The sequence below is a fragment of the Amycolatopsis sp. CA-161197 genome, assembly GCF_050942255.1.
GTDB lineage: Bacteria > Actinomycetota > Actinomycetes > Mycobacteriales > Pseudonocardiaceae > Amycolatopsis.
In genome coordinates this window covers 7652752-7876878 of sequence record NZ_CP192059.1, presented here as the reverse complement: position 1 = coordinate 7876878, position 224127 = coordinate 7652752, and the positions used below count along the sequence as shown (strand labels likewise).

At 70.9% G+C, this 224127-nt stretch carries 211 protein-coding genes, 3 rRNA genes, 4 pseudogenes and 1 riboswitch (1 of these 219 only partly in view); of the genes and pseudogenes, 114 read left to right on the top strand and 104 right to left on the bottom strand.

Going from position 1 to position 224127, the window contains the following annotated elements:
• From cobN to ACQPXB_RS37150, 5 genes are all read right to left on the bottom strand, one after another.
• Positions 1-1147, bottom strand: partial view of a cobaltochelatase subunit CobN gene (gene cobN, locus ACQPXB_RS37170; protein WP_432846204.1) — the 5' portion only. It extends 2462 nt beyond the left edge of the window; the window shows 1147 of its 3609 coding nt (coding positions 1-1147); the start codon lies at positions 1145-1147; its stop codon lies beyond the left edge, outside the window.
• A gap of 34 nt (positions 1148-1181) precedes the next feature.
• A riboswitch (cobalamin riboswitch) is annotated at positions 1182-1291 on the bottom strand.
• A gap of 43 nt (positions 1292-1334) precedes the next feature.
• Positions 1335-1952 carry a hypothetical protein gene (locus ACQPXB_RS37165; protein ID WP_432846202.1) on the bottom strand — a complete coding sequence of 206 codons (618 nt, stop codon included), beginning with the start codon at positions 1950-1952 and terminating at the stop codon, positions 1335-1337.
• Between the two features lie 10 nt (positions 1953-1962).
• Positions 1963-2196, bottom strand: coding sequence for a helix-turn-helix transcriptional regulator (locus ACQPXB_RS37160; RefSeq protein WP_366582868.1), 234 nt, complete (start codon positions 2194-2196; stop codon positions 1963-1965).
• Positions 2197-2202: 6 nt separating this feature from the next.
• On the bottom strand, positions 2203-3081 hold the full coding sequence (locus ACQPXB_RS37155; protein ID WP_432846200.1) for an ABC transporter permease: 879 nt from the start codon (positions 3079-3081) through the stop codon (positions 2203-2205).
• Positions 3078-4001, bottom strand: coding sequence for an ABC transporter ATP-binding protein (locus ACQPXB_RS37150; protein WP_366582866.1), 924 nt, complete (start codon positions 3999-4001; stop codon positions 3078-3080). Before ACQPXB_RS37150 ends, ACQPXB_RS37155 begins: the two co-directional genes overlap by 4 nt.
• A gap of 82 nt (positions 4002-4083) precedes the next feature.
• On the opposite strand from ACQPXB_RS37150, the gene ACQPXB_RS37145 reads away from it, so the two are divergent.
• Genes ACQPXB_RS37145 through ACQPXB_RS37135 form a run of 3 tightly spaced genes read left to right on the top strand, consistent with a single transcriptional unit; the run spans position 4084 to position 7348 of the window.
• Positions 4084-5211, top strand: a complete 1128-nt coding sequence (locus ACQPXB_RS37145) for a precorrin-3B synthase (protein ID WP_432846198.1) — start codon at positions 4084-4086, stop codon at positions 5209-5211.
• Complete coding sequence (locus tag ACQPXB_RS37140) at positions 5208-5831, top strand: precorrin-8X methylmutase (protein WP_366582864.1); 624 nt, start codon at positions 5208-5210, stop codon at positions 5829-5831. The genes ACQPXB_RS37145 and ACQPXB_RS37140 overlap by 4 nt, the downstream gene beginning before the upstream one ends.
• Positions 5828-7348 (top strand): precorrin-2 C(20)-methyltransferase, encoded by a 1521-nt coding sequence (locus ACQPXB_RS37135; protein ID WP_366582863.1) that lies wholly within the window; start codon positions 5828-5830, stop codon positions 7346-7348. The genes ACQPXB_RS37140 and ACQPXB_RS37135 overlap by 4 nt, the downstream gene beginning before the upstream one ends.
• On the opposite strand, the gene ACQPXB_RS37130 is transcribed toward ACQPXB_RS37135, so the two are convergent.
• From ACQPXB_RS37130 to cbiE, 7 genes are all read right to left on the bottom strand, one after another.
• Positions 7339-7764, bottom strand: coding sequence for a GlcG/HbpS family heme-binding protein (locus ACQPXB_RS37130; RefSeq protein ID WP_366582862.1), 426 nt, complete (start codon positions 7762-7764; stop codon positions 7339-7341). The genes ACQPXB_RS37135 and ACQPXB_RS37130 overlap by 10 nt on opposite strands.
• 89 nt (positions 7765-7853) lie before the next feature.
• Complete coding sequence (locus tag ACQPXB_RS37125; RefSeq protein WP_432846195.1) at positions 7854-10931, bottom strand: arabinosyltransferase domain-containing protein; 3078 nt, start codon at positions 10929-10931, stop codon at positions 7854-7856.
• A 30-nt stretch (positions 10932-10961) separates the two neighbouring features.
• Entirely contained in the window at positions 10962-11606 is a 645-nt protein-coding gene (gene bluB, locus ACQPXB_RS37120) for a 5,6-dimethylbenzimidazole synthase (RefSeq protein WP_366582860.1), read from the bottom strand.
• Positions 11603-12331 (bottom strand): cobalt-precorrin-6A reductase, encoded by a 729-nt coding sequence (locus tag ACQPXB_RS37115; protein ID WP_432846193.1) that lies wholly within the window; start codon positions 12329-12331, stop codon positions 11603-11605. Before ACQPXB_RS37115 ends, bluB begins: the two co-directional genes overlap by 4 nt.
• The gene (locus ACQPXB_RS37110; RefSeq protein WP_366582858.1) at positions 12328-13338 is read right to left on the bottom strand and encodes a Gfo/Idh/MocA family protein; all 1011 of its coding nucleotides are present in this window, start codon (positions 13336-13338) and stop codon (positions 12328-12330) included. The genes ACQPXB_RS37115 and ACQPXB_RS37110 overlap by 4 nt, the downstream gene beginning before the upstream one ends.
• On the bottom strand, positions 13335-14096 hold the full coding sequence (gene cobM / locus ACQPXB_RS37105) for a precorrin-4 C(11)-methyltransferase (protein ID WP_432846191.1): 762 nt from the start codon (positions 14094-14096) through the stop codon (positions 13335-13337). The genes ACQPXB_RS37110 and cobM overlap by 4 nt, the downstream gene beginning before the upstream one ends.
• Positions 14093-15226 carry a precorrin-6y C5,15-methyltransferase (decarboxylating) subunit CbiE gene (gene cbiE / locus ACQPXB_RS37100; RefSeq protein ID WP_432846189.1) on the bottom strand — a complete coding sequence of 378 codons (1134 nt, stop codon included), beginning with the start codon at positions 15224-15226 and terminating at the stop codon, positions 14093-14095. The genes cobM and cbiE overlap by 4 nt, the downstream gene beginning before the upstream one ends.
• Positions 15227-15429: 203 nt before the next feature.
• Between cbiE and ACQPXB_RS37095 the strand changes: the two genes are divergently transcribed.
• The 6 genes from ACQPXB_RS37095 (at position 15430) to ACQPXB_RS37070 (ending at position 22673) form a co-directional block, all read left to right on the top strand.
• On the top strand, positions 15430-17406 hold the full coding sequence (locus tag ACQPXB_RS37095; protein ID WP_386947695.1) for a putative cobaltochelatase: 1977 nt from the start codon (positions 15430-15432) through the stop codon (positions 17404-17406).
• Positions 17406-18020, top strand: a complete 615-nt coding sequence (gene cobO, locus ACQPXB_RS37090; protein WP_285973515.1) for a cob(I)yrinic acid a,c-diamide adenosyltransferase — start codon at positions 17406-17408, stop codon at positions 18018-18020. Before ACQPXB_RS37095 ends, cobO begins: the two co-directional genes overlap by 1 nt.
• A complete protein-coding gene (locus tag ACQPXB_RS37085; protein ID WP_432846186.1) occupies positions 18014-19357 on the top strand; it encodes a cobyrinate a,c-diamide synthase in 1344 nt (447 codons plus the stop codon). Before cobO ends, ACQPXB_RS37085 begins: the two co-directional genes overlap by 7 nt.
• Positions 19350-20375 carry an Rv2231c family pyridoxal phosphate-dependent protein CobC gene (cobC, locus tag ACQPXB_RS37080; protein WP_432846184.1) on the top strand — a complete coding sequence of 342 codons (1026 nt, stop codon included), beginning with the start codon at positions 19350-19352 and terminating at the stop codon, positions 20373-20375. Before ACQPXB_RS37085 ends, cobC begins: the two co-directional genes overlap by 8 nt.
• A 138-nt stretch (positions 20376-20513) precedes the next feature.
• Positions 20514-21719, top strand: a complete 1206-nt coding sequence (locus ACQPXB_RS37075; RefSeq protein WP_432846182.1) for an epoxide hydrolase family protein — start codon at positions 20514-20516, stop codon at positions 21717-21719.
• Entirely contained in the window at positions 21720-22673 is a 954-nt protein-coding gene (locus ACQPXB_RS37070) for a redoxin domain-containing protein (RefSeq protein ID WP_432846180.1), read from the top strand.
• A gap of 23 nt (positions 22674-22696) precedes the next feature.
• On the opposite strand, the gene ACQPXB_RS37065 is transcribed toward ACQPXB_RS37070, so the two are convergent.
• From ACQPXB_RS37065 to ACQPXB_RS37055, 3 genes are all read right to left on the bottom strand, one after another.
• A complete protein-coding gene (locus tag ACQPXB_RS37065) occupies positions 22697-23452 on the bottom strand; it encodes an adenosylcobinamide-GDP ribazoletransferase (RefSeq protein WP_366582850.1) in 756 nt (251 codons plus the stop codon).
• Between the two features lie 133 nt (positions 23453-23585).
• Positions 23586-24605, bottom strand: a complete 1020-nt coding sequence (gene cobT / locus ACQPXB_RS37060; protein WP_366582849.1) for a nicotinate-nucleotide--dimethylbenzimidazole phosphoribosyltransferase — start codon at positions 24603-24605, stop codon at positions 23586-23588.
• A gap of 10 nt (positions 24606-24615) precedes the next feature.
• Positions 24616-25221 carry a bifunctional adenosylcobinamide kinase/adenosylcobinamide-phosphate guanylyltransferase gene (locus ACQPXB_RS37055; protein WP_432846178.1) on the bottom strand — a complete coding sequence of 202 codons (606 nt, stop codon included), beginning with the start codon at positions 25219-25221 and terminating at the stop codon, positions 24616-24618.
• 36 nt (positions 25222-25257) lie between these two features.
• Between ACQPXB_RS37055 and ACQPXB_RS37050 the strand changes: the two genes are divergently transcribed.
• Together ACQPXB_RS37050 and ACQPXB_RS37045 are read left to right on the top strand one after the other, a co-directional pair.
• Complete coding sequence (locus ACQPXB_RS37050; RefSeq protein WP_366582847.1) at positions 25258-26196, top strand: cobalamin biosynthesis protein; 939 nt, start codon at positions 25258-25260, stop codon at positions 26194-26196.
• Entirely contained in the window at positions 26193-27677 is a 1485-nt protein-coding gene (locus ACQPXB_RS37045; RefSeq protein ID WP_432846176.1) for a cobyric acid synthase, read from the top strand. The genes ACQPXB_RS37050 and ACQPXB_RS37045 overlap by 4 nt, the downstream gene beginning before the upstream one ends.
• Before the next feature lie 3 nt (positions 27678-27680).
• On the opposite strand, the gene ACQPXB_RS37040 is transcribed toward ACQPXB_RS37045, so the two are convergent.
• The 3 genes from ACQPXB_RS37040 to ACQPXB_RS37030 form a co-directional block, all read right to left on the bottom strand.
• Positions 27681-28292 (bottom strand): septum formation family protein, encoded by a 612-nt coding sequence (locus tag ACQPXB_RS37040; RefSeq protein ID WP_432846175.1) that lies wholly within the window; start codon positions 28290-28292, stop codon positions 27681-27683.
• A 99-nt stretch (positions 28293-28391) separates the two neighbouring features.
• The gene (locus ACQPXB_RS37035) at positions 28392-29033 is read right to left on the bottom strand and encodes a response regulator (protein WP_432846174.1); all 642 of its coding nucleotides are present in this window, start codon (positions 29031-29033) and stop codon (positions 28392-28394) included.
• Between the two features lie 18 nt (positions 29034-29051).
• Entirely contained in the window at positions 29052-30143 is a 1092-nt protein-coding gene (locus ACQPXB_RS37030) for a sensor histidine kinase (RefSeq protein ID WP_432846172.1), read from the bottom strand.
• 86 nt (positions 30144-30229) lie between these two features.
• Between ACQPXB_RS37030 and ACQPXB_RS37025 the strand changes: the two genes are divergently transcribed.
• Positions 30230-31696 carry a M1 family metallopeptidase gene (locus ACQPXB_RS37025; RefSeq protein WP_432846170.1) on the top strand — a complete coding sequence of 489 codons (1467 nt, stop codon included), beginning with the start codon at positions 30230-30232 and terminating at the stop codon, positions 31694-31696.
• Between the two features lie 28 nt (positions 31697-31724).
• Here the strand turns inward: ACQPXB_RS37025 and ACQPXB_RS37020 are convergent, their stop codons facing one another.
• Together ACQPXB_RS37020 and ACQPXB_RS37015 are read right to left on the bottom strand one after the other, a co-directional pair.
• Positions 31725-32501, bottom strand: a complete 777-nt coding sequence (locus ACQPXB_RS37020) for a CbtA family protein (protein ID WP_432846168.1) — start codon at positions 32499-32501, stop codon at positions 31725-31727.
• A gap of 15 nt (positions 32502-32516) precedes the next feature.
• Positions 32517-32732 (bottom strand): CbtB domain-containing protein, encoded by a 216-nt coding sequence (locus tag ACQPXB_RS37015; protein WP_255638318.1) that lies wholly within the window; start codon positions 32730-32732, stop codon positions 32517-32519.
• Positions 32733-32946: 214 nt separating this feature from the next.
• On the opposite strand from ACQPXB_RS37015, the gene ACQPXB_RS37010 reads away from it, so the two are divergent.
• Positions 32947-33855, top strand: coding sequence for an ROK family protein (locus tag ACQPXB_RS37010; RefSeq protein ID WP_386947719.1), 909 nt, complete (start codon positions 32947-32949; stop codon positions 33853-33855).
• 128 nt (positions 33856-33983) lie between these two features.
• Here the strand turns inward: ACQPXB_RS37010 and ACQPXB_RS37005 are convergent, their stop codons facing one another.
• Together ACQPXB_RS37005 and gltB are read right to left on the bottom strand one after the other, a co-directional pair.
• Positions 33984-35435 carry a glutamate synthase subunit beta gene (locus ACQPXB_RS37005; protein WP_366582839.1) on the bottom strand — a complete coding sequence of 484 codons (1452 nt, stop codon included), beginning with the start codon at positions 35433-35435 and terminating at the stop codon, positions 33984-33986.
• On the bottom strand, positions 35428-39957 hold the full coding sequence (gene gltB / locus ACQPXB_RS37000; protein WP_366582838.1) for a glutamate synthase large subunit: 4530 nt from the start codon (positions 39955-39957) through the stop codon (positions 35428-35430). Before gltB ends, ACQPXB_RS37005 begins: the two co-directional genes overlap by 8 nt.
• Positions 39958-40562: 605 nt before the next feature.
• Here gltB and ACQPXB_RS36995 point away from each other — a divergent pair.
• On the top strand, positions 40563-41189 hold the full coding sequence (locus tag ACQPXB_RS36995; protein WP_432846165.1) for a YigZ family protein: 627 nt from the start codon (positions 40563-40565) through the stop codon (positions 41187-41189).
• 63 nt (positions 41190-41252) lie between these two features.
• On the opposite strand, the gene ACQPXB_RS36990 is transcribed toward ACQPXB_RS36995, so the two are convergent.
• Positions 41253-41534 carry a hypothetical protein gene (locus ACQPXB_RS36990; RefSeq protein WP_366582836.1) on the bottom strand — a complete coding sequence of 94 codons (282 nt, stop codon included), beginning with the start codon at positions 41532-41534 and terminating at the stop codon, positions 41253-41255.
• A 113-nt stretch (positions 41535-41647) separates the two neighbouring features.
• Positions 41648-42112: an Lrp/AsnC family transcriptional regulator gene (locus ACQPXB_RS36985; protein ID WP_366582990.1), complete on the bottom strand. Its 465-nt coding sequence runs from the start codon at positions 42110-42112 to the stop codon at positions 41648-41650.
• Between the two features lie 110 nt (positions 42113-42222).
• Here ACQPXB_RS36985 and ACQPXB_RS36980 point away from each other — a divergent pair, with 110 nt between their 5' ends.
• From ACQPXB_RS36980 to ACQPXB_RS36970, 3 genes are all read left to right on the top strand, one after another.
• A complete protein-coding gene (locus ACQPXB_RS36980; RefSeq protein WP_432846163.1) occupies positions 42223-43275 on the top strand; it encodes a Glu/Leu/Phe/Val dehydrogenase dimerization domain-containing protein in 1053 nt (350 codons plus the stop codon).
• A gap of 22 nt (positions 43276-43297) precedes the next feature.
• Positions 43298-46090, top strand: a complete 2793-nt coding sequence (locus ACQPXB_RS36975; protein ID WP_432846162.1) for an FAD-binding and (Fe-S)-binding domain-containing protein — start codon at positions 43298-43300, stop codon at positions 46088-46090.
• A gap of 161 nt (positions 46091-46251) precedes the next feature.
• Positions 46252-47283 carry an alpha/beta hydrolase gene (locus ACQPXB_RS36970; RefSeq protein WP_432846160.1) on the top strand — a complete coding sequence of 344 codons (1032 nt, stop codon included), beginning with the start codon at positions 46252-46254 and terminating at the stop codon, positions 47281-47283.
• 105 nt (positions 47284-47388) lie between these two features.
• Here ACQPXB_RS36970 and ACQPXB_RS36965 read toward each other — a convergent pair whose 3' ends face one another.
• Positions 47389-47958 carry a TetR family transcriptional regulator gene (locus ACQPXB_RS36965; protein ID WP_432846158.1) on the bottom strand — a complete coding sequence of 190 codons (570 nt, stop codon included), beginning with the start codon at positions 47956-47958 and terminating at the stop codon, positions 47389-47391.
• A gap of 201 nt (positions 47959-48159) precedes the next feature.
• On the opposite strand from ACQPXB_RS36965, the pseudogene ACQPXB_RS36960 reads away from it, so the two are divergent.
• The 3 genes and pseudogenes from ACQPXB_RS36960 to ACQPXB_RS36950 form a co-directional block, all read left to right on the top strand.
• Positions 48160-49299 (top strand): annotated as a pseudogene (locus tag ACQPXB_RS36960) (WXG100 family type VII secretion target); the annotation flags it as partial.
• A 54-nt stretch (positions 49300-49353) separates the two neighbouring features.
• Positions 49354-50082 carry a toxin glutamine deamidase domain-containing protein gene (locus ACQPXB_RS36955; protein WP_366582989.1) on the top strand — a complete coding sequence of 243 codons (729 nt, stop codon included), beginning with the start codon at positions 49354-49356 and terminating at the stop codon, positions 50080-50082.
• 18 nt (positions 50083-50100) lie between these two features.
• Positions 50101-50535, top strand: a complete 435-nt coding sequence (locus ACQPXB_RS36950) for a YrhB domain-containing protein (protein ID WP_364056956.1) — start codon at positions 50101-50103, stop codon at positions 50533-50535.
• Between the two features lie 32 nt (positions 50536-50567).
• Here the strand turns inward: ACQPXB_RS36950 and ACQPXB_RS36945 are convergent, their stop codons facing one another.
• Positions 50568-51659: an alpha/beta hydrolase fold domain-containing protein gene (locus ACQPXB_RS36945; RefSeq protein ID WP_432846157.1), complete on the bottom strand. Its 1092-nt coding sequence runs from the start codon at positions 51657-51659 to the stop codon at positions 50568-50570.
• A 62-nt stretch (positions 51660-51721) separates the two neighbouring features.
• On the bottom strand, positions 51722-52474 hold the full coding sequence (locus ACQPXB_RS36940; RefSeq protein WP_366582830.1) for a maleate cis-trans isomerase family protein: 753 nt from the start codon (positions 52472-52474) through the stop codon (positions 51722-51724).
• A gap of 225 nt (positions 52475-52699) precedes the next feature.
• On the opposite strand from ACQPXB_RS36940, the gene ACQPXB_RS36935 reads away from it, so the two are divergent.
• The 15 genes from ACQPXB_RS36935 to ACQPXB_RS36865 all read left to right on the top strand — a co-directional run bounded on the left by ACQPXB_RS36935 (position 52700) and on the right by ACQPXB_RS36865 (position 66762).
• Positions 52700-53863, top strand: coding sequence for a homogentisate 1,2-dioxygenase (locus ACQPXB_RS36935; protein WP_386947737.1), 1164 nt, complete (start codon positions 52700-52702; stop codon positions 53861-53863).
• Positions 53860-55173 carry an alpha/beta hydrolase gene (locus tag ACQPXB_RS36930; RefSeq protein WP_432846155.1) on the top strand — a complete coding sequence of 438 codons (1314 nt, stop codon included), beginning with the start codon at positions 53860-53862 and terminating at the stop codon, positions 55171-55173. The genes ACQPXB_RS36935 and ACQPXB_RS36930 overlap by 4 nt, the downstream gene beginning before the upstream one ends.
• Positions 55173-55445 carry a hypothetical protein gene (locus ACQPXB_RS36925; RefSeq protein WP_432846153.1) on the top strand — a complete coding sequence of 91 codons (273 nt, stop codon included), beginning with the start codon at positions 55173-55175 and terminating at the stop codon, positions 55443-55445. Before ACQPXB_RS36930 ends, ACQPXB_RS36925 begins: the two co-directional genes overlap by 1 nt.
• 160 nt (positions 55446-55605) lie before the next feature.
• The gene (locus tag ACQPXB_RS36920; protein WP_432846151.1) at positions 55606-56430 is read left to right on the top strand and encodes a helix-turn-helix domain-containing protein; all 825 of its coding nucleotides are present in this window, start codon (positions 55606-55608) and stop codon (positions 56428-56430) included.
• Between the two features lie 115 nt (positions 56431-56545).
• Positions 56546-57736 carry a cytochrome P450 gene (locus ACQPXB_RS36915; protein WP_366582825.1) on the top strand — a complete coding sequence of 397 codons (1191 nt, stop codon included), beginning with the start codon at positions 56546-56548 and terminating at the stop codon, positions 57734-57736.
• A 2-nt stretch (positions 57737-57738) separates the two neighbouring features.
• Positions 57739-57954: a ferredoxin gene (locus ACQPXB_RS36910; protein ID WP_366582824.1), complete on the top strand. Its 216-nt coding sequence runs from the start codon at positions 57739-57741 to the stop codon at positions 57952-57954.
• A 173-nt stretch (positions 57955-58127) separates the two neighbouring features.
• Complete coding sequence (locus ACQPXB_RS36905; RefSeq protein WP_432846149.1) at positions 58128-59447, top strand: MSMEG_0569 family flavin-dependent oxidoreductase; 1320 nt, start codon at positions 58128-58130, stop codon at positions 59445-59447.
• Entirely contained in the window at positions 59447-60283 is an 837-nt protein-coding gene (locus ACQPXB_RS36900) for an amidohydrolase family protein (RefSeq protein WP_366582988.1), read from the top strand. The genes ACQPXB_RS36905 and ACQPXB_RS36900 overlap by 1 nt, the downstream gene beginning before the upstream one ends.
• A 3-nt stretch (positions 60284-60286) precedes the next feature.
• Positions 60287-60799, top strand: coding sequence for an MSMEG_0572/Sll0783 family nitrogen starvation response protein (locus tag ACQPXB_RS36895; RefSeq protein WP_220243137.1), 513 nt, complete (start codon positions 60287-60289; stop codon positions 60797-60799).
• 9 nt (positions 60800-60808) lie between these two features.
• Positions 60809-61894 carry an MSMEG_0568 family radical SAM protein gene (locus ACQPXB_RS36890; RefSeq protein WP_432846148.1) on the top strand — a complete coding sequence of 362 codons (1086 nt, stop codon included), beginning with the start codon at positions 60809-60811 and terminating at the stop codon, positions 61892-61894.
• A gap of 1 nt (position 61895) precedes the next feature.
• Positions 61896-63269, top strand: a complete 1374-nt coding sequence (locus ACQPXB_RS36885; RefSeq protein ID WP_366582821.1) for an MSMEG_0567/sll0787 family protein — start codon at positions 61896-61898, stop codon at positions 63267-63269.
• A gap of 13 nt (positions 63270-63282) precedes the next feature.
• Complete coding sequence (locus tag ACQPXB_RS36880) at positions 63283-64110, top strand: carbon-nitrogen hydrolase family protein (protein WP_366582820.1); 828 nt, start codon at positions 63283-63285, stop codon at positions 64108-64110.
• Positions 64111-64941, top strand: coding sequence for a carbon-nitrogen hydrolase family protein (locus ACQPXB_RS36875; protein WP_432846145.1), 831 nt, complete (start codon positions 64111-64113; stop codon positions 64939-64941).
• A 2-nt stretch (positions 64942-64943) separates the two neighbouring features.
• Positions 64944-65999 carry an MSMEG_0565 family glycosyltransferase gene (locus ACQPXB_RS36870; RefSeq protein WP_386947752.1) on the top strand — a complete coding sequence of 352 codons (1056 nt, stop codon included), beginning with the start codon at positions 64944-64946 and terminating at the stop codon, positions 65997-65999.
• Positions 66000-66081: 82 nt separating this feature from the next.
• Positions 66082-66762, top strand: coding sequence for a PQQ-binding-like beta-propeller repeat protein (locus ACQPXB_RS36865; RefSeq protein ID WP_432846143.1), 681 nt, complete (start codon positions 66082-66084; stop codon positions 66760-66762).
• On the opposite strand, the gene mtnA is transcribed toward ACQPXB_RS36865, so the two are convergent.
• The gene (mtnA, locus tag ACQPXB_RS36860) at positions 66747-67724 is read right to left on the bottom strand and encodes an S-methyl-5-thioribose-1-phosphate isomerase (RefSeq protein ID WP_432846141.1); all 978 of its coding nucleotides are present in this window, start codon (positions 67722-67724) and stop codon (positions 66747-66749) included. The genes ACQPXB_RS36865 and mtnA overlap by 16 nt on opposite strands.
• Positions 67725-67788: 64 nt before the next feature.
• Here mtnA and ACQPXB_RS36855 point away from each other — a divergent pair, with 64 nt between their 5' ends.
• Complete coding sequence (locus ACQPXB_RS36855; RefSeq protein ID WP_432846139.1) at positions 67789-68187, top strand: RidA family protein; 399 nt, start codon at positions 67789-67791, stop codon at positions 68185-68187.
• Here ACQPXB_RS36855 and ACQPXB_RS36850 read toward each other — a convergent pair.
• Both ACQPXB_RS36850 and ACQPXB_RS36845 read right to left on the bottom strand, forming a co-directional pair.
• Positions 68182-68976 (bottom strand): PIG-L family deacetylase, encoded by a 795-nt coding sequence (locus tag ACQPXB_RS36850; RefSeq protein WP_432846137.1) that lies wholly within the window; start codon positions 68974-68976, stop codon positions 68182-68184. The genes ACQPXB_RS36855 and ACQPXB_RS36850 overlap by 6 nt on opposite strands.
• A 255-nt stretch (positions 68977-69231) precedes the next feature.
• On the bottom strand, positions 69232-70110 hold the full coding sequence (locus tag ACQPXB_RS36845) for an RNA polymerase sigma-70 factor (RefSeq protein ID WP_432846135.1): 879 nt from the start codon (positions 70108-70110) through the stop codon (positions 69232-69234).
• A gap of 142 nt (positions 70111-70252) precedes the next feature.
• On the opposite strand from ACQPXB_RS36845, the gene ACQPXB_RS36840 reads away from it, so the two are divergent.
• Positions 70253-70726 (top strand): carboxymuconolactone decarboxylase family protein, encoded by a 474-nt coding sequence (locus tag ACQPXB_RS36840; RefSeq protein ID WP_386947940.1) that lies wholly within the window; start codon positions 70253-70255, stop codon positions 70724-70726.
• Positions 70727-70966: 240 nt separating this feature from the next.
• Here the strand turns inward: ACQPXB_RS36840 and ACQPXB_RS36835 are convergent, their stop codons facing one another.
• Entirely contained in the window at positions 70967-71587 is a 621-nt protein-coding gene (locus ACQPXB_RS36835; RefSeq protein ID WP_432846133.1) for a glyoxalase, read from the bottom strand.
• Positions 71588-71758: 171 nt separating this feature from the next.
• Between ACQPXB_RS36835 and ACQPXB_RS36830 the strand changes: the two genes are divergently transcribed.
• The 3 genes from ACQPXB_RS36830 to ACQPXB_RS36820 are packed head-to-tail and all read left to right on the top strand — an operon-like array spanning position 71759 to position 74884.
• A complete protein-coding gene (locus ACQPXB_RS36830; protein WP_432846131.1) occupies positions 71759-72454 on the top strand; it encodes a DUF6313 family protein in 696 nt (231 codons plus the stop codon).
• A complete protein-coding gene (locus ACQPXB_RS36825) occupies positions 72441-74252 on the top strand; it encodes a PstS family phosphate ABC transporter substrate-binding protein (RefSeq protein WP_432846129.1) in 1812 nt (603 codons plus the stop codon). Before ACQPXB_RS36830 ends, ACQPXB_RS36825 begins: the two co-directional genes overlap by 14 nt.
• Before the next feature lie 56 nt (positions 74253-74308).
• Positions 74309-74884, top strand: coding sequence for an ATP-binding protein (locus tag ACQPXB_RS36820; protein WP_432846128.1), 576 nt, complete (start codon positions 74309-74311; stop codon positions 74882-74884).
• Positions 74885-74949: 65 nt separating this feature from the next.
• On the opposite strand, the gene ACQPXB_RS36815 is transcribed toward ACQPXB_RS36820, so the two are convergent.
• Together ACQPXB_RS36815 and ACQPXB_RS36810 are read right to left on the bottom strand one after the other, a co-directional pair.
• Positions 74950-75411, bottom strand: a complete 462-nt coding sequence (locus tag ACQPXB_RS36815; RefSeq protein ID WP_366582806.1) for a phage tail protein — start codon at positions 75409-75411, stop codon at positions 74950-74952.
• 103 nt (positions 75412-75514) lie between these two features.
• The gene (locus ACQPXB_RS36810) at positions 75515-79219 is read right to left on the bottom strand and encodes a S8 family serine peptidase (protein WP_432846126.1); all 3705 of its coding nucleotides are present in this window, start codon (positions 79217-79219) and stop codon (positions 75515-75517) included.
• A gap of 156 nt (positions 79220-79375) precedes the next feature.
• Here ACQPXB_RS36810 and ACQPXB_RS36805 point away from each other — a divergent pair, with 156 nt between their 5' ends.
• The gene (locus ACQPXB_RS36805) at positions 79376-80371 is read left to right on the top strand and encodes a helix-turn-helix domain-containing protein (RefSeq protein WP_366582804.1); all 996 of its coding nucleotides are present in this window, start codon (positions 79376-79378) and stop codon (positions 80369-80371) included.
• 14 nt (positions 80372-80385) lie between these two features.
• On the opposite strand, the gene ACQPXB_RS36800 is transcribed toward ACQPXB_RS36805, so the two are convergent.
• Together ACQPXB_RS36800 and ACQPXB_RS36795 are read right to left on the bottom strand one after the other, a co-directional pair.
• On the bottom strand, positions 80386-80760 hold the full coding sequence (locus ACQPXB_RS36800; RefSeq protein WP_432856936.1) for an aminoglycoside phosphotransferase family protein: 375 nt from the start codon (positions 80758-80760) through the stop codon (positions 80386-80388).
• Positions 80761-80835: 75 nt separating this feature from the next.
• On the bottom strand, positions 80836-81030 hold the full coding sequence (locus ACQPXB_RS36795) for a hypothetical protein (protein ID WP_432846124.1): 195 nt from the start codon (positions 81028-81030) through the stop codon (positions 80836-80838).
• Between the two features lie 208 nt (positions 81031-81238).
• On the opposite strand from ACQPXB_RS36795, the gene ACQPXB_RS36790 reads away from it, so the two are divergent.
• On the top strand, positions 81239-81991 hold the full coding sequence (locus ACQPXB_RS36790; protein ID WP_432846122.1) for an MBL fold metallo-hydrolase: 753 nt from the start codon (positions 81239-81241) through the stop codon (positions 81989-81991).
• Between the two features lie 237 nt (positions 81992-82228).
• On the opposite strand, the pseudogene ACQPXB_RS36785 reads toward ACQPXB_RS36790, so the two are convergent.
• The 4 genes and pseudogenes from ACQPXB_RS36785 to ACQPXB_RS36770 form a co-directional block, all read right to left on the bottom strand.
• Positions 82229-83170 (bottom strand): annotated as a pseudogene (locus tag ACQPXB_RS36785) (NAD(P)/FAD-dependent oxidoreductase); the annotation flags it as partial.
• Between the two features lie 923 nt (positions 83171-84093).
• Positions 84094-84279 (bottom strand): annotated as a pseudogene (locus tag ACQPXB_RS36780) (dienelactone hydrolase family protein); the annotation flags it as partial.
• 300 nt (positions 84280-84579) lie between these two features.
• Complete coding sequence (locus ACQPXB_RS36775) at positions 84580-89592, bottom strand: AAA family ATPase (RefSeq protein WP_432846120.1); 5013 nt, start codon at positions 89590-89592, stop codon at positions 84580-84582.
• Between the two features lie 699 nt (positions 89593-90291).
• Entirely contained in the window at positions 90292-90753 is a 462-nt protein-coding gene (locus tag ACQPXB_RS36770; RefSeq protein ID WP_366582799.1) for a DUF5946 family protein, read from the bottom strand.
• Positions 90754-90845: 92 nt separating this feature from the next.
• Here ACQPXB_RS36770 and ACQPXB_RS36765 point away from each other — a divergent pair, with 92 nt between their 5' ends.
• The gene (locus ACQPXB_RS36765; protein WP_432846118.1) at positions 90846-91028 is read left to right on the top strand and encodes a hypothetical protein; all 183 of its coding nucleotides are present in this window, start codon (positions 90846-90848) and stop codon (positions 91026-91028) included.
• Positions 91029-91116: 88 nt separating this feature from the next.
• Here ACQPXB_RS36765 and ACQPXB_RS36760 read toward each other — a convergent pair whose 3' ends face one another.
• A complete protein-coding gene (locus ACQPXB_RS36760; RefSeq protein ID WP_432846116.1) occupies positions 91117-93723 on the bottom strand; it encodes a hypothetical protein in 2607 nt (868 codons plus the stop codon).
• 497 nt (positions 93724-94220) lie between these two features.
• On the opposite strand from ACQPXB_RS36760, the gene ACQPXB_RS36755 reads away from it, so the two are divergent.
• The gene (locus tag ACQPXB_RS36755; RefSeq protein ID WP_432846114.1) at positions 94221-95573 is read left to right on the top strand and encodes a TrpB-like pyridoxal phosphate-dependent enzyme; all 1353 of its coding nucleotides are present in this window, start codon (positions 94221-94223) and stop codon (positions 95571-95573) included.
• Positions 95574-95606: 33 nt separating this feature from the next.
• On the opposite strand, the gene ACQPXB_RS36750 is transcribed toward ACQPXB_RS36755, so the two are convergent.
• Together ACQPXB_RS36750 and ACQPXB_RS36745 are read right to left on the bottom strand one after the other, a co-directional pair.
• Complete coding sequence (locus ACQPXB_RS36750; RefSeq protein ID WP_432846112.1) at positions 95607-97199, bottom strand: hypothetical protein; 1593 nt, start codon at positions 97197-97199, stop codon at positions 95607-95609.
• Entirely contained in the window at positions 97175-97954 is a 780-nt protein-coding gene (locus ACQPXB_RS36745) for an ABC transporter ATP-binding protein (RefSeq protein WP_432846110.1), read from the bottom strand. The genes ACQPXB_RS36750 and ACQPXB_RS36745 overlap by 25 nt, the downstream gene beginning before the upstream one ends.
• Positions 97955-98082: 128 nt before the next feature.
• Between ACQPXB_RS36745 and ACQPXB_RS36740 the strand changes: the two genes are divergently transcribed.
• Complete coding sequence (locus ACQPXB_RS36740; protein WP_432846108.1) at positions 98083-98631, top strand: hypothetical protein; 549 nt, start codon at positions 98083-98085, stop codon at positions 98629-98631.
• A 63-nt stretch (positions 98632-98694) separates the two neighbouring features.
• Here the strand turns inward: ACQPXB_RS36740 and ACQPXB_RS36735 are convergent, their stop codons facing one another.
• The 4 genes from ACQPXB_RS36735 to araD form a co-directional block, all read right to left on the bottom strand.
• Positions 98695-99516 (bottom strand): DJ-1/PfpI family protein, encoded by an 822-nt coding sequence (locus tag ACQPXB_RS36735; RefSeq protein WP_432856933.1) that lies wholly within the window; start codon positions 99514-99516, stop codon positions 98695-98697.
• 69 nt (positions 99517-99585) lie between these two features.
• Positions 99586-99810 (bottom strand): hypothetical protein, encoded by a 225-nt coding sequence (locus ACQPXB_RS36730; RefSeq protein WP_432846107.1) that lies wholly within the window; start codon positions 99808-99810, stop codon positions 99586-99588.
• 15 nt (positions 99811-99825) lie between these two features.
• Positions 99826-101598 (bottom strand): VanW family protein, encoded by a 1773-nt coding sequence (locus ACQPXB_RS36725; protein WP_432846105.1) that lies wholly within the window; start codon positions 101596-101598, stop codon positions 99826-99828.
• A 90-nt stretch (positions 101599-101688) separates the two neighbouring features.
• Entirely contained in the window at positions 101689-103407 is a 1719-nt protein-coding gene (araD, locus tag ACQPXB_RS36720; protein WP_432846104.1) for an L-arabinonate dehydratase, read from the bottom strand.
• A gap of 146 nt (positions 103408-103553) precedes the next feature.
• On the opposite strand from araD, the gene ACQPXB_RS36715 reads away from it, so the two are divergent.
• The 3 genes from ACQPXB_RS36715 to ACQPXB_RS36705 are packed head-to-tail and all read left to right on the top strand — an operon-like array spanning position 103554 to position 105722.
• Positions 103554-104213 carry a GntR family transcriptional regulator gene (locus ACQPXB_RS36715; RefSeq protein ID WP_366587152.1) on the top strand — a complete coding sequence of 220 codons (660 nt, stop codon included), beginning with the start codon at positions 103554-103556 and terminating at the stop codon, positions 104211-104213.
• A 4-nt stretch (positions 104214-104217) separates the two neighbouring features.
• On the top strand, positions 104218-104721 hold the full coding sequence (locus ACQPXB_RS36710) for a metallophosphoesterase family protein (RefSeq protein WP_386947800.1): 504 nt from the start codon (positions 104218-104220) through the stop codon (positions 104719-104721).
• A gap of 17 nt (positions 104722-104738) precedes the next feature.
• Positions 104739-105722, top strand: a complete 984-nt coding sequence (locus ACQPXB_RS36705) for a PHP domain-containing protein (protein ID WP_366587157.1) — start codon at positions 104739-104741, stop codon at positions 105720-105722.
• 1 nt (position 105723) lies between these two features.
• On the opposite strand, the gene ACQPXB_RS36700 is transcribed toward ACQPXB_RS36705, so the two are convergent.
• The 3 genes from ACQPXB_RS36700 to ACQPXB_RS36690 form a co-directional block, all read right to left on the bottom strand.
• The gene (locus ACQPXB_RS36700; protein ID WP_432846103.1) at positions 105724-106407 is read right to left on the bottom strand and encodes a L,D-transpeptidase family protein; all 684 of its coding nucleotides are present in this window, start codon (positions 106405-106407) and stop codon (positions 105724-105726) included.
• Positions 106408-106470: 63 nt separating this feature from the next.
• A complete protein-coding gene (locus tag ACQPXB_RS36695; protein ID WP_366587162.1) occupies positions 106471-107322 on the bottom strand; it encodes a chitosanase in 852 nt (283 codons plus the stop codon).
• 311 nt (positions 107323-107633) lie between these two features.
• Positions 107634-108794, bottom strand: coding sequence for a saccharopine dehydrogenase family protein (locus ACQPXB_RS36690; protein ID WP_432846102.1), 1161 nt, complete (start codon positions 108792-108794; stop codon positions 107634-107636).
• Between the two features lie 90 nt (positions 108795-108884).
• Here ACQPXB_RS36690 and ACQPXB_RS36685 point away from each other — a divergent pair, with 90 nt between their 5' ends.
• Positions 108885-109721, top strand: coding sequence for an LLM class flavin-dependent oxidoreductase (locus ACQPXB_RS36685; protein ID WP_432846101.1), 837 nt, complete (start codon positions 108885-108887; stop codon positions 109719-109721).
• 7 nt (positions 109722-109728) lie between these two features.
• Here the strand turns inward: ACQPXB_RS36685 and ACQPXB_RS36680 are convergent, their stop codons facing one another.
• Complete coding sequence (locus ACQPXB_RS36680; RefSeq protein ID WP_432846100.1) at positions 109729-110277, bottom strand: DUF4262 domain-containing protein; 549 nt, start codon at positions 110275-110277, stop codon at positions 109729-109731.
• A gap of 88 nt (positions 110278-110365) precedes the next feature.
• Here ACQPXB_RS36680 and ACQPXB_RS36675 point away from each other — a divergent pair, with 88 nt between their 5' ends.
• From ACQPXB_RS36675 to hrpA, 3 genes are all read left to right on the top strand, one after another.
• Positions 110366-110677, top strand: coding sequence for a hypothetical protein (locus ACQPXB_RS36675; RefSeq protein ID WP_432846099.1), 312 nt, complete (start codon positions 110366-110368; stop codon positions 110675-110677).
• Positions 110678-110719: 42 nt separating this feature from the next.
• Positions 110720-111901 carry a cation:proton antiporter gene (locus ACQPXB_RS36670; RefSeq protein ID WP_432846098.1) on the top strand — a complete coding sequence of 394 codons (1182 nt, stop codon included), beginning with the start codon at positions 110720-110722 and terminating at the stop codon, positions 111899-111901.
• Positions 111902-111963: 62 nt separating this feature from the next.
• Positions 111964-115845 carry an ATP-dependent RNA helicase HrpA gene (gene hrpA / locus ACQPXB_RS36665; RefSeq protein WP_432846097.1) on the top strand — a complete coding sequence of 1294 codons (3882 nt, stop codon included), beginning with the start codon at positions 111964-111966 and terminating at the stop codon, positions 115843-115845.
• Positions 115846-116084: 239 nt separating this feature from the next.
• Here the strand turns inward: hrpA and ACQPXB_RS36660 are convergent, their stop codons facing one another.
• Positions 116085-116960, bottom strand: a complete 876-nt coding sequence (locus ACQPXB_RS36660) for an AraC family transcriptional regulator N-terminal domain-containing protein (protein WP_432846096.1) — start codon at positions 116958-116960, stop codon at positions 116085-116087.
• A gap of 152 nt (positions 116961-117112) precedes the next feature.
• Between ACQPXB_RS36660 and ACQPXB_RS36655 the strand changes: the two genes are divergently transcribed.
• Positions 117113-118195, top strand: a complete 1083-nt coding sequence (locus ACQPXB_RS36655) for an aldo/keto reductase (RefSeq protein ID WP_432846095.1) — start codon at positions 117113-117115, stop codon at positions 118193-118195.
• A 3-nt stretch (positions 118196-118198) separates the two neighbouring features.
• On the opposite strand, the gene ACQPXB_RS36650 is transcribed toward ACQPXB_RS36655, so the two are convergent.
• Together ACQPXB_RS36650 and ACQPXB_RS36645 are read right to left on the bottom strand one after the other, a co-directional pair.
• The gene (locus tag ACQPXB_RS36650) at positions 118199-119167 is read right to left on the bottom strand and encodes a hypothetical protein (RefSeq protein ID WP_432846094.1); all 969 of its coding nucleotides are present in this window, start codon (positions 119165-119167) and stop codon (positions 118199-118201) included.
• 18 nt (positions 119168-119185) lie between these two features.
• Entirely contained in the window at positions 119186-120877 is a 1692-nt protein-coding gene (locus ACQPXB_RS36645) for a bifunctional 3'-5' exonuclease/DNA polymerase (protein WP_432846093.1), read from the bottom strand.
• A gap of 154 nt (positions 120878-121031) precedes the next feature.
• On the opposite strand from ACQPXB_RS36645, the gene ACQPXB_RS36640 reads away from it, so the two are divergent.
• Positions 121032-122669 (top strand): acyl-CoA synthetase, encoded by a 1638-nt coding sequence (locus ACQPXB_RS36640; RefSeq protein WP_432846092.1) that lies wholly within the window; start codon positions 121032-121034, stop codon positions 122667-122669.
• A gap of 169 nt (positions 122670-122838) precedes the next feature.
• Here ACQPXB_RS36640 and ACQPXB_RS36635 read toward each other — a convergent pair whose 3' ends face one another.
• Both ACQPXB_RS36635 and ACQPXB_RS36630 read right to left on the bottom strand, forming a co-directional pair.
• Positions 122839-123105: a hypothetical protein gene (locus ACQPXB_RS36635; protein WP_432846091.1), complete on the bottom strand. Its 267-nt coding sequence runs from the start codon at positions 123103-123105 to the stop codon at positions 122839-122841.
• Between the two features lie 85 nt (positions 123106-123190).
• Positions 123191-124114, bottom strand: coding sequence for a hypothetical protein (locus ACQPXB_RS36630; RefSeq protein ID WP_432846090.1), 924 nt, complete (start codon positions 124112-124114; stop codon positions 123191-123193).
• 429 nt (positions 124115-124543) lie between these two features.
• Between ACQPXB_RS36630 and ACQPXB_RS36625 the strand changes: the two genes are divergently transcribed.
• Genes ACQPXB_RS36625 through ACQPXB_RS36610 form a run of 4 tightly spaced genes read left to right on the top strand, consistent with a single transcriptional unit; the run spans position 124544 to position 127700 of the window.
• Positions 124544-125296 carry an SDR family oxidoreductase gene (locus ACQPXB_RS36625; RefSeq protein ID WP_432846089.1) on the top strand — a complete coding sequence of 251 codons (753 nt, stop codon included), beginning with the start codon at positions 124544-124546 and terminating at the stop codon, positions 125294-125296.
• Positions 125297-125317: 21 nt separating this feature from the next.
• Positions 125318-125974: a histidine phosphatase family protein gene (locus ACQPXB_RS36620; RefSeq protein WP_366587197.1), complete on the top strand. Its 657-nt coding sequence runs from the start codon at positions 125318-125320 to the stop codon at positions 125972-125974.
• Between the two features lie 10 nt (positions 125975-125984).
• Positions 125985-126902, top strand: a complete 918-nt coding sequence (locus ACQPXB_RS36615; RefSeq protein ID WP_432846088.1) for an SMP-30/gluconolactonase/LRE family protein — start codon at positions 125985-125987, stop codon at positions 126900-126902.
• A 42-nt stretch (positions 126903-126944) separates the two neighbouring features.
• Positions 126945-127700 (top strand): 2-keto-4-pentenoate hydratase, encoded by a 756-nt coding sequence (locus ACQPXB_RS36610; RefSeq protein ID WP_432846087.1) that lies wholly within the window; start codon positions 126945-126947, stop codon positions 127698-127700.
• A gap of 60 nt (positions 127701-127760) precedes the next feature.
• On the opposite strand, the gene ACQPXB_RS36605 is transcribed toward ACQPXB_RS36610, so the two are convergent.
• Both ACQPXB_RS36605 and ACQPXB_RS36600 read right to left on the bottom strand, forming a co-directional pair.
• Positions 127761-128588: an enoyl-CoA hydratase family protein gene (locus ACQPXB_RS36605; protein ID WP_432846086.1), complete on the bottom strand. Its 828-nt coding sequence runs from the start codon at positions 128586-128588 to the stop codon at positions 127761-127763.
• Positions 128585-129277: an SDR family NAD(P)-dependent oxidoreductase gene (locus ACQPXB_RS36600; protein WP_386947834.1), complete on the bottom strand. Its 693-nt coding sequence runs from the start codon at positions 129275-129277 to the stop codon at positions 128585-128587. Before ACQPXB_RS36600 ends, ACQPXB_RS36605 begins: the two co-directional genes overlap by 4 nt.
• Positions 129278-129345: 68 nt before the next feature.
• Between ACQPXB_RS36600 and ACQPXB_RS36595 the strand changes: the two genes are divergently transcribed.
• The 4 genes from ACQPXB_RS36595 to ACQPXB_RS36580 all read left to right on the top strand — a co-directional run bounded on the left by ACQPXB_RS36595 (position 129346) and on the right by ACQPXB_RS36580 (position 133380).
• Positions 129346-130191: a PaaX family transcriptional regulator gene (locus tag ACQPXB_RS36595; RefSeq protein ID WP_432846085.1), complete on the top strand. Its 846-nt coding sequence runs from the start codon at positions 129346-129348 to the stop codon at positions 130189-130191.
• Entirely contained in the window at positions 130188-130979 is a 792-nt protein-coding gene (locus ACQPXB_RS36590) for a tryptophan 2,3-dioxygenase (protein WP_366587209.1), read from the top strand. Before ACQPXB_RS36595 ends, ACQPXB_RS36590 begins: the two co-directional genes overlap by 4 nt.
• The gene (locus ACQPXB_RS36585) at positions 130976-132169 is read left to right on the top strand and encodes a kynureninase (protein ID WP_432846084.1); all 1194 of its coding nucleotides are present in this window, start codon (positions 130976-130978) and stop codon (positions 132167-132169) included. Before ACQPXB_RS36590 ends, ACQPXB_RS36585 begins: the two co-directional genes overlap by 4 nt.
• Before the next feature lie 137 nt (positions 132170-132306).
• Entirely contained in the window at positions 132307-133380 is a 1074-nt protein-coding gene (locus ACQPXB_RS36580) for a Glu/Leu/Phe/Val dehydrogenase dimerization domain-containing protein (protein ID WP_366587215.1), read from the top strand.
• Between the two features lie 66 nt (positions 133381-133446).
• On the opposite strand, the gene ACQPXB_RS36575 is transcribed toward ACQPXB_RS36580, so the two are convergent.
• Positions 133447-133974 (bottom strand): DUF6790 family protein, encoded by a 528-nt coding sequence (locus ACQPXB_RS36575; protein ID WP_432846083.1) that lies wholly within the window; start codon positions 133972-133974, stop codon positions 133447-133449.
• A gap of 57 nt (positions 133975-134031) precedes the next feature.
• Here ACQPXB_RS36575 and ACQPXB_RS36570 point away from each other — a divergent pair, with 57 nt between their 5' ends.
• Positions 134032-134457 carry a MarR family winged helix-turn-helix transcriptional regulator gene (locus tag ACQPXB_RS36570; protein WP_366587219.1) on the top strand — a complete coding sequence of 142 codons (426 nt, stop codon included), beginning with the start codon at positions 134032-134034 and terminating at the stop codon, positions 134455-134457.
• A gap of 70 nt (positions 134458-134527) precedes the next feature.
• Here the strand turns inward: ACQPXB_RS36570 and ACQPXB_RS36565 are convergent, their stop codons facing one another.
• From ACQPXB_RS36565 to ACQPXB_RS36555, 3 genes are all read right to left on the bottom strand, one after another.
• The gene (locus ACQPXB_RS36565) at positions 134528-134713 is read right to left on the bottom strand and encodes a DUF5302 domain-containing protein (protein ID WP_285973648.1); all 186 of its coding nucleotides are present in this window, start codon (positions 134711-134713) and stop codon (positions 134528-134530) included.
• Between the two features lie 203 nt (positions 134714-134916).
• Positions 134917-135345 (bottom strand): hypothetical protein, encoded by a 429-nt coding sequence (locus ACQPXB_RS36560; protein WP_386947841.1) that lies wholly within the window; start codon positions 135343-135345, stop codon positions 134917-134919.
• Between the two features lie 169 nt (positions 135346-135514).
• Positions 135515-136399 (bottom strand): alpha/beta fold hydrolase, encoded by an 885-nt coding sequence (locus ACQPXB_RS36555; RefSeq protein WP_366587224.1) that lies wholly within the window; start codon positions 136397-136399, stop codon positions 135515-135517.
• Between the two features lie 67 nt (positions 136400-136466).
• Between ACQPXB_RS36555 and ACQPXB_RS36550 the strand changes: the two genes are divergently transcribed.
• Positions 136467-137195: a TetR/AcrR family transcriptional regulator gene (locus ACQPXB_RS36550; protein ID WP_366587226.1), complete on the top strand. Its 729-nt coding sequence runs from the start codon at positions 136467-136469 to the stop codon at positions 137193-137195.
• Between the two features lie 178 nt (positions 137196-137373).
• Here the strand turns inward: ACQPXB_RS36550 and ACQPXB_RS36545 are convergent, their stop codons facing one another.
• From ACQPXB_RS36545 to ACQPXB_RS36515, 7 genes are all read right to left on the bottom strand, one after another.
• Entirely contained in the window at positions 137374-138006 is a 633-nt protein-coding gene (locus tag ACQPXB_RS36545; RefSeq protein ID WP_366587228.1) for a TetR/AcrR family transcriptional regulator, read from the bottom strand.
• A 113-nt stretch (positions 138007-138119) separates the two neighbouring features.
• A complete protein-coding gene (locus tag ACQPXB_RS36540; RefSeq protein WP_432846082.1) occupies positions 138120-139814 on the bottom strand; it encodes a flavin monoamine oxidase family protein in 1695 nt (564 codons plus the stop codon).
• Positions 139811-140590 (bottom strand): carbon-nitrogen hydrolase family protein, encoded by a 780-nt coding sequence (locus ACQPXB_RS36535; RefSeq protein ID WP_432846081.1) that lies wholly within the window; start codon positions 140588-140590, stop codon positions 139811-139813. The genes ACQPXB_RS36540 and ACQPXB_RS36535 overlap by 4 nt, the downstream gene beginning before the upstream one ends.
• Positions 140587-142008, bottom strand: coding sequence for an amino acid permease (locus ACQPXB_RS36530; protein WP_432846080.1), 1422 nt, complete (start codon positions 142006-142008; stop codon positions 140587-140589). Before ACQPXB_RS36530 ends, ACQPXB_RS36535 begins: the two co-directional genes overlap by 4 nt.
• A gap of 150 nt (positions 142009-142158) precedes the next feature.
• Complete coding sequence (locus tag ACQPXB_RS36525) at positions 142159-143505, bottom strand: sensor histidine kinase (RefSeq protein WP_432846079.1); 1347 nt, start codon at positions 143503-143505, stop codon at positions 142159-142161.
• A 2-nt stretch (positions 143506-143507) separates the two neighbouring features.
• On the bottom strand, positions 143508-144191 hold the full coding sequence (locus tag ACQPXB_RS36520) for a response regulator transcription factor (RefSeq protein ID WP_366587240.1): 684 nt from the start codon (positions 144189-144191) through the stop codon (positions 143508-143510).
• A 79-nt stretch (positions 144192-144270) separates the two neighbouring features.
• Positions 144271-145308, bottom strand: a complete 1038-nt coding sequence (locus tag ACQPXB_RS36515; protein WP_432846078.1) for a LacI family DNA-binding transcriptional regulator — start codon at positions 145306-145308, stop codon at positions 144271-144273.
• A 37-nt stretch (positions 145309-145345) separates the two neighbouring features.
• Between ACQPXB_RS36515 and pip the strand changes: the two are divergent.
• The 5 genes and pseudogenes from pip to ACQPXB_RS36490 all read left to right on the top strand — a co-directional run.
• Positions 145346-146284, top strand: a pseudogene (pip, locus tag ACQPXB_RS36510) (prolyl aminopeptidase); the annotation flags it as partial.
• 63 nt (positions 146285-146347) lie between these two features.
• A complete protein-coding gene (locus tag ACQPXB_RS36505; protein WP_432856930.1) occupies positions 146348-146752 on the top strand; it encodes a nitroreductase family deazaflavin-dependent oxidoreductase in 405 nt (134 codons plus the stop codon).
• A 54-nt stretch (positions 146753-146806) separates the two neighbouring features.
• On the top strand, positions 146807-147601 hold the full coding sequence (locus ACQPXB_RS36500; RefSeq protein WP_432846077.1) for a lysophospholipid acyltransferase family protein: 795 nt from the start codon (positions 146807-146809) through the stop codon (positions 147599-147601).
• A gap of 52 nt (positions 147602-147653) precedes the next feature.
• Complete coding sequence (lpdA, locus tag ACQPXB_RS36495) at positions 147654-149039, top strand: dihydrolipoyl dehydrogenase (protein WP_386947854.1); 1386 nt, start codon at positions 147654-147656, stop codon at positions 149037-149039.
• Positions 149040-149280: 241 nt separating this feature from the next.
• Positions 149281-151173, top strand: a complete 1893-nt coding sequence (locus tag ACQPXB_RS36490; RefSeq protein ID WP_432846076.1) for a S8 family peptidase — start codon at positions 149281-149283, stop codon at positions 151171-151173.
• Between the two features lie 39 nt (positions 151174-151212).
• Here the strand turns inward: ACQPXB_RS36490 and ACQPXB_RS36485 are convergent, their stop codons facing one another.
• Entirely contained in the window at positions 151213-151845 is a 633-nt protein-coding gene (locus ACQPXB_RS36485; protein ID WP_366587252.1) for a class I SAM-dependent methyltransferase, read from the bottom strand.
• A gap of 103 nt (positions 151846-151948) precedes the next feature.
• Here ACQPXB_RS36485 and ACQPXB_RS36480 point away from each other — a divergent pair, with 103 nt between their 5' ends.
• Together ACQPXB_RS36480 and ACQPXB_RS36475 are read left to right on the top strand one after the other, a co-directional pair.
• Positions 151949-152686, top strand: coding sequence for an SDR family oxidoreductase (locus ACQPXB_RS36480; RefSeq protein ID WP_366587254.1), 738 nt, complete (start codon positions 151949-151951; stop codon positions 152684-152686).
• Positions 152687-152806: 120 nt separating this feature from the next.
• Positions 152807-153589 carry an NPP1 family protein gene (locus ACQPXB_RS36475; RefSeq protein ID WP_432846075.1) on the top strand — a complete coding sequence of 261 codons (783 nt, stop codon included), beginning with the start codon at positions 152807-152809 and terminating at the stop codon, positions 153587-153589.
• Between the two features lie 78 nt (positions 153590-153667).
• Here the strand turns inward: ACQPXB_RS36475 and ACQPXB_RS36470 are convergent, their stop codons facing one another.
• Positions 153668-155125 (bottom strand): ABC transporter substrate-binding protein, encoded by a 1458-nt coding sequence (locus ACQPXB_RS36470; RefSeq protein WP_432846074.1) that lies wholly within the window; start codon positions 155123-155125, stop codon positions 153668-153670.
• A gap of 133 nt (positions 155126-155258) precedes the next feature.
• Here ACQPXB_RS36470 and ACQPXB_RS36465 point away from each other — a divergent pair, with 133 nt between their 5' ends.
• Both ACQPXB_RS36465 and ACQPXB_RS36460 read left to right on the top strand, forming a co-directional pair.
• The gene (locus ACQPXB_RS36465; protein ID WP_432856927.1) at positions 155259-156560 is read left to right on the top strand and encodes an LVIVD repeat-containing protein; all 1302 of its coding nucleotides are present in this window, start codon (positions 155259-155261) and stop codon (positions 156558-156560) included.
• Between the two features lie 49 nt (positions 156561-156609).
• A complete protein-coding gene (locus ACQPXB_RS36460; RefSeq protein WP_432846073.1) occupies positions 156610-157182 on the top strand; it encodes a chloramphenicol phosphotransferase CPT family protein in 573 nt (190 codons plus the stop codon).
• A 69-nt stretch (positions 157183-157251) separates the two neighbouring features.
• Here the strand turns inward: ACQPXB_RS36460 and ACQPXB_RS36455 are convergent, their stop codons facing one another.
• The 8 genes from ACQPXB_RS36455 to ACQPXB_RS36420 form a co-directional block, all read right to left on the bottom strand.
• On the bottom strand, positions 157252-157554 hold the full coding sequence (locus tag ACQPXB_RS36455; protein WP_432846072.1) for a hypothetical protein: 303 nt from the start codon (positions 157552-157554) through the stop codon (positions 157252-157254).
• Between the two features lie 36 nt (positions 157555-157590).
• The gene (locus tag ACQPXB_RS36450; RefSeq protein ID WP_432846071.1) at positions 157591-158160 is read right to left on the bottom strand and encodes a dihydrofolate reductase family protein; all 570 of its coding nucleotides are present in this window, start codon (positions 158158-158160) and stop codon (positions 157591-157593) included.
• 296 nt (positions 158161-158456) lie between these two features.
• Positions 158457-160037, bottom strand: coding sequence for a glycoside hydrolase family 13 protein (locus ACQPXB_RS36445; RefSeq protein ID WP_432856924.1), 1581 nt, complete (start codon positions 160035-160037; stop codon positions 158457-158459).
• Positions 160038-160081: 44 nt separating this feature from the next.
• Positions 160082-160999: a carbohydrate ABC transporter permease gene (locus ACQPXB_RS36440; RefSeq protein WP_432846070.1), complete on the bottom strand. Its 918-nt coding sequence runs from the start codon at positions 160997-160999 to the stop codon at positions 160082-160084.
• A gap of 9 nt (positions 161000-161008) precedes the next feature.
• The gene (locus tag ACQPXB_RS36435) at positions 161009-161977 is read right to left on the bottom strand and encodes a carbohydrate ABC transporter permease (protein ID WP_366587270.1); all 969 of its coding nucleotides are present in this window, start codon (positions 161975-161977) and stop codon (positions 161009-161011) included.
• A complete protein-coding gene (locus ACQPXB_RS36430; protein WP_432846069.1) occupies positions 161955-163346 on the bottom strand; it encodes an ABC transporter substrate-binding protein in 1392 nt (463 codons plus the stop codon). The genes ACQPXB_RS36435 and ACQPXB_RS36430 overlap by 23 nt, the downstream gene beginning before the upstream one ends.
• Positions 163347-163462: 116 nt before the next feature.
• Entirely contained in the window at positions 163463-164470 is a 1008-nt protein-coding gene (locus ACQPXB_RS36425) for a LacI family DNA-binding transcriptional regulator (RefSeq protein ID WP_432846068.1), read from the bottom strand.
• Between the two features lie 68 nt (positions 164471-164538).
• Positions 164539-165273, bottom strand: a complete 735-nt coding sequence (locus tag ACQPXB_RS36420; RefSeq protein ID WP_366587311.1) for an IclR family transcriptional regulator domain-containing protein — start codon at positions 165271-165273, stop codon at positions 164539-164541.
• 160 nt (positions 165274-165433) lie between these two features.
• On the opposite strand from ACQPXB_RS36420, the gene ACQPXB_RS36415 reads away from it, so the two are divergent.
• Genes ACQPXB_RS36415 through ACQPXB_RS36390 form a run of 6 tightly spaced genes read left to right on the top strand, consistent with a single transcriptional unit; the run spans position 165434 to position 171263 of the window.
• Entirely contained in the window at positions 165434-166756 is a 1323-nt protein-coding gene (locus ACQPXB_RS36415; protein ID WP_432846067.1) for an aromatic ring-hydroxylating dioxygenase subunit alpha, read from the top strand.
• Entirely contained in the window at positions 166756-167220 is a 465-nt protein-coding gene (locus tag ACQPXB_RS36410) for an aromatic-ring-hydroxylating dioxygenase subunit beta (protein WP_432846066.1), read from the top strand. Before ACQPXB_RS36415 ends, ACQPXB_RS36410 begins: the two co-directional genes overlap by 1 nt.
• Entirely contained in the window at positions 167217-168179 is a 963-nt protein-coding gene (locus tag ACQPXB_RS36405; protein ID WP_432846065.1) for a PdxA family dehydrogenase, read from the top strand. The genes ACQPXB_RS36410 and ACQPXB_RS36405 overlap by 4 nt, the downstream gene beginning before the upstream one ends.
• Complete coding sequence (locus ACQPXB_RS36400) at positions 168176-169174, top strand: 2Fe-2S iron-sulfur cluster-binding protein (protein WP_432846064.1); 999 nt, start codon at positions 168176-168178, stop codon at positions 169172-169174. Before ACQPXB_RS36405 ends, ACQPXB_RS36400 begins: the two co-directional genes overlap by 4 nt.
• Before the next feature lie 56 nt (positions 169175-169230).
• Positions 169231-169911 (top strand): alpha/beta fold hydrolase, encoded by a 681-nt coding sequence (locus ACQPXB_RS36395; protein ID WP_432846063.1) that lies wholly within the window; start codon positions 169231-169233, stop codon positions 169909-169911.
• Entirely contained in the window at positions 169908-171263 is a 1356-nt protein-coding gene (locus ACQPXB_RS36390; RefSeq protein ID WP_432846062.1) for an MFS transporter, read from the top strand. Before ACQPXB_RS36395 ends, ACQPXB_RS36390 begins: the two co-directional genes overlap by 4 nt.
• Before the next feature lie 48 nt (positions 171264-171311).
• On the opposite strand, the gene ACQPXB_RS36385 is transcribed toward ACQPXB_RS36390, so the two are convergent.
• Together ACQPXB_RS36385 and ACQPXB_RS36380 are read right to left on the bottom strand one after the other, a co-directional pair.
• On the bottom strand, positions 171312-173513 hold the full coding sequence (locus ACQPXB_RS36385; protein ID WP_432846061.1) for a discoidin domain-containing protein: 2202 nt from the start codon (positions 173511-173513) through the stop codon (positions 171312-171314).
• A gap of 32 nt (positions 173514-173545) precedes the next feature.
• On the bottom strand, positions 173546-175900 hold the full coding sequence (locus ACQPXB_RS36380; protein WP_432846060.1) for a discoidin domain-containing protein: 2355 nt from the start codon (positions 175898-175900) through the stop codon (positions 173546-173548).
• 237 nt (positions 175901-176137) lie between these two features.
• Between ACQPXB_RS36380 and ACQPXB_RS36375 the strand changes: the two genes are divergently transcribed.
• Positions 176138-177106: an alpha/beta hydrolase gene (locus ACQPXB_RS36375; RefSeq protein ID WP_432846059.1), complete on the top strand. Its 969-nt coding sequence runs from the start codon at positions 176138-176140 to the stop codon at positions 177104-177106.
• Positions 177107-177109: 3 nt separating this feature from the next.
• Here the strand turns inward: ACQPXB_RS36375 and ACQPXB_RS36370 are convergent, their stop codons facing one another.
• Positions 177110-177637 (bottom strand): DUF4232 domain-containing protein, encoded by a 528-nt coding sequence (locus ACQPXB_RS36370; RefSeq protein WP_432846058.1) that lies wholly within the window; start codon positions 177635-177637, stop codon positions 177110-177112.
• A gap of 232 nt (positions 177638-177869) precedes the next feature.
• Positions 177870-180425, bottom strand: coding sequence for a bifunctional FO biosynthesis protein CofGH (locus tag ACQPXB_RS36365; protein ID WP_432856921.1), 2556 nt, complete (start codon positions 180423-180425; stop codon positions 177870-177872).
• A 186-nt stretch (positions 180426-180611) separates the two neighbouring features.
• Between ACQPXB_RS36365 and ACQPXB_RS36360 the strand changes: the two genes are divergently transcribed.
• Complete coding sequence (locus tag ACQPXB_RS36360; RefSeq protein ID WP_432846057.1) at positions 180612-182225, top strand: IS1634 family transposase; 1614 nt, start codon at positions 180612-180614, stop codon at positions 182223-182225.
• On the opposite strand, the gene ACQPXB_RS36355 is transcribed toward ACQPXB_RS36360, so the two are convergent.
• Positions 182222-182977: an SDR family oxidoreductase gene (locus ACQPXB_RS36355; RefSeq protein WP_366590644.1), complete on the bottom strand. Its 756-nt coding sequence runs from the start codon at positions 182975-182977 to the stop codon at positions 182222-182224. The two genes, ACQPXB_RS36360 and ACQPXB_RS36355, sit on opposite strands and share 4 nt — an antisense overlap.
• A gap of 8 nt (positions 182978-182985) precedes the next feature.
• On the bottom strand, positions 182986-183816 hold the full coding sequence (locus ACQPXB_RS36350) for an alpha/beta fold hydrolase (RefSeq protein WP_432846056.1): 831 nt from the start codon (positions 183814-183816) through the stop codon (positions 182986-182988).
• A 466-nt stretch (positions 183817-184282) separates the two neighbouring features.
• Between ACQPXB_RS36350 and ACQPXB_RS36345 the strand changes: the two genes are divergently transcribed.
• The 3 genes from ACQPXB_RS36345 to rrf all read left to right on the top strand — a co-directional run bounded on the left by ACQPXB_RS36345 (position 184283) and on the right by rrf (position 189446).
• Positions 184283-185801, top strand: a 16S ribosomal RNA gene (locus ACQPXB_RS36345).
• Positions 185802-186127: 326 nt separating this feature from the next.
• Positions 186128-189246, top strand: a 23S ribosomal RNA gene (locus tag ACQPXB_RS36340).
• 83 nt (positions 189247-189329) lie between these two features.
• A 5S ribosomal RNA gene (gene rrf, locus ACQPXB_RS36335) occupies positions 189330-189446 on the top strand.
• Together the 16S, 23S and 5S rRNA genes form the textbook arrangement of a ribosomal RNA operon.
• A gap of 85 nt (positions 189447-189531) precedes the next feature.
• Here the strand turns inward: rrf and ACQPXB_RS36330 are convergent.
• Positions 189532-190476 carry an NADP-dependent oxidoreductase gene (locus tag ACQPXB_RS36330; RefSeq protein ID WP_432846055.1) on the bottom strand — a complete coding sequence of 315 codons (945 nt, stop codon included), beginning with the start codon at positions 190474-190476 and terminating at the stop codon, positions 189532-189534.
• A 92-nt stretch (positions 190477-190568) separates the two neighbouring features.
• Between ACQPXB_RS36330 and ACQPXB_RS36325 the strand changes: the two genes are divergently transcribed.
• Positions 190569-191144: a TetR/AcrR family transcriptional regulator gene (locus tag ACQPXB_RS36325; RefSeq protein WP_432846054.1), complete on the top strand. Its 576-nt coding sequence runs from the start codon at positions 190569-190571 to the stop codon at positions 191142-191144.
• 6 nt (positions 191145-191150) lie between these two features.
• On the opposite strand, the gene cobF is transcribed toward ACQPXB_RS36325, so the two are convergent.
• Positions 191151-191912, bottom strand: a complete 762-nt coding sequence (gene cobF / locus ACQPXB_RS36320; protein ID WP_432846053.1) for a precorrin-6A synthase (deacetylating) — start codon at positions 191910-191912, stop codon at positions 191151-191153.
• Positions 191913-192024: 112 nt separating this feature from the next.
• On the opposite strand from cobF, the gene ACQPXB_RS36315 reads away from it, so the two are divergent.
• Together ACQPXB_RS36315 and ACQPXB_RS36310 are read left to right on the top strand one after the other, a co-directional pair.
• On the top strand, positions 192025-192231 hold the full coding sequence (locus ACQPXB_RS36315) for a heavy-metal-associated domain-containing protein (protein WP_220243038.1): 207 nt from the start codon (positions 192025-192027) through the stop codon (positions 192229-192231).
• Positions 192232-192237: 6 nt separating this feature from the next.
• Entirely contained in the window at positions 192238-194472 is a 2235-nt protein-coding gene (locus ACQPXB_RS36310; RefSeq protein ID WP_432846052.1) for a heavy metal translocating P-type ATPase, read from the top strand.
• A gap of 84 nt (positions 194473-194556) precedes the next feature.
• On the opposite strand, the gene ACQPXB_RS36305 is transcribed toward ACQPXB_RS36310, so the two are convergent.
• The 4 genes from ACQPXB_RS36305 to ACQPXB_RS36290 all read right to left on the bottom strand — a co-directional run bounded on the left by ACQPXB_RS36305 (position 194557) and on the right by ACQPXB_RS36290 (position 197622).
• Positions 194557-194838 (bottom strand): metal-sensitive transcriptional regulator, encoded by a 282-nt coding sequence (locus ACQPXB_RS36305; RefSeq protein ID WP_366590316.1) that lies wholly within the window; start codon positions 194836-194838, stop codon positions 194557-194559.
• A 78-nt stretch (positions 194839-194916) separates the two neighbouring features.
• Positions 194917-195633, bottom strand: a complete 717-nt coding sequence (locus tag ACQPXB_RS36300) for a CPBP family intramembrane glutamic endopeptidase (protein WP_432846051.1) — start codon at positions 195631-195633, stop codon at positions 194917-194919.
• 126 nt (positions 195634-195759) lie between these two features.
• Positions 195760-196782 carry a hypothetical protein gene (locus ACQPXB_RS36295; protein WP_432846050.1) on the bottom strand — a complete coding sequence of 341 codons (1023 nt, stop codon included), beginning with the start codon at positions 196780-196782 and terminating at the stop codon, positions 195760-195762.
• 120 nt (positions 196783-196902) lie between these two features.
• Positions 196903-197622 carry an MgtC/SapB family protein gene (locus ACQPXB_RS36290; protein ID WP_432846049.1) on the bottom strand — a complete coding sequence of 240 codons (720 nt, stop codon included), beginning with the start codon at positions 197620-197622 and terminating at the stop codon, positions 196903-196905.
• A 73-nt stretch (positions 197623-197695) separates the two neighbouring features.
• Here ACQPXB_RS36290 and ACQPXB_RS36285 point away from each other — a divergent pair, with 73 nt between their 5' ends.
• A complete protein-coding gene (locus tag ACQPXB_RS36285; protein ID WP_366590326.1) occupies positions 197696-198316 on the top strand; it encodes an L-threonylcarbamoyladenylate synthase in 621 nt (206 codons plus the stop codon).
• A gap of 13 nt (positions 198317-198329) precedes the next feature.
• Here ACQPXB_RS36285 and ACQPXB_RS36280 read toward each other — a convergent pair whose 3' ends face one another.
• Positions 198330-198890: a TetR family transcriptional regulator gene (locus ACQPXB_RS36280; RefSeq protein WP_432846048.1), complete on the bottom strand. Its 561-nt coding sequence runs from the start codon at positions 198888-198890 to the stop codon at positions 198330-198332.
• Positions 198891-199002: 112 nt separating this feature from the next.
• On the opposite strand from ACQPXB_RS36280, the gene ACQPXB_RS36275 reads away from it, so the two are divergent.
• Positions 199003-200358 carry an FAD-dependent monooxygenase gene (locus ACQPXB_RS36275; RefSeq protein WP_432846047.1) on the top strand — a complete coding sequence of 452 codons (1356 nt, stop codon included), beginning with the start codon at positions 199003-199005 and terminating at the stop codon, positions 200356-200358.
• Positions 200359-200769: 411 nt separating this feature from the next.
• Here ACQPXB_RS36275 and ACQPXB_RS36270 read toward each other — a convergent pair whose 3' ends face one another.
• Positions 200770-202344 carry an FAD-dependent monooxygenase gene (locus tag ACQPXB_RS36270; protein ID WP_432846046.1) on the bottom strand — a complete coding sequence of 525 codons (1575 nt, stop codon included), beginning with the start codon at positions 202342-202344 and terminating at the stop codon, positions 200770-200772.
• 81 nt (positions 202345-202425) lie between these two features.
• Here ACQPXB_RS36270 and ACQPXB_RS36265 point away from each other — a divergent pair, with 81 nt between their 5' ends.
• The 5 genes from ACQPXB_RS36265 to ACQPXB_RS36245 all read left to right on the top strand — a co-directional run bounded on the left by ACQPXB_RS36265 (position 202426) and on the right by ACQPXB_RS36245 (position 206215).
• Positions 202426-203166 carry a TetR/AcrR family transcriptional regulator gene (locus tag ACQPXB_RS36265; RefSeq protein WP_366590335.1) on the top strand — a complete coding sequence of 247 codons (741 nt, stop codon included), beginning with the start codon at positions 202426-202428 and terminating at the stop codon, positions 203164-203166.
• A 71-nt stretch (positions 203167-203237) separates the two neighbouring features.
• Entirely contained in the window at positions 203238-203621 is a 384-nt protein-coding gene (locus ACQPXB_RS36260) for a YciI family protein (RefSeq protein ID WP_366590338.1), read from the top strand.
• The gene (locus ACQPXB_RS36255) at positions 203621-204847 is read left to right on the top strand and encodes an RNA polymerase sigma factor (protein WP_432846045.1); all 1227 of its coding nucleotides are present in this window, start codon (positions 203621-203623) and stop codon (positions 204845-204847) included. The genes ACQPXB_RS36260 and ACQPXB_RS36255 overlap by 1 nt, the downstream gene beginning before the upstream one ends.
• 59 nt (positions 204848-204906) lie before the next feature.
• Complete coding sequence (locus tag ACQPXB_RS36250; RefSeq protein WP_366590343.1) at positions 204907-205296, top strand: SgcJ/EcaC family oxidoreductase; 390 nt, start codon at positions 204907-204909, stop codon at positions 205294-205296.
• 1 nt (position 205297) lies between these two features.
• Complete coding sequence (locus ACQPXB_RS36245; RefSeq protein WP_432846044.1) at positions 205298-206215, top strand: sigma-70 family RNA polymerase sigma factor; 918 nt, start codon at positions 205298-205300, stop codon at positions 206213-206215.
• Between the two features lie 17 nt (positions 206216-206232).
• On the opposite strand, the gene ACQPXB_RS36240 is transcribed toward ACQPXB_RS36245, so the two are convergent.
• From ACQPXB_RS36240 to ACQPXB_RS36225, 4 genes are all read right to left on the bottom strand, one after another.
• Positions 206233-206565, bottom strand: coding sequence for a YciI family protein (locus ACQPXB_RS36240; RefSeq protein WP_366590347.1), 333 nt, complete (start codon positions 206563-206565; stop codon positions 206233-206235).
• Positions 206566-206598: 33 nt separating this feature from the next.
• Positions 206599-207066: a nitroreductase family deazaflavin-dependent oxidoreductase gene (locus tag ACQPXB_RS36235; protein WP_366590349.1), complete on the bottom strand. Its 468-nt coding sequence runs from the start codon at positions 207064-207066 to the stop codon at positions 206599-206601.
• Positions 207067-207076: 10 nt separating this feature from the next.
• Positions 207077-207817, bottom strand: coding sequence for a thioesterase II family protein (locus ACQPXB_RS36230; protein WP_432846043.1), 741 nt, complete (start codon positions 207815-207817; stop codon positions 207077-207079).
• Positions 207818-207886: 69 nt separating this feature from the next.
• Entirely contained in the window at positions 207887-209071 is a 1185-nt protein-coding gene (locus ACQPXB_RS36225; protein ID WP_432846042.1) for a sialidase family protein, read from the bottom strand.
• Between the two features lie 139 nt (positions 209072-209210).
• Here ACQPXB_RS36225 and ACQPXB_RS36220 point away from each other — a divergent pair, with 139 nt between their 5' ends.
• Both ACQPXB_RS36220 and ACQPXB_RS36215 read left to right on the top strand, forming a co-directional pair.
• Complete coding sequence (locus ACQPXB_RS36220; protein WP_432846041.1) at positions 209211-209801, top strand: TetR/AcrR family transcriptional regulator; 591 nt, start codon at positions 209211-209213, stop codon at positions 209799-209801.
• A gap of 53 nt (positions 209802-209854) precedes the next feature.
• Positions 209855-210469, top strand: a complete 615-nt coding sequence (locus tag ACQPXB_RS36215) for an MBL fold metallo-hydrolase (protein ID WP_366590358.1) — start codon at positions 209855-209857, stop codon at positions 210467-210469.
• 10 nt (positions 210470-210479) lie between these two features.
• On the opposite strand, the gene ACQPXB_RS36210 is transcribed toward ACQPXB_RS36215, so the two are convergent.
• Positions 210480-210725, bottom strand: a complete 246-nt coding sequence (locus ACQPXB_RS36210) for a hypothetical protein (protein ID WP_432846040.1) — start codon at positions 210723-210725, stop codon at positions 210480-210482.
• Between the two features lie 184 nt (positions 210726-210909).
• Here ACQPXB_RS36210 and ACQPXB_RS36205 point away from each other — a divergent pair, with 184 nt between their 5' ends.
• A complete protein-coding gene (locus ACQPXB_RS36205) occupies positions 210910-211488 on the top strand; it encodes a TetR/AcrR family transcriptional regulator (protein WP_432846039.1) in 579 nt (192 codons plus the stop codon).
• A gap of 77 nt (positions 211489-211565) precedes the next feature.
• On the opposite strand, the gene ACQPXB_RS36200 is transcribed toward ACQPXB_RS36205, so the two are convergent.
• The 7 genes from ACQPXB_RS36200 to ACQPXB_RS36170 all read right to left on the bottom strand — a co-directional run bounded on the left by ACQPXB_RS36200 (position 211566) and on the right by ACQPXB_RS36170 (position 217056).
• On the bottom strand, positions 211566-212426 hold the full coding sequence (locus ACQPXB_RS36200; protein ID WP_432846038.1) for an alpha/beta fold hydrolase: 861 nt from the start codon (positions 212424-212426) through the stop codon (positions 211566-211568).
• A 103-nt stretch (positions 212427-212529) separates the two neighbouring features.
• Positions 212530-213528, bottom strand: a complete 999-nt coding sequence (locus ACQPXB_RS36195; protein ID WP_432846037.1) for an IS481 family transposase — start codon at positions 213526-213528, stop codon at positions 212530-212532.
• A 121-nt stretch (positions 213529-213649) separates the two neighbouring features.
• Positions 213650-214006 (bottom strand): hypothetical protein, encoded by a 357-nt coding sequence (locus ACQPXB_RS36190; protein WP_432846036.1) that lies wholly within the window; start codon positions 214004-214006, stop codon positions 213650-213652.
• Positions 214007-214054: 48 nt separating this feature from the next.
• The gene (locus ACQPXB_RS36185; RefSeq protein WP_432846035.1) at positions 214055-214351 is read right to left on the bottom strand and encodes a hypothetical protein; all 297 of its coding nucleotides are present in this window, start codon (positions 214349-214351) and stop codon (positions 214055-214057) included.
• 444 nt (positions 214352-214795) lie between these two features.
• The gene (locus ACQPXB_RS36180) at positions 214796-216025 is read right to left on the bottom strand and encodes a site-specific integrase (RefSeq protein WP_432846034.1); all 1230 of its coding nucleotides are present in this window, start codon (positions 216023-216025) and stop codon (positions 214796-214798) included.
• Between the two features lie 13 nt (positions 216026-216038).
• Positions 216039-216332: a hypothetical protein gene (locus tag ACQPXB_RS36175; RefSeq protein WP_432846033.1), complete on the bottom strand. Its 294-nt coding sequence runs from the start codon at positions 216330-216332 to the stop codon at positions 216039-216041.
• A gap of 202 nt (positions 216333-216534) precedes the next feature.
• Entirely contained in the window at positions 216535-217056 is a 522-nt protein-coding gene (locus ACQPXB_RS36170; protein ID WP_432846032.1) for a hypothetical protein, read from the bottom strand.
• 202 nt (positions 217057-217258) lie between these two features.
• On the opposite strand from ACQPXB_RS36170, the gene ACQPXB_RS36165 reads away from it, so the two are divergent.
• The 17 genes from ACQPXB_RS36165 to ACQPXB_RS36085 all read left to right on the top strand — a co-directional run bounded on the left by ACQPXB_RS36165 (position 217259) and on the right by ACQPXB_RS36085 (position 224110).
• The gene (locus ACQPXB_RS36165) at positions 217259-217633 is read left to right on the top strand and encodes a hypothetical protein (protein ID WP_432846031.1); all 375 of its coding nucleotides are present in this window, start codon (positions 217259-217261) and stop codon (positions 217631-217633) included.
• The gene (locus ACQPXB_RS36160; RefSeq protein ID WP_432846030.1) at positions 217630-217902 is read left to right on the top strand and encodes an excisionase family DNA-binding protein; all 273 of its coding nucleotides are present in this window, start codon (positions 217630-217632) and stop codon (positions 217900-217902) included. Before ACQPXB_RS36165 ends, ACQPXB_RS36160 begins: the two co-directional genes overlap by 4 nt.
• A 40-nt stretch (positions 217903-217942) precedes the next feature.
• Positions 217943-218284: a hypothetical protein gene (locus tag ACQPXB_RS36155; RefSeq protein ID WP_432846029.1), complete on the top strand. Its 342-nt coding sequence runs from the start codon at positions 217943-217945 to the stop codon at positions 218282-218284.
• A gap of 71 nt (positions 218285-218355) precedes the next feature.
• Positions 218356-218511 carry a hypothetical protein gene (locus ACQPXB_RS36150; protein WP_432846028.1) on the top strand — a complete coding sequence of 52 codons (156 nt, stop codon included), beginning with the start codon at positions 218356-218358 and terminating at the stop codon, positions 218509-218511.
• The gene (locus tag ACQPXB_RS36145) at positions 218511-218771 is read left to right on the top strand and encodes a hypothetical protein (protein ID WP_432846027.1); all 261 of its coding nucleotides are present in this window, start codon (positions 218511-218513) and stop codon (positions 218769-218771) included. Before ACQPXB_RS36150 ends, ACQPXB_RS36145 begins: the two co-directional genes overlap by 1 nt.
• Positions 218772-218794: 23 nt before the next feature.
• A complete protein-coding gene (locus ACQPXB_RS36140; RefSeq protein ID WP_432846026.1) occupies positions 218795-219118 on the top strand; it encodes a hypothetical protein in 324 nt (107 codons plus the stop codon).
• Positions 219119-219224: 106 nt separating this feature from the next.
• The gene (locus ACQPXB_RS36135; RefSeq protein ID WP_432846025.1) at positions 219225-219617 is read left to right on the top strand and encodes a hypothetical protein; all 393 of its coding nucleotides are present in this window, start codon (positions 219225-219227) and stop codon (positions 219615-219617) included.
• The gene (locus ACQPXB_RS36130) at positions 219617-219874 is read left to right on the top strand and encodes a hypothetical protein (protein WP_432846024.1); all 258 of its coding nucleotides are present in this window, start codon (positions 219617-219619) and stop codon (positions 219872-219874) included. Before ACQPXB_RS36135 ends, ACQPXB_RS36130 begins: the two co-directional genes overlap by 1 nt.
• The gene (locus ACQPXB_RS36125; RefSeq protein ID WP_432846023.1) at positions 219871-220926 is read left to right on the top strand and encodes a DUF5131 family protein; all 1056 of its coding nucleotides are present in this window, start codon (positions 219871-219873) and stop codon (positions 220924-220926) included. Before ACQPXB_RS36130 ends, ACQPXB_RS36125 begins: the two co-directional genes overlap by 4 nt.
• A gap of 5 nt (positions 220927-220931) precedes the next feature.
• Entirely contained in the window at positions 220932-221222 is a 291-nt protein-coding gene (locus ACQPXB_RS36120) for a MerR family transcriptional regulator (RefSeq protein ID WP_432856918.1), read from the top strand.
• On the top strand, positions 221219-221413 hold the full coding sequence (locus tag ACQPXB_RS36115) for a hypothetical protein (RefSeq protein WP_432846022.1): 195 nt from the start codon (positions 221219-221221) through the stop codon (positions 221411-221413). The genes ACQPXB_RS36120 and ACQPXB_RS36115 overlap by 4 nt, the downstream gene beginning before the upstream one ends.
• Positions 221413-221775: a response regulator transcription factor gene (locus ACQPXB_RS36110; protein ID WP_432846021.1), complete on the top strand. Its 363-nt coding sequence runs from the start codon at positions 221413-221415 to the stop codon at positions 221773-221775. Before ACQPXB_RS36115 ends, ACQPXB_RS36110 begins: the two co-directional genes overlap by 1 nt.
• Positions 221772-221999 carry a hypothetical protein gene (locus ACQPXB_RS36105; protein ID WP_432846020.1) on the top strand — a complete coding sequence of 76 codons (228 nt, stop codon included), beginning with the start codon at positions 221772-221774 and terminating at the stop codon, positions 221997-221999. Before ACQPXB_RS36110 ends, ACQPXB_RS36105 begins: the two co-directional genes overlap by 4 nt.
• Complete coding sequence (locus tag ACQPXB_RS36100; RefSeq protein WP_432846019.1) at positions 221996-222673, top strand: lambda exonuclease family protein; 678 nt, start codon at positions 221996-221998, stop codon at positions 222671-222673. The genes ACQPXB_RS36105 and ACQPXB_RS36100 overlap by 4 nt, the downstream gene beginning before the upstream one ends.
• A complete protein-coding gene (locus ACQPXB_RS36095; RefSeq protein ID WP_432846018.1) occupies positions 222673-223290 on the top strand; it encodes a hypothetical protein in 618 nt (205 codons plus the stop codon). The genes ACQPXB_RS36100 and ACQPXB_RS36095 overlap by 1 nt, the downstream gene beginning before the upstream one ends.
• A gap of 38 nt (positions 223291-223328) precedes the next feature.
• A complete protein-coding gene (locus ACQPXB_RS36090; protein WP_432846017.1) occupies positions 223329-223841 on the top strand; it encodes a hypothetical protein in 513 nt (170 codons plus the stop codon).
• A complete protein-coding gene (locus tag ACQPXB_RS36085; protein WP_432846016.1) occupies positions 223838-224110 on the top strand; it encodes a hypothetical protein in 273 nt (90 codons plus the stop codon). The genes ACQPXB_RS36090 and ACQPXB_RS36085 overlap by 4 nt, the downstream gene beginning before the upstream one ends.
• Positions 224111-224127: the final 17 nt, after the last annotated feature.

The window sequence follows — 224127 nt, the reverse complement described above, 5'->3', positions numbered from 1 at the left end:
TGCCCGTCGGCTCGACGCCCGGGAATGCGTCGGGGCCGAGGTCGTAGCCCTGCGATCGCATGAGCCGCAACAGCTTGATCGCCGACGCCGGCGTGTCCAGCCCCACAGCGTTGCCCACCCGCGAGTGCTTCGTCGGGTACGCCGAGAGCATCAACGCGATGCGCCGCGACTCGGCAGGGGTGTGGCGCAGCCGCGCGTGCGCCAGCGCGATCCCGGCCACGCGGGCAGCGCGCTCGGCGTCGGCGACATACCGGGGCAGGCCGTCTTCGTCGAACTCCTTGAAGGAGAACGGCACCGTGATCAGCCGGCCGTCGAACTCCGGCACGGCCATCTGGTTGCCGGCGTCCAGCGGCGACAGGCCGTCGTCGCTGGCCGACCACGTCGCGCGATCGCTGGTGAGGCACAGGGCCTGCAGGATCGGGATGTCGAGCCCGGCCATCTCGGCGACGTCCCACGCCTCGTCGTCGCCGCCCGCGCCGGCTTCCGAGGGCCGCGTGCCGCCCGCCGCCAGCACCGTGACCAGCAGCGCGTCGGCGCGGCCCAGCTCGGCCATCATCTCCGGCTCGCGGTTGCGCAGCGACGCGCAGTGGATCGGCAGCGCGCGCCCGCCCGCGGCCTCGATCGCGTCGGCCAGCGCGTGGACGAACGCGGTGTTCCCGGACAGGTGGTGCGCGCGGTAGTAGAGGATCCCGACGACCGGGCCGTCCGCCGGACCCGAGGAAGCGCGCTCCAGCATGCCCCACGACGGCAGCTGCGCGGGCGGCTCGAAACCGTCGCCGGTCAGCAGCAGCGTGTCGGACAGGAACCGGTGCAGCTGCGTGAGGTTCTCCGGCCCGCCCTGCGCGAGGTACGCGTGGGCCTCGGCCGCGATGCCCGCCGGCACGGTGGAGAGCTTCATCAGCTCCGCGTCCGGCGTCTGCTCACCGCCCAGCACCACCACGTGCGAGCCCGACGCACGCAGCGTGTCCAGGCCCTCCTGCCACGACCGCGGCGTGCCCAGGATCCGGACCACGACGATCGGCGCGCCGTCGAGCAGCCCCGGCAGGTCCGCGACGTCGAGCCGGGCCGGGTTCGCGAGCCGGAACTCACCCTCCGAGGCCCGGGCGCTGAGCAGGTCGGTGTCCGAAGTGGACAGAAGCAGGATCACGGCGTTCCTCACTCGGGGTGTCCGCGCCCCGGGTCGTCGGTCGCGCCGGCGGGAGTTCCTGGCTTCCCGGATCACTCCGGGTCACAGTGGCGGGACCGTCCCGGACTCTCACCGGGTTCCTCCACCTGCCGACGCGTGGTTCGTCACTCACTCTCACGGGCGCGCGAGCCCGCGTCAAGGTGACGTCTCAGACCACGCGCACGGCCACGATCGGCCGCTCGGCCACGGGGTGGGACCGCTGGGCCGTGACGCTCCACGCGTAACCCGCGAACCCGCCCGTTTCCGGCGACGCGTGGAACACGAGGTGCCCGTAGCCGGCGCCCTGACCTGCGGGGGAGCGGCTGTCGGGGAAGTCGGGCGACGTGCCGTGCGGGTCGGCCGTGCAGTCGGCCACGGGCACGACGTAGGACTTGTCCTCGTCCACCACGGGCGTGCCCCGCACCAGCGCGATGTGCCCGGTGTTCGTCGGCCGGCGGTGCCCGTAGTCGACGACGACGAGGTCACCCGGGCGCAGGTCCGCGACGGTGTCCACGCGGGCGAAGTGCGGCACTTCCCGCTGCTCGAAGACCCACCGGTACGTGCGCGAGGGCGGGCTCACCGAGCGGAAGTGGGTGGTGAAGAACTCGTCGTCGGCCCAGTCGTAGACGTGCTTGAGCAGCTGGGTCTGGAACGAGGCGCACTGCGTGTGGTTGCGCCACGGCCGGGTCCAGCTCACGACGTCGGGCTCGCCGGAGGCCTTGTAGCGGTTGGCCTCCGGCGAGAGGTGGTCGATGAGGTCCTCGGCGGCGCGCAGGTGGGCGATCACCCCATCCGTTCTACGCCGACCGGTCGCCGATCCGCGGGAACGGCTCGGTGGAGAAGAGCACCTCCACCGACACCTCGAAGAACTCCGCGATCCGCAGCGCCAGGTGGAGGCTCGGGCTGTACTCGCCCCGTTCCAGGTACCCGATCGTCTGGTAGTGCACGCCGAGCGCGTCGGCCAGCTGCCGGCGCGAGATCCCGCGCTCGGCACGCAGCACCGCGATGCGGTTGTAGACGTTCTCGCTCACCGCGGATCACACACGCTGCAGCGCCCTCTCCCGTCGTTCGGCCACCGACGACCCGGACTCCCGCCGCGCCATGCGCCGCAGCAGCACCGGGGCCAGCACCAATCCGATCACGGACCACACCAGCAGCACGCCGAGGGTCGCCCACGGCCGCCACGACTGCCCGATCTCCACCACCACGGCCGAATCCGGCAGCAGCGCCGAGCGCATGCCGAGGCCGAGCCAGTACATCGGGAACACCTGGGCGATGTCCTGCACCCACACCGGCAGTGCCGTGATCGGGTAGAAGATGCCGGAGATCGCCGCGAGGCCCGTGACCGGCAGCATGACCAGCGCCATCGAGCGCGGGTCGCGGATCAGCGAGCCGATCGCGGCACCCAGCGGCAGCGTCCCCACCAGCCCGACGGCCAGCACCCAGAGCAGGTTCAGCCACGACCACACGCCACGGTCGGCCAGGCCCGGGAACAGGATCAGGCACGGCACCAGCGTCACCAGCATCGCGGACACCTGCATCAGCGAAAGCGACATGATCTTGCCGATCAGGTAGCCGAGCATGCCGTTGGGCGTGGCCTTGGCCCGCAGCAGCGTGCCGTCCTCACGGTCGACGACGAGCTGGCCCGCCGCACCCGAGAGGCCGTTGAACACCAGCCCGGCGCCGAGCACGCTCGGCACGGTCGCCGCGCCGAGCGAGAACGACGTGCCGGGCAGGTGGATGCCCCGCAGGAAGAACAGCGTGACCAAGATCAGGACCAGCCAGATCACCTGGCCGAGCACGTCGTCGCGGTTGGTCCACTGCTGGCGGAACTCGATCAGCCCGCGACGCAGCCCGTTCCGCGCGGCGGCTCGCTTGCCGGCCGCCGTGAGCGCCAGCGGTGTTGTCGCTGTCATCGCACACCCGCTTCCACGAGTCCGGTCTCGGCCCGGTGCACCAGGGTCATGTAGGTGTCCTCGAGGGACGCGCGCCGCACCTCGAGGTCGGCCACGGCGTCGCCGTGCTGCTTGAAGAGCTCGAACACGTACTTCGTGGCCTCGGTGGTGGAGTGCACGAAGTGCTGCCCCTCGACCGACCAGCGCACCTCGGCCTCGCCGGAGATCTGGCGGCTGAGCTCGTCGGCCGACCCGTCGGCGACGATCCGGCCGCCGTTGAGGATCAGGATCCGGTCGGCCAGCTTCTCGGCCTCGTCGAGGTCGTGGGTGGTGAGCAGGATCGTGGTGTCGTTGTCGTCGGCGAGCCGGTGCACGAGGTCGTGGAATTCGCGCCGCGCCTCCGGGTCGAAGCCCGCGGTGGGCTCGTCGAGGAAAAGCAGTTCCGGCCGGCCGACGATGCCCATCGCGACGTCGAGCCGGCGCCGCTGCCCACCGGAGAGCTGCTTGAGCTTCTTGCCCGCGTGCGGCGCGAGGCCCACGACCTCGATCAGCTCGTCGGTGTTCCACGGGCGGCGGATCGTGTCCGTGGAGTAGGGCGCGTAGTAGGCGCCGACGTGGGCGAGCAGCTCATGCACGCGCCATTTCCCGTGGTCACGCCAGGATTGGAGCACGACCCCCAGTCGTGCCCGCCAGTCCTCGCCGCCACGCGCGGGGTCGGTGCCGAGCACCTCGACTTCGCCGGCCGAACGCATCCGGAAGCCCTCGAGAATCTCGATCGTGGTCGTCTTGCCCGCGCCGTTGGGTCCCAGCAGGCAGAGCACTTCGCCGCGGTACGCCGTGAAGCCGACGCCGTGGAGCACATCGTTGGTGCCGTATCTCATGCGCAGGCCCTCGACCTGCAACACGACTTGCTCCGGATTCCTCACCGGACCCACCCCCATCGCTCGTGTGCGACGAAATGTAGCACATCTACTACATTCGATCGCAAGTCTGCTGAATCCCCTGCCAGCTACAGTGAGCGGCATGTCCAGCCCTGCCCGCGTACGCGCCGACGCCTGTCCCGGGGTCTTCGCCACGCACGACGCGGCGGACGGACCGCTCGCCCGAGTGCGCCTGCCCGGCGGGGTCGTCTCCGCGGAGCGGTTGCGAGTGCTGGCTTCCTGCGCCGAAGACCTCGGTGACGGCGACGTGCACCTCACCTCGCGCGGCAACGTCCAGCTGCGTGGGGTGACGCGGCCCGGTCTCGCGTCGAGGCTCATGGCCGCGGGGTTGTTGCCCTCGCCGACGCACGAACGCGTGCGCAACGTGCTGGCCTCGCCGTTGAGCGGGGTGCACGGCGGGACCGCCGACGTCCGCGGGCTGGCGGGGGAGCTGGACGTGGCGTTGTGCGCCGAGCCCGAGCTGGCCGAGCTGCCGGGGCGGTTCCTGTTCGCGTTCGACGACGGCCGGGGTGACGTCGCGGGCGAAGGCGCCGACGTGTGCTGGCGTGCGGTGACGTCCGACGCGGGCACGGTGCTGCTCGCGGGCGTGGACACCGGCTGGTCGGTGCCGCGGGGCGAAGCGGTGGGTGCGTTGCTGGCGGTCGCGCGTGAGTTCGCCGCGCGGCGGGGGACGGCTTGGCGAATCGCGGAGCTGCCGGATCCCACCGCGGTCCTGCCTCGCGGACCGCGGTCGCAACCGGGGGAGCGCCCGGTGCGGGTGGACCCGACGGGCGGGCCACTCGGCGACCACGGTGTCGGTGTCGCGCCCCGGTTCGGGCAGCTCACGGCCGCGCAGCTGCGGGTTCTCGCGGATCTGGCCGATCACGCCGTCGTCACGCCGTGGCGGTCGATCGTGCTGCCGAACCCGGCGCCGGACGCCGTCGCGCGTCTGCACGCGGCCGGCCTCAGCACCGACCCCGCCGTGCTGGAGATCACGGCCTGCATCGGCCGGCCCGGCTGCGCGAAGTCGCTGGCCGACGTGCGCGCCGACGCCGCGCGGCTGGTCCCGGCCGGGGTCCGCGCCCACGTGGCGGGCTGTGCCCGGCGCTGCGGGCGGCCCTCGGGCCCCCACCTCGACGTGGTCGCCGAGGCCGGCGGCTACCGTGTCGGCGAACGCCTGCTGCCGGCGTCCCGCCTGGCGGACTCCTGGGTGAGGAAGGAAAACCCGTGATCGACTACCTGGCCGACGGTGCCGAGATCTACCGGCACTCGTTCGCCACGATCCGCGAGGAGGCGGACCTGGCGATCCTGCCGGACGACGTCGCCGGCGTCGCGGTGCGGATGATCCACTCCTGCGGCATGGTCGACCTGGTCGACGACCTGCGCTACTCCCTCGACGTCGTCGAGGCGGGCCGCGCGGCGCTCGAGGCGGGCGCGCCGGTGCTGTGCGACGCGAAGATGATCGCCAGCGGCATCACGCGCAAGCGGCTGCCCGCGGCCAACGACATCGTCTGCACGCTCGACGACCCGAGCGTGCCCGGGCTCGCCGAGCGAATGGGGACCACGCGGTCGGCCGCGGCTCTCGAGCTGTGGCGTGACCGGCTGCCGGGTTCGGTGGTGGCGATCGGAAACGCGCCCACCGCGTTGTTCCGCCTGCTGGAGCTGCTCGAAGAGGGCGTCGGGGCGCCGGCGGCGATCATCGGCGTGCCGGTGGGTTTCGTCGGTGCGGCGGAGTCCAAAGTGGAGCTGGTGAAGCGCGCGCCCGCCCCGTACCTGGTGGTGCAGGGGCGCCGGGGTGGCAGCGCGATGGCCGTGGCGGCCGTCAACGCGCTCGCGAGCGTGGTCGAATGACCGGCCGGCTCTACGGCGTCGGACTCGGTCCCGGCGACCCGGAACTGATGACGGTGAAGGCCGCGCGGCTGATCGGCGAGGCCGACGTGATCGCCTACCACAGCGCGCGCCACGGCCGCAGCATCGCGCGTTCGGTGGCCGCGCCGTACCTGCGCGAGGGCCAGCTGGAGGAGCCGCTGGTCTACCCGGTCACCACGGAGACCACCGACCACCCCGGCGGCTACGAGGGCGCGATCGCCGATTTCTACGAGCTGAGCGCGAAAAAGCTCGCCGAGCACCTCGACGCGGGACGCGACGTCGTCGTGCTGTGCGAGGGTGACCCGTTCTTCTACGGCTCCTACATGTACATGCACGAGCGCCTCGCCGGCCGTTTCGAGGCCGAGGTCGTGCCCGGTGTGACGTCGGTGAGCGCGGCTTCCTCGGTGCTCAGCCGTCCGCTGGTGCAGCGCGACGAGGTGTTCACGGTCCTGCCGGGCACGTTGCCGGCGCCCGAGCTGGCGCGCCGGCTGGCCGACACGCAGGCCGCGGCCGTGCTGAAGCTGGGGCGCACGTTCGGCGCCGTCCGTGAGGCCTTCGCGGAGGCGGGCAAGCTGGACGACGCGTGGTACGTCGAACGCGCCACCTGGGGGGAGCAGCGGATCGAGCCGCTCGCCGACGTCGATCCGGCGACGGTGCCGTACTTCTCGCTGGCGCTGCTGCCGAGCCCGGCGTATGCGTCCCGGGTGGACGGTGAGCCGGCGGTGGTTCCTGCGTCGCCGAAACCGGTTTCCGACGGTGGTGAGGTCGTGGTCGTCGGCCTCGGCCCGGCGGGCCCGGAGTGGCTGACGCCCGAAGCGTCGGCCGAACTGGCCGCTGCGGAGCACATCGTGGGCTACGGCCCGTACGTCGCCCGCGTGCCCCAGCGCGCCGGCCAGGAGCGGCACGCGTCGGGCAACCGGGTCGAGGCCGACCGTGCGGTGGAAGCGCTGGAGCTGGCGGCTTCCGGGGCGCGGGTCGCCGTGGTGTCCTCGGGTGACCCGGGTGTGTTCGCGATGGCTTCCGCGGTGCTGGAACAGGTTGCCGCCGGTCGTGGTGCCGGCGTGCGCGTGCGGATCGTTCCCGGTGTGACAGCCGCGCAGGCCGCCGCTTCCCGCGTCGGCGCCCCGCTGGGGCACGACTACTGCGTGCTGTCGCTTTCGGACCGCCTCAAGCCGTGGGACGTCATCGAACGCCGCCTCGACGCCGCGGGCGCGGCCGATCTGGTGCTGGCGCTCTACAACCCGGCTTCACGCACGCGCACGACCCAGCTGGCCACCACGCGGGAAGTCCTGCTGCGCCACCGCGAACCGGGCACCCCGGTCGTCGTGGCGCGGGACGTGGGCGGGCCGGAGGAGCGGATCACGGTGACCACGCTGGGTGAGCTGGACCCGTCCACTGTGGACATGCGGTGCCTGCTCATCGTGGGCTCGTCGAAAACGGTGGCGCAGCAGGGCCCGGACGGCACGACGGTCGTCTGGACCCCGCGCAGCTACGCCTGAGCCCGCAGGCGTTCGACGGCGGTGCGGACGGCTTCCTCGTCTTCCGCGCTCTGCGCACCCGACGCACCGATGGCGCCGACGACCACGTCGCCGTCGGTGATGGGGATGCCGCCGGCACGGGCGACGAAGTCGCCGCCGTAGACGTGCTGGAGCGGGCCGACGACCTCGCCGGGCAGGGTGACTTCGCCGGAGGGCTTGAGCATGCGCAGCGCGGTGCGGGCCTTGGCCACGGCGACGCGGCTGGTCACGGGCGTGCCGCCGTCGGCGCGCTTCAGCGCGATCACCTCGCCGGTGACGTCGAGGACGGCCACCGCCAGCGGCGCGAACCCGCGCTCCGCGGCGACGGCGTGCGCCGTGTTCACCAGCTGGTCCGCTTCGGCCAACGTCAACCCGGGCAGTCGGGGGGTATCAGACACCCTTCCGAACCTAGCCGCGCGCCGCTGCGGCCGTCCACCGGCCCGCCCTCGGCCGTGCGGAGAAGTACCCGGGGGTGTGCCCGGCTGACTCAGCGCGTCGGATCCTTCCCGTTCGGCTGCGCCGGACCCGGACCCGGGGACCACCAGCCCCACACGGTCCTGCGGCCGTGCTGCACCGTGGGTGCGATGCCTTCGCTGAAGGGCTCCACCTGCAGCAGCTGGCCCCACGACTGGCTCGGCTGCCCGATCAGGTAGCTGGGCACCTCGGGTTCCTTCGCCACCTCCTCGAGCCAGCCGATCGGCCCGCCGTTGGTGCTGGAGGCCCACTGGGCCTCGTCGGCCAGGGCGCCGGCCGTGATGCGGTAGTCGGGCACCTGCGAGATGCCGTCGTGGGAGGTCACGGGGTTCGCGCACGGGTAGACGAACGACGCGGGCCAATCGATGTACACCGACTTGCCCATGAGCTTGTCCGTCAGCGTCGTGAAGGTCGGCACGCGCGGGGCGGACGCGGCGATCCAGCCGTCCTCGGTCAGGTCGTTGTCGACGATGTCCACGCGCACCGACGTGGTCTGCGGCGGCAGGTCGCGCAGGTTGATGCGGGTGTCGTTCCAGCCGCCGGTGCCCGCGCCGGGCGGGAGGGCGAACTGGCTGCGCAGCACCTTCACGCCCTGCGGCGTCACCACGCCGTAGTCGAGGCTCACCGAGGCCGGCCGCCGGGGCTGCCCGGCCGTCGCGATCACGATCTGGCCGTCGGCGGGTTTGTCGGCCAGCGCGTACCACTGGCTGCGCAGCCGGCCCGCGCGGTTCTGCTCGAAGTAGCTGCTCCACATCGGCACGGTGTCCGGCGTGAAGCCGTGCGGGGGCTCGGAAAGCGGGTCGTCCTCTTCGACGGGACGCGTGTGGAAACCGGTCTGCACCTGGCCGTTGTCCGGGTCCGGGTTCGGCAGGGGTGACTCCTCCTGTTTCGCCGGCACCGTGCGTTGCTCGGGCTGCGGGTGCAGGACGCTCTTGGCGGCGTCGGTCTCCACCATCACGTGGTCGGACAGGTTGCAGCTCTTGCCGAACAGGTGCCCGACGTTCGCGGCGCCCAGGCTGTAGCTGCCCCGCTGGATGTAGATCGCCGCCGCCATCGTGTAGAACTCGCCGGCCGCGACGAGCCCGCACACGACCACGAGCGACAGCGACCCCAGCCGCAGCGACCGGCCGCGTTTCTCCTGCGGCGCGGGTGCTCCCGGCCGGTGGGCGCGGATGTTCTCCACGAACGCGTAGATCCCCGCGATCGCCGCGGCCACGAGCAGGATCGTCGACAGCGGGATCCCGCCGATCGACGGCGCCAGCCCGGTCCACGGCACGCCGAGGCGCGAGACGAACCAGTACGTGTTGGGTCCCGTCGCGGCCAGCGCACCGACCACCAGCAGACCCGCGAGGAACGTGGCCCGGTTGCGGTTCGAGCGCAGCACGGTGGAGCTCGTCGCCAACGCCGTCAACGCGGCCATCGACGCCCCGACAGCTGCGAACGCACCGAAGTGGTGCGTCCACTTCGTCGGCGTGAGGGCCAGCAGCAGGAAGAACAACGCCGTGGTGCCGATCAGCCGCCGGCTCGGCCCGAGCGCGGCGCCCGGGATCCGGCCGCGCCGCAGCAGCACGACCAGGCACGTCACCGTGCACAGCACCACGAGCAGTACCGGGAACCGCCGCGGCGCCGACCCGTCGGGCAGGTTCTCGAACAGCAGCTGGTAGCGCGCGAGCTCCTGGAACCACGACAGGTTCGGCCCCACCTGCGTGCGGATGCGCGTGGCCTCCTGCACGGTCGCGAACGTCTGGTCCGCGAACACGACCACCAGCACCAGCAGCCCGGACGCGAGGATCGGCGCCAGGATCGGCAGCCAGCCGCCGGCCGCGCGCTGGCGCACGAGCTTGAACAACGGCCGCGCGGCCACCAGGAACGGCGCCACCGCGATCAGCCCCGTCGGCGTCGCGGCGAGCGTGAACGCGGCCGCGGTGAGACCCAGGCACAGCGGCAGCAGGCGGCGCGTCACCAACGCGCGTTCCACGGCGCAGATCGCGAGCAGCGAACCCAGTGCGGCCACGGGTTCCGGCCGCACGCCGTTGTTGTAGGGCATCCACCAGACGAGGAACACGGCCGCCGCGGCCCAGCCGGCCGCCCGGCTGCCGCGCACCTGCGTGCCCAGCCGGGGCATCACCTCGCGGCTGATGAGCAGCCAGCTGATCACGCCCACCAGGTACGAGGGCAGCCGGATCCACGGCGGCACCGTGCTGACGTGCGTCATCAGCTCGTAGAGGTGGTAGAACCAGCCGAACGGCGCCTCCGCGACGCCGAACCAGCGGTGGTAGTTGGTCAGGAATCCCGTGGACTCGGTGACCCGGGCCATGGTGAGGATGTAGCCGTCGTCCGACGTCACCGGTCCGATGAACACCCACGCGCCGAGCGCGAGGATCACCGTGGCGTCGCGGCCGGTCAGGCGCCACCAGCCCACCGGGGCCCAGCGCGGCGCGCGGCGGGCGAACCCGGCGTCCATGCGCCACACCGCGATCAGGCAGGCGATGAACGCGAGCGCGCCGAGGATGCCGACGCCGAGCTTCAACGCCGTGGGCGAAGTCTGGTAGCGCGTGTCCGGCACCATCGTCACGTGCAGGCCCGAGATCGGGTCCTTCGCGGAGCTGATCGACGAGTAGAGGCCGACCACGCGCGGGCGGACGTCACCGGTGGTGTGGAACACCGTCGTGCCCGCGACTGCGAGCGTCATCTGCGTCGCATCCGACTTCAGCGTCACCGCGCAACCGGCCGGCGGCAGCGGCTGCTGCGCGATCTGCTGGCCCTGGCTCGACGCGAGCAGCACGCCGTTGTCCACGCGCAGCTGCAGCCCGACGCCGTTGCCGGCGCGCGGATCGGTGCGCCCGTCCGGCACCGTCGCGAACAGCAGCGCGGGACCGTTCGTGCGCGCATCGAGCGATTTGATCGTGGCGCACGGGATCTCGGCCTCGAGGTCCTGGGCCCAGTACCCGGTCAAGGGCGCGTTGACGGACCGGGTGTCGGAGCCGGTCGGCCAGCCGACCTGCGCGGTGTCCTGCACGACGGGCAGGAACGGATAGGCCAGGGCGCATAGCGCCGAAAGCAACCCCAGCGCTACGGCAATCGGACGCATCCGGGAAAGTTATCCGGTCGGCCGAAGGGGCTACGCAGGCCCCTCGGTGCGTGGGGTGAACCGTTCGTGGTGCACGGCGTTCGTCAAGGGCGCGCGGGTGCGCCAGCCATGCCGTTCCAGATCAGGGACCTCGGCCAGCGCGGTCACCGGGCCGACGCACAGCCACGCGACCGGCCGGACGCCATCGGGGATGCCGAGCAGGTCGGCGAGGAACGGCTCGCGGTAGAAGCTCACCCAGCCGACGCCGAGGCCCTCGGCGGTCGCGGCCAGCCACAGGTTCTGGATGGCGAGGCACACGGAGTACAGCCCGGCGTCGGCGATCGCGTGGCGGCCCAGCACGGCGGGCGCGCCGCGTTCGGCGTCGTAGGTCACCACGATGCCGAGGGTCGACTCGCGGATGCCCTCGATCTTGATTCGGGAGAACGTGTCGGCGCGTTCGCCGGCCAGTTCGGCGGCGAACACGTCACGTTCGTCGTGCACGTGCCGGGCGAAGGACTCGCGCGTGGCGGGATCGCGTACGAGCACGAAGTCCCACGGCTGGCTCAGGCCCACGCTGGGCGCGGCGTGCGCGGCTTCGAGCACGCGGGTGAGCACCGCGTCGTCGATCGGTTCGCCGGTGAACTCACCGCGGACATCGCGGCGGCGGCGCAGGATTTCGTAGAACTCGTCGATCATCGGCGCAGCACCCAATCCACGGCTTCGGCGACCCCCGCGACCTCGGCGGTGGCCGGGCGCGGCGGGCGGCGCACGACGACCACCGGCAGGCCCAGCTCGCGGGCGGCGGTGAGCTTCGCGGCGGTCATCGAGCCGCCGCTGTCCTTGGTGACGAGGACGTCGATGCGGTGCCCGGCCAGCAGGGCGCGTTCTCCGTCCACTTCGTACGGTCCGCGGTTCAGCACGACCTCGTGCCGCCTCGGCAACGGCGGCTCAGGCGGGTCGACGCAGCGGATGAGGAACCACAACGCGTCGAGCCCGGCGAACGCGGCGAGGCCCTGGCGGCCGCTGGTCAGGAAGACGCGGGAGCCCAGGCCGGGCAGCAGTTCGGCAGCGGCGTCGAGGTCGTCGGCCCAGTGCCAGCGGTCGCCTTCGGCGGGCTGCCAACCGGGCCGGGCGAGCCGCAGCAGCGGCAAACCGAGCACCGAGGTGGCGGCGAAAGCGTTGGTGCCGATGCGTTCCGCGAACGGATGGGTCGCGTCGACCACCGCGGCCACCTGGTGCTCCCGCAGCCACGCCGAGAGCCCATCGACCCCGCCGAACCCGCCGACGCGCACCTCCCCGGCCGGCAGCCGCGGCCGCGCGACCCGCCCGGCGAGCGACGACACCACGGCGACCCCGCGCGAGTGCAGTTCGGCCGCGAGCGCCCGCGCCTCGGCCGTGCCGCCGAGGACCAGCACGGTCATCCGCCGTATCCCACGGCCGCGCGCCAGCGGTCGAGCGTGCGCATGTTCGCGAGCGTCTCGGCCCAGGTCAGCTCGGGTGCCTGCCGGTTGTCCACGTGCGCGGCGACGTGGTCGGCCTCACGCGCGAACACGCTCTGCGTCGCCTCGATCTCGATCACCTCGGGCTCGCCGCCGGCCGGCGTCAGCACGATCTGCGCCGACGTCGCGCGGCGCATCTGCGGCAGCCACGCGGGTTGCGGCACGTGCAGCTGGCCGGTGGTGCCGTAGACGCGGATGTGGTCGTCCTGCGTGAGCCGGTAGCCGCACGACAGCTGCGCGATGATGTCGCCCGGCAGGCGCAGCAGGCCCATCGCGAACTCGTCGACGCCGCGGTCGGTCAGCCGTGCCATGCCCGTGACGGTGGTGGGTTCCACGACGTCGATCCCGGTCGCCGCCTGCGAAACGAGCCGCGCGAGCGACGTGCAGTAGCAGCCGACGTCGAGGATTCCGCCGCCGCCGAGCGCCGGGTCGGCCAGGCGCGGGGCGTCGTTGGCGCCGGTGTCGAAGCTGAACGAGACGTCCACGGCCCGGATCTCCCCGATCGCGCCGCACTCGATGAGCTCGACCAGCCGGCGCGTCTGCGGGTGCAGCCGGTACATGAACGCCTCCATGAGGAAGACGTCGTGCCGGCGCGCCGCGTCGATGACCTTCTCGGCCTCGGCAGCGGTGACCGTCAGCGGTTTCTCGCACAGCACGTGCTTCCCGGCTTCGGCGGCGCGGATCGCCCACTCCGCGTGCATCGGGTGCGGCGTGGCGATGTAGACGGCGTCGACGGCCGGGTCGGCGAGCAGGTCTTCGTAGGCGCCGTAGGCCTTCGGGATGTCGAAGCGGGTGGCGAACTCGCGAGCGCGGTCGGCCGAGCGCGCGGCGACGGCCTCCAGCGAGCCGTGCTTGCTGCGTTCGACGCCGGCCGCGAAATCGGCGGCGATCGATCCGGCGGCCACCAGGCCCCAGCGTAGTTCGGTCACAGTGACTCCGGTTGGCTCGCGCGGTCTCGGGTGCTCGAATACAGGAAGCTGTCGGGAAATCCTCCGGCGGCGAGCACCCGGCCGACGAAGATGGTGGCCGCGCGCGTCATCCCGGCCTCGCGGGCTTGCGCGGCGATGTCGGTGAGCGTGCCGCGCACCACGGTCTCGCCCGGCTGGCTCGCCAGCGCCACGACGGCCGCGGGGCAGTCGGCGCCGTAGAACGGCACGAGCTCCTCGATGACCCGCTCGATGTGGTTGATGGCCAGGTGCACCGCGAGGGTCGTGCCGCTGCGGGCGAAGTTCGCCAGCGTCTCGCCTTCGGGCAACGCCGTCGACCTCGCCTGGGCGCGGGTGATCACGAGGCTCTGCCCGATGCCGGGCACGGTCAGCTCCCGGCCCAGCACCGCGGCAGACGCGGCGAACGCGGGCACGCCGGGGACGATGTCGTAGGGCACGCCGGCCGCGTCGAGGCGGCGCACGGTTTCCGCGACCGCGCTGTAGAGCGAAGGGTCGCCGGACACCAGCCGCGCGACATCGTGGCCCGCGTGGTGGGCGGTGATCAGGCGGTCGACGATCTCGTCGAGGCTCAGGTTCGCGGTGTCGACGCGCTCGGCTTCGGGTGCGCAGTACGCGAGCAGGTCGGTCGGCGTCATGCTGCCCGGGTACAGGCACACGCCGCAGCGCGCGAGCAGGTCGCGGCCACGAACGGTGATGAGGTCGGCCGCGCCGGGGCCGGCGCCGATGAAGTGAACGGTCATCTCGAACTCCAGGACGTCACGGTGCGCGACGGGGTCCACCCCGTGAACCCGCCGAGCGGCTGCGCGTGGTCGACGGCGATCCTCGTCAGCTCACCACCCCGGCTCGCGTACGCGTCGGCCAGGATCCGTTCGGCTTCCAGCGTGACCCCGTGGGCGACCACGCGGGCGCCGGTGCCGAGGCACGCGTCGAGCAGGCCGGGGACGGTGAGGCCGCCGCCGATGAAGACGGCGTCGGGGTGGGGCAGCTGAGCGAGCGCGTCGGGGGCCGGGCCGGTGACCACGCGCAGTTCGGGGACGCCGAGCGTGGCGGCGTTGCGGGTGATGCGCTCGGCGCGCGCGGGGTCGCGTTCGATGGCGATCGCGCGGTTGAGCGGGTGGGCCCGGGACCATTCGATGCCGATGCTGCCCGCGCCCGCGCCGACGTCCCAGAGCAGCTCGCCGGGCACCGGCGCGAGGTGGGCGAGAGCGGACGCGCGGACGTCGCGTTTGGTGAGCTGGCCGTCGTGCTCGAAGGCGCTGTCGGGCAGGCCGGTGAGCGGGAGCGCGGGGCCGGCGCAGACCAGGGCGAACACGGTGAGCGGGCCGGGTTCGTGGGTCCAGCCGTCCGCGCGGCGCTCGTCTTCGGCGCCGAGGTTTTCGAGGCTGGTCAGGGTGGATTCGCCGTAGCCGCGGGTGCGGAGCAGCTCGCGCAGGTCTTCGACGTTCGCACCCAGGACGAGGACTTTTCGGCGCGGCGCCAGGACCCGGGCCACCCGGTCCACGGCCCGCCCGACGACGGTGACGGCCTCGGTCTCCTCGAACGACCAGCCCAGCCGCGCACGGGCCAGCGTCACCGACGACAGCGCGGGCAGCACCTCGACGTCGTGGCCGCGGTCGCGCAGCGTCGTGCCGATGCCTGAGAGCAGGGGATCACCGCTGGCCAGCACGCAGACGCGGCGCCCGGCGTGCTCGGCGAGGACGCCGTCGAGCGCCGGCAGCAGCGGACTCGGCCAGGCTTGCGTGCGGACGCCGTCGGGCACCATCGCGAGCTGCCGCGGCGCCCCCAGCACGATGTCGGCTGCGAGCACGGCGTCGCGTGCTTTCTCGCCTAGTCCCGACCAGCCGTCGGCACCGATCCCGACGACCGACACAGGTGCGGTGTCTCCCCGGGGGCGTGCCCCCGGACCCCGCGCCGGGGGCGTGCCCCCGGACCCCCCGCCCGCCGCGTGGTCGGTCGCCTCGGGCAAGGCGCGACGCGTGCCTGAGTCGGGTGATTTTTCGCGCACGTTCACCCACGCTAGACGACGCGTTTCCTGTGCGATGATCGGCCGGACGCCGACCACGAGGAGAGCTCTTGAAGCCGTACCCGTTCACCGCCGTCGTCGGGATGCCGGACCTGCGCCTGGCGCTGATCCTGTCCTCGATCTCACCCGCCGTGGGCGGCGTGCTGGTGCGGGGCGAGAAGGGCACGGCGAAGTCGACGATGGTGCGCGCGCTCGCCGGTCTGCTGCCCCAGCTCGACGTGGTGGACGGCTGCCGGTTCTCGTGCGATCCCGCCGCGCCCGACCCCGTGTGCCCGGACGGTCCGCACCCCGCGGGCGCGCCCGCGCACCGGCGGCCGGCGCGGCTGGTGGAGCTGCCCGTCGGCGCGGCGGAGGACCGGGTCGTCGGGTCGCTGAACCTGGAGAAGGCGCTGTCGGCGGGCGTCACGGACTACCAGCCCGGTCTGCTGGCCGCCGCCAACCGCGGCCTGCTTTACGTGGACGAGGTCAACCTCCTGCACGACCACCTCGTCGACACGCTGCTCGACGCCGCCGCGATGGGCCGCGCGACCGTGGAGCGCGAGGGCGTGTCCGTGTCGCACGCGGCGCGGTTCGTGCTGATCGGCACGATGAACCCCGAGGAAGGCGAGCTGCGGCCGCAGCTGCTGGACCGGTTCGGCCTGACCGTCGAGGTCGCGTCCAGCCGGGAGCCCGAGCAACGCGTGGAGGTGGTCCGCCGGCGGCTCGCGTACGAGGCGGATCCCGACGGGTTCGCGAGCGCGTATGCCGCCGAAGACGCAGCGCTGGCGGCGGACATCGAGGCGGCGCAACGGCTTCTGCCGGCGGTGAAGCTGCCCGACGACGCCCTGCGGCAGATCGCCGAGGTGTGCGCGTCGTTCGAGGTGGACGGGATGCGGGCCGACATCGTCACGGCACGCACGGCCGTCGCGCACGCCGCGTGGGCCGGGCGCAGCGAGGTGACCACCGAGGACGTGCGCGTGGCCGCGCGGCTCGCGTTGCCGCACCGGCGCCGCCGCAACCCGTTCGACGCGCCGGGGATCTCCGAGGAGCAGCTGGAACAGGCGTTGCAGGACGCGCAGCCGCCCGAGGATCCCGGCCCTGGTCCGGAGGACGACGGGCCCGGCTCGGGTTCACAACCGCCCGCCGCGGAAGGTGAGCAGCCGCCGGGGGACCAGCCCGCACCGCAGCAGCAGCAACAACCGGGTGACGGGACGGGTTCCGGGCCGCAGAACACGGTCGGTTCCGGCGAGACGTTCCGCGCCCGCGTGTTCCGCGTCAAGGGCACCGGCGAAGGCGAACGCGGCCGCCGGTCCCGGGCCATCACCGACACCGGGCGCACGATCGGGGTCCAGCCGCCGAGTGTCCGCGACGGCCGTCCGCACCTCGTCGCCACGATGCGGGCCGCGGCGCCGCACCAGCGGTCCCGTGGCCGCAGCGGTCCCGGACTTCTCGTGCGTACGCAGGATCTGCGGTTCGCGTTGCGCGAAGGGCGCGAAGGCAACCTCGTGCTGTTCTGCGTGGACGCGTCCGGCTCCATGGGCGCGCGCACGCGCATGCGCGAGGTGAAGACGGCGGTGCTCTCTCTGCTGCTGGACGCCTACCAACGGCGCGACAAGGTCGGGCTCGTCACCTTCCGTGGTGACTCGGCCGAGCTCGCGCTGCCGCCGACGATCAGCGTCGAGGCCGCGGCCGCGCGGCTGGAAGGACTGCCGACGGGCGGCCGCACGCCGCTCGCGGAAGGACTGCTGGAAGCCGCGCGCGTGCTGCGCGTGGAGGCGATTCGGGATCCGCGCCGGCGTCCGCTGCTGGTACTCGTCACGGACGGACGCGCCACGAGCGGGGCCGACGCCGTCGCCCGGTCGCAGGCCGCGGCAGGCTTGCTGGCCGGCGTCACCACCATCGTGATGGACTGCGAAAGCGGCCGGATGCGCCTCGGGCTCGCGGCGGAGCTGGCCGGGCACCTCGGCGCCGAGCACGTGCCGCTCGCCGAGGTCGCGGCCGAGACGCTCGCCGCCGCGGTTCGTGATCGCACCGGAAGGGCTGCCTGATGCCGCAAGGGAAACCGGCCGTCGTCCCGCAGGACGGGCTCACCACACGCCAGCGCCGCAACCGCCCGCTGCTCGCCGTGCACACCGGCGAGATGAAGGGCAAGTCGACCGCCGCGTTCGGCATGGCGCTGCGCGCCTGGAACCAGGGCTGGTCGATCGGGGTGTTCCAGTTCGTGAAGTCGGCGAAATGGCGCGTCGGCGAGGAAGCCGCGTTCCGCGCGCTCGGGAAGCTGCACGACGAGACGGGCGAGGGCGGGCCCGTCGAGTGGCACAAGATGGGCGAAGGCTGGAGCTGGACGCGCAAGCAGGGCTCCGACGAGGACCACGCCGCCAACGCGCGTGAGGGCTGGGCCGAGATCAAGCGCCGCCTGGCCGCCGAGACGCACGACTTCTACGTCCTCGACGAGTTCTCCTACCTGCTCAAGTGGGGCTGGCTCGAAGTGGACGACGTGGTGTCCACTTTGGTCTCCCGGCCCGGGCACCAGCACGTGGTGATCACCGGCCGCTACGCGCCGCCGGAGCTCGTCGAGGCCGCCGACCTGGTGGCCGAGATGACGAAGGTCAAACACCCCATGGACGCGGGCCAGAAGGGGCAGCGGGGGATCGAGTGGTAGCGCGGGTGGTCATCGCCGCGCCCGGCTCGGGGCACGGCAAGACCACCATCGCCGCGGGGCTGATGGCGGCGTTGCGCGCGGCCGGGCACCGCGTGTCCGGGCACAAGGTCGGGCCCGACTTCATCGACCCGTCCTACCACGCGCTGGCCACCGGCCGTCCCGCGCGCAACCTCGACCCGTTCCTGCAGGGTGAGGACCGGTTGGTGCCCTTGCTGCGCCACGGTTCCGCAGGCGCGGACCTCGCCGTGATCGAAGGCGTGATGGGACTGTTCGACGGCGCGCTCGGCACGGAGGGTTACGCGTCGACCGCACACGTCGCCCGAGTGCTCGACGCGCCGGTGGTGCTGGTGGTCGACGCTTCGGCCGCTTCGCGCAGCGTCGCGGCGACCGTGCTGGGGTTCGCGAACTACGACACGCGCGTGCGCCTCGCCGGCGTGATCCTCAACAAGCTGGGCTCGCAGCGCCACGAGGACGAGATCGCGTCCGCGCTGGAGGCCACGGGCGTTCCGCTGCTGGGTGCGCTGCGGCGCAACGAGAACGTGCACGCGCCGAGCCGCCACCTCGGCCTGGTGCCCGCGGCCGAACGCGCCGCCGACTCGCAGCGGGTGCTGCCGGAGCTGGCGTCGTGGGTGGCCGGCGGCGTGGATCTCGAAGCGGTGGTGCGGGTCGCGCGCGCGGCGCCGCCGTTGACCGGTCCGGTGTGGACACCGCCCGGTGAGTTCGAGGGATCGCGGACGGTGGTGGCCGCGGCGGCCGGGCCGGCGTTCACGTTCCGGTACACGGAGAACGTGGAGCTGCTCGCCTCGTTCGGCGTGGACGTCGTCGACGTGGATCCGTTGCGGGACGAGGAGCTGCCCGAGGGCTGCGCCGGACTGTACTTCGGCGGCGGCTTCCCGGAGGTGCACGCCGCGGAGCTGTCGGCGAACAAGCCGTTGCTCACGGCGGTGGCGGACGCGGTGGCGCAGGGCATGCCGGTGAGCGCGGAGTGCGCGGGGCTGCTGTACCTGTGCCGCGAGCTGGACGGCCTGCCGATGGCCGGTGTCGTGGACGCGACGGCGGTGATGACCAAACGCGGGAAGCTCGGGTACCGGACGGCGGTTTCGCTGGCGGACAACGTGCTCGCGGTCGCCGGCCAGCGCGTGACCGGGCACGAGTTCCACCGGACCGAGCTGACGCCCGGCGCCGGTCCGTCGCCGGCGTGGGGCTGGGAGCGGACGGTGGACGGGTTCGCTTCGGCTTCGCTGCACGCGTCCTACCTGCACGTGCACTGGGCCGGGTACCCGGAGCTGGCGGAACGGTTCGCCACCCACGTCCGAGCGCAGGCTTCGCGTGGCTGACTCCCCGGACTACGACCTGAACCACCACGGCGACCGCGAGGTCGGGCCGGGGCTGGTGGACCTCGCGGTGAACGTCCGGCTCGCGCGCCCGCCCGAGTGGTTGCGGCGGGAGCTGGTGTCCGCTGTGGACAGTCTCGCCGCGTACCCCGACTCGTCGGCGGCGCAGGCCGCCGTCGCCGCGCGGCACGGCCGTCCGCCGGACGAAGTGCTGGTCACGGCGGGTGCGGCCGAGGCGTTCACCTTGCTCGCTTCGGCTTTGAAGCCGCGGCACGCGGTGGTCGTGCACCCGCAGTTCACCGAGCCCGAGGCCGCGTTGCGCGCCGCGGGGCACGAGGTTTCGCGCGTGGTTCTGTCCGCTTCGGACGGTTACGTGCTGGATCCCGCGGCGGTTCCGGCCGACGCGGACCTGGTGTTCGTGGGCAACCCGACGAACCCGACGTCCGTGCTGCACCCCGCCGCCGTACTCCGGGCTTTGGCCCGGCCGGGCCGTCTGCTCGTGGTCGACGAGGCCTTCCTCGACGCGATTCCCGGCGAGGCCGAGAGCCTGGCGGGTTCGTCGCTCGACGGCGCGGTCGTTCTCCGCAGCCTCACCAAAACCTGGGGCCTCGCCGGCCTGCGCGCCGGGTACGTCCTCGGCCCGGCCGACGTCCTGGCCCGCTTGCGCTCGGTCCAGCCACCCTGGTCGGTTTCGACGCTCGCCGCCGTCGCCACGGTCGCCTGCTGCCGCCCGGCCGCGCTCGAGGAAGCGGAAAAGCTCGCCACCGCCGCCGAAGCCGACCGCGACTACCTCGTCTCCCGGCTGGCCGATCTGGGCCTGCCCGTGCTCGGCGACCCGAGGGGACCGTTCGTGCTCGTCGAAGGCCCCGACGACGGCCTGCGAACCAGGCTGCGCGACGCGGGCTACGCCGTCCGCCGCGGCGACACGTTCCCCGGCCTCGGCCCCCGGCACCTGCGCCTGGCCGTCCGCTCGCGCGAGGTGACCGACGGGTTCCTCGCCGCGCTGTCCCGCTCGCTCTAGCCGGCGAGCACGGGCAAGCCGTGCGTATCACTCGTTTCGGGTGAGGAACCGCCGGTGATTCGGTGGCACAGTACCGGGCTTCGCGTCTTGTCCGGCAAACGCGACATCGACCACCGCACCCATCCGCCAAGGAGACGCATGTCTGTCACGACTGAAGGGGCAGTGCACGATCAAGCGATCCGGCCGTTCACGGTCGAGACGTCCGATGCGGATCTCGAAGATCTGCGTGCGCGCGTCATGGCCACTCGCTGGCCCGAAAAGGAACCCGTCTCGGACGCCTCGCAGGGCGTGCCGCTCGAGACGATGCAGGCGCTCGCCCGTTATTGGGCGACGGAGTACGACTGGCGCAGGTGCGAGGAGAGACTGAAGGCTCTCCCGCACTTCATCACCGAGATCGACGGCCTCGACATCCACTTCATCCACGTTCGCTCGAAACACGAAGACGCGTTGCCGCTCCTCGTCGCGCACGGCTGGCCCGGCTCGGTCATCGAGCAGCTGAAGATCATCGGTCCGCTGACCGATCCCACGGCCCACGGCGCGAGTGAAGCGGACGCTTTCCACCTGGTGATCCCGTCGATGCCCGGCTACGGGTTCTCGGGCAAGCCCGCCGTCACCGGCTGGGGCCCCGAGCACATCGCGCGCGCCTGGGCCGAGCTGATGAAGCGCCTGGGATACGACAACTACGTCACCTCGGGCGGCGATTGGGGCGGGCAGATCGTCGATCTGATGGGTGCGCAGGCGCCGGCCGGCCTGATCGGAATCCACACCAATTTCCCCGGCGCCGTCCGCCCCGACGTCGCCCAGGCCGTGCAGTCCGGCGGCCCGGCGCCACCCGATCTGTCCGAGGAGGGAACACGTCTCTACGAAAAGCTGAGGGACTTCTTCGCGACAGACGTGGCCTACGCCCTCGAGATGGGGACCCACCCGCAGACGCTCTACGGAATCGCCGATTCGCCCATCGGCCTCGCCGCCTGGATGCTCGACCACGACGCGGCCAGTCTGGCGCTGATCGCCCGGGTCTTCGACGGACAGTCCGAGGGACTGACCCGCGACGACGTGCTCGACAACATCACCCACTACTGGTTGACGAACACGGGGGTCTCTTCGGGACGTCTCTACCGGGAGAACAAGCTCGGCTTCTTCGACCCGAAGGGCGTCTCCGTCCCGGTGGCGGTGAGCGTCTTCCCCGACGAGCTCTACCAGGTGCCGCGGAGCTGGGCCGAGGAGGCGTATCCCCGGCTCATCCACTACAACCGGCTCGACAAGGGCGGGCACTTCGCCGCCTGGGAGCAGCCGAAGCTGTTCGCCTCCGAGGTCCGTGCCGGATTGCGCTCGGTGCGCTAGATGTCGGTATCGGCGCGCACGAGCATGCCCGCCCTCGGCGGGGCCGAGTGGCTCAACTCCGGGCCACTGGGTCCCGCCGAGCTGGCCGGCCACGTCGTCGTCGTCAACTTCTGGACGCTGACCTGCATCAACTGGCTGCGCCAGGAGCCCTACGTCCGCGCCTGGTCGCGGGCCTACTCCGACGACGGGTTGATCGTCGTCGGAGTGCACACGCCGGAGTTCTCGTTCGAGCACGCGCTCGACCGCGTGCGTCAGGCGACGAACGAGCGGGGGATCGACTACCCGGTCACCGTCGACAACGACTACGCCATCTGGCGCGCGTTCGACAACCACTACTGGCCGGCGCTCTACTTCGTGGACGCCCAAGGCGTCATCCGCGACCACCACTTCGGTGAAGGACGCTACGAGCAGTCGGAGCGCATGATCCAGCGGCTGCTCGGCGTCGAGCGCGAGCTGGTCTCCGTCGCCGGGCACGGCGTGGAGGCCGAGGCCGACTGGGATCACCTGCGCACGCCCGAGACGTATCTCGGCTACGCGCGTGGTGAGCACTTCGCTTCGCCGGGCCGTATCGGGTTCGACGAACGACGCACCTACGAGCTCCCGCCGCAGGGCGTGCGCCTCGGTACCTGGGCCCTCGCCGGTGTGTGGACGATCGGGCCCGAGAGCGTCGTGCTCGCCGAGGCCGGTGGGAGCATCACCTACCGGTTCCACGCGCGCGACGCGCACCTCGTGCTGGCTCGTGGTCCGGGACCGCCGATTCCTTTCCGCGTAACCCTCGACGGCGCGGCTCCGGGCCCGGCCCACGGTGTCGACGTCGACGCGGAGGGGCACGGCTTGCTCCGGGACGCCCGCCTCTACCAGCTCGTGCGCCAGCGCGACGAGGTCCGCGAGCGGACGCTGGAGATCACCTTCCTCGAACCCGGCGCCGGGGCGTACGTGTTCACGTTCGGGTAGCTCGTCTTCGGGACCGCGGTGGCTCAGACGGCGAGCGTGAGCAGCGCCGCCGCCACCGCCACTTCGACCCCGGCGCCGAGGACGTCACCGGTGATTCCGCCCAGGCGCCGGACGCACCGGGCGAGCAAGGCCGCCGCGACGAGGTACCCGGCGCCGACCGCGGCCACCCCTTGCCACCACGGCAAACCGGGCGCCAAAGCGGCGAGCGCGGCGGCCACCAGGCCGACGGCCACCGCGACCACCCGCGGCACGGATCCCGCCACCGTCGCCCCGAGCCCCTCCGGCCGGGCCGAGGGCACGCCCTGCGCGCACGACATCGACAGCGTGCACCGGCCCGCCAGCACCGAGACCACGGCGGCCACGACGCCGTGGCCCGCCGACACGGCGCCGGTCAACGCGCCGGCCTGCACCAGGAGCACGAACACGAGCGTCGCGACCCCGGTCGGGCCCGAGTCGCCGCGGCGCATGACGTCGAGGGCTTTGGCGCGGTCGTAGGACGCGCCGAGCCCGTCCGCGGTGTCGGCCAGCCCGTCGAGGTGCAGGCCGCGGCTGCCCAGAGCCACCACGCCCAGCGCGAGGGCGGCGACGGCGAGCGCGGGCAGGCCCACGGCCACGCCGCCGGCCACGATCAGGCCCGCGGCCGCGGCGAGGGGGACCGCCGCGACCGGTCCCAGTACCATCGCCGCCCCGGCCACCCCGCGATCGATGACGCGCGGGGCCGGCACGGGCACGGTGGTCAGGGTGCCGACGGCCAGCCGCAGCGCGTCGCCGAGCTTCACCGGCTCCCCGCTCGCAACCGCGCGTAACCGCGGCACCCGAGAGCGGCCGAGGTCACGGCGCCGCGCGCCGCGGACGGTGACCCGAATCCTTCGAGCCGCGCGCCGGCGGCCCTCAGGTCCTGGCGGGCAGCCCTCACGCGAGGTCCGCCAGCAGCCCCATGTCCGCGATGATCGCCCGCGCCGCCCGCAGCGTCGGGACGGCCTGGACGGCGCCGCTGCCTTCGCCGAGCCGCAGGCCCAGGTCGAGGATCGGCGTCAGGCCCAGCGCCTTCAACGCGAACGCCTGCGAAGGCTCCGTCGAGCGGTGTCCCGCGAGCCACCACTGCTCGGCACCCGGCGCGATGTCCCGGGCGACCAGGGCGGCCGCGCCGGAGAAGATGCCGTCGAGCAGCACGGGGATGCCCCGCACGGCGGCTTCCACGAGGAATCCCGCCGTGGCCGCGACGCAGGCGCTGCCCAGCGCCGTCAGCCGCTCGAACGGGTCGGCCACCCGCCCCGCGGCGCGCTGCACCGCGGCCTCGACCACGGCCGTCTTCGCGTCCAGCGCCGCCCCGGACACACCCGTGCCCGTGCCGACGACCTCGGCGGCGGGCAGGCCCAGCGTGGCCGCGACCAGAGCCGCGCACATCGTGGTGTTGCCGATGCCCATGTCGCCCGGAATGAGCAGATCCGCGTCGGCTTCCTCCGCCGCGATGGCGCGCCCCGCCTCGAACGCGGCGAGCGCTTCGCCCGGGGCGAGGGCGTCCTCGACGTCGATCGCGCCCGAGCCCCGGCGGATCTTGTGCGCGGTCACGGAAGCCGGCACGTCCGAAGCGTCCCAGTCGACCGCGATGTCGGCCACGCGCACGCGAGCGCCGACCTGCGCGGCGAGCACCGTGACGCCACTGCGCCCGGCCAGGAACACCCGCACCATCGCCGCCGTGACCTCACGCGGGTAGGCCGACTGCGCCGACACCCCGTGGTCGCCCGCGAAGACGACCACGCGCACGTCGTCCAGCGGACGCGGCGGCACCACGCCGTGGGCGGCGCTGAGCCACGCGGCCAGCTCCTCGAGCCGGCCCAGCGCGCCGAGTGGCTTCACCAGGCCGTCGAGGCGCTCCTGCGCGGCGGCGCGGGCGGCGGCGTCGGGCACGGGGATGTCGAAACGCGGCACGGCGGACTCCTTACGGCAGTTCGAGCACCCGCCCGGCGACGACCAGCAGACTCCGGTCGGACTCGGCGGACACCCGGTTGTTGAGTGCGCCCAGCACATCACGGAACAGCCGTCCGGACGACGTAGCGGGCACCACACCGCTGCCGACCTCGTTGCTCACGGCCACCACGGGCACGCGCGCCTGGGTCCAGGCGGCCAGGAAGTCCTCGAGCCGGTCGTCGAGACGGCGCTCCCAGCCCGGCTTGCCCGTCCACGCGCCGACCTCGTCGAGCACGCGCGAGAGCCACGTGCCGAGGCAGTCGATGAGCAACGGGCTCGTCGCCGTGCGCAGCACGGTCGCCAGGTCGGTGGTCTCCACCGTGGTCCAGTGGTGCGGGCGCCGGGCCTTGTGCGCGGCGACGCGGGCGGCCCACTCGGGGTCGTCGTCGCTCGGGGGAAGGCCCGGGGCCACGTACACGAGGTGCGTGTGGTGCGCGACGAGCCGCTCCGCGTGCCTCGACTTCCCCGAGCGGACGCCGCCGAGGACCAGCACCTTGCCGTCGTCGCGTCCGTACCGGCGGAGGGTCCGCGCCAGGGTCTCGAGATACCCGGCGAGCCGGTGCGTCAGCTTGGTCATACCCGGCATTCTCGTGCACGCGCTACCGTTCGCCACGTGCCACTCCGACAAGCCGTCACAGCGGCCGGCCTGATCACCGGATATGCCGCCGACTCACTCTTCGGTGACCCCCGGCGCGGGCACCCGGTCGCGGTGTTCGGCAGCTGGGCCGGTGCGCTGGAACGCCGCTGGTGGGCCGACTCGAAGCCGCGCGGAGCGGCGTACGCGGCCGTCTGTGCGGGAGCGGTGACGGGCCTGGGCGTCGCCGCTGAGCTGAGTACGCGCCGACGTCCCTTCGCGCGCTTCGCGCTCACGGCCGTCGCGACGTGGGTCGTGCTCGGCGGGCGTGGCCTGGCGGCGGAGGGCCGCGAGATGGCGCGGCTGCTCGACGCAGGCGACGTGCCCGCCGCGCGCACCCGGCTGTCGCACCTCTGCGCGCGCGACGCTTCCGAACTGGACACCGCGGAGCTCACTCGCGCGGCTACCGAGTCGATCGCGGAGAACACGTCCGACGCCGTGGTGGCGCCCCTGCTGTGGGGTGCCGTCGCCGGCCTGCCCGGCCTGCTGGGCTACCGCGCACTCAACACGCTCGACGCGATGGTCGGCTACCGCTCGCCGCGCCACCGCAACTTCGGCTGGGCGGCGGCGCGCCTCGACGACGTCGTGAACCTCGTGCCGTCGCGGGCCGGCGCCGTGCTCACCGCGGTGTCCGCGCCGCTCGCCGGCGGGCGGGTCCGGGCGTCGCTGCGGGCGTGGCGGCGGTACGGCTCGCACCACCCGAGCCCCAACGCCGGCCAGGTCGAGGCCGCGTTCGCGGGCGCGCTCGGCCTGCGCCTGGGCGGCACCAACAGCTACGGCGGCGAGGTCGAGGCCCGCGGCACGCTCGGTGACGGCCGCGCGCCCCGGCCCGTCGACCTGCGTCGTGCGGTGCGGCTGTCGCGTGTGGTCGGTGCGGCGGCGGCCCTGGTGGCGGCCGCGGTGGCGGTGGCGCGATGAGCGGGCTGCTGGTCGCCGGCACGACGTCCGACGCCGGGAAGAGCCTGGTCACGGCCGGGATCTGCCGCTGGCTCGCGCGCCGCGGCGTGCGGGTGGCGCCGTTCAAGTCGCAGAACATGTCGAACAACTCGATGGTCTGCGCGGACGGGGCCGAGATCGGCCGCGCGCAGTGGCTGCAGGCCCGCGCCGCGCGCGTCGAGCCCGAAGCGGCGATGAACCCCGTGCTGCTCAAACCCGGCGGCGACCGCCGCAGCCACGTCATCGCGCTCGGGAAACCGTTCGGCACACTGGAAGCCGGCGAGTACGCGACCGGCCGCGCGGGGCTGGCGGAGATCGCCTTCGGTGCGTTCGAGGACCTTCGTTCGCGGTTCGACGTGGTCGTGTGCGAGGGCGCGGGCAGTCCCGCGGAGATCAACCTGCGCGGCGGCGACTACGTGAACATGGGCCTGGCGGGGCGGTTTTCGCTGCCGGTGGTCGTGGTCGGCGACATTGACCGCGGCGGGGTGCTGGCGGCGATGTTCGGCACGCTCGCGCTGCTGTCGCCGGAAGACCAGGCGCTGGTCGCGGGCTGGGTGGTCAACAAGTTCCGCGGCGACGTCGGGCTGCTGCGCCCGGGGTTGAAGAGCCTCGAGGACGTGACCGGCCGGCCGGTGCTCGGGGTGCTGCCGTGGCTGGACCGCGTGTGGATCGACTCCGAAGACGCGCTGGCCGCCGCGGGCTGGCGCCACGAAGCCGGACGCGGTGGCGGGGGTCTGCGCGTGGCCGTGGTGCGCTTTCCTCGTGCCTCGAACGCCACCGACGTCGACGCCCTCGCCGCCGAACCGGGCGTGACGGTGAGCCTCACCGCCGACCCGGACTCGGTCGCCGCGGCGGATCTGGTGGTGCTGCCCGGTTCTCGCGCCACCGTGGACGATCTGCGCTGGCTGCGCGAGCGTGGCCTCGCCGGCGCGGTGACGGCGCGCGCCGCCGCCGGCCGTCCCGTGTTGGGCATCTGCGGCGGCTACCAGATGCTGGCGGCCACCATCCACGACGATGTCGAGTCGCACGCCGGCACGGTCGAGGGACTCGGCCTGCTGCCCACGCGGGTGACGTTCGCGGGCGAGAAGGTGCTCGGCCGCCCGGTCGGCGAGTGGCGCGGCCACCGGGTCCAGGCGTACGAAATCCACCACGGCACCGCGTCTCGCGGCGACGCGGAGTCCTTTCTGGACGGTCACCGGGTCGGCTCCGTGTGGGGTACGACCTGGCACGGTGCTTTCGAGAACGACGGCTTCCGCCGCGCCTGGCTCACTGAGGTGGCCGCTCAGTCCGGCGTCGAGTGGACGCCGGTCGAGGGGACGCCCGGGTTCGCGGCCTTGCGCGAGGACATGCTGGAACGGCTCGCCGACGCCGTGGAGTCCGAAGTGGACATCGCGAAACTGCTGGAATTGCTGGAAAGTGGCGCGCCGGCCGGGTTGCCGTTCGTTCCGCCCGGCGCACCGTGATCGCTAGTGCGCCACCGGGGCCGTCAGCGCGCCGTTCTTGGACTCGAAGGTGCAGACCGCCGAGTGCCCGCGGTGCTGCCACGTCCCTTCATCCGGGTAGTACACGGCCATGACCAGATCCGAAGGCGGCGTGGTGGCCGCGAAGAAGTTCCTCTGCTCGGCCTCGCAGTACTGACTGGCCTGCGCAGACAGCGTCGCGTCACCGGGGTAGGCGTCCGTGTCGTCGCCCGGCAGCACGACCAGCCCGTAGATCTCGGAGTGGTGCGGCTCGTTGCACGGGACCTTTTCGATGTTGCTGGTCCGTTCGTCGTAGGTGGTGAAGCACTGGCCCTTCTGCGCCGCGAAGACGCTGTCACCTGCGACGGCGACGTTGTCGCTGCCGGCCGACGACGCGAAGCCGCCGGTCACGACGGTGATCGTGACGGCGATCGCGATGAGGAGCACCCACGCGCCGCTGATGGACAGCCCCGCGATCGCCAGCCCACGGCCACGCCGGCCGGTGCGCGGGATCTGGACCAAGGCGATGACACCGAAGATCACGCTCAGCCACACAGTGGCCGGCAGGAACGCCAGCACCAGCGCGGCGATCGCGAAACCGTTGGTCCCGCCGGTCACCCGCGGCGGCGGTGGCGGCAGCGGTGCGTCCTGGTAACTCGGCCCCGTCGGCTTGGGCGGCAGGGCAGATTGGTGCGATAGCGCCTGCGAAATAACAATTCAGGCGAGACCAGCGTCGTGCACCAGGATCGCGACCTGCGTCCGGTTGGCGGCTTCCACTTTGGACATGATGCGCCCCAGGTGGACCTTCACCGTGGCCTGGCTGACGCCGAGCTTCGTGGAGATCACCGCGTTGCTCCAGCCCTCGGCTACGGCCACCGCGACCTCGCGTTCGCGGGAGGTCAGTGCGGCCAGCCGTGCCTTCGCGGTTTCCATGGCCCCGCCCGAGGCGAACTCGCCGAGCAGCCGCCGCGTGACGGCCGGCGACAGCATCGCCTCGCCGCGGTGCACCACGTGCACGGCGCTGACCAGGTCGCGGGGCGGCGTGTCCTTGAGCAGGAACCCGGTGGCGCCGTGGCGCAACGCGGTGTGCACGTACTCGTCGAGGTCGAACGTGGTCAGCACGACGACCGCCGGCGCCTCGGGCAGTGCCGTGACCACGCGGGTCACCTCGAGGCCGTCGACGCCGGGCATCTGGATGTCGGTGAGCACGACGTCGGGCCGGTGCTGCGCGACGAGCTCGGCGACACCGGTGCCGTCGCCCGCCTCGGCGACCACGCGGATCTCCGGGTCCGACTCGAGGATCATCCGGATGCCGCTGCGCACGAGCACCTCGTCGTCCAGCAGCACGACCTTGATCACCGCAGCGTCCTCCTCATCTCACGCCCCGCCGGCGAGCGGGAACACCGCGCGCACCACGTAGTCACCCGAACCGTCGGGACCGACGCGCAGTGCGCCGCCGGCCAGCGTCACGCGCTCGCGCATGCCGATCACGCCGTAGCCCGCGCCGGGCAGGCCCGCCGAGGCGCCGAGCGCGTTGGCGACCTCGACCAGGAGCTTGCCGCTGTCGAGGGACAGCTTGACCCGGATCGGCGCGCCCGGCGCGTGTTTCGCCGCGTTGGTCAGCGCCTCCTGCACGATCCGGTACGCCGCCCGGCCCACCTTCTCCGGCACCTGGGGCAGGGGATCGGGCACCTCGGTGTCGACGTCGGCGCCGGCCGCCGCGAGGTCGCCCGCCAGCTGCGCGACGCCGTCGAGTGTCGGGCTGGGCAGCGCCCTCGGTTCGTTCTCCTCCTCGCGCAGCACCCGCAGGATGTCGCGCAGCTCGGTGAGCGCGGCGGCGCTCGACTCGCGGATCACCTCGGCGAGCCGGGCGGTTTCCTCGTCCCGAGCCCGCACCGTCAGCGCACCGGCCTGCAGCGCGACGATGCTCACCCGGTGGGCCACCACGTCGTGCATCTCGCGCGCGATCCGCCGTCGCTCGGCCGTCACGGCGCGTTCGGCGAGCAGGTCGCGGGTGCGTTCGGCCTGGTCCGCCCGGTCGTGCAGGGCGTCGAGGAGCACCGCGCGCTGGTGCATCCACAGCCCCGCGAGCAGCGGCAGGAGCAGCATCAGGGCCGCGACGAAGCCGACGACCTCCCAGGCCTGCAGGTCGTCGGGCCGGTAGGTGACGAACGTGATCACCAGGTCCGCGGCCACCGCGACCGCCGTCGGCCACTTCGGTCCGCGCTGGGCCGCGACGGTGTAGAGCGAGAAGATCGTGGCGAGCTGTGCCATCGGCGCGAACCAGGCCAGCACCCCCATCGCCAGCATCGTGACGAGCGGGAACCGGCGGCGTAGCAGCAACAGCACCAGCACGGCCACGATCGTGAGCTGCCACAACGGGTGCCGGGTCACGCCGTTGAGCTCCTCCAGCGTGAGCGCGCCCGCGACGGCGATCGCCAGGCAGGCGTCGAGCAGGAGCAGTCGCACGGCGATCACCGTACGACTTTCCGGTTAGTCCGATCGAGCTGCCCGGCCGATGTGCGCACGGAGTCACTCTCGGCAAGGTTGGCGGCATGGCTAAAACGATCATCAAAACCGCAGCGGTGGCAGGGCTCGCCGCGGTGCTGGCCGCCGGCACCGCGACCGCCGCCACCGCTGATCCGGCGACGCCCGGCGCGCTGAGCGCCGGCGAGCGCCTGTTCCCCGGGCTGGGCAACGGCGGGTACGACGCCCGCGACTACGACGTCTCCCTCGATTACCGGCCGGGCGTGACCACGATGGACGCGACGGTGACGATGCGCGCCGTCGCCACCCAGTCGCTGTCGTCCTTCGGGCTCGACTCGGCCGTCGGTGAGATCCGGACCGTGGAGGTCAACGGCACGGCCGCGAAGTTCGTGGTGCAGGGCGAAAAGCTGGTGGTCACGCCCACGCGGCCGGTGCGCAAGGGCATGCCGTTCACGGTGCGGATCGGCTACGTCGCGGACCGGGCGAAGAGCCCGGCCTCGCCCACGGTGAAGGTCCCGCTGCCGCCCGACCTCGCCGAGGCCGTGGGTGTCTGGCAGAACACCCCGGACGGCTTCGCGGTGATGGGGCAGACCGACCGTGAGCACGCGGTTTTCCCGTCCGACGACGTCCCCGGCGACCCGGCCACCTACACCCTGCGGATCACCACCCCGGCCGACGTGCAGGGCGTCGGCAGCGGCACGCTCGTCGGGAAGCACCGCGCGAGCGACCGGGTGACCTCGGTGTTCCGCGTCGACCGGCCCACGGCCACCGACGTCGTGCAACTCGCGGCCGGGCACTTCACCGAGCTCGACCAGGTGGGCCCGCACGGCCTGCCGGTGCGCAGCTACGTGACCACGGCGGCGAAACCGGCCGCGCTCGACACCGCCCGCAAGACCCCGGAGATCATCACCTGGCTGGAGCAGCGCCTCGGCCGCCCGTACCCGTACGCGAGCGCCGGCACCCTCGGCGTGAACCGCCTCTACGGCGGCGGCCTGGCCCTGGAAACCGCCGCGATGCCGACCTACAGCGCCCTGGCCCTCGAATACCCCAGCGAGGTGTCGACCATGGCGCACGAGCTCACCCACGAGTACTTCGGCGACGCCGTGCCCGTGCGCCACTGGGACGACATGTGGCTCAGCGAGGGTCACGCCACCTTCTACCAGGATCTCTACGACTCCGAGCACGGTGGCCAGCCGTTCGACGAGAAGGCGAAGTCCGGCTACGAGCAGAACAACGAGATCCTGAAGCAGAACGGCCCGGTCGCCCGGCAGTCCTCCGCCACGGGCGTCATGTTCGGCACCGACCTCGGCGGCAAGCTCACGCTGTACGCGCTGCGCAGCCTCGTCGGCCCGGCGACCTTCGACCGCATCGAACGCACCTTCTTCGACGAGTTCCAAGGCCGCCCGGCCGCGACGCAGGACTACGTCGCCGTGGCCGAACGCGTCTCGGGCCGCGACCTGGGCGCGTTCTTCCACGACTGGCTGTACGGCTCCACCACCCCGGCCATGCCGGGCCACCCGGATTGGAAGGCGTGAGATGGCCGGCGACCTGGACTGGTGAAGCTCAGACGGCTGCCGCGGTGGCCTTCTGGGAGGGCTTCAGCACCTTCTCCGCGAAGAAGCCGAAGAACAGGCCCAGCGTGAGCCACAGCGTCACCTGTGTGCCGACGGACGCGGTGCGGAAGCTCCACAGCGTGGACGCCGGGAAGGTCGGCGGCACCTCGTCGATGACCGGCATCAGCCACGCGACCACGGCCATCACCACGACGTAGCCGGCGCAGGCCAGCAGGCCGCCGCGCCAGGCACCGAGGTGGTCGGCGAGCTTGCGGCCGAACACGGTGGCGAGGATGCCCGCGAGCAGGGAGACGGCGACGAAGCCGAAGTACAGCTCGGTGCGTTGCCCGATGGTGCCCGGCTGGCCCACCGCGGGCGGGTTGGCCGGGTACTTGAGGAACGGCACGAAGAACACCACGCCGAACGCGCCCGCGGTGAGCAGCGCCGTGGTCACGCGGGGGCGCAGCGACCCGATGCGGCCGTAGACGAACGCGAAGGCCAGCGAGAACAGCCCGCCGATGGCGACGCCGTACACGAGCACGCCGGTCAGCAGGCCGACGGTGCTCTGGATGTCGCGCGGCACGAGCTCTTCCTCGGGCTGCTCGGCGTCACCGGTGCCCTGGCCGGCGGCCGGGTCGTGGACGTGGGAGTGCTCCGCGGAGCCGGCCTCCTCGATGCCGATGGCGCTGTTGACCGACGGCTCGCCGAACAGGTACGCGAAGACGAACGCGAGCACGCCGGCGATCAGGCCCGCGAGCATGCCGCGGACCAGCAGGGACCTCATCACGGTGGTTCGCCCGCCTCAGTGGCAGGGGAACGCGAGCAGGTGCCGGCCGTCGTGCACGAACTCGTGCACGTACATGTTGGCGAACACCGCGGTGGCGCCCTGTTCGGCGCTCACGAAGTAGAGGGCGATGAGAGCGAGCAGGCCCACCAGCACGGCCCACGGAACGATCTGGCGAACGGGGATCCGGACGGGGATCGGTGTGGCGACGGCGGGTGCTGCGGGCGTGGTCACTGTGCCTCCTCGGGCTTTTCGCGGCCTATCGGGAGCGGTACGACGGGTCCGGGTCTGGCTTCCCCCCGAAAGTGCTTCGAGGGGTCACAGTGGCGCGACCGCGCGGATTCTCACCGCGTTCCGAACTCGTCGTCTGGCTGACCGAGCGTAGGTTGCTGTGCTACCGCCAGTCAATGTCACATCGATGTGAGGTGCTCGATGTGACAATCGCGGCATGGCTGAATTGGTGGCGGCATTGGACGTGGGCGGCACGACCGTGAAGGCGGCCCTGCTCGACGCGGACCTCAACGCGCTCGCGACGACCCGGGTGCCCACGGCGAAGAGCGCGGACGGGACGGCGCTGGCCGAGCAGGTGGCCGAGATCGTTTCCTCGCTCGCGGAACAGGCCGGCACGGGTTCGCCGGGCGCCGTCGGGGTCGTGGTGCCGGGCATCGTCGACGAAGAGGCGCGCGTCGCCCGGTTCTCGGCCAACCTCGACTGGCGCGATGTCCCGTTCGGCGACCTGCTGGAGAACCGCCTGGGACTGCCGGTGGCGTTCGGCCACGACGTGAGCGCCGGTGGGCTGGCGGAGTTCCGTGTGGGCGCGGGGAAGGGCTGCACCGACGCGGCGTTCGTCGCCATCGGCACGGGCATCGCGGCCGCCCTGCTGCTCGACGGGCGCCTCTACCGGGCCCACGGGCTGGCCGGTGAGGTCGGTCACATCGACGTGGGCCACCGCATCGTCTGCGGCTGCGGCGCCACGGGCTGTCTGGAGGCGATCTCCTCGGCGTCGGCCATCGCGCGCCGCTACACCGAACGGACCGGTCGCCCGGCCGACGGCGCGCAGCCCGTGGTCGACGCCGCGCGCCACGGTGACGAAGCCGCGGTCGCCGTGGTGTCCGACGCGCTCGACGGCCTCGGCCATGGCCTGCGGACGTTGCTGACGCTGCTCGCGCCCGAGGTGATCGTGCTCGGCGGCGGCCTGTTCACCGCGGCCGACTACGTGCTCGACCCGGTGCGCGACTACCTGGCTTCGGCGCTGACTTTCCAGCGGATGCCGGAACTGCGGGTGGCTTCGCTGGGTGACGAGGCCGGACGGCTGGGCGCCGGACTCCTGGCGCTGGACCGGCTGCACGACCGCTGACGGCTCGCCGCGTGCGGCCGCACGGGCCCGCACCCGAAAACGGGCGGGTGCGGCGCCGTTGCCGCACCCGCCCGCAGCCCGGGAGGGGTCGTGGCGGGCGCAGCAACGCTGGTGCGCCCACCACGGGGTCAGGAGATCGGCCGGTCGGTCGGCGCGATCGGGGCCGGGAGGAAGGCCCGGCCGGTGAGGAAGGCGTCGACGCCGGCGGCGCAGGAGCGGCCCTCGGCGATGGCCCAGACGATCAGCGACTGGCCGCGGCCCATGTCGCCGGCGACGAAGACGTTGTCGACGCTCGTGCGGAAGTCCTTGTCGCGCGCGACGTTGCCGCGCTGGTCGAGGTCGACGCCGAGGTCTTCCAGCAGGCCCGACTGCTGCGGGCCGACGAAACCCATGGCCAGCAGCACGAGCTGCGCGGGCAGCTCGGTCTCGGTGCCTTCGACGGGCACGAACTTGCCGCCCTCGTTGCGCACCTCCACCAGGCGGAGCGCGCGGACGCGGCCGTCGGCGTCGGCCACGAACTCCTGCGTGTTCACCGAATACAGGCGCTCGCCGCCCTCCTCGTGGGCCGAGCTGACGCGGTAGATCATCGGGTACGTCGGCCACGGGTGCGCGTCCGAACGGGATTCCGGCGGCCGCGGCATGATCTCCAGCTGGGTCACGGAGCGAGCGCCCTGGCGGTGGGCCGTGCCGACGCAGTCCGCGCCCGTGTCGCCGCCGCCGATGACCACGACGTCCAGGCCCTCGGCGGAGTACTCGACCTCCTCCAGATCACCCGAGGCGACGCGGTTGGCCGGCGGCAGGAACTCCATCGCCTGCAGGATGCCGTCGTGCTCGCGGCCGTCGATCGGCAGGTCGCGCCACGCGGTCGCGCCGCCGGCGAGCACCACCGCGTCGTGGTTCGCGCGCAGCTCCTCGACGGTGACGTCCACGCCGACGTTCACCGACGTCCGGAACTCCGTGCCCTCGGCCCGCATCTGGTCGAGCCGGCGGTCGAGGCGGAACTTCTCCATCTTGAACTCCGGGATGCCGAAGCGCAGCAGCCCGCCGATCTTGTCGGCCCGCTCGTAGACCACCACGCTGTGGCCTGCTCGCGTGAGCTGCTGCGCCGCGGCGAGCCCGGACGGCCCCGACCCGACGACGGCGACCTTCTTGCCCGTCTTCGCCACCGGGATCTGCGGCGTGACCCAGCCTTCGGCGAAGGCCCGGTCGATGATGGAGATCTCGACGCGCTTGATCGTCACCGGGTCGTCGTTGATGCCGAGCACGCACGCGGTTTCGCACGGCGCCGGGCACAGCGTGCCGGTGAACTCCGGGAAGTTGTTGGTGGCGTGCAGCCGCTCGGCCGCCTCGCGCCAGTCTTCCCGCCACACCAAGGTGTTCCACTCGGGAATCAGGTTCCCGAGCGGACAACCCTGGTGGCAGAAGGGGATACCGCAGTCCATGCACCGCCCGGCCTGCTTCTCCAGCTTGGTCGACGCGAAGTCCTCGTAGACCTCACGCCAGTCCATCAGCCGCAGATCCACCGGACGGCGCTTCGGTTCTTCCCGGGTGGTGGTCAGAAAGCCCTTGGGGTCAGCCATGTGCGGCCTCCATGATCGCCTCGTTCACGTCGCGCCCATCACGCTCGGCCTGAACCTGAGCGGCGAGCACGCGCTTGTAGTCCTTCGGCATGACCTTGCCGAACCGGTCGACGGCGGCGTCCCAGTCGGCGAGCAGCTCGCGCGCGACAGCGGACTCCGTCTCGTTGTAGTGCTTCTCCACGGTCTCGCGCAGGAAGTCGGTGTCGTCCGCGTCGAGCGGGTCGATGTCGACCATCTCCGGGTTCACGCGGTGCGCCGGCAGGTCGAGCACGTAGGCGATGCCGCCGGACATACCGGCCGCGAAGTTGCGCCCGACGCCGCCGAGCACCACCATGCGCCCGCCCGTCATGTACTCGCCGCCGTGGTCGCCCACGCCTTCGACGACGGCCAGCGCGCCCGAGTTGCGCACGCAGAACCGTTCGCCGACCTTGCCGCGGATGAAAATCTCGCCGCTCGTGGCGCCGTAGGCGATCACGTTGCCCGCGATGATGTGCTCCTCCGCCGCGAACGAGACCTCCTTCGGCGGCCGCACGATCAGCCGTCCGCCCGAGAGACCCTTGCCGACGTAGTCGTTGCCGTCGCCGATGAGCCGCAGCGTGATGCCCTTCGGCACGAACGCGCCGAAGGACTGGCCCGCGGTGCCGGTGAACGTCACGTCGATCGTGTCGTCCGGCAGGCCCTCGCCGCCCCACTTCTTCGTCAGTTCCGAGCCCAGCATCGTGCCGACGGTGCGGTTGACGTTGCGCACCGGCAGTTCCAGCCGCACTTTGTCACCCGAGGAAAGCGCGCCCTCCGCGAGCTGGATCAGCGTGTTGTCCAATGCCTTGTCGAGCCCGTGGTCCTGCTTCACGGTCTGGTGGCGCGCCGCGCGCGGGGCCAGCTCGGGCACGTGGAAGATCGGCGACAGGTCGAGCCCGGCCGCCTTCCAGTGCTCCACGGCCTTGCGCTTGTCGAGCATCTCGGCATGACCCACGGCCTCGGCGATGGACCGGAAACCCAGCTCCGCCAGGTACTCCCGCACCTCCTGCGCGATGAACTCGAAGAAGTTCACCACGTACTCGGCCTTGCCGCTGAACTTCTCGCGCAGCTTGGGGTTCTGCGTCGCGACGCCCACCGGGCAGGTGTCGAGGTGGCACACGCGCATCATGATGCAGCCCGAAACCACCAGCGGCGCGGTCGCGAAGCCGAACTCCTCGGCGCCGAGCAGGGCGGCGATCACGACGTCGCGGCCGGTCTTGAGCTGGCCGTCGGTCTGCACCACGATGCGGTCGCGCAGCCGGTTGGCCAGCAGCGTCTGCTGCGTCTCGGCCAGGCCCAGCTCCCACGGACCGCCCGCGTGCTTGATCGACGACAGCGGCGAGGCACCCGTGCCGCCGTCGTGGCCCGAGATGAGCACCACGTCGGCGTGCGCCTTGGAGACGCCCGCCGCGACCGTGCCGACGCCGACCTCGGACACGAGCTTCACGTGGATGCGCGCGGCCGGGTTGGCGTTCTTGAGGTCGTGGATCAGCTGGGCGAGGTCCTCGATCGAGTAGATGTCGTGGTGCGGCGGCGGCGAAATGAGGCCGACGCCCGGCGTCGAGTACCGCGTCTTCGCGATCCACGGGTACACCTTCGCGCCGGGCAGCTGCCCGCCCTCGCCGGGCTTCGCGCCCTGCGCCATCTTGATCTGGATGTCGTCGGCGTTCACGAGGTACTCGCTCGTGACACCGAAGCGGCCGGAAGCGACCTGCTTGACCGCGGAGCGGCGTTCGGGGTCGTAGAGCCGTTCGGCGTCCTCGCCGCCCTCGCCGGTGTTGGACTTGCCGCCGAGGCGGTTCATCGCGATCGCCAGCGTCTGGTGCATCTCCATCGAGATCGAGCCGTAGGAGATGGCGCCGGTCGCGAAGCGCTTCACGATCTCCGAGACCGGTTCGACCTCCTCGATCGGCACGGGCGGGCGTTCGCCGGTCTTGAAGTCGAACAGCCCGCGCAGCGTCTGCAGCTTCTCGGACTGGTCGTTGACGGCCTTCGTGTACTCCTTGAAGACCTCGTACTTCCCGCTGCGCGTGGAGTGCTGGAGCTTGAACACCGTCTGCGGGTTGAACAGGTGCGGCTCGCCTTCGCGGCGCCACTGGTAGTCCGAGCCGGTCTCCAGCTCCCGGTGGGTCGCGCGTACGCCGTCGGCCGGGAACGCGCGGCGGTGGCGCTGCTCGACCTCGTCGGCGATGGTGTCGAACCCGACGCCGCCCAGCCGCGAGGTGGTGGCGGTGAAACAGGTGTCGACGATGTCGGCACCCAGGCCGACGGCTTCGAAGATCTGCGCACCGGTGTAGGACGCGACCGTCGAGACGCCCATTTTGGACATCGTCTTGCGCACGCCCTTGCCGAGCGCCTTGATCAGGTTCGCGGTCGCCTGCTTCGCCGTGACGCCCGGGATCAGGCCCTGGTGGGCCATCTCCTCGACCGTCGCCATCGCGAGGTACGGGTTGACCGCGGCCGCGCCGTAGCCGACCAGCAGCGCGATGTGGTGCACCTCGCGCGCGTCGCCGGCCTCGACGATGAGGCCCACCTGCGTACGCGTCTTCTCCCGCACGAGGTGGTGGTGCACGGCACCGGTCAGCAGCAGCGACGGGATGGCCGCGTGGTTTTCGTCGACACCGCGGTCGGACAGCACGATCAGCCGCGCGCCGTCCTCGATGGCCTCCGACACCTCGGCCCGGATCTCGTCGAGCCGCTGCACGAGCGCTTCGCCGCCTCCGTGGACGTTGTAGCGGCCGAGCACCGTGACGGCCTGGAACTCGGGCAGGTTTCCGTCGTCGTTGACGTGCACGAGCTTGGCGAGCTGGTCGTTGTCCAGCACCGGGAACGGCAGCACGATGCGCCGGCACGACGCCGCGTCGGCAACGAGCAGGTTCGGTTCGGCGCCGACCTGCGTGCCGAGCGCCGTGATCAGCTCTTCCCGGATCGAGTCCAGCGGCGGGTTCGTCACCTGCGCGAAGAGCTGGATGAAGTAGTCGAACAGCGGCCGCGAGCCCGACGAAAGCGGTGCGAGCGGGGAGTCGTTGCCCATCGAGCCGATCGGCTCCGCGCCGGTGCGGGCCATCGGTTCGAGGATCGTCTCGAGCTCTTCCTCGGTGTAGCCGAAGGACTGCTGACGCCGCACGAGCGCGGCGTGCAGCGGCACCTCGCGGTCGCGCTCGGGGAGTTCTTCCAGGCGCAGCAGGCCGTTCTCCACCCACTCGTCGTACGGGTGCGCGGTGGCGAGCTCGCCCTTGATCTCCTCGTCCTCGATGATCCGGCCCTCGACGGTGTCGACGAGGAACATGCGGCCCGGCTCCAGCCGGCCCTTGCGCACGATCGTCGACTGGTCCAGTTCGAGCACACCGACCTCGGAGGCGAGCACGACGAGGCCGTCGTCGGTGACCCAGTAGCGGCCGGGGCGCAGGCCGTTGCGGTCGAGGACCGCGCCGATCTGCGCGCCGTCGGTGAACGCCACCAGCGCCGGTCCGTCCCACGGCTCCATGAGCGTGGAGTGGAACTCGTAGAAGGCGCGGCGCGCGGGGTCCATTTCCTGGTGGTTCTCCCAGGCCTCGGGAATCATCATGAGGACCGAGTGCGGGAGCGAACGGCCGCCGAGGTGCAGCAGTTCGAGCACCTCGTCGAACGAGGCGGAGTCGCTCGCGCCGCGCGTGATGACGGGGTAGATGCGCTTGAGGTCGCCGGGGATGAGGTCCGTCTCCAGCAGCGCCTCGCGGGCGTCCATCCAGTTGCGGTTGCCCTTGAGGGTGTTGATCTCGCCGTTGTGCGCCACGTAGCGGTACGGGTGCGCGAGCGGCCACGACGGGAAGGTGTTGGTGGAGAAGCGGGAGTGCACGAGGCCGATGGCGCTCGTCACACGCTCGTCGGTCAGGTCGAGGAAGAACCGCTCGACCTGGTCCTCGGTGAGCATTCCTTTGTAGACGATCGTGCGCGAGGACAGCGACGGGAAGTACACGTCGTCCTCGGCCAGCTCGTGCTCGGCGCGCTTGCGCACGCAGAAGGCCGACCGCTCCAGCCCGAGGCCGTCGCGGTTGTGCCGGCGCCCGGCCAGGAACAGCTGCGTGAAGTGCGGCCGCGTCTCGGCGGCGGTGGGCCCGCAGTGCGCGGTGTCCACGGGCACCTCGCGCCAGCCGACCACGCGCATGTCCTCCTCGGCGGCGATCCGCTCGATGGTGGTCATGGCCCGCCCGCGGCGCTTCTCGTCGCGGGGCAGGAAGGCGGTGCCGACGGCGTACGCGCCCTCTTCGGGCAGCGGGAAGTCCACGACCTCGCGGAAGAACGCGTCGGGCACCTGGATCAGCAGTCCGGCGCCGTCGCCGGTGTCGGGTTCGGCGCCGCGCGCCCCGCGATGCTCCAGGTTCCGCAGTGCGACCAGGGCTTTCGCCACGATCTGATGATCTCGGCGACCGGCGAGATCGGCGACGAAGGCGACTCCGCAGGCGTCGTGCTCATACGCGGGGTCGTACAAACCGGTCGAACCGGCAGTGGAACGGTGGGTCACGGCTGGCCGCCTCCCAAGGCGTTGGCGCGACCGGTACTCACTCCATCGGGTGGTTCGACACTGAACCGGTTAACGAAGTGGTCCGGAACCGCGATGGTCAGTCGAGAAGGGGGAACCGCCCTGGAAGCCGGCTCGGTCGACATCGACCGGGCTGCGGCAGGGGCGGTTCCGGGTATACAGCCGCACGGCACTGGGCGGCCACAAGTTACGTCAGCGCTGCGTTCTCCGCCAGTGTGATCTCTGACGGGCAGCGCTGTTGTTCTCGTCGGTGCAGCAGTCTTTTCGGTGGTGCAGCGGTTCGCTGCGACTGCGCACGCGCCGTTCGGTCAGCCTGTCTGGTGGGGGGCCGGCCGGGCGCGTGGTGTTACTCCCGGGTTCTCCGGGTCTTATGACGATAGTGTGAATTCGCTGTGTTCGACATATGTCGTTGCGCCCGGGTGGGAAATGCCACGCTTACGTTGACGGCCCCCGGGGTATGCCCATATGTCGGGCCACGTCTCCCGGCCACTGGTCAGTAGCCTCGCTGACCTGCGTAAACGCCTGCGCGGGTCGCGGCTTGTGCCGCGGGCGGAGCTGGTTGACTGGACCGATGAGGCGAACCGTCGATGGCTGATCGTTATCTCTCCGTGGCGAGCCCGGTACTGCACGAGATCGAGATCAAGCGCTCCCGGTTCCTCTGCGCGCTCGCTCCGGTGGGCGACGAGGCCACCGCGCGGGCCGTGATCGCGGCCCGGCGCAAGGCCGAACCGGCGGCGCGCCACCACTGCCACGCCTTCGTGCTCGGCGCGGACGGCCGCACCCAGCGCTCCAGCGACGACGGCGAACCCGCCGGCACCGCGGGCGTCCCCATGCTGGAGGTGCTGCGCCGCCGTGATGTGACCGACACGGTCGCCGTGGTGTCGCGGCACTTCGGCGGCGTGCTGCTCGGTGCGGGAGGTCTGATCCGTGCCTACGGCCAGGCGGTGTCCGACGCGCTGGACGCCGCGTCCGTGGTCGAGTACCGGCGCCTGCTGCTGTTCGACGTCGAGGTGGACTACACCCGCTCGGGCCGGCTGGAGAACGACCTGCGTGCTTCGCCGTATGTGTTGCACGACACCCGGTTCGAGGCGTCGGCGCACTTCGAGGTCGGCCTGGCTCCTGGCGAGGAACCGGCGTTCGCCGCCTGGCTCGCCGATCTGACCGGCGGGACGGCGGAGGCTGTCGAACTCGGGGAGGAATGGGTGCGTTCCTGACGGGCGCCTCCGGTGCGGAACCGCCGTGGGGCGCCAGGAATCGCGCTCGGTGCGCGACCCGGCTCAGGCGGCCGTGACCGCTCCGGAGCGCGTGGCTTCGTTGAGCGCCACCATCCCGGCCGCGGTCAGCACGGCCAGCACCAGTTCGCCGCACGGCCCTTCGGCCGCGGCCTCGATGAACCCGCGCCGCACGAGGCGGCGGGTGGTGGCCTGGTCGCAGCAGCTCAACCCGTCGACGAACAGGTCTGGCTCGCAGCTGCAGCTGATCTCGGCCCGCCCCGATGCGACGGCTCTCAGGGTGGCCCGCTCACGGTGGTTCAGCTCGCTCGACTGTTCATCCGGCATCGCGGTGCCTCCTTCCTTCGCTGCTCCAGTAGAACCCGGACCACCGACAGTTTCCGTCGGAGAAGACCCGATGTCGTGCATTTCACGTGTTCTCTGGGGTGATGTCGCGACTTTCAAGGGGTCACCGGCAGTGGCTCCACAGTGGTCTTGCGCAGGTGCCGGAAGATGATCGACGAGCGGAACCCGACCACTTCCTTGCGCAGCGCCAGCCGGTCGGTGAGGAACGCGTGCAGCTCGTCGATGTCGCGCACCGCCACGTGGATGAGGAAATCGTCGCTGCCGGCCGCGACGAATACCGAGAGCACCTCGGGCAGCCGCGTCATCGAGTGCTGGAACGAGTCGATCACCGTGCGGCTGAGCGGGCGGACCTGTGCCGAGACCATCGCCTGCACGCCGCGGCCGAGGCTCGGCAGGTCGACGTCGGCGTGGTAGCCGCGGATCACCCCGCGTTCGCGCAGCAGCCGCGTGCGCTCCAGGCAGGTCGACGGCGCGATCCCGACTTTGCGGGCGATGTCCCGGTTGGTCTGGCGAGCGTCCTCCTGCAGGTGCCGCACGATCGCCGAATCAAGTTCGTCCACCACGCTCACGTCCCTTCGGCTGCCGAATTTCGTTCGCCGGACCAGTCGGATCGGCGCTCATCAGCTTACGTTCGGCGCTGATCAGTGACCTTCCTCCGAAAGGAACCGTGATGACCGAACGGCTGCCCTGGGACCACGAACGCCTCGCCGTCCGGCGTGGCCGCCGCTCCGGAGTGACCACGATGGTCGCGATCCACTCGACGGCGCTCGGCCCGGCCGCCGGCGGCTGCCGGATGCGGCAGTACCCGAGCCTCGACGAGGCCGAGCGGGACGTCCTGCGGCTCTCGGCCGCGATGTCGGCCAAGTGCGCGGTGGCGGGCCTGGCGATCGGCGGCGCCAAGAGCGTGATCGTGCTGGAGCCGGGGCAGCGCCTGACCCCCGCCGAGCGTCGCGCGGTGCTGCTCGACCACGCCGAGCTGATCGAGTCGCTCGACGGTGCCTACCTGGCCGGCCCCGACGTCGGTACCGGGCCCGAGGACATGCTGGTCCTGCGCGAGGGGACCCGGCATGTGTTCTGCCTCCCCGAGTCCGCCGGCGGCATCGGCTCGTCGAGCGGCCCGACCGCCGACGGGGTGCTCGCCGCGCTGCGAGCCGCGGTGACGGCGGTTTTCGGCAGCGCGGACCTGGCCCGCCGCCGCGTTGTCGTGGCGGGTTTCGGTGCCGTCGGCCGGACCCTCGCCCTGGGGCTGGCGGAAGCCGGCGCGGACGTGATCGTGTCGGACGTCGACCCGCGCGCCCGCGAGGACGCCCGGTGGCTCGGGTACGGCTGGGCCGAGCCGGGCGAGGCGCTGGCCCACCCCGCCGACGTCGTGGTGCCCGCCGCCGTGGGCGGGGTTCTCGCCGCGGACACGCCGCTTGCGGCGCCGCTGGTCGTCGGCCCGGCCAACAACCAGCTCGTGTCCGACGATGTCGCCGACGCGCTCGCGGCCCGGGGGGTGACCTGGGTGCCCGACTACGTCGCGAGTGCCGGCGGGGTCGTCTACACGGTGGCGCGCGAGGTCGAGGGGCTCGACCACTCCGCGGCGGCCGCGCGGGTGGCGGGGATCGGCGACGTGGTCTCGCGCCTGTTGTCCGATTCCGCCGAGCACGGCACCACTCCGCTCGCCGAGGCGGCCGCGCTGACCCGGCGCCGGATTTCAGGGGTGCGTCCGACCGCCGGCTGAGGCGTTGTCTTGAATGGAGGGCGTGCGAATCCTCAGCGACACCGCCACGCTGGCGCTCTACACCACCGACGCGTCGAACTACCGCCACGTGCCGCTCGGCGTGGTGCTGCCGGAGACGGTGGACGAAGTGGTCGCCGCCGTGACGGCCGCGCGGGAGCGCGGGGCGCCGCTGGTGCCGCGCGGCGGGGGCACGAGTGTCGCCGGCAACTCGTGCGGGCCGGGGATCGTCGTCGACACGTCACGGCACGTGCGCGGGGTCGAGTGGATCGATCCCGAAACGCGGCTCGCGCGCGTGGCGCCCGGCACGGTGCTCGACGACCTGCAGGCCGTCGCCGCGCCGCACGGGCTGCGGTTCGGGCCGGACCCGTCCACGCACAGCCGGTGCACGATCGGCGGCATGATCGGCAACAACGCCTGCGGTTCGCACTCCGTGGCGTGGGGCCGGACCGTCGACGTCGTGCGGGAGCTCGACGTGCTGCTGTACGACGGCACGCGGCTCACGGTCGGGCCGACGTCACCGTCCGAAGTGGACGCCCGGGCGGCGCGGCCGGGCACCGAGGGACGGGTGTTCACCGAGTTGCGTTCGCTGGCGCGCGACAACCTCGCCGTGCTGCGCACGGAACTGTCCGGCTTCTCCCGGCGGGTCTCCGGTTACGGGCTGGAGCACCTGTTGCCGGAGAACGGGTTCGACGTCGCCAAGGCTCTGGTCGGCAGCGAGGGCACGTGCGTGACGGTGCTGGGAGCGACCGTGGCGCTCGCCGAGCTGCCGAAGCACCGGGTGCTGGCGGTGCTGGGTTTTCCGTCCGACATCGACGCCGCCGACGCGGTGCCGGGGATCCTGCCGTGGTCGCCGCTGACCGTCGAGGGCGTGGACGCGGAGCTCGTCGCGATGCTGGAACCCGGGCGGGCGCAAGGACTTCCTCCCGGCGGAGCATGGCTTTTCGTGGAGCTGGCGGGTTCGTCGCCGGCCGAAGCCGCCGCGCGGGCGCGCGAGCTCGCGGCTTCGCTGGGCGGCGCGCTCACGGGTTCGGTGGTGCTCGACGATCCCGCGGCGCAGCGCCGGCTGTGGCGGATCCGTGAGGAGGGCGCGGGGCTGGCCACGCGGCTGGCCGACGGCGCGGAAGCCTGGCCCGGCTGGGAGGACGCCGCGGTGCCGCCCGAGCAGCTCGGCTCGTACCTGCGGGGGTTCAAGGAGCTGATGCGTGAGCACGGTCGTCGCAGTGTGGTCTACGGCCACTACGGCGAGGGCTGTCTGCACCTGCGGCTCGACTTCGACCTGCTTTCCACGCCGGGCAAGGCGCAGTTCCGGAAGTTCCTGGAGCAGGCCGCGGATCTCGTCGCCGCGCACGGCGGATCGCTGTCGGGGGAACACGGCGACGGGCAGGCGCGGTCGGAATTGCTGGGCCGCATGTACAGCCCGGAGATGATGGCGTTGTTCGCTCGGTTCAAGGGGATCTTCGACCCGGACGGCCGGATGAACCCCGGCATCATCGTGGACCCGCGGCCGGTGGACGCGGACCTGCGCGTGCGCCGCGCGCCGCTGGCGCTCGAAGACGTGACGGTGCTCGGTTACCCCGAGGACCGCGGCAGCTTCGGCCAGGCGATGCGCCGCTGCGTCGGCGTCGGGAAATGCCGCAACACCAGCGGTGGTGGCGTGATGTGCCCGAGCTACCGCGCGACGCGCGAAGAACGGCATTCCACGCGCGGTCGTGCACATCTGCTGGCCGAGATGGTGAACGGCGAGGTGATCAAGGACGGCTGGGCGTCGGAGGAGGTCGCCGAGGCGCTCGACCTGTGCCTGTCGTGCAAGGGCTGCCTGTCCGACTGCCCGGTGGACGTCGACATGGCCACCTACAAGGCCGAATTCCTGCACCAGCACTACCGCGGGCGACGGCGGCCGGCGTCGCACTACTCGATGGGCTGGCTGCCGATGTGGCTGCGCGCGGTGTCGCTGGCGCCGCGGGTGGCGAACTTCTTCTCCCGCCGCCGCTGGGCCGCGACGCCGTTGAAGAAGCTCGGCGGTATCGCGCCGGAACGCGACCTGCCTTCGTTCGCGACCGTGCCGTTCACGCGGGCCCGCCGCGACCTGCGCCGCTGGGCGACGGGCGAGCGGCGGGTGGTGCTGTGGCCGGACTCGTTCAACAACTACCTCACGCCGGACGTGCTCGAAGCCGCGACCGAGGTGCTCACGGCGGCCGGTTACGACGTGGTCCTGCCCGACCGCGGTGTCTGCTGTGGACTGACGTGGGTGTCGACGGGACAGCTGGACGTGGCCAAACGCGTGCTGCAGCGGACGTTGACCGTGCTGCGGCCGTACCTCGAAGCCGGCTACGAGGTGGCGGGCCTGGAACCGAGCTGCACGGCGCTGTTCCGCGGCGACCTGGCGGCGCTGCTGCCCGGCGACCCCGTCGGCGAGCTGCTGGCCTCGCGGACGCGGACGTTCGCCGAGCTGCTGGCCGACGCGCCGAAGCCGCTGGAGGTGTCGCTCGACGTCGAGACGATTACGCAGGTCCACTGCCACCAGCACGCCGTGCTCGGCTTCGCCGCCGACGAAGCGGCCATGGCGGCGGCGGGCGTGCGCAACACGACGCTGGACTCGGGCTGCTGCGGGCTGGCCGGCAACTTCGGGTTCGAGAAGGGGCACTACGACGTGTCCAAGGCCGTGGCGGAGGACCGCTTGCTGCCGGCCGTGCGGGAGGCCGCGGAGTCCACTGTGGTCCTGTCCGACGGGTTCAGCTGCCGCACGCAGATCGCGCAGGAGTCCGGCCGCCAAGCCGTGCACCTGGCGGAACTGCTGCGGCGGGCACTGCGTTAGCCGATCGTGGGCGGCACGCGGATTTATTCCTCGGCGTGTCGAGCCGGTGACAGCCGGGCAGCGTCTCGGCCGTTGTGTCCTCTGCCGCAGGTCGCGCGACGGGTTCCCCGCTTAAGCTCGGGTCGCTTGAATCCCTTGTCGCGCAACAGAAGAAGGTTCTCATGAACGCCGCCCGTCGCGTGGGCCTCGTTCTCGCGGCGGTGCTCGCCGCGACGGCCGTGGTGGTGTCGCCCGCGGCCGCCGAGCCGGCCAAGAGCTGTACGGAGGTCGACCTCCCGGTGACCGCCGACCTCGTCGTGTCCGCCCACGTGCACGGCACCTACTGCGTGCCGGCCGGGCGGCAGCCCCGGACGGTGCAGCTGCTCGTCCACGGCGCGACTTACGATCGGCACTACTGGGACGAGGCGTTCGACGTCCCCGCCGCCGCGGCCGCGGACGGCTACGCCACCCTTGCGATCGACAAGCTCGGCTACGGCGAGTCGGCTCATCTGCCGTCCGTGCTGATCACCGCGGAGACCGAGTCGGCCGTGCTGCACCAGGTGATCACGGCCCTGCGCCACGGCGCCGTCGGCGGGCACGCGTACGACCGCGTCGCGCTCGTCGGCCACTCACTCGGCTCCATCGAGACGATGGCGGAGGCCGGCACCTACCACGACGTCGACGACCTCGTCCTCACCGGCATGACCCATCACCTGTCGCCGGACATCCTCGCGCAGACCTTCACGCGGCATCTCCACCCGGCCATCCTCGATGCCCAGGTCGGCCCCACCGTCGGCCTCGACGCGGGCCTGCTCACGACCCTGCCGGGCCACCGCCGCACCCTCTTCGACGGCGACAACGCCAGCGCCTCCGCCGTCGCCCACGACGAGGCCACGAAGTCGGTCCTCTCCGCCACCGAGGCCGACGGCGCGGTGCAAGCCCTCAGCGTCCTGCCCGTCACCAACTCCTTCGCCGTCACCGCCCCAGTCCTCATCGCAAACGGCGCCGCCGACACCCTTTTCTGCGCCGGCGCCCTCGGCCACGCCTGTACCACGGCCGCCGCCATCACCCAGGCCGAGCGCGGCTTCTTCCCCTCTGCCGCGTCCTTCACCGCCGCCGCCATCCCGGGCGCTGCGCACTCCCTCACCCTCAGCCCCGCCGCCGCGCTGGCGACCGGCACCATCGACAGCTGGCTCACCACTCAGGGCGCCTGATCCGCCGAACCGACTCGGTCAGCCGACGCAGGCGTCCCGGCGGCGGGCCTCCGAGGCGGCGATGCCGGGTGCGCCGACCGCGTCCGCGCGATCGTGACGCCGGGCCTACTCGCTCCGCTCCAGCAACGTCCGCACCGCCGGCCCCGTCAGCCGGGCCACGTCTTCCGGTGAGGCGCTCGCCAGGGGGTCCTTGCGGGTGACCGCGCGGACGAGGCCGATGCCGAGCAGCCAGGCCAGCGCTAGGTCGGCGCGCAGCGCGGCGTCGGGCTCGTCGGTGAGGGAGGCGAGCGCCCGGGCGTACTCCTCGCCGAGCTGGTCGCGCAGGGCGGCGCCGGCGCCGTCGGTGCCGGTGGAGCGCAGGTAGGTCTCCAGCGAGCGGTCGCGGCGTTCCGAGTCGTCCTTGAGGAGGCTGCGCAGCGCTTCGGTGAACAGGTGCTCGGGCGGGGTCGCCTCGAGCTGGGCGAAGCCGCCGCGGGCCATGACGGACTCGAAGAGGGCTTCTTTGCTGCCGAAGTAGCGGAACAGCAACGCCTGGTTCGCGCCTGCGCGGCCGGCGATGTCGCGCACGGTGGTGCGGTCGAAGCCGCGCTCGGCGAAGAGCTGTTCGGCGGCGTCGAGCAGCGCCGCTTTCGTCGCGGCGGCGTCCCGCTTCCGGGCGTGCGATTCTGCGGTCATGGCGCCTCCCGTTCGCGCACGAGGTTAACCGCAGTGCACGCGATGAGGGCGCATCGGCGCCGCGGCACGCGAGCGAGCCGGGTCGATCGTGCACTCCTCGGGGTGGGTTTGTGCGCGGTGACACATCAGGGTGGGTGAACCGACGGCGCCCGCGTGGCCGTGATGGGATGAGATCGAGTTCAGGGCACGAGGAGACACCGCATGAGCAATCCGCTGATTGCGCCGACCGTGGATTCGACCAAGGCGTATTCGGGGATTTCCCTGCTGGAGACCGCGAACGACCTCTCGACGGCCATCGAGTCGGGCGACTGGGCGTCGGTCGCGATGGGGGCGGTGGGGACCGCGCTCGACGCGTTGTCGGTGGCGATGGACCCGTTCGGCGCGATCCTGGCCGCGGGTGTGTCGTGGCTCATGGAGCACGTCGGCCCGCTCAAGGACGCGCTCAACGGCCTCACCGGCAACGCCGACCAGATCAAGGCGCAATCCGAGACGTGGGCGAACGTCGCCAAGGAGCTCGGCAGCGTCGCCTCGGACCTGACCGACGCCGTGAACGCCGACCTGCAGTCGTGGTCGGGCTCCGCGTCGGACGCCTACCGGCAGCGCGCGCAGGACATCGGCACACTGCTGCAGTCGGCGCAGAAGGGGACCGAGGGCGCGTCGTCCGGGGTCAAGACCGCGGGTGAGGTGGTCGCCGCCGTCCGGACGCTCGTGCGCGACATCATCTCCGAGCTCATCGGGCACTTGATCAGCTGGGCGCTGCAGGTGGTGTTCACGCTCGGCATCGGCCTGGCGTGGGTCGTCCCGCAGGTCGCGAGTGCCGTCGCGAAGACGGCGTCGCAGATCACGGGCCTGGTCACGAAGCTGGTCAAGGCCCTCAAAGCACTGGTCCCGCTGCTGAAGAAGGCCGGGACGCTGTTCGAAGACGCGGGCAAGGCGCTGAAGAGCCTCAAGGGCGGCAAGGTCGCCCCGCCGCCGAAGACGAAGGATCTCAGCGGCACCCCGACGGCCCCGCCGGTCAAAACCGCCGGTGGCGACGGAGGCGGCACGCCCAAGGGCGGTGGTTACGAGGGCGCGCCGAAGGACTACACCCCGCCCCCGGGCAAGTCGGGCGCGGACGACTCGACCAAGACGTCCGGCTACGAAGGCGCGCCGAAGGACTACACCCCGCCGCCCGCGGCGAAGGCGGGCGATGACACGCCGGGTGGCTCGGGCTACAGCGGTTCGGGATCCGACTTCACGCCCCCGCCGGCGAAGTCGGGCGGAGGCGGCGGCACGGCGAAGTCGAGCGCGGGCGGCGGCACCCCGAAGTCGGGCGACACCACGCACACGTCCGGCACCGGCGGCGGCACCCCGAAATCCGCGCCGCCCCGCAGCCCGGACCCGCTCGACTCCCCGGTGCACGGCCTCGGCGACACCACCAGCTCGTTCTTCAACAAGGTCGGCGGCGTTTTCGTCCCCGGCAACAAGGTGAAGGCCGCGGCCGGCCCGGGTGGCACGACCAAGCCGTCGATCAACGCCGACACCCTCGGCGCGGGCAATTTCGCGAGCAAGTACTACCCGAACCTCAACAAGCTGAACCCGACCAAGGACGGCAAGAACTGCACGCTGGCCATCACGTCCGTCGACGAGATGCTCGGCGGCAAGGTCAAACCCGCGCCGAAGCTGCCCGAGGACCAGCAGATCGGCACCGCGGTCGGGCCGAACCACCCGTTGCGGCAGAAGAACCCGAACGCCGGGCGCCCGGAGGACCTGGACAGCTGGGACCAGGTCATCGACAAGGCCAGTGAGCACCCCGGCAGCAAGGGTTACGTGATCGTCCACCGCGACGACCGCAGCTCCCACGTGATGAACGTGATCAACACGGACAAGGGTGTCGTGTTCCTCGACGGGCAGTCGGGCAAGCTCGGCAAGCTGGACACCGACCCGCGCAACCTGCAGTACTTCCGCTACGACCCGCCGGTGCACGGCGCGCAGGGCCCGCCGCCCGGGTGGACGCCCCCGCCGGCCGCGCCGCCGGCGGCCCCGCCACCGCCGGCTGTGCCCGGGCCGAACCCGGGCGCGGGCACCGGCGTCGACGACGTCTACCAGGACTGGCTCAGGGCAGACCAGCACTTCAACGGCTGATTCGGACAGGCGGAGCAGATGCAGAAACAGGACGCCGTGGCGATCGCGACGCGGTTCATCGCCGACCAGGTCGGCCCGGAGCTGATCCACCCCGTGGTGGGGCGGCTCGTCGTGGAAGAGGAGTTCGTGTCGGAGCACGAGCTGGCGTGGATCGTGCCGTTCAACAGCGTCGCGTTCCTCGAGGACGGAGACTTCGACAAGGCGTGCATCCCGAGCGTGATCGCCGTGCCGCGCAACGGGTTGCCGGCGTTCCTCCCGCCGTCTTCGCTGCCGGTGCGGGAGTTCCTGGACGAGGTCGTCGCCGGCGGCGGTGACCTGGGGGAGTGGACCGGGACCGCGCCCGAGCCGCCGGCCATCCCGCCGGGCGTGCACGAACAGGTGCTGCACGGGCACCTCGACCCGGAGACAGGGAACTTCACCGGCGGGCACACCCGTGGGGACGGCCCGCGGTAGCTCGCGCCGGCGTCCCGGGCGCAGCGCCCGGATCAGCGCAGGAGGTGTGCGAAGCGGCTGATGCTGGCGATGGTCGCGGCGTACACGTCGGGCATGGTGGCGCGGAACAACGTCTCGCCGGTGTGGCACAGACCCAGGTTCAACCAGGCCCGCGACTGCACGCCGGCCGCCAGGAGGGCGCGGTGGTAGGCGATTCCCTCGTCTCGCAGCGGGTCGAGCTCGTTCACCGAGATGACGTGCGGCGGCAGGTCCGCCAGATCTTCGGCGGTGGCCCGGGCGGGCCAGCACGTGGCGTCGTCGGCGTTCGCGAAGCCGGGGTCGTAGACCTCGGCGAGGGCGGCGAGGGCGGCTCGGTTCATGAAGTAGCCGTCGTTCTCCACCAGCGACGGCAGCGCCGGGGAGTCCTCGCCCCACTTCCCGTGGATGTGGGGGCACTGGGCGTGAACTCCCGAGATCTCCGCGAGAAAACCCTCCCGCTTGGCCCGGATGGTCAGGGCCAGCGCCAGGTTGGCACCGCCGGACTCACCGGCCACCACGATGTGGGAGATGCCCAGCTCCGCCGTCCGGGACGCCACCCAGCGCAGGCCGTCGGCACAGTCGTCGAGCCCCGCCGGGAACGGGTGTGGGCCGAGCCGGCCGGCGCCGTTGCGGAACTCGACCCCGACCACGACAAGCCCGGTGGCGGCGAGCTCGCGGCGCCACCGGTCGTGGGCAGAGTTGGCGGCCGACGCGATGACCATGCCGCCGCCGTGGAGGTGGAAGACGCAGGGCAGCAGGTGCGACACGCCGACCGGGCGAGTCACGTACAGCTCGATGGTGTGCCCGGCGGTCGCGGTGATCGTCAGCGTCTCGGTCTCGACTCCTTCGACCTCGGGCAGCCCCGTCATCAGCGCGTCGAACATGGCCTCTGTGCCGGATTCCATGCCCTCCGCGAACTCCAGCAGCTCGGCCCGCGAGCTGCTGGGGCCGACCGGCGGTGGCGAAGCCGGCTCTGCTGCCCCGAACGGCGCCAGTGCGGCGACGACCCGGGGGTCGACGCGAGGATCGGTCGCGAGCGACCGCGCGGGATCGCCGAGGCGGCCCGGGGCCCCGTCTCGGATCTGCGTGGTGGGGGATGTGGTCATCGTTCGCTTCTCCTCGTGAGGACCCCGCGTCGGGGCCGGGTGCTTGTGCGGTGCGGGTTCGGTCAGTCGCGGAACAGCGCGCCGGCCGCCGGCACCGGGACGTGGACGCCGAGCGCGGACAGCACCTGCCACGACGTGGCGGTCGCGGCGGTGACGACCGGGAGCTCGACCACCTTCTCCGCGGCGGGAATCGCCGCCAGCGAGGGCATCTGCACGCACGCGCTCAGCACGACGGCGTCCGCTCCACGGGTGTCGAGCCTGCCCGCGATCTCCGGCAGCCGGGACGGGTCGAGGCGTCCGACGGCCAGGTTGTCGTCGACTTCGAGACTGATCGCGTCCTGCACTTCGATGCCTTCGCCCTCGATGTAGTCGACGACTCGCGCGGTCAGCGGCTTGAGGTAGGGCGTGATCAGCGAGACCTTGCGCGCGCCGAGCCGATGCAGGCCGGCGACCAGCGCTCCGGCGCTGGACACGACCTCGACGGCGTCGCCGGCTTCGGCCGAGGTACGGGTGAGGCGCTGCTCGATTTCCCGATGCGCGCCACGGCCCTGGGCCATGATCGCGACGAGGCACGCGTAGGCCATCACATCCATGCGGGCGTCGGCCAGTTCGACCACCGCCCGGTCCGCGTCGGCGTTCATCCTGGCCAGCTCCTCGGCGCTGACCGTGTTCATGCGCATCCGGCTGGAGTGGAACGTGAACCGGTCGCCGGTCGCGGCCGCCACCCGGCGCAACACCTCGGGGACCTCGGTCTCCATCGTCGTGTTGGAACTCGGCACCAGCAGGCCGATGCGGTAGTCACTCACCGGGCTCATTGCTCCTTCGGGTCACGGGCCACGGGGACGGCCCGGATTTCGACGATGCCGCTCATCGACCCGTGGTGGAACGCCCTGCCGATAGTCGTATCCGGGGGGAGATGCTGACGTGGCCGCCCCGAGGGTCTCCCTGCAGGTAAGGGTATTCGCAGAGCGTTGTCCCGGGTTGTGCGCCGGCGTCATCGTCCTTCTCGACGATCAACCAGCCGATCGGAAGGACCGCTCGTGAACTACACACCCATGACCTCGTGGATCCAGCAGCGCAGAGGCACGGTCCTGCGCCAAGCGATCACCGGTTACGACGCGCTCGACGGTCTGCACGAGGACATGCTGACGCGGCAGGGTTTCGCCGGCCGGGACACGCAGCTGTACCGCCGCCACGAGCCGACGAAGTGGACGCGCGTGGAAGGCAACACCAACCACGTCGACATCGACGGCGCGCGGCTGGAGCCGACGGACCTGGCCGACCCGGCGGGCGGCCCGATGCGGTTGTTCCACAACGACGCGGTGTCGATCTGGGTGAGCCGGCGAAGCGCCGACATGCCGTTCTCGGTGCGCAACGCCGACGGCGACGAGATCTACTTCGTCCATCGGGGAACCGGCACTTTCTACACCGAGTTCGGGCCGCTGCCGTACGAGCCCGGAGACTGGGTGCTGGTGCCCAAGGGCGTCACTTACCGGATCCGCCCGGAGACCTCCGACAACTACCTGCTGCTCATCGAGTCGACGGAGGAGCTCGGGCTCGCCGACGCCGGCCCGATCGGCCGCCGGGCGCCGTTCGACACCGATCTTTTCGTCGTCCCGACCCCGCAGCTCGACGAGCTCGGCGACGGCCGCAACGACGCGGGCGAGTACCCGTTGCGGCTCAAGTTCCGCAACGAGTACACCTCCATCTTCTACGACTTCGACCCCATCGACGTGGAGGGGTGGAAGGGCGATCTGTTCCCGATGAAGATGAACATCCGGGACTACCGGCCGGTGATGAGCGACCGGATCCACATCATGCCGAGCGCGTACGGCATCTTCGCCTCGCCCAGCTCGTTGGTGGGCAACATGGTGCAGCGGCCGTACGAGACCGCTCCGGACGCCGAGCCGGTGCCGCCGTACCACCGCAACATGGACTACGACGAGTTCATCTTCGTCCACGGCGGCACTGCAATGGGCCTGCCGGTCGCCCCGGCCAGCATTTCGCTGACCCCGCAGGGCATGCACCACGGCCTCCCGGCCGACGTCGCCGAGAAGGCCCGCGAGACCATCCGCGGCGGCGGGGGGTCGGTGGACATGCAGTACATCATCGTGGACACGAAGGGCCAGCTGCACGTGGACCCGGGTGCCCTGAGGTTCAAGCGGGACGGGGACCAGATTCGCGAAGGGGTGACGGCCAAGTGACGGGTTCCGGCGAGGCCTCCGCGGCCGACGAGCAGCCCCGGGTCGGCACGGTCGGCATCGGCGTGGTCGACTTCGACCGGCTGCCCGCCGGTACCGCGTCGACGGTCGTGCCCATCCGCGCCGCTGACGGCGCCGCCTCGCGCGGCGTGCTCTACGCCCGGGGCGGCGAAAAAACGGTGATGGTGGTGTCGCATCCGCGCGGCGACCTGAGCCGGTTCTACGCCGCACCAGCGATCGTGGAGGCGGGATACGCCTTCTACGCCCACCAGACCCGGACGCTGAACAACGACGTCGACTGTGAGCACGAGCGGCTGCTCCTCGACCTCGCCGCCGCGCTGACCCACCTGCGCGACGAGCGCGGATTCGACCGGGTGATCCTCCTCGGCAACAGCGGCGGCGGTTCGTTGATGGCGTTTTACCAGCAGCAGGCGAGCACACCGCCTCCCGATCGGCTGCGTGACACCGCCGCGGGGGAACCGCTGGACCTCAACGAGGTCGCCATGCCGAAGGCGGACGGCGTCGTCCTGCTCGGGGCCCACCCCGGTCAGGGTTCGTTCATGCTCAGGGCGATCGACCCGTCGGTGATCGACGAGGGGGACCCGCTTGCCGTCGATCCCGATCTGGACATGTACAACGCCGCGAACGGCTACCGCGAGCCACCGGAGCCGAGCACGTACTCGGAGGAGTTCCTGCAGCGGTACCGCGCGGCCCAGCGGGCGCGGGTGGCTCGGTTGGACGCCCGGGCTCGGGGGTTGATCGCCGAGCAGCGGCGCTACCGCGACATGCGCGACGCCCCCGGCTTCGCGGACCTGCCGATCGAGGAACGAACCCGGATCACCCGCCACGCGACCGTCGGGCACTACCTGGTCGTGCACCGGACCGAGGCCGACCCGGCGTACCTGGACGTGCGGCTGCACGCCGAGCGGTCCACCCGGAGGGCGGCTTCGATCCTCGGCCCGCGACCGGATGAGATCAACTACGCGCCCGGCGGCTTCGGCCGGCTGGTCACCCCGCGGGCGTGGCTGAGCACGTGGTCAGGACTGTCCACCCGGGCCGTGCTGGTCGAGTCGCTGAAGTCGGTGGACGTGCCGTTGCTGCTCGTCGGTTTCACCGGGGACAACCTCGGCTTCCCGGACGACACCCAGGCCCAGTACGACGCCAGCCCGGCCGCGGACAAGACAATCCGGTTCCACGACGGCGACCACTTCGGTTTTCCGGTCGTGCAGCGCGAAAAGGCGCTGCAGACGGTCGTCGACTGGCTCACTCCGCGATTTCCCGCGGCTTCCGGCTCGCCCGAAGGAGTTCGATGATGGCGCACGTTGTCGTGACCCTCACCTTCGTCGACGGTCCGCCCACCCCGGACGTCGCCGGTGCACAGAAGGAATTCCTGGAGCGGCTGCGGGCCGACGGTCTGCTCGGCCTCACCGGCGGGTTCACCGACGGCGTGGGCGGCATGGCAGTGCTTCGCGGCCTGTCACCGGATGAAGTGGCGACGCGCTACCGGGACAGCCCGATCGTCCGCGCCGGGCAGGCGACGGTCGCGGTCCGCGAATGGAACATCCAGATCGGAGCGATCGCGTAGTACTCCGGCCTGTCTCCGAAATCCCGGGGCCGATCTTGCTCGGCTCCGGGATTTCGACGGCCGGTACGACGCGGGAAATTGTTCTTCGAAAATCCGGCAACCCCAGTCCGCAGAAGGCGATGTCGTTGCGGGGCGGTCGCTTTCGTCACACGTTTGGTTGGTGCGGACCGAGCAGGTCGACGGGCATCATCTGACCATGGTCGATGGCGTGGCCGAGTTGGCGGCATTCCTCCGGGCACGGCGGGAACAGATCAAACCCGAGGACGTGGGTCTAGTCTCCCACGGCCGGCGGCGGACGCCCGGGCTGCGCCGCGAGGAACTGGCCACCCTCGCCGGCATCAGCGTCGAGTACCTGGAGCGGCTGGAGCAGGGCCGCGACACCAACCCGTCCATCGGGATACTGACTGCGCTGGCCGATGCGCTGCGCCTGTCCGAGGACGAGAAGCGGCATCTGGCTGCCCTGGCCGTCCGGCGTCAGGGGGAGGGCCTGCTGCCCCGGCACCGGCCCGAAGACGAAGTCCGCCCGAGCCTGCGGGTGCTGCTGGACCGGCTCGGTCAGACCCCGGCGTGCCTGCTCGGGGGGACGTTCGACGTGATCGCCTGGAACGGCGCGTGGGAGTCGATCGTCCGGCCGTTGGGATTCCTCGACCACGATTCACCCAACCTGCTGCGCTACCACTTCCTGCACCCGAGTGCGCGCCGGGTTTTCGGCGAGGATTGGGCGAGCACCGCCGACGAGCTGGTCGGCTGGCTGCGGGCGATTCAGGCCGACCAGGGCGTCGACGCGGCGGGCGCGGCGTTGGTCGACGAGCTGACCGCGGTGCCGGACTTCGCCACCCGGTGGACTGCTCACCCGGTCGCCTATCGCCGGGCCGGCGTCACCCGGCTGCGGCACCCCGACACCGGGCCGATCGACGTCAGCATCGAGATCCTCAAGGCCGCTGAGAGCAGCCACTGGCTGCAGGTCTGGGTCTCCTACGACTGAACCGGAACTTCGATCTTCCGCTGCGCAGCGGCTGACAAGTCGGGGCCGACTCGGTACCGTGTTTGTAAGCAGGTGCTTACAAACCGGACTTTCCGTCAGATTGGGAGTTCCCCGCATGACCACCACGCAGTCGGAGCCGCTTGCGTACCCGTTCAACGAAGAGGCGGGGCTCGCGCTCAACGCGGCGTATGCCGCCGCCCGTGACGCGGAGGGCATGATCCGCGTGCAGATGCCGCACGGTGAGCCGGCCTGGCTCGCCACGCGGTTCGCCGACGCCCGGCTCGTGCTGGGCGACCGGCGGTTCTCGCGCGCGATGTCGGAACAGAAGGACGAGCCGCGGATGGCCGCGCACCGGCGTTCGGGCGGCATCCTCACCATGGACCCGCCGGACCACACGCGGCTTCGCACGCTCGTCGCGAAGGCGTTCACCGTCCGGCGCGTGGAGCTGCTGCGGCCGCGTGTCGAGGAGCTGGCGACCGGCCTGATCGAGGACATGAAGGCGGCCGGGCAGCCCGCCGACCTGGTCGACGCGTACGCGCTGCCGATCCCCGTCGCGGTGATCTGCGAGCTGCTCGGCGTGCCGACCGAGGACCGTGCGAAGTTCCGCGTGTGGAGCGACGCCGCGCTGACCTCGAGCGGCCTGACCGCCGAGGAGTTCGAGCGCAACCGCGCGGAGCTGCGTGAGTACATGTCGGGCCTGATCGCGCAGCACCGTGAGCAGCCGCAGGACGACTTGATGACGGCGCTGATCGAGGCGCGCGACGTGCGTGACCGGCTCACGGAGCTGGAGCTGGTCGACCTGTGTGTCGGGATCCTGATCGCCGGCCACGAGACCACGGCGAGCCAGATCCCGAACTTCGTCTACGCGCTGCTCGACCAGCCGGAGCAGTGGAAGAGGCTCGTCGAGGACCCGTCACTGATCAACGCCGCCGTCGAGGAGCTGCTGCGCTTCGTCCCGCTGGGCGCCGGCGCCGGCTTCGCGCGCTACGCCACCGAAGACGTGCAGGTCGGCGACGTGCTCGTCCGCGAGGGCGAACCGGTGCTCGTCGCGATCGGCGCGGCCAACCGCGACCGCCTCCAGTTCGCCGACGCCGACACCCTCGTGTTCGACCGCGAGGACACCCACCACCTCGGCTTCGGCCACGGCGTGCACCACTGCCTCGGCGCGCCGCTCGCCCGCCTGGAGCTGCAGGAGGCGCTGAAGGCTCTGACGCGCGAAATGCCGACTCTCCACCTCGCCGGCGATATCGTGTGGAAGACCCAGATGCTGGTCCGCGGACCACGCTCCATGCCGATCGGGTGGTGACGATGACCTGGAAAGTGGAAGTCGACGAACACACGTGCATCGGCTCCGGCATGTGCGCCTCGCTGATGCCGGAGCTCTTCGAACTGGACGGCCCGGTCGCCCACCCGCTGTCCGACACCATCGCCCCGGACGAAACGGCGCTCGACGCCGCCGACTCCTGCCCGGCCATGGCCATCACCATCACGGACGGCGCGGAGGTCGTAGGCCCTCGGCCTTGAGGTGAGCTCGGTGAAGGGCCCTTCCGCTTGCTGCGGAGGGGCCCTTTTTCCTATCCCCGCCCGAAATCGTGTTAACGCGCACCCCGGTGAACCGTAACGCGGCGGGGCGCATGTAACACGGCAGTGTTCCGGATGAAACGGTTCGGACTTCGCCCGGCGGTGCACTGTGCGGCATGAACTTCCAGCTCGACGGCCTGCACCGGCCGGTGATCGTGGTCGGCGGCGGACAGGCGGGGCTCTCGATGTCCCAGTGCCTGACGACCGCCGGGGTCGGGCACGTGGTGCTCGAGCGCGAGAGCGCGGGGCACGAGTGGCGCGACCGCCGGTGGGACAGCTTCTGCCTGGTGACGCCCAACTGGCAGTGCCGGCTTCCCGGTTTCCCCTATCCGGGTGATGATCCGGACGGGTTCATGGTGCGCGACGACATCGTCGCCTACCTCGAAGAGTACAAGAAATCCTTCGACGTGCCGATCGTCGAGGGGGTCGAGGCCACGCGCCTGACGAGGGTGCCCGGGGGCGGGTTCCGGGTGGCCACCACGCAGGGTGAGCTGACGGCGGACCACGTCGTGGTGGCGACCGGCCCGTACCAGGTGCCGCTGACGCCGCGGCTGGCCGAACGGTTGCCGGCGGCCACGACGCAGCTGCACAGTTCCCAGTACCGCAACCCGCAGCAGCTGCCCGACGGCGAAATCCTCGTGGTGGGCACCGGCCAGTCCGGCTGCCAGATCGCCGAGGACCTGCACCTCGCCGGCCGCCGTGTGCACCTCGCGGTGGGGTCGGCGCCTCGGGTGGCGCGGCGTTACCGGGGCCGCGACGTGGTGGCCTGGCTCGACGACATGGGTTACTACGCCAGGGGAATCGACGAGTTCGCCGACGCCGACGCCGTCCGGTTCCGCGCCAACCACTACGTGACCGGGCGCGACGGCGGCCACGACATCGACCTGCGCGCCTTCGCCCGTGAGGGCATGCAGCTCTACGGGCGCCTCACCGACGTCCGCGACCACACGCTGACCTTCGCCCCCGATCTGCGCCGCAACCTCGACGCGGCCGACGCCGTGTCCGAAGGCATCAAGGACTCGATCGACGCCTACCTCACCAAGAAGAACATCGACGCCCCGGTCGAACCGCGCTACACCCCCGTCTGGCAGCCGGACGACGAGCCGCGGACCCTCGACGCCACCAGGATCTCCGCCGTAGTCTGGAGCACCGGTTTCGGCCGCGACCACCGCTGGATCGACGTCCCCGTGTTCGACGGCAAGGGCTACCCGACGCACCGCCGCGGCGTCACGAGCTGCCAGGGGCTGTTCTTCCTCGGCCTGCCGTGGCAGCACACCTGGGGCTCCGGCCGCTTCTGCGGCGTCGGCGCCGACGCGGAGTACCTGGCGCGCCGGATCGTCGCGGGCGAGCGCGCGGCCGACGTCCGCTGGATCTCCGGCACGCCCCGCAACACCGCGCCGGCCGACGACTGGGTCGCCCCGAGGACGGTCGCGTGATGCGCTGGATCGCCGACGCCCACCGCCACCTCGGCGTGCTGCCCGCGTACCCGTTCTACGGCGGCCCGCCCGTCGCCCCGGACCTCGGTGCGCGGGCGACCATCGACGAGCTGCTGTCCGATCTGGACCGCGAAGGCACCGAACGCGCCCTCGTGATCCCCAACTACGGGGTGCCCGACCCGGAGATCGCGTTCTCCTTCAATGAGCTCTGCGTCGAAGCGTCCGAGAAGGACGATCGGATCGCGGCGGCCCTGTGGGTGTCGCCGCGAAAAGAAGACGCCGCGAGAACCGACCAGGCGCTCAAGCTGGCCGGTGAACCCGGTGTCCGCGCGCTCAAGCTCAGCTTCCTCCTCGGCGGCCGCGCGAGCGACCCGGATTGCAAACCCCAGCTCGACAAGATCTTCGCCACCGCCCGCGAGCACGACCTCGTCGTCCACGTGCACACCTCGCCCGGCGCCGCGTCCGATGTGGACGAAGTGGGCAAGCTCGTGGACGTCTACGCCGACGACGCGAAGCTGCACCTCGTGCACTTCGGCGGCGGGATGAGCGGGCACATCAAGCTCGCCGGCGGCCGCTTCTTCGACTGGATCGCCGCCGGCAAACAGGTCTACACCGACCTGTCCTGGGCGATCGGCTTCACCCCGCGCTGGCTCGCCGAGGAGATCTCCCGGCGGGGCATCGGGCACGACCGCGTGCTCTTCGCCTCCGACCAGCCGTGGGGCGACTACGAGGGCGAGCTCGCGAAGCTGACCGCGGTGGTCGGCGACGGCGAGCTGGCCGACCACGTTTTCCGGAGCACGTTCGAGGTGCTGTACGGACCGAAGAAAGGGAAATGACCGATGGCCGAGCTGACCGACCTCGAGAAGACCAGCCTCGACGAGATTCCGCACCCCTCCTTGCCGCAGGGTTCGAACCTCTACGGCGCCACCAAGATCTTCCCCGACTACCAGGCGGAGAACGGGGAGACGTACTTCACCCTCGTGCACGGCATCGCGCACGAGTCGTCGGTGAGCTTCGTCGCGATCCTGCAGGCGACCCGCGCGCTGCGCAAGGGTTTCGAGACCGCGATCTACTTCTACGGCCCGGGTTCGCTCAACTGCCTGGCCACGCGCGGGTTCCCCACCACCGGCAACGCCGCGTTCCCCGGTGAGCTGAACATCAACGACCAGCTCAAGACGTTCATCGCCGAGGGTGGCAAGGTCTACTGCTGCCGCTTCGGGCTTTCGCTGCACGGCGCGCGCGAAGAAGACCTGATCGAAGGCGTGATCCCGGCACACCCGCTCGACGTGCAGGACGCGTTGATCCACTACGCGCGCAAGGGCGCGATCATCAACTCCACGTACATGTTCTAGGAGGCGGGCGTGCGCGTTGGCACCACTGACATCGACACCGAAGACAGTCTGGACACCCGCGCCGACATGGCCGTCCGCGGGGTGCGGATGGACGCACCCGTGCAGCGCAGCAAAGGCGCCGGGCCGAGTGACGACGGGCACCTGGTCGTCGACGGTGCCAACGCCACGCTGCCGCTCAACGACGAAAGTCCTTACCGAGTAAGGGAAGGCCGCGTCTTCCGTGGCTCGCTCGACCTCGGCCTGAGCGTCGAGCCCGTGGCGCGGCCGAAGTTCTACGATCTGTCCACCGCGGACGGCGTGCCGTACCGCAAGATCGCGCTGCTGCACGGGAAGGACGTGCTCGCGAGCACGGTCGTGCAGACGTGCATCCGCTACGTCGAAGACCAGCGCTGCCGGTTCTGCACCATCGAAGAGTCGCTGCGCGCCGATTCGACGGTCGCGGCCAAGACCCCGGCGCAGCTCGCCGAGGTCGCGGAAGCGGCGGTGCGGCTCGACGGAGTGAAGCAGATGGTGCTCACCACCGGCACCACGGCCGGGCCGGATCGCGGCGCGCGCCACCTCGTGCGCTGCGTCCGCGCGGTGCTCGAAGCCGTGCCCGGCCTGCCGATCCAGGTGCAGATCGAGCCGCCCGGCGACCTCGCCGTGCTGACCGAGCTGCACGTGGCGGGCGTGACGTCGATCGGCATCCACGTGGAGTCGCTCGACGACGACGTGCGCCGGCGGTGGATGCCCGGCAAGTCGAGCGTGCCGATGGCGGAGTACGAGGCGGCGTGGGACGAGGCCGTGCGCGTGTTCGGCCCCAACCGCGTGTCGACGTACCTGCTGATCGGCCTGGGCGAGGACCCGGACGAGCTCGTCGACGGCGCCGGCCGGCTGATCGAGCGGGGCGTGTACCCGTTCGTGGTGCCGATGCGGCCGATGCTCGGCACGCTCGCCCGGCGCGACGGCGCGGTGGCTCCCTCGCCCGCGCTGGTGCGGGACGTGACGCGCCGGGTGGCGGAACTGCTGCGGGCCGCGGGCATGGTCGGGGCCGACCAGGGCGCCGGCTGCGCGGCTTGCGGAGCGTGCAGCGTGCTGAGTGCGGCGGGAGGCTGACGTGGACCACGACATCCTGGCGTTGCTCGGTGATTCTCGCAGCGCCGTTGCCCCGCCCGCGTTCCGGATCGAACCGGCCGACCACGGTGGACTGACGGCCTACCGCGCGCTGCGGCACGCGACGTTCGTGGAGCGCCAAGGCCTGTTCGACCACCACGACGTCGACGACCGCGACACCGACCCGCGGACGCTGGTGCTCGTCGCGCGCGACGCCGCCGGCACCGTGCTCGGCGGCGTCCGGCTCGGCCCGGCACAGGACGGTCCGGACTTCGGCTGGTGGACCGGCGGGCGGCTGGTCGTCGCGCCGGGCAGCCCGCACGGTGTCGGACGCGCACTCGTGCGAGCCGCGTGCGCCCGCGCCGAAACGGAAGGCGCGTTGCGCTTCGAGGCGACCGTGCAGGTGCAGAACGAGCGGATGTTCACGCGCCTGGGCTGGCAGAACGTCCGGCCGGTGACGGTCGCGGGTGTGGAGCACGTGCTGATGCGCTGGCCCATCGGCCGCGTGGCCGCGCTGGCGCAGGCCACCAAACGTCCACTGGGGACACTGCTGCCCGGGCTCACCGGCAGCCCGGGGTTCTTCGGTGACGACGGTGTGCCGATTCCGGACAGCGACCTGGTGGCGGCGTGCGACGCGATCGTGCCGTCGATGGTCGAGCGCGATCCGGAATGGGCCGGCTGGTGCTCGGTGCTGGTGAACGTGAACGACCTGGCCGCGATGGGCGCGGAACCCGTTGCGCTGCTGGACGCGCTGGGTGCGCGGGACGCGTCGTTCGCCGCGAGAGTCCTTTCCGGACTCCGGAAGGCGAGCAATGCGTACGGCGTGCCGGTGCTGGGCGGGCACACGCAGTTCGGCGTGCCGGCTTCGCTGGCCGTGACCGCGCTGGGCCGCGCGGCCGAGCCGGTGCCGGGCGGTGGCGGGAAACCCGGGCAGACGGTGTACCTGACCGCCGACCTCGAGGGGCGCTGGCGGCCCGGATACACCGGGCGGCAATGGGATTCGACGAGCTCACGGCGCACGCCGGAGCTGCGGGACCTGCTCGGCGCCGTCGCCCGGGCGCGGCCCGCGGCGGCCAAGGACGTGTCGATGGCGGGCCTCGCCGGCACGCTCGGGATGCTCGCCGAGGCATCGGGTTGCGGTGCGGTGCTCGACGTCGCGAAGGTGCCACGCCCGGCCGGGACGACGGTGGGCGACTGGTTCACGTGTTTCCCGGGCTTCGCGATGCTCACGGCCGGGGCGCCCGCTCCGGCCCGCGCCGCCGTCACCGCCGGATGCGGTGAGCTCGTGGCGGGATCCGGCGTGCGGCTGCGGTGGCCGGACGGCGAGGTGACGACCGTCGTGGACGGCGGGGTCACGGGGTTGGGGGAGGCAGCATGACCGAGGAGAGAACATGAGCACGGTGCGGATGGCCGCGGTGGCGGCCCCCTTCGACCGCGATGTCGAGAGCGACTTCGCGCGGATCGAGAAGCTGATCGCGGAAGCCAGGGCCGAGGGCGTCGGATTGCTGGCGCTGCCCGAGGCGGCGCTCGGCGGGTACCTCGCGAACCTCGACGGCGACGCGGAGGGACCGCCCGCGCTCGACCCGGCGGGCCCGGAAATCCGCCGGCTGGCCGAGCTGGCGGGCGACCTCGTCGTCACGGCCGGGTACTGCGAGCGCGACGGCGACCGGCGCTACAACTCGGCCGTGTGCGTGACCGGCGACGGCGTGCTGGGGCACCACCGGAAGGTGCACCAGCCGTTGTCGGAGGACGCGAGCTACGGCGCGGGCAGCGGGTTCGCCGCGTTCGACACGCCGGTGGGCCGGCTGGGCATGATGATCTGCTACGACAAGGCGTTTCCGGAGTCGGCGCGGGCGCTGGCCCTGGACGGGGCCGAGGTGGTCGTCTGCATGTCGGCGTGGCCGGGCAGCCGGACCAACCCGAGCGCCGACCTCGCCGAGGACCGCTGGAAGCGCCGCTTCGACCTGTTCGACCGGGCGCGGGCGCTGGAGAACCAGATCGTGTGGGTCTCGGCGAACCAGTCGGGCACCTTCGGTGACCTCCGGTTCGTGGCGAGCGCGAAGATCGTCGACCCGGGTGGTGACGTACTGGCCGACACGGGCGTGGCCGAAGGCCTGGCGATCGCCGAGGTGGACGTCGCCGCCGCGTTGGCGGGCGCGCGGCGCGCGATGGCGCACCTGGCCGACCGCCGGCCCGCCGCGTATGCGGTGGGCGGGTGAATGGGCCGGCTCCGGATCGCCGCGGTGGCCGCGCACTTCGGGCGTGACCTCGAGTTCGACCTGCGGCGCATCGCCACGTTGATCGACCACGCGCGCCAGAGCGGCGCGGACCTGCTGGTGCTGCCCGACGCGGCGCTCGGCGGCTACCTCGCCGACCTGCGCCACCCCGACCCGGACGCGCTGCCGCCGGCGCTCGAATCCGGGTGCCCCGAGCTGAAAACGGTGCAGGCGCTGGCCGCGGAGATGACCGTGTGCGTGGGCTACTGCGAGGCCGACGGCGCGCGCCGCTACAACGCCGCCGTGTGCGTGACGGGCGACGGCGTGCTCGGCCACCACCGGAAGGTGCACCAGCCGCCGGGGGAAAGCGTTGCGTACGACGCGGGGGATTCCTTCGCCGCGTTCGACACCCCGGTCGGGCGCGTCGGGATGCTGATCGACTACGACAAGACGTTCCCGGAGTCGGCGCGCTCGCTCGCGGTGGACGGTGCGGAGATCGTCGCGTGCCTCTCGGCGTGGCCGACAAGCATCACCGACCGGGCTCCGCGGATGGCGCAGGACCGCCAGTCGCGGCTGTTCGACCTGTACGACCAGGCGCGCGCCGCCGAGAACCAGGTCGTGCTCGTGTCGTCCAACCAGACCGGCGCGATGGGCGGCATGCGGTTCCTCGGCCAGGCCAAGGTCGTCGGCCCCGGCGGCGAGATCCTCGCGCGCACCTGGTCGAAGGCGGGCCTCGCGGTGGGCGAGGTCGACGTGGCGGGGGAAGTCGCGAACGCCCGCCGCGTGCTGCACCACCTGGGGGAACGCAAACCTTTCGCGTACCGGGAGGGCTGACGTTGCGCATCGCGTTGCTGAGCTATTCGACGAAACCCCGCGGCGGCGTGGTGCACACGCTGGCGCTGGCCGAGGCACTGGCCGCGCTGGGTGAGGACGTGACCGTGTGGACGCTCGGTCGCGGCGGTGACAGCGGCTTCTTCCGGCCGGTGGACCCGCGGGTGACGACGGCGGTGGTGCCGTTTCCCGACGTGCCGGGTGAGTCGGTGGGCGCGCGGATCGTGCGCTCGATCGAGGTGTTGCGCGCGGCTTTTCCGGCCGGTGCGTACGACATCGTGCACGCGCAGGACTGCATTTCGGCCAACGCCGTGGACCGCTGCGTGCGGACGGTGCACCACCTCGACACGTTCACCACGCCCGAGCTGGCCGCGTGTCACGAGCGGGCGATCACCCGGCCGTTCGCGCACGTGTGCGTGTCGGCGTCGGTGGCCGAGGAGGTGCGTGCGGGCTGGGGGATCGAGGCCACGGTGATCCCCAACGGCGTTGATGCCGCACGGTTTTCTTCGGCGCCGTACGGGGATTGGCGGGAACGGTTCGGCCGGTACGTGCTCGCGGTCGGCGGGATCGAGCCCCGCAAGGGTTCGCTGGATCTGCTGGAGGCCGTCGCGCTGCTCGACCCTCCGGTGCGCTTGGTGATCGCGGGCGGCGAGACGCTCTTCGACTACCGCGACTACCGCGAGCGCTGGGACAAGCGGGCGGCCGAGCTGGGCGTGGATCCGGTGGTGCTGGGGCCGGTTGAGCATGACGTGCTGCCGTCACTGGTGCGTTCGGCGGCGGTTTTCGCCTTTCCTTCGACGAAGGAGGGCTTCGGTCTGGCGGCGATGGAAGCCCTCGCCGCCGGAGTTCCGTTGGTGACGCGGGATCTGCCGGTGTTGCGCGAAGTTTTCGGTGGGGTGGCGCGGTTCGCCTCCACGCCGCACGGCTTCGCGGCCTCGATCCGGGCCGCGCTGGATTCCGGGACGGAAGACCGCGCGGCGGGAGTGGCCTTGGCCGAGCGCCACACGTGGGCGGCTGCGGCGCGGGCGCATCTGCAGCTGTACCGGTCGCTCGTGGGGTAATTGCCTTGCCGGGCGGTCGGTCGGCTGGTCCGATGTGGCCGTGTTCAAGCTGAGGTGGGAACGGCCGCTGCACCAGCGACCCGTGACTGAGGGGTTCGCCGTCGCCGACGGTGACGTTCTGGCGCACGAACGGTCCACTCGCCTCGTCCGCCTCGCGGGCTCCGACGGCACGGTCCGCTGGGACGCACCGCTCGGCACGTGGCCGCACGCCGTTGTCGTGGACGGCCCCGACGTGTTCGCCCTGCCCCAGCTGCCCGGCCGCCTGTTCTGCCTCTCCTGGGCGAATGGCGAACCGCGCTGGACCCGCGACGTCGGGTGGCCTGCGGGCCAGGTCGTGGCCTCCCCGAACCTCGTCCTCGTCGGCGGCCGGCGCGGCGACACCCCGCTGCGCGCCCTGGACCGCGCGACGGGGGAGCTGCGGTGGACCCGGTCCGGCTCCACCGCCGGTCCCGCCTTTGAGGTCTCTGGCTCCGGTGCCGTGGTCGGCGGCCGCACGCTGGACCCCACCTCGTGGCGTACCCACCCGGCACCCGCGGCCGCCGTCCCCCGCCCGACGAGCGGCGAACGCCTGGTCGGCTCGGTCGCGGTGGCCGACGGCCTGGTGACGCTCGACAACGCAGGCCACCTCGAACGCTGGGCCTCCGACGGCACCCGTCTCACGCGGACCCGTGTGGCCGGCCGGGCCGTGGGGCTGCACATGCTCGGCCCGGGCCGAATCGTCGTGGCAGGAAAGGGAACCGTCGCGGTCTACGACGTCGGCTGAGGAGTCCGGACGCCGTTTTCGGTCACCACGGCCGTGATGAGTGCGGCGGGAGTCACGTCGAAGGCCGGGTTGAAGACCTCGGCGCCGTCGGGGGCGATTCGGGCGTCACCGAACCGGGTGAGCTCCGAAGGCCGGCGTTCCTCGATCTCGATGTCCGCGCCCGTGGCGATCGAGGCGTCCACAGTGGACTCCGGAGCGACGACGACGAACGGCACGCCGTGGTGGGCGGCGGCGATCGCGAGGCCGTAGGTGCCGATCTTGTTGGCGACGTCACCGTTCGCGGCGATGCGGTCGGCGCCCACGAGGACGCAGTCGACGAGGCCGCGGGACATGGCGAGAGCGGCGGCACTGTCAGGCTGGACGCGGTAGGGCACGCCGGCCTGGGCGAGCTCCCACGCGGTGAGGCGGGAGCCCTGCAGCAGGGGCCGGGTTTCGTCGACCAGCACGGACTCGACGAGGCCCCGCTCGTGCAGGTGCCAGACGACGCCGAGCGCCGTGCCCCACCCGACGGTGGCGAGGTGGCCCGCGTTGCAGTGGCTCAGCAGCCGCAGCGGGCGGCGGGTGGTCTCGCGCAGCACGACGTCCGCCGCGTGGCCCGAGGCGGTGCGGTTGAGGTGCTCGTCCTCGTCGAGCATCGCGAGCGCCTCGGCGAGGACGGCTTCGGGGCCTTCGCCGAGCTTGCCGAGGGCGCGGGTGACGCCCCAGCGGAGGTTGACGGCCGTCGGGCGGGCGGTCGCGAGGCGTTCGGCTTCGGCTTGCACGTTGTCGCCGGCGAACGCCGCCAGCGCGACACCCAGAGCCCCCGCGGCCCCCAGCGCGGGAGCGCCCCGCACGGCGAGCCGCTGGATCGCGCCGACGAGGTCGTCGACCGTCCGCAGCTCCAGCGTCCGGTACGCGCCCGGCAGCGCGACCTGGTCGATGATCACGACGGCGCCGTCGGCCCAGTCCACGGTCCTGCGCATCTGCCCTCCCGAGCCCCGAAAATCGCTGGCCGGCCGCGCGGCGGGTGCACCACCATGCGGCCCCGTGACCATTCAACGGCAGAACCCGCCCGCCCTGCACGCGACGCCCGGCTACCACCACGTGACCACCGTCTCGGGCGGCACGACCGTGCACCTCGCCGGCCAGTGTCCGCTCGGGCTGGACGGCGCCGTGGTCGACGGTGACGTGCTCGCGCAGGTGGACCAGGTCGTCGCCAACACCGCCACGGCGCTCGCGGCCGCCGGCGCGGTGGCCGACGACGTGGTCCGTACGGTGATCTACGTGGCCACGGCCGACCGCGCCGTGCTCTCCGCCGTGTGGGACCGGTTCACCGGCTCGGCGATCGGGCCGGCGTTCAGCACCGCGAGCACGCTGCTGGGCGTGACGTGCCTGGGTTATCCGGGCCAGCTGGTGGAGCTGGACGTCACCGCCGCCGTGTCATAGGCCCGCCATCAGGTCCGTTTCCGTGACGCCGGGTCCGTGGCCCTCGCGGATGAACCACTCGACGCCGAACGCGTGGCCGAACGCCTCGTCGGGCATCGCGAGGAACCACGACTCCTCGCTGATCTGGCTCGGGTGCGCCCGCATGGCCGCGCGCTTCGCCGCGAGGTACGGCTTGACGTCGACCGCCGCCGTGATCTCCGCCTCGGGCTTGCCGAGCTTCTCCTGCGCGTCGACGTCCGGCACCTCCTCCCGCGGCATCGCCCCCATCTCCACGGCCAGCTCCAGCCCGCGGCGCATGTGGTCGCGGTTCGTGGTGGCCTGGTAGACCCGCGGCGTGCCCGCCAGCTCGGCGGCCCGCATGCCGACGCGGTGGACCTGGATGTGGTCGGGGTGGCCGTAGTTGCCGTAGTCGTCGTACACCGTGAGGACCTCGGCTTCTTCCTCACGCAGGATCTCGGCCAGCCGCTGGGCCGCCTCCTCGACCGACGCCCGCCAGAACGCGCCCGGCTCGTCGTTGGTCGGCTCGCCCATCATCCCGGAGTCGCGGTAGCCCAGGAACTCCACGCGCTTGACGCCGAGCACCTCGGCTGCCGCGTGGGTCTCGCGCACGCGGCGCTCCCACAGCTGCTCGCCGTCCGCGAGGAACCCGTCGGGCACCTCGCCCACCTCACCGCGCGTCGCGACCACCAGCACCACGCGGTGCCCGTCGTCGGCGGCCTTGCGCATCACGCCCCCGGTCACGATGCACTCGTCGTCGGGGTGGGCGTGGAACGTCACCATTGTTGCCATGTCATCGAACTTACCCGGGGGGACCGACAAAAGCCGAAGGTTCGCTCACGGCCGGACCTCGCCCGGGTAGGGGAGCAGGTCCTCGCCCCGCAACTCCGCGAACGTACGGAACCGGTCGGTCTCGACTCCTGCCAGGGCGAAGCGATGGACGGCTGGGGCGCTCCGGAGCCGGTCGTAGAGCGAGCGCCCGGGCGCGGTCCTCGTGGGGGCCGCATTCGGCGTTCAGGGCGTAGATCCAGGCTATGGTTCACGACCTCATCTCTGCAGGCTCTGTTCCTGGTCCATGTGCGACAGCTTCTCCGGGTTCCGCACCGCGTAGATGCCGGTGACGAGCCCGTCGTCGATGCGCAGGGCCAGGACGGTGTCGAGGGCGCCGTCGAAGTGGACGGTGAGGGCGGGGTGGCCGTTGACCTGCGTGGGCAGGCGGGTGGCCGTGGCGAGGTGGCCCAGGCCGGCGCCCAGGATGCGCGCGACGCGTTCGGCGCCGACGACGGGCTTGAGGACGGCCTGCTTGACGCCGCCGCCGTCGCCGAGGAAGACGACGTCCGGGGAGAGGATGTCGAGCAGGTGCTGCAGGTCGCCGGTTTCGATGGCGTGCTGGAAGGCGTCGAGGGCGTCGCGGGTGGCGGTGCGCGAGACGGGCCCGCGCGGCCGGCGCGCGGCCACGTGCTCCCGCGCCCGGTGCGCGATCTGCCGCACGGCGGCGCCGCTCTTGCCGACGGCGTCGGCGATCTCGCCGTAGCCCAGGTCGAACACCTCGCGCAGCACGAACACCGCGCGTTCGGTCGGCGTGAGCGTCTCCAGCACGCGCAGCATGGCCATCGACACGCTGTCGGCGAGCTCCACGTCCTCGGCGACGTCCGGCGCCGTCAGCAGCGGCTCCGGCAGCCACGGCCCGACGTAGGACTCCTTGCGGCGCCCGAGCGTCCGCAGCCGGCCCAGGGCCTGGCGCGTGGTGATGCGCACGAGGTACGCGCGGTGGTTCTGCACCCCGTCGAAGTCGACGTCGACCCAGCGCAGCCAGGTCTCCTGCAGCACGTCCTCCGCGTCGGCGGCCGAGCCGAGCATCTCGTAGGCGATGGTGAACAGCAGGTTGCGGTGCGTGAGGAACAGCTCCGTGCTGCGGTCGGCCATGCGCTTCCCCCTTCGGTTTCGACAGTGTCCCCCACCAGATGCCGCCCGGTTGTGTTTCGTGACATGTCACAACGGCCGGGTCGCCGGCATCTGGTGGGCATCAGTTCGCGAAACGACGAGTGAGGACGACCCCATGACCCGCATGAACCCGATGGACACCGAGATCGGCGGCAAGTTCGCCAAGCGCTTCGCCGGTGTCAGCTCGCTGCTCGACCGCTCGCCGCTGCCCCGCGAGGTCCAGGAGCTGGTCAAGATCCGCGCCAGCCAGATCAACGGCTGCGGCTTCTGCCTCGACATGCACACCAAGGACGCCGTCGCGGCCGGCGAAACCCCCGTGCGCCTCGCCCTCGTCGCGGCCTGGCGCGAAACCACGGTCTACACCGACGCCGAACGCGCGGCCCTCGCGCTCACCGAGGAGGCCACCCGCCTCGCCGACTCCACCGGCCTCTCGGACGACACGTGGGCCCACGCCCGCAAGCACTTCGACGACGAGCAGCTCGCCGCGCTGGTGTGCCTCGTCGGGCTGATCAACGCGGCCAACCGGATGAACGTCATCGTGGGCATGCCGGGAGGATCGTACGAGGCGGGAATGTTCGCGGATTTCGTGGAGCAGTGACCGGGTGCCCGGCTCGGGGTTCGGCCCCGGGCCGGGTTGCGGGCGCCGACGTGTGCCCGGAATCGAAGGCCGGTCAGGACGGCACACCGTCCAAAGCGGACGCGCGGTCCGGGATTTCCCCTTCCCTGTCGGGACAGTTCGCCTGGTTCGGTTCCTTGCCCTGGCCGGTCGCCGCCAAGCTTTCCTCGGCACCCTCTCGCCCCGGCGGCCGAGCCATCGCGTACAGCTGATAACGGCACATCACCGCACCTCGGCCGACGCGGTGGTTTCCCACGCGAAACCGTCCGGGTCCGTGAAGGCTTCCGCTCCGCCGGTCACCGCGATGCGGTGCGAGCCGGTGCCGGCGGGGGCCACGCCGGCGTCCTTCGCCAGGGCGCGGCGGCGGTACAGGGCGAGCTTCACCGGGCCGGTCTCGAACTCCACGTACATGCGCCCGAAGCTCTTGCCCACGGTCAACCCGCGCGAGGCGTAGAACTTCTTGCTCGCCACCACATCGTCGACGCCGAGCAGCAACACGATGGCGTCGAACTCCCGCGAGGCCGGGCCGGTGTCCTTCTTGGCGGACGTCGCGACCTTCCAGATCGTGCCGTCGGGGGCCTGGACGACGCCGCCGTAGCCCCACATCGATTTGGCGGGCGCCTTGAGCGTCGTGGCGCCGGCGGTGAGGGCCGACGAGATGAGGGCGTCGACGTTGGCGGGCTGGGAAACCGTCAGCGAGAGGGTGAAGCCGCGGAAGCCGTCGGACGGTTCGTGCGACGCCCGGACCCGCAGGCGGGAGCCGAGCCCGAAGGCGTCGGCGTAGAAGCGTTCGGCGGCGGTGGGATCGGTCACTTCGAGGGTGATCGTGTCGATTGAGGTCATGTCCGGAACGGTAGGCGCGCACCCGTGACCAGTGCTTCTCCATTCCTGCTCGGTATTTCCGGGTGACAGCCTCCTGCCACGCTTCTTTGACTGACCGCCGCCGTCCGGTAGATTTTCGGCCATGGGTGGCGGAGGGGGCGCACGCTCAGCTCGAGCGCGGCCGCGCGGCACATGACCAGGCAACTCACCGAAACGACCAACGTCGATCCACCGCCCCCGCGCGAGTCGATCCGGGCGCTGCTTCGGCGCCGCCGCCGGGGTGTCGGCCGGTTCCGGGGCATCCAGTACTGGCTGCGCGTGCGGGGCTATTACTTCCTCGCCGCGTTCGCGGGCCTGTTCGTGGTCAACGCCGTGGTCATCGGCGGCCGGGTCGCCTACGACGTGACCGTGCAGATCGACTCGCCGTGGGACACCTCGAGCCCCGCGCTCGCCCTGCCGCTGTCGCTCGCCGGCTGGCTCGTGGTGACCGGGTTCGCGGGTGCCGTCGCGGGTTACGTGGTGACCGAGGTGACGGACAACCGCAACATCGGGCGGATGCGCGGCCGCGGCAACGCGCGCCGCATCGCGCTCATCCCGCTGCTCGACCGCCTCCAGTACCGGCGGCACGGGTTCGAGGTGCCGCACTACTTCGGCATCCGGTTCGCCCTGCGCCACGACGGGGATTGGGCCCGCGCGCAGGACCACTGGGAGATCATCGTCGAGAAGTTCCTCAACGCCGCCGAGTCCGATCGCACGCACGGGCCGCGGCAGGCGATGTGGCAGGCCGTGCTGGAGGCCTCCTACGTGCTCGACGGAATGTCCGGAAAGTGCCCGGTGTGCGAGGAGACCGCGGTGAAAGCGGAGGGAAAAACCGATGCCCGCCCATGACCCGCAGCCGCCGCAGACCGTCGACGAGATCGCCCGGAGCCTGTACCGGACGGCCTACCCGGAGATGACCGACGACCCCGACTGGGTCGAGGAGCAGGTGTCGGTGGCCGTCGAGCGGATCAGCCGCGCGGAGCAGGCCGACCCCTCGACGTCGCCCGGCGCCCGCCGGCTGGACAACGCGGTGATCAACCGCGCCGCGCCGAAGCCGAGCCGGGGGCCGCGCATCGCCGCCGCGGTGGTTTTGGCCGTGGTGGTGCTCGTGGCCGTCGTCCTCGGGATCACGCAGCGGCAATGGGTTGCCGAGACCGCGATCAGCAGCGACGGCATCCTCGGCCTGTCCATCGCGGCGGTGGTGGCCGCGCTGGCCACGAGCGTGAGCTACGTGCGGGTGCGCCGGCGGAAGATCCTTTCGTGCCGGGTGCGGATCGACGCGCCGTTCGGCGTCGACATCGGCGAAACCGTGCGCCTGGAAGGCGAACACGCGGCGGTGAGCGACCCGGGTGTGGTCGTGGTGCGGGTGAAGAACACCGGCGGCTCGACGATCGCGGCGGAGGACTACGTGTCCCCGCTCGCCCTGCACTTCCCGGGGCGGCAGGTGATCTCCGTCGACGCCACCGAGTTCGAGCCCGTCGAGCTGCAGCGGGTGATCAGCAAGCTGCCCGGGTTCACGATCGACGAAGACCGGGTGCAGCTGCCGGAGGTCCTGCTCGAACGGGAAGCGTCGTACAAGCTCGTGATCGTGCTCTCCGGGACGATTCCGGGGGAGAAGCACCAGATCGCCGTCGAAGGTGTCCTACGCGACGGAAGGATCACCACCCGCGAGGGCAAGGAAAAGGTCGGCCCGGGCACGCTCGCTTGGGGCGGCCTGACGGCGATCTGCGCCGGCGCGCTCGCGGTGGTGCTGCTGCTCAACAACGTCGCGCCGTTCACCAAGCTGCCGCGGGGCGTGGCGTGCGAGGCGGGCTCGCTGAGCGTGGAGGGGTCCAGCGCGTTCGGCCGGGCCGCGACGGAGCTGGCCGGCTCGTACGAGGCGTACTGCCCGGGGTCGGCCGTGAAGGTCGGCACGCCCGGCAGCGTCGAAGGCCTGCAGCGCCTGCACGACGGCACCATCGACCTCGCCCTGTCCGACGGCAAGTTCGACGAGCCCGACTTCACCCGGTTCGTGCCGCAGAAGCTCGCGATCGTCCCGTTCACGTTGGTGGCGAGCAAAAACGTGCCCGTCGACAGCCTGTCGGTCGCCGACGTGCGGAAGATCTTCACCGGCGGCGCCCGCGTCTGGAGCGACATCACCGGCAACCCGCGCGACACGGGCGTGATCCGCGTTGCGGGCCGCTCCACTTCGTCCGGCACGCGCCGCACACTGGAGAAGTACCTCCTCGGCACACCCTCCGCGCCGATCGGCCAGGCCCCCGCCACGTCCGACTCCTGTCGCGACCTGCGCCCCGGCCTCGCGGCCTCGTCGCCGATCATCTGCGAACAAGGCTCGACCGGCGACCTCATCGACCGCATCGCCACCCTCGGCGACGCCATCGGCTACGCGGACGTCTCCGACGTCGCCCAGTCGACCGCCGTGAAGAAGATCAGCCTCGACCGCCGCGACGCCACCCTCGACGACATCCGCGGCGGCTATCCCTTTTGGACGGTCGAGTACGTGTTCAGCCGCGGTCCCCTGGAATCGGGCTCCCTGGCGGCCGCCTTCCGCGACTACCTCCTGACGCCCGAGGCCCGCAACGCGATGGCGGGCTTCGAGTACTACGCGTGCGCGGCGGGGGAGCAGGACCTGTGCAGCCAGCGCTGACGCGGGGTTTCGGCGCTGCGCCGGCATGATCGGAACTGACGCCATACGCTTGAACTGTGGTCGACTGGCGCAACACCACCCACGACTGGGCCGGCACGGTGGACACCGCACATCTCCACGCCATCCGCTCGGCGCCGGCCGAGTTCGCCCCGGGCGGTGCGCGGCATCTGGTGCTTGAGGTCTTGGCCTACGCCGCGGAGGAGGCAGAGGCCCGCGGCGGCGGGATCGCCGTGGTCACCCGGCACGCAGATGGTTCGATCTCTGTAGCCGACGACGGCCGCGGCACCGACACGCGCGTCGACAAAGCCGGGCGAACAGTCAAGAAGCCGGTCATGGCCACCAAGGACCTGCGGTTCTTCGACCACCCGGCGGCCGCCACTCTGCCCGACGGGCATCCGCGCCGGGGCATGTCGATGGTGGCAGCGCTGAGCGAATGGCTCGAGCACGTGAACCGCCGCGCGAACGGATCGTGGAGGCAGCGCTACGAGCACGGCATCCCCACGACCGATCTGACCCCGATCCGCGATGACGGCACCACCGGCACCACCGTCCGCTTCCTTCCGACGCTGCGCGGTCCGGTGGACTTCAGGGGGCTGGACTTCGGACCGCAGTTGACCTTGGTCCTCCGCTGATCGGTCGGCGGAGGACCGGCTGAGACCGATCCGGCGCGCGGTGAGAACAGTGGTCGTCTCTCGGGTCAGTACTCGTTCTTGATCACGAAGTAAGAGCCGCGGATCGTCCCCGCCAGTTTGGACTTCTGGCGGGCGAACTTGAACGCCGAGAGCTCCTCCGGAATCTCCATCCCGTCGGACAGCTTGAATCCGACGGCCCGCTTGCCGGACTCGTCGATCGTGTACATGACGTTGATCGACAGCCCGTTCTCGTAGAAGACGTAGGCCATCCGGATGTTCTCGACCTGGAACTCGGACGCTTCCAGCGGCGGGGAGGCGATGACGATGCCGCGTTCCTCCGAAAGGATCCGGTGGACCCACTCGACGGTCGCCGCGGCGTCGGCGGCGGGCTCGACGGTGAAGACGTGGTCGTACTTGTTCTTGAAGTACCGGGCCTCGTTCGCACGCAGGCCGGCGAGGGCGGCGGCGACCGGCGAGGACGCCAGGCCGTCGGTGGAGACGGTGGTGAAGTCGACGGTGTAGGGCATGGGTACCTCCGGGTCCGGCGTCGGACCCCGAGCCTAGGCGCAGAGGAGCCCGGGCGCGCTCCTGCGGCCCGCCCCGAACGAGGGGCGGGCCGCAGGAAAACGGTCAGCGAAGCCCGAAAGCCCGCACGATCGTCTGCGTGACGGAGTTGCCCGCTGAATCCGAACCGGTCACCCGCAGCGAGGCGAACCGAGCCTTCTTCGGGGCGTCCAGTCGGTAACCGCCTCGGTGGTCGTCGGAGAGGCGGGTCCAGGTGGTGCCGTCGTCGTAGGAGACCTCCACGCGGGGTGCGCGGACGGTGCCGCCGCCCGCGATCGAGACCGGGGTCAGGCCCACGGACACCGGGGCGCGCTGCTCGACGGTGACGCCGAGCTTCGAGTTGCGGGCCACGGGTCCGGTGGCGTCGAGGTCGTAGCGGATCTGCAGCAGCGGCAACAGGTCCTGTTCACCGGGGACCTTCGGGGCGGCCGAGGTGAACGTCCACGCCGTCGTGGTCGAGGACGAGTAGGGGCTCAGCGCCGCGTCGCGCTGGTTCGCCACGACGAGGCGGTACTGCCGCGGCCCGGAGCTGGGTGCGGTGGGATACATGATGAGCCCGTTGTCGGATTCGCCCAGCTTCGTGTCGCCCTGGAACAGCGTCACGGTCTGGCTCGAGTGCTGTGCGTCGGAGATCGCGCCGACGTGGTCGGCGTTGCCGTAGCCCGGCACGTCGATCCGCATCTGGTCGCCGGTGCGCGTCGGGCCGAGGTAGTTGTTGTTCAGGTACGGGCGCTGGATCGGGGTGAACCAGTCGTCGTCGGTCACGGTGCCGGGCCGGTACGTCCGCGCGACGCCCCACTCGCCCAGCACGCCGTCGGTCACCTCGTGGCCCCACCGGTTCGCGCCGTCGGTGGTGACCCAGTCGGTGCGGTGACCGCTGGCGGCCATCGCGACGTAGGTCCCGATGCCCCACTCGGAGTACGACGGGAAGTCGTACCGCCACTCCTCACCGCCGCCGCTGGGGACGGCACCCGCGAACGTCTCGTCGACGCGCGCGAGGTTCTTGCCCGTCGCGTGGACGACCATGTCCTTGGGCAGGTCGTTGTCCCACGTGTGCATGAGGTCGTAGAGGTACGCCGGCGCCGGGTGCGACTCCGTGCGCAGCGTCGCGTTGCGCTGCTTCGCCTGCGCGATCAGCTTGGTGCCCTCGTCGAGGCTGAGGAGCCCGACGTCGACGGGGCTCGGGTGCAGCGAGTCCGTGCCGAAGAACAGGCTCTGGCGCCCGGGCCGGTCGTTGGCCACCATCAGCAGCTTGGCCCCGGCGTCGGCCGCGGCCTGGGCCAGTTCGGCCGGGTTCGCCGACGCGGTACGCCGGATGACCACCGCCTTGCCCCGTGCGTTGAGGCCGGCGTAGTCCGACGGCGCGCCGTTGCCCGCGAAGACGAGCGGCAGGTTCCGGGTTCCGTCGGGCAACGGGGTGACGCCCGCCTGCCGCAGGACGTCGGTGTAGTCGGTGCCCCGGGCGGAAACCGTGAGCGCCGGCTGTTCCTTGCGCCACCGCGCACCGACGACGAAGTCGCCGTGTGTCACCTTGCCCTGCGGCTGGATCCACAGGCTGTCGACGCCCGCGTCGGCGAGGCCGAAGTCGTGCCAGCGGCCGTCCTGGTTGAGCATCCGTGAGTACTCGAGCCGCAGGTAGCTGGGGACGCCGGGCTGCGGGGTGGTCTCGTCGACCAGCCGCACGTGGCCGGCGTCGAGGGTGATCGTGCGGTCCCCATCGAACGTGAAGTCGGGATCGCCGAGCAGCGCCACGCCCTGGGAGTTCGGCCCGTGGACACCCGGCACGGTCAGGAAACCGAGCGCCGAGTACTGGTCGTCGGGCGTGTAGAAGCTGACGCTGCCGTCGACCGGCACCGGGATCGGGTTCGGGTCGCCCGCGCGGAGCACGATGACGAAGGCCGACGCGGGTTGTCCGGCGGAGTCCTTCACGTTGATGGTCAGCAGGTGCGTCAGCGCGCCGAGCGAGACGGCGGTGTGCGCGGCGACGGCGCCGTCGGGACCGGTGGCCAGGATCTGGCCGGTGAAGCCGTCGGACCCGGTGGGCGCGGCGTGCGGGTCGATGATCACGGTGACCGCGGCGGTGCCGTGCGCGGGCACGGTGACGTGGTCGGCCGACAGCGTGAACAGGCCCTTCGGCACGCCGGGCGCGGCGACCGACAGGGCGAGGTTCACCGGCGTGGCACCGAAATTCGTGTACGTCACCGGGCGGCTGACCGCGTCCGAGCCGTTCTGCCCGGCGTACGCGGTGGCGGAGGCGAAGATCCCGGCGCGGGCGGCGGCCGCCACGTCCACGCGGCCGCTGCCGGCCTGGAACGCGGTGTAGTCGGGCGTCTGCTTCGAGGTGCTGGTCAGCAGGTCCTTCAGCTGGGCGCCGGTGAGCTCGGGGTGCTCCGCGGCGAGCAGTGCGGCGGCGCCGACCACGTGCGGCGTGGACATCGACGTGCCGCTGAGCGTTTGGTAGAAGCCCTCGCCTTCGGCCGCGTACTGCGACCGCGCGGCGAGGATGTCGACGCCGGGGGCGGTGATCTCCGGCTTGAGGGCGCCGTCGCCGACGCGGGGCCCCTGGCTCGAGAAGTCGGCGAGGTGGTCGGTGCTGTCCACGGCGCCCACGGTCAGCGCCGCGTCGGCGGCGCCGGGCGAGCTGACGGTGCCGGCGCCGGAGGTGTTGCCCGCGGCGATCACGAACAGCGCGCCGGTCTGCGCGCTGAGCCGGTCCACCGCCTGGGACATCGGGTCTGTGCCGTCGGAGGGCTCCTGCGTGCCCAGGCTCATGTTGATGATCTTGGCGTGCTCGTCGACGGCCGCCCACTCCATGCCGGCGAGGATCTCGGAGTCGCTGCCGGAGCCGGAGTTCGCGAGCACCTTGCCGATGTGCAGCCGAGCGCCCGGGGCGACACCCTTTTCGGTGCCGCCGGACGCGGCGCCCGTGCCGGCGATCGTGGAGGCGACGTGGGTGCCGTGGCCGTGGAGGTCCTTGACGTCCTCGCCGGGAACGAAGCTGCGCGTGTCGACGATGCGTCCGGCCAGGTCGGGGTGGCCCTCGTCCACGCCGGTGTCGAGCACCGCGACGTCGACGCCCTGGCCGGTGTCGCCACCGGTCCAGACCTCGGGCGCGCCGATCTGCGCGGTCGACTCGGCGAGGTCGGCGTAGACCTTGCCGTCGAGCCAGATCTGCTTGATGCCGCCGGCGAACGCCGGTGCGGCCGCGAAGGAAGACGACGCACCCGCTGTCACCGCGGTCCAGAAGTCCCGCGCCTGCGCGTGGTTCTCGGTGACGGCGGCGCCGTCGACGCTCGCCAGCGGCCGCACCAGGGCCGAGCCGCGGGGCGCGGTGTTCGCGCGGAATCCCGGGGAAGTGTTGGTGTACGAGACGATCAGGGGCAGGTCGGCGCGGTGGGCGTCGTCGTAGCCGGCGGCGATCAGGTCCGTGACGTCGAAGAGGCGCCGGTCGAGGATTCCCTTGGCGAGGTAGGACATCGCCGAGGACGGGTAGACGTACACGTCGCCCGCCGACTCGAGGATCCGCGCGTCGGAGGGGCCGCCGTCCGGGCCCTTGACCGAGATCGTCCCCCCGCTGTCACCGGCGTCGCCGGTCGTGTTCACCGTGACGACATCACCGGTGACCAGGGTGACGGTGTGGGTTGACGGGGCCGTGGGCCCCGACGATCTGCCGGCGGCGGCCGAGGCCGGGCCGGCGACCAGGATCGTGCTGAGCGACGACGCGAGGCACGCGGCCGCCGCGACGGCCCGACGCTTGCGTGAAGTTCTCAACGAGGGGATTCCTTTCTGCGCAGGGGCAGACCGGCGAGCGCACTTGCCACACCGGAACGGCCGAACAGTGCCAGCCGCCGGAACCCGTCACAAGATCCCTGCGTGGCTGCTCACTGCCACCTGGCACAATCTCGACAACTCGGGTAGGACATTCGCATGGAGCTCGGGGTCCTGGGGTTGTCCGCCGACGAGGAACGGGTCTATGAAGCGCTCGTCGCCCTGCCCGGGTCGACGGTCGCCGCGCTCGCCGACCACCTGTCGAGCCCGGCCGGCCCGTTGCAGCGGACGCTCGACGCCCTCGTCGACAAGCACCTGGTGGCCGCGAGCGGCAACCCGGCGCGGTACCTGGCCGCTCCGCCGGACATCGCGATCAACCAGCTCGTGCAGCAGCGGGAACGCGAACTGAGCGCGGCGCGCGCGAAGGTGCACTCGCTGTCGGAGATCCACCGCAGCGCGCACCGGACGAGCCCCGAGCTCGTGATCGAGCAGCTCACCGACCGCGAAACGATCGCCGCGGCCGTCGCGCACCTGGAATCCGAGGCGCTGCACCAGGTCCGCGTGTTCGACACGCCGCCCTACTACGAGCCGCCCGGCGGCGAGGGCGCCGCCCGCAACACCCAGGCGCAGATCGCCCGCCACCAGAACGACGGCGTCGCGCACCGCGTGATCTACAGCCTCGACGCGGTGGCCTGGCCCCAGAAACTGGAGACCGACATCCTGCCCGCCGTCCGCGGCGGCGAAGAAGCCCGGACCCGCCGCACCCTCCCCATCAAACTCATCATCCGCGACGACCAGGACGCCCTCATCCCGTTCGACCTCAGCCACAGCGGCCTGCAGGTCGCCTACCTCGTCCGCCGCTCCCCCCTCCTCACGGCACTGGAGGCCCTCTTCGAGGGCGAATGGGCCCAGGCCGCGCCGCTCGACGCGTCCGCCGTGACACCGGGCCCGTTCGGCGGCGGTCCCCGCCCGGACGACGAAACGCGCGCCCTGCTCACGATGATGATGGCGGGCTTGACCGACACGGCCATCGCCCGCGTGAACGGCTGGAGCACCCGCACGACCTACCGCCGGCTCCAACGCCTGATGACCGAGCTGGGCGCGTCGACCCGCTTTCAGGCCGGCAGCCTGGCCGAACGCCGCGGCTGGTTGTGAACGTCCTGTCTTGATCAACGAGCCAGGGCGAGCAGTGCCTCGATCTCCGGCTCCGGACCGCCTCGGCTGAGGCGCGCGATGGCTGCCATCGGTGCGATCACCTGACTCCAGGTGTACAGCCGGTTTTCGTCGAGCCCGCACGCGGCCGCGACCTGGCGGCAACGGACCGCGACACCCTCGTGCCCGGCACCGGCCACCACGTAGTCGACGGCATCGAAGCACGGATCGCCGACGCACGCCTTCGGGTCGATCGCGACCAGTCCCCGCGACGGCCCTCCGTCGAGGACGTTGCCGAGATGCAGGTCGCCGTGCACCAACACGAGCCTGGTCTGCGTGGCCAGCAGCGTCTCGCAGCGCCGGACCGCCCGCTGCCAGGTGTCCTGATCGATCCGCGCACCGACGGCCGGGTCGGACCGCTTCCGGCCGATCCGGGCGAAGGCCTCGTCACACCGGCCACGCAGGTCCTACGGCCAGTCCGCGGGCGGGGCCACGGCGTGCAGCGCGGCAAGCAATTCGCCCCACCGCTGCGGCATCGCTTGCCGAGGCAGGCTTTCGGCCTCGGTGCCGGGCACGACCTCCTCCATGACCATCGCCCCGGCGTCGCCGTCTGCAGCCAAGACGACCGGCACCCGACCCGATGGCGCGAACACGCGCAGCATCCGCACCTGTTTGGTCAGCAGCGCAGGCCCCACCGGGAGGACAGCCGCGCGGCGACGGCCGGAACCTCAGCGAGCCAATCCGCGGCCGCGGGACCGAACCGCTCCGCCAAGCGGGCACCGACGTCAGCCATGTCCACTCCGGAAGTCTCCACCCTGACGGCGGGCTTCACCCTCGCTTTCGGGTGGCGACACCTGACACAGTGGACCGATGCTGAATCAGGTGGCCGACGGCGTCTGGGTGCGGCAGAGCGAGTGGGTCTGGAGCAACGCGACGGTCGTGCGCGGGGACGACGGGCTGGTCCTCGTCGACCCCGGCATCAGCGGCGCCGAGCTGGACGAGCTCGCCGACGACGTGGCGCGGCTCGGGATTCCGGTCGTCGCCGGCTTCTCGACCCACCCGCACTGGGACCACCTGCTCTGGCACTCCCGTTTCGGCGACGTGCCGCGCTACGCCACCGCCGCCTGCGCCGAGGTCGCGAGCGGCGCCCGCGAGCGCGCGCAGGCGATGGCGGCCGAGAGCACGTCGGGCGTCCCGCTCGACCTGGTCGCGCTGGTCACCGCGCTCCCCGCGGACGGCGGCCCGCTGCCGGGCGCCCTCGTCGAGCACGACGCGCACGCCCCCGGCCACGCCGCGGTCCTCCTCGCGGACCGCGGCGTCCTCCTCGCCGGCGACATGCTGTCCGACGTCCTGATCCCCCTGCTGGACCCCCGCCGCCCCGGCCAGCCGGCCGCCTACGCGGCGGCCCTCGACCGGCTCGACGAGGCGGCTCGCCACGTCGACGTCGTGGTGCCCGGCCACGGAGCCGTCGCTTCGGGGCCTGAGGTGGCGGCCCGCTTTGCCGCCGACCGTGCGTATCTCGAGGCTCTGCGGCGAGGCGAGGAGCCGGTGGACGTGCGGCTCGAACAGGACTGGCTCGCGCGCCCGCACCAGGCGAACCTGGAGCGATCCGCGGCCGGTTGAACCTGCTTTCGGGCCGGCAGCGTTCGACGTAAGAACTCCACCGTCAGCTCCCGCACGGGCAGCGGCTGAACATCGGATGCGAGCCCACCGCTGTCTCCATCACGGCGACATCCGGACGCCACCCAGCTTTGTTCACCTGGCGCGACGGAATCCCACCGCCGCGGCCGTCGAAGTCCAGGCGCGAATTCCGTTTCCCTCAAGGAATTCCAGGAATTGATCGACGAGAGCACGCAGACGCTAGAAGCGGTCGAGGCGGCAGCCCGCCAGCGCAGGCTCGACGGTTGCGTCGACCAGCTCCTGCGCGACCAGGCGGCCCACGGCCGCGGCGAGCGTGACCGCCGAGTGCATCACCGCCAGGTAGAGGCCGGGCACTTCGGGGACCGGGCCGATGATCGGCTCGCCGTCGGCCGGCATGGGGCGCACTCCGACGCGTGCGCTGAGCAGCTCGACGTCCGCGGCGCCGCGGAAGGTGGAGCGGACGGCGGCGAGCGTCCGCTCGGGCGAGTCCGCGGCGGCGTGGAGCCGATCCGCGGCGACCTGCCGGAGATCGAAGTCCCCGTTGTGGACCACGGTGCGGACCAGCCCGGCCGGGGCGCGGAGCCGGAAGAGCGTCGCCGGCGACGGTTCGACCGGGACGCGAATGCCGAGCGGGGCGGCCAGCGCGGCCGTCGCCACTCCGGCCGCGAGCACCACGGTCGCGCCGGCGAGGGGTCCCGCGGCCGTCTCGACCCCGGCGACCCGCCCCGCGGCGTCCCGCCGGACGGCAATGACCGGAGTTTCCGGATGAACCCGGGCACCGTGGTCGCGGGCGCCCGCGACCAGCCGCTCGGTCACGCCCACCGGGTCGGCGGCACCGTCACCGGGCGCCCAGACGGCCCACTCCGGGGGCCGGCGCAACGTGGGCTCGAGCGTCGCCACCGTCGCCGCGTCCACGATCTCCTGCCCCGGCCCGGCCTCCGGCGCGGTGTCCGCCGCGCCCCAGGACAGTGAGCCGGACCAGGTCACGGGGAGTCCCGGCAGCTCAGCCCCGAGCCGGCGGTACTCCGCCGCCGCGGTCACCCGCAGCCCGGCGGCCGGACCGGTGCGCACACCTGCCGCTCCGATCCAGGCGAACGATTCCGCCGTCACACCGGCGCCCACCCGCCCACCGTCGACCAGCGTCACGCCAGCACCGGCCCGAGCGGCGTGATACGGCCACCGACGCGCCGACGATTCCGGCGCCGACGACCACCAGGTTCCGGCTTATCGGCGGGCTCCCCACGGCGATGATCTTACGGTCGGCAGGGGCTTCGCTCTGTTCAGAGGGCGAGTGGGGAAGTGTGGTCGGGCCGTGATCCTCCCGTCCCATCGCCACTCGAGGGCCGGCGGCACCTCGGTCCAGCCGTCACGCGGTCGGAGGCGAGACCGGCAGAGTCCGCTGCAGGAACTCCACTGTCAGGTCCCACGCCCGAGCAGCCGCCTCCGGCCGGTAGAACATCGGCGCCACCCGGTTGGGAAGGCGTGCCCGGCGTCTTCCACAACGTGGATCTCCGCTCCCGGATGCCCGATGACCGCCGCTTCCACCACAGCGACATCCGAGCGCGGAATGAACGGATCCTGCCCACCGAGGCGGAGTGAGTTTTGTTTACATACTCGTGTCTCGCGCGAAGCGGGCGCCGCTCACGAGTGGGCCCATCGTCCCTGCTTTGGATGGGTGAACCACTCGGCAGCGCGCCGAGCCAGGTCCTCGACCGACGATCCGTTCGCTGGGACAAGCAGACCGTCGGGTCCTGCCAGGTCGATCAGGGCCTCCTCGGCTCTCACCCCGTCGTCCCAATTGAGGCAAGACGGGCTCCAGCCGCCGCGGAGTCCGCGGGCGTCGAAGTCCAGACGCAGAGTGTCGCGAATGACGTGTTCCTGGATGAGTCGAGGGACACCAGTAGCCACGGTGTGCCGTCGTCGTCCGCGTGCAGCCAGTAGTCCAGTCCTGGAGCCAATGCGTTGAGCGATGTTGTGAAGGCGAGCTCTTCGGCCGTCGGCCCATCCTCGCGCTGTCCACCCCAGTCAATGTGCTCGGCGGTCACCGGCTGACCCTACAGTCGTGATGCCCACCCCTATGGCGACTACGTCTTGCTCGGGAACTCCACCGTCAGCGCCCACGTCTGCGCCGCCTCAGGTCGGTGGAACATCGGCGCCACCCGGTTGTGGAAGGTGTGTCCGGCGTCCTCCTGGACGTGGATTTCGGTGCCCGGGTGGGAAGCCACCGCTTCCTCGACAACGCGCACGTCCGAGCGCGGAATGAACTGGTCCTGGCCCCCGAGGCGGAGTGTTTTTGTTTACATATACGTGACGTGGGGGACTGGTGCGCATGGTTTCCGTCACCGCCCAGCGTGCCAACCGCGGGCTCGACACCGACAGCGCCCGATGACCACGAGGCGCGTCATCAATGCTGCGCGTCTGCATTCCCAGCTGGGTCGGGCGCACGTCGACGGGCAACTGCCCGCTCGGCGTCGTCGTGCTTGGCGACGGCCAGTAGTGATGAAGCAGGACCTGCCGGGACCGTTCGCAGCCCGATCTGACAGCGAGAAGCCCCGACCTTGCGGCTCAGATCATCTTCGGCGGTCCCGGGCCTTGTGGGCGTGTGGCAACGGGAGTTCGGCATGCAGGGTGGTGCCTGCGCCGGAGGCGCTGTGGATCACCAGTCGGCCGCCGAGTGCTTCGGCCCGGTCCTTGAGCCCGACGAGGCCGGTGCCGCGGGTGAGGTCGGCGCCGCCGCGGCCGTCATCGCGGACGCGGACGCGCAGGACGTCGCCGGTCTCGTGGTCGGTGGTGTCGATCGTGACGCCGACGGTGGTGGCGTGCGCGTGCTTGGCGGTGTTGGTCAGAGCTTCGGCGACCAGGTAGTAGGCGGCGATCTCGAATTGTTCGGGCAGCCGCTGCGGGATGGTCACGTCCAGCTCGACCGGGACCGACGAGCGGCGGGACAGGGCTTTGAGCGCGGAGTGCAGCCCACCGTTGGCGAGGACGGCCGGGTGGATGCCGCGGGCGAGCTCGCGCAGTTCGTCGAGTGCGGTGATCGCTTCGGTGGCGAGATTGTCCAGCTGGGCTCGGAGGTCGGTGTCGTCGAGACGTGCTGATGCTTGTGCCGTGCGGGCGTGGAGAGCGAGGGAGACCAGCCGTTGTTGCGCGCCGTCGTGAAGATCGCGCTCGATGCGGCGGCGGATCTGGTCGGCGGTGGTGACGACGCGGGCGCGTGAGGTTGTCAGCTCGGCGTAGAGCTGCGCGTTGTCCAGCGAGACGGCCAGTTGCCCGGCGATGAGGCTGACCGCGTCGAGCCGCTCGGCAGTGAACGCGGCGCGGATCAGCCGGTTCTCCAGCAGCAACACCGCCCGCAGGCTGCCGCGGCTGAGGATGGGCACGGCCAGGAGGGCGCAGCGGTCGAAGTCGGAGAAGTAGGGGTCACGGGCGAAGCGATCGTCCTCGGTGGCGTCGGCGACCAGCACCGATTCGCCGAGGCGTTGGACATAGCGGAGCACAGACAGCGGGACCATGGTTTCCCCGGCGGCGCTCGGGGCGGTGCGTCCGATCTGAGTGGTGTCTTGGCTCTCGGTGGTGCCGGTCTCGCTGTCGGGAGCGGGGAGCAGCCAGTCGTCGCGTTCGGGGTTCCACAGCAGCAGCTGCACACCGGTGGCGCCGGTCAGCGCGCTGAGGACCTCGATGACGCGAGTTCGCAGGCGTTCGATGCTGGTCTCGGAGCTCAGGGCCTGGGAGGCGGCCAGGATGCCCAGCAGGTCCAGGGTGCCGGTGGTGACCGGACCGGTTTGCTGCGCCAGATGAGCGGGCTGATCTCCGCTCGGCCCAGCGGTCACGTCGGAGTGTGGCCGCAGTCTGGGGTAGGCCCAGTCGAGTTGGTCGACCTTCGCGCTCGCGCCCCAGGCGGCATAGGTCTGGCGGGCCTGGGCGAGCAGCTCACCGCCGACGCGGTCCAGGCCGCGGGCCAGGTAGAAGCGGGCTGCGCGTTCGGTGATCAACGCCCGGTGCCAGGGCCGCGCACGGCCGGCGACCTCGCGGCGAGCGGCGTCGAACGCCAGCTCGGCGGCCCGGGCATCCCCCACCACCCACGCCCGCTCGGCCTCCAGCCACCGCTGCAGATGCAGGAAGTTGTCCGGCGCGGCTGCGGCACGTGCAGCCAGCCACCGCGTCGTCTCGTCCAGCTCGGCCAGCAGAGCGGCGCGCTCGTCACCGGCCGTGTTGCGGGCTTGCCCGGCCAGGGCCAACCCACGCAGCAGGCGGGCCACGGCGGTCGTGTAGTGGCCCAGGATGGCCGGCAGTAGCGGCATCGCCGCCGCGGTGTGCTGTGCCAGGCCGGATGGATCGCCGAAGACGGCGGTGGCGAGCGCCCGGCTGAGATGCGCGTACAAGAGCGCCATCGGATTGTCGGCGTACCTGTCGGTGGGATCCGCCGTACCGATCGCGTCCGAGCTTCCGCCACGCAGCACACCGGCCAGCCATCGGTGACCGTCGAGCACCTGGCCGATCTGTTCGTTGCCGGTGCGCCGGGCAAAGGCGACGCCCGCCTCCAGCTGTTCGACGAGGTGGTCGAGGGTCGGCGGGCAGTCGAGCAAGAAGTACTCGATCGAGTGATAGGTGTAGCCGGTGTACGCCAGGTCGCCACCTGCGATCAGTCCCTCGCGGGCACGCAGCATGGCGTGGAGACCGTTTTCGAGGGGCTCGAACCAGCAACTGAGGATGGCGAAGTAGTAGTGCGCGTACGAGGTCTCGGGCTCGTAGCCGCGGGCTTCGCCCCATGCCCGGAGCCGCCGCAACGCCCGATATCCGGCGCTGTCGCCGCGCTGCACCACGGTGTAGTACGAGGCGAAGCAGGCGGGACAGACCAGGGTACGTCCGGGTCCGTGCTCGAGCCAGATCCGCAGGGCTTCCAGGGTCAGCCAGGCGAGTCTGGTGTGGTCGGCGAGGAAAGAGACCGGCGGCAGGGTCGCGTCGAGGAGGCGGGCGGCAGCGAGCAGCGTGGGGTCGGTGATCTCCGGCCGGACCAGATCCTCGGCGGTGTCGGTTTCCAGCCACCGGTACAGGTACTCGTACTGGTGGTCGAGATCGGCGGCGAGCTGGTCGGCGGCCGGGATGGTGATGCCGCACGCGCCCAGCGACTTCAGGCCCAGATCGATCGCCTCAGTGAAGCGTTTGCGGTGGGTCAGGCTGCGCACCTGCACCGCTGTCGCGTCGGCGCGTCGGATCGCGTCGGGACACAGCCGCGCGATCGTGTGGTACTCCGCGTCCGCCTCGTCCAGCCTCCCGAGGCTGTAGAGGGCGGCGTGGCGGCCGGTGCGCACCTGGATCAGGGTGGCCGTCTCCTCCGAGCCGATCAGCCGCAGCGCGGCGACCAGCAGCGCGTTCACCAGCGTGTACTCGCCGATCAACGCCGCTTGGTCGGCGGCGCGGCGCAGCAGCCCCACCACCTGCCGGCGCTCCGCCGCATCGACGACGGCGTCGATCACCGGCAGGTACTGCTCGGCCGCCACCGCGAACAGCTCCGGTAGCCCGGCCAACCGTCGCGCGATCGCCAGCTGCAGGGCGCCGCGCCGAGGCGGGTCCAGCTCGCTCAGGATGACTTCACGGGTGCGGTCGTGGCGAAACCGCACGGCCTCCCGCAGTCCCGGCTCGACCACCAGGACGCCCTCGTCGAGAGCGGGCGCCAGCTGCTGGTCAACCGCGCCCGCCTGCGCGGCGGTGGCGGTCTGCAGCAGACTCACCTCGGTTCGCCCGCCCAGGCACGCCATCGCCTCGACCAGCGCCCGCGAGGACGGCGGCAGCGCCGCGACCCGCGCCGCCAGCAGCCCGGCCACCTCGGACTGGCCCAGCCGAGCCCGCACCGCCGCGTCATCCCACCGCCACCCGGCGGCGGTCGCCGCGAGCACGCCCTCCCGCTGCAGCGCGTTGAGCAGCTCCACCGTCTCGTAGAGGTTGCCGGACGTGCGCTCGCTGATCATCTCGGCCAGTCCCGCCACGGTCGCGCGATCCGCGCGCAGCATCTCCGCCACCATGGCGACCAGGCTCGGCACCGCCAGATTTTCCAACCCCAGCCAGCGCACGCCGGCCTGCTCGCGCCACCGCGACATCAGCGCGGTCAGCGGATGCGCCGCGTCCACCTCGACGTCACGGTAGGCGCCGACCAGCAACAGGCCTTCCACCGGTTCCTCCGACAGCACGAGATCGACGAAACCGAGCGGGGTGCGCCCGCCCCACTGCAAGTCATCGAGGAACACCACCACCGGCCGGTTCCGCGACGCGATCGCCCGCAGCCCCTGCACACCTGCTTGCTGCATGCGCGCCTGCGCGGTCAGCGGATCCCCCGCATACGGCGGCACCCCCAGCAGCACTGCGAACTCCGGCACCACCGCGCTCAACAGACCCGCGGCCGCCCCGACCGAATCGACAATCCGTTCACGAATCGCGGCGAGCACGTCCTCCGGCTCGGCCAGCAACAGCCGACCCAACGCCCGGAACGCCTGATATCCCGCGTTGAACTCGATATCCCGCCGGTACTGGTCGAACTTGCCGGCCACGAACCAGCCGTCCCGGCCCGTCACCACCGACCGCAGCTGATCGACCAGCGCGGTCTTGCCCACTCCCGGCGCCCCGCCGACCAGCACACCCTGACACCGACCGGCCAGCGCCTCCTCGAACGCCACCTCCAGCGCTGCCACCTCGGCATCGCGTCCCACCAGCCGTGAGGGCGGCAGCAGCCGCTGCGGAACGTCGTGCTCGCCGAGGCGCACCCGAGCCGCCGGATGCGCCTGGACGTCGCGGACCTGGTGCAGGTCGTGCGCCAGGCCCTCGGCGGACTGGTAGCGGTGGTCGGGTTCCTTTTCCAGCAGCCGCATCACGATCTCGGACAGCGGAGCGGGGATCGCCGGGTTCAGCCGGGCCGGCGGTACCGGCACCCGCGCCAGGTGATCGTGGGTCAGGCGCAGCGGGTCGCCGGAACCGAACGGCGGCCGGCCCGTGGCCAGTTCGTAGAGCGTCGCGCCCAACGCATACAAGTCCGCCCGCTGGTCGACCGAACGGCCGGTGCGCCCGGTCTGCTCGGGGGCGAGGTAGGCGAGCGACCCGACGATCTCGCTGTGGTGCGTGAATTCGGGACGGATCTCGGCGACCGACGTCGCCAGCGAGAAGTCCACCAGGCACGGGTCCCCGTCCCCGGAGACGACGATATTGGCCGGGGTGATGTCGCGGTGCAGCACTCCGCGGCGGTGCATTCCCGCGACCGCGTGGGCCAGTTTGGCCGCCAGCCGGATCAGCTCATCGATGGCCGGCGGCTCGGCCGGCCCGGAAAGAGTGGTGTCACCTGCGTCCACCAGCACGATCGATCCCGGGTACCGCGGCGCATCCAGCAGCTGCGCGACCCCGTCGACACCGCGCAGCCGCTCCAGGATCGCCACCTCGTGCCGCAGCCGCCGCCGCGCATCCGGGCCCAGCGGCTCCTTGCGAACGACAGCACCGCCCTCCGGCGGGGACACTCGGGTCACCCGAGCGCGCGTGCTCTGGTGCAGCAGGACCGCGTCGGGCGGATCGCGGCCCGGTAGGGCCCCGCCTGTGCCCATCCCCAGTGTCTACGCTTTACCACCTGCTTGCACAAGTTCCTGCCCATCGCGGCACGTCCCTCGGGACAAGTGCCGAGCTGGTGACGGATCGCTCGATCACGCCGTTGGTTTGCGGTGAGCGAACACGGGCGCGGACGTGCCGCGGCAGCGGGTCAGGTCCGGCGAACGCGGTTTTGAACACCTCGCCCCGGAAGCACGGCCCGTTGTCGGAGACCACCGCGATCGGCACTGCCGCTTTACCGATCACCTCGCCGGCTGATCCGGTGACCTCGGGTTGGTCACAATCGGTTCGCAGATCCGCCAGATCCCGCCTCCGGTCGTCTCGAACCCGCTGAAATCGGTTTGCCACAACCGGTTCCGTTGCGTGGGTGGATCACGGAACACCCGGCGACGCAACTTCGCCGACGACTTGCGGTCGGCCCGAAAACCACACGGCAGCAGCAAACCACGGCGCCACGCGGTGAGTCACCGGCCCGTGACCGGGCGAGTTTGCGCCGGTAGGTGCGTTCGGGGATACCGGCCAACGGGGCGAACCCTGAAACCGGCGCGCCCATTGCCGTCTTCCCGGCTCCTGCGCGCGCTCGACGCCGCGGGCATGTGGAACGTCGCCAGGCCCACGCCCGCACGAGCACCAGCAGCGCGACGGTGACCACCAGGAAGTTCAACTCGAGCGTTTTCGCCGGCCGAGCCTGGCGGTCGTCAGCTCGGTTGCGTCCAGGTTTTCACGGTGTCGGTCACCCAGGCGCGGACCGAGTCCGCGTAGTGCTCGGCGCGGAATGTGCCGTCCCCGGCGACGTCGACGATGGTGGTGTCGAAGGTCGAGGGCGGGTCGATGTCGGGGATCGGTGGGGTGTCCGGGAAGTCGCTGACGCGGGGCGTTCTTCCCCCGCCGCGGTGGGAGTTGAGCCGGCGGGCTCGTTGGGTCAGAGCAGCCAGCCCAGCCGGCCCGTCCCGGAGGTAGACGTGCAGCATTCCCCAGTACACCGGCCGAGCCGAGGCGGGCTGGCGGGACGGATGCTGAAGGAAGAAGCAGGCCACCGCGACGCCGTGCAGCGGGCCCCAGGGCGCCTGCCGGGAATGATCCAGCGCCAGCAACCTCTGGAACAGCGTGTCGCACGAGTGCGGAAGGACCGGGGCTCCGCATTCTGGACACTGGCGCATCACCGCACTATCCCAGCGGAATCGGCCTGCTGAACACCCCGTGGCCCAGGGCCGGCGGCGAACCGTCCAACCTGGCTGCTCCGAAGGCCGAGGTGGCCCGCCGGTGGGGCACGATCGACCTGCTCGACATCCTGAAGAACACCGAGTTCACCGGCGAGTTCGCCTCGGTGGCCACCCGGGAGAACCTGCCCGCGACGTGCTGCGCCGCCGGCTGCCGCTGGCCCTTTCCCGCTGGGCAACAACATGGGCATCCGGCAGAGGGCCGCCACCGGTGAACACGAAGAGGACGAAACCGCGCACACCGCGACCGTCAGGCCGAGCCGTTCGTCGACCCCGGCCGCGGCCGGGGTCGACGAACGGCGGTTAGTTGACGTACACCGAGTAGCCGATGTCACCCGACCTGGTGCCGTCGGGCGTGTTGCCCCACACGGTGACCGAGTAGATGCCTCGGTCCGGTGGGGTCCACGTCATCGTTCCCGCACCCGAACCGTCCGCCGGCACGGTGGATTCCTCTGTCACGGCACCCCGGTCGTTCCGCACGGAGTAGGTGTACGAGACGATGCCCGGCATACCCGGCGTGAAGGTGAACGTCCCCGGCACACCAGCACCGCCCGACCACTCGTTTTCCGGGTATTCCTTGGACGACACGTACGGCGCGCTCGAGATGCTGAACCCGTACATGTTCTCCTGCGAGGAGACCTTGTCGGCCGTCACCGTACGCACCCGCAGGTTGTGGGAGGCCCAGCCTTCCGGTGGCAGCGGGGGAGTCCATGCCAGCACAGCGCGGCCGTTCTCAGCGGCCACCTGCTGAAACGGACCCCAGTCGAACGAGTACTCGAACGCCACCGCGCCCGGCTGGCGGGCTTCCAACGTGAAGGTGCCGGGGAACGCCCGCCCGTTCGCCTGGAACTCCTTCGAGGTCACCGTTGGATCGTTCGTCACTGTCCACGTGATGTTGTCCGTTGACGACCACACGCCCGCCGTGTTCCTGGCGCGCACCAGCATCTCGTAGTCGCCGATCCTTGGTGGGGTGTAGCTCACCGTCGAGGTGTTTCCGCTGACGGGCACGGTCCACCTGGTCGCCGGGTCCGCCGTCAGCCAGTACTCGAACTCCACGGCGTTCGGCATCGGGGTGGTGAACGTGAACGTGGCGGCTCTGCCCTCCGTCGCGATGTCGCCCTCGTAGCCGATCGTCGGTCGCCAGGTGTTGAGCGACAACCGTTTCTCCGTCACCGGGGACAGCCCGCCGGACGCGTCGCGGGCCTGGACCCGCAGCAGGCTCTGGTCAGCCGAGGTGAACTCGATCGGCAGCGTGGCGGTTCCGTCGGCGTTCGCCTTGACCGTCCACTTCGTACTCTCGGCACTCGCGAACCAGTAGTCGTACTCGACGACGTCCGGCATTCTCGGGGTTGCCGTGTACGTGGCCGAGGTGCCCAGGTCGACGTTCGCGGGCCCGCTTACCACCGGTGACGCATCGACGAGGAATCGGTACTCCCGTTCCGGCGTCGTTACGCCCGAGGTGTCGGTGCTGCGCACGAACAGCACGTGATCACCACCGGTGGCCGGCGTGATCGTCACCTCGGCGACGCCGTCCTGGCCGGCCGTGACCGTGGCCGACGCGCCGTCGTCCAGCCGGTAGTCATACGTCACGACGTTCGGCATCCCCGGCGCGAACCGGAACACGCCCGGCACGCCGATGCCGCCGTCCGGGCCGCCTTGCGGCGGGTAGCGGTCGGACGTGACCGTCGGCCGCGTCTCCTTGACGAGGAATGAGTAGTAGGTGCTGCCCGAGAGGTTGCCCGCCCGGTCCCACGCCCGCACGATCACCGACTGCCAGCCGTTGGCCGTTGGCGTGAAGCTGACGGTGGCCGTGCCGTCGGGGCCTGCGGCGATCTCACGCGTGTTCGCGCCGAAGCTGTAGTCGTACCGCACGACGTCGGTGGAACCGTTGGGGGAGAAGGTGAACTCGCCGGCCACACCGACCCCGCCGCCCTCGACGCCCGCCGGGTACGTCGCGGAGACGACGGCAGGCGCGTTCGGATCCGTGCGGTCGACGGTGAACCGGCACGGGCCCACCGTGGACGACTTCGCACCCCAGCTGTCCTGCGCGTACACCTCCCACGCGTAGGTGCCGTCGGCGAGGTCCGAGGTGTCCGGGTACGCCGCGGCGGGGTTGCCCGACCCGGCACCCGTGTGCCGTTGCGACGGGTCCGCCACTGGCCACCACGTGAACTGCTCGGACGTGAAGTCGCCGTCCGGGTCGGATACCTGTGCACTCAGCTCCAGCTGGCCGCTCACCAGTGCCCCGGTGCCGTCCTTGGCACAGGGTTCGTCGTTGGTGCGGAGGTCGGTCGGCGCCGCGGGCGGCGCGTTGTTGACCACCCGCAGCGTTGCCGGGGCCTCGATCAGCCGATAGAACGCCGGGTCCGCCTCGTGGGCTTCGGCGACGCGGAAGCCCAGCGTGAGGTGACGGTCCTTGTGGTCGACCGCGTCCCGCACCGCAGAGGTGACGTCGAACTTGGCGTCGTTGTCGATGCAGGTGCTGTCGGCGCCCCTGGCGGCTACCCGTGTCCGCTCCGCCGGGCGGTTCTGCCAGGTCGACTGCTTGGTGTAGGCGGAGGTCCGCCACACCTCGGTGGCGCGGCTGTCGCAGTCGACGTAGTGCGTCTCGCCGGCCGAAAGCAGCACTGTCGTGAACGGAACACCTCGCAACGAACTCAGGTCGAAATTCACGTACGAGCGTTGAAGGTGCGGTGTGGTGTCCCAGGTGCCGATCGGCAAGTTGCCGGACGGCTTGAAATTGGCGGTGGTCGGTGTCGCTGAGTCGACGTAACCCCAGGACGTCGCGGACAGTGTCACCTCGGAACGCTGTTGACCAGTGGTTTCCGCTGCCGCCATCGCGCCATCGGTGACGGTGAGCCCGATCGTGAGCGCGACGGCGAGCAACGTCAGTGATCTTCGTAAGGTCATGCTGGCCCTTCCCCTGTTGCAGGCATGCACGACCTACACGCCTGAAGGGGAGGATTGGTTGCACCACGCGAAGCCGAGTCGCGGTACGGGATCCGGTACGCGGCGCCGTCCTACACCTGCCTGGACTCCGGCGTGTACATCCACGGGAGGCCGGCGGATTGCGGATCTGCTGGGCGGGGACCGCGCTGTGGACCGTGATAAAGCTGATGCGCTGAACGGGCAGTGAGCCGTTCGCGAGAACGGCCCACCCTGTCGCTGCCACGTCTCCCTGGCGATGAGTTGGTCGATCTGCGGAACGTCCTGCGTGACCGCTCCAGGGGATGATCCTCTCCGCGCAGCTCGCCGCGGCGACCGGTCCTGCGGGAACCGTCGGCCAGCTGCAGGCGATCGACGCGAGTGGGCAAGTTTCCTCCCAAGTAGATCCACTGTGGACAATCAGGCTGGCCCACCGGGCCTCCGGCGATCTATGTTGAGTTTTCCAGACCGGAGGAGTCGTGATGGCGGAGCGCACCAAGTACATCCTGGACGAAGCCGATCTCCCGACGCAGTGGTACAACGTGGTGTCCGATCTGCCGGAGCCGCCGCCCCCGCCGTTGCACCCGGGGACGCGTGAGCCGGTGGGGCCGGAGGATCTCGCGCCGCTGTTTCCGCAGGCGTTGATCGCGCAGGAGGTGTCCACCGAGCGGTACGTGGACATTCCCGAGGAGGTCCGCGAGGTCTACCGCCTGTGGCGCCCCTCGCCGCTGTACCGCGCGAGAAGGCTGGAAAAAGCGCTGGGCACGCCGGCGCGCATCTACTACAAGTACGAAGGCGTCAGCCCGGTCGGGTCGCACAAGCCGAACACCGCGGTGCCGCAGGCGTTCTACAACGCCGCGGAGGGCGTCACGCGCCTGACGACCGAGACGGGCGCCGGCCAGTGGGGCAGTGCGCTGGCGTTCGCGTGCGCGCAGTACGGGCTCGAGTGCGAGGTGTGGCAGGTCCGCGCCTCCTACGACCAGAAGCCCTACCGCAAGCTGATGATGGAGACGTTCGGCGCGACCGTGCACCCGAGCCCGTCGGCGCTGACCGAGTCCGGGCGGAAGATCCTCGCCGACGACCCGGACTCCCCGGGCAGCCTCGGCATCGCGATCAGCGAGGCCGTGGAGCAGGCCGCGGCCGACCCGAACGCGCGGTACGCGCTCGGCAGCGTGCTCAACCACGTGCTGATGCACCAGACGGTGATCGGCGAGGAAGCACTCAAGCAGTTCGAGCTCGCGGGCGACACGCCGGACCTCCTCGTCGGCTGCACCGGCGGCGGCTCCAACTTCGGCGGGCTCGCGTTCCCGTTCCTGCGCGAGAAGCTGGCGGGCCGGATGAACCCGGTGATCCGCGCCGTCGAGCCGGCAGCGTGCCCGACCCTCACGCGCGGCACGTACGCGTACGACTTCGGCGACACGGCCGGCCTCACCCCGCTGCTGAAGATGCACACGCTCGGCCACGGCTTCATCCCCGACCCGATCCACGCGGGCGGCCTGCGCTACCACGGGATGTCGCCGCTCATCTCGCACATCTACGAGCTGGGCCTCATCGAGGCGCTCGCCGTCGGGCAGCAGGAGTGCTTCGCCGCGGGGGTGCGCTTCGCCCGGGCGGAGGGCATCATCCCGGCGCCCGAGCCGACGCACGCGCTGGCCGCGTGCATCCAGGAAGCGTTGCGCTGCAAGGAAACCGGGGAAGAGAAGGTGATCCTCACGGCGCTGTGCGGGCACGCGCACCTCGACCTGCCCGCGTATGGCGCCTACCTCTCGGGCGAGATGGTGGACAACGAGCTGTCCGACGACGTGCTCGCCGCTTCCCTGGCCGAGTTGCCGTGAAACGGCGGGCCGCCCGGACCCGCGGCCCGTCGTTCACCGCTCCTTGGACACGGTCGCCAGCAACTCGGGGCCTTGCGCGGCGAGCCGTCGCTGCGCAAGGCCGCCCCACCACCACGCCAGCACGGCGCCGACCACGATCCCGACCGGCACGCCGAGCCACTGCAGCACCGGCGAGCCGAGCACCGCGCCCGCGACGCACAGCGCGAGCACCGGCAGCGCCCCGGCGGCGACCAGCAGCATCGTCGCGAACATCTGCAGCAGCCGCGCACAGCCCGGGCGGCCGCCGGACGACCACGGGCTCGAGCTCTTGCGCTGGTCGGGCAGCGGGTAGGCGAGGAACACCGACTGCAGCATCAGCACGCTCGCCCCGCCACCCAGCAGCGCCGGCACCAGGCCGAACACCCACGGATACGCGCCGGTCTCGCCGACCGCACCCGGCAGGACGGCGGCCAGCAGCAACGCCACCGGCGCCACGATCAACGCCCACGCCAGCTGCCGGCCCCGGACGTCGGCGCGTTCGGCACCGGGCACGGTGAGCGTGTGCCACAGCGCGCTGCCGTCGAAGCCGTAGAGGTTGCCCGACTGCATGCACGCGAAGAACACCACCGCGACGCCGAGATAGGGCACGATCGCCGGCCGCCCGCCGCCGGACAGCGCCGGCAGGACCGTGACCACGACCCCGACGATCAGCGTCGACAGCAGGGCGACGCGCCGGCGGGCGTCGCGCCACCACGTGAACAACTCCTTGCGCGCCACGGCACCCACAGGAGTCGCGGGCAGCAGGCTGCGGCGCACGCGCGCGCCCTCGGCCCGCACCTTCGTGCGCGACGCGCCGCGGAACGACGGGCTGGTCACCTGCCGCGCGAGCAGTGCACCCCACGCCGCGAGCAGCACGGCGATCAGCGCGAGCATCGCGACCAGCAGCCCGAGCGCCGTGCCCCACCCGCCGGTGCCGGCCGCGTGCACGGCGACCGTGCCCCAGCCGGACGGCAGCACGTGCATCACGTTCACGAAGCCCGGCACGCTGCCGTTGATGATCGCGGGGCCGAGGCTGTTGATCGCCAGGTTCACGCCGACTCCGGACAGACCGGTCAGCGCGACCAGGATGATGCCCAGCTCCTTGCCCTTGCGCGACGTCAGCAGCGCGCCGAGCGCCGCCATCACCACGCGGTAGAGCAGCACCACGAACGCCAGCTGCAGCACCGTGAACACGAGCCCGACCAGCGCCGCGCCCGCGCCGAGGCGCAGGCCGTAGAAGAACAGGCCGAGGAACGCGACCAGGCTGACCATCGTCGTCACGCCGACGAAGCTCGCGGCCAGCAGCCCGACGGCGAGCTTGCGCCGGCCGATCGGCAGCAGTGCGAAGTGCTCGGGGCGCAGCGTGTCGTCCCCACCGCCGGTGGCGATGGGGGCGAGCACCCAGCCGGCCGCCCACCCCGCGTAGATCGTGGTCAGCAGGTCGACGGTGATGCCACCGCCGCCGCGGATCGGCACGAGGGCCAGCACGATCGTCAGCACGGCGGCCGTCAGCCCGATCACCCCGCCGACGACCATGCCCGCGACGCGGCTGCCGCGCAGGGAATTGCGCAGGACGCGCAGCTTCAGTCGGACGAGGACGCCAACCACGACAGTCCTTCCGCTCCGCCGGTGCGCCCGCCCACGATGTGCACGAACGCGTCTTCCAGGCTCCCGCCGCCCCGCACGTCGTCGACGGCGCCCGCCGCGACCACCCGCCCTCGCGTGATCACCGCGACGTGGCTGCACAGCTGCTCGACCAGCGCCATCACGTGGCTCGAGAGCACCACCGCGCCACCCGAGCCGACGAACCGCTGCAGGATCGTCCGGATCGTCGACGCCGACACCGGGTCCACCGCCTCGAACGGCTCGTCCAGCACCAGCAGCCGCGGCCCGTGCAGCAGCGCCATCGCGAGCCCGATCTTCTTGCGCATGCCCGCGGAGTAGTCGATCACGAGCGTGCGCTCGGCCTCCAGCAGCTCCAGCACGCCCAGCAGCTCCTGCGCCCGCGCCGCCACCGTGTCGGGCGGCAGGCCCCGCAGAAGTCCCATGTACGTCAACAGCTCGCGGCCCGTGAGGCGCTCCGGAATGGACAGTCCGTCCGGAAGCACCCCGATCAGGCTTTTCGCCCGCTCCGGCTCCCGCCACACGTCCACGCCGAACACGTTCGCCTGCCCCTGGTCCGGCCGCAGCAACCCCACCGCCATCGACAGCGACGTCGTCTTGCCCGCACCGTTCGGCCCCACGAGCCCGAAGAACGAGCCCCGCGGAACCTCCAGGGTGACGCTGTCGACGGCGAGCGTGGTGCCGAACCGTTTGGTGAGCCCGTACAGGCCCATTGCGGCGTCCGCGCCGTTCTCGGCCACGAGTGCCCCCTTCCGTGGTCTGGAAGGGGAGATTACGCGGATCGGGGGAGGTGTGCGCGGTGTTTGCGGGGTGTTGGTGAGTTGCGGAAGGCGCGGGGTTGGGGTGGGTTGCGGGGTGGTTACGGTCGGTGACGTTCGGGGTGTTCCGCGTTCATCCCGCGCCCGGTGGGCGATACGTTGACCTTGTCATCAGGCGGCACGACTCGGAGGTTCGCTTGCCGGACAAGCGCCCCGTCGGCGACGCGCTCGCCATCGCTCACGGTCTGGTTGCCGGTGCCGGGCCGGCCGGCCCGCCGGTGCCGGCTCTTGTCGAGCTGGCCCGCAGGTTCTTCGCGACGCAGTTCGATGTCCCCGCCGGCCAGGACGCGGACGGACTTCTCTTCCAGTACGGGAAAGCCGGCTGGCTGTCATCGCCCACGCTGGTCGTCGGCATGGTGCGGCAGTTGGAGGTTCTCGACGCGGCCGGGGCGCACGAGGCTTGTTCGCAGGTGCAGTTCGAGTACAGATATGACCTGGATCGCGACCTCGAGTCCGCTGGGGGATTTTCGGAATGGTGGTTTCCCGATGATGGGACGCCCCTCGAAAGCTGGCTGGACACCGTCTCGAGGTCACCCATCGGTGATCTTCTCGCGAGCAGGGAGCCAAGAGAATTCCTGGTCTGGCACGATCGCGTGTGACCGTGGATCTCAGGTGTGTTGGTGGCCAGTTCGCCAGCCGTGAGTGATCTTCGGCCGCCTGAGTCAGAGCCGTGTGGCGAACGTCTTCGCGAACGTGTGCACATCACCGGGCCAGCGAGCGGACACGTAGTTCCCGTCCTCGACCACGAACGCCGGGCGTGAGTCCTCCATCGAGTCGCGGGCGCGGCCGCTCGCCTGGACCCGGTCCGTCGTGTCGCGGAAGTGCTCCGGGCGCGCGAGGGCGCGGGTGACCTCCTGCTGCACCGACATGTACCCCGCGGGCTGCCCGGGCTCCTCGCGGTAGGTGCGGTAGTAGTCCGGGTCCCAGAACCGGGTCCGGCGTGCCAGCTGCCACGCCGTGCGTTCCAGTTGCCAGGTCAGGGCAGTGGTCGTGCGGCCGTGCAGGACCGAGCGGCCGGTGGCCGGGTCGATGCTGCGGGCGGCGAGCAGCACGCCGTGGCAGATGGCGCCGACCGGGAGGTCGCGCTGGAACGCGGAGACGACCACGTCCTGAAGCACGGGGCTTTCGAGATAGGAACGCATCCCGCGCGCGCGGTGCCCGCCCGGGAGCAGGAGGCCGTCGAAGTCGTCGAGGTTGATGTCGGCCCAGCGGATCGGGGTGCGCCACGCCGGGTCGGCGAGCAAAGCGGCGTGCGCCGAGCGCGCGGCCGAATCGGCGCGCAGCACGCGGCCGACGGCGGTGAGCTTCCGCAGGCCCGGCACGCGGCTCCACAGGTCGAGGCCCTCGCCGGTGACCATGAGCTCGTCGCAGGTCGCCTGCGCGCCCTCGGGAGTCGCGAAGACGACGGTGTGCCCGTCGAGCATCGCCCGGCTGACGGCCACTTCGGACGGGTCCGAGTCCTGCGCCGGGACGGGGATCAGCACTGTCGCCAAGTCATCCTCCTGAAGCTCAGTCAGAAGGATGCCAGCCCACGATCTTCAGGTCGAAGCGCGTCAGTCGACCTGCGCCGAGCTGACGTACCAGGAGCCCGACTCGACGTCGATGGGCTCGTCGACCCAAGGCTGCACGATGTCGGCGATCTCCGCCGTCATCCGCCACACGTGCATGATCCAGCCGTCGGGCGTCATGTCGACCTGTCCGCGCAACGGCTCGACGACCTCCGCCGGCAGATCCCACTCCCGTTCGAGGAGTTCGTCCGCGCCGAACTTCTCCACCATGTTGACCACAAGCACCTAAGCCCCGCAGGTGATCTTCGGCTGCGGGTTGTACCGCACCGTCCGCGTGTGGCGCGAGACTTCCCGCCCCGTGGCCGCGTCCTTCAGCACGCGCGTATCCGTAGTCGTGAACCCAGGGGCCCCATTGGACGCGTGGCAGTTCTCCGCCGGACCCGGCTTGGTCGGCTGCGGAGTCGGATTGGTCCGCTCCCCGGGGATCGACTCCACCGAGTACCGCTTCGTGCCCCACAGCTTCACCGTCAACGACGAAGGCGACCAAATCGTCTGAACGGCGATCCCCGTCGACGAGTCGTTGGTGAACTTCAGATCGATCACGCTCGACCCGTTGGGGTTCTGGAACACTGTCGCCTCACGAGCCGCCGGGTAGCGGCTGATGTAGTAGCTGTGCTCCTTGTGCCCCGCGTCCTTCATGCCCGCGAAGTACGCCGCGTTGTACAGGGTCGTCGCGAACTGCGAGATGCCACCGCCGACCTCGCGGGCCGGGGCGCCGTTTTCGATGACGCCGGCCTCGACGTAACCCTGGGGTTTGCCGCGGGGGCCGGTGAAGCCGTTGAGGCTGAAGGTCTCGCCGGGCTTCACGATGGCGCCGTTCACTTTCTGGGCGACGACGCGGATGTTGACGCCCGAGTCGGGCGCGAAGCCGCCGGTGGTGAACTCGCCGACGACCTCCTTCACGCCCAGCGCGTCGGCCTGCTCGGTCGTCACCTTGGCCGGGCTGTTCTTGTACACGGCCTTGAGCGAACGACCGTCGGCGCGCTTCAGCACGTCCGGCAGCGGCTTCAGGCTCGGCTCCCAGTCGACGGTCTTCCCGTCCACCGAAGGCTCGACGGTCGGCTTCCCGCCGCTGAACCCGATGGTCGCCTCCTTGCCCTCCTTCTCGGTGGACTTCAGCTGCGGGCCGGCGACCGAGACGAGCTTCTTCTGGTCCACCACCGGCACCAGCCCGCCGCCGTCGGCGGGCGCGAAAGTCAGCGCCGCGGCGATGTCACGCGGCTCCAGCACAGCCGAGGCGCCCTCACCCTCGATCGTCACCGGCGCAGCCACCGCGGGACGAGCGAACTGCTCCAGCGCCGCCTGCACCCCGGCGGCAGTGATCCGCACCGGCGCCGGCACCACGGGCAAAGCCAGTTCGGACCCGGACGCCCACTGGCTCAGCACCGCGGCCTTCGCCGCGGCGACATCGAGCTTCTGCCCCGGCTGCGGCGCCACGGCGACCGGTGTGGTGCCGTCGAACCGCACCGTGCCCTCCACCGCGGCCCGATCCACCCGCCCGCGCAGGTCCTCCAGCGCCGGGTCCAGCCGGTCGCCCTCGGCGTGCGAGACGACGCCGATCTCGTGCGCCGAGAAGAACGACGCCAGCCGCGTGAACGGGTTCAGCGGCTGGTCACCGGCCTCGTCCAGCGTTGCGGACCAGTCGAGGCGCAGGCCCGCCAGCGTCGGCGACAAGGTGGTCCGGGCCGCACCCGCGGTCACCGTCAGCGGCCGCGTCAGCCGCGGCTCGATGAGGCCCCGAAGCTCCCGCTCGGCCACCGGCCGGTCGAGGCCGCCGACGTCGACGCCCGCCACCGTGGTCCCGCGTGGCACGCTGCCCTGGCTGGTGAGCAGGTCGATCAGGTACACGACCAGCAGCGCGGCGAGCACGCCGCCGGAGATCCACAGGGTCCTGCGCAGCCGAGGGCGCGATTCGGGCTCGGCATCCGATGAGCCGACCGCCGGCAGCACGACCGTCTGCTCGTCCTCGGACTCCGGCCAGCGCGGTTCGTACGGCACCTGTTCGACCCTCCGTTTGCTGCGTCCCGCGCCACAGCGTACGGCCTGAGCCGGACATGCCGGACTAGTGCCCCTTGCGGAACAAACCGGTCAGCGTGCGTCGGGCTCCGGGTTGGCGCCGGCACGCGCGAGGAAGTCGAAGTCGCAGCCCTCGTCGGCCTGGGTGATGTGCTCGGCGTACAGGGCACCGTAACCGCGTTCGAAGCGCGGCGCAGGCTCGAGCCAATCCGCCCGCCGGCGCGCCAGCTCGTCGTCGGGCACCTCCAGCCGCAACGCGCGGGCGGGCACGTCGAGCGTGATCAGGTCGCCGTCGCGGACCAGGGCGAGCGGGCCGCCGACGTGCGATTCCGGGGCGACGTGCAGCACGCAGGCGCCGTAGGAGGTGCCGCTCATGCGCGCGTCGGAGATCCGCACCATGTCGCGCACGCCCTGGGCGAGCAGGTGGTCGGGGATCGGCAGCATGCCGTACTCGGGCATGCCCGGGCCGCCGAGCGGGCCGGAGCCGCGCAGCACCAGCACGGAGTCGGCCGTGATGCCGAGCGCCGGGTCGTTGATGCGCTTCTTGAGGTCGGCGTAGTCGTCGAACACGACCGCGGGCCCGGTGTGGGTGAGCAGCTCCGGAGTGGCGGCGATGTGCTTGATCACCGCGCCCGACGGCGCCAGGTTGCCGTGCAGCACGGCGACGCCGCCTTCGGCCGCCAGCGGGTTGTCGCGCGGGCGGATCACGTCGTCGTTGTGCACGCGCGCGGTTGTCAGAGTCTCGCCCAGGGTGCGGCCGGACACGGTGAGCCGGTCGGTGTGCAGCAGGTCCGTCAGCCGCGACAGCAGCCCGGGCAGGCCGCCCGCGTAGTAGAAGTCCTCCATCAGCCACGCGCCGCCCGGGCGGATGTTGGCCAGCACGGGCACGCGGCGCGCGATCTCGTCGAAGTCGGCCAGGCTCAGCGACAGGCCGCTGCGCCCGGCCATCGCGATCAGGTGGATCACGGCGTTGGTCGAGCCGCCGAGCGCCAGCACGGTGGTGATGGCGTCGGCGTACGCGCGCTCGTCGAGGACCTTCGTGATCGTGAGGTCCTCCCACACCATGTCCACGATCCGCGCGCCGCTGGCCGCCGCCATCCGGTGGTGCGCCGAGTCCACGGCCGGGATCGACGCCGCCCCCGGCAGCGTCACGCCGAGGACCTCCGCGGCCGAGGTCATGGTCGAGGCCGTGCCCATCGTCATGCAGTGGCCGGGGGAGCGGGCCAGACCGCGTTCCAGCTCGGCCAGCTCCTCGTCACCGATGGTGCCGGCGCGGCGCTCGTCCCAGTACTTCCACATGTCCGTGCCGCTGCCCAGCACCTCGTTGCGCCAGTGGCCCCGCAGCATCGGGCCGGCCGGCACGAAGATCGCCGGCAACCCGGCGCTCGCCGCGCCCATCAGCAACGCGGGCGTGGTCTTGTCGCAGCCGCCCATCAGCACCGCGCCGTCGACGGGGTAGGAGCGCAGGATCTCCTCGGTCTCCATCGCCAGCAGGTTGCGGTAGAGCATGGGCGTGGGCTTCTGGTACGTCTCCGACAGCGTCGCCACCGGGAACTCCAGCGGGAACCCGCCCGCCTGCCACACGCCGCGCTTCACCTGTTCGGCGCGTTCGCGCAGGTGCATGTGGCACGGGTTGATGTCGCTCCACGTGTTGAGCACGGCGATCACCGGCTTGCCCTGGTGTTCCCCGGGCTCGTAACCGAGCTGGCGGGCCCGCGCGCGGTGGCTGAAGTTGCGCAGCTCGTCGCCCCCGAACCAGCGGTGGCTGCGCAGGTCCTCCGGTGTTTTCATGGCCGGGCCGCCTTTCGTCGCTACGGGCAGTATGGCATCTGATATATGATCACAGTCCGCCACGCGGGTCGCGGGCACCGTCCGCGCCCGCCTGGTTGAATGTCGGTCTGTTCACCGCGGCAGACCGCGCGAGCCTGGAGTGTCCGATGCCACCGACGTTCAGCCTGCCCGCCTCGCGGACCGAAGTGGTCCTGGAGGAGATCCGGCGCGGCATCCTGACCCGCGAGCTGCTCCCGGGCCAGCCGCTGGTGGAGGCGGAGCTGGCGCAGCGGCTCGGGGTGTCGAAGACGCCGGTGCGCGAGGCGCTGAAGGTGCTGTCGAACTCCGGGCTGGTCACGTTCAGCCCGTACCGCGGCGCTTCGGTGTGTGTGGTCGACGCGGAGCTCGCGCGTTCGGTGTACGACGTGCGCATGGTGCTCGAACCCGAGGCGCTGCGCCGTTCGGTGGCGGCCGGGGCGTCGTTCGACGACGCCGCCGAAGCGCTGAAGGAGGCGCAGGCGGCGCTCGCGGACAAGGACCACACCGCGCTCAGCCTGCTCAACCGCCGGTTCCACGGCGCGCTCTACGCCGGGTGCGGCAACCCGCTGATGGTCTCGATGCTCGACGACCTCAAGGACCGCGCCGCGCTCATCACCGTGGTCGGCTGGGACACGAACCCCAGCTGGCGCAAGGAGTGGAGCGAGCACAAGGCCGTGCTCGCCGCCGCGAAGAAGGGCGACGCCGAGGGTGCGGCCGAGTTGCTGCGCAAGCACATCGGCGCGTTCCTCGATCGGGTGCTGGCCGCGATCCCCGAAGAGGGGGCGTAACACCGTGCGGCTGCTGCTCGTCGCGGACACCCACCTGCCCAAGCGCGCCAAGGAGCTGCCCGACGAGGTCTGGGCCGAGGTGGAGCGGGCCGACGTCGTGGTGCACGCCGGTGACTGGGTGGATCTCGACGCGTTCGACGAGCTCGCCGTGGCCAGCAAACGGCTCATCGCGGTCTACGGCAACAACGACGGACCCGAGCTGCGCGAGTGGCTGCCGGAGGTCGCCCGCGTCACGCTCGGTGGCGTGCGTCTGGCCGTGATCCACGAAACGGGCGACGCGAAGGGCCGCGAAGCGCGTTGCGACGCGCAGTTCCCCGACACCGACGTGCTCGTGTTCGGCCACAGCCACATCCCGTGGGACACCGTGACGCCCGGCGGCCTGCGCCTGCTCAACCCCGGCTCGCCCACCGACCGGCGCCGGCAGGAGTTCTGCACCTACACCACCGCCGAGATCCACGCCGGGAAACTCACCGACGTCGAGCTCCACGAGCTGCCCCGGCGCTCCTGAGCGGGTAAACAGGACGCATGGACCCGGCACGCGCACTGCGCGACATCGCGTTCCAGCTCGAACGCGCGGCTGAGCCGACCTACCGCGTCCGCGCCTTCCGGCAGGCCGCGGCGGTCGTCGACCACCTGTCTCAAGAAGAGCTCGAGAGCCGCGTGCGCTCGGGCACGCTGCAGGCGCTCAAGGGCATCGGCAAGGCGACGGCCGGGGTCATCGAGGACGCGTGGCTCGGCCGCGTGCCCGCGTACGCGGCGAAGGTCGCCGAAGCCGATCTGCCCGACGGCGGCGAACTGCGCGCCGCGCTGCGCGGCGACTGCCACACGCACTCCGACTGGTCCGACGGCGGCAGCCCCATCCAGGAGATGGCCGAGGCCGCGCGCGACCTCGGCCACGAGTGGATCGTGCTCACCGACCACTCGCCGCGCCTGACCGTGGCCAACGGCCTTTCGCCCGAGCGGCTGCGCAAGCAGATGGACGAGGTCGCGCGCGTCAACGAAGAGCTCGCCCCGTTCCGGCTGCTGCACGGCATCGAGGTCGACATCCTCGACGACGGCGCGCTCGACCAGCGTCCGGACTTGCTGGAGCGGCTGGATTTCGTGGTCGCCAGCGTGCATTCGAAGCTGCGCATGCCCTCGCGGGAGCTGACGCCGCGGCTGCTGGCGGCCGTCGCGAACCCGCACGTGCGCGTGCTGGGCCACTGCACCGGCCGGCTCGTGCGCGGACCGCGGGCGCGGCCGCCGTCGACGTTCGACGCCGAGAAGGTGTTCACCGCCTGCCGGGAAAACGGCGTGGCGGTGGAGATCAACTCGCGCCCGGAGCGGCTCGACCCGCCCATGCCGTTGCTGCGGATGGCCGTGGAGCTGGGCTGCGAGTTCGCCATCGACAGCGACGCGCACGCCCCCGGCCAGCTCGACTGGCAGGTCTACGGGTGCGCGCGCGCCGAAAAGGTCGGTCTCACGGCGGACCGCGTGATCAACACCCGCCCCGCCGACGAGCTCGTCTAGTCTACTGTGGACTGATCCCGATGTTGATCACCGGGTGGCCGGCCGGGTCGAGCCAGCGCATCACGGCGTCGAGGTCAGCGCCCGGGATGGACACGCAGCCCGCCGTCGGTTTGCCCGCCGAGACGTGCAGGAAGAACGCCGAACCCTTGCCCGGCACCGCGGGCGAGCGGTTGTAGTCGATCACGGTGGCGTGGTCGTAGACGGGGCCGGCCTTGCCGAGGTCCTCGCCGGCCGCCTCGTCGAACGGGCAGGTGCCGGGCGCGCACGAGTAGTGCGTGTTGTAGTAGGGCGACTTGACGTCGGAGACCCACCAGTCGTGGTCGGTGACCTGGCGGTAGGGCAGCCGGGTGCCGTTGGTGGGCTGGATGCCGAACGCTTCGGTGAGGGTCCAGACGCCGGCAGGAGTGTGCGACGTCGTTTCGCTCGCTTCGCCGATGCCTTGCGTGCCGACGAACGCCGGGAACGGCCCGAGGGCCCGGACCCAGTGGGAACCCTTGCGCTGCCACGCGATCAGCGTCGCGGTGGTCGACGACGGGTCCGGCGCGGTGACCGTGACCATCTGTCCGGCGGAACCGTGGTAGGCCAGCGGGGGATCCTGCGCCGGATTCTGCTCGGGTGAAGCCGGTGCGACGGTGGCGAGCGTACCCAGCGCGACGCAGACGAGCGTCCCCAGAACGGTTCTCATGGGGCGCGAGCTTACGGCAAGAACCCGGGCCGCCGCAGGGAAATCGGCGACCCGGGTTCTTGCTCAGTTGATCTGGTAGGAGTCGCCGTAGACCTTCCACTTCAGGGGCGTGTGGAGGTCGAGGTTGCCCGCGTTGAGGAACACGAGCTGTTCGGTGTCCACGCGCGAGGTGTCGGCGTGGGCTTCTTCCTGCTTCATGATCACCTTGCGGGCGTCGAGGAACGCCTTGAGGTAGGTGGTCTCGTTGCCGCCCTGGGACGGCGGCTTGGCCTTCTTGATGGCGGAGTTGCGGATGCCGCCGAAGCTGTCGGAGCTGTTGCCCGGGCCGTGCATCACGATGGCGTCGTAGTAGATGAACTGGCCCAGTGCGCCGAGACCGTCGGACTTCGCCTGGTTCACCGACGGGTTGAAGTACACGCGGTCACGCTCGCTGTTCTGCGCGGCCTGGAACTGCGACGTCTTCGCCGCGGCCTTCCACGCATCCACGAACGCCTGGCCGAGGCCGGAGTGGGAGTCGGAGCCGTTGACGTTCCGCAGCGCCGGCAGGTACTTCGCGAGCGGGTTGTTCGGTACGGAGTTGGTGTAGGCCTGCACGAGCTCGAGCATGTCGCCGGTGCCCGAGCAGAAGCCGATGATGCCGGCGGTGTAGCCGCGGCCGTCGCCGATGTCCTCGATGTAGCTGTACTGAGCCTTCCAGTCGAGGCTCGAGTTCTCCGCACTGGACACCAGCTGCATCGCGATGTCCTTCTTCTCCGGTGAGGCGAGGTCGCCGCCGGAGGCGAGGATGGAGGCTGCACTGCTGAGGGACGCGGGGTTCGCGGCGGCCGTGGAGAGGGCGGGGGTGGCCAGGACGACGGTGAGGGCCGACGCCACGGTGAGACCGGCAACCAGGGCAGGCCGCATCGTCTTGCGCATGGGGGGAATTCCCTTTCCGCAGAATTGCCAGGGCACGGCCCTGGCAGGTGGGCAAGGCGGACGAAGCCGCGATTTCCCTGACACGCCAGGGAAAACCCGACTCCGGTGCTGCTGCGGCGTAGCGCAACGATAACCGCGCGTGACCCCAGCGGCAAGGGGTAGATCGAGTTTTCGCCGACGGCGGGAGTTGCTGCCCGGAGGGCGGTACAGGGTTCCGGTGACCGGGAAACCGTTTTGCCCGGCGTAAAATAGGTGTCGGCGCGCTGTGGTGAATCCTTTGTCGACCCCAGTGAGTCCACAAAGGACTTAGGCTACAAAGTCTTGAACGACATCCCTGCCCGCATCAGGCGTTCGATCAAAGCATCACCCATCGCCGTCGCCGTGGTGACCTGGCCAGCGGTCGCGGGAATGTCGTCGAAAGCCAGGCACAGGGCGGATTCCGCGAGCATCTTCGCGGTCTCGTCGTAGCCGGGGTCGCCGCCCGAGACTTCGGTGGTGACGTGCCGGCCGCCGCCTGAGCCGGTGAAGCGGACGGAGAACCAGGACTTCGCGCGGCGCGCCGGGCTCGGTCCCTGGCCCGGGGTGAGGAGCTTCGACAGCGCGTCGCGCGCGGGGGCGAGCTGGGCGGCGGCGAACAGTGCGCCGGCGCCCGCTGTCGCGGCCGCCACCGAAGGCAGGCCGGCGAAGGCCGCGAAGTGGCGGTAGCGGAAGTCCGGGCCGTAGCGGGCGGAGGCCCGCGCCGAGTGGGCCACGACCTGCGGGTCGATCGTCGGCAGCGGGACGGCCCACTGGCCGGTGCCGGGCACGCGGTGCGGGCTGCCGATCGGAACCCGGACCCGCCGGCCGGGCGGCTGCGGCTCAGCCGCGGCGCGCACCTTGGCCACGCGGTTGGCGGCGGCCTGGCGGGAGAACGCCGTCATCGCCGTGAGGAAGGTGCCACCCGAGGGCAGGGCGCCGACGCGGACGTAGCCGTCGACCTGCAGCGGGACGTCCTCCGGCAGCTGCCGGACGGTGTACCAGGCGCCGAGGTCGTGGGGGATCGAGTCGAAGCCGCAGCTGTGCACGAGCCGGGCGCCCGTCTCGGCGGCCTTCGCGTGGTGGGCGAGGTACATGCGGTCGACGAACTCCGGCTCGCCGGTGAGGTCGACGTAGTCCGTACCCTCGGCGGCGCACGCGGCGACCAGCGGCTCGCCGTAGTGCAGGTACGGGCCGACGGTCGTGGCGACGACCTTGGCCGACGCGGCGACCGCCCGCAGCGAGTCGGGGTCCGCGATGTCGGCGCTGAGCAGCGGCAACGTGCCCAGCCGCTCGTCGACGGCCGTCAGCCGGGTGCGCAGGTCCTCGAGCTTGGCGCGGTTGCGGCCCGCGAGCGCCCAGCGGCAGCCGGGCGGGGCGGAGCGCGCGAGGTACTCCGCCGTGAGCGTGCCGGTGAAGCCGGTGGCGCCGAACAGCACCAGGTCGTAGTCGGCCATGCGCGTGCCTCCCGAAGGTCCGGGTCCGAGGTTACCGCCGGGTCACTTCGGGGCCGGAATCTCCGCCCGTCCGGCGTGGTTGAGCACGGTGTGACGGACTTCGGGCGGGACATCTCGACGGGTTACTTCCTGGTGCCGAACGCGGCCGACGCCCTGGTCGAGCACGCGCGCGAGCTGGAGCGGACGGGGTTCGAGCACCTCGCCGTGCAGGACCACCCGTACCAGCGCCGGTACGTGGAGACGTTCTCCCTCATGGGCGTGCTGCTCGGCGCGACGACGAAGATCCGGGTGTTCCCCGACGTCGCCAACCTGCCGCTGCGCAACCCCGCTGTGCTCGCGAAGGCCGCCGCCAGCCTCGACCTGCTCTCGGGCGGCCGCTTCGACCTCGCCGTGGGCGCCGGCGCGTTCTGGGACGCGATCGTCGCCTACGGCGGCCCGCGCCGCACCCCAGGCGACGCGCTCGCCGCCGAGGAGGAAGCGATCACCGTCATCCGGAAGATCTGGAGCGGCGACCACAACCTCCGCTTCGACGGCCGCTTCCACTCCCTGGCCGGCGCGCACTCCGGCCCCGTGCCGGCGCGTCCGATCGGCCTGTGGCTCGGCTCGTACGGCCCCCGCGCGCTGCGCCTCACCGGCCGTCTGGCCGACGGCTGGGTCGTCAGCCTCCGCGACGACCCCGCCGAAGCCCTCCGCATGGCCGCGGCCGTCGACGCGGCCGCCGTCGACGCCGGCCGCGACCCGGCCTCGATCCGCCGCGTCCTCAACGTCGGCGCCACCCCGACCGCCCCGGAACTCGCCGACTTCGCCCTCGCCGGCGGCTTCGACACCTTCGTCCTCTCCGGCGCCGACGACCGGGCGTCACGCGTGTTCATCGCCGAGACCATCCCGGCCGTCCGCGAACAGGTGGCGGCCGAACGCTCGGCGTGACGGCGGCTCAGAGCTCGACGGTCCAGGGCCCCTTCGGATGCCGGTGCGGGTCGAGCCACAGCTGAGGTTGCCGCAGAGCCAGGTCCGGAGCGAACTCGTCCTGCTCCGGGAAACGGCCCTCGCGATCGGGCCAGAGCACTTGCAGGAAGCGTACGACGGGACGGGTGGCGCGGTAGAAGCCTTGTGCCGTCCCGAAGAACACGCCGTGCCAGCCCTCGTCGACCGGCCGCAGCGCCAGACGGCCGGACTCGAGGACGTCGTCCAGCTCGGCACCGGCGGCCGGTCGGCGGCCCGCGGCCACCTGCTCGCCGATCAGGTTGAGCAGCCGCATCCCGGGCCCCGGCTCGAGCCCGACCACGGCGAGCTCCGGCACGCGGAACGAGTGCCACAGCCCGACCGTGAACGTCCAGCCCGCGCTGACCTCGTCCTCCGGGATCGCCAGCAGACCCCAGCCGGGGTCGGCGATGTGCTCGAACAGGCCGGCGTCGACGGAGTCGAGGCGGTCCCGGTCGCCGTAGTCGAGGCAGACCATGCACTTGCAGGAGTCGGTGGACACGACGGGAAGGGTATCCGGCCACACCCGTGCCGAGCGTCCACTGTGGATCGCCGGCACTACATTAAAGAGCTGGTAAACTGACCCCACGATGACTGCTGCCGCCGCCACCGCGCCACGGCACCGGTCCATCCTCAGTGTCCTGCTCGCTGCCTTGCTGCTCCTCGGGGTCGCCGCGCCCGGGCCGGTGCCCGCCGGCGCGGAGCACCACGAACCCAAGCCGACGCTGGTCGCCCAGCAGTCACCGCACTTCGTTGCCGCGCAACCGATCCCGGACGCCACGCCGCCGGAACAGGCGAAACAGCGCCCGGCTGCGACAAACACCGCCACCGCCCACAAAAGCTCCACCACAGGACACCGATCCGAACCGAAAGTCCCCGCCCGCGCACCGCCCTCCACCTGAGTACGTCACCCCTCACCCGTACTCAGCTGTTGGAGGTTTCCCATGACCAACGGTCATGCCTTGCTGGCCGTCGGCGGTGCGTTCCTGGCGGCCGGGGTCGTCGCGCGCCTGGGCAGTAAGATCGGGCTGCCGACGATCCCCTTGTTCATGCTGGCCGGCTTCGTGTTCGGTCCGCACACACCCGGGTTGTCGCTTGTGGACGACCCCGCCGAGCTCGGCGTGCTGGCCGGGCTCGGCCTCGTGTTCCTGCTGTTCTACCTCGGCCTCGAGTTCTCGCTCGACGACCTCGCCCGCGGCGGCAGACGCCTGGCCGCGGCGGGGCTGGGCTACCTGCTGCTCAACGTGGGCGGCGGGCTCGCGTTCGGGTTCACGCTGGGCTGGGGCACGCGCGAAGCGCTGGTGATCGCGGGGGCGATCGGCATCTCGTCGTCGGCCATCGTGACCAAGCTGCTGCTCGAAACCCGCCGTACCGCCAACCCCGAATCGCGCCTGATCATGGGCGTGATCGTGCTCGAAGACCTGTTCCTCGCGCTCTACCTGGCCCTGCTGCAGCCCGTGCTCAGCGGCGCCGACGGCTTCGGCGCGGCGTTCGCCGACTTCGGCAAGGCGCTCGGCTTCCTGCTCGTGCTCGCGGCGCTGGCGCGCTGGGGTGGCCGGCTCGTGTCGCGGCTGTTCGGTTCGGCCGACGACGAGCTGCTCACCGTGTGCTTCGTCGGCGTCGCGGTGCTGGGCGCGGCCGTCGCCGAGGAGGTGGGTGTGTCCGACGCGATCGGCGCGTTCATGGTCGGCATGATGCTCGGCGGCTCGAAGGTCGCGCCGCGCGTGCACAAGCTGGTGCTGCCGCTGCGCGACGCGTTCGGGGCGCTGTTCTTCTTCATCTTCGGCCTCTCGATCGACCCGGGCGCCGTCGGGACGGTCGTGGTCCCCGTGCTGGCGGCCGTCGCGCTGACGCTGGTGCTCAACCTCGCCGCGGGCGCGTTCGCCGCGAAGTTGCACGGCTTCGACCGCCAGGCCGGGGTGAACATCGGGCTGACCGTGCTCACCCGGGGCGAGTTCTCGCTGGTCCTCGCCACGCTCGCGGCGGCGGCCGGGCTCGACCCGCGCGTGGCCCCGTTCGTCGCCGGATACGTGCTGCTCCTGGCCGTGATCGGGCCGCTCGCGGTGGTGCGTTCGGAGCGGCTGACCTGGCTTTTGCCGGCTCGGCTGACCCGGCAGCGGGGGTGACGGGAGACCCCGGGCATATTCAGGAGCCACGCCCGTCACGCACCGCTATCCTCGAAACAAGTATGTCCACTCAATCCTCCCTCGAGGCGTTGCGCGCGCGGCTGCCCGAGCTGATGTCGCGCGACGAGCACCGCCTGCGCCGTCGGCTCGACGGCGCGCGCCGGTCGCGCGACAAGCAAGCCGTGGCCGAGCGCATCGCCGCCGACGTGACCGCCGCCGAGCTGCGCGTGCAGCGGCGGCGCGAGAGCGTGCCCAAGATCGAGTACCCCGAAGAACTGCCGGTCAGCAGGCTGAAGGACGAGATCGGCAAGGCGATCGCCGAGAACCAGGTGGTGATCGTCGCGGGCGAGACCGGCTCGGGCAAGACGACCCAGCTGCCGAAGATCTGCCTCGAGCTCGGCCGCGGCATCCGCGGGCAGATCGGGCACACGCAGCCGCGCCGGCTGGCCGCGCGCACCGTGGCCGACCGCATCGCGAGCGAGCTGAAGACCGAGCTGGGCGACGCCGTCGGCTACAAGGTCCGCTTCACCGACCAGTCCGGCCAGGACACGCTGGTCAAGCTGATGACCGACGGCATCCTGCTCGCCGAGATCCAGACCGACCGGATGCTGCGCCAGTACGACACCCTCATCATCGACGAGGCCCACGAGCGCAGCCTCAACATCGACTTCATCCTCGGCTACGTCAAGCAGCTGCTGCCGCGCCGTCCCGACCTCAAGGTGATCATCACCTCGGCCACGATCGACCCGGAGCGCTTCTCGAAGCACTTCGACAACGCGCCGATCGTCGAGGTCTCCGGCCGCACCTACCCCGTCGAGGTCCGCTACCGGCCGATCATCGACCCGGAAGACCCCGAGGCCGACCCGGACCGCGACCAGACGCAGGGGATCCTCGACGCCGTCGCCGAGCTGAGTGCCGAAGGGCCCGGCGACATCCTCGTGTTCCTCTCCGGCGAACGCGAGATCCGCGATACGGCAGACGCCCTCAACCGCCTCGACCTGCGCAACACCGAGGTGCTGCCGCTGTACGCGCGGTTGTCGTCGGCCGACCAGCACCGCGTGTTCCAGCGTCACACCGGCCGCCGGATCGTGCTCGCGACGAACGTCGCCGAGACGTCGCTGACCGTGCCGGGCATCAAGTACGTGGTGGACCCGGGCACGGCGCGCATTTCGCGCTACAGCCACCGCACGAAGGTGCAGCGGCTGCCCATCGAGGCGATCTCGCAGGCGTCGGCCAACCAGCGCAAGGGCCGCAGCGGCCGCACGTCCGACGGCATCTGCATCCGCCTGTACTCCGAAGAGGACTTCGAGTCGCGGCCGGAGTTCACCGACCCGGAGATCCTGCGCACGAACCTGGCGTCCGTGATCCTGCAGATGACGTCGCTCGGGCTGGGCGACATGGCCGCGTTCCCGTTCGTGGAGCCGCCGGACCGCCGCCAGGTCACCGACGGCGTGCAGCTGCTGCAGGAGCTCGGCGCGTTCGAGGTGGACGACGCGTCGAAGCTGACGGACATCGGCCGCAAGCTCGCGCAGCTGCCGGTGGACCCGCGGATGGGCCGCATGGTGCTGGAGGCCGCGCGCAACGGATGCGTGCGCGAGGTGATGATCATCGCCGCGGCACTGTCCATCCAGGACCCGCGGGAGCGTCCGGCGGAGAAGCAGCAGGCGGCCGACCAGCAGCACGCGCGCTTCGCCGACCCGACGTCCGATTTCCTCGCGTACCTCAACCTGTGGGAGTACGTCAGCGAGCAGCAGAAGGCGTTGACGGGCAACCAGTTCCGCCGCCTGTGCCGCAACGAGTACCTCAACTACCTGCGCATCCGCGAGTGGCAGGACATCTTCAGCCAGCTGCGCCAGCTGGCCAAGCCCCTGGACATTTCCCTCAGCACCACCCCGGCCGACCCGCAGCACGTGCACACGGCGCTGATCGCCGGTCTGCTCTCGCACATCGGCCTCAAGGACCCGGCCAAGGGCGACTACCTCGGCGCGCGCGGGGCGCGGTTCTCGGTGTTCCCGGGCTCGGCGCTGTTCAAGAAGCAGCCGCGCTGGGTGATGTCGGCGGAGCTCGTGGAGACCTCGCGGCTGTGGGGCCGCGTGAACGCGCGCATCGAGCCGGAGTGGGTCGAGCCGCTGGCCGCGCACGTGGTGAAGCGGTCGTATTCGGAGCCGCACTGGGAGCGCAAGCAGGGCGCCGTGATGGCGGTGGAGAAGGTGACGCTCTACGGCGTGCCGCTCGTCGCCGACCGCCGCGTGAACTACGGGCGCATCGATCCCGAGCTGTCGCGCGAGCTGTTCATCCGCCACGCGCTGGTGGAGGGCGACTGGCACACCAACCACAAGTTCTTCTCGGAGAACCGCGCGCTGCTCGACGAGGTCGAGGACCTGGAGAACCGCGCCCGCCGCCGCGACATCCTCGTGGACGACGAGACGCTGTTCGAGTTCTACGACCAGCGCGTGCCGGCCGACGTGGTGTCGGTGCGCCACTTCGACAGCTGGTGGAAGAAGGCCCGCCGCGGCGACCCGGACCTGCTTTCGTTCGAGAAGTCCATGCTCATCAACGAGACCGCGGGCGGCGTGCGCGAGTCGGACTACCCCGACTCGTGGACGCAGGGCTCGCAGGTCTTCGGCCTCACCTACCAGTTCGAGCCCGGCGCGGACGCCGACGGCGTCACCGTGCACATCCCGCTGCCCGTGCTGAACCAGGTGACGCCGGACGGTTTCGACTGGCAGGTGCCGGGCCTGCGTGCGGAGCTCGTGACCGCGCTGATCAAGTCCCTGCCGAAAGCCTTGCGGCGCAACTTCGTCCCGGCTCCCGACACGGCCGCGTATGTCCTTTCGCGAGTGTCGCCTTCGGACGGTCCGCTGATCGAGGTGCTGTCCGACGAGCTGTTCGCGCTGCGCCGCGTCGACGTGCCGCTGCCGGCCTACGACCTGTCCTCCGTGCCGGACCACCTGCGGGTGACGTTCCGCGTGGTCGACGACCGCGGTCGCAGGGTGGCCGAGGGCAAGGACCTGGAGGCGTTGAAGCTCAGCCTCGCCCCGAAGGTGCGCGAGACGATTTCGAAGGCCGCCAACAGCATCGAAAAGGCGGGGTTGGTCAAGCCGGATTTCGCCTCCCTGCCTCAGATTTTTGCCTCCACACAGCGCGGCCACGACGTGAAGGCGTACCCGGCGCTGGTCGACGAGGGCGCGTCGGTCGCCGTCCGCCTGCTCGACACCCCGGCCCAGCAGCAGCACGCGATGTGGGCCGGCACCCGGCGCATGCTGCGGCTGAACCTGAACTCGCCGATGAAGTTCATCACGCGGTCGCTGTCCAACTCTTCCAAGCTCGTGCTGAACCGCAACCCGCACGGCAGCGTCGCCGCCCTGCTGGAGGACTGCGTCGACTGCGCCGTCGATTCGCTCATGGCCGCGGCCGGCGGCCCGGTCTGGGACGAGGCCGGCTTCGCGGTGCTGCTGGAGCACGTTCGGGCCGGCTTGAACCCGGCCGTGCTGGCGGTCCTCACCGACGTCGAGCGCATCCTGCGCGCGGCCATCGAGGTGGAGACGGTCCTGCCGGACACACGCGGCCCCGCGGAATCACTGGCCGACATGCGCGCGCAGCTCACCGGCCTCGTCCACGCGGGCTTCGTGACCGAAACGGGCGCTTCCCGCCTGCGCGACGTCGAGCGCTACCTGCGCGGCATCTCGCGCCGGCTCGACAAACTCGTCTCCGAGCCCACCCGGGACCTGCAACGGACGGCCGACATCGCGTGGATCACGGAGGAGTACCGCTCCGCCCTGGCCACCCTGCCGGCGGGCACCTCGTCACCCGCGCTGTCGGAGGTGCGGTGGATGATCGAGGAACTGCGGGTCTCGTTCTTCGCCCAGACCTTGGGGACCGCGTATCCGGTGTCGCTGAAACGCATCACCAAGGCTCTGGACGACGCGGTGGCGGCTGTTTGACAGCGAGCGTCACTGCCGCCGCACCTGCCGACACGATCCCGGCGAACGCCGAAAAGGCAGCGGCCTGACCGCCGACACTCTTGAAGACCACCGCAGCGGCTTTGCTCCACGCGCGCTGCCGCACGGCGAGCTTGGGAATTCGCTGCTGTTGGCGAAACGTGAAGTGCACACTGTGCGATCTTCGTTGCCCCGAAGGGATTTCTTCGCGTTGGGCCGTGTGGTGCCTGGGGCGCGGGAATTCAGTTCGTGATCCCCGCCCGCAGGCGGGTCGAGTCCTGGCCCGGGGGGACGCCGAACTGGCGGCGGTATTCGCGGCTGAACTGCGACGCGCTGTCGTAGCCCACGGCGTAGCCGATGGAGGCGACGTCGTCGTCGGTGCGGGAGAGCAGGAGCAGGCGGGCCTCCTGCAGGCGGATGTGTTTCTGGTACTGGATGGGCGTCATGGCCGTCACGGCGCGGAAGTGGCGGTGGAAGGACGACTCGCTCATCGCCGCGAGGCGGGCGAGGTCGGCGACGCGCAGGGACTCCGCGTGGTGGTCGCGGATCCAGCGGATGGCGCGCCCCACGTGGGACAGGCTGCTGTCGGCGAGGCCGATCTGGCGGATGGTCGCGCCCTGGGCGCCGGTGACGAGGCGCCAGAGGATCTCCTTCTCGATGAGCGGCGCGAGCACGCGGCGGTCGGCCGGGTGGTCGGTCAGGCGCAGCAGGCGGACGAACGCGTCGAGCAGCTCGGCGGGCGCATCGCTCACCGTGATGGCCGACAGGGTGGCCGGGGCCGAGTTCGTGGTGCCCGTTTCGAGCAGGAGGGCGGCGACGGCTTCCGGCTTGAGGACGAGGCCGGCGCCCAGGAACGGTTCCGTGGGGCTGGCCTCCACGAAGTGCCCGGTCACGGGCATGTCGACGGTCACCACGAGGTACTGGCCGGCGCCGTACTCGTAGGTGCGCTCGCCCGTGCCGATGCGTTTGCGGCCCTGCGCGACGACGGCGAGCACCGGGCCGGTCAGCGACGCCGCCGGGTCGGTGGGCGCGCGTTCGCACGACAGCATCAGGCCGCCCGGCAGGTCGGTGCGGCCGGCGTGACGGGTGATCAGCGTGCGCAGCTCGGCGAGGGACACCCGTCGATTCGACCACGGCCGGCCACGACCGGGCAACTGGCGATCGTGACAGGATCAGGCAAGAGGCTACGACTTTCGGGCTCACGGTGGCGGCCTCGGCGCTGGTGTCATAAACGGGCAACGAAATCCCGTGATGAGCCAGGAGAATCCCCGTGAGCCTTGATTCCTACGTCCACCTCGGCCGGTCCGGCCTCGTCGTGAGCCCGTTCTGCGTCGGCGCCATGAACTTCGGCGAGGACACCGGCACCGGCTGCAGCGTCGAAGAGTCCGAGAGGATCCTGCAGACCTACCTCGACCGCGGCGGCAACTTCATCGACACCGCCAACTTCTACACGAACACCCATTCGGAGAAGATCGTCGGCGACTTCCTCGCCGCGACGCCGGGGCTACGCGACCGCGTGGTGCTGGCCACGAAGTTCTTCGTCAACCTGCACCCCGGCGACCCCAACGGCGGCGGCGCCGGCCGGAAGGCGATCCTGCACCAGCTGGACGACTCCCTGCGGCGTCTCGGCACCGACTACCTCGACCTCTACTACCTGCACAACTACGACCGCCACACACCTGTCGAGGAAACGCTGCGGACGCTCGACGATCTGGTCGCGGCCGGCAAGATCCGCTACGTCGGGTTCTCCGACACTCCGGCGTGGTTCACCGCGAAGGCCCAGACGATCGCCGAGTTCCGCGGGTGGGCGCCGGTCGCCGGGCTGCAGATGGAGTACTCCCTGCTGGAGCGCACGATCGAGGGTGAGCTGCTGCCGCTGGCGGAGGACGCGGGGATGGCGATGCTGCCGTGGAGCCCGTTGAAGAGCGGCTTCCTGTCCGGCAAGTACACCCGCGACGGCGCGGCCGCGGACACCCGGCGCGGCGCGGCGTTCGGGGTGGGGCCGACGGAGGAGCAGTTCCGGGTGATCGACGTGGTGGCCGGGATCGCGAAGGAGCTGGGCGTGAGCCCGGCCGCGGTGGCTCTGGCGTGGGTGCGGGGCCGGCCGGGGATCACGTCGACGTTGATCGGGCCCCGGCGGGTGGAGCACCTGACGGAGAACCTGACCGCGCTCGACCTTCGGCTGAGCGCCGAGCAGGTCGCCGCGCTGGACGAGGTTTCCGCGCCTCGGCTCAACTTCCCGGCCGAGCTGAACCGCGGCATGGCCCCGCTGCTGCGCTACGCGGGCGCGACCGTGAACGGGCAGGAGCACGGGGTGTACCCGCCGCTGCTGCAGAACCCCACGCGGTACTGACCGTCAGCCGGCGATGTGGCAGTACAGCCGGCCGCCCGAGGGCTTCGCCTGCTTCGCGAGGGCGGCGAGCTCGTCCACGACGGGTAGCAGGTCCGCGGCGCTGCCCTCGAGCTTCTCGTCGCTCGACCAGAACCCCGCCAGCTCCCGGCGGCGCGCCTCGTCGGTGGCCGCGATGGCGTCGCGGAACTCGTCGGTGAGCGTGACGACCACGATGTCGCCTTCCCCGACCTCCGCGAGCAGCTTCATCGCCCGCGGCCGGTCGGCGGCCGCTTCCTCGCCGATCCCCGTGAGGAACGCCTCGGCCCGCGGCACCTGCAGGTACGGGTCGAGGTGCTTGAAGGAGGCCGTGGGGAACAGCGCGGCCGGGCCTTCGGGCGCTTCGAGGGACGTTACGGCTGCTTCGTCCGAATTCGCCGTGAAGTAGCTGTAGAGCATGGTGTGACTCAACCACAGGGCGACCCCGCGCAAAAGCGGAGCGCCCCGTGGGCCGAGGAGTGGGCGGACGTCAGTCGCCGGAGAAGCCCCAGAAGAAGACCTCCGTGGGGTGCCGTTGTGGTACAGCACCAGGCTTCGGCCGGTCCAGCGCTCGCCCATCAGGTCGGCGAGGGGGCCGGAGGGGCCGGGCTGGAAGACGCGGTCGAAGTCGGCCGCCGACGGTTGGTGGGTGCCGAACACCTCGGTCAGTTCGGTGGCGCTCAACGGGCGGATGGTGCCCACGCTGCCGGCTTCGGAGATCTCGTGGGTGTCGAGGATCGAGTGGGTGCCCGCGTCCCAGAAGTTTTCGGAGTCCTTGGCGGCTTCGAGGTCGGGCAGGGATCTGGGCCGGGGCACGGGCGCGACGTACTCGGGATCGAAGGTCTCCCACGGCCAGAGGTAGTCACCGGTGGACAGGAGTTGTGCCTGGACGAACCGGTGCGTTGCTTTGACGCTGCCGACAAAGGGCGCGCGGTAGTGCCAGCCTGAGGCTCCCATTGACGAATCTCCTCGGGGTTATTTCGCGTCGGCGTAGGTGTCGACGGCGAGGGCCTGCATGGGGAAGTGCACCGGGCACGCTTCGCCGAACAGCATCTGCGCGGACTCGGTCACGGTGGACTCGATGAGGGCCGACACGGTGGGCGCCAGGTCGGCCGGGGTGTGGACGATCACCTCGTCGTGCTGGAAGAACACGAGGTGGGCGGGGGCGGGGAGGCGGCCGCGGAGGGTGGCGAGGAGGACGGCGGTCAGGTCGGCCGCGCTGGCCTGCACGACGAAGTTGCGGGTGAAACGGCCCCAGCCGCGGGAGGCGCGGCGGGCGCGGGTTTCCGTGGCCTCGTCGTCGGCGAGGCCGCCGGTGAGGGCGCGCCACGCGGCGGACGGGGCGGGGGAGGTGCGGCCCAGCCGGGACCGCACGCGTTCGCCGCGTTCGCCGGCGGCCGCGGCTTGCTCCACATAGGACACGGCGTCGGGGAAACGCTGGCGCAGCAGGGCGAGCAGCGGGCCCGCCTCGCCGGAGGTGCCGCCGTACATGGCCGACAGCATCGCGATCTTGGCCCGCGAGCGGTCGTCCGCGGAGCCGGACGGCGGGGGAACGTAGCGGGCGCCCGAAAAAAGCGCCTCGCCCAGCCGGGCGTACAGGTCCGTGGCCGCCGAGACCTCGGCCAGCCGGCGGTCGCCCGACAGCGCCGTGAGCACTCGTGGCTCGAGCTGAGCGGCGTCGGCGACCACGAGTTTCCACCCCGGATCCGCGCGGACGCACGTGCGCAGCACCTTCGGGATCTGCAGTGCCCCGCCGCCGCGGGTGGCCCAGCGGCCGGAGACGACGCCGCCGACGACGTAGTGGGGGCGGAAGCGGCCGTCGGTGACCCATTCGTCGAGCCAGGCCCAGCCGTTGGCCGAGTGCAGGCGCGAGAGTTCCTTGTACTCCAGCAACGGCGCGACGGCCGGGTGGTCGATGTCGCGCAGCAGGTACTTGCGCGCGGCCGGCACCTCGATGCCCTCACGGGCGAGCGCGCGGATGACGCTCGGCGACGAGTCGGGGTTCACCGGCCGCCCGCCGAACGCTTCGGTGATCTGCGCGGCCAACGCGACCAGCGCTTTCGGCCGCTGCCCGGACGGCACGCGCGGACCGAGCCGGGACTCCAGCAGCGCCCGGTGCAGGTCCGCCCGCCACGGCAGCCCCGCCGCCGACATCTCCGCCGCGGCCAGCGCGCTCGCCGACTCGGCCGCCAGCAGCAGCCGCATCCGCCCGGGCGACGCGACGGAAGCCACGCGCTTGTCCTGCTCCGCCAGCACACCACGAACCGCGTCGACGACACTGACGTCAGGCGGCAGGCCCGGTCCGCGCGGCGAGAACAGTGTGGGCTGCGCCGCCTCGCCGAACGCCGGCCCGTCGTCGGGCGGCTCCTCGCCCCGCGCTCGCGCCCACGCCGCGCGCAGGCTGCGCGACTCGCTTTCGCGCCCCTCGTACGCGAGCAGCAGGCCTTCCGCCAGACCCAGGTCGTAACAGCGCCCCAGCCGCACGCCCGCGTCGATGAGCTTCGGGTACAGCGCGTCGACCGAGGGCAGCACCCAGCGCGGCGCCTCGGCCTCCTCGAGCCGCCGCACCTCGGCCACCCAGTCGGCCTTCGACAGCCCGCGGGAGGTTCCCACCGGCGTCGAGATCGTGTAGCCGGAGTCCTCCTCCTGGCCGGTGATCACCTGCACGTCGTCATTGTGCTCGGGGGCACCGACAATTCCGGTCACCGAACCCGGCCGCCGTGGTCTGGTGCACGCCCGCCCGGCTTGGTCTACTGTCGAGTAGCCACCCATACCGGCGGTACGGGCGGCTTTCCCCCGCAGCAGCAACGGAGGTGCCCGGATGAGGAACCCGGCCGGGGTGTTCGGCCTCGCCAGCCAGGTCACGGACAAGGTGGCCGAGACCGTGCGCAGCATCGACGTGATGCGCCGCGCGGGACTCGTGCCGTTCCCGCGGCTCGACGAGGGCGTGCGCTCGGTCGTCGCCATCCGGAAGTACGGCCCGTTCGCCGGCGCCAACCACATCGCCGCACGCCGCGACCCCGCGGCCGTCGGGATCGTCGACGAGCTCGGCCCGCTCACGTTCAAGCAGCTCGACGACCGGTCCAACGCGCTGGCCAGGGCCTGGTCCGAGCGCGGGCTCGGCGAGGGCACCGTGATCGCCGCGCTGTGCCGCGACCACCGCGGCCTCGTGCTCACCATGGCCGCCGCCGGCAAGCTCGGCGCGCGCCTGCTGCTGATGAACACCGGCTTCGCCAAGCCGCAGCTGGCCGACGTCGCGCAGCGCGAACGCGTCACCGCGCTCGTCTACGACCAGGAGTTCACCGGTCTGCTCGACGCGATCTCCGGTGACGTCGAGCGCTACCTCGCGTGGGTGGACGAGCCGGGTGACCACTCGGTGCCGGTGCTCGACGAGATCATCGCCAGCACCGACGACCGCCCCCTGCCCGCGCCCGCCAAGCCCGGCGGGTTCGTGCTGCTCACGAGCGGCACCACCGGCACTCCGAAGGGCGCGCCGCGGCCGCACACGTCGCCGCTGGCGTCCGCGCAGTTCCTCGACCGCATCCCGCTGCGCGCGGGCGAAGCCACGTACATGGGCGCGCCGCTGTTCCACGGCACGGGGCTTTCGCAGTTCATCCTGAGCTTCGCGCTGGGCTGCAAGGTGGTGATGCGGCGCAAGTTCGACCCGGAGCAGACGCTCAAGGGCGTCGCCGAGCACCGGTGCACCACGCTCGTGCTGGTGCCGACGATGCTGCAGCGCATCGTCGACCTGCCGGCTTCGGTGCGTTCGCGGTACGACACGTCGTGCCTGCGGATCATCTTCGTCGCGGGCTCCGCGCTGTCGCCGGACCTGGGCAACCGGGCCAACGAGCAGTTCGGCGACGTCGTGCACAACCTTTACGGCTCAACGGAAGTCGCCGTCGCGACCGTCGCCACGCCGGAGGACTGGCGCAAGGCGCCGGGCACCGTCGGGCGCGCGCCCGTGGGTTGCCGCGTCGCGCTGTACGACGAGCACGGCCGCCAGGTCACCGAGCCGAACGTGACGGGCCGCGTCTTCGTCGGCAGCGGCCTCAGCTTCGGCGGCTACACCGACGGGCGCCACAAGGAGATCATCGACGGCCTCCTCTCCAGCGGCGACGTCGGCCACTTCGACGACGACGGCCTCCTCTTCATCGACGGCCGCGACGACGAGATGATCGTCTCCGGCGGCGAGAACGTGTTCCCCGTCGAGGTGGAAAACCTCCTGGTCGAACGCGACGACGTGATCGAGGCCGCCGTGATCGGCGTCGACGACGAGCAGTTCGGCCAGCGCCTCAAGGCGTTCGTGGTGCGCAGCGAGAACTCCACCCTGGACGCCGACGGCGTGCGCGACTACGTGAAGTCGAACCTCGCCCGCTACAAGGTCCCCCGCGACGTCGAGTTCCTGGCCGAGCTGCCACGCAATGCGACGGGGAAGGTGCTGCGCTCCAAGCTGAGCTGACTCGGTGCGCGTGGCCGGAAGCTACCGAACCGGACATTCACGGCCGGCGGCGCTCTCACTTGTGAGACTTCGGCGGACCGTTCGCCTTGGTGTGTACCGGGAAATCGAGCGGCGTGGCCCGAGTCCGAGTTGAGCGCACGCGAACTCGAACCTGACTTGTCCGGCCCGCTCACTCGGCAAGGTCTTCGGTGGGCCACTTTGTCAGGAAGGCGCCCAGCGCGTTGTCGATCAGTGCTCCTCGCGCGGTGGGCTCCTGGCCTGGGCCCAGGTGCTCCGTGAAGGCGTCGGACAAGACCTCGATGACCAGCTCTTGCTGATCTACGGTCGGCTTTTCCCGCGTCTGAAGGGCATGCAGCAGATCGGGGTTTTGTTCTCCGAGCAGGCTGGTGATGACGGTTCGGAACTCGTCAGGGAGGGTGTCGATGACGGTGTTCACTCATGCCTCCAGCCGGCTCGGGAACGCGCCCACGCGGTGACGACCGTTCCTTCTTCGTTGAGGTTTTGCCACCGGGCCCGCTGACTCACTCCCACCCGATGCCGAAGATGCCCGGCCCGAAGTCGAGGGCCACGGCGTGCACGCCGCCCGCCGAGTCGAGGCGGAGGCGGCGGCGGGTGGGGGCCGAGTCGCCGCGGGAGTATTGCCAGCAGCGTGCGGGTTCGGCTTCCGGGGCGAAGCGGATTTCCAGCAGGTACTCGCGGACGGGGCGGCGGAACTCGCGGTAGTGCGTGGCGCGGCATTGGGGGTAGGGCGGGCCCGCGTTGGTGAGGGAGTACTCGATCAGGTGTGTCTCGCCGCGGTCGACTGGGCGGTCGAAGAGCAGTTCCGCCACCAGGATGCCGAGGGAGGCGTCCGCCTCGAAGCGGCCGACGCGGCAGTTGCGCACGGCGTGGACCTGCGGCACGGACGCGGCGTCGTCCTGCGCGTAGACGAGCAGCCAGCGGTCGAGGCCGTCGGCGCCGGCCTGGAAGACGGCGCGGGACGTGACGGCCTGCTGGCCGCCGTCGGCGGCGATCTCGCAGCGGTCGTGGAGGCCGACGAGCTTGAGATGCTGCTGCTGGTCGAGCATGTTCGGCGCGCCGACGCGGTCCAGCAGCGGCTGCAGCGTCTCGCGGGTGAACGTCAGCGGCTCCTCGCCGACGCGGTCGCGGCGGGTCGCGCCGCGTGGGCGCGGCGGGGGCAGCAGGCCGAGCAACGAGCCGGCCGGCACGTCGAGGATCTCCTCCAGCACGCGCACCGCCGACAGTGAACTCGCGCGTTCGGGCTGGCGTTTGCCCGACTGCCAGTAGCTCAGCGCCGTGACGCTGACGGCCGCGCCGCGGGCCCGCAGCCGGGCCTGGATCCGGTCGAGCGACAGGCCGCTGGAGGTGATCGCCGCGCGCAGCGCGCTCGCGAACGCGGTCCGGGCGCCGTCGGCCCCGGACTCGTCCGCAGTTCCACCAGCCATGCCCCCGCCCGTGGTCTCGCACCGCACCGGTTCGTGGTGAAAACCCGGGTCCGAAACCCGTGGTCCGCCGATCGGGTGTCCGGACCCAGCGCCCGAAAACCCAGAGTGTCCGAAAACCCACAGTGTCCGAACCGACACGCAGACCGTATCAGCAGCCGACCAGGCACTCCGCGTCACCACTGGGGCGAACGGGCTAGTACTGGCAACTGTGAACCATTGCCCTGACCTGCGGGGCCGCGTTTGTATGGCCATCGAGCCCCGCACCGGCGATCCCGGTCGCGGCGGAGTTACTTCGGCCCCGGCCCGCGGTCCGCGCCCCGTGCACGGCCGGCGGCCGTACCCGGTACCGGTGGCCCGGCGATGCCCCCAGCGCCGGGCCACCGGTCAAGGGCCGGGGCACGGTGGTTACCAACCGGTAGGATCCGGCTCATGGTCCTGCGGAAGAACATCCTGATCACCGGCGCCAGCTCGGGGCTCGGCGAAGGCATGGCGCGCCAGTTCGCGGCCCGTGGGCGCAACCTCGCGCTCTGCGCGCGGCGCACCGACCGCCTCGACGAGCTCGCGGCCGAGCTCAAGGCCGCCTACCCCGGGATCACGGTCGTCACCCGCCCGCTCGACGTGAACGACCACGATCGCGTGTTCACCGTCTTCGAGGAGTTCCGCGGTGAGCTCGGCTCGCTCGACCGCGTGATCGTGAACGCCGGGCTCGGCAAGGGCCAGCCCGTCGGCAAGGGCCGCTTCGACGCCAACCGCCAGACGCTGGAGACCAACTTCGTCGCCGCGGCCGCCCAGATCGAAGCCGCCGTCGACATCTTCCGCGAGCAGCGCGAAGGGCACCTGGCCGTGGTCTCGTCGTTCAGCGCGATCCGGGGCCTGCCCAGGAACCTCACCGCGTACGCCGCGTCGAAGGCCGGGATTTCCGCGTTCGTGGCGGGGACGCGCGTCGAGCTGCGCCGCACGGACATCAGCGTCACCGAGATCCGCCCCGGCTACATCGCGTCCGAGATGTCCGCGCGCAGCGGCAGCACGCCGTTGCTGACCGGCGCCGAAGCGGGGGCCCGCGCGATGGCCAAGGCGATCGAGGCGGAGCCGAAAATGGCGTACGTTCCTTCGTGGCCGTGGGTGCCGCTCAGTGCGGTCATGCGCGTGCTGCCCGCCGGGCTGCTGGCCAAGTTTTCCTGACGAGCCAAAGGAGCAAGTGCGTTGGGTGCGATCTACCTCGTCCGCCACGGTCAGGCCTCGTTCGGCGCGGCCGACTACGACGCGCTGTCCGAGCGCGGCTTCGAACAGTCCACTGTGGTCGGTCGTGAGCTCGCGCGCCGCGGCGTCGAGTTCGCGCAGGTGCGCTCCGGGTCGCTGGCCCGCCAGCGCGACACGGCGGCGACGGCGCTGAAGACGCTCGGCTCCGACGTGGCCGTGATCGAGGACCCGCGCTGGAACGAATACGACCACGTGGACATTTCGCGCCACCACGCCGGCGGCGCGCCGCAGGAGGATTCCCGCGAGTACCAGGGCGTGCTCGACGCCGCGCTCGGCGCGTGGGTGGCGGCCGGCGCCGACGGGCCGTGCGCCGAGACGTGGCCGGCGTTCCTCGAACGCTGCACGGCCGGGCTGACCGACCTCATCGCGTCGCTCGGCAAGGGCGAGCACGCGCTCGTGTTCACCTCCGGCGGCGTGATCGGCACGATCGCGGGCGCGATCCTGGGTGTGCCCGAGGTCGGCCTGCTGAAGTTCAACCGCGTCACCGTGAACACCGGCATCACCAAGCTCACCTCGGGCCGCGGCGGCGTGAACCTGCTGACGTTCAACGAACACCCGCACTTCGAAGCGGAGGCGGCGCGGCTGCTCACCTACCGGTAGGAGGTTCGTGATGGATTTCGGTGACGTCACGGTGGTCCCGGTCAACGGGCACGCACCCGAAGACGTGGTGGTCGACGCCGAGGGCCGGGTCTACACCGGCGTCGACGACGGCCGGATCCTGCGCGTGGCCCCCGACGGCCGCCGCATCGACGTCCTCGGCGACACCGGCGGCCGTCCGCTGGGCCTGGAGCTCCACGGCGAGGACCTCCTGATCTGCGACGCCCGCGCCGGCCTGCTCACGATGCCGCTGGCCGGGGGAGCGGTGCGCGTCCTCGCGACCTCCGCCGCCGGCCTCCCCCTGGTGTTCTGCAACAACGCCGCCGTCGCCACCGACGGCACGATCTACTTCACCGACTCCTCGCGCCGCTTCGGCATCGACCGCTGGCGCGACGACCTCATCGAGCAGACCGCCGGCGGGCGCCTCCTGCGCCGGACCCCGGACGGCACCATCGACCTGATCGCCGACGGCCTCCAGTTCGCCAACGGCGTCGCCCTGCCGCCGGACGAGTCCTTCGTGGCCGTCGCCGAAACCGGCGAGTTCCGCGTCACGCGCTTCTGGCTCCACGGCACGCGCCAAGGCCAGCGCGACACCCTCGTGGACGATCTGCCCGGCTTCCCCGACAACATCGCCACCGGCAGCGACGGCCTGATCTGGGTCACGCAGGCCTCCGTGCGAGTGCCTGCGCTGGACGCCGTCCGCCGCCTGCCCGCCTCGTTGCGCGCCGCCGTGCGCTCGCTGCCGGCTGCCCTCCAGCCCACCCCGAAACGTCAGGTCGGCGTGCTCGGCATCGCCGCCGACGGCGCCGTGGAGCACGAGCGGTGGGGCGAGATCCCGGGCTTCCACATGCTCGTCGGCGTCCGCGAACACGCCGGCCGCCTCTGGTTCGGCTCGCTGGAGGGCAATGCCATCGCACACACCGCGGTGTGATCAGATGTCCGGGCCCATCCCGGACCCCCTGAGGAGCACACGGTGACGGACGACGACCTGGCCCGGCGCCTGCTCAAGGCCACCCACGGCGGCCCCGCCGTCGCTCCCGCACCCGTGGCCGACCTCGCACACGCCTACCGCGTCTCCCGCGCGACCCGCGACCTGGCCCTGGCCGCCGGTGACCGCCTCGCGGGTTACAAGGTCGGGCTCACGTCCGACCCGGCCCGCGCCACCTACGGCGCCACCGAACCCGCCTTCGGCCACGTCCTGGCTTCCACGGTGCTGCAAGCCGGGCAACCGTTGCCGACCGCCGCCATGTTCGCCCCGCGCGCCGAAGTCGAAGTCGCCTTCCTCCTCGGAAGCCCCCTCTCCGGCCCCGGCACCACCCCCGAAGCCGTCCTCGCCGCGACCACCGCGATCGCCCCCGCCATCGAAATCGTCGACTCCCGCTGGTCCGGCGGCCCGACGACGTTGCCCATGCTCGCCGCCGACAACACCAACGCCGCCTACGCCTTCCTCGGCCCCCAGGCGCCGGTGCCGCACGACCTTTCGGGCCTCAAGTGCACGCTCACAATCGGGGACCAGGTCATCCCCGGCTCCGCCGCGGCGGTGATGAACGGCGACCCGGCCGCCGCGGTGGCGTGGCTCGCGAACCACCTCGCGGAGACGGGCGAGTCGCTTCCGGCAGGGGCCGTGGTCCTGACGGGCACGCTGTGCGCGCCGACGCCGTTCACGGGCGGGGACACCCTGTTCGCCGAGGTGACGGGGCTGGGCAGCCTGACTCTGGCGACGCAGTAGCCGGCCCCGGGACGAACCGAGTCCCCGGCACCTCGCGTGCCGGGGACTCGTCGTGAGGTGTTACCGGCCGGTCCACTGTGGACTGCGCCCCGCCGACCACGCGGCGTAGAACTCCTTGTGGTCGTGGGCCGTCATCAGCAAGGCCTGCGTCATCGCCTCGAGCTCGATCGACGACCCCAGATCCATGTCCAATTCCCGCGTCAGCAGCACCTTCGTCGTCGAATAGGCCAACGCCGGCCCATCCGCGAGCCGTCGCGCGAGCGCCGCCGCGGTCGACGCCAACTCGGCATCCTCCACCACCGACGTCGCCAACCCGATCGCCTCAGCCCGCGCCGACTCCAGCTTGTCACCCAACATCAGCAACTCCGTGGCCCGCCCGAGCCCCACCAGCCGCGGCAGCAGATAGGCCGAACCCATGTCCGCACCGGCCAACCCGACCTTCGTGAACAGGAACGCGAACTTCGCCGACTTGGCCAGCACCCGGAAATCGGAAGCCAACGCGATCACCGACCCCGCGCCCGCCGCCACCCCGTTGACCGCGGCGATCACCGGAATCGGCGTCTCCCGCAACGCCTTCACCACCGCCCCCGTCATCCGCGTGAACTCGAGCAGCTCGGCGGTCTCCATCTTCTGCAGCTCGCCGATGATCTCCTCGACATCCCCACCCGAGCAGAACCCGCGCCCCTGCCCGGTGATCACGAGCACCTTCACATCCCCGCGGTGCGGCAGTTCCAAAACCAGATCCCGCAGATCCGCATACACGTCGAACGTCAGCGCGTTCAGCTTCTCCGGCCGGTTGAACGTCAGCGTCGCCACGCCGTCGGCCACGGTGAACTCGAAGTGGTCCCACGACTTGGTGATCGGGGCCGTCGCACGGAACGGGCTCATTTCTGAATTCCTCCACCATCGAGTACGAGAGTCTGTCCATTGATCGCCGCCGCTTCCTCCGCGGCGAAGAACGCCACCGCGAACGCGACCTCCGACGGTTCGAGCAACCGCCCCAACGGCGAAGCGGCCGCCAGCGCCGCCTCGGCGTCGGCTTCGTCGCGGCCGGTGCGTTCGCGGATGCGGGCGACCGAGTCGGCCGTCATGTCCGTGCGCACGAACGCCGGGCACACCGCGTTGGCCGTCACCCCGGTGCCGGTGAGCTCCGCGGCGACCGCGCGCATCAGCCCCACGGCGGCGTGCTTCGAGGCCGTGTACCCCGTGGTGTAGCGGTACCCGACGTGGCCGGCCGTCGAGGCCACCGTGACGATCCGGCCGCGGTCACGCGAGCGCATGCCGGGCAGCACCTCGCGGGTGCACAGGAACGCGCCGGTTGCGTTGACCTCGAACTGCCCGCGCCAGTCCTCCAGCGACGTCTTGGCAGTGGGGGCGCTCGACGAGATCCCGGCGTTGTTCACGAGCACGTCGATCGGGCCGAGCTCGGCGAAGTACGAGCGCACGGCCTGCTCGTCGGTCACGTCGCACTCGCGTCTGCCGGGCGCGTGCACCGTGTCACCCGCCGCGGTGAAGTGTTCCGCGATCGCCGCGCCGATGCCGCGAGTGCCGCCGGTGACGACCACCAGCCGTTTCATCCAGCCTCCTGACAACCTGCTCGTTCGAAAGCTACACCGCAGCGGGCTGAGGTGTATAGAGTCATGGCGTGCCCGAGCCATCGCCCACCGGACCGCAGGAGCTGGTGATCACCCTCCTCGGCAGCTACGTGCAGCCGCGCGAAAGCCGGCGCGTGTGGTCGGGCGGCCTCGTGTCGCTGCTCACCGAACTGGGGTTCTCCGACGGCGCCGCCCGCATCGCGCTCACCCGGCTGGTCAACCGCGACCTGCTGGCGCGCCACCGCGAAGGCCGGCTGGTGCACTACTCGCTCACGAGCCGCACGGTCGCGGTCCTGGCCGACGGCGACCGGCGCATCTTCAGCCTCGGCCGCCGCGACCGGCCCGCCGGCGCGTGGACAGTGCTGTGGCAGAACATCCCCGAGACCCGCCGCCAGGCCCGCGAGACGCTCGTGCGGCGCCTGCGGTTCCTCGGCTTCGGCCCGGTGCAGGACGGCACGTGGATCGCCCCGCACGACCGCGAGGCCGAGGTGCTCGGCCTGCTCGCCGAGCTGGGCGTGACCGAGCACGCCGGTCTGATGCTGGGCACCCCCTCTGCGGCGCTGGACGTCCGCCGGTTCGCCGGGCGCGCCTGGGACCTCGACGAGCTGTCCGCCCGGTACGACGCCTTCGTGACCGAGTTCGGCAACACCCCGCGCGGCCCGGACGAGCTGTCCGACGCGCAAGCGTTTACGGTGCGGACGAGACTGGTCCACGAGTTCCGCGTGTTCCCGTCGCTCGACCCCGAGCTGCCCGGCGAGCTGATCCCCGCGCCCGGCCGGCGCGCGGCGGCCGTCGAGCTCTTCCACGACCTGTACGCCGCGCTCGCGCCCGCGGCGCAGCGGCACTTCGACCGTGCCGTGCGGACCGGTGATTTCGACGAGGTGAGGACCCCATGACCCAGACCGACGACACGCAGGCCGCGCTGAGCTACACGTCGTACCTCGCGCTCGACGAGGTGCTGCAGGCCCAGCGCCCGCGTTCCGACGAGCACGACGAGCTGCTGTTCATCGTGATCCACCAGGTGTACGAGCTGTGGTTCAAGCAGATCCTGCACGAGGCGGAGTTCCTGCAGGCCAACCTCGAAGCCGGCAACACCGCGCACGCGATCCGCACGCTGCGGCGCATCCTCACCGTGCTGAAGGTGATCGTCGCGCAGCTCGACGTGCTGGAGACCATGACGCCCAGCCAGTTCACGAGTTTCCGCGCGCGCCTCGACCAGTCGAGTGGCTTCCAGTCCGCGCAGTTCCGCGAACTGGAGGCGGTGCTCGGCCGCCGCGACGAGCGCGTGTTCGCGCACTACCCCGAAGGCGGCGAGCAGCGCGCCCGGATCGCCGCCGCGATGGCCCGGCCGTCCCTGTTCGACTCGTTCCTCAAGTACCTCGCGAACAGCGGTTATGCCGTGGACGGTGATCGGGACGTCACCCGGCCGGTGGCACCGTCGGCGGAACTGCAGGCGGTACTGCTGAAGGTCTACCAGGACGACGGCGGCCCCTCGGTGGTCGCGGAGTGTCTCGTCGACCTCGACGAAGGGATGCAGGAGTGGCGCTACCGGCACGTGAAGATGGTCGAGCGGACCATCGGCGACAAGACCGGGACGGGCGGGTCGTCGGGCGCGAAGTACCTGCGCAGCACTCTCTTCCAGCCGATGTTCCCGGACCTGTGGGCCGTGCGGAGCAAGCTGTGACGACGCTGGACTCCCTGCGCGCGGACGACAACGCGCTCGCGCCGCACTACTCGCGCTTCCGCGTGGCCGACCGGCTGCTGCTCTCGGCGCATTCGCACCAGGCCTGGCCCGACGTCGCGGAGAAAGGCTTACTGGAGGCGTTCGCCGACGCGGCCCGCGACGTCGACGAGAAGTGGGCGGCCGCGTTCGCCAAGGCCGACGAGCTGCGCGCCGGCTTCCGCGCGCTGCTGTCCGACCCGCACGGCGAGTACGCGCTCGGGCAGAACACCCACGAGCTCGTGATCCGGTTCCTCTCGGCGATCGAGCTGCGCGCCCGGCCGCGCCTGGTGACCACCGACGGCGAGTTCCACACCCTGCGCCGCCAGCTCGCGCGGCTGGAGGAAGAGGGCGTCGAGGTCGTGCGGGTGCCGGTGGAGCCGGTGTCGACGCTGGCCGAACGCGTGGCCGCCGAGGTCGACAGCACCACCGCCGCGGTGCTCGTGTCCGCCGTGCTGTTCGAGACCTCGCGGCTCGTGCCCGGGCTCGCGCACCTGGCCGACGTCTGCCGCGACGGCAACGTAGAGCTGGTCGTGGACGCCTACCACGCGCTGGGCGTGGTGCCGTTCTCCCTGCACGACCTGGGCCTCACCAACGCCTGGGTGGTCGGCGGCGGCTACAAGTACCTCCAGCTCGGCGAGGGCAACTGCTTCCTGCGCCTGCCCGCCCACGCGCAGGAACTGCGCCCGGTCGTCACCGGCTGGTACGCGGAGTTCGGCGCGCTCGCCGACCGGCAGCGCCCGGACCGCGTCGCCTACGCCACCGGCGGCGACCGCTTCGCCGGCGCGACCTACGACCCGTCGAGCCACTACCGCGGGGTGCGCGTGCAGCGGTTCTTCGCCGAGCACGGCCTGACGCCGGAGTTCCTGCGCACGGTGTCGCAGCACCAGGTCGGCCTGCTCGCGCAGTGCTTCGACGACCTCGGCCTGCCCGCCGACGTGGTGTCGAGGGATCGGGAGACGCCGCTCGGCATGATCGGCGGGTTCCTGTCGCTGCGCAGCCCGTCGGCCGGCGAGCTGCAGCACGCGCTGGCCGAGCACGGCGTCCGCACCGACAGCCGGGGCTCCTACCTGCGGTTCGGCCCCGCTCCCTACCTGTCCGACAGCCAGCTGGAAGCGGCGATGGCGACGCTCGGGAAGGTCGTCGCCGGCTGATCGACGACCTGCGGTGGTCGGTTCGCGCGGATGGCTCTAGGTTGGCGGTGTGCGGGGTGGACGACCTCCATCCGGCACACCACCTTCCGGAGCGCGCGGCCACGAACCGCGAGCGGTCAGACAAAGGAGTCACCACCGTGACCGAAGGAGTGTTCGGCCGGCACAGCGGCCATGAGCAAGTCGTGTACTGCCACGACGAGGCGAGCGGCCTCAAGGCCATCATCGGCATCTACTCCACCGCACTGGGCCCCGCGCTCGGCGGCACCCGCTTCTACCCCTACGCCACCGAGGACGACGCGCTCGACGACGTGCTCGCGCTCTCCAAGGGGATGGCGTACAAGAACGCGCTGGCCGGGCTCGACCTCGGCGGCGGCAAGGCTGTGATCCTCGGCGACCCGGCCACGATGAAGTCCGAAGCGCTGCTGCGTGCCTACGGCCGCTTCGTGCAGTCCCTCGGCGGCCGTTACATCACGGCCTGCGACGTGGGCACCTACGTGCACGACATGGACGTGGTGGCCCGCGAGACGAAGTTCGTCACCGGCCGCTCGCCCGAAGACGGTGGTGCGGGCGACTCCTCGGTGCTTACCGCGTACGGCGTCTACCAGGGCATGCGCGCTTCGGCCGACCACGTGTGGGGCGTGCCCGAGCTGGCCGGCCGTCGCGTCGGCGTCGCCGGCGTCGGCAAGGTCGGCCACATCCTGGTGGGCCACCTCGTGGAGGCGGGCGCGCAGGTCGTGATCACCGACGTTTCGCCGCTCGCCGTCGAGCGCACGCGCGCCGCGTACCCCGGCGTCGAGGTGGTGTCCGATGTGGACACCCTGATCGGCACGGACCTCGACGTCTTCGCTCCGTGCGCCCTCGGTGGCGTGCTGACCGACGAGACGGTGGCCGCTCTGCAGGCCCGCATCGTCTGCGGCGCCGCGAACAACCAGCTCGCCCACCCGGGCGTCGACAAGCTCCTCGACGACCGCGGCATCCTCTTCGCCCCCGACTACCTGGTCAACGCCGGCGGCGTCATCCAGGTCGACGACGAGCGCCACGGCTTCGACTTCGCCCGCGCCCAGCGCAAGACCACGGCCATCTTCGACACCACGAAGGCCGTGTACGCCCTGGCCAAGGCCGACGGCGTCCCGCCCGCCACGGCGGCCGACCGGCTCGCCGAACGCCGCATGGCCGACGTCGGCCGGCTGCGGTCGATCCTGACAGTCTGACTTCTTGCCCGACGGCGGGCGCACGGGAGTTACCGTGCGCCCGCTTTTCTTTGTTCAGGAAGGGTTTCAGACGAGGGCCGGCGTCGCCTGCTCCGATGTGGACAGTCGCTGCGCGCGGCGCGCCAGGATGATCATCACCGCCGGGATGAGCAGATCGGTGATCACCACGCCGCCCGTGTTGCCCGGTGCGTGGTCGCCGTTGGCGAACCACTGGTGGAGGTGACCGACGGCCGCGCCCCAGAGGAACATCCCGGCGCCGATGCCGATCGTGATGCGTTCCCGGGTCGACGCCGACGCCGACGCGGCGCGGAACCCCATGACCGCCAGCCCGAGATTGGCGAAGGCGATTTCGAACTCGAACGGGGTCCGGGTGAAGCCGATCGCCGTGGACATCACGTCCGGGGCGCCGAGGAACGCCAGCGTCATCCAGAGGCTGCTGCAGCCGAGGGCGACGATGGCCCACCACCGTTGCCAGGTCTCCAGTGCGGCTCGGCGTGAGGAGCTGTGCCACGTGCGGACGAAGGCGCCGATGGCCGGCACCACGACGAAGAGCAGGGGAACGGCGGACTGGGCGAGGTAAGCGGTGGTGGTCATGGCTTGAGTGTTGCATGGTTAATATTAACCTCGCAAGACTCAAGGTAGACTGGTCCCGTGGACGACGATCTCGCTGACTTGCTGCACCGCGTGGTGTTCCTGATGGGGGAGGCCGCGCGCCGGCGGGCCGACGGTGCCGGGGGCCTGAGCTACAGCCAGATGCGGCTGCTGGGCACGCTGGAGGACATCCAGCCGGTGACCCAGCACCAGCTGGCGCAGGCGCTGTCGGTGTCCGATCCGGCGATCAGCCGGGCGTTGCGCCCGCTGGAGACCGCCGGGCTCGTGCAGGTCCGCCAGGATCCCGAACACGCCCGGCGCCGGCTCGTGACGATCACCGAGGTCGGCGCGAAAGCCTTCCACGACAACGGGAAACCGCTCTACGACGAGCTGCGCGCCGCCCTGCTCGAAGCCGGCTTCCCGTACGAGCAGTACCTGCGCGACACCGCAAGGCTGGCCCGGCTCCTGGAACCCCGAGACCCGTGACCCGAGCTGCGAAAGGCAGGAAAAAGGCCCCCTCACCGCGGTGAGAGGGCCTTCGTCGGTGGGGTGACGCTCAGCCGCTCTTGCGGCGGAACGTGCGCTTGTTCGCGGCGGGCCCGTGGGCGTGCTGGTTCTTGCCGCCGCCGGTTTCGTGGGCGGAGCCCGAGCGGGCGTGGGCCTGCTTGCGCTCCAGCGCCTCGCGGAACTTGCGCTTGACGTCGTCCTCCTCGCCGCTGGGCGACGGTTGCGGATCACTCATGCTTACCTCCGAAGGTGACGACGTGTGACCGTCCCAGCCTGGCACCGCCGGGTGCCCGGCGCGAGTCGATTTCGACACACCGGGACCCGGTCACACCCGCACAGCCAACCACGCCCGACCAGCGCCGGACGCGCCGGTACCCCGTCCGGGAACGGCCAACGACGACGGGTTGGCCGCTCCGGACGGGGTACCGGCCGAGCCGATCAAGCGGAGGCTGCGTGATCGGCTCGCCGCTGTCCGGCGGATCGCGGCGAGGGGACGGACGCCACGAACCGGTGCGGCCGCGGGTGAACGCGGCGGCGGGCGCGGCCCGCCGCTGTCACCACGAGCCGAGACAGCAAGCCTGCGACGAGCACCGCGCCGAGCACGAGGGCGGCGCGGCCGCTCGCGGTGTCGAAGACGATCTGGCCTTCGCGGCCGAGGACGAAGCCGGAGTCGACGGCCCAGGCCACGACGGCGATCCCCGCCGCCGCGGCCGGGGTCGTGGCCGCAGCGGCGGCGACCACGACGAGCGCCAGCGGCACCAGCGCGTAGAGCGGGTGCGCGGTCGCCCCCGCGACGTCCGCCCCGATCGCGGCGGCCACCACGGCCGCGCAACCGAGCGGGAACCCGAAACCACCGGTGATGCGCATGGGTCCAGCTCAGCGCGCCCGCCCGCACCGCACGAGAGGCGCGGACGCTTTCCCTACAGCCCGCGCCGTCTTCTTGACATCTCCTTAACTGTGCCGAACGTTGCCGATCCGACCACAGTCACGGCCGAATGCCTTCGTGGCAACGGTTGCGTACCGCGCGGGGGTCGGCCTACTTTTGGCCGGATCGGCGACTGCGGCTCGCGGCGCGCACGATCGCGCCCACGATCTCCGGCCACAGCGGTTCGGGCAGGTCGTGGCCCATGCCGGGGAGGACCACGAGCTCGGCGTCGGGAATCGCGGCCGCGGTGGCCTTGCCGCCGCTGAGGTCGATCATCGGGTCCGAGTCGCCGTGCACGACCACCGTCGGCAGGCGCAGCGAGCGCAGCGCTTCCGTGCGGTCGCCCGAAGCGACGATGGCGGCGGCCTGGCGCAGCGTGCCCATCGGGTGCTGCGCGCGGTCGTAGCCCCGGGCCGCCTTGAACCGCAGGTGCTCGTCGGTCGCGGGGTACCCCGGCGAGCCGGTGGTGCGGTAGGACGCGATGCTCTGCTCGATGGCTTCTTCGCGCGTCGCCGCGGGTGGTCGCGTCAACGTGGCCAGCGCGGCGGGCGAGGTCTGCCCGACGGTCGGGTCGCCGGTCGTGGACATGATCGAGGTGAGGCTCAGCAGCCGGTCCGGGTGGTCGATGGCGAGCTGCTGCACGACCATCCCGCCCATCGACGCGCCCACCACGTGGGCCGTCGCGAAACCGAGCGCGTCGAACAGGCCGACGGTGTCGTCGGCGAGGTCCGAGAGCAGGTACGGCGCCGAGGCCTGCCCGGCTGCGATCCCCGCCAGGTCGGGCGCACCGAGGTCGTCGAGGTAGGCCGACAGGCCGATGTCGCGGTTGTCGAAGCGGACGACGAAGAAACCGTGGCTCGCGATCAGCTCGCAGAACCCGGTCTCCCAGGTCACCATCTGGGCGCCGAGGCCCATCACGAGCACCAGTGGCGGGTTCGCGGCGTCGCCGAAAGTGTCGTACTCGAGTTCGAGGCCGTTGGCCAGGGCACGGGGCATGCCCTGATCCTGCCCTAGATCCCCGAATCCTGGCACGGGCCGTCGTTGTCCGGATACGGTACATCGCATGCCGTCTTCGTCCTCGCGGGCCGGGAACCGCCCTCGCTCGCGCGCGGCGGCGGGACTGCCGGCCGTCACCGCCGAGAAGGTGATCGACGCGGCGGTCGCGCTGACCGCCGAGCGCGGCCTCGACAACTGGACGCTGCGCCAGCTCGCGGCGGCCGTGGACGCCTACCCGGCGGTGATCTACCACCACGTCGGCGACCGGGACGCGGTCGTGGCCGCGGTGCTCGACCGCGTCGTCGGCCTGCTGAGCCTGCCCGACGAAAACCTGCCGTGGCAGGACTGGTTCGCCGAGTTGCTGGCCGAGCTGCGCACGGTGCTGCGGGCCCACCCGGGCACCGCGCGGCGGCTGGTGCTGTTCGGGCCGTCGGTGTCGGCCGCGATCCGCACCATCGACCGCGGGGTCAGCGTGCTGCTCGCCGCGGGCTTCGGCGACGAGAGCGTGCTCGCCTACAACCTGCTCGTCGCCACGGCCTGCCAGTTCGTCGCGATGGAGGACGACCGCGACAGCACGCTCGCGTTGAGCCTGGACAACACCGAGGAGTACGCGACCTACCACGACCGCGCCGATCTGCCCGGCATGGCCGCGCAGGGCCGGGCGATGCGGGAGCTGCTGGCCGACCCGGAGCTGGCGGCCGGCTGGTGCGCCCGCCTGTACGACTACGCGGTGCGCCGTTGCGTGGACGGGCTGGCGCACCGCCTGGCCGAGCTCGAGGCCGAGCCACGCGCCTGATCGGGTGGCGGCAGCCTTCCGGCGTGGGCCGAACGTGTGACCACCCCGGTGGAATCCAGGGGAAACTGACACCGAACCCACGTCGACCAGGGGTAACGTGGAAAGCAGCCGGGGGTCGTGAGGCTTCCGGCCGGGGCCCCCGGCACTTTCCTCCCCCCTCGTGGTGCCGGGGGTTCCGTCATTCCCCGGGGACTTCGCCCTGGATCAGCGGGAACACCTCACCGATGAGCGTGACGAGCGATTTGCTCAGCAGCGTGTGCACCTGGTCGCGGCTCAGCGAGCCCCGCACGAGCCACTCGCGTCCGGCCGCCTTCACCATGCCGGCGAACGCCCGCACGGCCGCGTTCAGCTCCTCGCCGTGCTCGCTGTCGCGCGAGAGCCCGACGGCCTCCAGCACGCGGTCGGCCGACTCGCGGTCGGCCTGTTCGAGGATGCGGTCGACCTCCGCGTCGCGCCCGATGCCCTCCGGGGCGATCGCGGCGAGCCACGTCTTCTCCTGCGCGCGCACCATGTCGAGGAACCAGTCGATGGCGGCGTCGGCGCGCAGCTCGAGCGGGCCCTCGGGCAGGATCTCGATCGCGAGCCGCGGCACGGTCAGCGCGCGCCGCACGATTTCCAGGTACAGCTCGCGTTTCGTGCCGAAGTAGTGGTTGATCAACCCCCGCGCGACCCCGGCGGCCGCGGCGATGTCCGAAGTGGACACCGCCGAGTAGGGCCGTTCGCCGAACAGGCGCGCCGCGCAGGCGTAGATCTGCTCTCTGCGCTCGTCCGGTTCCAGTCTCCGCCACTTCGGCGCCGGCTCCGTATTCATGAGTAATATTTTCGCATGATCGGTTCAGTGGGGCCGACCGATCTCCGGCGGTGTCGCGCCCGGGCGACACCATCGGTTGGCTACCGCCGGGTACGGGTTGACGGGCCGCGGGGTCAGTCGGGCAGCTCGATCGGGGCCAGGTCGTCGAACAGGTCACCGGGGCCGGGGTTGGCCGGCGCTGACTCGCCGCCGAAGTGGTGCTGGACGCCCCACACCGCGTTGAGCGCCGTCTGCACCGCGCCCTCGGCCCAGCCCGCGGTCCACGAGACGTCGTCTCCGGCGAGGAACAGCCCGCGGTACCGCTCGGGCAGGTTGTCCTGCTTGAAGTGCGTGAACAGGCGGTGCTGGTAGCGGTAGTGGCCGGGCAGGTTCGCCTTGAACGCACCCATGAAGTGCGGTTCGGCCTCCCACGACACGGTCACCGGGTCGCCCACGAGGTGCTTGCGCACGTCGACGCCGGGGTAGATCTCGCGCAGCGACTGCAGCATCACCTCCACGCGTTCGGACACGCTCAGCGGCAGCCATTTCAGCGAATCGTCGGCCCACGTGTAGGAAAGGCAGATCACGGCGGGTTTGTCCGGGTCATCGCCGAGCAGGTAGGTGCCGCGCGGCATCCGGTCGGTCAGCGTCATGCTCATCGTGTCGCGCCCGGTCACGGGGTCGCGGTCGAGCCAGAACGGCCGGTCCACGGGCACGAAGACCTTCGAGGACTCCATGTAGTGCGTGCGCTCGATGGCCGTCCAGTGGTCGATCGGGAACAGCGCCTCGTCGCATTCGATCTTGGACAGCAGCATCCAGCTCTGCGCGGTGAACACCGCGGCGCGGAAGGTGCGGATGTGCCCGGACGCGTCGGTGACGGTCACGTTGTTCGGCGCGGTGCGGTGCAGCCGCGTGACACCGGGGCGCGGCCGGCCGCCCTCGTGCAGCGCCGCGAGACTGGTGCCGGCGGGCCAGTGCGCGAGCGTTTCCGGTGCGTGGTCCCACAATCGCACGGGCAGCTGCCTGCTGCCGCCGGTGATGCTGCGGTGCTCGTCGTCGGCGCCGGTGTAGACGACGCGCAGGATCTCCAGGATCGAGTTGGGGAAATCGGTGTCCCAGCCGCCCGTGCCGAAGCCGACCTGGCCGAAGATCTCGCGGTGGCGGAACGACGCGAACGCGGGCGAGTCGCACAGGAACCCGTAGAAGGTCTGGTTGTCGAGGCGGGGCACGAGCTCGTTCCAGATCCGCTTCACGGTTTTCGCGTCGCGGTCGCGGATCGCGGTCTGCATCTCGGCGAAGGACGCGTGCTCGTCAAGCGTGCGCTGCCACGCCTTCGCGACTTCGCCGAACACGAGCGGCAGGTCGTCCTGCGTGCGCGCGTAATGGCTCCGCCCCTTGAGGTCCACGACGGTGCTCGGCGTCGCGGGCGCGAGCGGGTTCGGGAACGGCGAGGTCTGCAGCCCCACCTTGTCGATGTAGTGGAACAACGCGGTCGACGCCGGTGGGAAGCGCATGGCCCCCATCTCGGCGACGACGTCGTCGGGCAGGCCGGGGAAGCGGTGCGTGCGCAGGCGTCCGCCCAGCTCGGCGATCTCGTACACGACCGGCCGCAGCCCGAGCTTCATGAGCTCGTAGGCCGTGACGACGCCCGACAGCCCGCCGCCGATCACCGCGACCTCGGTGCCGTGGTGCTCGGCCGGCACGGTCCCGAGGCCGGCGGGGTGAGTGAGGTAGTCGTCGTAGGCGAACGGGAAGTCGGGGCCGAACATGGTGATCGGGCGCCCGGGCGGATCGTCCGTGGGGATCGCGGTCGGGACGGCGGAGGTCATGCCTGGGGTCCTTCTTCGGTCAGGGATCGGTACAACGCGGGCCGGCGGTCGGCCAGGTAGGTGTTCTCGGTGCGGGCCCGCGCGAGCACGGCCGGGTCGACGTCGGCGAAGATCAGCTCGGGTCCTTCGCCCGCCGCCGTCACCGTGCCGTCGGGCGCGGCGACGGTCGAGTGGCCGCAGTAGGACAGCTCGCCCTCGGTGTCACAGCGGTTCGCGTACACGACATACAGCTGGCTTTCGTGCGCCCGGATGGGGACGAGCGCGTCGGCGACCCGCTCGTACGGCCGCATCAAAGCGGTCGGCACGAGCAGCAACTGGGTGCCGGCGAGGGCGTGCGCACGTACCGGCTCGGGAAACTCCACGTCGTAGCAGATGAGCAGGCCCACGCGCAGCCCGCCGAGGTCCGCCTGCACCACCAGGTCCGCGCCCGGGGAGAACTGGCTGTGGTCGATCTCGCCGTAGAGGTGCGTCTTGCGGTAGTTCGCGAGCCGGTCCCCTTGCGCCGACAGCAGTTGCGCGGAGTTGTACACGGTGTCGCCGTCGCGTTCGGGGTAGCCGTAGACCAGTGCCACACCATGCGCACGAGCGAGCATGCCCAGCTCCTGCGCCAGCGGTCCGTCGGCGGGCTCGGCGCGCTCGGCGACCGCGGCGGCGCCGATCGCGTACCCCGTGGTGATCATCTCCGCGGTGACCACGAGCGCGGCCCCGCCTTCGGCCGCGGCGGCGAGTGCGGCCGGCAGTTCCTCGTACGGCCCCTGGTGGACGGCGACGATCATTTCGCCGCCGCCAGCCGCGAACGCCGGATGCCGTACCCGAAGTACAGCACCAGCCCGAGCAGCATCCAGCCGCCGAACACGACCCACGTGGCGCCGTCGAGGCTGAACATCATGTACGCGCAGCAGAGCACACCGAGGATCGGCGTGACGGGGGAGAACGGCACGCGGAACGTGCGCGCGTCGTCGGGGCGGCGCCGGCGCAGCACGAGCACGGCGATGTTGACCAGGCCGAACGCGAAGAGCGTGCCGATGCTGGTCGCGTCGGCGAGCTTGCCCAGCGGCACGAACGCGGCGAGCACGGCGACGAACGCCGACACCACCAGGGTGTTCGTGCGCGGCACGCCGGTCCTCGGGTGCACTGTGGACAGTGCCTGGGGCACGAGCCCGTCGCGCGACATGGCGAACAGGATGCGCGTCTGTCCGTAGAGGACGGTCAGCACGACGCTGGAGATCGCCACGATGGCGCCGACGGCGAGGACACCGGCCCAGAACGGGCTGTCCAGCACCGAGGTCAGCACGTGGGACAGGGCCGCCTGCTGGTCGTCGAACTGCTGCCACGGCAGGGCGCCGACGGCCGCGACGGCCACCAGGCAGTAGAGCACCGTCACGATGCCGAGCGAGAGCAGGATCGCGCGCGGCAGGTCGCGCTGCGGGTTGCGGGCCTCCTCACCGGCGGTCGACGCGGCGTCGAACCCGATGTAGGAGAAGAACAACTTCGCGCCGCCCGCGCTCATGCCCGCGAGGCCCAGCGGCAGGAACGGCGTGAAGTTCTTGGCCTGCACCGCGGTGAACGCGATGGCGCAGAACAGGACCAGCGTCGCGATCTTCACCCCGACCATGATCGCGTTGGCCCGCGCGCTCTCCTTCGCGCCCGAGAGCAGCAGCACCATCGCCAGCAGCACGACGACGATCGCGGGCACGTTCACCAGCCCGCCGTCGCCGGGCGGGCCGCTGATCGACTCCGGCAGCGCGAACCCGAACGCCAGCTGCAGCAGCTCGTTGACGTACTGGCCCCAGCCGACGGCCACCGACGCCACGGACACGCCGTACTCCAGGATCAGGCACCAGCCGCAGACCCACGCCACCAGCTCGCCGAGCGTGGCGTACGCGTAGGAGTACGACGAGCCCGACAGCGGGATCATGCCGGCGAGCTCGGCGTAGGACAGCGCGGAGAACAGCGCCGTGACCCCGGCGAGCACGAACGAGAGCACCACGGCGGGTCCGGCCACCGGCACGGCCTCGCCGAGCACCACGAAGATGCCGCTGCCCAGCGTCGCGCCGATCGACAGCATCGTGAGCTGGCCCAGGCCGAGCGAGCGTTTCAACGGCCCGTGGCCGGCTTCGGCCACCAGGTCCGCGACCGGTTTGCGGCGCCCCAGCGCCGTGCCGAGCCGTACGCGGGTCGGGGTGGACGTCACCTGGCTACTCCTCGTCGTCGAGGCTGCGATGAAGATCGGGCGCGAGCCACGGTATCGAGCGAAGTGTGCCCCGAAAACTGGAGAACGTTGCGCGTTCGGATGAGATCTGGGTGTTTCATTGCACTTTCGCGGTCGGAAACGGTGATCTGTTCACTCCGCGACGGCGGGCGACGCTTCAGCCGGCCGGGCCGGTTCAGCGGGCTCGACCGGGGTGGCGGGCCGCGCCGGGTCGTCACTCGCGGGCAGCAGCAGCGTGAACGTCGGCGGGTGCGGGCACGAGAGCCGCAGCCGCCCGCCGTCGGCCTCGGCCAGGCTGCGGGCCAGCCGCAGCCCGATGCCGTGTCCGGGCGGAGCGGCCCGGGCCAGGGCGAACGGATCGGTGTCGCCGAGGTCCGGGCCGTCGTCGGCCACGTCGATCGCGAGCGCGCCACCCGCGTCGCGCGCGACGACGGTGACCGGCCCGCGGCCGTGGGTAGTCGCGTTGTCCAGCAGCACGGCGAGCACTTGTCGCACGGCCGCCGCCGAAGCCCGGACGGTGGGCGGGTCCTGGACTTCGACGCGGAGCCCGCGGCCGTTGAGCAGCGGAACGCCGGCGTCGCGCAGCTCGGCGAGTATCCCCGCGAGGTCGAGCTCCGCGCGTGGTGCGCTGCGTTCGCGGGACAACGCGAGCAGGTCGTCGATGGTGCGCTCGAGCCGGTCGGCCGAGTCGACACCGGCGCGGATCGCCTCGTACGGGTCGAGCCCGGGCGTCTCCAGCGCGGCCTCCAGCTGCAACCGCAGGCCGGCCAGCGGCGTGCGCAGCTGGTGCGACGCCTCGGCCGAGAACGCGCGTTCGCGATCGAGCGTCTCGCCGATGCGCTCCGCGGTCACGTCCAGTGCCGTGCCGACCCGGTCGATCTCGGTGATGCCGGCGCGCGGGCTGCGAGCCGTGAAGTCGCCGTCGCCGAGCCGGGCCGCGGCCGACGACAGCTCCTCCAGCGGGCTCGACAGCCGGGCCGCGATGCGCCGCGCGATGAGCCAGCTCGCGGCGACGGCCGCGACGCCGAACCCGACCATCCCGAGCCAGGTCAGGCCGACGCGGCGCAGGAGCACGTCGTGCGGCATCGCGGCGCGGACCACCCCCGCGAGCCGCGCGCCGTCCATCACCGGCACCGCCAGCACATCCTCGCCGTCGACCGGTCCGGACGCCACGTCGACGTCCGCCGCGGACACCTGGCTCACCACCGCGTCGGCGGTGTCCGGGCCCGTGCCGGAGACCAGCCGTCCCTGCGGGTCGTAGATCCCGACGGTCGCGCTGCCCTGCACGGGCTGGCGGGGCACGCGCCCGGCGGCGAGCGCGTCGGACACCTCCAAGGCCGTGCCGTCGGCGGCGCGTTCGAGCTCGGAGCCGGTGTTCTCCCGGAAGTACCACAGCGCCGCGACGGCCAGCGGCAGCCCGAACAGCACGGTGGCCACCACGGCGGCGAGCACCGTGAGCGTGACGATCCGGCGGCGCACGCTCAGGCCTCTTCCAGGCGGTAGCCGTGCCCGCGCAGGGTGGCGATCCGGGGCACGTCCGCCGGCTCGGGCGCGGCGTCGGCGAGCTTGCGCCGCAACGCGGCGATGTGGACGTCGAGCGTTTTGGTGGAGCCGTGCGTGTTCGCGTCCCAGACGTCGGCCATCAGCCGCTCCCGGCTCACCGCCACGCCAGGTTGTTCGGCGAGGCGGGCCAGCAGGTCGAACTCCCGCGCCCGCAGGTCGACCTCCTGCCCGCCGACGATCGCCCGGCGGCTCGCCGGGTCGACCACGAGCGAGCCGACGGTGACGACCGGCACGGCGGGGTTCGCGGGCGCGCCGCGGCGCAGGTGCGCGCGCACGCGGGCCAGCAGCTCGCCGAGGCGGATGGGTTTGGTGAGGTAGTCGTCGGCACCCGCGTCGAGGCCCACGACCACGTCCATCTCGTCGGCCCGCGCGGTGAGGATCACGACCACGGCGCCCGGCATGCTCGTGCGCAGGCGGCGGCAGACGTCGACGCCGTCGAGGTCGGGCAGGCCCAGGTCGAGCAGCACGAGCTCGGCGCCGGCCTCGTTCAGGGCGCTGCGGCCGTCGCGGCACCAGCGCACTTCGTGACCGTGGCGCGCGAGCGACGACTCCAGGACGCCGCCGATCGTCAGGTCGTCCTCCACCACCAGCACCTTGGCCACGGGAGCAGCCTAACCAACACCCCGGCCGGACCGGGCCGGAAAATCCGCGGCGGCGCTTTTCGTCTACATAGGACAGTGCTCAGCGCCGCGGGCGCGCGGTGCTCTCGCGCAGCACGACCTCGGCGTTGACGCGGACCGTGCGGGCCCGCGTGCCCGACCCCTTGAGCGCCAGGTCCATCGCGCGTTCGCCCAGCTGTTCCAGGGGAAGCGCGACCGTGGTGAGCGCCGGAGTGAGGTCCCGGACCACGGGGATGTTGTCGAAACCGGCCACGGAGATCTCGCCCGGCACGGCGACGCCGGCCTCGCGCAACGCGGCCAGCGCACCGATCGCCATCAGGTCTGTGACCGCGAACACGCACGTCGGGCGCTTCCGCTTCGGGCGCTCCAGAAGCCGCTTCGCCGCGTCGTAGCCGCCGTCGCGGGTGAACTCGGTCTCGAGGACGTCTTCGTCGGACAGCGGCAGGCCGTGGGCGGCGAGCTCCTCGGCGAACCCGTCGAGCCGGTCGCACACCGTGGTGAGCCGCATCGGGCCGGCCAGCACGGCGAAGCGCTTGTGCCCCAGCCCGACCAGCGCCTTCGCGAGGGCGGCCGCGCCGCCGCGATTGTCGGGCTGCACGGTGTCCACTTTGAGCCCGCGGTGCCGGCTGACGGCCGCGACCTGGCCGCCGCCGCGGCGGTACGGGTCGAGCTCCGCCGCCATCGCGCGTTCCCAGGTGCGGTCCTCGAACGCCGACCCGATCAGCACGATCGCCGACGCCCGCTGCGCCCGCAGCGCCGAGACGTACGCCACTTCGCGGTCGGGGTCGCGGAAGGTGTCGGCGAGCATCACGAGCAGGCCGTTGCCGTTGGCCACCTTCATGACCCCGCCGGCGACCGCGGAGAAGTACGGATCGGACACATCGTGACAGATCACCCCGACCGTCCGATGTGTCCCTCCGGCGAGTGCCTGCGCGTGTGCGTTCGGTGCGTACGCGAGCTCGGCCGCGGCCGACATCACGCGGTCGCGCAGGTCCGTGCGGACGGACGCGGTGCCGTTGAGCACCCGCGAAGCCGTGGCGAGTGACACGTCGGCGCTTTGTGCCACGTCCGCCAGCGTCACGTGCGGCCCGGACTTCATCGCTCCTCCATGGTGGTTCCTCGGGCATAGTGGCCCCATGCTCGGTCTGTACCCGGAAATCGAACCCTACGACCACGGGATGCTGCCGGTGGGCGATGGCAACGTAATCTACTGGGAGGAGTGCGGGAACCCCGCGGGCAAGCCGGTCGCGTTCCTGCACGGCGGTCCCGGTGGCGGCGCGTCGGCGCGGCACCGGCGGCTGTTCGACCCCGAGCGGTACCGGATCCTGCTCTTCGACCAGCGCGGTTGCGGCCGCAGCACACCCCACGGCAGCACGGCCGAGGCGGACCTGTCGGTGAACACCACCTGGCACCTGGTCGCCGACATGGAGCTCCTGCGCGAGGATCGCGGCATCGACCGGTGGCAGCTGTTCGGGGGCTCTTGGGGCAGCGTGCTTGCCCTCGCGTACGCGGAGCAGTACCCGCACCGGGTCAGCGAGCTCGTGTTGCGCGGGGTGGCGACACTGCGGGTGAAAGAGATCCAGTGGCTTTTCGGCGGCGGCGCCGCGTGCTTGTTCCCGGAGGCGTGGTCGCGGTTCCTCGCGCCCGTGCCGTACGCGCGCCGCAGCGACAACCTGCTCGAGGTCTACCACGAGCTGCTGCACCACCCGGACCCCGAAGTCCACGGACCGGCGGCGGTCGCGTGGAGCCGGTGGGAGGGCGAGACGGTGAAGTTCACGCCGCAGGAGGAAGTGGTTTCGGCGTTCACCGAACCGGAGTTCGCGCTCGCCATCGCGCGCATCGAGAACCACTACTTCCGCCACGGCGGTTGGCTGGCCGAGGACCAGCTCATCCGCGAGGCCGGGAAGCTCGCGGGCATCCCGTGCGTTCTCGTCCAGGGAAGGTACGACGTGGTCACTCCCGCCACCACGGCGTGGGAGCTGGCGCAGGTACTGCCCGGTGCGGAGCTGAAGATGATCTCCGACGCCGGGCACGCCTTCGACGAACCCCGGACCTTGCACGAGCTGATCAGCACGACGGACCGGTTCGCGGCAGGCTGGGCCGAGCACGAGATCGACGAGCCGAGAGGAATCACACGGATGCTTTACGGTGACGAGCACGTCCGCCGCTACGAGGAGACCGACGGCGAGGTCGGCCACGAGTGGCAGCCCGGTGTGCCGACCCTGGTCCTGACGACCAAGGGCCGCAAGTCCGGTGAGGACCGCAAGTTCGCGCTCATCTACCAGGAGGTGGACGGCAACCCCGTCATCGTCGCCTCGAAGGGCGGCGCGCCGGCGCACCCGGGCTGGTACCTCAACCTGCAGGCCAACCCGGAGGCTCGCGTCCAGGTGCTGGCCGACAAGTTCACCGCCCGCGCCCGCACGGTCTCCGGCGAGGAACGCGCCCGGCTGTGGGACAAGCTCGCCTCGGTGTGGCCGGACTACAACGAATACGCGAAGAAGACCGACCGCGAGATCCCCGTGGTGGTCCTCGAGCGGGTGTGATCCGCGCCGCGTCCGGGACCCGGGGTCACCGAGCCGGGTGGTCTTCGGCTACGAATGACGCTCATGGCCCTGCGAAACCGGTCGCGCGACCGCTGGATCCCGCTCGAACACGAGGGGGAGCTGCTCACCTTCCGTCAGATGGAGGCCTACGGCCGGCGCTTCGCCCGCGCCGGCCGCGGGGCCTGGTACAGCTTCGCGATCGAGGTGGTCTGGCAGTTCCTGGTGCTGTTCAGCCGCTTCCGGGTGCGCGGCGCGCGCCACATCCCGGCTTCGGGCGGGGTGCTCGTGGCGTCGAACCACCTGTCGTTCGCCGACCCGACCACGCTCACGGCGTTCTGCCTCGCCGCCGGCCGGGTGCCGCGGTACCTGGCCAAGTCGAGCCTGTGGGACCTGCCGGTGGTCGGTTCGGTGATGCGGTCCGGGCAGCACATCCCGGTGTACCGCGGCGCGCCGACGGCCGCGGGGGCCTACCGCGACGCCGTGAAGGCGGTGGAAGCCGGCGAGTGCGTGACGATCTTCCCGGAGGCCACGTTCTCGGCCGACCCGGACGGCTGGCCGATGAAGGGCAAGACCGGCGTCGCGCGGATCGCGCTGGAGACCGGCGTGCCCGTGGTACCCGTCGCGAACTGGGGCACGCACCACCTGCTGCCCGCCGGAGCCTGGTTCCCGCACGGGATCCCGCGCAAGACCGTCGAGCTCGTGGCGGGCCCGCCGGTGGACCTATCGGATCTTCGGAACGGCGAGCCGACCCGTGAGGTGCTCGAAGAGGCGACCGCCCGGGTCATGCGTGCGGTGACGGATCTGCTGGCCGGGATCCGCGGTGAAGAGCCGCCCGGCGACGGTGCGTGAGGCGAGCACCGTCACCCCGCCCCGCCAGCCGGTTCGGGGTAATTTGGACGGTATGAGTGCACACTATGACGTCGTGGTCCTGGGGGCCGGGGTCGGCGGCTACGTGGCCGCCATTCGCGCCACACAGCTCGGTCTGAGCGCGGCGGTCGTCGAGGAGAAGTACTGGGGCGGGGTGTGCCTCAACGTCGGCTGCATCCCGTCGAAGGCGCTGCTGCGCAACGCCGAGCTGGCGCACACGGTGAAGGAAGAAGCCGCCACCTATGGCATCTCCTCCGACGGCGAGATCCGCTTCGACTACTCGGCCGCCTACGAGCGCAGCCGCAAGGTCGCGGACGGCCGCGTCAAGGGCGTGCACTTCCTGATGAAGAAGAACAAGATCACGGAGTACGACGGCCACGGCACGTTCGTCGACGACCACACCCTCGAGGTCAACGGCGAGCGGATCACGTTCGACAACTGCATCATCGCGACCGGCGCCACGGCGCGCCTGCTGCCCGGTACCTCCCGCAGCGACCGCGTGGTCACCTACGAACAGCAGATCCTCGAGAGCGAGGTGCCCGAGAGCATCGTGATCGCGGGCGCCGGCGCGATCGGCGTGGAGTTCGCGTACGTGCTGCGCAACTACGGCGTGGACGTGACCATCGTCGAGTTCCTCGACCGGATGGTGCCGCTGGAGGACGCCGAGGTGTCGGCGGAGCTGGCCAAGCGCTACCGCAAGCTCGGCATCAAGGTGCTCACCGGCACGAAGGTCGAAGCCATCGACGATTCGGGCGCGAAGGTTCGCGTCACGGTGTCGAAGGACGGCAAGCAGGACGTGCTGGAGGCCGACAAGGTCCTGCAGGCCATCGGCTTCGCGCCCAACGTGAAGGGCTACGGCCTGGAGAACACCGGCGTCGAGCTGACCGAGCGCGGCGCCATCGCGGTGGACGGCCGCGGCCGCACCAACGTGCCGCACCTGTTCGCCATCGGCGACGTGACGGCGAAGCTGATGCTGGCGCACGCGTCGGAGTCCATGGGCATCGTGGCGGCCGAGACGATCGCCGGCGCGGAGACCATGGAGCTCGACTTCGTCATGATCCCGCGCGCGACCTACTGCCAGCCGCAGATCGCCAGCTTCGGCTGGACCGAGGCCCAGGCCCGCGAAAAGGGCTACGACGTGCAGGTCGCCAAGTTCCCCTTCACGGCCAACGGCAAGGCCCAGGGCCTCGGCGACGCCGGCGGCTTCGTCAAGATCCTCAGCGACGCCAAGTACGGCGAGCTGCTCGGCGCGCACCTCATCGGCCCGGACGTGACCGAGCTGCTGCCCGAGCTCACGCTGGCCCAGCAGTGGGACCTGACCGTGCACGAGGTCGCCCGCAACGTCCACGCCCACCCGACCCTGGGCGAGGCCGTGAAGGAAGCCATCCACGGGCTGGCCGGGCACATGATCAACTTCTGAGTTCTTCCCGCCACGGCGCCGGATCGTCCACTGCGGACGGTCCGGCGCCGTCGTCCGTGGGTTCATCACCCGTTCGCCCGGCGTCGGTCCACGAGCGGGGGACAGGCCGCTACGCTGACCGCCGGGTCCACGGAGTGGACACACCGGACGTTTCAAACTTTTGTCGGTGTACTGCGCGGTGGTGACTCCCTAGATTCGTCTGACTACCGCCGGTGGAGCGGGCGAGGCAGGGAGAGAGTCGATGCGGGGATTCAGCCGGGCCGCCACTCGGTCGGTGCCGTTGGCGGTGGGGGTGGTGCTGCTGGGCGCCGGTGTGGCGAGCGCGCAGCCGTCCGCGGCCGACGTGGTCGCGCAGCGCACCGAGGCCGGCATCAGCGCGTTGCAGGGCATCAAGAAGTCGCTGACGCCCGCGGAGCGCAAGCAGGACAGCCGGCTGGTGATCGAGAAGCGCCTGCGGGCCGACCACGCGCTCGCGGCGCTGCTGCCCGAGTACCGCACGGGCTTGCCCGTGGCGAACAGCGGCGCGGTCTCCGTCGACATCACCGGCGCCGCCGGGACCGCCGTGGCCCAGGCCGTGCGCGCGGCCGGGGGAACCGTCCGCTACGCCTCGCCGGACGGCGCGGTGCGCGCGGACCTGCCGCTCGCCGCCGTGGACAAGATCGCGGCGCGCGGGGACGTGGCCGCCGTCGCGCCGGCCGCGCAGGCGATGACGTGGCGTGAGCAGGACCCGCGCCGGGAGCTCGTGGCGCGAGCCGTGACGCAGGTGTCCGAAGGGGACAAGGCGCACGGCGCCGACACCGCCCGCGCCCAGTACGGCGTGACCGGCTCCGGCATCAAGGTCTGCGTGCTGTCCGACGGTGTCAACTCGCTGTCGAAGTCGCAGGCCGCGGGCGAGCTGCCGGCCGTCGACGTGCTGGCGGGCCAGGCCGGCAGCGGCGACGAGGGCACGGCGATGCTGGAGATCGTCCACGACCTCGCGCCCGGCGCCACGCTCGGTTTCGCCACGGCGTTCACCAGCGAAGCGAGCTTCGCCGCCAACATCCGCGCCCTGCGCACCACCGGCCACTGCACGGTGATCGTCGACGACGTCGCCTACTTCGACGAGTCGCCGTTCCAGGACACGCAGGTCGCGCAGGCGGTCAACGACGTCACCGCCGCGGGCGCGCTGTACTTCTCGTCCGCAGGCAACTCCGGCAACCTCACCGACGGCACCAGCGGCTACTACGAGGGCGACTTCCGCGCCTCGGCCACCACGCTGCCGGGCATCAGCGGCACACCGCACGACTTCGACCCGGGCTCCGCGGTGCAGACCTCCGACCCGCTGTCGGCGGGTTCGCTCGGCAAGCCCGTCACGCTGTTCTGGTCGGACCCGTGGGGCCGGTCGGGCAATGACTACGACCTGTTCATCCTCAACGCGTCCGGCAGCGTCGTGGCTTCCAGCGACAATCCGCAGACCGGCTCGCAGAACCCGTACGAGATCGCCTCGGTGCCGACCACGGGCTCGGGCTACCGCGTGGCCGTGGTCAAGTACAGCGGCGCCGACCGGTTCCTCGCGCTCAACGTGATCCGTGGCCGGTTCGTGGGCTCCGGTTCGCTCAAGGCGTTCAGCACGGCGGGCGTCACCTCGGGCCACTCGGCCGCGGCCGCGGCGTTCAGCGTGGCGGCGGCCCCGGCGGCGACGGCGTTCGGCCGTCCACTCGAGACCGGTGACCCGGCGAACCCGGCCGGCCCGTACCCGGGCCGGTTCACCGCGGCGAGCAAGTGGGAACGCTTCACCTCCGACGGGCAGCGCCACCTGTTCTTCAACCCCGACGGCACCGAGCTCACCCCGGGCAACGTCTCCTCGACGGGCGGCGCCACGCGGGCCAAGCCGGACATCACCGCGGCCGACGGCGTCGCCACCTCCGTGGCCGGCTTCCAGCCGTTCTACGGCACGTCCGCGGCCGCCCCGCACGCGGCGGCGATCGCGGCGCTGCTGCTGTCGGGCAAGCCCACCGCGACGCCCGCGGAGATCCGCTCGGCCCTGGTGGCGAGCGCGATCGACCTGGGCGCGCCCGGGTACGACCCGGTGACGGGCGCCGGCGTGATCATGGCGGGCCCGGCGCTGGCGGCGCTGGGCGTGCCGCAGAGCTAGTGCGGTTGCGGCGGCCCCGGGCAGCTCGGGGCCGCCGCCTCACCTGCTCGTGACCAGCAGGTGGAAGGCGCGGGTGCCCTCGCCGACGCGTTCGTGGCGGTCGAGGTTCAGCCCCGCCTCGCCCAGCGCCGTCTCGACGTCGGCCACCGGGCGCAGCCGAAAGCCGTGTTCGGTGAACGGCATGGCTTTCATGGCCTCGGGATCGCCGATGCCGAGCACGAAGCGGCCACCCGGCGTGAGCACGCGGGCGACCTCGGCGAACGCCAGGTCGAGGTCGTCGACGAAGTACACCGTGTCGAGCGTGATCGCGGCGTCCATCGACGCGTCTTCCAGCGGCAGCGCGGTTATCGTGCCGCGGTGCAGGCGCAACCGGCCGGCGGCGATGTTGGCGGGGAACGCGGCGCGGGCCTTGGCGATCATCGTGTCGGAGATGTCGACGCCGTGCACCGTCCCGCCCGCCGCGGCGCGCAGCAGCAGGTCGAGGCCCAGGCCACCGCCGAAGCCGATGTCGAGCGCCGTCTCCCCGGGCTTCAGGTCGAGTGCTTCGACGGCCGCCGTCATGTTGCCGCGATTGGTGCGGTTCAGCAGCCGCCCGACGGCCCGGCCGGGCAGCCCGCTGGGGTGGCCGAGCTGCCGCGCCAGCCCGGCGAGCAGAGTGTCTCGTGGTCCCATTTCCGCAAGTCTGCCCTCGTGACGGCCGCGAGTCCACGACGTGGATTGTGGTGGCCCGGATGGTGTGGCAGCGTGCTGGGCTGCGAGGACGAGGAGGGGTGCGATGGCGGACAGGACCGCGGTGGTCACCGGAGCGGGTTCGGGCATCGGCCGACGGGTCGCGCGTGCGTTGCTGGGCGCCGGTTATCAGGTCGCGCTGGCCGGGCGCCGGGCCGAGGCGCTTTCGGAGACGGCGGACGGCGCTCCGGGTGCGCTGGTCGTGCCCACGGACGTCGCTTCGCCCGAGTCCGTGGCGGCCTTGTTCGAGGCGGTGCGCGAGCGGTGGGGCCGGCTCGACCTGCTGGTGAACAACGCCGGGGTGTCGGCGGGCGGGACCGTCGCGGACCTGTCGGTGGAGCGCTGGCGCCGGGTCGTCGACACGAACCTGACGGGGATGTTCCTGTGCGCGCAGCAGGCCGTGCTCCTGATGAAGGACCAGGAACCCCTGGGCGGGCGGATCATCAACAACGGCTCGATCTCCGCGCACGCGCCGCGGCCCGCGAGCGTCGCCTACACCGCCACGAAGCACGCCATCACGGGGCTGACCAAGTCGATCTCCCTCGACGGCCGCGCCTGGAACGTCGCGTGTGGACAGATCGACATCGGCAACGCCGCCACGGAGATGACCGAGCGCATGTCCGCCGGCATCCCGCAGGCCGACGGCCGGGTGCTCGCCGAGCCGACCTTCGACGCCGGCCACGTGGCCGACGCGGTGCTGTACATGGCGGGGCTGCCGCTGGACGCGAATGTCCAGTTCCTGACCATCACGGCCACGACCATGCCGTTCATCGGGAGGGGCTGACCCGTCCGTACCGCCGGATTTACCCGTTCGGGCAAAGATCTTCGAGTGGTCTGATCCACGCTGCGGTGCCCGGGTCCCGGGACCACGCTGGGCGTGCGATCACGAGAAGGGACCCGCTCGATGAAGCACCGCACGTTGCGTAGGTCGGCCGTCGTACCGCTGGCGATCGCCACGGTCACATTCGGTTCGGTGGCTTTCGGTTCGGCGACCGCGTGGGCCGATCCGCCGGCGGCGCTGCCGGCCGGCGCGCCCGCCGCCGACGCCAAGTGGCAGCCCGCGCTCGACTTCGACAAGGACGGCTGTTACAACACCCCCGCCATCGGCCCCGACGGCACCCTCAACCCGGGCCTCGACCTCGGCGGCGCGGTGAACGGCAACTGCCACGACAAGTCCGATCTGGCCGACACCAATGTCTACTCCCGGTCGAAGTGCAACAACGGCTGGTGCGCCTACCTCTACGGCTACTACTTCGAGAAGGACCAGGTCTCCGAGGGCCCCGTTTCGGCCGGCCACAAGCACGACTGGGAGCACATCGTCGTGTGGGTGCAGGACGACCAGGCGAAGTACATTTCCGTTTCCCAGCACCAGGGTTACGAGACGAAGCCCGCGTCGGCGGTCCCGTTCCAGGACACCCACCCGAAGGCCGTGTACCACAAGGACGGCGTCTCGACCCACGACTTCCGCTTCCCCAAGGACGGCAACGGCGACGAACCACCCGAGAACGACGAGGGCGTGTGGCAGGTCAAGGGCCTCGTGGGCTGGGACAACTACCCCGCGGGCATCCGCGACAAACTCACCTCCGCCGACTTCGGCGACGCCACCTTCAAACTGACCGACGACCGCTTCAACGGCACGCTGGCCACGGCGAAGCCCGCGGAGGTCGGTCTGGACCCGAACGCGTGAGCAGGAGATGACCTTGTCGCGGCGGAAGTCGTCGAACAGCCGGTAGAACATCCGCTCGCGCGGTACGCGAAGCCGTGATCAGACGGAAAGCGCCGCCAGGTCGATACCCGAGAACGCCGCCGCAACCACCCCGTGCAGGCGGGGCGACCACACAGCGTGCCCGTGCCCCGTCCACAGGGGCGCCACCGGGAGGTCGCGCAGGAGCTGGTTCTCGGCGACCCGGTACAGCTGCCCGGCTTCCGCCGTGGTGGCCGCGGATTCCGCCGCCGTGAGGTCCTGGGCGAAGCCGGGGTCCGAGTAGCCCGAGGCGGAGGCCAGGGTCGTCAGCAGGTCCGCGGGGCTGGCGGAGGCGAGGTTCAAGTCCACAGTAGACGGACCGTCCACGCGACCGTTCGGGCGCTGGGCCGCGGTCACCGGAACCCCCAGTGCCGTGGCCACGCCGGTGGCGAGGGGGCGCGTCCACTGGCCCGCGCCGGGGTCGAAGTAGACCGTGGTGGGGCCGGTGAAGCCGGACTGGGCCAGCAGTGACTTGGCGGCGGCGGCGTCGAACGAGCAGGGGCGGCAGGTGCCGGTGCGTTCGCCGGGGGCGTCGGCGGGGGGCAGGAGGGCGTGGGCCGGGTCGACCTGGTGGGCGAGGGGACCGGCTTCCAGCGCCGAGCGGTCGACGGCGAGGGCGAAGGCGTGGCGGACGGCCGCGTCGGCGAAGCGGGGGTCGGCCGTGGGGAAGACGAGGTAGCCGGCCTCGGGCAGAGGCCAGGTGGTGTGGCGGTCGGCGAAGTCGGTGTGCATGGCTTCGTGGCGTTCGCCCGGGACGGAGGTGACGAGGTCGAGCGAGCCGTCGCGCACGGCGTCGTACTGCTCCACCGGGTCGCCCACGCGCAGGTCGACCTCGGTGGCCTTGCCCTCGGCCGGGGTGACGCGCAGGAGCGTGCCGCCGGTGCCGGGGGCCCAGCCGTCGGCGAGGCGGAAGGGGCCGTCGCCGACGGGGTGGCGGGCGAAGCCGTTCCAGTCGTGCGAAGCGAGCACGGACGCGGGCATCGGCACGAGCCCCGGCGCCGAGAGCCACGCCGGCACCTGGCTGCTCGGGCGGTCGAGCACGAGCCGGATCGTCGTGGCGTCGGGAGCGGTGATCTGCTTGGCCCGCAACGACTTCGTCAGCACGGGCGTGACCTCCCAGTTCTCGCCGGCGATCGCGTGCCAAGTGTCTACATAGGATTGAGCGGTCACCGGGGTGCCGTCGTGGAACTTCAGGTCCGGGCGCAGCTTCACGGTCCACGTCACGTGGTCGGTGCTCGTGATCGACGTGGCGGCGCGCGGGGTGAGCTGGCCCGTGACCGGGTCGTAGTCGGCGAGCGGCGTCCACAGCGCGCCCGTGACGAAGCGCCCGGCCTGGTCGTCGACGTCGGCGGGCAGCAGCGTGCCCGGCTCCTGCAGCCCGACCGTGACGACGCCCGGGCGGGCCGGCTCGTCGGACGAACAGCCGGCGAGCGCGGACAACGCCACCACCGCGGCGGCGAGCAGGGCAGGCAGGCGCATGCTGTCTTAATACCAGTTGGAAAGGGACGAAAGGCGGTTGTGTCCGGTTGGTCACCGTCTTAGAGTGCAACGGTCACGCTGGGCGTTCTGGGAGGTTCGTGTGCGCCGCTGGTGGGTTCGATCTTGCTTGGCCCTGACCACTGTCGCCGCGACGCTCATCGCGAGCGAGCTGCCCGCCGCCGCGTGCGGCGAGGACGACAAACCCGCGGTGCAGGCCAAACACACCGCCGGCGACCCAGGTGCGATCAAGGGCGTGCGCGCCGTCGGCAACGTGCCCGACGCGGCGGGCGCGATCTCCGCCAACTTCCTCCAGTACGGCCACCGCGACGTGATGGTGGTGTCCGGCGAGTTCGGCCTCAAGGTCTACGACCTCACGCGCGACCCCGCCGCACCGAAGGCGATCGGGCAGCTCAGCCTGCCCGGCCTGTGGGAGACCGAGGACACCGAGGTCGACGCGCAGCGCAAGCTGGTGTTCCTCTCGCGCGACCCGCGTGCGTTCGAGGGCAACACGCACACCGGCGAGTCCGGCATCTACGTCGTCGACGTCTCACGCCCGGAGAAGCCCGCGATCCTGAGCTACGTGCGCGTGCCCGCCGGCCACACCACCAGCTGCGTCGACGGCTGCCGCTACCTGTGGACCGGCGGCCCCGCGAAGGCCGACGACCAGCCGGCCGACTGGGGCGGGCGCCCGATCTGGGTCACCGACGTGCGCAACCCGCGCCATCCGGTCGTCCACCCCGACCCGATCGAGCTCGCCCGCAACGACGGCCAGACCGACTACGTGCACGACGTCCAGGTCGACTCCGCGGGCGTCGCGTGGGTCTCGGGCCGCGGCGGCGTCCGCGGCTACTGGACGAGCGGTCTGCACCGCGACCCCGTGCGCGGCGGCGTGCACCGCGCCACCGCGCTGGAGCCGATCCCGTACGCCGGCGGCGGCGTCGACGAGACCGCCGCGCCGTCGAAGTTCCTGCACAACAGCTTCCACCCGGTCGGCCCTCGCGACGCCGGCGCCTGGCGCGGCCACGACCTCGTGTACGCCACCGAGGAGAACTTCCTCGACGGTTGCGCGGGCGACGGCGTGCTCACCATCTCGTCCCTGGCCGGTTCGTACCACGGCGAAGGCTGGCGCTCGACCCCGGCCGAGCCCTTCCGGCTGCAGAGCGTCGGCACCTGGAGCGTCGCGGGCCAGGAAGGCAGCGACCCCGCCTCCGACGACTGCTCCGCCCACTACTTCGACCTGCGCGACCACGTGCTCGTCCAGTCCTTCTACTCCCAGGGCACGCGCTTCCTCGACGTCAGCGACCCCACCAACCCCCGCCAGATCGCCTACTTCCGCCCCGCGGACGCCAGCTCGTGGGCGCCGTACTGGCACGACGGCTATGTGTACGTGGCGGACAACGTGCGTGGGGTGGACGTCCTGAAGCTGACTGCCTGAGGCCCGATCGGCCGGGAGATCGATCGGCGCCGGCGGTTACAGTCCGATCATGGAGCCAGTGGCACGCGGCCGGGTCATTCTCCTCAACGGCCCTTCGAGCTCGGGGAAGTCGAGCATCGGGCAGGCGCTGCTGGCGATCCTGCCCGAGCCCTGGTTCCACGTCCCCGTCGACGGGATCAACGCGATGCGGTCGACGCGCTACACCCGTGAGCGCGACGAAGCCGGAGTCCAGGAGATGCTGCGACGGACCCGGCGCGGCTACCACCGCGCCGTCGCGGCCCTCACCTCCACGGGGAACGACGTGGTGATGGACTACCCGCTCAGCGAGCCGTGGCGTCTCGACGACCTCCTCGTCGTCCTCGACGGCTACGACGTCACCCTGGTGGACGTCCACTGCGCGCCGGAGGAGCTCGCCCGGCGGGAGCGCTCGCGCGGCGATCGGCCGCACGGTCTCGCCGCCTCGCAGACGCTGATCTACTCCCACGGCGACCACGATTTCGTCGTGGATACCACCCACCGCACCGCGGCCGACTGCGCCCGCGAGATCGCCGACCGCCGCGATGCGGTCGGGCGGCCGAAGGCGTTCGAGCGCCTCCGCGCCGCCCGCGCACGACCACGCTGACCGCCTGAGGCCCGGCCCCGGGGCCGCCCGAACGCTTTCGAGCGGCCCCGCACCCGCGCGGTCCGAGGTTCAGCGCACCTGGTCCGCCGCCACCGTGAACCGCCCCCGGCCGTCGTTGTCCTCGACCGTGTAGCTCAGCTCGACGACCGCCACCTCGCGACCGTCGGGATCCCGTTCGCGCCGCAGCACTTCGCAGTCGAGGTCGAACCGCATGGGCAGCGGAGTGCTCGCATCCCAGTTCTCCGCGGTCAGGATGGGCACCTTCTCCGTGATCAGGACGACGGTGCCGTCCGCCTCGGCGAACCGCAGCTCCACGAAGCCGGGGAACTCTTCGTCCACCCAGCGGGTCACCGTTGCCTTGAGCTTTGCCACGAGACGGAGTCTGCCAGCAACGCGGAAACAGCCGGATCAGTGCCGCGTCGGTCGGTAGATCAGTTCCTGAGTGTGCCCGTCCAGGGTGCGGCTTTCGAGGAGCTCCAGGTCGAAGTCCTCGGCGCCCTCGAAGATGCGGGCGGCGCCGGTCGCGCCGGTGAGGGCGGGGAAGATCGTCAGCTGCACCCGGTCGACCAGGCCTGCGGCCATGAGGGCGCGGTTCATCGCCAGGCTGCCGTGCGAGCGCAGCGGTGCGTCGGACTCCTTCTTCAGCCGGGCGACGACGTCGACGGCGTCGCCGCTGAGGACGGTCGCGTCGGGCCAGTCGAAGGGGCCGCGCAGGGTGGAGGACACGACGGTGGTAGGCAGGTCGCGCAGCAGGGTGACCCAGGGGTCGAGGTTCTCCACGCCGAACTCGGCGAACATCTCCACGTTGTCCTTGAACGTGGTCCCCCCGAACACCATCCGCTGCTCCGCGCTGTACAGCTCGACGCGGCGCGCCAGCAGCTCCGGGCCCTGCTTGCCCCAGTAGCCGCCCCAGTCGCCGGTGTGGGAGCCGTAGCCGTCGAGGCTGGAGAAGACGTCGAAGGTGTAGGTGGCGGTCATGGTGAGCTCCTCGGGTAGACGTTCGGGCCGGGCGGCCCCTCACCCTGCCTACGAACCCGCTCGACGCCGATCGACACCGTCCCGGAAAAAACTTCCGGCGTTCTGAAACCACGACGACAAAGGGCCCCGTGGATCAGCGGCCATGACGCCTCCACCCCAGTCTGGCCGCGGGCTGGGCGGTGCTGAACCGCGTGGAGCTCGGGCCCGAGACGGTGTGGCGAGCCGGCCCGTTGTCCGGGCTGGATGTCGCCCTGGGGCAAGGGGCACCTCGAGCGAACCCAAGGTGCCCCTCCACGTCAGGACCGCAGCCACACCGCGGTGTCCGTCGGGATCTCCGTCGTGACGGGACCGCTCGCCAGCAGGATCTCCCCGGCCGGCAGCGGGACTGGGGAAGCCGAGAAGTTCAGCACGAACGTGAACCCCGGCTCCCGCCTGAACGCCAGCACCCCGTCGCCGAGCGAAAGCCACTTCAGCGTCCCCGCGCCGAGCGAAGGCTGCTCCGCCCGGATCCGTAGGCCGTCGCGGTACAGCGACAGCATCGACGCCGGGTCCGCGGCCTCGGCGGAAGCCGTGTAGTCGGCCCACGAAGCGGGCTGCGGCAGCCACGGCGTCCCCGTCCCGAAGCCGAACGGTGCGGCAGGACCCGACCACGGCAGCGGCACCCGGCACCCGTCCCGGCCCGGGTCCGCGCCGTCGGTCCGCGCCCACACCGGGTCCTGCCGCAGCTCCGAAGGAAGGTCCTCGACCTCCCACAACCCCAGCTCTTCGCCCTGGTACACGTACACCCCGCCCGGCAGCGCCAGCGTCAGCAGCGCCGCCGCGCGGGCCCGGAGGGTGCCCAGGGAGAGCGAAACCGGCGAGCCGTGCAGCCGGTCCGCGAAGGAGAAACCCGTGTCACCGGACCGGCCGTAGCGCGTGACGTGCCGCGTCACGTCGTGGTTGGACAGCACCCACGCCGCGGGCGCGCCGACCTCGTCGTGGGCCCGCAGCGTGCGCGAGATGACGTCGCGGAAGCGCGAGACGTCCCACGGGCACACCAGGAAGTCGAAGTTGAACGCCGAGTGCAGCTCGTCGCGGCGCAGGTAGCGCGCGGCGCGGGACATGTCGGGCAGCCACATCTCGCCCACGAGCACGCGTTCGCCCGCATACGAGTCGGCGATCTTTCGCCACGACCGGTAGATCTCGTGCAGCCCCTCCTGGTCGGAGAACGGCGTCTCGTCCCCGTCCGCGACGTCGGGCAGCGCGGGGTCCTTCACGAGCCCGTCGGCGACGTCGATGCGGAAGCCGTCGACGCCGCGGTCGAACCAGAACCGCAGCACGTCCTCGAACTCCGCGCGGATGTCGGCGTTGTCCCAGTTGAAGTCGGGCTGGCGCGAGCTGTACAGGTGCAGGTACCACTCGCCGTCCTCGACGCGGGTCCACGCGGGCCCGCCGAAGCGCGACTTCCAGTTGTTCGGCGGCTCCGAACCGTCGACGCCGCGGCCCGGGCGGAACCAGAACCGCTGACGCTCGGCGGACCCCGGCCCGGCCGCGAGCGCAGCGGTGAACCAGCGGTGCTCGTCGGAGCAGTGGTTCGGCACGATGTCGATGATCACGCGGATGCCGCGCTCGTGCGCTTCGGCGATGAGCTCCTCGGCCTCGGCGAGAGTGCCGAAAAGCGGTTCGATGTCACGGAAGTCGGCCACGTCGTAGCCGCCGTCGTCCATGGGCGACGGGTACCAGGGCGTGAACCAGATGGCGTCCACGCCCAGCTCGGCCAGATGGTCCAGTTTGGACCGCACGCCGGCGAGATCCCCGATGCCGTCGCCGTTTCCGTCGGCGAAGCTGCGGATGTACACCTGGTAGATCGCCGCGCTGCGCCACCAAGCCGAAGACAGTTCGGTCACTGCGTAGTCCTCCCAGTAGTCTTTGCGGACCGTGCTCAGCCCTTGATCGAGCCGGCGGTGAGCCCGGCGAGGATCTGGCGCTGGAACACGAGGAACAGCACGATCATCGGCACGCTCGCCAGCACCATGCCCGCGACGAGCAGGTTGAGCGGCATGTCGATCGCCACCCGCTGCAGCATCACGCTCAGCGTCTGCTTGCCGGTGTCCGGGAACACCAGCAGCGGCCAGATGAAGTCCTTCCACGCGGCCACGATCGTGAGGATCGAGACCACGGCGAGGATCGGGCGTGAGATCGGCAGGATGATCTTCCACAACGTGCGGACCGGGCCGGCGCCGTCGAGGCGCGCGGCCTCGACGAGCTCGTCGGGGATCTGGTCGAAGAACCGTTTGAGCAGGTAGATGTTGAACGCGTTGGCCGCCGCGGGCAGCCAGATCGCGGCGGGGGAGTTGATCAGGTTCAGGTGCAGCAGCGGCAGGTCGGTCACCGTCACGTACGTCGGCACCAGCAGCGCCGCGGCCGGCAGCATGAGCGTGACGAGCATGAGACCGAGCACCACGTTGCCGAACTTCGGCCGCAGCTTCGACAGCGCGAACGCCGCCGGCACGTCCACCGCGAGCTGCACCAGCCACGCGCCGCCCGCCACGATCACCGTGTTGAGGAAGTACTTCCCGAGGTCCATCTGGTCCCACGCCTCGGTGAACGACTGCGGGTGCCACTCGCGCGGCACGATCGTCGCCGGGGTCGCGGCCAGCTCCGCCGGCGACTTCATGGCGCCCGTCACGGCCCAGTACAACGGGAACAGGAACGCCAGCGTGAACAGCACGAACGTGCACACGAACACGATCACGTACACGGTCTTCCCGCCGCCGGTGCGCAGCTGCGACGGTGAGATCAGCGTCCGTCCTGACGGGACAGCGGCACGTTTTCCCTTGCGCGGCAAGGCGATTGTCATGGGAACCTCCTAGTCGTCCGCGCGCCGGGTCAGCCGCACGTACATCGCCGAGAACACGCCCAGTGCCACGAACAGCAGCAGGCTCATCGCGCTGGCCGAGCCGAAGTCGTTGTAGACGAAGGCGTAGCGGTACAGCAGCAGGAGCACGGTCACCGTCGAGTCGTCCGGGCCGCCGCCGGTCATCACGTACGGCTCGGTGAACACCTGCATGGTCGCCACGATCTGCAGCAGCAGGAGCACCAGCAGCACGAACCGCGTCTGCGGGAACGTCACGTGCCGCAGCCGCCGCCACATCCCGGCGCCGTCGAGCTCCGCGGCCTCGTACAGGTCACCCGGGATGGTCTGCAGCGCCGCCAGGTAGATCAGCGTCGTGCTGCCCATGTTGGCCCAGGTGGACACGAACACCAGCGACAGCATGGCGGTGGTCGAGGAGTCGAGCCACTGCAGACCGGGCAGGCCGACGGCGTTGAGCGCCGAGTTGAACAGGCCGGGGCCTGGGTCGTAGAACCACTTCCACATGAGCGCCGTGACCACGGGCGGCAGCATCACCGGCAGGTACACCGCGAGCCGGAAGTACGCCCGCGCGTGGCGCAGCTCGTTGAGCAGCACCGCCGCCAGGAAGGGCACGAGGAACCCGAACACCAGCGCGAAACCGGTGAACAGCAACGTGTTGCGCCACGCCACCCCGAACAGCGGGTCGGCGAACAGGCGCACGAAGTTGTCGAACCCGACCCACGTCGGCGGGTTCACGAAGTCGACCTGCTGGAAGCTCAGCAGCACCCCGCGCACGATGGGGTACCAGGAGAACATCGCGAACACCACGAGCGCGGCGCACAACAGCGTGTACGCGGTGAGGTTCTCGCGCAGGCGCCGCTTGAGCCGGGCGCGCCGGCGTTCGGCGGGCGAGGCGGCAGGCCGACCGGCCCGCGGGGTGACCGCGGGCCAGTCGAGCACGTTACCTGACCTGGGCGAGGACACTGTTGACCTTCGACTGCGCCGAGGAGAGCAGCTGGTCGATGTTCGCGTTGCGGTCGGTCAGCACGGCCTGCATCACGCTGTCGAGCGCCGCGTAGATCTGCTGCGCGTTCGGCGGTTCGATGCTGCCCTTGATCTTGTCCGCGGTGTCCACGTAGGACTGGTAGTTCTCCGCGGGCACGTTGGCGTACTTCTTCTTCACGGCCAGCTGCTGGTCGCGCACCGCGCCCTGCCAGATGTCCGGCGTCGGCTCGGTCGGCAGGCCCACGGGCTGCTTGCCGTCGGCGTACTGCTTCACGTGCTTGTCGAAGCGGTCGGGGTTGAGGTACTTCCACTGGATCCACTCGAGCCCGGCCTTGATCTTCGCGGCCGACGCCTTCGGGTTGATCATGTAACCCTCGCCGCCGAGCAGAGTGCCCTGCGCGCCGGGCATGCCGGCGATGCCGTAGTCCTCGTACTTGCCGTTGAACTGCTTCACCAGCACGGGCACGTTGTCCGGCGCGGCCATGTACATGCCGAGCTGGCCGGCGCCCATCATGCGCTGCACGTCGACGTCCTGCAGCAGCTGCTTGCTGCCCATGGAGTTGTCGTCCCAGCGCATCGCGTGCAGGTAGTCCAGCGCGGCGCGGCCCTTGTCGTTGTCGAAGTCGGCGACCCACTTGTCGCCGTCCTTGCGGGCGATGTCGCCGCCCATCGAGTACAGCCAGCCGGTCATGTGCCAGCCGCCCTGGTTGTTCTTGCTGTAGTCGGCGTACCCGACGATCCCGTTGCCCAGCGCGGAGATCTTCTTCGCGTCGGCGCGCACCTCGTCCCAGGTGGCGGGCGGCTTGTCCGGGTCGAGCCCGGCCTGCTGGAAGAGCTTGCGGTTGTACACGAGCCCCATGGTGTAGTTCGCCGTCGGGAGGCCGTAGAGCTTGCCGCTCGCGTCCCGGAAGTTGTCGAGGAGTTGCGGCTGGATGTCGTTGACGTGCGGCACGCTCTTCGCCGCTTCCGTGATGTCGGCGGCCTGGTGGCGGGCGATGATCTGCGCCGGGTCGGTGAAGTACACGTAGTACACGTCTTCGAGCTGGCCGCCGGCGAGCTTCGCCGAGAACGTCTTGGGGTCCATGAACCCCTCGTGGGGCACGATGTCGATTGCCGGGTGCGAAGCCTCGAACTCGGCGACGTCGGCGTCGAACACCTTGCGCTCGAACGGCTGCGTGGTCGGCGGCTGCCCCGTGACGGTGATCTGGACCTTTCCGCCGGCGTCTCCGCCCTCGGAGCCGGAGCCGCAGGCGGCGAGGCTCACGGCCAGGCCACCCGCGGTGAGCAGGGCGATCACGGTTCTGGGAGTGCGGCTGGACCTCGCTGCTCGGGACCAGGGACTGCTCATCTCAAGCCTCTTCTCGCGGTCGCGACGGCTGTGTCGTGATGGCCGTCACTCTAAAGTGTGAGACCAGAACGCCGCAATAACCCGACGAGGATTTGCAAGTTACGAACAGGAGGTGATCACGCCCGGTGCCGCGCGGTCGACCCCCTCACCACGAGCTCGGGAGCGAACAGCAGCTCCTCGGCCGCGACCTCGCCGCCGTTGATCCGCTTCACGAGCAGCTCCACCACCGCGCGGCCCATCGCCTCGATCGGCTGGCGCGTGGTCGTGAGCGGCGGGTCGGTGCAGTTCATGAGTGCCGAGTCGTCGTAGCCGACGACCGAGATGTCGGCGGGCACGTCGAGTCCCTGGCGGCGCGCGGCCCGGATCGCGCCCAGCGCCAGCAGGTCGCTCGCGCACAGCACGGCGGTGGCGCCGCGCGGGTAGAGACGCGCGGCCGCGGCGTGGCCGCCCTCGATGGAGAACATGCCGTGCTCCACCAGCTCGTCCAGTACGGGAAGGCCGAGCTTCGCCGCGTACGAGCGGAAAGCCGCGAGCTTGCGCTGCGACGGCACGTGGTCGGCCGGGCCCAGGACCAGGCCGATCTTCTCGTGGCCGAGCGAGCTCAGGTGCCCCACGACCTGCTCCACGGCCACCGCGTCGTCGCACGAGACCTGCGGCAGCCCGAGGTGGTCGACGGCGGCGTTGATCAGCACTGTCGGCAGCTTGCGTTCCACGAGGTGGTGGTAGTGCGTGTGCACGGCGTCGGCCTGCGCGAACAGCCCGCCGGCGAACACCACCCCGGACACCTGCTGCTGCAGGAGCAGCTCCACGTATTCGGCTTCGGACACCCCGCCGGCGGTGCGCGTGCACAGCACGGGCGTGAACCCCTGCTGGGCCAGCGCGTTGCCCATGATCTCGGCCAGTGCGGGGAAGATCGGGTTCTGCAGCTCGGGCAGCACGAGCCCCACCAGGCGGGCCCGTTCCCCGCGCAGCTGGGTGGGGCGCTCGTAGCCCATCACGTCCAGCGCGGTGAGAACGGCGGCCCGGGTGCTCGCGGAAACCCCGGGCCGGCCGTTGAGCACCCGGCTGACCGTGGCTTCGCTGACCCCCACCTGTCGGGCCACTTCGGCAAGTCGACGCGTCATGGCTGAAACTTTACTGCAATGGCTCGCAAAATCTCGACTTCACGGTGCGAAGGTGCTGACACGCTGAGCTACAGCTTGCGGCCCAGCTGCTCCGCCTGCTCGCGCAGCACCGGCAGGAACTCGTCGCGCAGCTGGTCCATCGAGATGCGGCCCGCGTTGGCGCTCACCGACATCGCGGCGACGGTGCGGCCGCGCGAGTCGAGCACGGGCACCGCGAGCGAGCGCAGGCCGTACTCCAGCTCCTCGTCGGTGAACGCCACGCCTTCCTGGTGCACGAGGTCCACGCGCCGGCGGATCTCGTCGGGCGTCACCGGCGTTTTCGGGGTCCTGGGGTGGAACTCGGACCGCTCGAGGTAGGCCGCCAAGTCCTCAGTGGACAGTGCGGAAAGGAGCACGTGTCCCGTCGCCGACGTGTAGGCCGGCACGCTCGCGCCGATGCGCACGCCCGTGTTGACGATCCGCTTCACCTCGCTGCGCGCGATGAACAGCGCGTCGTCGTTCTGCAGCACCGCGAGTGAGGCCGACTCCTGCACGTGCTCGCGCACCGCCGCCAGGTGCGGCTGCGCGAGCTGCGGCAGCGCCGTCGACTCGACGTACGCGTCGCCCAGGCGCAGCAGGCGCGGGGTGGGCAGGAAGTGCTTGCCGTCGTGGGTGAGGTACCCGAGGTCGACGAGCGTGAGCAGGCAGCGGCGGGCGACGGCGCGGTTGAGGCCGGTCAGGCGCGCGGCGTCGCTGATCGCGAGCTTCGGCGACGCCTCTCCGAACAGCTCCAGGATCGCCAATCCCTTGGCCAAACCGGCCATTCCTTCGGCTGCGGGCACGGCTCTCCCCGGAGTTGGGTCTTGACGGCAGGCTCTCGCCTGCCTTCAATGTGTTCGGCAAGTGAAACTGCGTTCGTTATTCGAACACTATCAGGGGTGCCGCGAGCTGTCGAGCGGCGCCCCGGGCGAGGAGGAACCGACGATGGATCGCCTCACGGGGACCACTGCGGGCCGCGCACCCGACCGCAGCTGGCCGCGGTCGCTGACCCGGGTGCCGTACTGGGTCTTCCAGGACGAGGCGGTGTACCGCGCCGAGCAGGACCGGATCTTCCACGGCCCGCACTGGAGCTACCTGTGCCTCGAGGCCGAGCTGGCCGAGCCCGGCGACTTCTGCGCGACCTTCATCGGCGAACAGCCGGTGCTGGTGACGCGCGACGTCGACGGCGAGGTGTACGCGTTCGAAAACCGTTGCGCCCACCGCGGCGCGCTGATCGCGATGGCCGACCACGGCAAGGCCCGCGACTTCACCTGCGTCTACCACGCCTGGACCTACAACCTGCAGGGCGACCTCACGGCCGTCGCGTTCGCCGAGGGTGTGGGCGGCAAGGGCGGGATGCCGCCGAACTTCTGCCTGTCGGACCACGGACCGCGCAAGCTGCGCATCGCCGTGGTCCACGGGCTGGTGTTCGGCACGCTGTCCAACGACCTGCCCGACATCGAGGAGTACCTCGGCCAGGAGATCCTCGACCGCATCGACCGCGTGCTCGGCGGCCGCAAGCCCGTGGTGCTGGGCCGGTTCGCGCAGCGCCTGCCGAACAACTGGAAGCTGTACGCGGAGAACGTCCGCGACTCCTACCACGCCAGCATCCTGCACTTGTTCTTCACGACGTTCGGCATCAACCGGCTTTCGCAGCGGGGCGCGATCATCGTCGACGAGTCCGGCGGCCACCACGTGAGCTACTCGGCCATCGACCGCAGCGTCACGGAGTCCACCGAGTACCGCGACCAGAACATCCGGTCCGACAGCGAATACAGCCTCGCCGATCCCTCGCTGCTGGAGGGCTTCAGTGAGGTCGGCGACGACGTGACGCTGCAGATCCTCTCGGTCTACCCCGGCTTCGTGCTGCAGCAGATCCAGAACTCCGTGGCCGTGCGCCAGATTCTCCCGCGCGGCACCGACGACACGCTGCTCAACTGGACCTACCTCGGCTTCGAGTCCGACACCGAGGAGCAGCGGCTGGTCCGGATGAAACAGTCCAACCTGGTCGGTCCCGCCGGCTACGTGTCCATGGAGGACGGTGGCATCGGCGGCTTCGTGCAGCGCGGGATCGCCGGCGCGTCCGACGAGTACGCGACGCTGCAGATGGGCGGCGACACGGCGGAGTCGAGCGAAAGCCGCGTCACGGAGGCGTCGGTCCGCGGGTTCTGGCTGGCCTACCGCGAGTCGATGGGTTTCGTGCCCGACGACGACGCGCCCCTGCCCGAGATCGGCCGGCACGAGCGCACCCGGGTGGTGCGTGCCTGATGGACAACCAGGTCGCCATCGCCCGTGCCCAGGCGCACTACGCCCGCTGCATCGACGACGGGCCGCTCGAAGACTGGCCCACGTTCTTCACCGAAGACTGCCACTACCGCGTGACCACGGCCGACAACTACGCCCGCGGCCTGCCCGCCGGCCTGATCTGGGCCGACACCCGCGGCATGCTGAAGGACCGCGTGTCGGCGCTCAAGGAAGCCAACATCTACGAGCCGCACGTGTACCGCCACATGCTCGGCCAGCCCGCGATCCTCACCGAGTCGGGTGGCGACGTCGAGAGCGAGACGCCGTTCTTCGTGCTGCGCGTGACCGGCGGCGGGCCGACCGACCTGTTCGCCAGCGGTCTTTATGTCGACCGCTACCGCGTCGAGGGCGACCAGGCTCTGCTGCGCGAGCGCGTGGTCGTGTGCGACAGCAAGGAGATCGACACCCTGCTGGCGCTGCCGCTGTGAGCCGCGTACTGCTGGTCATCGGTGACCCCAACGGCATCGGACCGGAGATCGCCGTCGCGGCCGCCGCCCGGGCCGAGGACCCGCCGGTGCTCGTGGGCGACCACCACGTGCTCGCGGATCTGGCCGCCGCCAAGGGGTTCCGGCTGCGGGAGCACACACCCGGCCTCCCGCCCGAGGACGGCGTGCTCGACCTAGTGGCCGTCGGGCACCTGCCGCCGGACGAGTTCCGGCCGGGTGTGCTCAGCGCGGAGGCGGGCGCGGCGGCCGTCCGCTACGTCACCGAAGCCGTCACGCTCGCCCTCGGCGGCGGGTACCGCGGCGTGGTCGCCTGCCCCCACTCGGAGACGGCCGTGCACGCCGCGGGCATCCCGTTCCGCGGCTACCCGCCGCTGATCGCGCAGCTCACCGGCGTGCCCGAGGACCGCGTGTTCCTGCTGCTCTCGGGCGGTGGCCTGAACATCGTGCACGCGACCCTCCACGAACGCCTCGCCGACGCCCTCGCCCGGCTCACCCCGGAGCTGGTCACCGCGGCCGGGAAAGCGTTGGGGGAGGCCCTGCGGAGTTTCGGCGTCGCTGCCCCGCGCATCGGCGTCTTCGGCGTCAACCCGCACGCGGGCGAGGGCGGCCTGTTCGGCAGCGACGACGAGCGCATCACCGCACCGGCCGTGGCTTCGCTTGTCGCGCAAGGCATCGACGCGGTCGGCCCCACCGGCGCCGACGTCGCGCTCACCACCCCGGGCCACGACGGGTTCGTCGCGCTGTACCACGACCAGGGCCACATCCCGGTCAAGCTGCTGGCCGGCCGCACCTCGACCGCGTTGACCGTGGGCGCCGGCGTGCCGTTCTGCAGCGTCGGCCACGGCACGGCGTTCGACATCGCCGGCCGGGGCGTCGCCGACCCCACGGCCGTGGTTCGCGCGCTCGGCCTGTTCGGACGAACGAAGGAGACCACCGCATGATCACCGTGGCGGACACGGACGTCGAGATCCCGTGCGACGACGGGCAAACCGTGCTCGAAGCCGCCGAGAACGCGGGTTGGGCCATCCCGTACTCGTGCCGCAAGGGCGTCTGCACGTCGTGCACCGGTTCGCTCGTCGCGGGTTCGGTGGTCGTGCGCGGCCGCGGTGAGCTGACAGGACCGGCTGACGGGGTGCTGCTCTGCCGCGCCGAACCCCAGGGCCCGGTCGTGGTCCGGCCGCGCCGCATCGAACGCAGCGAGCCGCCGCGGCGCAAGAAGCTCACCACGGTGGTGCACCGCATCCGCCGGCCCGCGCCCCGCGTCACCCTGCTCGACCTGCGGTTCCCGATCGGGCGGCGCGCGCCGTTCCGGGCCGGGCAGTTCCTGGAGGTGCAGCTGCCGGACGACGAACCGCGCCCGTATTCGCTGGCCAACCCGCCGCACCACAACGACGCGGTGCAGCTGCACGTCCGCACCGAACCGGGCGGGCGATTCTCCGAGCACACCGTGGGGGCGCTGCGACCCGGCGACACGCTCGACGTCGAGACACCGTTCGGCGAGTTCGTCCTCGACGACGGCGACGGGCCGATTCTCCTGCTCGCCACGGGCACGGGCTTCGCGCCGATCCAGTCGATCGTGCTCGACCTCATCGCGCGCCGCCGCACCCGGCCCGTGCACCTGTACTGGGGCGCGCGCACGGAGGAGGACCTCTACCTGGCCGAGCTGCCGGAACGCTGGGCGGCCCGGCACAGCTGGTTCGCCTACACGCCAGTGCTTTCCCGCCCCGGCAAGACCTGGTCCGGCGCCACCGGCCACGTCCAGCACGCCGCGCTGGCCGACCACCCGGAGCTGGCCGGGCATCGCACGTACGCCTGCGGCAGCGAAGCGATGACCACCGACGCCCACGACCTGCTCACCGGCCGCGGCGGCCTTCCGGCCGAGAGCTTCCTGGCCGACTCGTTCGTGGCCGCCGCCGAGCCCACCGTTCCCGCCTGACCGCTGTTCTGACTTCAACTGTCGTTTGATCCCACCACGATTCAAAGGAGAATCTCATGGACTTCGTGCTCGTCCACGGCGCCTGGTACGCCGGCTGGAGCTGGCGGGAAGTGGCCGCCGCGCTGCGTGAGCAGGGCCACGAGACGCACGTCGTGGAGCAGCTGCCCAGCGGGGGACCGGACCCGGCCGCGTTCGGCGACGTGGCCGCGGACGTCGCCCACGTGCGTGACCTCATCGACGGTCTCGACCGTGACGTCGTGCTGGTCGGGCATTCCTACGGCGGCATCGTCGTCGGCGAGCTGGCCGACCACCCGCGCGTGCGCCACACCGTGTTCCTCGCGGCGTTCCGGCCGCGCCGCGGCGAAAACCTGCTCGACATCCGCTCGCCGCATCCGGAAGAGTGGATCGTTCCCCGCGAAGACGGCACGCTGCACGTCACCGGCGACCACGCGCTGGCCCGCAAGGTCCTCGCCCCGGACCTCGACGAAGCCGTGTTCGCCGGCGTCCACGAGCAGCGCCACGCGCACGCTGCCGTCACCTTCACCCAGCCCGCAAGCGAACCGGCGCGCACGCACCCGGTCACCTACGTCGTCTGCGAGCGCGACCAGGCGATTTTCGCGGTGGACCAGGAGAAAATGGCCGCCGGTGCCGACCACGTCGTGCGCCTCGACGCCCCGCACCTGGCGCCGCTGACGCACCCGCGTGAGGTGGCCGACCTGCTGGCCGGCACCCGGTGACGGCCGGGGTCCGGCTGACCGGATTCGTCGACGGCAAGCGCGTGAGCCCGTTCCAGTACGGCACGGTGGTGCTGTGCGGGCTCGTGATGTTCTTCGACGGCTTCGACACACAAGCCATCAACTACCTCGCCCCGCACATCGCGAAGGACTGGGGGCTGAAGGTCGCGGTGCTCGGCCCGATCTTCTCCTCGGCGCTGGTCGGCCTGATGATCGGCTACCTCGTGCTTTCGCCGCTTTCCGACCGGTTCGGCCACCGGCGGCTCGTGATCGCGGGCACGGCGTTGTTCGCGCTGGCGAGCCTCGTGTCCGTGTGGGTCGGCGGCGTGGCCGAGCTCGTCGTGCTGCGGCTGATCACGGGCATCGGCCTCGGTGCGGCGGCGCCCAGCGCGGTCGCGCTCACCGCCGAGTACACGCCGAAACGCCTGCGGGCGAGCTTCGTGCTGGCGATCTACTGCGGGTTCTCGCTCGGGTTCGTCGTGGCCGGGGTCGTGTCGGGCTGGCTCGTGCCGACGGCCGGCTGGCGCTCGGTGTTCCTCGTGGGTGCGCTGGCGCCGCTGGTGATCATCCCGCTGATGCTGAAGTTCCTGCCGGAGTCGCTCGTGTTCCTGGTGGGCCGCGGCGCGAACTCCGCACGCGCCTACCGCCTGTGCCGCCGCATCGACCCGGCGCTGCCGGCGGAGACGCAGCCGGTGACCGTCGACGCGGCCGAAGCCGGTGGCCGCGTGAAGCTGAAGGCGCTGCTGGCCAACGGCGGGGTGCTGAGCACGGTGCTGCTGTGGGTCGTGTTCGCCGTCAACCTCGGCGAGTTCTACGCGTTGCAGAGCTGGCTGCCGACGATGCTCACGGACCTCGGCTTCGCCAACGGCACGGTGGTCACGGCCACGAGCCTCACCACGGTCGGCGGCATCGCCGTCGCGCTCGTGGTGGGTCCGGCGATGGACCGTCTGGGCGCGTTCGGTTCGCTGGGCGCGTTGTTCGTGGTGGGCGCGGTGTTCCTCGCGGTGACCGGGCCGGCGTTCCACGCGCCGGTGTGGCTCCTGCTGGCGGCGATGTTCCTCGTCGGCTGCGGGGTCAGCGGTGGCCAGAAGGCGCTGATCGCGCTGGCCGCCGTGGTGTACCCGGTCAACATCCGCTCGACGGGCGTCGGCTGGGCGCTGGGCATCGGCCGGCTCGGCGGGATCCTCGGCCCGCTGGTCGTCGGCGCGGCGGTGGCCGCTGCCTGGTCTCCGGCGGCGATCTTCCTGGCGTTGTCCGGACCGATGCTGGTGTGCGCGGTGCTGATCCTCTACCTGGGACGGCGGGCCCGGCGGACGGCCGAGGTCGCCGAGCGGGAAGCGGTGCCTGCGGTGTGAAGGAGGGGCTCCCCGGTCGAGACCGTGGCCGGGGAGCCCCCGCTTGCCCTACGCCGCGGCCACCTCCAGTTCCGAGACCTGCCCGGCCGGCCAGCCGGTGTTGCCGGTGATGGTCACGCGCACGAAGCGCTGGGTCGTCGTGCCGAAGCTCGCCGACGCGGTGTTGCCCGACGACGGGCTGAAGTTCCAGCCGCGCGAGGCGACCAGCGTCGTCCACGAACCGCCGTCGGTGCTGCCCTGCACGGTGAGCGTCTGGGTGCGGGCGCCCCAGTCGTTGGACGGCGGCAGCTTGAGCGTCACCTTGTTGATCGCCGCCGCGTCACCGAGGTCGACGGTGAGCGTCTGCGGGAACGCGTTGTTCGTGCTCTCCCAATACGTGCTCGCGTTGCCGTCCACGGCGTTGCCCGGCGGGAAGCCGCCCTGCGAACCACTGGCCGTGATGGCCTTGCCCCGCGCGATGTTCGCGCCCGACTGCGGCGGCTGCGGCGGGCCGGAGTTCGGCGCGGGCCAGCTGGAGCAGTCGCTCCAGGTGCCGGTCCAGCCGCTGTTGCCCGAGCCGTTGAAGGTCATCTTCGGGATCGAGCTCGGGTAGGGGCAGTTGTACGTGCCGACGACGCCGACGCCCGACGCCGTGAGGTTGCTGATCGACACCGTGCCCTGCGTCTGCGACTGCGCGACGAACGTGCCCGTGCCGCGCACGGTGACGCCGTCGATGGTGATGCCGCTGACCTGCTTGCCCGCGCCGTTGCCGTCGATGAACTGGATCGCCTCGTACGGGCTGTCGATGGCCGTGAAGCCGTTGACGCGGATGTTCACGCCGGAAATGGCCTGGTCACGAGCGTCGAACCACAGCGCGCCGACGCCGAACTGCCAGTTGGGGTCGAGCGCCCCGGCCCGCAGCGCGGTGTTGTTCGTCAGCGTGACCGTGCCCGAGAGCGGCACCGAGTTGAACCGGTTGGCCACGAGGTAGCCGCCGCCGAGCGCGTTGGTGTCCTGGATGAGGTTGCCGCTGACGGTGTTGTTCGAGCCACCGTAGAGGGCGATGCCGTTGGCCAGGTTCGGCTGCACCACGGTGTTGTTCGCGATGGTGATGCCGGAGTCGGCCTGGCCGTTGGACCACAGCGCGAGCGCGTCGTCACCGTTGTTGCGCAGGTAGTTGTTGCGGATCGCCGAATTCGTGACGGCGCCGTCGAAGTTCACGCCGTCGGCCTGCGTGTCGAGGATGCGGTTGTTCTCGATCGCGAGGTTCGAGGACGCGCCGTTCATCAGCCACAGGCCGCACTTGGTGTCCTGGATCCACAGCCCCGAGACGACCGAGCCGTTGCCGAGCACGCCGTGGAAGGCGTTGTCCGGGCTGGAGTCGTTGCGCTCGGAGACCGAGCCGAACACGGCGAAGTCGTAGAGCTTGATGTTCCCGGACGCGCTGCCGTTGTTGAAGATGTTGTTGCCGTGCAGCACCGTGTACCACTGCCCGGCGCCACGCACGGTGGTCTGGTCGATCTGCAGGGCCGAGCCGATCTCGAAGCGGCCGCTCGGCACCCAGACTTCCTTGCCCTGCTGCCGGGCGGCTTGCAACGCGTTGCGGAAAGCTTGCGTGTCGTCGCCGGAGTCGTTGGCGGTGGCGCCGTAGTCGGTGACCGACAGCGAGCCGGCCGGTTGCGCGCCGGCGCCGCCGACCTGTTCGAAGTCGGCGAGGTCGATGGTGGCCTGCCCGACGTCTCCGGAGTCCAGCTGCACCTTGACCTTCGCGCCGGCGGCGGCGTTCTGGCCGAACAGCAGGCGCGCGTCGTCGAAGAAGTGGTGGGTCTTCGCGCCCGGGATGCCGGGGGTGTCGGTGTAGGTGTACTGCGACGTCACGGAAAGCCCGCTGCCGAGCTTGGTCCCGTTGACGTACACCGACATCCGGCCGGAGCTGCCGTCGGGCAGGTTGTAGTGGACGTTGACCGAGTTGGCCGCGGCCGGCAGCGTGAACTCCACGTACTGGCCCTGCCCGAGCCGCACGGCCTGGCGGCCGGACGCTTCGGAGGCCACCGTGGCCTGCGTGTAATCGGGGCCGACGGCGGAACCGTTGGTGGCGCTGCATTCGGCCTCGACCGTCCGGAACGGAACGCTCGCACCGCCGGACGCCGTGGCCGGGCAGGTCGCCGCCGCGGCGGGGGTGCCCGAGCCGACCGCGAACACGGTCAGCCCGGAGGACACCAGCGCCGCGGCCAGCAAGGCCGCCCTGGGTCGTGCTGAGGTGGGGGACATCTTTGTCCTTTCTGGGGATTTTCCGGAGCGGGTCAGGACGCGTAGGCCTCGAGCTCGGACAGCTGCCCGGCCGGCCAGCCGGTGTTGCCGGCGAAGGTCAGGCGCAGGTAGCGGGTGCTGGTGGAGCTGAAGGAGACGGTGGCGGTGTTGCCGCCGGCCGGGTCGAAGCGGTAGCCGGCCTCGGATTTGAGCGTGGTGAACGACGATCCGTTGGTGCTGCCCTGCACGGTGAGCGTCTGCGTGCGCGCGCCCCAGTCGTTCGACGGCGGCAGCTTGAGCACGAGCCGGCCGACGTTCAGGGCGCTGCCGAGGTCGACGGTCAGCGTCTGCGGGAACGCGTTGTTGCTGCTTTCCCAGTAGCTGCTCGCGTTGCCGTCCACGGCGTTGCCCGGCGGGAAGCCGCCCTGGGAGCCGCTGGCCGTGGTGGTCTTGTGCAGGGCCAGGTTTCCGCTCGGGGGCTGGGTGGGCGTGGTGGGTGTCGTCGGCGTGGTCGGAGTGGTGGGCGTCGTCGGGGGAGTCGTGCCGCCGTTGTCGCCGTTGTAGACCGGCGTCGGCCACGAACCGCAGAACGTGGTGGTCCAGCCCGAGTTGCCGCCCTGGTCGGCCAGGCCCGTGAGCGCGTCCGGGCCCATGCAGTTGTAGACGCCCGCGCGGCCGATGTTCGTCGCGACGACGTTCTTGACCGTACCGCTCGGTTTGGACTGCAGCTGCCACGCGAACGTGCCCGCGCCGGTGATCCGCAGGCCGTCGAAGTGCACGTCGGTGGTGGCGCCGTCGATGAACTGCACGCCCTCGTAGTTGTTGTCGAGCAGGTCGTTGTCCACCACGTCGATGCGGCCGGTGATGGCCGAGTCGCGCCCGTCGAACCACAGCGCGCCGACGCCGAACTGCCAGTTGGAGTCGAGCACGCCGGTGCGGATCGCGGTGTTGCGCGTGACGGTCGTGGTGCCCGACAGCGGCACGGCGCTGAACCGGTTGGCCACGTGGATGCCGCCGCCCTGGTCCTGGTTGTCGGCCACCACGTTGTCGGACACGGTGTTGTCGTGGCCGCCGTAGATCGCGATGTTGTTCGCGAGGATCGGCAGCAGCACCGTGTTGAACGAGAACGTGTTGTGGTGGTCGGCGTCGTGCTCGGCCCACATGGCCAGGCCGTCGTCGCCGGTGTTGCGCAGGAAGTTGTTCGTCACCAGCGTGTTGCTGATGCCCTGGTGCAGGTTGAGCCCGTCGGCCGTCTGGTCGAGGATGCGGTTGCCGCGCACGGTGAGCCCGTCGAAGGGCCCGTCGAGCCAGAGCCCGACCTTCGTGTGCTGCAGCCACAGGTTCTGCACGACCGAACCACCGCCGAGCGCACCGCCGATGGCGTTGGCCTGGTCGCAGTCGACGCGGGCCTGGACGTCGCCGATGATCGCGAAGTCGTAGAGTCCCACGTTCGTGCTGCTGCCGGGCACCGCCGCGTTGCCGGGGTACGTCGGGGTGGAGCAGCTGGCCGGCTCGCCCTTGCCGAAGATGCCCGCGCGGGCGCCGTGCAGCTCGGAGTACCACGGCCCGGCGCCGCGGATCGTCACCTGGTCGACGGTGATGTGGTGGTTGAGCGTGAACGAGCCGGCCGGGATCCAGACCTGCTTGCCCTGGCTCTTCGCGGCGGCCACGGCGGCGTCGAACGCGCCCGCGTCGTCGCTGCTGTCGCCGGCGGTGGCGCCGAAGTCGGTGACGCTCACGGTGTTGGCCGGTTGGCCGGCGGGTGCGGCGACCTGCTCGAAGTCGGCGAGGTCGACGGTCGCGGGAGTCACGTCGCCGGAGTCGATCTGCAGTTTGATCTTGGTGCCGGCGGGGTAGCTGGTGCCGAACAGGGTGCGCACCTCGTCGTAGAAGTGGTGCGCCTTGCCCTGACCGGGGTCGTTGCTGAAGGGGTAGCCGCCGTAGTACCAGCCGTACCGGGAGGTCAGGGTGAGGTCGCGGTTGTGGGTGCCGTTGACGTAGACCGAGATCGTGCCGTTGATCCCGGTGCCCTGGGCGTTGTCGGGGAGGCTGTAGCGGAAGTCGAGCGAGTTCGACGGGGCGGTGAGGGTGAACTCGACGTACTTGCCCTGGCCGGACAAGGTCACCGCCTTGCGGCCGGACGCCTCACCGGCCAGCGTGCCGGCGCTGCGGTCGGGGCCGATCACGGTGCCGTTGGTGGCGGCGTTCTCGGCTTCCTGCTCGATGAACGGGACGGTCGCGCCGCGGCCGGCGACGGCGGCGTTCGGGGTGGCTGTCGCCGGGTTTGCCGGAGCCGCGATCACGGTCAGGGCGGTGAGGCCGGCGGCCGCGAGCACGGCGCTGCCGAACGCGGCGATCCTTCTCGAGGTGGGTTTTTCGGGCGCGCTGAAGACACCTAGGGGAGACACGGGGCAGCACTCGCCTTTCGTCGGGGTCGGGTGCACTGGTGGGGACAGTGTGTGAGCTGGATCATACGAATTCCCGACAGGAAATCGCAATAGTCGGACGGACTTACGCAAATTTTCGACATCCGCCGTCATGGCTGGCTCGGCGCCCGGATTTCCCGCCACCTGGCGGAGGTGGCGCGGGGCCCGGCCGGGCCAGGATGATCAGGCGAGAGCCACGACGTCCTGGGAGGTACCGAGATGACCGCGACCCGTCCGCAGGTGGGGCCGCCGCTGCCGTTCGACCCCGAGCTCGAGGTGGTGCTGGAGCAGATGCGGGCCGAGCGGCCGGCGCTCGACTCGGCCGCCGCGATCCCGGCCCTGCGCGAGGAGCGTGCCACGCGTGAGCTCTCGCTGGAGGAGGTCGCGGCCGACGGCACGGTCGAGCTGTCCGAAGTGGACGCTTCCGGGGTGCCGCTCGTCGTCGGCCGCCCGACGGGCCTCACCGGTCCCGCTCCGGTGCTCTACTGGATGCACGGCGGCGGCATGATCCTCGGCGGCCACCGCGGCCGTGACCTGCTGGTGCTCAAGGAGTACGCGGTTTCGCTCGGCCTCGCGTTCGCCTCGGTCGACTACCGCGTCGCCCCGGAGCACCCGCATCCCGCACCGGTCGAGGACTGCTACACGGGTCTGAAGTGGACAGTCGAGCACGCCGCTTCCCTGGGCGTCGACCCGTCACGCGTGATCGTCGGCGGCGCCAGCGCGGGCGGCGGCTTGGCGGCCGCCGTGGCCCTGCTGTCCCGCGACCGCGGCGGCCCGGCGCTGCTCGGCCAGCTGCTGCTGTACCCGATGCTCGACGACCGCAACGACACCCCGTCGTCGTTCCAGATGGCCGGCCTCGGCGTCTGGGACCGCACCGCCAACGACATCGGCTGGACCGCCCTGCTCGGTTCCGCCCGCGGCGGCCCCGACGTCTCGCCCTACGCCGCCCCGGCCCGCGCGGCGGACCTCTCGGGCCTTCCCCCGGCCTTCCTGGACGTCGGCACCGCCGAAACCTTCCGCGACGAAGTCCTCACCTACGCGACCCGCCTGCTGCAAGCCGGCGTCCAAACCGAACTCCACGTCTGGCCCGGCGCGTACCACGGCTTCGACGGCTCGGCCCCGGACGCGGCGCTTTCGGTGCAGGCCCGGGCAGCGCGCGCTCCGTGGCTGCGGCGGATCCTCGGCTGAGCCTTACTTCGGGAGGTCTTTCATCCAGGCGGTCACGGTGATCTCCCCGGTCGTCCCCAGGTCGGTCTTCAGCGGGACGGTCTGCTCGGCCTCCCCGGGCGCCGCGACCACGCCCACCGCGGCGCCGGTCGTCGTGTCCCCCGAGGTCACCGTGGCCGACCACGACACCACGCTCATCAGCTTTTCGTGCGGGCCCAGCGTGAACGCCTTCGGCCCGGGATCCGGCGAGAAGTACGAGACACCGTGGTGCACCTGAACGTCCAGCGGCTTGCCGCTGCCGTCGAGGACGCGCACGGTGGGGTAGCCGTTCAGCGTGCGCGCTTGGGCGTCGTTGTTGGTCAGCGTCAACACCGACGCCCGATGCCCGAGCCCGGCCTCGACGATCCCCGCGGACACCGCCAACGCAGGCGGCGGCGCGACTCGCGAAGAGCTCACCGGCGCCTGGGTGACCGGCGCCGGCGGCTCCCCTGAACCGCACCCGACGGCCACGAGGGCCACGACAACGACCGGCAAAGCCTTGGAGATCCCCATGGCGAGGAAACCTAGCTCTCGCCCACCCGGGACTGTGCCCGGCCCCGGGAATCGCCGGACAGACCCCGCCCTCCCGAGGGGGGCGTCCCACGTTCAGTCTATCGGCGACCACCGACAATTCCCGGTGCGCAGGCCCGCTCGAGGCCAGTTGTCCACACCCGATCGAGTGGAGACAGTGCGCATGAATGCGCCCCGGACCGAACTCGGCCCGGGGCGCAGCACTCAACACAAGTCAGGAAGTCAACAGCGGCAACAACGGCTTCCGAACCGCCGTGGCAACGCCATCCGACGCCTCCGCCGCCGCGACCCGCTCCGCCGAAGGAACCCCGTACCCGGTAGTCCGCTGCCGCAACGGCCGACCCAGCGGCTCAACCATCGCACGCATGTCACTGATCGTCTTGTACGAGCCGTTCGACGCCCCCGCCATCCGGGAGATGGTCTCCTCCATCAGCGTCCCGCCGATGTCGTTGACGCCGCCCTGCAGGACGGCCCGGCTGCCTTCCTCGCCGAGCTTCACCCAGGAGCTCTGGATGTTGTCGATGGTCCCGTGCAGCAACAGCCGCGCCAGGGCGTGGACGGCGCGGTTCTCGCGCAGGGAGGTGCCCGGGCGGGCCAGGCCGGCGAGGTAGATCGGTGCGCTCTGGTGGATGAAGGGCAGCAGCACGAACTCCGTGAACCCGCGGCGGCCGTTGCGCTCCATGCCCTCGCGCTGCAGGCGCGCCAGCAGCTTCAGGTGCGCGACCCAGTGGCTGGGGTTGTCGACGTGGCCGTACATCATCGTCGACGTCGTCGGGAGGCCCACCGAGTGCGCGGTGGTCACGACCTCGATCCAGGCCGACGTCGGCAGCTTGCCCTTGGTGAGCACCCACCGCACGTCGTCGTCGAGGATTTCGGCGGCGGTGCCCGGCAGGGAGTCCACACCGGACTCCTTGGCGCGGATCAGCCAGTCGCGCAACGACAGGTTCGTGCGCGACGCGCCGTTCACGACCTCCATCGGGCTGTAGGAGTGGAGGTGGATGCCGGGCTGGCGGCGCTTGACCTCGGCGGCGAGGTCGAAGTACGCGGTGCCCGGCAGGTCGGGATGGATACCGCCCTGCATGCAGATCTCGGTCGCGCCCGCGGCCCACGCCTCGTCGACGCGGTCGCCGACCTGCTCCAGCGAGAGCGTGTACGCGTCGGCGTCGGTGCGACGCTGGGCGAAGGCGCAGAAGCGGCAACCCGTGTAGCAGACGTTGGTGAAGTTGATGTTGCGTGTGACGACGAACGTGATGTCGTCGCCCACCGTCTCGCGCCGCCGGTCGTCGGCGATGCGCGCCAGCGCGTCGAGCTCGGGCCCGTCGGCGTGCAGCAGGGCCAGCGCGGCGTCGTCCGACAGGCCGGCGGGGTCCTTTTCCGCGCTGCGCAAGGCTTCCAGGATGTCGGTGTCGAACTTCTGCGGCCCCGTCTTGATCTTGCGGCCGATTTCCTTCCAGTCGCCGTAGACGGAGTCGAAGTCGCCGCGGCGGTCCTCGGTGCGGCCGGTGGTGTCGATCTCGGTGTGCAGATCGGTGCGGCCCGACTGCTGCCAGCCGCCGTCCGGCTCCTGCCACGGGATCCCGACGGGCATCGCGTCCTCGCGCGCCAGCCCCGTCGCGGGGTCGACGAGCGCGGCCACGTGCCGGGTCACGCGCGGGTCGAGCCACGGCTCGCCCATGTTCACGTATTCGGGGTAGATGGTCAGCCGCTCGCGCAGCGTGTAGCCGGCCTTCTCCGTCTGCCGGGCCAGCTGGTCGATCTGCGGCCACGCGCGCTCGGGGTTCACGTGGTCCGGCGTCAGGGGCGACACGCCGCCCCAGTCGTCGATGCCGGCGCGGATCATCAGGTCGTACTGGTTGCCGATGAGGTTCGGCGGCGCCTGGATGCGCATCTTCGGCCCGAGCACGAGCCGCGCCACGGCGATGTTCGCCGCGAGCTCCTCGAGGTCGGCGTCCGGCGTCGCGCGCATCTTCGTGTCCGGCTTCGCGCGGAAGTTCTGGATGATGACTTCCTGGATGCCGCCGTACTCGCGCGCGGTCTTGCGGATCGCGAACATCGCGTCCGCGCGCTCCTCGTGCGTCTCGCCGATGCCGATCAGCACGCCGGTCGTGAACGGCACGGAGCTGCGCCCGGCGTCCTCCAGCACGCGCAGGCGGACGGCGGGATCCTTGTCCGGCGAGCCGTAGTGCGGGCCGCCCTTCTCGCTCCACAGCCGCGTCGCCGTCGTCTCGAGCATCATGCCCATCGACGGCGCCACCGGCTTGAGCCGCTGGAAGTCCTGCCAGCTCAGCACGCCGGGGTTCAGGTGCGGCAGCAGGCCGGTCTCCTCCAGCACGCGGATGGCCATCGCGCGGACGTAGGAGAGCGTGTCGTCGTAGCCGTGGGCGTCGAGCCAGTCGCGCGCGGCCTTCCAGCGGTCCTCGGGCCGGTCGCCGAGCGTGAACAGGGCTTCCTTGCAGCCCATCTCGGCGCCCTTGCGGGCGATCTCGAGGACCTCGTCCGGCGAGAGGAACGGCGATTCGAGCCGCCCGGGCACGGTCACGAAGGTGCAGTAGCCGCAGCGGTCGCGGCACAGCCGCGTCAGCGGGATGAACACCTTGCGGCTGTAGGTGATGACGCCCGCGCGCCCGGCGGCTTCGAGGCCGGCGTCGCGGATGCGGGAGGCGTGCTCGGACAGCGTCTTGAGGTCGTCACCGCGCGCGTGCAGCAGCACGGTGGCCTCGGCGAGGTCGAGCGTCTTCCCGTCCCTGGCCCGCGCGAGCGCGCGGCGCATCGCTGACGGGGTGGGGGCGGTCAACTCGGGTTCGGGTGCCATTCCCGTCACGCTAGGACCAGCTCGCGCAAGCAGGCCAGTGCGTTGTCCGCCACGTGCTCACCCGTTCGGAAGTGACGATCATCCGCGCAGGTCAGAGGCCCGGAAAGGTTGTCGATCACCCGGGAGGAGTGTATTACCTAAAGTGTGGCATCGGTGATCGGGAAGCGCATCGGCGGCCGGACGTACTACTACCTGGCCGAGTCCGCGCGGGTCGACGGCGCGCCGCGGGTGGTGACGCAGCGGTACCTCGGCACGGCCGAGGACATCGCCGGCGCGCTGCCCGGCGGCGCGCAACCGGGCGGCGCGCGGCACCGCACGTTCGGGGACGTCGCCGCCGTGTGGGGCACGATCCAGCGCCTCGATCTCGTCCGGCGGGTCGACGCCGTGGCGGGCCCGCAGCGAGCCAAGACCACGCTCGGGTTCCACGTCGCGCTCGCCGTGCTGCACCGCGCGACCGGCGCGGGCGCGAGCTTCGAGGACTGGTGGGCCGGCTGCGCGGCGCAAGACCTCGTCCGCCCGCGTCCGCCGAAGGCCGCCGTCACCACGGCGGCCCACTGGCGGGCGTTGCAGCGCCTGACGCAGGAGCGCATCACGGGCGTCGAAACGGCGGTCGCCGAAGCCGTGCTCGACCTGCTCGGCGACGACGGCACCTCGGCGCTCGCGGTGGACGTTCCCCAGTTCGCGGCCTTCACCGCCGCCGACTGCACGGTGCCCTCGGCCTGCCAGGACGCGCTCGCCGGCCTCGGCCTCGTGGTCACGCGCGACGGCGCGATCCCGCTCGCGTCGCGCGTCTACCGCAGGGAAAGCGGCGCGGCGCCGACGTTCGGCGCGCTGGCGGGGGAGCTGGGCGAGCGGTACCCGGCCACGGACGTCACGCTCGTCTTCCACGCCGGGCAGGCCGCCCAGCTCGACCTCGGCGCGCGGCGCGGGTTCGTCGGCTCGCTCCCGCCGGCCGACCACCCGGAGCTGCTCACGCAGCCGGCGTCGGCCCGCCGGCGGGTGGACCCGGAACGCTTCGCCGGCCTGACGGCGATCGACACCCGCGCGACCGTCGACGGCGTGCGGCGCCGGGTCATCCTCACGCACTCGGCCACGTTGTACGCGGCTCAGTACCGCGCGTTCACCGACGAGCTGAGCACCGCGATCCGCGAGCTCGACGGCCTGGCCGCGGCCCTGGAAGCCGGCACCCACCGCGGTGACCGCACGCAGGTCCACTCGGAGATCTCGCGGGTGACCCGCGGCCGTCGCATCGGCCGGGTCCTGGAGGCGACGCTCAGCGGCACCCGGCCGGGCGAGATCCGGCTGACGCGCCGGGTCGACGAGGCGGCCGTCGCCCGGCTGGTGGACGAGTACTTCGGCAAGCAGATCCTCGTGACCGACCGCGACTGGCCGGTGGCCGAGATCGTCACGGCCTATCGCGCGCGGACCTACCTCGAGTCCACGTTCCGCTGGCTCACCGGTCCCGCCGCGCTCGGCCCGACGCCGCGGTGGGAGTGGACCCCGCACCGCGTCGCCGTGCACGCGCTGGTCTCGGTGCTCGCGGCCACCGTCACCCACCTCATGCGCCGCGAGGCCGACCGCGCCGGGATGAACCTGTCGGTGGGCGAGCTGCTCGACCAGCTGTGCGGCATCGGCGAGACGGTGCTGCGCTACCCGTCCACGGGCGGGCGGCCGCGCAGCCGCCGCATCCTCACCGACCGCGACCCGGCCCAGCAGGCGTTGTTCGACCTGTTCGGGCTGGAGCGGTTCGCGCCCTAGCCCTGGCTGTCCCGCTGGATGGTCAGGGCCGAGAAGCTCTGCACGACCGGCATGATCTCGATGACGTTCACGTTCACGTGCGGCGGCTGCGCGGCGGCCCAGAACACGGACTCGGCGATGTCGTCGGCCGTGAGCGGGGTGGTGCCGGCGTACACGTTGGCGGCCTTCTCGTCGTCGCCGAAGCGGACGTTGGAGAACTCGGTGCCGCCGACCATGCCGGGCTCGATGTTGGTCACGCGCACGCCGGTGCCGCGCAGGTCGCTGCGCAGGTTGAGGCTGAACTGGTGCACGAACGCCTTGGTCGCGCCGTAGACGTTGCCGCCGGGGTAGGGGTAGGTGCCGGCGATGGAGCCGATGTTGATCACGTGGCCGCTGCCGCGTTCGACCATGCCGGGCAGCACTGCGCGGGTGAGGTGCACGAGACCGGTCACGTTGGTCTCGATCATCTGGTCCCAGTCGTCGAGCTTCGCCTCCTGCGCCGGCTCGAGGCCCTTGGCCAGGCCCGCGTTGTTCACGAGCACGTCGATCCGGCCCCAGTCGCCGGGCAACGCGCCGACGGCCGCGGCGATCGCGTCGCGGTCGCGCACGTCGAGCACCACGGGCAGCACGGACTCGCCGAGCTCCGAGGTCAGCGCGGCGAGCCGGTCGGCGCTGCGGGCCGCGGCGACGACCCGCGAGCCCTCGGCCACGAACCGGCGCGTGATCGCGGCACCGAACCCGGCACTCGCGCCGGTCACGAATACGGTCTTCATGGGGTGGGTCACCGTTCTTCCGCCTGGTGGTCCGGCCGGGGCCGGAGTGCGTTCAGGAACCGGCCGAACACGTCGTTGAACCCGGCCGCGGACTCCAGGTTAGGCAGGTGGCCCGCGCCTTCCAGCACCGCCAGTGTGGAACCGGCCACGAGCCCGTGCACGAGCTGTGCGTCGGAGACCGGGGTGAACTCGTCTTCGCTGCCGACGGTCACCAGAGTGGGGACCGCGACCTGTTCGAGGGTCACCCGGTAGTCGGGGCGCAGCGCCCGGGCCCGGAGTGCCGCGGCGGCGCCGGCGGGCGGGGCCGTGCGCATCATCGTGAGCACGTGCTCGGCGACTTCGGGGTTCTTCGCGCGGGTTCGCGGGGAGACCATCTTCGGGAGGAGCTCGGTCGCGTAGTCGCGCATGCCTTCCTGCTCGACCCGGTCGGCGGCCGCTCGTCTGTTCCGGCGGCCTTCGGGGGTCTCGGCGGCGGGGAAGGTGTCGGCGAGCAGCAGTGCCCGGACGCGCTCGGGGTGGTCGGCGACGGTCTGCATGGCGATCTGGCCGCCCATGGAGAGGCCGCCGAGCACGAAGGTGGCAAGGCCGAGGTGGTCGGCCAGCGCGATGAGGTCGTGGGTGAAGTCATTCAGGCCGGCCACGGCAGGACCCGTGCTCGCGCCGTAGCCGCGGAGGTCGGGGACGACGACGCGGAAGCCGTGTTCCGCGAAGTGCTCGGTCTGGGGGCGCCACATGGAGCGGTCGAAGGGGTGGCCGTGGACGAGGAGCAACGCCGGGTCGCCGGTGCCGTGGTCGTCGTAGGTGAGGACGGGGCCGTGGCCGGTGTGGAGGGTGGGCATGAAGCCGACGGTAGGCAGAGCTTTGTCTCGGTGCAATGCGTCGCAATGTAGTCGGAGCAATGTTTTTCGCCGGCCGACGACGCGGCTGGACGGGGTGTCCGGCGCCCCGGTGGGCCGTTTCCGGGGATAACACGGGGTTTGACCTGGGAAGATCGCGTTAAGGGACCCCCCTGTTTTGGGGCGTTTCCGGCCATGTAAAGTTCTCCAAGTCGCCAGGGAAACCGGGCGGCCACCGGGACACGAACCAAGCTCTCGCCTCAGGCGATTGAGTGGGTGGCCCAAACAACAAAGGCTTGAAACAACGCCGATGGTTGGTGCGCACTGAGTGCGGATTGACTTGAAGTGTGTTGCTTGAGAACTCAACAGTGTGCTAGTGAACTAAGCCAGTAGAGCTTATATGAAACCCCCTCGTCGGGGTTTCCTTTGAGAAAACTAGATTGAGAAATAGTCTCGATCAAACTGTTCATTGTTGGAGAGTTTGATCCTGGCTCAGGACGAACGCTGGCGGCGTGCTTAACACATGCAAGTCGAACGCTGAAGCACCTTCGGGTGTGGATGAGTGGCGAACGGGTGAGTAACACGTGGGTAATCTGCCCTGCACTCTGGGATAAGCCTTGGAAACGGGGTCTAATACCGGATATCACAACTTCAGGCATCTGGGGTTGTTGAAAGTTCTGGCGGTGCAGGATGAACCCGCGGCCTATCAGCTTGTTGGTGGGGTAATGGCCTACCAAGGCGACGACGGGTAGCCGGCCTGAGAGGGTGACCGGCCACACTGGGACTGAGACACGGCCCAGACTCCTACGGGAGGCAGCAGTGGGGAATATTGCACAATGGGCGCAAGCCTGATGCAGCGACGCCGCGTGAGGGATGACGGCCTTCGGGTTGTAAACCTCTTTCGCCAGGGACGAAGCGCAAGTGACGGTACCTGGATAAGAAGCACCGGCTAACTACGTGCCAGCAGCCGCGGTAATACGTAGGGTGCGAGCGTTGTCCGGAATTATTGGGCGTAAAGAGCTCGTAGGCGGTTTGTCGCGTCGGCCGTGAAATCTCCACGCTTAACGTGGAGCGTGCGGTCGATACGGGCAGACTTGAGTTCGGTAGGGGAGACTGGAATTCCTGGTGTAGCGGTGAAATGCGCAGATATCAGGAGGAACACCGGTGGCGAAGGCGGGTCTCTGGGCCGATACTGACGCTGAGGAGCGAAAGCGTGGGGAGCGAACAGGATTAGATACCCTGGTAGTCCACGCTGTAAACGTTGGGCGCTAGGTGTGGGCGACATCCACGTTGTCCGTGCCGTAGCTAACGCATTAAGCGCCCCGCCTGGGGAGTACGGCCGCAAGGCTAAAACTCAAAGGAATTGACGGGGGCCCGCACAAGCGGCGGAGCATGTGGATTAATTCGATGCAACGCGAAGAACCTTACCTGGGCTTGACATGCGCCAGACATCCCCAGAGATGGGGCTTCCCTTGTGGTTGGTGTACAGGTGGTGCATGGCTGTCGTCAGCTCGTGTCGTGAGATGTTGGGTTAAGTCCCGCAACGAGCGCAACCCTTATCCTACGTTGCCAGCGCGTTATGGCGGGGACTCGTGGGAGACTGCCGGGGTCAACTCGGAGGAAGGTGGGGATGACGTCAAGTCATCATGCCCCTTATGTCCAGGGCTTCACACATGCTACAATGGCTGGTACAGAGGGCTGCGATACCGCGAGGTGGAGCGAATCCCTTAAAGCCGGTCTCAGTTCGGATCGCAGTCTGCAACTCGACTGCGTGAAGTCGGAGTCGCTAGTAATCGCAGATCAGCAACGCTGCGGTGAATACGTTCCCGGGCCTTGTACACACCGCCCGTCACGTCATGAAAGTCGGTAACACCCGAAGCCCATGGCCCAACCCGCAAGGGAGGGAGTGGTCGAAGGTGGGACTGGCGATTGGGACGAAGTCGTAACAAGGTAGCCGTACCGGAAGGTGCGGCTGGATCACCTCCTTTCTAAGGAGCACAACACATCCACCAGGCCGGGATACCCGGACCAACCTCGGTGGGGTGGCTGGGACTCAAGTGCCGAATGTGTACTTGTCCTGGTTGCTCAAGGAATTGTGGAACTACTGGTTATCGCCGGACATGGTGGTTGAGGTTCCTGTCTAGTACTGCGGAGCTTGCTTCGCGTGGAGCGGGGGAACGGATGCTGGGTGGCCGGCTGTTCATGAAGCGCACTGTTGGGTCCTGAGGCAACACGCCTTGGGGCACATGCCCTGGGAGCTGTTTGTTTCTGGTGTGGTGTTTGAGAACTGTAGAGTGGATGCGAGCATCTTTGTGGTCAAGTTGTTAAGGGCACATGGTGGATGTCTTGGCTTCAGGAGCCGATGAAGGACGTAGGAGGCTGCGATAAGCCTCGGGGAGCTGTCAACCGAGCTGTGATCCGAGGATTTCCGAATGGGGAAACCCAGCACCAGTGATGTGGTGTTACCCGCCGGTGAATATATAGCCGGTGTGGAGGGAACGCGGGGAAGTGAAACATCTCAGTACCCGTAGGAAGAGAAAACAACCGTGATTCCGTGAGTAGTGGCGAGCGAAAGCGGAAGAGGCTAAACCGATTGCATGTGATACCTGTCAGGGGTTGTGTGGTCGGTGTTGTGGGACCCATCTTCTCAGAGCTGACACTCTGGGCATGATGCAGCATGGTTAGTGGAACCGCTTGGGATGGCGGACCGGAGTGGGTGAGAGTCCCGTACGCGAAAACTGTGTGTGTGTTGTGTGGTGGTGTTCCCGAGTAGCAGCGAGCTCGTGGAATTTGCTGTGAATCTGCCGGGACCACCCGGTAAGCCTAAATACTTCCTGAAGACCGATAGCGGACGAGTACCGTGAGGGAAAGATGAAAAGTACCCCGGGAGGGGAGTGAAAGAGTACCTGAAACCGTGTGCCTACAAGCCGTCAGAGCCGTGATAGGTGATGGCGTGCCTTTTGAAGAATGAGCCTGCGAGTTAGTGCTGCGTGGCGAGGTTAACCCGTGTGGGGTAGCCGTAGCGAAAGCGAGTCTGAATAGGGCGTGTTAGTCGCGTGGTCTAGACCCGAAGCGGAGTGATCTACCCATGGCCAGGGTGAAGCGTCGGTAAGACGTCGTGGAGGCCCGAACCCACCAGGGTTGAAAACCTGGGGGATGAGCTGTGGGTAGGGGTGAAAGGCCAATCAAACTCCGTGATAGCTGGTTCTCCCCGAAATGCATTTAGGTGCAGCGTCACATGTTTCACCACGGGGGTAGAGCTACTGGATGGTCTAGGGGCCTTACCGGGTTACCGAAATCAACCAAACTCCGAATACCGTGGTGTGAGAGTGTGGCAGTGAGACGGCGGGGGATAAGCTTCGTCGTCGAGAGGGAAACAGCCCAGAACACCAGCTAAGGCCCCTAAGTGTGTGCTCAGTGGGAAAGGATGTGGGATTGCCCAGACAACCAGGAGGTTGGCTTAGAAGCAGCCACCCTTGAAAGAGTGCGTAATAGCTCACTGGTCAAGTGGTCCTGCGCCGACAATGTAGCGGGGCTTAAGCACACCGCCGAAGCTGTGTCATTGACACAATAGATCCGCTTTCTTCTTCGGAAGATTGTGTAGTCGTGTTGATGGGTAGGGGAGCGTCCTGCATCCAGGGAAGCGGCCGTGTAAACGAGTCGTGGAGGGTGTGGGAGTGAGAATGCAGGCATGAGTAGCGAATGCAGAGTGAGAAACTCTGCCGCCGGATGACCAAGGGTTCCTGGGCCAGGCTAATCCGCCCAGGGTAAGTCGGGACCTAAGGCGAGGCCGACAGGCGTAGTCGATGGACAACGGGTTGATATTCCCGTACCCGAGCATGTGCGCCCATGACGAGGCGTTTGATACTAACCACCCAAAGCGTGTTGGTGAAGCCTTCGGGTGGAGCCGGCATTGTGGAGCGTGGGACCTGATTTCGTAGTAGTCAAGCGATGGGGTGACGCAGGAAGGTAGCTCCGCCAGGCGATGGTTGTCCTGGTGTAAGCGTGTAGGCCGGAACATAGGCAAATCCGTGTTCCATGTGGCTGAGACGTGATGCGTAGCCGTTTGAGGCGAAGAGGGTGATCCTATGCTGCCGAGAAAAGCCTCTAGTGAGTGCATGCACGGCCCGTACCCCAAACCAACACAGGTGGTCAGGTAGAGAATACCAAGGCGATCGGGTGAACTGTGGTTAAGGAACTCGGCAAAATGCCCCCGTAACTTCGGGAGAAGGGGGGCCAAACACCTTGAGGCCTTTTACAGGCTAGGGGTGGGTGGCCGCAGAGACCAGCGGAAAGCGACTGTTTACTAAAAACACAGGTCCATGCGAAGTCGCAAGACGATGTATATGGACTGACGCCTGCCCGGTGCTGGAACGTTAAGAGGACCGGTTAATCCCTTCGGGGGTGAAGCTGAGAATTTAAGCGCCAGTAAACGGCGGTGGTAACTATAACCATCCTAAGGTAGCGAAATTCCTTGTCGGGTAAGTTCCGACCTGCACGAATGGCGTAACGACTTTCCGGCTGTCTCAACCACAGGCCCGGCGAAATTGCACTACGAGTAAAGATGCTCGTTACGCGCGGCAGGACGGAAAGACCCCGGGACCTTTACTATAGTTTGGTATTGGTTTTCGGTTCGGCTTGTGTAGGATAGGTGGGAGACTGTGAAGCGGTGACGCTAGTTACTGTGGAGTCGTTGTTGAAATACCACTCTGGTCGAATTGGGAATCTGAACCTCGGGCCATGATCTGGTTCAGGGACAGTGCCTGATGGGTAGTTTAACTGGGGCGGTTGCCTCCTAAAGAGTAACGGAGGCGCCCAAAGGTTCCCTCAGCCTGGTTGGCAATCAGGTGTTGAGTGCAAGTGCACAAGGGAGCTTGACTGTGAGACAGACATGTCGAGCAGGGACGAAAGTCGGGACTAGTGATCCGGCACCACCTGGTGGAAGGGGTGTCGCTCAACGGATAAAAGGTACCCCGGGGATAACAGGCTGATCTTGCCCAAGAGTCCATATCGACGGCATGGTTTGGCACCTCGATGTCGGCTCGTCGCATCCTGGGGCCGGAGTAGGTCCCAAGGGTTGGGCTGTTCGCCCATTAAAGCGGCACGCGAGCTGGGTTTAGAACGTCGTGAGACAGTTCGGTCCCTATCCGCCGCGCGCGTAGGATACTTGAGGAAGGCTGTCCCTAGTACGAGAGGACCGGGACGGACGAACCTCTGGTGTGCCAGTTGTCCCGCCAGGGGCATGGCTGGTTGGCCACGTTCGGAAGGGATAACCGCTGAAGGCATCTAAGCGGGAAGCCTGTTCCAAGATGAGGTATCCCACCCCATGTGGGTTAAGGCCCCCAAAAGACGATTGGGTTGATAGGCCAGAGATGGAAGCACAGTAATGTGTTGTTGAGTTGACTGGTACTAATAGGCCGAGGACTTGCCTACGAAGATGTTACGCATCCACTCTACGGTTCTGAAACACCACACCGGTGTCTATGACAGACGCGGTGTGTGTTGTTTCGTAGTGTTTCGGTGGTTATAGCGCCAGGGAAACGCCCGGTCCCATTCCGAACCCGGAAGCTAAGCCTGGTAGCGCCGATGGTACTGCAACCGAAGGGTTGTGGGAGAGTAGGACGCCGCCGAACTTACTTTGACAGTCAGGCCCCGGTTGAGAACCCCAGTGGTTCTCCCGGGGCCTGACTGCATTTCCACACCATTTTCGACTTTGATCTAAAGGTCGATGACGATCTTGCCGCGCACGTGCCGGCCGGCCTGGAGCTCAGTCGCGCGGTGGATCTGCTCGACCGGGAAACTCGCCGCGATCGGCACCCGGAGCCGGCCGGCCGCGACCAGGCGGGCGATTTCTTCCAGGGCACCAGGAGCGGCGTTCGCGCCGTTGGCCGCCGGCACCCCGTCGACTTTCGTGGCGATGGTGCAGATGCGGCTGTCCGGAACGCCGAGTTCCCTCGCTGCGTGCAGTGTCTCTGTCCCGTACAGGTCGATGGCGGCGGTGACCCCACCGGGAGCGAGGGCTCGAACCCGGTCGGCCAGGCCGTCGCCGTAGGTGACCGGCTCCGCTCCCAGCTCGCGCAGGAACTCGGACGACGCCGCTGATCCCGTGCCGATCACGCGCGCTCCGGCCATCCGCGCCAGCTGGACGGCGAAGACCCCGACCCCGCCGCCCGCGCCGCCGACCAGCACGGTGTCGCCCGGGCCGGGCGACACCGCGGCGAGGGCGGCGGAGGCCGTGCGGCCGGCGATGGTGAAGGTGGCGGCGGTGCGGTCGTCGACGCCCTCGGGAGTGTGGTGGGCCTCGTTCGCCGCGGCCCCGGCCGGGTCGATCACCACGAAGTCGGCGACCGCGCGCGACAGGGCGCCTCCGAACACGCGGTCGCCGGGCGCGAAGCCGGTCACTTCGGCACCGACCTGGTCGACGACCCCCGCGTAGTCGGTCCCGAACCCGGCCGGGAGGCTCAAGCCGAACCGGGCGGCGGTGTCCGCGTCGGCGGTCATGATCCAGTCCATCGGGTTCAGGCCGGCCGCGGTGACCCGCACCCGGACCTGTCCCGGGCCGGCCTGCGGAGCGGGAATCTCGCGGACGCCCAGGACTTCAGGGCCGCCGAACGAATCGAGCTGCACCGCCCTGCTCCTGCTCGTGGGCAAGTGATCGCTCATGTATGCCTGTCTCCTTGGCTGAGGGAACGCAGTGAAACGGACTATGCTCCGTTTGTATGGACGACCCTAACACAATCGGAGCGTGATCCGTTTTGGCTGAGGCGGAGATGCGTGCGCCGCGCGCGGACGCAACCCGTAATCGCGAGCAGCTGCTTGCGGTGGCGACTCGCGTGTTCGTGACGGCTGACGCCGAGCCGTCGATGCGCGCGATCGCCCGCGAGGCCGGGGTCGGCATCGCCACGCTGTACCGGCACTTCCCGACCCGCGAGTCCCTGGTCGACGCGGTCTACCGGGATCAGGTCGTGCGGCTGACGACCGGCGCTCGTGAACTGCTCGCTCGGCTGCCCCCGGCCGCGGCGATGCGGCGCTGGATGGACTTGTTCGGCGACTGGATCGCGACCAAGAACGGGATGCTCGACACGCTGCTCGCGATGATCGAGTCGGGCGAGATCGCCCACGCGCAGACGCGGACCGAACTGCTGGCGGCCATCACGACGATCCTCGACGCCGGCCGCGCGGCGGGCGACCTGCGCTCCGACGTCACCGCCGAAGACCTCGCCGCCGCCCTCATCGGCATCTTCACCGTGGCCCCGCGGCGCGAGCAGGAGGCCAAGGCCGGCCGCCTGCTGAACCTCCTGATCGACGGCCTCCGGCCACCGCCGGGCTGAGCCGCCTTACCGCTGGGGCCGGCGCAGGAGATACGTGTCCATGATCCAGCCGTGCTTCTCCCGCGCCTCCGCACGGACCGAGCTGATGCGCGCCGCCAGGGCGGAGTCCAGCGGGCCCGACAGCAGGATCTCGTCCGGCGTCCCCACGTATGCGCCCCAGTAGATGTGGATCCCCTGGTCGGCGAACTGGTCGAAGGTGGTGTGGGCGTCGAGCAGGACGAAGACGTCGTCGGCGTCCGCGGGCCAGCCCGCGGCGAGGCGGCGGCCGGTGGTGAGCTGGACGGCGCGGCCGATCTGGTTCATCGTCGTGCGGTGGCGGGCGACCAGCGCGGAAATGCTGCTCACGCCGGGGATCACCTCGTAGTCGAAAGCGACGTTGCCGCGCGCGAGGACTGCCTCGATGAGGGCGATGGTGCTGTCGTACAGCGACGGGTCGCCCCAGACGAGGAAGGCGCCGGTGTCGTCGGGGCCGAGCTCGTCGCGGATGAGGCGCTCGTAGACGTCCGCGCGGAGCTCGTGCCAGTCGGCGACAGCGGCGCGGTAGTCGGTCGGTGTGCGGTCGCGCGAAGGATCCGTGGCCGTGACCACGCGGTGGGGGCGTGTGACGAAGCGCGCCAGGATGTCCTGGCGCAGCTGCACGAGGTCGGCCTTCGCGGAGCCCTTGTCGAGGACGAAGAACACGTCGACGCGGTTGAGGCGGTCGATCGCCTGCACCGTGAGGTGTTCCGGGTCGCCGGCGCCGATCCCGATCGCGTAGAGCTTCCGCATCACCGCAGTCTGCCGGGCCGGGTAACCGGTCCCACAGGCGGCCCACGTGGTGAACCCCTACCCCCAAGGGGTATAAAGAGATCAGGAAAGCCACAGCACGAAGGAGCCGGTGATGACCGAAGCCACCTACACCGTCGAGGGTATGACCTGCGCGCACTGCGTCGGCGCGGTGCGTGAAGAGGTCGGGGAGCTCGCCGGTGTCCGGGAAGTCGACGTGGACCTCGCGTCGGGTGCGGTGAAGGTCGTCAGCGAGCAGCCGCTGGCCGTGGACGCCGTCTCGGCGGCCGTCACCGAGGCCGGCTACCGGCTGGTCGCGTAGGCCGCCATGACCACGACGACACACGCTCCACAGACGGTCGAGCTCGTCATCGGCGGGATGACGTGCGCCTCGTGCGCCGCCCGCGTGGAGCGCAAGCTGAACAAGGTCGACGGGGTCACGGCGAGCGTCAACTACGCCACCGAGAAGGCCCACGTCGAGTTCCCGGCCACGATCTCGGTCGACGACCTGGTCGGCGTCGTCGAGGCCACCGGCTACACGGCGCAGCGCCCCGAGCCCGAGAAGCCCGAAGCGCCCGAGCCCGACGACGAGACGCGTCCCCTGCGCGACCGGCTCGTCTACTCGGCGCTGCTGACGGTGCCGGTGATCCTGCTCGCGATGGTCCCCGCGCTGCAGTTCGACAACTGGCAGTGGCTCTCGCTCACCCTGGCCGCGCCGGTCGTGGTGTGGGGCGCGTTCCCGTTCCACCGCGCCGCGTGGACCAACCTGCGCCACGGCGCCGCGACCATGGACACGCTGATCTCCCTCGGCGTCTCCGCGGCCACGCTCTGGTCGCTCTACGCCCTGTTCTTCGGCACCGCCGGCATGACCGGGATGCGCGACGCCTTCACCCTGACCGCGACGCCGGGGATGGGCACGAACAGCATCTACCTCGAGGTTGCCTCCGGCGTCACCACGTTCATCCTCGCCGGCCGCTACTTCGAAGCCCGCGCCAAGCGCCGCTCCGGCGCCGCCCTGCGAGCGTTGTTCGAGCTCGGCGCGAAGGACGTCACCGTCCTCCGGAACGGCACCGAGCGTCGGGTCCCCGTGAGCGAACTGCGCGTGGGCGACAGCTTCGTCGTCCGGCCCGGCGAGAAGATCGCCACCGATGGCGTGGTCACCGAAGGCAGCTCCGCGGTCGACCTCAGCATGATCACCGGCGAGTCCGTGCCCGTCGAAGTCGCCGCCGGCGACGCCGTGACCGGCGCGACCGTGAACGTCGGCGGCCGCCTGGTCGTGAAAGCCACCCGGATCGGCGCCGACACCCGCCTCGCCCAGATGGCGCGCCTCGTCGAGGAAGCCCAGAACGGCAAGGCCGCCGTCCAGCGGCTGGCCGACCGGGTGTCCGGGATCTTCGTCCCGATCGTGCTCATGCTCGCTCTGATCACACTCGTCGTGTGGCTGGCCGGTGGCGGCGACGTCGCCGAAGCCTTCACCGCCGCGGTCGCCGTGCTGATCATCGCCTGCCCCTGCGCGCTCGGCCTGGCCACGCCCACGGCGCTGCTGGTCGGCACCGGCCGCGGCGCGCAGCTCGGCATCCTGATCAAGGGCCCCGAGGTGCTCGAGTCCACCCGGCGCGTCGACACCGTCGTGCTCGACAAAACCGGCACCGTCACCACCGGTCGCATGAGCCTCACCGCCGTCCACGCCGCCGAGGGCGTCACGGAGGCCGAGGTCCTGCGCTACGCCGGAGCCGTCGAAGACGCCTCCGAGCACCCCATCGCGAAGGCCATCGTGGCCGGCGCCCGCGACCGCGTCGGCGAACTGCCCGCGGTCCAGGAGTTCCGCTCGACCGAGGGCCTCGGCGTCACCGGCCTCGTCGACGGCACCGCCGTCCTCGCCGGCCGCGCCGCCTTCCTGGCCGACTGGGGCATTCACGTCGACGGTCCGCTCGCCGACGCCAAGTCGGCGGCCGAGCAGCAGGGCGCCACGGCGGTGTTCGTGGCCTGGGACGGCGCGGCCCAAGCCGTGCTGGTCGTCGCCGACACGATCAAACCCACCTCGGCCCGAGCCGTCGCCGAGCTGCGCGCGCTCGGCCTCACCCCGGTCCTGCTGACCGGTGACAACGCGGGCGCCGCTCAGGCCATCGCGCAGGCCGCCGGGATCGACGAGGTCATCGCCGAGGTCCTGCCCGAAGACAAGGTCGCGGTGGTCAAGCGGCTGCAGTCCGAGGGCCGCGTGGTCGCCATGGTCGGCGACGGCGTCAACGACGCCGCCGCCCTCGCCCAAGCCGACCTCGGCCTGTCCATGGGCACCGGCACCGACGCCGCCATCGAGGCCGGCGACCTCACTCTCGTCCGCGGTGACCTGCGCGCCGCCGTCGACGCCATCCGCCTCGCGCGGCGCACGCTCGGCACGATCAAGGGCAATCTGTTCTGGGCTTTCGCCTACAACGTCGCGGCTCTGCCGCTGGCGGCGTTCGGCCTGCTCAACCCGATGATCGCCGGGGCTGCCATGGCCGTTTCGTCGGTGTTCGTGGTCTCGAACAGCCTCCGCCTGCGCGGCTTCCGCGCCGCACGCTGAACCGCACACAAAAGAGGGGCACCCCGGCCGGGGTGCCCCTCTTTCAGTGTCCGAATTTCACGGTCCGGATTTCACCGTCCGAACCTACGAGCGGACCAGCCGCGCGATCGCGTCGGAGGCCTCGCGGACCTTCAGATCGGCTTCCTCACCGCCGGCCGCCGCGGCCTCCACGACGCAGGTGGCCAGGTGCTCGTCGAGCAACTCGAGCGAGAACGACTGCAGCGCCTTCGTGGCCGCCGACACCTGCGTGAGGATGTCGATGCAGTACTTGTCCTCCTCGACCATGCGTTGCAGGCCCCGGATCTGTCCCTCGATGCGGCGCAGACGCTTCAGATAGGCATCCCGCTCGTTGCCGTAGCCCGTCATCGCGCATCGTCCCCTTCGTTCGCACCCGTACGTCGTCGAGTATACCCACCCCACGTATCCGATACGGGGTATGCGTATTCACGCCCGGACGGCCACCGCGATGACGAGCCCGCCGACGTTCGTCGTGAAGTGCACCAGCACCGACGCCAGCACGCCCCGGCCGAAGTGCCGCCACGCGTACAGGAAGACACCCGCCGCGGCGGCCGCGACCATCGCGAGCACCTGCAACAGCTGCGTCGGGATGCCGCCCAACGCCGCGTGCACGGCCGCGTTGCGCCCGACGGCCAGCGCCGGCAGGAAGTGCCACAGCCCGAAGAACGCCGACGCCCCGAGGATCGGCCCCCACCGCCAGCGGTCGTCACGCGCGCCGAGCAGCGCCGGCAGCACGCCGCGGAACGCGATCTCCTCCACGATCACCGTGCCGAACGTGATCCGCCCGAGCGTGAGCCACAGCAGTTGCGACAGGTCGGGGTCGCCGACGCGCCCGTCGTCGTAGACGGTCCGCAACGCCGGCACCGCGGCCGCGATGCCGAAGACGACCAGGAAGAACGCCGCCCCGATCAACCCGGTGACGGCCGCCCGCCCGAGCGTCGCGCGGCTGACGCCGAGGTCGGCCGACGTGTACCCGGCGCCGAACGCGAGCGCGAGCAGCACCGCCGCCGTCACCGCACCGCAGATCGGGTACGCCCAGCCCGGCAGGACCCGGTTGGCGAGCGTGGTCGCCGTGGCCAGCACCACCACGCACACGACGACGAGCAGCAACCGCGTCGACGTCCTCGGCCCGGTGATGGTCATGGCCCCAACTTAGGGGCGCACGTGATCTCGGCGGGGCGCTCCACGCCGGGGCCGGGGTGAAAAGCCGGGGCGGCGCCGCGTGCTCAGGCTGCCCGGAAGAAGTTGCAGGAGTGAGACAACCGCAGGTCAGCCGGTTGCGGTTGCCTCGGTGAGCGCCGGTTTGCGGCGCTGGACGGGCACGGGGGGGTCGGTGTCGCCGGGCTGCGGGTCGAGCGCGGCGGTCGCCGACGCGAGGAGCTCGCGCGTGCCGGTGAGCGCCGTTTTCAGGCGGTGGTGGATGGCCGTCAGTTCGGCGACGCGATCGTCGGCCTGGGTGACGATGTCGTTGGCGTGCTCGGTCGCGCGACGGACCCGGGCGTCGGCCTCCGTCTGCGCTTCCGCGATCTGCGCGGCGAGCACACGGTGGGTTTCCGTGCGCTGGTTCTCCAGGTCGCGCAGGGTTTCCGTGCGCTGGGCAGCCAGCGCCCGCTCGGTTTCGACGCGTTCGGTCTCCAGCTTGCGCAGCGTTTCGGTGCGCTGCGCGTTCAGGTTCCGCACCGTCTCGGTGCGGTGGGCGTCGAGCTCGCGCAGCGTTTTCGTGCGCTGGGTGTCCAGTTCGGTGATCGTTGCGGTGCGGCGCTGGTGCAGGGCCTCGGTGAGGTCGTCCTCCATGCGGCGGCGCCGCGTGGCGGCGGCCTCGTCGGCGGCGGCGCGTTCGGCGGCCGCGCGGCGCATGAACTCCTCGTGCGCGGCCTGCTGGCGACGGCGATCTTCCTCGGTCGCGGCGACGAGCGCGCGTTCCTTCTCGGTGAGCCGCACGGCCTCGGCCTCGGCGTCGAGCCGCGTCTGCTCCGCCTTTTCCTTTGCGCGCGCGATGATTTCCGAAGCTTCTTCGCGAGTCAGCTCGATCATGCGCCGTGATCGTTCCTGGAGCGCGTCGGCTTCTATGGGGGTGCGGCTGATGCGGTCGATCGTCGCGTGCAGCTCGCGGTTGTGCTCCGCCAGCCGGGCCGAGCGGCGCATCGCCGCGTCGCGTTCGGCCGCCACGCGGCGGAGCTCTTCCTGGGCCCAGGCCACGAATTCCTTGACCTGGCCTCGGTGATAGCCGCGCCAAGCCGGTTCGAAACGCGGCTCGACGGACATCAGGTCCTCGCCACCTTCGGGGGCCATGGCCTCACCTCCCATTTGGATGGTTTCTCCCCGGGCGCGTTTTTTTCGTTGCCGCACCGAGGTTTCCGTGTGCCGTCCAGTGTGCCCGAAGACCGGGCCGCTGTGTGGACAGGCACGCGATCAATCTTCGAGTGGATCTTCCGCGCCCGTCGCGGTGCTCCGCACACCGGCCAGTTCCGCGAGTTCCGCCGTCAATTCCGCGAGATCACCGCGGCCCTGCAGGCGCAGCGTGACGACCGCGATCCGTTGCCCCTCTTCGGAAACCGTCTCCCTGTCGACCGCCACCTGGTGGACCACCCAGCCGCGTTCGGTACAGCTCGCGAGAACGTTTCGCAAAACTCCGTGCCCATCGGAGTAGCTCAGCCGCAGAATGGGTGGTTCACGCCGATGCCGTGCCACGAACCGGGAAAGGGGCGGGAAACCGCGAGTGATCACGATCAGTCCGACGGTCGTCGCCACCGCGAGCACGGGCAGCCCCGCGCCGCACGCGACGCCGACGGCCGCCGCGAGCCACACCGTCGCGGCCGTCGTGAGCCCGCGCACGGCGTCGCGGCGCACGAAGATCAGCCCGCCGCCGACGAACCCGATGCCCGAGACGATCTGCGCCGCGATCCGCGACGGGTCGAGCGCCACGTGCTCGGTGTTCAGCAGATCGGCGAACCCGTACTTCGACACGAGCATGAACACCGCCGACCCCACGCCCACCAGCGTGTGTGTGCGCAGGCCGGCCTGTTTGTTGCCGACCTCGCGCTCGAGGCCGATCGCCGTGCTCAGCACCAGGGCGAGCAGCACGGGGAGCAGCAGTGACCACTGTTCGTCCGTGGACCAGAGAGCGTGCACGCGGACACTTTGCCTCGCCGCGCGCTGGCGCGCCCGCCCGACCCCCGAGGTGGATCACCCCTAAGCTCGGCGCATGGCCCGCTACTTCGACGTGCACCCGCAGAACCCGCAGCGGCGCTCGCTGGCCCAGGTTGTGGACCTGCTTCGCGAAGACGGGCTCATCGCGTACCCCACCGACTCGTGCTTCGCGCTCGGCTGCCGGCTCGGCAACCAGGAGGGCATGGAGCGGATCCGGGCGATCCGCAAGCTCGACCACCGCCACCACTTCACGCTCGTTTGCCAGGACTTCGCCCAGCTCGGGCAGTTCGTGCATGTGGACAACGCGGTGTTCCGCGCGATCAAGGCCACCACGCCCGGGCCGTACACGTTCATCCTCCCCGCGACGAAGGAAGTGCCGCGGCGGTTGATGCACGCGAAGAAGAAGACGGTCGGCGTGCGCATCCCGGAGCACGTGGTCACGCAGGCGCTGCTGGCCGAGCTCGGAGAGCCGATCCTGTCGAGCACGCTGCTGCTGCCCGACTCCGGCGAGCCCCTCACCCAGGGCTGGGAGATCAAGGAAGAGCTCGATCACCAGCTCGACGCGGTGCTCGACTCCGGCGACTGCGGCGTCGAACCGACCACGGTGGTCGACTTCTCGTCCGGCGAGGCGGAGATCGTCCGCTACGGCGCGGGCGACGCGACGCGGTTCGAGTGAGCTTCGAGGGAGCTCAGTACCCCACGAGGTAGCGCTGCAGCGTCGGCCCGAGCCAGCGCACGGCCTCGTCGTCGGTCATCTCCGCGACCGGCGGTAGCCGCAGCACGAACCGGCACAGCGCCAGGCCCAGCACCTGCGACGAGATCAGCCCGGCGCGCACCGGCGCCTCGGCGGGATCCGGGCACACCTTCGCGACCTGCGGTCCGAGCTGGTCGGCGAAGATCGAGCGCATGCGTCCGGCCGCCGTCTCGTTGGTGACGCCCGCGCGCAGGAGCGCGAACAGCGTCTCGTCGCCCGACCAGCGCGCCAGCACGTGCCGGGCGAGCAGCGTGCCGATGTTTTCGAGCGGCAGCTGCGTGAAGTCGGGCAGGCGCAGGTCGAAGTGGGCCGCGGCCGCGAAGAGCTTCTCCTTGGAGCCGTAGTAGCGCATCACCATCGACGGGTCGATGGCCGCGTCGGCCGCGATCGCGCGGATCGTCGCGCGCTCGTACCCGTCCGCGGCGAAGCGCTCGCGGGCGGCGTCGAGGATGGCGGCGCGCGTCGCGTCGGAGCGCCGGGGTCGGGCCGAGGTCATGCCAACAACTGTAGGCCAACAGGTGTTGACAGGGCTAGTACCAGGGCGTCTACTGAATGCCAACAGTTGTTGGCAAACGGATGTTGACTTGGGGGTCGGCATGGAATCGGAAGTGCTGGTGGTCGGAGCCGGACCCGTCGGGCTGCTGCTCGCCGGGGATCTCGCCGAGGCGGGCGTGGCCGTGACGGTGCTCGAACGGCGGACCACGGGATCGAACCTGACCCGGGCGTTCGGGGTGCACGCCCGCACGCTGGAGCACCTCGACGTGCGCGGCGTCGCCGACGAGCTCATCGCCACCGGCGCGCGGCTGCGTGAGCTGCGGCTGTTCGACCGGGTCGAGATCGACCTCGCGAAGCTGCCCTCGCGCTACGGCTACCTGCTGATCACCCCGCAGACCCACACCGAGGAGATCCTGCGTTCGCGCGCCGAGCGGCTGGGCGCGAAGTTCGTGTGGGGCGCCGAGGTGCGCACGCTCGCCCAGGACCACGACGGCGTCGACGTCACCACCGCCGACGGCGCGCGCTACCGCGCCCGCTACCTCGTCGGCACCGACGGCCTGCACAGCGTCGTACGCCGGCAGCTCGGCCTGCCGTTCCCCGGCCGTTCGGTGCTGAAGTCGATCATGCTGGCCGACGTCCCCCTCGCCTCGCCGCCCGAAGACCTCCTCATGGTCAACGGCGTCGGCGACGGCTTCGCGTTCGTCGCCCCCTTCGGCGACGGCTACTACCGCGTCTTCGCCTGGGACCGGCGCTCCCAGGTGCCGGACGACGCGCCGCTCTCGCTCGACGAGGTCCGCGACATCACCCGCCGCTCCCTCGGCACCGACCTCGGCATGCACGACGCCCGCTGGCTCTCCCGCTTCCACAGCGACGAGCGCCAGGCCCCGCACTACCGCTCCGGCCACGTCTTCCTCGCCGGCGACGCCGCCCACGTCCACTCACCCGCCGGCGGCCAGGGCATGAACACCGGCCTGCAGGACGCGGCCAACCTGAGCTGGAAACTCGCCGAGGTCCTGGCCGGCCGCATGCCGGAGACGCTGCTCGACACGTACGAGATCGAGCGCCACCCGGTCGGCCGCCGCGTGCTCCGCAGCAGCGGCGCGATCATCCGCCTGGCGATGATCAAGCCGCTCGTGCTCCGCGAAGCCCGCAACCGCCTCCTCGGCGCCGCGTTGTCCGTGGGCCCGCTCGCCCGCCGCGTCGCGGGGGTTGTCTCGGGGGTGGGTATTCGTTACGCGCCTCCGAAGGGTGCTGATCGTCTGGTCGGAGCTCGTGCCGAGGACCGGGTGCTTCCTGGGGGCCGGCTGTACGAGCAGTTGCGGGGTGGCCGGTTTGTGTACGTCGGTGACCGCCGGCCGGCCGGATTGCCGGAGCGGGTGGTGTTCGCACGGGGTGCCGGGGAGGTGCTGGTGCGGCCGGATGCGCACGTCGGCTGGGTCGGGGATCCGGCGCGGTACTTCGGCCGGTGAGCTCGGTTTGCTCGGGCGGGTGCCTGTGTTGGTGGTTGCGGGGCGGTCATGTCTTCGTCGGCGAGCACCGCTCGGCCGGGTTGCCGGACCAGGTGGTGTTCGTGTGGAGGTGCGGGCAGGCACTGGTCCGGTCCGTGGCCCATATGGGCTGGGGCGGGATGCGGTGGGGTGCTGCGGCCGGTGAGCTCGGCTTGCTCGGGTGGCTGCCTGTGTTGGTGGTTGCGTGGCGGTCATGTCTTCGTGGGTGACCACCGCCTCGCGAGTCGGCCGGACCAGGTGGTGTTCGCGCCGGGAGGTCCTGGTCCGGGCTGATGTGCATGTGGGCGTGGGGGGATCCGGGCGTGTACTTCGGCCGCCGAGCCAGGCTGGGCACGGTGGGCGAGCCGCGTGGACGGCCGCCCCTGGGAGTGGTCAGCCAACGACGGCCGCCGGGTGGCCGAGGATGCGGGCGCAGGCGTCGGCGAGGGGGAGGTCGGAGGACGAGTGCCACGCCACGATGGCATCGGGGCGGAGGAGGAGGGCGCCGTCGGGGGAGAGGGCGGTGGAGGTGAGCCAGGTGGGGTCGGGGACCGAGACCGTGCGGAGGCCGAGGTGGTGGGCGGTCGCGGTCCAGTGGGTTTCGCCGGGCGGAGTGAGGAGGACGAAATCCGGGCCGGCGACGTCCACAGTGGACATCCCAGACGAGATCCAGGCGTGGGGCACGCGGGTGCCGGGGCGGCCGGCCGGTGCGTAGTGGTCGGAGGGGGCGGGGCCGCGGGTGTCGGGGACGAAGGCGCCCTCGTCGTACTGCACGCCGAAGAGGGCGGCGACCGGGTCGACCGGGACGTCGCCGCTGGTGACGGACGTGATCATGGTGCCCAGGTGGCCGCTGATCCGGCTGGAGAACTCGGCCGTCGCGTAGCCCAGGGGCCGGCGTTCGGCGTGGTAGGTGTCGAGCAGCGCGGGTGACGCCGACCCGGCGAGCACGGCCGCGAGCTTCCACGCCAGGTTGTGGACGTCGCCGATCGCGGTGTTCGCGCCGGCCGCGGCCAGGGGCGGCATGGCGTGCGCGGCGTCGCCGGCGAGGAAGACGCGGCCCTCGGCGTAGCGGTCGGCCACGTACATGCCCGACTCCCACGGCATCAGGCTCAGCACCTCCACGTCGAGGTCCGGTACGCCGACCACGGTGCGCAGCAGGTCGCGCCAGCCGTCGTCGCCCAGGGTCGCGGAGCCGGTGAAGTCCGACGTGGAGAACAGCCACCGATCGGTGCCGTTCACCGACACGAACGCGCCCGACGCCGCCGGGTTCTCGATCCGGCACAGGTTGAACTTCTTGTCCCGCACCAGATCCGTGAGATCCGCGCGGAAGGCGATGTCGAGGTTGTCCGCGAGGTGGCCGTAGCCGCTGCGCGGGATCCCCAGCGCCTCGCGGACCGGGCTGCGCGCCCCGTCGGCCGCGATCAGGTAATCCGCCGTCACTTCCGAGATCTCGCCCCCGGCGGAACGCAGCGACGCCGTGACCTCCGAGAGGGACTGCGTGAACGACACCAGCTCCGTCGAGAACCGCACCGAAACCCCACGATCCTCCGCGGCGCGGCGCAATACCGGCTCCAGCACGTCCTGCGGGCAGAGCACGCTCGGCGCCGGGCTCTGATCGTTCATCCGGCCGAACTGCGCCATGCCGGCCTCCATTGCCGGCGTGACCTCCGGCCACGTCGCCTCGGCCAGCGTCGGCCCGCTCAGCATCCCCGCGAACGACGCCAGCGGCGCACTCGCCTCCGCCACCGCGTCGCTCAGGCCGAGCGCGCGGAACACCTCGTTGCTGCGGTGGTTGAACCGCCGCGCCTTCGGCTGCGGTGACGTGCTCGCGTGCTTCTCCACCAGCACCGCGCGCACGCCGTGGTGGTGCAGCAGCAGCGCGGCGGTCAATCCGGCGACCCCACCGCCGCTGATCAGCACCTGCGTCCGTTCGTTCATGACAACCCCCAGTTCGACCGGCTCGGACATCCATTGATCGTGTGTGTACGTCGTACACTCTATGTACGTTGTACACGCCGAGTAGGATCGACGCAACCGACAGGAGGCCGCTTGAGCGCTCAGGGAACCCCGACCCCGCCGATCTGGCTGCTGCCCGAACCACCGGAACGGCGGTGGGGCCTCGGCCGCGCGGAGATCGTGAAGACCGCGATCGCGATCGCCGACTCCGGTGGCTCCGACGCGCTCACCATGCGCGCCGTCGCGAAGGAGCTGGGCTCGTCCACGCCCATGTCGCTCTACCGCTACGTGCACAACAAGGACGGCCTCGTCGACCTCATGCTCGACGCCGCGAACGCAGAGGTCACCACCCCCGAGAAGCCGAGCGAGGACTGGCGTGCCGAGCTCTCGCGCGTCGCGCACGACTCGTGGTCGATGATGAAACGCCACTCGTGGTTCGCCGAGCTCGTGCACCAGCGCCCGCCCGCCGGGCCGCACGCGAGCCGCCGCCAGGAGTTCGTGCTGAGCACCTTCGTCGGGCTGGGCCAGGACCTGCCGGCCGCGGTCTCCTACCACCGGCTGCTCGACGGTTACGTCGTCGGCCAGGCCCTGCAGCGGACCGAGGAGCGGAAGATGTGGCAGCGGCAGGGGTTCCGCGGGCTCGGCGACGTCCAGGAACTGGCCGGAGCCTGGTTCGTCGACTTCAGCGACGCGGAGCCGCGTTTCCCGCTGCTCGAACGCGTGGTCAAGGACTTCCTCAGCGCCGACCCCCACGCCCCGGCCACCCCCGCCGAAGACGTTCAGTTCGAGCTCGGGCTCGACTGCCTGCTCGACGGGATCGCCGCGCGCCTGTAGCACCGTCGCCGCGGTGTGGTCCGGGACACGCTAGGTTGGGCTTCGTCGGGATCCGCACCGGGGAGGACGTCGTGAAGTTCCTGCTGATCATGCACATGAACCCCGAGGTCTGGGACGGCCTCTCGGAGGAGACCCGCAACGCGGTCATGGCCGGCCAGGGTGACTTCATGGCGAAGATCCGCGCGACGGGCGAGATGATCAACACCCAGGCGCTCGGTTCGCCCGCGGACAGTGCCGTGGTGCGCGTCCGCGACGGGGTGCCGGCGGTGACCGACGGGCCGTTCATCGAGTCGAAGGAGTTCCTCGCGGGCTTCTACCTGGTGGAGTGCGAGAGCCGGGAGCGCGCGCTCGAGGTCGCCGCGATGATCCCCGACGCCGGGATCGAGGGCCTCGGTGTCGAGGTCCGGCCGATCCTGTTCTACGCCGACGCCGAGAGCGACATCGAGCCCGGCTGATGGACGTCGACCTGCTCCGGCCGCTCGTGCCGCAGGTGCTCGGGGTGCTGGTGCGCCGGTACGGCCAGTTCGAGGCGTGCGAGGACGCCGTGCAGGAGGCGTTGCTCGCGGCCGTCGAGCAGTGGGCCGACGGAGACGTGCCGGACAACCCGCGCGCGTGGCTGCTCACCGTCGCGACCCGGCGGCTCACCGACTTGTGGCGCAGCGAGAGCGCCCGGCGCCGGCGCGAGGAGAACGTGGCCGTCCAAGAGGTCACCCAGGTGGCCGGGCCGGGCGAGGACCGCGCGCCGGAGCACGACGACACGTTGACGCTGCTGTTCCTGTGCTGCCATCCGGCGGTGACGCCGAGCTCGCAGGTCGCGCTGACGTTGCGCGCGGTGGGCGGCCTGACCACGGCGGAGATCGCGACCGCGTTCCTCGTGCCCGAGGCCACGATGACGCGGCGGATCACGCGCGCGAAGGAGAGCATCGCGGCCGCGGGGTCGACGTTCGCCGAGCCCTCGGCCGAGGACTGGCCCGCGCGGCTGCAGGTCGTGCTCCACGTGCTGTACCTGATCTTCAACGAGGGCTACACCGCGTCTTCGGGCGAGGAGCTGCACCGCGTGGAGCTGACCGCGGAAGCGATCCGGCTGACCCGCGCCGTGCACACGCTGCTGCCCGACGACGGCGAGGTCGCGGGACTGCTCGCCCTGATGCTGCTCACCGACGCCCGCCGCCCCGCGCGGACGCACGAGGGTGCGTTGCTGCCACTGGCCGACCAGGACCGTCGCTTGTGGACGGTGCCGCTGATCGCGGAGGGCCTCGTGCTCGTGAACCGCACGCTCGGGCGCGGACCGGTGGGGCCGTACCAGGTGCAGGCCGCGATCGCCGCGCTGCACGACCGCGCGGCGAGCACCGAGACCACGGACTGGCCGCAGATCGTCGAGCTCTACAACGTGCTGGCGGAGCTCGCGCCGAGCCCGGTCGTGACGCTCAACCGGGCGATCGCCGTCGCGATGGTCGACGGGCCGGCCGCCGCGCTGGCCCTGCTCGCCACCGTGGCGGACGACAGCCGGCTCAAGCAGGGCCACCGCCTCGACGCCGTGCGCGCCCACCTGCTGGAGCTCGCCGGCGACACCGACGCGGCCCACGCGCACTACCTCCGCGCGGCCAAACGGACGTCGAGCCTGCCCGAACGCCGGTACCTGCAATCGCGAGCCGAAAAGTTCCTGCCGGTTCGGCGATGAGTTCCGGGCGGCCCGCAGGTATGTCCCTGCGAAACCACTTCACGGAAGGGACCGCCACGATGACCACCACCGCCACCCCCACCGAGATCCGCGATCTGCTGACCGGCCTCTACGCCGCGTGGGCCGACAACGACGCCGACGCGTTCGCCGCGCGCTACACCGAGAACGCGACCGTGGTGATGCCCGGCGTCTTCCACCAGGGCCGTGCCGCCGTGCGCGAGTACATGGGCGCCGCGTTCGCCGGTCCGCTCAAGGGTTCCCGCGGCGTCGACGAGCCGCAGGACGTGCGCGTGGACGGCGACACCGCGATCGTCGTCAGCCGCGCCGGGATCCTGTTCGCCGGCGAGGACGCCCTGCCGGCCGAACGCGAGCGCATCGCCACCTGGGTCCTGACCCGCGCCGACGGGTCGTGGTCGGTCGCCGCCTACAGCAACGCCCCGGCGCACTGACGTGCCCGACTTCGCGGCGAGCACCGGTCCGCACCGGGCCGAGCTGGTGGTGCACTGCTACCGCCTGCTCGGCTCGGTGCACGAGGCCGAGGACCTCGTGCAGGAGACGATGCTGCGCGCCTGGCGCGCGTGGGATCGCTACAACAGCACGCGCGCCTCGATCCGGACCTGGCTCTACCGCATCGCGACCAACGCGTGCCTGACCGCGCTCGAAGGCCGCGCACGCCGGCCGTTGCCGACGGGACTCGGCGGCCCGAGCGAAGACCCGCTGCAGCCGCTGGTGCCGGCGTTCGACGTGCCGTGGCTGCAGCCGCTGCCCGACGACCCGGCCGCCGTCACCGCCGCGCGCTCGGGCGTGCGGCTCGCGTTCGTCGCGGCGATGCAGATGTTGCCGCCGCGTCAACGCGCGGTGCTCGTGTTGCGGGACGTGCTCGACTTCAGCGCCGTCGAGGTCGCCGAACTGCTCGGCACCACCGCGGCCTCGGTGAACAGCGCCTTGCAACGCGTGCGAACCGGCGTCGCCGGGGTGTCGGCCGACGAGCTCACCGAATCGGGTGACGAGGTGATCGACGGCTATGTCCGCGCTTTCGAGGCGGCCGACGTCGACGCGCTGGTTTCTCTGCTGACCGACGAGGTCGTGCTGGAGATGCCGCCCGTCCCGCTCTGGTACCGCGGCCGCGCCGACTACGCCCGCTTCATGGCGCGCGTGTTCGAGATGCGCGGCACGCGCTGGCAGCTGCGGCGTACGCACGCCAACGGCCAGCCGGCCTTCGCCGCCTACTGCTGGGACGGCTCGGACTTCCGCCTGCACACGCTGCAGGTGTTCTCGATCGCCGACGGCCGCGTCGCGCACACCGTCGTGTTCCAGGACCCCGGGGTGTTCGAGGTGTTCGGCCTGGCGCCGGTGCTCACTCGCTGAAGCCCGCCCGTTCGGACTCAGCCGCCGAGCAGCGGCCGGACCTCGACGCCGCCGTCGAGCACGGGGACGAAACCGCCGATCTCCACGGCGTGGTCGAGGTCGCGCGCGTCGACGATGAAGAAGCCGGCCATGGCTTCCGGGCTCACCGCGAAGGCGCCGGGGGTGACCGACGCGCCGCGAAGCGACCGCGTCATGGCCGAGGGCTGGGTGGCGTACCCGGCGATCAGCGTGCCGCCCGAAGCGGTGATGCGGTCCTCGACGCGGGCGTGCTCTTCAAGCAGCTCGGGCGGGAGATCCGCGACGCCGCCGGGCGTCTCGCGTTCGTAGATCAGGATCGCGTAGTGCGGCATCCGCCTCTCCTTCGCTCGGCCGAATGGCCCAAGCTACCGGGGCGAGAGGAGGAACACCCGGATTTCGCGATGGGCGGCGCGCACGGCGTACGTGTCGTAGGCGGGCCAGTACCGGGCGACGGCGTCCCACATCTCCTGGCGCTCGTCGCCTTCGAGGAGCCGGCCGCGGACCGGGGTGGTACGCCCGCGCATGCTGACCGTCGCCTCGGGCTGGGCGAGCAGGTTCGCCGACCACGCGGGTTGTTTCTCGCCGCCCCAGTTGGAGCCGATCACAACGTAGCCCCCGTCGCGTTCGACGTAGAGCAACGGCACCTGGCGCGGCTCACCGCTCGTGCGGCCGACCGTGGTGAGCAGCAGGGCCGGCAGACCCAGCGGCGTGCCGACGCCGAGGCGGCCACCGGTCACGCGCAGCATCAGGCGGTCGGCGGGGACGAGCGCCCGGCCGAGCGCGGCGAACGCGGGGGTCTTGCCGAACCCGGTGAGGAGCTTTCGCAGTCCCATTTCGCGCACCCTACTGGGTGATCACCAAGGTCTTCCGCAGTGCCGCCACGACGTCGGCGAGATGCTCGGTGAGGTAGAAGTGGCCGCCGGGGTGGGTCGTGAAGTCGAAACCGCCGGTGGTGTGGGCGGCCCAGGCGCGGACGTCTTCGGGGGTCACGCGCGGGTCGTCGGCGCCGGCGTGCGCGTGGATCGGCGCAGCCAGCGGTGGGGCGTCGGGGTGGGTGTGGGTTTCGACGGCGGTGTAGTCGGCGCGCAGCGCGGGCAGGACGAGGGCACGCAGTTCTTCGTCGGCGAGCACGCGCGGGTCGGTGCCGCTGAGGTTCGCGACTTCGGCGAGCAACGCATTGTCGTCGAGCAGGTGTTTGGTGTTGTCGCCCGGGCGGGACGGGGCGCGGCGGGCGGAGACGACCACGGCGTGCGGCCCGGAACCCCGGGCCTCCAGCCGCAGGCCGACTTCGTAGGCGAGCGTGGCGCCCATGCTGTGGCCGAAGAGCACCACGGGCACGTCGAGCCACGGCAGCACGGCTTGGGTGATGGCGTCGGCGAGGTCCGGGATCCGCGTGAGCGGCGGTTCGCCGAAGCGGTCCTGCCGGCCAGGGTACTGCACGGCGAGCACGTCGACGTCGGGCGAGAGCGCCTTCGAGAACGGGTGGAAGAACGACGCCGAACCGCCCGCGTGCGGCAGGAACACCAGGCGCACCGGTGCGTCGTCCGCCGGGTGGTAGCGCCGGATCCACCGGTCTTCGGTCATCGCCGTGCCCCTTCCGCCCCGGTCCCCGATCCTGCCGCACCCCCAGGCGCGGCAGGACCGAGGTGTGGGTCAGCGCACGCCGGAAAGCGGGATGCGCTGGAACACCACGCTTTCGTACGGGCCGGCGGTGCCCGTCTCGTACAGCAGGCCAACTGTCGCCGGGTCGGCTTGCACGAGGTCGGAGTAACCCGCCGGGTTGCTCGTCAGCGTGCGGCCCGGGTTCCACGTACGCCCGCCGTCGGAGCTGAGCCGCAGCTGCATCACCGCGCGGGTGGCCGGGTCGGCCGGTCCGGAGTAGACCAGCAGCCAGGGGATCGTGGTCTGCAGCACGCTGCCTTCCACCTTCGTGCCGGAGATCCCCGGCTGCACCTGGTACGGCCGCACGAGCGTCTTGCCGCCGTCGAAGCTGTAGCCGTCGACGCGGTGGTCGGCGGCGGAGCCCTGGTTGCGGCTGGTGAAGTACAGCGCGCCCGTGGGCAGCTCGGTCATCGACGTCTCGTTGGCGGCGATCACGCCGTCGGTGCGGTCGTCGGTGAAGCCGATGTGCCAGGTGCGGCCGTTGTCGTCGCTGTAGAGGTCGTGGCCGCCGTAGTACTTCGCCTCCGTGCCGACGTCGGTCGAGCCGGCGGGCGGAGCGCTGGAGTGGTTGGCGGGCACCACGATCCGGCCGGCGTGGGGGCCGTGGCGAAGGAGCGTGGCGTGTCCCGGACCGGTGGCGTACCAGCGCCAGGTGGACAGTTTGGTCTCGGAGGTGATGTCGCGGGCCGGCGTCCAGGTGCGGCCGTTGTCACGGCTGCTGGACACGAACACCCGGCGGGTGTCCTGCGCGGACGCGGTGCCGGACATGATCTGCGCTTCGCTGACCGGTCCGTTGTGGACGGTCAGCAGCACCAGCTCGCCGTCGCGCGCCACGACCGGGGTGGGGTTGCCGGCGGTGTTGTCGCCGTTGCTGTCCACGACGGTCAGCGGGCCCCAGGTGCAGCCGCCGTCGCGCGAGGTTTTCGACACGGTCTGGATGGCGCCGGAGTCGCCGGCCGAGTCGCGCCGGCCTTCGGTGAACGCCACCAGCGACCCGTTGGCGGCGCGCACGACCGCGGGGATGCGAAAGGTGTCGTAGCCCTCGGAACCGGAGGTGAAGGGCACCGACGACGTGCAGCCGTGGTGCGTGGGTGCGGCCGTGGCCGCGGGGGTGAACGACAGCCCGAGTGCGGCTGCCGCGAGAAGAGTCGTCCCGAACCTGCGGATCGGTGACACGTTCCGCCTCCTCGTCAGTGGGGATGGGGGAGAGACACGGGACATGGGATGTCCGACGTCCTATGTCCGGACAACCTAGGGAGCGGTGCGGGGTTCGTCAAGGTGTTGTCGCTGCCTACACGCGCGTAGGGTTCCGGCCATGATCCAGGCGCGCACCGGCTACCACCACGGCAACCTGCGGGCGGTGCTGCTCGAGAACGCCGAGCGGGTGCTGGAGGAGTCGGGGCCCGACGAGCTGTCGCTGCGGCAGCTCGCCCGCGACGCCGGCGTGAGCCACGGGGCGCCGCGCCAGCACTTCGCGGACAAGCGGGCGTTGCTCGACGCCCTTGCTGAGCGGGGTTTCGAGCAGCTGGGCCAGGAGCTCGAAGCAGCACGCGCGGACGACGGTGCGCCGTTCGCCGCCGCGCTGCTGGCCTTCGCGCGGGCGTGGGTGGGGTTCGCGACGAGGCGGCCGGCGCTGCTGGACCTGATGTTCGCGGCGAAGAACCGCGAGGACGCCCGTGACCTGCGGGCGGTGGCGGACCGGACGTTCGCCGCGACGTCGGCGATGATCGCCCGCGCGCAGGCGGAAGGCGACGTGGTGGCGGGTGAGCACGTGGCGTTCGCGATCTTCGCGACGCTGCAGGGGCTGGCCACGCTCGTGACCAGCGGGATGAGCGGGACGCGGCCGGTGGCGCAGCTGGTGGACGAGACCATCGCGACGCTCGTCGAGGGGCTGCGGCCGCGCTGAGCTGTCGCTATTTGAGACCACCGCGGCTCGTGGTGCGTGCGATCGTCCCGGGGGTGGACGTCGATCTCACGGTGACCGCCGGGAACTACCGCTTCGACGGGGTGTCGTTCGCGGTCGACACGAACATCTGGCTCCTCGGCGACGAGGAGGAGGTGCTGGTCGTCGACGCCGGCTTCGACGCGACCGCCATCGCCGCCGCGATCGACGGGCGCGACGTGCTGGGCATCCTGTGCACCCACGCGCACAACGACCACGCGGACGCCGCGCTCACCCTGGCCGACGCGACGGGCGCGCCCGTGCTCCTGCACCCGGGCGACGCCAAGCTGTGGGCCACGGTCAACCCGGGCCGCCGCCCCGACGCCGAGCTGGCCGACGGGCAGGTGCTCACCGTCGCCGGCTCACCGGTGGTCGTGCTGCACACCCCGGGTCACACGGCGGGTTCGGTGTGTCTGCACCTGCCCGACGAAGGCCTGCTCTTCAGCGGTGACACGCTCCTGTCCGGCGGCCCGGGCATGACCGGCGACGTGATGTCGAGCGCCTCGACGCTGCACGATTCGGTGCGCCGGAAATTGCTCGTGCTGCCCGATGAAACGGTGGTGCACCCGGGTCACGGATACGACACCGACATCGGCACCGAACGCGTGGAATCGTGGGCCGGACGGATTTGACCGGCCGCGGTCAGATTCTTTCGCACGCGATCGTGAGGTTCACGCCGTAGAGCACGTAGGAACATTCGTGCGACGCGTGGGTGGCGTCGGTTTCCGTGCAGGCCAAGGGGAAACCGAGCACGTCGATGGAGCAGTAGGCGTAGAACCGGTCCGGGTTGCCGGGCACTTGGTCGGCCGACGCGGGCAGTGCCGTGGCCACCAGCCCGCCGCACACGAGTGCGCCGGCCGTGGCCCAGGAAGCGATTCGGGTTTTCATCTTCGCCGTCCTTTCCGTCGAACGCGGGGTTTCCGCTTTCGGGAAATGCCCGGATTTCGGTGATTCCACCCCTTGAGTCACCCCAACGTGTCACTTCCGGCTGTCGTGGGCGTCACGGTCGTCGACGGGGAAAAGATGATGGTCCTCATATATCATGGAGGGAGGTTTCCCCTGAGGAGGACGCATGGGACGCGTGTCGCGAGCCGAGGCCGATCGGCACCGCAGTGAGGTCGTCACGGCAGCCGCACGGCTGTTCCGCGAGCGGGGCATCGGTGGCGTCAGCGTCGCCGAGCTGATGGGCGAAGTGGGCCTCACGCAGGGCGGGTTCTACCGGCAGTTCGCGTCGAAGGAAGCGCTGGCCGGGGAAGCCGCGGCGGAGGCGTTCGAGCAGCTGGCGGCGCAGCTGCGGCAGATCCCCGAGGCGCCGGTGGGCGAGCGGCGCGCGGAGCTGGCGGCTTCGTACATGTCGCAGGAATCGCGGGACACGCCGGGCGAGGGCTGCCCCGCCACGGCGCTCGGCGGCGAGGCCGCGCGGGACGAGCAGGGGAGCCCGCTGCGCAAGTCGTATGCCGACGGTGTGCGGACATTCCTCGACGTCCTTGCCGAGTTCGACGGTGAGTCCGCGACGCGGGAAGACCACATGGCGACGCTGGCGACGTTGGTGGGCGCGCTGTACCTGGCCCGGGGGACGGCGGGGGATCCGCTGTCGGACGAGATCCTCGAAGCCGCGCGCCGGCGGGTGATCGAGACCTCGCACGAGTGAGTCCTTTGTGGATTTTCGGTTGAGGGCACGACAATGGTCCGGCACCGCGGTGCCGGACCATTGTCCGTTGTGGAGGATCAGCCGAGGAAGGCGTTGACGTCACCGGCGAACTCGGTGGCGTAGTGGAACAGGAAGCCGTGGCCGGCGCCCGGGTAGAGGGCGAGGCGGGCGTTGGGCAGGTGGTCCGCCAGGACCTTCGAGTTGGGCGTGGGGACCATGATGTCGTTGTCCCCGTTGGCGACCAGCGTCGGCTGCGTGATGGCGGCAAGGCGCGCGAGGCGGCTCGGATCCGTGATGCCCCACGCGCTGATCGCGTCGAGCTGGGCGTCGCGGGTGGCGAGCGTGACGCCCTCGTCGCGGTCCTCGGTGCGCGTGAAGATGCGCTGCACGAATTCCCAGCCCTTCGCGACACCGGTGGGAGTCTTGGCGAAGAACAGGTGCAGCAGGTGCTCGGCGGCGGGCTCGTCGGCCGTGGCGGCGTTGCCGGTCTCGCCGGTCCAGGTGTGGAAGCCGAAGCCGCCTTCGTGGCTGGTGCCGGCGAGCACGAGCCGGTTCACCAGCAGGGGCCGGATGAGGACGAGTTCCTGCGCGACGAACCCGCCCAGCGAGAAGCCGAGCACGTCGATGTCGGTGAGCCCGAGCGCGTCGAGGAAGGCCAGCGCGTCGTGCGCCATGGCGGTGACGGTGCGCGGGGTGGCGCCCGAGCTGCCGCCGACGCCGGTGTTGTCGAACAGGATCACCTCGCGCTCGGCCGCGATCGCGTCGGCCAGCTGCGGGTCCCAGTTGTCGAGGTTGCCGCGGAAGTGCTGCAGGAACACGAGCGGGCGCACGTCGCGCTCGGTGTTGCCGAAGCGGCGGTAGGCGTAGGTGACGCCGTTGCCGGCCTCGACGGTGAGGTTCGGGGCGGTCAGCTGGCTGGGGGTGATGGTCTGCGACATCTCCGGGACTCCTTCGACTGGGTCGATCTGCTTGATTAGATTATGTACCTCATCTATTCGAGAGTGATAGATGACGTGCATCACCTAAACGGGCTGTCTCGGGCTAGTTGTGATGTCCAGGGAGGTTGGTCAGCCGGGTGATCGGTGGGTGGCCTCCGATGGCGCTGTGGGGTCGGTGGTGATTGTAGAAGTGGAGCCAGGCTGGTAGGGCGGCTCGACGGTCGGCTTCTGACTTGTAGAAGTGGGCGTAGGCCCAGCCGTCGGCCAGGGTGCGGTGGAATCTTTCGATCTTCCCGTTGGTTTGCGGGCGGTAGGGCCGTGTCCGCTTGTGGGTGAGGCCAAGAGCGGTGCAGGTGTCGCGCCACGCGAACGAGCGGTAGGCCGAGCCGTTGTCGGAGAGCACTCGCTCGGTGGTGACGCCGCGGTCGGCGAACCAGGTAACGGCCCGGTGCAGGACGCTGATGGCGGTCGCGGCGGTCTCGTCCGCGCAGATCTCGGCGTAGGCGACCCGGGAATGGTCGTCGATGACGGTGTGCAGGTAGGCGGTGCCGAGTTTGGGTCCGTGGTGCCTGTCGCGTTCTCCGGTGCGGTAAGCGGTCTGCGTGCGGTTGCGCTTGCCCTGCCGTTTGCCGACGTAACGCCAGCCGCCGCCGTCGGGAATGTTGCCGAACTTGGTCACGTCGACGTGGATCAGTGAGCCGGGGCGGTCGTGCTCATAGCGACGCAACGGTTCTCCGGTGACCCGGTCGATGCGGGCAAGCCGGTTGATCCGGCACCGGGTCAGAACCGCATGCACGGTGGAAGCGGGCATACCCAGCCGGCCACCGATCTGCACGGGCCCCAACCGCTGCCGCCACCGCAACCCTACGATCCGGCGCACGAGCTGCTCAGGTGTTGCAGCCGGGCTGCGGTGTGGCCGGGAGCTGCGGTCGGCCATACCCGCCCGGCCCTCGGCGCGATACCGCGCGGCCCACTTGCCGGCCGTGCGCGGCGCGACCATGAACATTCTCGCCGCAGTAGTCGCGGTCCAGCCCTCTTCGACAATCAACCGAGCAAGACGCAACCGGGCCCGCGGGGTCAACGCAGCATTAGGGTGGGACACGAAGGCCTCCCGTTGGTGAAGCGGTTCCTCAACAGCTCCACTTCACAACCGGAGGCCTTCGCCTGTCTGCACGACAGGCCGACCTCACCTCAACCGAGAACAACGTCCCCGGACATCACAGCTAGTCCAGGGGTTCGAGGCGCAACACGGTTGTGCGCCGGCCGTCTGGGAAGTTCGCGGCCTGGGCCTCGAGCACGGGCTGCGCTTCTTCGTCGCCGACGCGCCGGACGCGCCGGACGGTGTCCCGGCCTTGCGGCCCGTCGCGCTCCACGCGGCAGTACCCGGCGGCGAGCAGGTTGCGCACCCAGCCGCGGCCGTCGGGCGCGCAGACGTACTGCCCGCCGCCCAGCGGCGTCACCTTCAGCACCACCGGCCGCGGCTCCCCGGACCGCCGCCCGACGACGTCGACGACCCTGCTCACCGGCACCCCGTCCACGTACGGTTCGACGGCGGCTTCCCGCACCTGCTCGACGTCCACGGCGCCTCCCTTCGTCACTCGAAGATACGGTTCGCCTACGGTCGGGCGTCAGGCAGCGTCCGATGTGGACTGTCCGGTGGTTGTCCTGTCGTCGTTCGGTTCTCCTTCCGGTGCGAAGTCGAACACCAGCTGAACTGCGGGTGGTGTGCGGCGTCGTCTGCGCGGTGTGCCATCGAGCGGGAACGGCACGGCCGGGGTTTCCCCCTGCTGCTGCGGGTGATCGGCGAGGTAGCGCAGCTTGAGCAGGTGCCGCCGCACGAGCCCGGCACGCCGCGCCTCGTCGAACAACGCGCGCGCCGCCCGGTTCCCGGCGCGCCGCCGGTTTCGCGATTCGTTGTGGTCCACGGGGTCCTCGCTGGGGTCGGTTGTGGCTGCGCGTGACCGCTCGGTCGCGCATTCCACGTGGCGGCGCCAGATAACAAGCGTGTCTCAAGTGGAACTCGGCCCGGAGCTGTTGGCCCATTCGGCCGCTGCACGATCCGGCGTCCGGTCGTGTCGAAGATCGCGGACCTGGCGGGCCGTCCACAGTGGGCTCTTTGCGGCGCCACCGGCGCGACCCGTGGCATGGCGCCGAATTCTCGGCCCCGGCGGATGCCGCGCGCTGACCGCGCGCGGCATTTCCGCTGGTGGTGCCCCCGGCAGGACTCGAACCTGCGACCTAGAGAGTCTCAGAAACGTCTCCAAGTTAGCCTCAGTTGTGGCCCGGACCTGCGTGGGGACGCACACCGTGGCCGCGTTAGTCCGGCTGTTCCAGATTGTTTCTGGACCATAAACGGACCATCGTCCCGATCATGAACCCGTCTCAGGTGCCTCAAACAGGGTCTCCAACGCCGCCGCGTTCTTCGGGTTCGTGGCCCGCTTCCTGCGGTAGTTCCGCTGCACGACGTCGGGGGTGTTGCCGAGCTGGTCGGCCGCGTCCTCGTTCGTGCCGCCGGCGTCGACGATGTGCGTGCCGACCGTGTGCCGCAAGATCCGCGAGTACATCCAGTCGTAGCCGATCGCATCGCAAGCCTCGCGGAGGCGCTTCTGCATGTTGCCCGGGTCCATCCACTGGCCGTTCCATGTCGGGAACAGCGGGCCCTCGCCGGCGGCCAGCTTCCTGCGGGCGAACATCGGTGCCGCCCACGACGGATACATCGGGTTGACGGGAGTGCCGCCTCCCTTCCTTCGGAACTGACGGACAAGGCCCTGACCCTCGATCCGCACCAAGTGGTGATCGAGCAACACCGTGCGCCGCTGCGGTACGACGCCCGGGCCTTCCGACGCCAAGACCTCGCCTGGTCGGCCGCCCGTGGCCAGCATCGCCTCGACGACCTCGGGCAGATCACGCCACGCTTGGACGCGGATACCGCCCCGCTTGCTCGTGCCCGCCTTCCTCTCGCAGTACGCGTGCAGCTTCGTGAGGAAATCCTGGCGGTCCTCGGGTTCGAGCGCTCGCACGTCCTCCTTGCCGGCGTTCTCGATCGCCTCGGCCGACTTCGCCGGATTGACTCGCATCCCGCCGTGCCGAATGGCCAACCCGCACACGCCGGTGAGCACGGTCTTGGCTCGCTTGGCGGCCGCGTACCCGTTGCTCTTCTTCGAGCGCTTGCTCTTCGCCGCGTCGTCGCGGATCGACTTCAGCGTCTCGTCACACAGTCCGGCGTCTTCGGCTTCGCCGCACGTCAGCTCGCCCATGTACTTGCGGATCTGCTCGGCGCTGTCCTCGTAGTCGTAGAGGGACTTCGGTGCGCGCTCGCCGCGCTCGACCTTCTTCTTGAACTCGGCGAGCCACAAGTCGATCACGTGGCCGAACCGCGTCTCGGCGTTGATCCTCTTTCCGGTCGTCTCGTCGGCCAGCTTCACCATGGCCTTCTTCAGCGCGGTCTCCGCAGCCGTGCGGGATTTTCCGCGCCGGCGCGGACGCTTGTAGCGGCCGTTCCGGAGTCGGAACCGAGCGCGGGCCTCGAACACGCCGGGCTCGACCTCCGTCGTGGTGATCTTGCCGTACGTGCCGATCTCGGTTCTTCGTCTGGGCATCGTTCCCTCCCGATCAGGTGTCGAGCAGCCGCCGCTCGAGAGCCGCGTACTCGGAGGCGTAGTGCGACTTTCGGCTGCGGTTGGGGCTGGTGTGGTGACGGGACTTGTGTCTCTTGCCGCGTTTCCTCGAGGCCCGCTTGAACCGGTCCTCCGCGCGCCAGGCCAGGAGGCCGGCGAACAACGTCGTGGCGAAATGCAGGTTCGCCAGCTCGCCCGGCCAATGCAGAACGAAGGCGAGCACCGCGTGAGGTACGGCGAGGGCGAACAGAACGACGGTGGCGAGGAACAGTTTGACGTGTGTCGTCACTTTGGATGAGCTCCTTTGGGTGTACGGGCTAGGCCCGATTGCCGCAGGGTGTATCCGCTGTGCGTGACTTCGCGTTATTTGATCACGGCCAAATTGACTCTTCTGGACTACCGAGAGTGTTGCTGTTCGGTTAAGTTGTTGCGATTAGTTAGCAACCGCAACTATGGTGCCCAGCTTCCGAACCCGGTTCGGTTTGGCTGACCTATTCCTGTCGTGCGTCGGCTTGCTGCTCGCGGATCGACTTGGCGCGCTCGCGCTCGTACACGATCGCCGCCATCGCGCGTTCCGCGGCTTCCTCGCCGCGCATGAAGCGCTCGTGTTCAACGAACGCCAGCGTTTCCTGCACCGTCATGGTGACCATCTTCTGCCTGGCCTCCGCCGAGAACTCGTACGGCGGATCGTCGTGGCGCGGCCTCGAAAGTGGGGCTGGTGTATCGGGCACGGGCGGGATCTGGCCACCTTCGAGGACTAAGCGCGGCGTGCGCTCGGTCCAGTTGGGAAGCGCCTGACCGAGGGCTATGAGGAACGTGTGCCCTACGCCGGGGTCGCCGTTCTCGACGAGCTCCAGGCTGCGGACGTTCAGCTTGATGCCGGCTTCCTTGGCGGCCTTCACGAACTGGGGGCGCGACTTGCCGGTCGCCTCCCGGGCGGCGAGTACAGCGGCCGCGAGCCGCGCTCGCGCCTCGGGAGAGTAGTTCGCTGTCCGCACCCTGTCAGTCGCCACGCGCGCATGATCCCGCATGGGCGGGCATGGCCTCAACCCGGCGGGGCCTCGTTGGTAGCCACGTCTTCCGTGATCACCGCGTACTAGTACTCGCTCCATGTGAGGCATGTTAGCGCATGCTGAGGCATGTTGAGAAGAAAATGCGGGAAAATGCGGGACTATGCCTTGACTGGATCCCGCATGATCCCGCATGATCTGACTCATGCCCCTCCTCCATGGCCCCAAGGTGCGCCACCGCGCCGCGGCTCGCGGATGGGACCTCATCACCCTCGCGGCGAAGTCCCACATCCCGAAACGCGCGGTCCAGAACTGCACCCGCCCTCAGAACCCCCAGCCCATGCACCTCGCTCGGATCTACGCTCTCGCCGGCGCTCTCGCCGACGGAACTGGCGAGGACGAGCTTGACGTCTTCGCCGACATCGTCGACGACGCCGAGGTCGTCGCCGCTGCTCTCGCCGCGAAGGACGACCCGAAGAAGGAAGAGCCGAGGCGCGAGCCGACCGGCCCCACGCGCCGCCAGGAGAACGAGCGCACCACTGGCCCCAAGCGGGCTACCGACAGGGGAGCCGCGGCATGACGGCCGCGCTCGTCGCAGCGGTCGAAGAACTGGCCGAGCGAATCAAGCGCTTGGAGAAGGCCGCGGCCGCCCCCGTGCGCGTCGCCTGGAAGCCGCGCGAAATCTCCCAGATGACCGGGATCAAGTACCAGACCGTGCTCGACCTGATCCACAACGGCGAGCTCGGCCACGTCCCTGCCGGTCGGCTGCATGTCGTGCCCGACGAAGAACTGCAGCGCTACCTCTCACGCGGCATCAACACCGCCGGGCCCTCGAAGCGCATCGCCTGAACCACTTCAACCAGCCACGCCACCTGGAAGGCGCATCGTCATGCAGCACACCATCACCCTCGAACCGCTGACCGCCGACCTGCGCCGTGTCGCCGCGTTGCAGTCCGCGCCGCACCCGCTCGCGGTCGTCGAACGCACGGACGGCCACCTGGTCAAGGTCTGCGGCACGTTCGCGGATTCCGACACGGGCCGCGAGGTCGCCCGCTCCTACGCCCGCACGCTCGGCGCCACGTTCGACGACGGCAACTCGGTGCCCGCGCGCCGGCCGCTGCTCGCCCGCCTGGCCGCGTTCCTCGGTCGTGACCGCGAGGCCGCGCCGATCACCGGCCGCGACGCCGAGCGCGCCTACGAGCGCGCCGGCATCGGCTTCTTCACCTTCTGACCTGCGTCAACCAGCACAAAAAGAAGCCCGGTGCTGTGAACACCGGGCCCGATCAAGAGGAGTTGCCCCTCATGACCAAGAAGCATTCTGCCAGACGGTACGGACAGCACAGCCTGTCCGTGGCTGGCCGGGTGGACTTCTACCGCCTGTACCAGCGCGAGTGCGGCCAGCTGTTCTCGACGGCCGGCCTGTTCGGCGTGCTGCGCGCAGTTTGGCGGGCCGCCTGATGGCCGAGCTGACCGTCGAGGGCGACCTGCTCGCTGCGATGTTCGCCGCGTTGCGTGCCGACGTCGACAGCGTGCCGTTCCCGGAGTTCCCCGCACACATGCCGACGCAGCCGACGTTGCGCGTCGTCTCGCCGCGGTTCCCGCGTGTGGCCGCTGCCTCGCAGTGGGCCACGACGGTGGGCGCCGCGATCGCGGCGGCAGGCTGTTTCGCCGCGGCCGCCGTGCTGACCGTCGCGTCGGAACTGGGGGCGCGGCTGTGAACGACTTCGACACCGTGCGCGCCGTGCTCGACCACGCCGAGGCGCACATGGAGATCCCGAACCGGGCCGCCACGGTGGCCATCGCGGGCGCGCCGACGGTCCGGCTACGCGACGACGACGTGTTCGCGTTCCGGGCGTGGGTCGCGAGCCTGGCCCAGCGCTCGCCGGTGCACAGCGAGGTCGGCACGAACCGTGCGGTCCTGTCGGTGGTCGGCCTGATCCGATGCGGCAAGCGCGTGTCCGTGACCGTCGATGTCCGTGCGGACCTCCTCCGTCGGAACGAACTGGCCGGGTTCATCTCGGCCCATGAATTGGCACGCCTCGCGCCGCTGGTGGTGACGAGCTGATGAGCGACCAACGCCGCGACTACGGCCCACAAGGCTGCGCGAAGAAGAGCGTCCTCTTCGGACTCCTCGCCGTGCTGCTTCTCCGCCTGACACGGAAGGGAAACCGATGACGACGACCGAACGCAAGATCTCCGACGACCTGTTGCAGGCCTTCGACTCCATCGTCGAGCAGGGCGCAACTCTGCCGATCGAGGAGCTCAAGAAGCGGTACCGCGAGTCGAAGACGTTCGGCGAATACAACGAGCACCAGTTGTACCGCACGTTGATCGATCTACCGGTGACGGTCGACATGGTGCTCGGCAAGAACTCCGGCCCGGTGGGGAAGATCCTCGAAGGCCTTCGCGAGTTGCACGGCGACGACCTCGACTTCGTGTTGAACGGGCGTTCCGATGTGACGTTGCGGGTGCGGAAGTGGCGCGACGAGCAGACACTCCGCAAGCTGTGGCGCGAGTTCGCCGAGGACGAGTACAAGTCCAAGACCGTCACCGGCGGTGCGTGATGTACGAGTCCCGCGCCTACGACAAGCCGGGCGACTTCGGCCAGGAGCCGGTCGTCGTGCTCGTGGTGTCAGGCACGCACGACGTCTCGCGCCTCGTGAACCTCTTCAATGGCGGGTCCACGCTGTGCGAGCAGCTCGACGTCGGCCAGAAGCTCGCCGCTCAGGTCGCGCGCCACAACGGGGGCCGCGACGCGCTGAAGCTCCTTGCCCAGCACGGCGGCCCCGATCTCCTGCAGCGGCTGGATGGTGGAGCGTGAGTGACCAGAGCCGTATCGAGTGGACGGACGCCACGTGGAACCCGGTCACCGGGTGCACGAAGGTGTCGGCCGGCTGCGACCACTGCTACGCGGAGACGCTGCACGAACGGTTCAACGGCAAGGGCAGCTTCGCCACGGTGACGCCGCACCCGGATCGGCTGGAGAAGCCGGTCGGTTGGCGCAAGCCACGCCGCGTGTTCGTGAACTCGATGAGCGACCTCTTCCACAAGGACGTACCGGACCGCTTCATCGCGAAGGTGTTCCACACGATGGGCACGTCACCACAGCACACTTTCCAGGTACTGACGAAGCGGCCTGGTCGAATGCGGGCGCTGCTCAACAGCGTCGACTTCGTGAACCTGATGATCGACGTCGATCGGAAGACAGGCTTCGGGTCCACAAAGGAAAAGGAGGAGGAGCAAGCCCGTCTGTTCATCGCTTCGCCACGCTGGCCACTGCCGAACGTGTGGCTCGGCGTGTCCACGGAGGACCAGAAGTGGGCGGATATCCGGATCCCGGCGCTGCTCGATACGCCGGCCGCGGTGCGGTGGATCTCCGCCGAGCCGCTGCTCGGCCCCGTGACCCTGAATCCGTACTGGCTGCATGGCGCGCCTGAGTGGGGACCGGAGTACCGCGAGCCCACCAGCCCGACGGGCCTCCTCGTGCAGGACCTCGTCTCCGTGAAGCCGCAATTGGACTGGGTGGTCGTCGGCGGCGAGTCCGGACCTGGTGCCCGGCCGATGCATCCGGCGTGGGCACGGTCGCTGCGCGACCAGTGCGCGTCTGCGAACGTGCCGTTCCTGTTCAAGCAGTGGGGCAAGTGGTGCCCGCCGGCGCGCGAGTTTGGGCAGTCGCCGTACGACCACGTCACGAACGAGGACGCGTGCCAGGTCGTCTCAGCGGGCGGTGAGCTGCTGGGCCGCCCGTGGCCCGGCTGGGCTGTCCAGGACGGCACCCGCGACGCGCACGTGATGCGGAGCTACCGCAAGACAGACGCCGGCCGTGTGCTCGACGACCGCATCTGGGACGAGTACCCGGCGGTGACCGCGTGACGCAGATGTCGCTCACCGTCGTCGCAGGGCTGGCTGGGATCTCGTACCGGCAGGCCGACTACTGGTGCCGCAAGGGATTCATCCACGTTCCGTCAAAGGGGTCGGGGATCCATCGTCAAGTCGGTCCGGATGAAGCCGCGGTGCTGCGCACGATGGCGCGGCTCGTCGCCGCCGGGCTGGCACCGGACGCCGCCGCGCGCGTCGCGCGGCGGGGCGACGGCCGCGGCCGTTACGAGCTCGCCGACGGCGTCCACATCACTCTCGTTCCTCAGATCCAGAAAGGACCGTCCGTTTGACCGGCTACCCCGCTGTCCTGCTCGTCGCCGCCGCCGTTGCGCTCGCCGGCCTCGCCGTCCTGGTGCTCGTCGACAAACGCCGACCGCTGCGCCACCTCGATGACCAACCCCCGCAGGTCGGCGACGACCTCGACCGCATGACCGACGAACGCATCGCCGCCGAATCACGGCTCCACCGAAAGGCCCGCTGATGACCCACCTGTTGCACGCCGTCGATGTGCCCGCAGCAGAGTTCCCGCGGTTCGTCGGAATCCTCAGCCGCAACGGCTTCGAGCTCGCCGACGTCGAGACCGCGCCGAGCCAGGCGCCGCACCACCGCGTCGTTTCCGTGCGCACGGGTGCCGATGAGTCGGGTCTTTCCGAGCGCGAACTCGAGGTGCTGGCCGGAATGGCGGAGGGCAAGCGGAACCGGGAGATCGCCAGGGCCCTGTTCCTGTCAGAGGACACCATCAAGACCCACGCGCGGAAGATCTTCAAGAAGCTCGTCGTCTCCGACCGCGCCGCGGCCGTCGCTGAGGGGTACCGGCGCGGCATCCTCGGCGGTGTCCGGTGACGACACCCGAACTGTCGGCCGTGTCGTCTGAGACGGCCGTCGCCGCGTCGCTCGTCGGCCGTGACCCGGGCCGGGACCTGACGAAGTCCGAGCGCAAGGCCGTCGCCGAGACGCTGCACGGGAAGGGCTTCACGAACCGGGCGATGGCGCTGCACCTCGGCGTCTCCGAGAGCTACGTGAACCGCATCCTCACCGGCCGGCCACCCAAGAAAGGCCACCAGTGAGCCTCATTGAATACCCGGACGTGATCCAGGGCTCCGACGAGTGGCACGACCAACGCCGCGGGATCGTCACCGCGTCCGTCGTCGGGCAGCTTGTCACGCCGAAGGCCTTGAAGATCGCGGCCAACGACAAGAGCCGCAGCATCGTCGCGCAGCTCGTCGCCGAGCGAATCACCGGATACACCGATCCCACCTACGTCGGTGACGACATGCTGCGCGGCGTCGAGGACGAGCTACGAGCGCGCGACCTGTACGCCGAGGTGTATCAGCGGCCCGTCCGCGAAGTCGGGTTCCTCCTGCGCAAGGAGGGCACGTGGCAGTTGGGCTACTCGCCCGATGGGCTCGTCGGTGACGACGGACTGATCGAGGTGAAAGCACCGCGCGCCAAGGGACACCTGTCCACGATCCTCGCCGACGACGTGCCCGCCGAGTACATGGCGCAGTGCCAGGCCGGGTTGCTCGTGTCCGGCCGGGAGTGGCTGGACTTCATCTCGTTCTCGGGCGGGATGCCGATGTGGCACAAGCGAGTGCTCCCGGAGCCGGCGTGGCAAGACGCGATCGTCGCCGCCGTCGAGCAGTTCGAGGCGACGGCCGCGGAGATGGTCGCGGACTACGCCGGCAAGACCGAGGGACTGCCGCCAACCGAGCGGATCGTCTACCAGGAGATGAGGATCTAGTGGACCTCTCCGACACCATCGCCCCTACCAGCGACCAGCTCGACGCGGTCGATCTGCTGGCTGGGCCGCGCACGTTCACCATCGAGCGGGTCAGCCCGGGCAACGCCGAGCAGCCCGTCAACATCAAGCTCGCCGAGTTCCCGCGAGTCTGGCGGCCAGGGAAGAGCATGCGACGCGTGCTCGTGGCCTGCTGGGGGCCCGACGCGGCAACGTACGTCGGGCGTCGCGTCACCCTGTACTGCGATCCCACGGTGCGGTTCGGCGGGCAGGAGATCGGCGGGACACGGATTTCCCACCTGAGCCACCTGGAGAAGCGGCGGCAGGTACCGCTGCTGGTGTCGCGAGGGAAGTCCGCGATGTTCGTGGTGGAGCCGCTCGGCGCGTCGCCCGATATGCCGGAGCAGGTCGACTGGGACGCCAAGCTCGCCGAAGCCGCTGGCGATGTCGAAGCGCTGAAGGCGCTCTACAAGCTTGCTGGCCGTCTGGAGCCGAACAATCACGCGCTCGGCGAGCGGATCGCGAAGGCCGGCAAGGACGCGGCTGCCGCGCCGAGCGCATCCGCCGGTGGCGAGCCGAACGGCTACCTCCCGAACGACCCCGACCTCACCGCGCAGTGAGCGCACACCAGACCACTACCGAAAAGGACCACCATCACATGAAGCTCGAACTCGACCTGAACCAGCTGCTCGGCATGGAGTACGACGAGGAAGGCGAACCCGTCGGTCGCCGCCAGCTGCGCGACGAGGTCGTGGCCATCGCCGCCGCGACGCTCGTCAAGGAGGTCCGCGACGAGGCGAAGCACAGCGTCCGCGAAAACGTCGAGTCGACCGTTCGCGACGAGATCCGCGCGATCGTCCGCGAGGCGCTGTCCAAGCCGATCCAGCAGATGTCCACGTGGGGGGAGAAGAAGGGCCAGCCCGTCACCGTCCTGGAACTGGTGCGCACCCAGCTCGAAGCGTTTCTCACCAACGCCACCGAGAGCCGGGATCGCTACGGCAACGAGAAGCCGGCGAACCTGCGACAGCTCGTCGAGCAGGCCACGCGCGAAGTGATCTCGAAGGACATGCGCGAGGCCGTCAACGAGGCGAAGGCGGGCGTCACCAAGGAAATCACGCAGCGGGCGCTCAAGGCCGCCGTCGAGACGCTGACGCAGGGGCTGAAGCCGTGAACGCGCAGGAGCACGTTGGGGCTTCCGAGTGGTGGCTCGTGCACGGCGAGGCCGCGTACAAGGAGTTCGAGCGGGACACGGCGCCGCGTGACGCGTCGCTGCTCCGCCGCGCCGAGATCGCGGCGAAGTTCGCCACGGCGCACGCCGCTCTGGCCGCGTCCCTGGCGGTCGAGGAAGAACCGTCGTACGCAGTGAAGGCGCTCAACGGCGCCCTGATCCCGGTTTCGCCCGCCCCACCCCCCGCACCGCACGACGGCGGGCGGCACTGACGTGGCCGGCTGGGGGC

Excerpts from the sequence above, each read along its gene's own strand:
- ACQPXB_RS37155 (WP_432846200.1), bottom strand. The coding sequence starts at position 3,081 with ATGACAGCGACAACACCGCTGGCGCTCACGGCGGCCGGCAAGCGAGCC.
- ACQPXB_RS37150 (WP_366582866.1), bottom strand. The coding sequence starts at position 4,001 with ATGGGGGTGGGTCCGGTGAGGAATCCGGAGCAAGTCGTGTTGCAGGTC.
- ACQPXB_RS37145 (WP_432846198.1), top strand. The coding sequence starts at position 4,084 with ATGTCCAGCCCTGCCCGCGTACGCGCCGACGCCTGTCCCGGGGTCTTC.
- ACQPXB_RS37135 (WP_366582863.1), top strand. The coding sequence starts at position 5,828 with ATGACCGGCCGGCTCTACGGCGTCGGACTCGGTCCCGGCGACCCGGAA.
- ACQPXB_RS37125 (WP_432846195.1), bottom strand. The coding sequence starts at position 10,931 with ATGCGTCCGATTGCCGTAGCGCTGGGGTTGCTTTCGGCGCTATGCGCC.
- bluB (WP_366582860.1), bottom strand. The coding sequence starts at position 11,606 with ATGATCGACGAGTTCTACGAAATCCTGCGCCGCCGCCGCGATGTCCGC.
- ACQPXB_RS37115 (WP_432846193.1), bottom strand. The coding sequence starts at position 12,331 with ATGACCGTGCTGGTCCTCGGCGGCACGGCCGAGGCGCGGGCGCTCGCG.
- cobM (WP_432846191.1), bottom strand. The coding sequence starts at position 14,096 with ATGACCGTTCACTTCATCGGCGCCGGCCCCGGCGCGGCCGACCTCATC.
- cobO (WP_285973515.1), top strand. The coding sequence starts at position 17,406 with ATGCCGCAAGGGAAACCGGCCGTCGTCCCGCAGGACGGGCTCACCACA.
- ACQPXB_RS37075 (WP_432846182.1), top strand. The coding sequence starts at position 20,514 with ATGTCTGTCACGACTGAAGGGGCAGTGCACGATCAAGCGATCCGGCCG.
- ACQPXB_RS37070 (WP_432846180.1), top strand. The coding sequence starts at position 21,720 with ATGTCGGTATCGGCGCGCACGAGCATGCCCGCCCTCGGCGGGGCCGAG.
- ACQPXB_RS37055 (WP_432846178.1), bottom strand. The coding sequence starts at position 25,221 with ATGACCAAGCTGACGCACCGGCTCGCCGGGTATCTCGAGACCCTGGCG.
- ACQPXB_RS37045 (WP_432846176.1), top strand. The coding sequence starts at position 26,193 with ATGAGCGGGCTGCTGGTCGCCGGCACGACGTCCGACGCCGGGAAGAGC.
- ACQPXB_RS37025 (WP_432846170.1), top strand. The coding sequence starts at position 30,230 with ATGGCTAAAACGATCATCAAAACCGCAGCGGTGGCAGGGCTCGCCGCG.
- ACQPXB_RS37010 (WP_386947719.1), top strand. The coding sequence starts at position 32,947 with ATGGCTGAATTGGTGGCGGCATTGGACGTGGGCGGCACGACCGTGAAG.
- ACQPXB_RS37005 (WP_366582839.1), bottom strand. The coding sequence starts at position 35,435 with ATGGCTGACCCCAAGGGCTTTCTGACCACCACCCGGGAAGAACCGAAG.
- ACQPXB_RS36995 (WP_432846165.1), top strand. The coding sequence starts at position 40,563 with ATGGCTGATCGTTATCTCTCCGTGGCGAGCCCGGTACTGCACGAGATC.
- ACQPXB_RS36990 (WP_366582836.1), bottom strand. The coding sequence starts at position 41,534 with ATGCCGGATGAACAGTCGAGCGAGCTGAACCACCGTGAGCGGGCCACC.
- ACQPXB_RS36980 (WP_432846163.1), top strand. The coding sequence starts at position 42,223 with ATGACCGAACGGCTGCCCTGGGACCACGAACGCCTCGCCGTCCGGCGT.
- ACQPXB_RS36970 (WP_432846160.1), top strand. The coding sequence starts at position 46,252 with ATGAACGCCGCCCGTCGCGTGGGCCTCGTTCTCGCGGCGGTGCTCGCC.
- ACQPXB_RS36965 (WP_432846158.1), bottom strand. The coding sequence starts at position 47,958 with ATGACCGCAGAATCGCACGCCCGGAAGCGGGACGCCGCCGCGACGAAA.
- ACQPXB_RS36950 (WP_364056956.1), top strand. The coding sequence starts at position 50,101 with ATGCAGAAACAGGACGCCGTGGCGATCGCGACGCGGTTCATCGCCGAC.
- ACQPXB_RS36945 (WP_432846157.1), bottom strand. The coding sequence starts at position 51,659 with ATGACCACATCCCCCACCACGCAGATCCGAGACGGGGCCCCGGGCCGC.
- ACQPXB_RS36940 (WP_366582830.1), bottom strand. The coding sequence starts at position 52,474 with ATGAGCCCGGTGAGTGACTACCGCATCGGCCTGCTGGTGCCGAGTTCC.
- ACQPXB_RS36925 (WP_432846153.1), top strand. The coding sequence starts at position 55,173 with ATGGCGCACGTTGTCGTGACCCTCACCTTCGTCGACGGTCCGCCCACC.
- ACQPXB_RS36915 (WP_366582825.1), top strand. The coding sequence starts at position 56,546 with ATGACCACCACGCAGTCGGAGCCGCTTGCGTACCCGTTCAACGAAGAG.
- ACQPXB_RS36910 (WP_366582824.1), top strand. The coding sequence starts at position 57,739 with ATGACCTGGAAAGTGGAAGTCGACGAACACACGTGCATCGGCTCCGGC.
- ACQPXB_RS36905 (WP_432846149.1), top strand. The coding sequence starts at position 58,128 with ATGAACTTCCAGCTCGACGGCCTGCACCGGCCGGTGATCGTGGTCGGC.
- ACQPXB_RS36900 (WP_366582988.1), top strand. The coding sequence starts at position 59,447 with ATGCGCTGGATCGCCGACGCCCACCGCCACCTCGGCGTGCTGCCCGCG.
- ACQPXB_RS36895 (WP_220243137.1), top strand. The coding sequence starts at position 60,287 with ATGGCCGAGCTGACCGACCTCGAGAAGACCAGCCTCGACGAGATTCCG.
- ACQPXB_RS36880 (WP_366582820.1), top strand. The coding sequence starts at position 63,283 with ATGAGCACGGTGCGGATGGCCGCGGTGGCGGCCCCCTTCGACCGCGAT.
- ACQPXB_RS36875 (WP_432846145.1), top strand. The coding sequence starts at position 64,111 with ATGGGCCGGCTCCGGATCGCCGCGGTGGCCGCGCACTTCGGGCGTGAC.
- mtnA (WP_432846141.1), bottom strand. The coding sequence starts at position 67,724 with ATGCGCAGGACCGTGGACTGGGCCGACGGCGCCGTCGTGATCATCGAC.
- ACQPXB_RS36850 (WP_432846137.1), bottom strand. The coding sequence starts at position 68,976 with ATGGCAACAATGGTGACGTTCCACGCCCACCCCGACGACGAGTGCATC.
- ACQPXB_RS36845 (WP_432846135.1), bottom strand. The coding sequence starts at position 70,110 with ATGGCCGACCGCAGCACGGAGCTGTTCCTCACGCACCGCAACCTGCTG.
- ACQPXB_RS36840 (WP_386947940.1), top strand. The coding sequence starts at position 70,253 with ATGAACCCGATGGACACCGAGATCGGCGGCAAGTTCGCCAAGCGCTTC.
- ACQPXB_RS36835 (WP_432846133.1), bottom strand. The coding sequence starts at position 71,587 with ATGACCTCAATCGACACGATCACCCTCGAAGTGACCGATCCCACCGCC.
- ACQPXB_RS36830 (WP_432846131.1), top strand. The coding sequence starts at position 71,759 with ATGACCAGGCAACTCACCGAAACGACCAACGTCGATCCACCGCCCCCG.
- ACQPXB_RS36825 (WP_432846129.1), top strand. The coding sequence starts at position 72,441 with ATGCCCGCCCATGACCCGCAGCCGCCGCAGACCGTCGACGAGATCGCC.
- ACQPXB_RS36815 (WP_366582806.1), bottom strand. The coding sequence starts at position 75,411 with ATGCCCTACACCGTCGACTTCACCACCGTCTCCACCGACGGCCTGGCG.
- ACQPXB_RS36805 (WP_366582804.1), top strand. The coding sequence starts at position 79,376 with ATGGAGCTCGGGGTCCTGGGGTTGTCCGCCGACGAGGAACGGGTCTAT.
- ACQPXB_RS36795 (WP_432846124.1), bottom strand. The coding sequence starts at position 81,030 with ATGCTGCGCGTGTTCGCGCCATCGGGTCGGGTGCCGGTCGTCTTGGCT.
- ACQPXB_RS36790 (WP_432846122.1), top strand. The coding sequence starts at position 81,239 with ATGCTGAATCAGGTGGCCGACGGCGTCTGGGTGCGGCAGAGCGAGTGG.
- ACQPXB_RS36775 (WP_432846120.1), bottom strand. The coding sequence starts at position 89,592 with ATGGGCACAGGCGGGGCCCTACCGGGCCGCGATCCGCCCGACGCGGTC.
- ACQPXB_RS36770 (WP_366582799.1), bottom strand. The coding sequence starts at position 90,753 with ATGCGCCAGTGTCCAGAATGCGGAGCCCCGGTCCTTCCGCACTCGTGC.
- ACQPXB_RS36760 (WP_432846116.1), bottom strand. The coding sequence starts at position 93,723 with ATGACCTTACGAAGATCACTGACGTTGCTCGCCGTCGCGCTCACGATC.
- ACQPXB_RS36755 (WP_432846114.1), top strand. The coding sequence starts at position 94,221 with ATGGCGGAGCGCACCAAGTACATCCTGGACGAAGCCGATCTCCCGACG.
- ACQPXB_RS36730 (WP_432846107.1), bottom strand. The coding sequence starts at position 99,810 with ATGGTGGAGAAGTTCGGCGCGGACGAACTCCTCGAACGGGAGTGGGAT.
- araD (WP_432846104.1), bottom strand. The coding sequence starts at position 103,407 with ATGAAAACACCGGAGGACCTGCGCAGCCACCGCTGGTTCGGGGGCGAC.
- ACQPXB_RS36715 (WP_366587152.1), top strand. The coding sequence starts at position 103,554 with ATGCCACCGACGTTCAGCCTGCCCGCCTCGCGGACCGAAGTGGTCCTG.
- ACQPXB_RS36705 (WP_366587157.1), top strand. The coding sequence starts at position 104,739 with ATGGACCCGGCACGCGCACTGCGCGACATCGCGTTCCAGCTCGAACGC.
- ACQPXB_RS36700 (WP_432846103.1), bottom strand. The coding sequence starts at position 106,407 with ATGAGAACCGTTCTGGGGACGCTCGTCTGCGTCGCGCTGGGTACGCTC.
- ACQPXB_RS36695 (WP_366587162.1), bottom strand. The coding sequence starts at position 107,322 with ATGCGCAAGACGATGCGGCCTGCCCTGGTTGCCGGTCTCACCGTGGCG.
- ACQPXB_RS36690 (WP_432846102.1), bottom strand. The coding sequence starts at position 108,794 with ATGGCCGACTACGACCTGGTGCTGTTCGGCGCCACCGGCTTCACCGGC.
- ACQPXB_RS36675 (WP_432846099.1), top strand. The coding sequence starts at position 110,366 with ATGACTGCTGCCGCCGCCACCGCGCCACGGCACCGGTCCATCCTCAGT.
- ACQPXB_RS36670 (WP_432846098.1), top strand. The coding sequence starts at position 110,720 with ATGACCAACGGTCATGCCTTGCTGGCCGTCGGCGGTGCGTTCCTGGCG.
- hrpA (WP_432846097.1), top strand. The coding sequence starts at position 111,964 with ATGTCCACTCAATCCTCCCTCGAGGCGTTGCGCGCGCGGCTGCCCGAG.
- ACQPXB_RS36650 (WP_432846094.1), bottom strand. The coding sequence starts at position 119,167 with ATGGGAGCCTCAGGCTGGCACTACCGCGCGCCCTTTGTCGGCAGCGTC.
- ACQPXB_RS36640 (WP_432846092.1), top strand. The coding sequence starts at position 121,032 with ATGAGGAACCCGGCCGGGGTGTTCGGCCTCGCCAGCCAGGTCACGGAC.
- ACQPXB_RS36630 (WP_432846090.1), bottom strand. The coding sequence starts at position 124,114 with ATGGCTGGTGGAACTGCGGACGAGTCCGGGGCCGACGGCGCCCGGACC.
- ACQPXB_RS36625 (WP_432846089.1), top strand. The coding sequence starts at position 124,544 with ATGGTCCTGCGGAAGAACATCCTGATCACCGGCGCCAGCTCGGGGCTC.
- ACQPXB_RS36615 (WP_432846088.1), top strand. The coding sequence starts at position 125,985 with ATGGATTTCGGTGACGTCACGGTGGTCCCGGTCAACGGGCACGCACCC.
- ACQPXB_RS36605 (WP_432846086.1), bottom strand. The coding sequence starts at position 128,588 with ATGAGCCCGTTCCGTGCGACGGCCCCGATCACCAAGTCGTGGGACCAC.
- ACQPXB_RS36600 (WP_386947834.1), bottom strand. The coding sequence starts at position 129,277 with ATGAAACGGCTGGTGGTCGTCACCGGCGGCACTCGCGGCATCGGCGCG.
- ACQPXB_RS36590 (WP_366587209.1), top strand. The coding sequence starts at position 130,188 with ATGACCCAGACCGACGACACGCAGGCCGCGCTGAGCTACACGTCGTAC.
- ACQPXB_RS36575 (WP_432846083.1), bottom strand. The coding sequence starts at position 133,974 with ATGACCACCACCGCTTACCTCGCCCAGTCCGCCGTTCCCCTGCTCTTC.
- ACQPXB_RS36565 (WP_285973648.1), bottom strand. The coding sequence starts at position 134,713 with ATGAGTGATCCGCAACCGTCGCCCAGCGGCGAGGAGGACGACGTCAAG.
- ACQPXB_RS36560 (WP_386947841.1), bottom strand. The coding sequence starts at position 135,345 with ATGCGCATCACCGGTGGTTTCGGGTTCCCGCTCGGTTGCGCGGCCGTG.
- ACQPXB_RS36555 (WP_366587224.1), bottom strand. The coding sequence starts at position 136,399 with ATGCCCCGTGCCCTGGCCAACGGCCTCGAACTCGAGTACGACACTTTC.
- ACQPXB_RS36550 (WP_366587226.1), top strand. The coding sequence starts at position 136,467 with ATGCCGTCTTCGTCCTCGCGGGCCGGGAACCGCCCTCGCTCGCGCGCG.
- ACQPXB_RS36545 (WP_366587228.1), bottom strand. The coding sequence starts at position 138,006 with ATGAATACGGAGCCGGCGCCGAAGTGGCGGAGACTGGAACCGGACGAG.
- ACQPXB_RS36540 (WP_432846082.1), bottom strand. The coding sequence starts at position 139,814 with ATGACCTCCGCCGTCCCGACCGCGATCCCCACGGACGATCCGCCCGGG.
- ACQPXB_RS36535 (WP_432846081.1), bottom strand. The coding sequence starts at position 140,590 with ATGATCGTCGCCGTCCACCAGGGGCCGTACGAGGAACTGCCGGCCGCA.
- ACQPXB_RS36515 (WP_432846078.1), bottom strand. The coding sequence starts at position 145,308 with ATGAAGTCCGGGCCGCACGTGACGCTGGCGGACGTGGCACAAAGCGCC.
- ACQPXB_RS36505 (WP_432856930.1), top strand. The coding sequence starts at position 146,348 with ATGCTTTACGGTGACGAGCACGTCCGCCGCTACGAGGAGACCGACGGC.
- ACQPXB_RS36500 (WP_432846077.1), top strand. The coding sequence starts at position 146,807 with ATGACGCTCATGGCCCTGCGAAACCGGTCGCGCGACCGCTGGATCCCG.
- lpdA (WP_386947854.1), top strand. The coding sequence starts at position 147,654 with ATGAGTGCACACTATGACGTCGTGGTCCTGGGGGCCGGGGTCGGCGGC.
- ACQPXB_RS36490 (WP_432846076.1), top strand. The coding sequence starts at position 149,281 with ATGCGGGGATTCAGCCGGGCCGCCACTCGGTCGGTGCCGTTGGCGGTG.
- ACQPXB_RS36485 (WP_366587252.1), bottom strand. The coding sequence starts at position 151,845 with ATGGGACCACGAGACACTCTGCTCGCCGGGCTGGCGCGGCAGCTCGGC.
- ACQPXB_RS36480 (WP_366587254.1), top strand. The coding sequence starts at position 151,949 with ATGGCGGACAGGACCGCGGTGGTCACCGGAGCGGGTTCGGGCATCGGC.
- ACQPXB_RS36475 (WP_432846075.1), top strand. The coding sequence starts at position 152,807 with ATGAAGCACCGCACGTTGCGTAGGTCGGCCGTCGTACCGCTGGCGATC.
- ACQPXB_RS36470 (WP_432846074.1), bottom strand. The coding sequence starts at position 155,125 with ATGCGCCTGCCTGCCCTGCTCGCCGCCGCGGTGGTGGCGTTGTCCGCG.
- ACQPXB_RS36460 (WP_432846073.1), top strand. The coding sequence starts at position 156,610 with ATGGAGCCAGTGGCACGCGGCCGGGTCATTCTCCTCAACGGCCCTTCG.
- ACQPXB_RS36450 (WP_432846071.1), bottom strand. The coding sequence starts at position 158,160 with ATGACCGCCACCTACACCTTCGACGTCTTCTCCAGCCTCGACGGCTAC.
- ACQPXB_RS36440 (WP_432846070.1), bottom strand. The coding sequence starts at position 160,999 with ATGACAATCGCCTTGCCGCGCAAGGGAAAACGTGCCGCTGTCCCGTCA.
- ACQPXB_RS36430 (WP_432846069.1), bottom strand. The coding sequence starts at position 163,346 with ATGAGCAGTCCCTGGTCCCGAGCAGCGAGGTCCAGCCGCACTCCCAGA.
- ACQPXB_RS36425 (WP_432846068.1), bottom strand. The coding sequence starts at position 164,470 with ATGACGCGTCGACTTGCCGAAGTGGCCCGACAGGTGGGGGTCAGCGAA.
- ACQPXB_RS36420 (WP_366587311.1), bottom strand. The coding sequence starts at position 165,273 with ATGGCCGGTTTGGCCAAGGGATTGGCGATCCTGGAGCTGTTCGGAGAG.
- ACQPXB_RS36415 (WP_432846067.1), top strand. The coding sequence starts at position 165,434 with ATGGATCGCCTCACGGGGACCACTGCGGGCCGCGCACCCGACCGCAGC.
- ACQPXB_RS36410 (WP_432846066.1), top strand. The coding sequence starts at position 166,756 with ATGGACAACCAGGTCGCCATCGCCCGTGCCCAGGCGCACTACGCCCGC.
- ACQPXB_RS36400 (WP_432846064.1), top strand. The coding sequence starts at position 168,176 with ATGATCACCGTGGCGGACACGGACGTCGAGATCCCGTGCGACGACGGG.
- ACQPXB_RS36395 (WP_432846063.1), top strand. The coding sequence starts at position 169,231 with ATGGACTTCGTGCTCGTCCACGGCGCCTGGTACGCCGGCTGGAGCTGG.
- ACQPXB_RS36385 (WP_432846061.1), bottom strand. The coding sequence starts at position 173,513 with ATGTCCCCCACCTCAGCACGACCCAGGGCGGCCTTGCTGGCCGCGGCG.
- ACQPXB_RS36375 (WP_432846059.1), top strand. The coding sequence starts at position 176,138 with ATGACCGCGACCCGTCCGCAGGTGGGGCCGCCGCTGCCGTTCGACCCC.
- ACQPXB_RS36370 (WP_432846058.1), bottom strand. The coding sequence starts at position 177,637 with ATGGGGATCTCCAAGGCTTTGCCGGTCGTTGTCGTGGCCCTCGTGGCC.
- ACQPXB_RS36365 (WP_432856921.1), bottom strand. The coding sequence starts at position 180,425 with ATGCGCCGCGCGCTCGCGCGGGCCAGGGACGGGAAGACGCTCGACCTC.
- ACQPXB_RS36355 (WP_366590644.1), bottom strand. The coding sequence starts at position 182,977 with ATGAAGACCGTATTCGTGACCGGCGCGAGTGCCGGGTTCGGTGCCGCG.
- ACQPXB_RS36350 (WP_432846056.1), bottom strand. The coding sequence starts at position 183,816 with ATGCCCACCCTCCACACCGGCCACGGCCCCGTCCTCACCTACGACGAC.
- ACQPXB_RS36330 (WP_432846055.1), bottom strand. The coding sequence starts at position 190,476 with ATGAGCGATCACTTGCCCACGAGCAGGAGCAGGGCGGTGCAGCTCGAT.
- cobF (WP_432846053.1), bottom strand. The coding sequence starts at position 191,912 with ATGCGGAAGCTCTACGCGATCGGGATCGGCGCCGGCGACCCGGAACAC.
- ACQPXB_RS36315 (WP_220243038.1), top strand. The coding sequence starts at position 192,025 with ATGACCGAAGCCACCTACACCGTCGAGGGTATGACCTGCGCGCACTGC.
- ACQPXB_RS36310 (WP_432846052.1), top strand. The coding sequence starts at position 192,238 with ATGACCACGACGACACACGCTCCACAGACGGTCGAGCTCGTCATCGGC.
- ACQPXB_RS36305 (WP_366590316.1), bottom strand. The coding sequence starts at position 194,838 with ATGACGGGCTACGGCAACGAGCGGGATGCCTATCTGAAGCGTCTGCGC.
- ACQPXB_RS36300 (WP_432846051.1), bottom strand. The coding sequence starts at position 195,633 with ATGACCATCACCGGGCCGAGGACGTCGACGCGGTTGCTGCTCGTCGTC.
- ACQPXB_RS36295 (WP_432846050.1), bottom strand. The coding sequence starts at position 196,782 with ATGGCCCCCGAAGGTGGCGAGGACCTGATGTCCGTCGAGCCGCGTTTC.
- ACQPXB_RS36285 (WP_366590326.1), top strand. The coding sequence starts at position 197,696 with ATGGCCCGCTACTTCGACGTGCACCCGCAGAACCCGCAGCGGCGCTCG.
- ACQPXB_RS36280 (WP_432846048.1), bottom strand. The coding sequence starts at position 198,890 with ATGACCTCGGCCCGACCCCGGCGCTCCGACGCGACGCGCGCCGCCATC.
- ACQPXB_RS36270 (WP_432846046.1), bottom strand. The coding sequence starts at position 202,344 with ATGTCCGAGCCGGTCGAACTGGGGGTTGTCATGAACGAACGGACGCAG.
- ACQPXB_RS36255 (WP_432846045.1), top strand. The coding sequence starts at position 203,621 with ATGGACGTCGACCTGCTCCGGCCGCTCGTGCCGCAGGTGCTCGGGGTG.
- ACQPXB_RS36250 (WP_366590343.1), top strand. The coding sequence starts at position 204,907 with ATGACCACCACCGCCACCCCCACCGAGATCCGCGATCTGCTGACCGGC.
- ACQPXB_RS36240 (WP_366590347.1), bottom strand. The coding sequence starts at position 206,565 with ATGCCGCACTACGCGATCCTGATCTACGAACGCGAGACGCCCGGCGGC.
- ACQPXB_RS36235 (WP_366590349.1), bottom strand. The coding sequence starts at position 207,066 with ATGGGACTGCGAAAGCTCCTCACCGGGTTCGGCAAGACCCCCGCGTTC.
- ACQPXB_RS36230 (WP_432846043.1), bottom strand. The coding sequence starts at position 207,817 with ATGACCGAAGACCGGTGGATCCGGCGCTACCACCCGGCGGACGACGCA.
- ACQPXB_RS36220 (WP_432846041.1), top strand. The coding sequence starts at position 209,211 with ATGATCCAGGCGCGCACCGGCTACCACCACGGCAACCTGCGGGCGGTG.
- ACQPXB_RS36210 (WP_432846040.1), bottom strand. The coding sequence starts at position 210,725 with ATGAAAACCCGAATCGCTTCCTGGGCCACGGCCGGCGCACTCGTGTGC.
- ACQPXB_RS36205 (WP_432846039.1), top strand. The coding sequence starts at position 210,910 with ATGGGACGCGTGTCGCGAGCCGAGGCCGATCGGCACCGCAGTGAGGTC.
- ACQPXB_RS36200 (WP_432846038.1), bottom strand. The coding sequence starts at position 212,426 with ATGTCGCAGACCATCACCCCCAGCCAGCTGACCGCCCCGAACCTCACC.
- ACQPXB_RS36180 (WP_432846034.1), bottom strand. The coding sequence starts at position 216,025 with ATGCCCAGACGAAGAACCGAGATCGGCACGTACGGCAAGATCACCACG.
- ACQPXB_RS36165 (WP_432846031.1), top strand. The coding sequence starts at position 217,259 with ATGCCCCTCCTCCATGGCCCCAAGGTGCGCCACCGCGCCGCGGCTCGC.
- ACQPXB_RS36160 (WP_432846030.1), top strand. The coding sequence starts at position 217,630 with ATGACGGCCGCGCTCGTCGCAGCGGTCGAAGAACTGGCCGAGCGAATC.
- ACQPXB_RS36155 (WP_432846029.1), top strand. The coding sequence starts at position 217,943 with ATGCAGCACACCATCACCCTCGAACCGCTGACCGCCGACCTGCGCCGT.
- ACQPXB_RS36150 (WP_432846028.1), top strand. The coding sequence starts at position 218,356 with ATGACCAAGAAGCATTCTGCCAGACGGTACGGACAGCACAGCCTGTCC.
- ACQPXB_RS36145 (WP_432846027.1), top strand. The coding sequence starts at position 218,511 with ATGGCCGAGCTGACCGTCGAGGGCGACCTGCTCGCTGCGATGTTCGCC.
- ACQPXB_RS36135 (WP_432846025.1), top strand. The coding sequence starts at position 219,225 with ATGACGACGACCGAACGCAAGATCTCCGACGACCTGTTGCAGGCCTTC.
- ACQPXB_RS36130 (WP_432846024.1), top strand. The coding sequence starts at position 219,617 with ATGTACGAGTCCCGCGCCTACGACAAGCCGGGCGACTTCGGCCAGGAG.
- ACQPXB_RS36120 (WP_432856918.1), top strand. The coding sequence starts at position 220,932 with ATGTCGCTCACCGTCGTCGCAGGGCTGGCTGGGATCTCGTACCGGCAG.
- ACQPXB_RS36110 (WP_432846021.1), top strand. The coding sequence starts at position 221,413 with ATGACCCACCTGTTGCACGCCGTCGATGTGCCCGCAGCAGAGTTCCCG.
- ACQPXB_RS36090 (WP_432846017.1), top strand. The coding sequence starts at position 223,329 with ATGAAGCTCGAACTCGACCTGAACCAGCTGCTCGGCATGGAGTACGAC.